Annotated in this window: 210 protein-coding genes and 3 tRNA genes; 103 read left to right on the top strand and 110 right to left on the bottom strand. The window is 70.7% G+C overall.

The window, feature by feature from the left end:
- Positions 1–148: 148 nt before the first annotated feature.
- A complete protein-coding gene (locus AB0M82_RS12265) occupies positions 149–1,375 on the bottom strand; it encodes a S53 family peptidase (protein ID WP_364720427.1) in 1,227 nt (408 codons plus the stop codon).
- A gap of 266 nt (positions 1,376–1,641) precedes the next feature.
- Here AB0M82_RS12265 and AB0M82_RS12260 point away from each other — a divergent pair, with 266 nt between their 5' ends.
- Positions 1,642–3,963, top strand: coding sequence for a chitobiase/beta-hexosaminidase C-terminal domain-containing protein (locus AB0M82_RS12260; protein ID WP_364720425.1), 2,322 nt, complete (start codon positions 1,642–1,644; stop codon positions 3,961–3,963).
- A gap of 107 nt (positions 3,964–4,070) precedes the next feature.
- On the opposite strand, the gene AB0M82_RS12255 is transcribed toward AB0M82_RS12260, so the two are convergent.
- Positions 4,071–5,075: an erythromycin esterase family protein gene (locus tag AB0M82_RS12255; protein ID WP_364720423.1), complete on the bottom strand. Its 1,005-nt coding sequence runs from the start codon at positions 5,073–5,075 to the stop codon at positions 4,071–4,073.
- A 17-nt stretch (positions 5,076–5,092) separates the two neighbouring features.
- Here AB0M82_RS12255 and AB0M82_RS12250 point away from each other — a divergent pair, with 17 nt between their 5' ends.
- Positions 5,093–5,794, top strand: coding sequence for a TioE family transcriptional regulator (locus AB0M82_RS12250; protein ID WP_364720420.1), 702 nt, complete (start codon positions 5,093–5,095; stop codon positions 5,792–5,794).
- Here AB0M82_RS12250 and AB0M82_RS12245 read toward each other — a convergent pair.
- On the bottom strand, positions 5,783–6,556 hold the full coding sequence (locus AB0M82_RS12245; protein ID WP_364720463.1) for an ion transporter: 774 nt from the start codon (positions 6,554–6,556) through the stop codon (positions 5,783–5,785). The two genes, AB0M82_RS12250 and AB0M82_RS12245, sit on opposite strands and share 12 nt — an antisense overlap.
- 212 nt (positions 6,557–6,768) lie before the next feature.
- Between AB0M82_RS12245 and AB0M82_RS12240 the strand changes: the two genes are divergently transcribed.
- Both AB0M82_RS12240 and AB0M82_RS12235 read left to right on the top strand, forming a co-directional pair.
- Positions 6,769–8,160: an MFS transporter gene (locus AB0M82_RS12240; RefSeq protein WP_364720417.1), complete on the top strand. Its 1,392-nt coding sequence runs from the start codon at positions 6,769–6,771 to the stop codon at positions 8,158–8,160.
- Positions 8,161–8,174: 14 nt separating this feature from the next.
- Positions 8,175–8,816 carry a TetR/AcrR family transcriptional regulator gene (locus AB0M82_RS12235; RefSeq protein ID WP_364720415.1) on the top strand — a complete coding sequence of 214 codons (642 nt, stop codon included), beginning with the start codon at positions 8,175–8,177 and terminating at the stop codon, positions 8,814–8,816.
- Here the strand turns inward: AB0M82_RS12235 and AB0M82_RS12230 are convergent.
- Together AB0M82_RS12230 and AB0M82_RS12225 are read right to left on the bottom strand one after the other, a co-directional pair.
- Positions 8,813–9,691, bottom strand: coding sequence for an alpha/beta hydrolase (locus AB0M82_RS12230; RefSeq protein WP_364720413.1), 879 nt, complete (start codon positions 9,689–9,691; stop codon positions 8,813–8,815). The two genes, AB0M82_RS12235 and AB0M82_RS12230, sit on opposite strands and share 4 nt — an antisense overlap.
- A gap of 54 nt (positions 9,692–9,745) precedes the next feature.
- Positions 9,746–10,720 carry a WYL domain-containing protein gene (locus AB0M82_RS12225; protein WP_364720410.1) on the bottom strand — a complete coding sequence of 325 codons (975 nt, stop codon included), beginning with the start codon at positions 10,718–10,720 and terminating at the stop codon, positions 9,746–9,748.
- A 75-nt stretch (positions 10,721–10,795) separates the two neighbouring features.
- Here AB0M82_RS12225 and AB0M82_RS12220 point away from each other — a divergent pair, with 75 nt between their 5' ends.
- A complete protein-coding gene (locus AB0M82_RS12220) occupies positions 10,796–11,134 on the top strand; it encodes a nuclear transport factor 2 family protein (RefSeq protein ID WP_364720461.1) in 339 nt (112 codons plus the stop codon).
- Positions 11,135–11,213: 79 nt separating this feature from the next.
- Here the strand turns inward: AB0M82_RS12220 and AB0M82_RS12215 are convergent, their stop codons facing one another.
- Positions 11,214–12,194, bottom strand: coding sequence for a LacI family DNA-binding transcriptional regulator (locus tag AB0M82_RS12215; protein ID WP_364720408.1), 981 nt, complete (start codon positions 12,192–12,194; stop codon positions 11,214–11,216).
- A 286-nt stretch (positions 12,195–12,480) separates the two neighbouring features.
- Between AB0M82_RS12215 and AB0M82_RS12210 the strand changes: the two genes are divergently transcribed.
- The 3 genes from AB0M82_RS12210 to AB0M82_RS12200 are packed head-to-tail and all read left to right on the top strand — an operon-like array spanning position 12,481 to position 13,600.
- Entirely contained in the window at positions 12,481–12,927 is a 447-nt protein-coding gene (locus AB0M82_RS12210; RefSeq protein ID WP_364720405.1) for an STAS domain-containing protein, read from the top strand.
- Entirely contained in the window at positions 12,924–13,403 is a 480-nt protein-coding gene (locus AB0M82_RS12205) for a hypothetical protein (protein ID WP_364720403.1), read from the top strand. Before AB0M82_RS12210 ends, AB0M82_RS12205 begins: the two co-directional genes overlap by 4 nt.
- Positions 13,404–13,429: 26 nt before the next feature.
- The gene (locus AB0M82_RS12200; protein WP_364720401.1) at positions 13,430–13,600 is read left to right on the top strand and encodes a hypothetical protein; all 171 of its coding nucleotides are present in this window, start codon (positions 13,430–13,432) and stop codon (positions 13,598–13,600) included.
- Between the two features lie 81 nt (positions 13,601–13,681).
- Here the strand turns inward: AB0M82_RS12200 and AB0M82_RS12195 are convergent.
- Positions 13,682–13,754, bottom strand: a tRNA-Thr gene (locus AB0M82_RS12195).
- A 179-nt stretch (positions 13,755–13,933) separates the two neighbouring features.
- On the opposite strand from AB0M82_RS12195, the gene AB0M82_RS12190 reads away from it, so the two are divergent.
- The 8 genes from AB0M82_RS12190 to AB0M82_RS12155 all read left to right on the top strand — a co-directional run bounded on the left by AB0M82_RS12190 (position 13,934) and on the right by AB0M82_RS12155 (position 24,039).
- Positions 13,934–15,439 (top strand): threonine/serine exporter family protein, encoded by a 1,506-nt coding sequence (locus AB0M82_RS12190; RefSeq protein ID WP_364720399.1) that lies wholly within the window; start codon positions 13,934–13,936, stop codon positions 15,437–15,439.
- Between the two features lie 82 nt (positions 15,440–15,521).
- Positions 15,522–16,964 (top strand): trehalose-6-phosphate synthase, encoded by a 1,443-nt coding sequence (locus AB0M82_RS12185; protein WP_364720396.1) that lies wholly within the window; start codon positions 15,522–15,524, stop codon positions 16,962–16,964.
- Positions 16,965–17,088: 124 nt separating this feature from the next.
- Positions 17,089–19,623, top strand: coding sequence for a trehalose-phosphatase (gene otsB / locus AB0M82_RS12180; protein WP_364720393.1), 2,535 nt, complete (start codon positions 17,089–17,091; stop codon positions 19,621–19,623).
- An 84-nt stretch (positions 19,624–19,707) separates the two neighbouring features.
- Positions 19,708–20,235: a hypothetical protein gene (locus AB0M82_RS12175; protein WP_364720391.1), complete on the top strand. Its 528-nt coding sequence runs from the start codon at positions 19,708–19,710 to the stop codon at positions 20,233–20,235.
- A 106-nt stretch (positions 20,236–20,341) separates the two neighbouring features.
- The gene (locus tag AB0M82_RS12170; protein ID WP_364720389.1) at positions 20,342–20,908 is read left to right on the top strand and encodes a helix-turn-helix domain-containing protein; all 567 of its coding nucleotides are present in this window, start codon (positions 20,342–20,344) and stop codon (positions 20,906–20,908) included.
- 45 nt (positions 20,909–20,953) lie between these two features.
- Positions 20,954–22,222 carry an alpha/beta hydrolase gene (locus tag AB0M82_RS12165; protein WP_364720458.1) on the top strand — a complete coding sequence of 423 codons (1,269 nt, stop codon included), beginning with the start codon at positions 20,954–20,956 and terminating at the stop codon, positions 22,220–22,222.
- A gap of 48 nt (positions 22,223–22,270) precedes the next feature.
- Positions 22,271–22,867, top strand: coding sequence for an RNA polymerase sigma factor (locus tag AB0M82_RS12160; RefSeq protein ID WP_364720387.1), 597 nt, complete (start codon positions 22,271–22,273; stop codon positions 22,865–22,867).
- A complete protein-coding gene (locus AB0M82_RS12155; protein WP_364720384.1) occupies positions 22,864–24,039 on the top strand; it encodes a CU044_5270 family protein in 1,176 nt (391 codons plus the stop codon). Before AB0M82_RS12160 ends, AB0M82_RS12155 begins: the two co-directional genes overlap by 4 nt.
- Positions 24,040–24,081: 42 nt before the next feature.
- Here AB0M82_RS12155 and radA read toward each other — a convergent pair whose 3' ends face one another.
- Positions 24,082–25,440: a DNA repair protein RadA gene (radA, locus tag AB0M82_RS12150; RefSeq protein WP_364720381.1), complete on the bottom strand. Its 1,359-nt coding sequence runs from the start codon at positions 25,438–25,440 to the stop codon at positions 24,082–24,084.
- Between the two features lie 39 nt (positions 25,441–25,479).
- Positions 25,480–26,193 carry a hypothetical protein gene (locus tag AB0M82_RS12145; protein ID WP_364720379.1) on the bottom strand — a complete coding sequence of 238 codons (714 nt, stop codon included), beginning with the start codon at positions 26,191–26,193 and terminating at the stop codon, positions 25,480–25,482.
- Between the two features lie 286 nt (positions 26,194–26,479).
- Here AB0M82_RS12145 and AB0M82_RS12140 point away from each other — a divergent pair, with 286 nt between their 5' ends.
- From AB0M82_RS12140 to AB0M82_RS12070, 15 genes are all read left to right on the top strand, one after another.
- Positions 26,480–26,971: a CarD family transcriptional regulator gene (locus AB0M82_RS12140; RefSeq protein WP_364720377.1), complete on the top strand. Its 492-nt coding sequence runs from the start codon at positions 26,480–26,482 to the stop codon at positions 26,969–26,971.
- A gap of 53 nt (positions 26,972–27,024) precedes the next feature.
- Positions 27,025–27,660, top strand: a complete 636-nt coding sequence (locus AB0M82_RS12135; RefSeq protein WP_364720374.1) for a 2-C-methyl-D-erythritol 4-phosphate cytidylyltransferase — start codon at positions 27,025–27,027, stop codon at positions 27,658–27,660.
- Positions 27,657–28,142, top strand: coding sequence for a 2-C-methyl-D-erythritol 2,4-cyclodiphosphate synthase (gene ispF / locus AB0M82_RS12130; RefSeq protein ID WP_364720372.1), 486 nt, complete (start codon positions 27,657–27,659; stop codon positions 28,140–28,142). The genes AB0M82_RS12135 and ispF overlap by 4 nt, the downstream gene beginning before the upstream one ends.
- A 28-nt stretch (positions 28,143–28,170) precedes the next feature.
- Positions 28,171–28,566, top strand: a complete 396-nt coding sequence (locus AB0M82_RS12125; protein WP_364720369.1) for a PPOX class F420-dependent oxidoreductase — start codon at positions 28,171–28,173, stop codon at positions 28,564–28,566.
- Positions 28,567–28,576: 10 nt separating this feature from the next.
- The gene (locus AB0M82_RS12120) at positions 28,577–28,972 is read left to right on the top strand and encodes a PPOX class F420-dependent oxidoreductase (RefSeq protein ID WP_364720367.1); all 396 of its coding nucleotides are present in this window, start codon (positions 28,577–28,579) and stop codon (positions 28,970–28,972) included.
- A 57-nt stretch (positions 28,973–29,029) separates the two neighbouring features.
- Positions 29,030–29,716, top strand: coding sequence for an HAD family hydrolase (locus AB0M82_RS12115; RefSeq protein WP_364720364.1), 687 nt, complete (start codon positions 29,030–29,032; stop codon positions 29,714–29,716).
- A gap of 54 nt (positions 29,717–29,770) precedes the next feature.
- Positions 29,771–31,159 (top strand): cysteine--tRNA ligase, encoded by a 1,389-nt coding sequence (cysS, locus tag AB0M82_RS12110; RefSeq protein WP_364720361.1) that lies wholly within the window; start codon positions 29,771–29,773, stop codon positions 31,157–31,159.
- Positions 31,160–31,188: 29 nt separating this feature from the next.
- Entirely contained in the window at positions 31,189–32,145 is a 957-nt protein-coding gene (gene rlmB / locus AB0M82_RS12105) for a 23S rRNA (guanosine(2251)-2'-O)-methyltransferase RlmB (RefSeq protein ID WP_364720359.1), read from the top strand.
- Between the two features lie 125 nt (positions 32,146–32,270).
- On the top strand, positions 32,271–33,704 hold the full coding sequence (locus tag AB0M82_RS12100) for an MBOAT family protein (protein WP_364720358.1): 1,434 nt from the start codon (positions 32,271–32,273) through the stop codon (positions 33,702–33,704).
- A 16-nt stretch (positions 33,705–33,720) separates the two neighbouring features.
- On the top strand, positions 33,721–34,074 hold the full coding sequence (locus AB0M82_RS12095; protein WP_364720356.1) for a hypothetical protein: 354 nt from the start codon (positions 33,721–33,723) through the stop codon (positions 34,072–34,074).
- Between the two features lie 3 nt (positions 34,075–34,077).
- The gene (locus AB0M82_RS12090) at positions 34,078–34,683 is read left to right on the top strand and encodes a histidine phosphatase family protein (RefSeq protein ID WP_364720354.1); all 606 of its coding nucleotides are present in this window, start codon (positions 34,078–34,080) and stop codon (positions 34,681–34,683) included.
- Positions 34,684–34,755: 72 nt separating this feature from the next.
- A complete protein-coding gene (locus AB0M82_RS12085) occupies positions 34,756–35,337 on the top strand; it encodes a transglutaminase domain-containing protein (RefSeq protein WP_364720351.1) in 582 nt (193 codons plus the stop codon).
- Positions 35,338–35,520: 183 nt separating this feature from the next.
- Positions 35,521–36,534: a hypothetical protein gene (locus AB0M82_RS12080; RefSeq protein ID WP_364720349.1), complete on the top strand. Its 1,014-nt coding sequence runs from the start codon at positions 35,521–35,523 to the stop codon at positions 36,532–36,534.
- 2 nt (positions 36,535–36,536) lie between these two features.
- Positions 36,537–37,172 (top strand): hypothetical protein, encoded by a 636-nt coding sequence (locus tag AB0M82_RS12075; protein WP_364720347.1) that lies wholly within the window; start codon positions 36,537–36,539, stop codon positions 37,170–37,172.
- A 73-nt stretch (positions 37,173–37,245) separates the two neighbouring features.
- The gene (locus AB0M82_RS12070) at positions 37,246–37,929 is read left to right on the top strand and encodes an HD domain-containing protein (protein ID WP_364720344.1); all 684 of its coding nucleotides are present in this window, start codon (positions 37,246–37,248) and stop codon (positions 37,927–37,929) included.
- On the opposite strand, the gene AB0M82_RS12065 is transcribed toward AB0M82_RS12070, so the two are convergent.
- On the bottom strand, positions 37,926–38,576 hold the full coding sequence (locus tag AB0M82_RS12065; protein ID WP_364720341.1) for a class II aldolase/adducin family protein: 651 nt from the start codon (positions 38,574–38,576) through the stop codon (positions 37,926–37,928). The two genes, AB0M82_RS12070 and AB0M82_RS12065, sit on opposite strands and share 4 nt — an antisense overlap.
- Positions 38,577–38,671: 95 nt before the next feature.
- Complete coding sequence (locus tag AB0M82_RS12060; protein WP_364720339.1) at positions 38,672–39,604, bottom strand: hypothetical protein; 933 nt, start codon at positions 39,602–39,604, stop codon at positions 38,672–38,674.
- Positions 39,605–39,733: 129 nt separating this feature from the next.
- On the opposite strand from AB0M82_RS12060, the gene AB0M82_RS12055 reads away from it, so the two are divergent.
- On the top strand, positions 39,734–40,963 hold the full coding sequence (locus tag AB0M82_RS12055; RefSeq protein ID WP_364720337.1) for a DUF445 family protein: 1,230 nt from the start codon (positions 39,734–39,736) through the stop codon (positions 40,961–40,963).
- A 191-nt stretch (positions 40,964–41,154) separates the two neighbouring features.
- Positions 41,155–42,363, top strand: a complete 1,209-nt coding sequence (locus tag AB0M82_RS12050; protein WP_364720334.1) for a DUF445 domain-containing protein — start codon at positions 41,155–41,157, stop codon at positions 42,361–42,363.
- A 68-nt stretch (positions 42,364–42,431) separates the two neighbouring features.
- Here the strand turns inward: AB0M82_RS12050 and AB0M82_RS12045 are convergent, their stop codons facing one another.
- Genes AB0M82_RS12045 through AB0M82_RS12035 form a run of 3 tightly spaced genes read right to left on the bottom strand, consistent with a single transcriptional unit; the run spans position 42,432 to position 45,076 of the window.
- A complete protein-coding gene (locus AB0M82_RS12045) occupies positions 42,432–43,313 on the bottom strand; it encodes a metal ABC transporter permease (RefSeq protein ID WP_364720331.1) in 882 nt (293 codons plus the stop codon).
- 3 nt (positions 43,314–43,316) lie between these two features.
- Positions 43,317–44,162: a metal ABC transporter ATP-binding protein gene (locus AB0M82_RS12040; RefSeq protein ID WP_364720329.1), complete on the bottom strand. Its 846-nt coding sequence runs from the start codon at positions 44,160–44,162 to the stop codon at positions 43,317–43,319.
- Between the two features lie 2 nt (positions 44,163–44,164).
- The gene (locus AB0M82_RS12035) at positions 44,165–45,076 is read right to left on the bottom strand and encodes a zinc ABC transporter substrate-binding protein (protein WP_364720326.1); all 912 of its coding nucleotides are present in this window, start codon (positions 45,074–45,076) and stop codon (positions 44,165–44,167) included.
- A gap of 188 nt (positions 45,077–45,264) precedes the next feature.
- Between AB0M82_RS12035 and AB0M82_RS12030 the strand changes: the two genes are divergently transcribed.
- The 4 genes from AB0M82_RS12030 to AB0M82_RS12015 all read left to right on the top strand — a co-directional run bounded on the left by AB0M82_RS12030 (position 45,265) and on the right by AB0M82_RS12015 (position 48,874).
- Complete coding sequence (locus AB0M82_RS12030; protein ID WP_364720324.1) at positions 45,265–46,365, top strand: LacI family DNA-binding transcriptional regulator; 1,101 nt, start codon at positions 45,265–45,267, stop codon at positions 46,363–46,365.
- Between the two features lie 112 nt (positions 46,366–46,477).
- A complete protein-coding gene (locus AB0M82_RS12025; protein ID WP_364720321.1) occupies positions 46,478–46,969 on the top strand; it encodes a carbonic anhydrase in 492 nt (163 codons plus the stop codon).
- A gap of 9 nt (positions 46,970–46,978) precedes the next feature.
- Positions 46,979–47,854: an A/G-specific adenine glycosylase gene (locus tag AB0M82_RS12020; RefSeq protein ID WP_364720319.1), complete on the top strand. Its 876-nt coding sequence runs from the start codon at positions 46,979–46,981 to the stop codon at positions 47,852–47,854.
- A 63-nt stretch (positions 47,855–47,917) separates the two neighbouring features.
- On the top strand, positions 47,918–48,874 hold the full coding sequence (locus tag AB0M82_RS12015) for a peptidoglycan recognition family protein (RefSeq protein ID WP_364720317.1): 957 nt from the start codon (positions 47,918–47,920) through the stop codon (positions 48,872–48,874).
- A gap of 66 nt (positions 48,875–48,940) precedes the next feature.
- On the opposite strand, the gene AB0M82_RS12010 is transcribed toward AB0M82_RS12015, so the two are convergent.
- Positions 48,941–49,687: an alpha/beta hydrolase gene (locus tag AB0M82_RS12010; protein WP_364720315.1), complete on the bottom strand. Its 747-nt coding sequence runs from the start codon at positions 49,685–49,687 to the stop codon at positions 48,941–48,943.
- Positions 49,688–49,762: 75 nt separating this feature from the next.
- Here AB0M82_RS12010 and AB0M82_RS12005 point away from each other — a divergent pair, with 75 nt between their 5' ends.
- Entirely contained in the window at positions 49,763–51,169 is a 1,407-nt protein-coding gene (locus AB0M82_RS12005) for a M1 family metallopeptidase (RefSeq protein WP_364720313.1), read from the top strand.
- On the opposite strand, the gene AB0M82_RS12000 is transcribed toward AB0M82_RS12005, so the two are convergent.
- Positions 51,155–52,543, bottom strand: a complete 1,389-nt coding sequence (locus tag AB0M82_RS12000) for an AAA family ATPase (protein ID WP_364720311.1) — start codon at positions 52,541–52,543, stop codon at positions 51,155–51,157. The two genes, AB0M82_RS12005 and AB0M82_RS12000, sit on opposite strands and share 15 nt — an antisense overlap.
- Positions 52,544–52,594: 51 nt before the next feature.
- On the opposite strand from AB0M82_RS12000, the gene AB0M82_RS11995 reads away from it, so the two are divergent.
- The 8 genes from AB0M82_RS11995 (at position 52,595) to AB0M82_RS11960 (ending at position 60,387) form a co-directional block, all read left to right on the top strand.
- Positions 52,595–52,906 carry an antibiotic biosynthesis monooxygenase gene (locus AB0M82_RS11995; protein WP_364720309.1) on the top strand — a complete coding sequence of 104 codons (312 nt, stop codon included), beginning with the start codon at positions 52,595–52,597 and terminating at the stop codon, positions 52,904–52,906.
- Positions 52,899–53,705, top strand: a complete 807-nt coding sequence (locus tag AB0M82_RS11990) for a Sir2 family NAD-dependent protein deacetylase (protein WP_364720307.1) — start codon at positions 52,899–52,901, stop codon at positions 53,703–53,705. Before AB0M82_RS11995 ends, AB0M82_RS11990 begins: the two co-directional genes overlap by 8 nt.
- A 259-nt stretch (positions 53,706–53,964) precedes the next feature.
- Complete coding sequence (locus tag AB0M82_RS11985) at positions 53,965–55,275, top strand: zinc metalloprotease HtpX (RefSeq protein ID WP_364720305.1); 1,311 nt, start codon at positions 53,965–53,967, stop codon at positions 55,273–55,275.
- Positions 55,276–55,282: 7 nt separating this feature from the next.
- Positions 55,283–56,665, top strand: a complete 1,383-nt coding sequence (locus AB0M82_RS11980) for a type IV secretory system conjugative DNA transfer family protein (RefSeq protein WP_364720302.1) — start codon at positions 55,283–55,285, stop codon at positions 56,663–56,665.
- Positions 56,662–57,129, top strand: a complete 468-nt coding sequence (locus AB0M82_RS11975) for a hypothetical protein (protein ID WP_364720300.1) — start codon at positions 56,662–56,664, stop codon at positions 57,127–57,129. Before AB0M82_RS11980 ends, AB0M82_RS11975 begins: the two co-directional genes overlap by 4 nt.
- Positions 57,126–58,817: a hypothetical protein gene (locus tag AB0M82_RS11970; protein ID WP_364720297.1), complete on the top strand. Its 1,692-nt coding sequence runs from the start codon at positions 57,126–57,128 to the stop codon at positions 58,815–58,817. The genes AB0M82_RS11975 and AB0M82_RS11970 overlap by 4 nt, the downstream gene beginning before the upstream one ends.
- Before the next feature lie 2 nt (positions 58,818–58,819).
- Entirely contained in the window at positions 58,820–59,212 is a 393-nt protein-coding gene (locus AB0M82_RS11965; protein WP_364720295.1) for a hypothetical protein, read from the top strand.
- A complete protein-coding gene (locus tag AB0M82_RS11960; protein ID WP_364720293.1) occupies positions 59,209–60,387 on the top strand; it encodes a zinc ribbon domain-containing protein in 1,179 nt (392 codons plus the stop codon). Before AB0M82_RS11965 ends, AB0M82_RS11960 begins: the two co-directional genes overlap by 4 nt.
- Here the strand turns inward: AB0M82_RS11960 and AB0M82_RS11955 are convergent, their stop codons facing one another.
- A complete protein-coding gene (locus tag AB0M82_RS11955; protein ID WP_364720292.1) occupies positions 60,388–61,044 on the bottom strand; it encodes a hypothetical protein in 657 nt (218 codons plus the stop codon).
- Positions 61,045–61,161: 117 nt separating this feature from the next.
- On the opposite strand from AB0M82_RS11955, the gene AB0M82_RS11950 reads away from it, so the two are divergent.
- Positions 61,162–61,665, top strand: coding sequence for a hypothetical protein (locus AB0M82_RS11950; protein ID WP_364720290.1), 504 nt, complete (start codon positions 61,162–61,164; stop codon positions 61,663–61,665).
- 4 nt (positions 61,666–61,669) lie between these two features.
- Here AB0M82_RS11950 and AB0M82_RS11945 read toward each other — a convergent pair whose 3' ends face one another.
- On the bottom strand, positions 61,670–62,629 hold the full coding sequence (locus AB0M82_RS11945; RefSeq protein ID WP_364720287.1) for an endonuclease/exonuclease/phosphatase family protein: 960 nt from the start codon (positions 62,627–62,629) through the stop codon (positions 61,670–61,672).
- A gap of 154 nt (positions 62,630–62,783) precedes the next feature.
- Between AB0M82_RS11945 and AB0M82_RS11940 the strand changes: the two genes are divergently transcribed.
- Positions 62,784–63,764: an ATP-binding cassette domain-containing protein gene (locus AB0M82_RS11940; RefSeq protein ID WP_364720284.1), complete on the top strand. Its 981-nt coding sequence runs from the start codon at positions 62,784–62,786 to the stop codon at positions 63,762–63,764.
- Positions 63,761–64,567 carry an ABC transporter permease gene (locus AB0M82_RS11935; RefSeq protein ID WP_364720282.1) on the top strand — a complete coding sequence of 269 codons (807 nt, stop codon included), beginning with the start codon at positions 63,761–63,763 and terminating at the stop codon, positions 64,565–64,567. Before AB0M82_RS11940 ends, AB0M82_RS11935 begins: the two co-directional genes overlap by 4 nt.
- 71 nt (positions 64,568–64,638) lie before the next feature.
- Here the strand turns inward: AB0M82_RS11935 and AB0M82_RS11930 are convergent, their stop codons facing one another.
- A complete protein-coding gene (locus AB0M82_RS11930; protein ID WP_364720280.1) occupies positions 64,639–67,803 on the bottom strand; it encodes a BTAD domain-containing putative transcriptional regulator in 3,165 nt (1,054 codons plus the stop codon).
- Positions 67,804–67,951: 148 nt separating this feature from the next.
- Between AB0M82_RS11930 and AB0M82_RS11925 the strand changes: the two genes are divergently transcribed.
- The gene (locus AB0M82_RS11925; protein ID WP_364720278.1) at positions 67,952–69,388 is read left to right on the top strand and encodes a M1 family metallopeptidase; all 1,437 of its coding nucleotides are present in this window, start codon (positions 67,952–67,954) and stop codon (positions 69,386–69,388) included.
- A gap of 73 nt (positions 69,389–69,461) precedes the next feature.
- Positions 69,462–70,103 (top strand): pyroglutamyl-peptidase I, encoded by a 642-nt coding sequence (gene pcp, locus AB0M82_RS11920; RefSeq protein WP_364720275.1) that lies wholly within the window; start codon positions 69,462–69,464, stop codon positions 70,101–70,103.
- A gap of 73 nt (positions 70,104–70,176) precedes the next feature.
- Here the strand turns inward: pcp and AB0M82_RS11915 are convergent, their stop codons facing one another.
- On the bottom strand, positions 70,177–70,320 hold the full coding sequence (locus AB0M82_RS11915; protein ID WP_364720274.1) for a hypothetical protein: 144 nt from the start codon (positions 70,318–70,320) through the stop codon (positions 70,177–70,179).
- 119 nt (positions 70,321–70,439) lie between these two features.
- Between AB0M82_RS11915 and AB0M82_RS11910 the strand changes: the two genes are divergently transcribed.
- Genes AB0M82_RS11910 through AB0M82_RS11900 form a run of 3 tightly spaced genes read left to right on the top strand, consistent with a single transcriptional unit; the run spans position 70,440 to position 72,356 of the window.
- Entirely contained in the window at positions 70,440–70,823 is a 384-nt protein-coding gene (locus AB0M82_RS11910) for a hypothetical protein (protein ID WP_364720272.1), read from the top strand.
- A 5-nt stretch (positions 70,824–70,828) separates the two neighbouring features.
- Positions 70,829–71,887: a hypothetical protein gene (locus AB0M82_RS11905; RefSeq protein ID WP_364720269.1), complete on the top strand. Its 1,059-nt coding sequence runs from the start codon at positions 70,829–70,831 to the stop codon at positions 71,885–71,887.
- On the top strand, positions 71,880–72,356 hold the full coding sequence (locus AB0M82_RS11900) for a YbaB/EbfC family nucleoid-associated protein (protein WP_364720267.1): 477 nt from the start codon (positions 71,880–71,882) through the stop codon (positions 72,354–72,356). The genes AB0M82_RS11905 and AB0M82_RS11900 overlap by 8 nt, the downstream gene beginning before the upstream one ends.
- Positions 72,357–72,360: 4 nt before the next feature.
- Here the strand turns inward: AB0M82_RS11900 and AB0M82_RS11895 are convergent, their stop codons facing one another.
- The gene (locus AB0M82_RS11895) at positions 72,361–74,091 is read right to left on the bottom strand and encodes an Hsp70 family protein (RefSeq protein WP_364720265.1); all 1,731 of its coding nucleotides are present in this window, start codon (positions 74,089–74,091) and stop codon (positions 72,361–72,363) included.
- A 193-nt stretch (positions 74,092–74,284) separates the two neighbouring features.
- Positions 74,285–76,843 (bottom strand): ATP-dependent Clp protease ATP-binding subunit, encoded by a 2,559-nt coding sequence (locus tag AB0M82_RS11890; RefSeq protein ID WP_364720263.1) that lies wholly within the window; start codon positions 76,841–76,843, stop codon positions 74,285–74,287.
- Between the two features lie 361 nt (positions 76,844–77,204).
- On the opposite strand from AB0M82_RS11890, the gene AB0M82_RS11885 reads away from it, so the two are divergent.
- Positions 77,205–78,029: a (2Fe-2S)-binding protein gene (locus AB0M82_RS11885; protein WP_364720261.1), complete on the top strand. Its 825-nt coding sequence runs from the start codon at positions 77,205–77,207 to the stop codon at positions 78,027–78,029.
- A 142-nt stretch (positions 78,030–78,171) separates the two neighbouring features.
- On the opposite strand, the gene AB0M82_RS11880 is transcribed toward AB0M82_RS11885, so the two are convergent.
- Positions 78,172–78,741, bottom strand: a complete 570-nt coding sequence (locus AB0M82_RS11880) for a TIGR03086 family metal-binding protein (RefSeq protein WP_364720259.1) — start codon at positions 78,739–78,741, stop codon at positions 78,172–78,174.
- A gap of 221 nt (positions 78,742–78,962) precedes the next feature.
- On the opposite strand from AB0M82_RS11880, the gene AB0M82_RS11875 reads away from it, so the two are divergent.
- Positions 78,963–79,535: a helix-turn-helix domain-containing protein gene (locus tag AB0M82_RS11875; protein WP_364720258.1), complete on the top strand. Its 573-nt coding sequence runs from the start codon at positions 78,963–78,965 to the stop codon at positions 79,533–79,535.
- Between the two features lie 137 nt (positions 79,536–79,672).
- Here AB0M82_RS11875 and AB0M82_RS11870 read toward each other — a convergent pair whose 3' ends face one another.
- Both AB0M82_RS11870 and lysS read right to left on the bottom strand, forming a co-directional pair.
- A complete protein-coding gene (locus tag AB0M82_RS11870; RefSeq protein WP_364720255.1) occupies positions 79,673–80,023 on the bottom strand; it encodes an Lsr2 family protein in 351 nt (116 codons plus the stop codon).
- A gap of 147 nt (positions 80,024–80,170) precedes the next feature.
- Positions 80,171–81,682: a lysine--tRNA ligase gene (gene lysS, locus AB0M82_RS11865; RefSeq protein WP_364720253.1), complete on the bottom strand. Its 1,512-nt coding sequence runs from the start codon at positions 81,680–81,682 to the stop codon at positions 80,171–80,173.
- 194 nt (positions 81,683–81,876) lie between these two features.
- On the opposite strand from lysS, the gene AB0M82_RS11860 reads away from it, so the two are divergent.
- Both AB0M82_RS11860 and AB0M82_RS11855 read left to right on the top strand, forming a co-directional pair.
- A complete protein-coding gene (locus AB0M82_RS11860; protein ID WP_364720251.1) occupies positions 81,877–82,206 on the top strand; it encodes a hypothetical protein in 330 nt (109 codons plus the stop codon).
- Positions 82,176–82,577 carry a DUF6640 family protein gene (locus AB0M82_RS11855; RefSeq protein ID WP_364720249.1) on the top strand — a complete coding sequence of 134 codons (402 nt, stop codon included), beginning with the start codon at positions 82,176–82,178 and terminating at the stop codon, positions 82,575–82,577. The genes AB0M82_RS11860 and AB0M82_RS11855 overlap by 31 nt, the downstream gene beginning before the upstream one ends.
- A 13-nt stretch (positions 82,578–82,590) precedes the next feature.
- Here AB0M82_RS11855 and AB0M82_RS11850 read toward each other — a convergent pair whose 3' ends face one another.
- The 7 genes from AB0M82_RS11850 to AB0M82_RS11820 form a co-directional block, all read right to left on the bottom strand.
- Positions 82,591–83,370: a type III pantothenate kinase gene (locus AB0M82_RS11850; RefSeq protein WP_364720247.1), complete on the bottom strand. Its 780-nt coding sequence runs from the start codon at positions 83,368–83,370 to the stop codon at positions 82,591–82,593.
- A gap of 5 nt (positions 83,371–83,375) precedes the next feature.
- On the bottom strand, positions 83,376–83,870 hold the full coding sequence (panD, locus tag AB0M82_RS11845; RefSeq protein WP_364720245.1) for an aspartate 1-decarboxylase: 495 nt from the start codon (positions 83,868–83,870) through the stop codon (positions 83,376–83,378).
- Positions 83,871–83,879: 9 nt separating this feature from the next.
- Positions 83,880–84,785: a pantoate--beta-alanine ligase gene (gene panC, locus AB0M82_RS11840; protein WP_364720242.1), complete on the bottom strand. Its 906-nt coding sequence runs from the start codon at positions 84,783–84,785 to the stop codon at positions 83,880–83,882.
- A complete protein-coding gene (locus AB0M82_RS11835; protein WP_364720240.1) occupies positions 84,782–85,690 on the bottom strand; it encodes a DUF2520 domain-containing protein in 909 nt (302 codons plus the stop codon). Before AB0M82_RS11835 ends, panC begins: the two co-directional genes overlap by 4 nt.
- Positions 85,691–85,832: 142 nt before the next feature.
- The gene (locus AB0M82_RS11830; protein ID WP_364720456.1) at positions 85,833–86,936 is read right to left on the bottom strand and encodes a PrsW family intramembrane metalloprotease; all 1,104 of its coding nucleotides are present in this window, start codon (positions 86,934–86,936) and stop codon (positions 85,833–85,835) included.
- 114 nt (positions 86,937–87,050) lie between these two features.
- Positions 87,051–89,363 (bottom strand): DUF6779 domain-containing protein, encoded by a 2,313-nt coding sequence (locus AB0M82_RS11825; RefSeq protein WP_364720237.1) that lies wholly within the window; start codon positions 89,361–89,363, stop codon positions 87,051–87,053.
- Positions 89,364–89,432: 69 nt separating this feature from the next.
- The gene (locus AB0M82_RS11820; protein ID WP_364720235.1) at positions 89,433–89,894 is read right to left on the bottom strand and encodes a DUF3180 domain-containing protein; all 462 of its coding nucleotides are present in this window, start codon (positions 89,892–89,894) and stop codon (positions 89,433–89,435) included.
- 79 nt (positions 89,895–89,973) lie between these two features.
- Here AB0M82_RS11820 and AB0M82_RS11815 point away from each other — a divergent pair, with 79 nt between their 5' ends.
- Positions 89,974–90,909 (top strand): MerR family transcriptional regulator, encoded by a 936-nt coding sequence (locus AB0M82_RS11815; RefSeq protein ID WP_364720232.1) that lies wholly within the window; start codon positions 89,974–89,976, stop codon positions 90,907–90,909.
- 120 nt (positions 90,910–91,029) lie between these two features.
- Here AB0M82_RS11815 and folK read toward each other — a convergent pair whose 3' ends face one another.
- From folK to dacB, 13 genes are all read right to left on the bottom strand, one after another.
- Positions 91,030–91,521: a 2-amino-4-hydroxy-6-hydroxymethyldihydropteridine diphosphokinase gene (folK, locus tag AB0M82_RS11810; protein ID WP_364720230.1), complete on the bottom strand. Its 492-nt coding sequence runs from the start codon at positions 91,519–91,521 to the stop codon at positions 91,030–91,032.
- The gene (gene folB / locus AB0M82_RS11805) at positions 91,518–91,877 is read right to left on the bottom strand and encodes a dihydroneopterin aldolase (protein ID WP_364720227.1); all 360 of its coding nucleotides are present in this window, start codon (positions 91,875–91,877) and stop codon (positions 91,518–91,520) included. The genes folK and folB overlap by 4 nt, the downstream gene beginning before the upstream one ends.
- Positions 91,870–92,676: a dihydropteroate synthase gene (gene folP, locus AB0M82_RS11800; protein ID WP_364720454.1), complete on the bottom strand. Its 807-nt coding sequence runs from the start codon at positions 92,674–92,676 to the stop codon at positions 91,870–91,872. Before folP ends, folB begins: the two co-directional genes overlap by 8 nt.
- 35 nt (positions 92,677–92,711) lie before the next feature.
- The gene (folE, locus tag AB0M82_RS11795; RefSeq protein WP_364720224.1) at positions 92,712–93,317 is read right to left on the bottom strand and encodes a GTP cyclohydrolase I FolE; all 606 of its coding nucleotides are present in this window, start codon (positions 93,315–93,317) and stop codon (positions 92,712–92,714) included.
- Positions 93,295–95,718, bottom strand: a complete 2,424-nt coding sequence (gene ftsH, locus AB0M82_RS11790; protein ID WP_364720222.1) for an ATP-dependent zinc metalloprotease FtsH — start codon at positions 95,716–95,718, stop codon at positions 93,295–93,297. Before ftsH ends, folE begins: the two co-directional genes overlap by 23 nt.
- Positions 95,719–95,918: 200 nt before the next feature.
- Positions 95,919–96,755, bottom strand: coding sequence for an ESX secretion-associated protein EspG (locus tag AB0M82_RS11785; RefSeq protein WP_364720219.1), 837 nt, complete (start codon positions 96,753–96,755; stop codon positions 95,919–95,921).
- Between the two features lie 113 nt (positions 96,756–96,868).
- Complete coding sequence (locus AB0M82_RS11780) at positions 96,869–97,654, bottom strand: ESX secretion-associated protein EspG (RefSeq protein WP_364720217.1); 786 nt, start codon at positions 97,652–97,654, stop codon at positions 96,869–96,871.
- 57 nt (positions 97,655–97,711) lie between these two features.
- Positions 97,712–99,100, bottom strand: coding sequence for a hypothetical protein (locus AB0M82_RS11775; protein ID WP_364720214.1), 1,389 nt, complete (start codon positions 99,098–99,100; stop codon positions 97,712–97,714).
- 22 nt (positions 99,101–99,122) lie between these two features.
- Positions 99,123–99,488, bottom strand: a complete 366-nt coding sequence (locus tag AB0M82_RS11770; RefSeq protein WP_364720211.1) for a hypothetical protein — start codon at positions 99,486–99,488, stop codon at positions 99,123–99,125.
- Positions 99,489–99,691: 203 nt separating this feature from the next.
- Positions 99,692–100,243, bottom strand: a complete 552-nt coding sequence (gene hpt, locus AB0M82_RS11765; RefSeq protein WP_354823977.1) for a hypoxanthine phosphoribosyltransferase — start codon at positions 100,241–100,243, stop codon at positions 99,692–99,694.
- A gap of 3 nt (positions 100,244–100,246) precedes the next feature.
- Positions 100,247–101,206, bottom strand: a complete 960-nt coding sequence (tilS, locus tag AB0M82_RS11760; protein WP_364720209.1) for a tRNA lysidine(34) synthetase TilS — start codon at positions 101,204–101,206, stop codon at positions 100,247–100,249.
- The gene (locus tag AB0M82_RS11755; protein WP_364720452.1) at positions 101,203–102,222 is read right to left on the bottom strand and encodes a zinc-dependent metalloprotease; all 1,020 of its coding nucleotides are present in this window, start codon (positions 102,220–102,222) and stop codon (positions 101,203–101,205) included. The genes tilS and AB0M82_RS11755 overlap by 4 nt, the downstream gene beginning before the upstream one ends.
- Positions 102,223–102,302: 80 nt before the next feature.
- Positions 102,303–104,633 carry a D-alanyl-D-alanine carboxypeptidase/D-alanyl-D-alanine-endopeptidase gene (gene dacB / locus AB0M82_RS11750; RefSeq protein ID WP_364720207.1) on the bottom strand — a complete coding sequence of 777 codons (2,331 nt, stop codon included), beginning with the start codon at positions 104,631–104,633 and terminating at the stop codon, positions 102,303–102,305.
- 176 nt (positions 104,634–104,809) lie between these two features.
- Here dacB and AB0M82_RS11745 point away from each other — a divergent pair, with 176 nt between their 5' ends.
- The gene (locus tag AB0M82_RS11745) at positions 104,810–105,331 is read left to right on the top strand and encodes an inorganic diphosphatase (RefSeq protein ID WP_364720204.1); all 522 of its coding nucleotides are present in this window, start codon (positions 104,810–104,812) and stop codon (positions 105,329–105,331) included.
- A gap of 55 nt (positions 105,332–105,386) precedes the next feature.
- On the opposite strand, the gene AB0M82_RS11740 is transcribed toward AB0M82_RS11745, so the two are convergent.
- Both AB0M82_RS11740 and AB0M82_RS11735 read right to left on the bottom strand, forming a co-directional pair.
- Entirely contained in the window at positions 105,387–107,042 is a 1,656-nt protein-coding gene (locus AB0M82_RS11740; protein ID WP_364720202.1) for an MDR family MFS transporter, read from the bottom strand.
- A 94-nt stretch (positions 107,043–107,136) separates the two neighbouring features.
- Positions 107,137–108,060: an Lrp/AsnC family transcriptional regulator gene (locus AB0M82_RS11735; protein ID WP_364720200.1), complete on the bottom strand. Its 924-nt coding sequence runs from the start codon at positions 108,058–108,060 to the stop codon at positions 107,137–107,139.
- An 82-nt stretch (positions 108,061–108,142) separates the two neighbouring features.
- Between AB0M82_RS11735 and AB0M82_RS11730 the strand changes: the two genes are divergently transcribed.
- The gene (locus tag AB0M82_RS11730; protein WP_364720198.1) at positions 108,143–108,904 is read left to right on the top strand and encodes an inositol monophosphatase; all 762 of its coding nucleotides are present in this window, start codon (positions 108,143–108,145) and stop codon (positions 108,902–108,904) included.
- Here the strand turns inward: AB0M82_RS11730 and glyA are convergent.
- From glyA to AB0M82_RS11700, 6 genes are all read right to left on the bottom strand, one after another.
- Positions 108,892–110,160, bottom strand: coding sequence for a serine hydroxymethyltransferase (glyA, locus tag AB0M82_RS11725; RefSeq protein ID WP_364720196.1), 1,269 nt, complete (start codon positions 110,158–110,160; stop codon positions 108,892–108,894). The two genes, AB0M82_RS11730 and glyA, sit on opposite strands and share 13 nt — an antisense overlap.
- 112 nt (positions 110,161–110,272) lie before the next feature.
- On the bottom strand, positions 110,273–110,677 hold the full coding sequence (locus AB0M82_RS11720; RefSeq protein WP_364720194.1) for a hypothetical protein: 405 nt from the start codon (positions 110,675–110,677) through the stop codon (positions 110,273–110,275).
- Position 110,678: 1 nt separating this feature from the next.
- Positions 110,679–111,107: a 50S ribosomal protein L11 gene (locus AB0M82_RS11715; protein WP_364720191.1), complete on the bottom strand. Its 429-nt coding sequence runs from the start codon at positions 111,105–111,107 to the stop codon at positions 110,679–110,681.
- Positions 111,108–111,146: 39 nt separating this feature from the next.
- Complete coding sequence (locus AB0M82_RS11710) at positions 111,147–111,668, bottom strand: gamma carbonic anhydrase family protein (protein ID WP_364720188.1); 522 nt, start codon at positions 111,666–111,668, stop codon at positions 111,147–111,149.
- 28 nt (positions 111,669–111,696) lie between these two features.
- Complete coding sequence (locus AB0M82_RS11705) at positions 111,697–112,920, bottom strand: M14 family metallopeptidase (RefSeq protein ID WP_364720185.1); 1,224 nt, start codon at positions 112,918–112,920, stop codon at positions 111,697–111,699.
- An 88-nt stretch (positions 112,921–113,008) separates the two neighbouring features.
- Positions 113,009–113,596 carry a TetR family transcriptional regulator gene (locus tag AB0M82_RS11700; RefSeq protein WP_364720182.1) on the bottom strand — a complete coding sequence of 196 codons (588 nt, stop codon included), beginning with the start codon at positions 113,594–113,596 and terminating at the stop codon, positions 113,009–113,011.
- Positions 113,597–113,718: 122 nt separating this feature from the next.
- Between AB0M82_RS11700 and AB0M82_RS11695 the strand changes: the two genes are divergently transcribed.
- The gene (locus AB0M82_RS11695) at positions 113,719–114,174 is read left to right on the top strand and encodes a GreA/GreB family elongation factor (protein WP_364720179.1); all 456 of its coding nucleotides are present in this window, start codon (positions 113,719–113,721) and stop codon (positions 114,172–114,174) included.
- Between the two features lie 60 nt (positions 114,175–114,234).
- On the opposite strand, the gene AB0M82_RS11690 is transcribed toward AB0M82_RS11695, so the two are convergent.
- Positions 114,235–115,203, bottom strand: a complete 969-nt coding sequence (locus AB0M82_RS11690) for a YafY family protein (RefSeq protein WP_364720450.1) — start codon at positions 115,201–115,203, stop codon at positions 114,235–114,237.
- Between the two features lie 64 nt (positions 115,204–115,267).
- Between AB0M82_RS11690 and AB0M82_RS11685 the strand changes: the two genes are divergently transcribed.
- Positions 115,268–116,416 carry an epoxide hydrolase family protein gene (locus AB0M82_RS11685; protein WP_364720176.1) on the top strand — a complete coding sequence of 383 codons (1,149 nt, stop codon included), beginning with the start codon at positions 115,268–115,270 and terminating at the stop codon, positions 116,414–116,416.
- 18 nt (positions 116,417–116,434) lie between these two features.
- Here the strand turns inward: AB0M82_RS11685 and AB0M82_RS11680 are convergent, their stop codons facing one another.
- Together AB0M82_RS11680 and AB0M82_RS11675 are read right to left on the bottom strand one after the other, a co-directional pair.
- Entirely contained in the window at positions 116,435–116,980 is a 546-nt protein-coding gene (locus AB0M82_RS11680) for a hypothetical protein (RefSeq protein WP_364720447.1), read from the bottom strand.
- Between the two features lie 888 nt (positions 116,981–117,868).
- Positions 117,869–118,279, bottom strand: coding sequence for an ester cyclase (locus AB0M82_RS11675; RefSeq protein WP_364720173.1), 411 nt, complete (start codon positions 118,277–118,279; stop codon positions 117,869–117,871).
- A gap of 107 nt (positions 118,280–118,386) precedes the next feature.
- Between AB0M82_RS11675 and AB0M82_RS11670 the strand changes: the two genes are divergently transcribed.
- Together AB0M82_RS11670 and AB0M82_RS11665 are read left to right on the top strand one after the other, a co-directional pair.
- Positions 118,387–119,172, top strand: a complete 786-nt coding sequence (locus tag AB0M82_RS11670) for a GAF domain-containing protein (RefSeq protein ID WP_364720170.1) — start codon at positions 118,387–118,389, stop codon at positions 119,170–119,172.
- Between the two features lie 89 nt (positions 119,173–119,261).
- The gene (locus tag AB0M82_RS11665; protein ID WP_364720167.1) at positions 119,262–119,411 is read left to right on the top strand and encodes a LuxR C-terminal-related transcriptional regulator; all 150 of its coding nucleotides are present in this window, start codon (positions 119,262–119,264) and stop codon (positions 119,409–119,411) included.
- Between the two features lie 497 nt (positions 119,412–119,908).
- Here AB0M82_RS11665 and AB0M82_RS11660 read toward each other — a convergent pair.
- Positions 119,909–119,982, bottom strand: a tRNA-Thr gene (locus AB0M82_RS11660).
- A gap of 133 nt (positions 119,983–120,115) precedes the next feature.
- On the opposite strand from AB0M82_RS11660, the gene AB0M82_RS11655 reads away from it, so the two are divergent.
- Positions 120,116–121,780, top strand: a complete 1,665-nt coding sequence (locus tag AB0M82_RS11655; RefSeq protein WP_364720164.1) for a hypothetical protein — start codon at positions 120,116–120,118, stop codon at positions 121,778–121,780.
- 66 nt (positions 121,781–121,846) lie between these two features.
- Here the strand turns inward: AB0M82_RS11655 and AB0M82_RS11650 are convergent, their stop codons facing one another.
- The 7 genes from AB0M82_RS11650 to topA form a co-directional block, all read right to left on the bottom strand.
- A complete protein-coding gene (locus tag AB0M82_RS11650) occupies positions 121,847–123,052 on the bottom strand; it encodes a DNA polymerase III subunit delta' (protein WP_364720161.1) in 1,206 nt (401 codons plus the stop codon).
- Positions 123,049–125,163 carry a dTMP kinase gene (locus AB0M82_RS11645; RefSeq protein WP_364720159.1) on the bottom strand — a complete coding sequence of 705 codons (2,115 nt, stop codon included), beginning with the start codon at positions 125,161–125,163 and terminating at the stop codon, positions 123,049–123,051. The genes AB0M82_RS11650 and AB0M82_RS11645 overlap by 4 nt, the downstream gene beginning before the upstream one ends.
- 148 nt (positions 125,164–125,311) lie before the next feature.
- Positions 125,312–125,938: a hypothetical protein gene (locus AB0M82_RS11640; RefSeq protein WP_364720156.1), complete on the bottom strand. Its 627-nt coding sequence runs from the start codon at positions 125,936–125,938 to the stop codon at positions 125,312–125,314.
- A gap of 367 nt (positions 125,939–126,305) precedes the next feature.
- Positions 126,306–127,097: a hypothetical protein gene (locus AB0M82_RS11635; RefSeq protein WP_364720153.1), complete on the bottom strand. Its 792-nt coding sequence runs from the start codon at positions 127,095–127,097 to the stop codon at positions 126,306–126,308.
- A 293-nt stretch (positions 127,098–127,390) separates the two neighbouring features.
- Positions 127,391–128,194, bottom strand: coding sequence for an ESX secretion-associated protein EspG (locus tag AB0M82_RS11630; protein WP_364720150.1), 804 nt, complete (start codon positions 128,192–128,194; stop codon positions 127,391–127,393).
- 86 nt (positions 128,195–128,280) lie between these two features.
- A complete protein-coding gene (locus AB0M82_RS11625) occupies positions 128,281–128,898 on the bottom strand; it encodes a hypothetical protein (RefSeq protein WP_364720147.1) in 618 nt (205 codons plus the stop codon).
- A gap of 136 nt (positions 128,899–129,034) precedes the next feature.
- Positions 129,035–131,926, bottom strand: coding sequence for a type I DNA topoisomerase (gene topA / locus AB0M82_RS11620; protein ID WP_364720145.1), 2,892 nt, complete (start codon positions 131,924–131,926; stop codon positions 129,035–129,037).
- Between the two features lie 307 nt (positions 131,927–132,233).
- On the opposite strand from topA, the gene AB0M82_RS11615 reads away from it, so the two are divergent.
- On the top strand, positions 132,234–133,040 hold the full coding sequence (locus AB0M82_RS11615) for a serine protease (RefSeq protein WP_364720144.1): 807 nt from the start codon (positions 132,234–132,236) through the stop codon (positions 133,038–133,040).
- Between the two features lie 18 nt (positions 133,041–133,058).
- Here the strand turns inward: AB0M82_RS11615 and AB0M82_RS11610 are convergent, their stop codons facing one another.
- The 3 genes from AB0M82_RS11610 to AB0M82_RS11600 form a co-directional block, all read right to left on the bottom strand.
- Positions 133,059–133,709, bottom strand: a complete 651-nt coding sequence (locus AB0M82_RS11610; protein ID WP_364720142.1) for a hypothetical protein — start codon at positions 133,707–133,709, stop codon at positions 133,059–133,061.
- Between the two features lie 70 nt (positions 133,710–133,779).
- Positions 133,780–134,364 carry a hypothetical protein gene (locus tag AB0M82_RS11605; protein ID WP_364720140.1) on the bottom strand — a complete coding sequence of 195 codons (585 nt, stop codon included), beginning with the start codon at positions 134,362–134,364 and terminating at the stop codon, positions 133,780–133,782.
- 167 nt (positions 134,365–134,531) lie between these two features.
- Positions 134,532–136,796: a sodium-translocating pyrophosphatase gene (locus AB0M82_RS11600; protein WP_364720138.1), complete on the bottom strand. Its 2,265-nt coding sequence runs from the start codon at positions 136,794–136,796 to the stop codon at positions 134,532–134,534.
- Positions 136,797–137,143: 347 nt separating this feature from the next.
- Between AB0M82_RS11600 and AB0M82_RS11595 the strand changes: the two genes are divergently transcribed.
- Complete coding sequence (locus AB0M82_RS11595; RefSeq protein WP_364720445.1) at positions 137,144–139,603, top strand: DEAD/DEAH box helicase; 2,460 nt, start codon at positions 137,144–137,146, stop codon at positions 139,601–139,603.
- 83 nt (positions 139,604–139,686) lie between these two features.
- Here the strand turns inward: AB0M82_RS11595 and AB0M82_RS11590 are convergent, their stop codons facing one another.
- The 8 genes from AB0M82_RS11590 to ssd form a co-directional block, all read right to left on the bottom strand.
- Positions 139,687–140,304 (bottom strand): bifunctional DNA primase/polymerase, encoded by a 618-nt coding sequence (locus AB0M82_RS11590; protein WP_364720136.1) that lies wholly within the window; start codon positions 140,302–140,304, stop codon positions 139,687–139,689.
- A gap of 493 nt (positions 140,305–140,797) precedes the next feature.
- Positions 140,798–141,130: an Rv3654c family TadE-like protein gene (locus AB0M82_RS11585; RefSeq protein ID WP_364720134.1), complete on the bottom strand. Its 333-nt coding sequence runs from the start codon at positions 141,128–141,130 to the stop codon at positions 140,798–140,800.
- A 124-nt stretch (positions 141,131–141,254) separates the two neighbouring features.
- Positions 141,255–141,587 (bottom strand): TadE family type IV pilus minor pilin, encoded by a 333-nt coding sequence (locus AB0M82_RS11580; protein ID WP_364720443.1) that lies wholly within the window; start codon positions 141,585–141,587, stop codon positions 141,255–141,257.
- A gap of 20 nt (positions 141,588–141,607) precedes the next feature.
- Positions 141,608–141,784, bottom strand: a complete 177-nt coding sequence (locus AB0M82_RS11575; protein WP_364720132.1) for a DUF4244 domain-containing protein — start codon at positions 141,782–141,784, stop codon at positions 141,608–141,610.
- A gap of 26 nt (positions 141,785–141,810) precedes the next feature.
- Complete coding sequence (locus AB0M82_RS11570; protein ID WP_364720129.1) at positions 141,811–142,536, bottom strand: type II secretion system F family protein; 726 nt, start codon at positions 142,534–142,536, stop codon at positions 141,811–141,813.
- Positions 142,533–143,297, bottom strand: a complete 765-nt coding sequence (locus AB0M82_RS11565; protein WP_364720126.1) for a type II secretion system protein — start codon at positions 143,295–143,297, stop codon at positions 142,533–142,535. The genes AB0M82_RS11570 and AB0M82_RS11565 overlap by 4 nt, the downstream gene beginning before the upstream one ends.
- 58 nt (positions 143,298–143,355) lie before the next feature.
- Positions 143,356–144,507 (bottom strand): TadA family conjugal transfer-associated ATPase, encoded by a 1,152-nt coding sequence (locus AB0M82_RS11560; RefSeq protein ID WP_364720125.1) that lies wholly within the window; start codon positions 144,505–144,507, stop codon positions 143,356–143,358.
- A gap of 375 nt (positions 144,508–144,882) precedes the next feature.
- On the bottom strand, positions 144,883–145,956 hold the full coding sequence (gene ssd / locus AB0M82_RS11555) for a septum site-determining protein Ssd (RefSeq protein WP_364720123.1): 1,074 nt from the start codon (positions 145,954–145,956) through the stop codon (positions 144,883–144,885).
- A gap of 505 nt (positions 145,957–146,461) precedes the next feature.
- On the opposite strand from ssd, the gene AB0M82_RS11550 reads away from it, so the two are divergent.
- The 7 genes from AB0M82_RS11550 to AB0M82_RS11520 all read left to right on the top strand — a co-directional run bounded on the left by AB0M82_RS11550 (position 146,462) and on the right by AB0M82_RS11520 (position 156,264).
- Entirely contained in the window at positions 146,462–147,292 is an 831-nt protein-coding gene (locus AB0M82_RS11550) for an HAD family hydrolase (RefSeq protein WP_364720120.1), read from the top strand.
- A gap of 841 nt (positions 147,293–148,133) precedes the next feature.
- Complete coding sequence (locus AB0M82_RS11545) at positions 148,134–149,873, top strand: glycoside hydrolase family 3 N-terminal domain-containing protein (RefSeq protein ID WP_364720440.1); 1,740 nt, start codon at positions 148,134–148,136, stop codon at positions 149,871–149,873.
- Complete coding sequence (locus AB0M82_RS11540) at positions 149,870–151,153, top strand: DUF1343 domain-containing protein (protein WP_364720118.1); 1,284 nt, start codon at positions 149,870–149,872, stop codon at positions 151,151–151,153. The genes AB0M82_RS11545 and AB0M82_RS11540 overlap by 4 nt, the downstream gene beginning before the upstream one ends.
- A gap of 47 nt (positions 151,154–151,200) precedes the next feature.
- Positions 151,201–152,928, top strand: coding sequence for a serine hydrolase (locus AB0M82_RS11535; RefSeq protein WP_364720437.1), 1,728 nt, complete (start codon positions 151,201–151,203; stop codon positions 152,926–152,928).
- Positions 152,929–153,139: 211 nt separating this feature from the next.
- A complete protein-coding gene (locus AB0M82_RS11530; protein WP_364720116.1) occupies positions 153,140–154,141 on the top strand; it encodes a MurR/RpiR family transcriptional regulator in 1,002 nt (333 codons plus the stop codon).
- Between the two features lie 23 nt (positions 154,142–154,164).
- Positions 154,165–155,094 carry an N-acetylmuramic acid 6-phosphate etherase gene (locus AB0M82_RS11525; RefSeq protein WP_364720114.1) on the top strand — a complete coding sequence of 310 codons (930 nt, stop codon included), beginning with the start codon at positions 154,165–154,167 and terminating at the stop codon, positions 155,092–155,094.
- Between the two features lie 87 nt (positions 155,095–155,181).
- Positions 155,182–156,264 (top strand): HoxN/HupN/NixA family nickel/cobalt transporter, encoded by a 1,083-nt coding sequence (locus AB0M82_RS11520; protein WP_364720434.1) that lies wholly within the window; start codon positions 155,182–155,184, stop codon positions 156,262–156,264.
- Positions 156,265–156,274: 10 nt separating this feature from the next.
- Here the strand turns inward: AB0M82_RS11520 and AB0M82_RS11515 are convergent, their stop codons facing one another.
- The 3 genes from AB0M82_RS11515 to AB0M82_RS11505 form a co-directional block, all read right to left on the bottom strand.
- A complete protein-coding gene (locus AB0M82_RS11515) occupies positions 156,275–156,805 on the bottom strand; it encodes a hypothetical protein (protein ID WP_364720111.1) in 531 nt (176 codons plus the stop codon).
- A 103-nt stretch (positions 156,806–156,908) separates the two neighbouring features.
- Positions 156,909–157,631: an oxidoreductase gene (locus tag AB0M82_RS11510; RefSeq protein WP_364720109.1), complete on the bottom strand. Its 723-nt coding sequence runs from the start codon at positions 157,629–157,631 to the stop codon at positions 156,909–156,911.
- The gene (locus AB0M82_RS11505; protein WP_364720106.1) at positions 157,628–158,125 is read right to left on the bottom strand and encodes a phosphoribosyltransferase; all 498 of its coding nucleotides are present in this window, start codon (positions 158,123–158,125) and stop codon (positions 157,628–157,630) included. Before AB0M82_RS11505 ends, AB0M82_RS11510 begins: the two co-directional genes overlap by 4 nt.
- 113 nt (positions 158,126–158,238) lie before the next feature.
- On the opposite strand from AB0M82_RS11505, the gene AB0M82_RS11500 reads away from it, so the two are divergent.
- The 4 genes from AB0M82_RS11500 to AB0M82_RS11485 all read left to right on the top strand — a co-directional run bounded on the left by AB0M82_RS11500 (position 158,239) and on the right by AB0M82_RS11485 (position 162,458).
- Positions 158,239–158,832, top strand: a complete 594-nt coding sequence (locus AB0M82_RS11500; protein WP_364720103.1) for a GNAT family protein — start codon at positions 158,239–158,241, stop codon at positions 158,830–158,832.
- A gap of 101 nt (positions 158,833–158,933) precedes the next feature.
- The gene (acs, locus tag AB0M82_RS11495; protein ID WP_364720100.1) at positions 158,934–160,916 is read left to right on the top strand and encodes an acetate--CoA ligase; all 1,983 of its coding nucleotides are present in this window, start codon (positions 158,934–158,936) and stop codon (positions 160,914–160,916) included.
- A 143-nt stretch (positions 160,917–161,059) separates the two neighbouring features.
- On the top strand, positions 161,060–161,536 hold the full coding sequence (locus AB0M82_RS11490; protein ID WP_364720097.1) for a DUF6319 family protein: 477 nt from the start codon (positions 161,060–161,062) through the stop codon (positions 161,534–161,536).
- 193 nt (positions 161,537–161,729) lie between these two features.
- Positions 161,730–162,458 (top strand): VIT family protein, encoded by a 729-nt coding sequence (locus AB0M82_RS11485; RefSeq protein WP_364720094.1) that lies wholly within the window; start codon positions 161,730–161,732, stop codon positions 162,456–162,458.
- A gap of 35 nt (positions 162,459–162,493) precedes the next feature.
- Here AB0M82_RS11485 and AB0M82_RS11480 read toward each other — a convergent pair whose 3' ends face one another.
- The gene (locus AB0M82_RS11480) at positions 162,494–163,951 is read right to left on the bottom strand and encodes a peptide MFS transporter (RefSeq protein ID WP_364720092.1); all 1,458 of its coding nucleotides are present in this window, start codon (positions 163,949–163,951) and stop codon (positions 162,494–162,496) included.
- 190 nt (positions 163,952–164,141) lie between these two features.
- Here AB0M82_RS11480 and nhaA point away from each other — a divergent pair, with 190 nt between their 5' ends.
- From nhaA to AB0M82_RS11465, 3 genes are read left to right on the top strand one after another with little or no spacing between them, the layout of a single operon-like run.
- Entirely contained in the window at positions 164,142–165,320 is a 1,179-nt protein-coding gene (gene nhaA, locus AB0M82_RS11475; RefSeq protein ID WP_364720090.1) for a Na+/H+ antiporter NhaA, read from the top strand.
- Between the two features lie 60 nt (positions 165,321–165,380).
- A complete protein-coding gene (locus AB0M82_RS11470) occupies positions 165,381–165,875 on the top strand; it encodes a phage holin family protein (protein ID WP_364720087.1) in 495 nt (164 codons plus the stop codon).
- Positions 165,876–165,879: 4 nt separating this feature from the next.
- On the top strand, positions 165,880–166,809 hold the full coding sequence (locus AB0M82_RS11465) for an alpha/beta hydrolase (RefSeq protein ID WP_364720084.1): 930 nt from the start codon (positions 165,880–165,882) through the stop codon (positions 166,807–166,809).
- On the opposite strand, the gene AB0M82_RS11460 is transcribed toward AB0M82_RS11465, so the two are convergent.
- A complete protein-coding gene (locus tag AB0M82_RS11460; protein ID WP_364720083.1) occupies positions 166,796–167,884 on the bottom strand; it encodes an FAD-dependent monooxygenase in 1,089 nt (362 codons plus the stop codon). The two genes, AB0M82_RS11465 and AB0M82_RS11460, sit on opposite strands and share 14 nt — an antisense overlap.
- Positions 167,885–167,993: 109 nt before the next feature.
- Here AB0M82_RS11460 and AB0M82_RS11455 point away from each other — a divergent pair, with 109 nt between their 5' ends.
- Entirely contained in the window at positions 167,994–168,878 is an 885-nt protein-coding gene (locus AB0M82_RS11455) for a GntR family transcriptional regulator (RefSeq protein WP_364720081.1), read from the top strand.
- Positions 168,879–168,890: 12 nt separating this feature from the next.
- Here the strand turns inward: AB0M82_RS11455 and AB0M82_RS11450 are convergent, their stop codons facing one another.
- Genes AB0M82_RS11450 through nth form a run of 4 tightly spaced genes read right to left on the bottom strand, consistent with a single transcriptional unit; the run spans position 168,891 to position 172,048 of the window.
- Entirely contained in the window at positions 168,891–170,075 is a 1,185-nt protein-coding gene (locus AB0M82_RS11450; protein WP_364720079.1) for a MarP family serine protease, read from the bottom strand.
- Positions 170,076–170,079: 4 nt separating this feature from the next.
- Positions 170,080–170,775 (bottom strand): CoA pyrophosphatase, encoded by a 696-nt coding sequence (locus AB0M82_RS11445; protein WP_364720077.1) that lies wholly within the window; start codon positions 170,773–170,775, stop codon positions 170,080–170,082.
- A complete protein-coding gene (locus tag AB0M82_RS11440; protein ID WP_364720075.1) occupies positions 170,772–171,368 on the bottom strand; it encodes a TlpA disulfide reductase family protein in 597 nt (198 codons plus the stop codon). Before AB0M82_RS11440 ends, AB0M82_RS11445 begins: the two co-directional genes overlap by 4 nt.
- The gene (nth, locus tag AB0M82_RS11435) at positions 171,365–172,048 is read right to left on the bottom strand and encodes an endonuclease III (RefSeq protein WP_364720073.1); all 684 of its coding nucleotides are present in this window, start codon (positions 172,046–172,048) and stop codon (positions 171,365–171,367) included. Before nth ends, AB0M82_RS11440 begins: the two co-directional genes overlap by 4 nt.
- A 226-nt stretch (positions 172,049–172,274) precedes the next feature.
- Between nth and AB0M82_RS11430 the strand changes: the two genes are divergently transcribed.
- From AB0M82_RS11430 to AB0M82_RS11415, 4 genes are all read left to right on the top strand, one after another.
- A complete protein-coding gene (locus tag AB0M82_RS11430; protein ID WP_013230551.1) occupies positions 172,275–172,526 on the top strand; it encodes a hypothetical protein in 252 nt (83 codons plus the stop codon).
- 149 nt (positions 172,527–172,675) lie between these two features.
- On the top strand, positions 172,676–173,350 hold the full coding sequence (locus tag AB0M82_RS11425) for a Crp/Fnr family transcriptional regulator (RefSeq protein WP_003081747.1): 675 nt from the start codon (positions 172,676–172,678) through the stop codon (positions 173,348–173,350).
- Between the two features lie 418 nt (positions 173,351–173,768).
- Positions 173,769–175,037 carry an MFS transporter gene (locus tag AB0M82_RS11420; RefSeq protein WP_364720070.1) on the top strand — a complete coding sequence of 423 codons (1,269 nt, stop codon included), beginning with the start codon at positions 173,769–173,771 and terminating at the stop codon, positions 175,035–175,037.
- Positions 175,038–175,046: 9 nt separating this feature from the next.
- Positions 175,047–176,108 (top strand): DNA polymerase III subunit beta, encoded by a 1,062-nt coding sequence (locus tag AB0M82_RS11415; protein WP_364720068.1) that lies wholly within the window; start codon positions 175,047–175,049, stop codon positions 176,106–176,108.
- Between the two features lies 1 nt (position 176,109).
- On the opposite strand, the gene AB0M82_RS11410 is transcribed toward AB0M82_RS11415, so the two are convergent.
- Entirely contained in the window at positions 176,110–177,072 is a 963-nt protein-coding gene (locus tag AB0M82_RS11410; RefSeq protein ID WP_364720065.1) for an Lrp/AsnC family transcriptional regulator, read from the bottom strand.
- A gap of 83 nt (positions 177,073–177,155) precedes the next feature.
- Between AB0M82_RS11410 and AB0M82_RS11405 the strand changes: the two genes are divergently transcribed.
- Together AB0M82_RS11405 and AB0M82_RS11400 are read left to right on the top strand one after the other, a co-directional pair.
- On the top strand, positions 177,156–177,977 hold the full coding sequence (locus AB0M82_RS11405) for a VOC family protein (protein ID WP_364720062.1): 822 nt from the start codon (positions 177,156–177,158) through the stop codon (positions 177,975–177,977).
- Positions 177,974–179,140, top strand: coding sequence for a carboxylesterase family protein (locus AB0M82_RS11400; RefSeq protein WP_364720060.1), 1,167 nt, complete (start codon positions 177,974–177,976; stop codon positions 179,138–179,140). Before AB0M82_RS11405 ends, AB0M82_RS11400 begins: the two co-directional genes overlap by 4 nt.
- Here the strand turns inward: AB0M82_RS11400 and AB0M82_RS11395 are convergent.
- The 7 genes from AB0M82_RS11395 to AB0M82_RS11365 form a co-directional block, all read right to left on the bottom strand.
- Positions 179,118–179,372 (bottom strand): glutaredoxin domain-containing protein, encoded by a 255-nt coding sequence (locus AB0M82_RS11395; RefSeq protein WP_331658912.1) that lies wholly within the window; start codon positions 179,370–179,372, stop codon positions 179,118–179,120. The genes AB0M82_RS11400 and AB0M82_RS11395 overlap by 23 nt on opposite strands.
- Entirely contained in the window at positions 179,369–180,139 is a 771-nt protein-coding gene (locus AB0M82_RS11390) for an MBL fold metallo-hydrolase (RefSeq protein WP_364720057.1), read from the bottom strand. Before AB0M82_RS11390 ends, AB0M82_RS11395 begins: the two co-directional genes overlap by 4 nt.
- Entirely contained in the window at positions 180,136–180,954 is an 819-nt protein-coding gene (locus tag AB0M82_RS11385; RefSeq protein ID WP_364720054.1) for an NUDIX hydrolase, read from the bottom strand. The genes AB0M82_RS11390 and AB0M82_RS11385 overlap by 4 nt, the downstream gene beginning before the upstream one ends.
- Before the next feature lie 109 nt (positions 180,955–181,063).
- Positions 181,064–182,203, bottom strand: a complete 1,140-nt coding sequence (locus tag AB0M82_RS11380; protein ID WP_364720051.1) for a hypothetical protein — start codon at positions 182,201–182,203, stop codon at positions 181,064–181,066.
- A 37-nt stretch (positions 182,204–182,240) separates the two neighbouring features.
- A complete protein-coding gene (locus AB0M82_RS11375; RefSeq protein ID WP_364720048.1) occupies positions 182,241–182,867 on the bottom strand; it encodes a hypothetical protein in 627 nt (208 codons plus the stop codon).
- Complete coding sequence (locus AB0M82_RS11370) at positions 182,867–183,322, bottom strand: RidA family protein (RefSeq protein WP_364720045.1); 456 nt, start codon at positions 183,320–183,322, stop codon at positions 182,867–182,869. The genes AB0M82_RS11375 and AB0M82_RS11370 overlap by 1 nt, the downstream gene beginning before the upstream one ends.
- A gap of 5 nt (positions 183,323–183,327) precedes the next feature.
- Positions 183,328–183,489, bottom strand: a complete 162-nt coding sequence (locus tag AB0M82_RS11365; protein WP_003068074.1) for a DUF4177 domain-containing protein — start codon at positions 183,487–183,489, stop codon at positions 183,328–183,330.
- 105 nt (positions 183,490–183,594) lie between these two features.
- On the opposite strand from AB0M82_RS11365, the gene AB0M82_RS11360 reads away from it, so the two are divergent.
- The 3 genes from AB0M82_RS11360 to AB0M82_RS11350 are packed head-to-tail and all read left to right on the top strand — an operon-like array spanning position 183,595 to position 185,990.
- The gene (locus tag AB0M82_RS11360) at positions 183,595–183,843 is read left to right on the top strand and encodes a hypothetical protein (protein WP_364720042.1); all 249 of its coding nucleotides are present in this window, start codon (positions 183,595–183,597) and stop codon (positions 183,841–183,843) included.
- Between the two features lie 21 nt (positions 183,844–183,864).
- The gene (locus AB0M82_RS11355; protein WP_364720039.1) at positions 183,865–184,872 is read left to right on the top strand and encodes an ArsA-related P-loop ATPase; all 1,008 of its coding nucleotides are present in this window, start codon (positions 183,865–183,867) and stop codon (positions 184,870–184,872) included.
- Positions 184,869–185,990 carry an ArsA family ATPase gene (locus tag AB0M82_RS11350; protein ID WP_364720037.1) on the top strand — a complete coding sequence of 374 codons (1,122 nt, stop codon included), beginning with the start codon at positions 184,869–184,871 and terminating at the stop codon, positions 185,988–185,990. Before AB0M82_RS11355 ends, AB0M82_RS11350 begins: the two co-directional genes overlap by 4 nt.
- Before the next feature lie 87 nt (positions 185,991–186,077).
- On the opposite strand, the gene AB0M82_RS11345 is transcribed toward AB0M82_RS11350, so the two are convergent.
- Positions 186,078–186,374, bottom strand: a complete 297-nt coding sequence (locus AB0M82_RS11345) for a WhiB family transcriptional regulator (protein WP_364720034.1) — start codon at positions 186,372–186,374, stop codon at positions 186,078–186,080.
- Positions 186,375–186,718: 344 nt separating this feature from the next.
- On the opposite strand from AB0M82_RS11345, the gene AB0M82_RS11340 reads away from it, so the two are divergent.
- From AB0M82_RS11340 to AB0M82_RS11330, 3 genes are all read left to right on the top strand, one after another.
- The gene (locus AB0M82_RS11340) at positions 186,719–188,893 is read left to right on the top strand and encodes a transglycosylase domain-containing protein (RefSeq protein WP_364720032.1); all 2,175 of its coding nucleotides are present in this window, start codon (positions 186,719–186,721) and stop codon (positions 188,891–188,893) included.
- Between the two features lie 147 nt (positions 188,894–189,040).
- The gene (locus AB0M82_RS11335; protein ID WP_364720431.1) at positions 189,041–189,982 is read left to right on the top strand and encodes a metallophosphoesterase; all 942 of its coding nucleotides are present in this window, start codon (positions 189,041–189,043) and stop codon (positions 189,980–189,982) included.
- Between the two features lie 29 nt (positions 189,983–190,011).
- Positions 190,012–190,085, top strand: a tRNA-Pro gene (locus AB0M82_RS11330).
- A 41-nt stretch (positions 190,086–190,126) separates the two neighbouring features.
- Here AB0M82_RS11330 and AB0M82_RS11325 read toward each other — a convergent pair.
- Positions 190,127–190,900 (bottom strand): methyltransferase domain-containing protein, encoded by a 774-nt coding sequence (locus AB0M82_RS11325; protein WP_364720029.1) that lies wholly within the window; start codon positions 190,898–190,900, stop codon positions 190,127–190,129.
- A gap of 39 nt (positions 190,901–190,939) precedes the next feature.
- On the opposite strand from AB0M82_RS11325, the gene AB0M82_RS11320 reads away from it, so the two are divergent.
- A complete protein-coding gene (locus AB0M82_RS11320) occupies positions 190,940–192,790 on the top strand; it encodes a prolyl oligopeptidase family serine peptidase (protein WP_364720027.1) in 1,851 nt (616 codons plus the stop codon).
- A 77-nt stretch (positions 192,791–192,867) separates the two neighbouring features.
- Here the strand turns inward: AB0M82_RS11320 and AB0M82_RS11315 are convergent, their stop codons facing one another.
- From AB0M82_RS11315 to AB0M82_RS11290, 6 genes are all read right to left on the bottom strand, one after another.
- Positions 192,868–193,053 carry a tautomerase family protein gene (locus AB0M82_RS11315; protein ID WP_176174273.1) on the bottom strand — a complete coding sequence of 62 codons (186 nt, stop codon included), beginning with the start codon at positions 193,051–193,053 and terminating at the stop codon, positions 192,868–192,870.
- Positions 193,054–193,062: 9 nt separating this feature from the next.
- Complete coding sequence (locus tag AB0M82_RS11310; protein WP_364720025.1) at positions 193,063–193,689, bottom strand: TIGR03085 family metal-binding protein; 627 nt, start codon at positions 193,687–193,689, stop codon at positions 193,063–193,065.
- Between the two features lie 54 nt (positions 193,690–193,743).
- Complete coding sequence (locus tag AB0M82_RS11305; RefSeq protein WP_364720023.1) at positions 193,744–195,132, bottom strand: glutamate decarboxylase; 1,389 nt, start codon at positions 195,130–195,132, stop codon at positions 193,744–193,746.
- Between the two features lie 73 nt (positions 195,133–195,205).
- Positions 195,206–195,682, bottom strand: coding sequence for a DNA starvation/stationary phase protection protein (locus tag AB0M82_RS11300; RefSeq protein ID WP_364720020.1), 477 nt, complete (start codon positions 195,680–195,682; stop codon positions 195,206–195,208).
- Positions 195,683–195,728: 46 nt separating this feature from the next.
- Positions 195,729–196,151, bottom strand: a complete 423-nt coding sequence (locus tag AB0M82_RS11295; protein ID WP_364720018.1) for an organic hydroperoxide resistance protein — start codon at positions 196,149–196,151, stop codon at positions 195,729–195,731.
- Positions 196,152–196,286: 135 nt separating this feature from the next.
- A complete protein-coding gene (locus tag AB0M82_RS11290) occupies positions 196,287–196,859 on the bottom strand; it encodes an NADPH-dependent FMN reductase (RefSeq protein ID WP_364720016.1) in 573 nt (190 codons plus the stop codon).
- Positions 196,860–196,998: 139 nt separating this feature from the next.
- Here AB0M82_RS11290 and AB0M82_RS11285 point away from each other — a divergent pair, with 139 nt between their 5' ends.
- Both AB0M82_RS11285 and AB0M82_RS11280 read left to right on the top strand, forming a co-directional pair.
- Positions 196,999–198,051 (top strand): alpha/beta hydrolase, encoded by a 1,053-nt coding sequence (locus AB0M82_RS11285; RefSeq protein ID WP_364720013.1) that lies wholly within the window; start codon positions 196,999–197,001, stop codon positions 198,049–198,051.
- A 146-nt stretch (positions 198,052–198,197) separates the two neighbouring features.
- Positions 198,198–199,343 carry an MFS transporter gene (locus tag AB0M82_RS11280; protein ID WP_364720430.1) on the top strand — a complete coding sequence of 382 codons (1,146 nt, stop codon included), beginning with the start codon at positions 198,198–198,200 and terminating at the stop codon, positions 199,341–199,343.
- Between the two features lie 32 nt (positions 199,344–199,375).
- On the opposite strand, the gene AB0M82_RS11275 is transcribed toward AB0M82_RS11280, so the two are convergent.
- From AB0M82_RS11275 to AB0M82_RS11260, 4 genes are all read right to left on the bottom strand, one after another.
- Positions 199,376–199,756, bottom strand: coding sequence for a hypothetical protein (locus AB0M82_RS11275; RefSeq protein ID WP_364720011.1), 381 nt, complete (start codon positions 199,754–199,756; stop codon positions 199,376–199,378).
- A 17-nt stretch (positions 199,757–199,773) separates the two neighbouring features.
- Entirely contained in the window at positions 199,774–200,964 is a 1,191-nt protein-coding gene (locus tag AB0M82_RS11270) for an RtcB family protein (RefSeq protein ID WP_364720009.1), read from the bottom strand.
- Positions 200,965–201,061: 97 nt separating this feature from the next.
- Positions 201,062–202,102, bottom strand: a complete 1,041-nt coding sequence (locus AB0M82_RS11265) for an aspartate-semialdehyde dehydrogenase (RefSeq protein WP_364720007.1) — start codon at positions 202,100–202,102, stop codon at positions 201,062–201,064.
- Positions 202,102–203,367, bottom strand: a complete 1,266-nt coding sequence (locus AB0M82_RS11260; RefSeq protein ID WP_364720004.1) for an aspartate kinase — start codon at positions 203,365–203,367, stop codon at positions 202,102–202,104. Before AB0M82_RS11260 ends, AB0M82_RS11265 begins: the two co-directional genes overlap by 1 nt.
- Before the next feature lie 228 nt (positions 203,368–203,595).
- On the opposite strand from AB0M82_RS11260, the gene AB0M82_RS11255 reads away from it, so the two are divergent.
- Positions 203,596–204,186: a nitroreductase family protein gene (locus AB0M82_RS11255; protein WP_364720001.1), complete on the top strand. Its 591-nt coding sequence runs from the start codon at positions 203,596–203,598 to the stop codon at positions 204,184–204,186.
- Here AB0M82_RS11255 and AB0M82_RS11250 read toward each other — a convergent pair.
- Together AB0M82_RS11250 and AB0M82_RS11245 are read right to left on the bottom strand one after the other, a co-directional pair.
- Positions 204,183–204,887: a hypothetical protein gene (locus AB0M82_RS11250; RefSeq protein ID WP_364719998.1), complete on the bottom strand. Its 705-nt coding sequence runs from the start codon at positions 204,885–204,887 to the stop codon at positions 204,183–204,185. The two genes, AB0M82_RS11255 and AB0M82_RS11250, sit on opposite strands and share 4 nt — an antisense overlap.
- 83 nt (positions 204,888–204,970) lie before the next feature.
- Complete coding sequence (locus tag AB0M82_RS11245) at positions 204,971–205,345, bottom strand: hypothetical protein (protein ID WP_364719995.1); 375 nt, start codon at positions 205,343–205,345, stop codon at positions 204,971–204,973.
- 216 nt (positions 205,346–205,561) lie between these two features.
- On the opposite strand from AB0M82_RS11245, the gene leuA reads away from it, so the two are divergent.
- Together leuA and AB0M82_RS11235 are read left to right on the top strand one after the other, a co-directional pair.
- Positions 205,562–207,325, top strand: coding sequence for a 2-isopropylmalate synthase (gene leuA / locus AB0M82_RS11240; protein WP_364719993.1), 1,764 nt, complete (start codon positions 205,562–205,564; stop codon positions 207,323–207,325).
- A 3-nt stretch (positions 207,326–207,328) separates the two neighbouring features.
- On the top strand, positions 207,329–208,306 hold the full coding sequence (locus AB0M82_RS11235) for a YafY family protein (RefSeq protein ID WP_364719991.1): 978 nt from the start codon (positions 207,329–207,331) through the stop codon (positions 208,304–208,306).
- On the opposite strand, the gene AB0M82_RS11230 is transcribed toward AB0M82_RS11235, so the two are convergent.
- Positions 208,297–209,199, bottom strand: a complete 903-nt coding sequence (locus AB0M82_RS11230; protein WP_364719988.1) for an SDR family oxidoreductase — start codon at positions 209,197–209,199, stop codon at positions 208,297–208,299. The genes AB0M82_RS11235 and AB0M82_RS11230 overlap by 10 nt on opposite strands.
- 102 nt (positions 209,200–209,301) lie before the next feature.
- Positions 209,302–209,943 carry a peroxiredoxin-like family protein gene (locus AB0M82_RS11225; RefSeq protein WP_364719986.1) on the bottom strand — a complete coding sequence of 214 codons (642 nt, stop codon included), beginning with the start codon at positions 209,941–209,943 and terminating at the stop codon, positions 209,302–209,304.
- A 59-nt stretch (positions 209,944–210,002) separates the two neighbouring features.
- On the opposite strand from AB0M82_RS11225, the gene AB0M82_RS11220 reads away from it, so the two are divergent.
- Positions 210,003–210,608 carry a TetR/AcrR family transcriptional regulator gene (locus AB0M82_RS11220; protein ID WP_364719983.1) on the top strand — a complete coding sequence of 202 codons (606 nt, stop codon included), beginning with the start codon at positions 210,003–210,005 and terminating at the stop codon, positions 210,606–210,608.
- Here AB0M82_RS11220 and AB0M82_RS11215 read toward each other — a convergent pair.
- Complete coding sequence (locus tag AB0M82_RS11215; RefSeq protein WP_364719981.1) at positions 210,598–211,503, bottom strand: LysR family transcriptional regulator; 906 nt, start codon at positions 211,501–211,503, stop codon at positions 210,598–210,600. The genes AB0M82_RS11220 and AB0M82_RS11215 overlap by 11 nt on opposite strands.
- An 86-nt stretch (positions 211,504–211,589) precedes the next feature.
- Here AB0M82_RS11215 and AB0M82_RS11210 point away from each other — a divergent pair, with 86 nt between their 5' ends.
- Positions 211,590–212,498 carry an EamA family transporter gene (locus tag AB0M82_RS11210; RefSeq protein WP_364719978.1) on the top strand — a complete coding sequence of 303 codons (909 nt, stop codon included), beginning with the start codon at positions 211,590–211,592 and terminating at the stop codon, positions 212,496–212,498.
- On the opposite strand, the gene AB0M82_RS11205 is transcribed toward AB0M82_RS11210, so the two are convergent.
- A complete protein-coding gene (locus AB0M82_RS11205) occupies positions 212,495–213,139 on the bottom strand; it encodes a DedA family protein (protein ID WP_364719975.1) in 645 nt (214 codons plus the stop codon). The two genes, AB0M82_RS11210 and AB0M82_RS11205, sit on opposite strands and share 4 nt — an antisense overlap.
- Positions 213,140–213,337 lie beyond the last annotated feature (198 nt).

Genomic DNA, 213,337 nt, shown 5'->3' with positions numbered 1-213,337 from the left:
CGCGACGGCCGCGGCCGCCGCGGCGCACCCTTGGTGGTCGGCCGCGCACCCCCCCCCCTTCCCCGGGAGCCCCAAGTCCGTGATTGTCGCATTGAGGGACTTGAAGTCCCTCAATGCGACATTCACGGCTTTCCGGCGGACAACCCGGTCAGAAACCTGACGTCCCGTTGGGGGTGCCAAGGCCGGTGGGCCCGTCGTACCCGGGCCCCGCGGTGCAGAGGTAGCTTCCGCCGCAGCTGCCGTTCGACCCCGACGTCACGTCGAACAGCCCGCTGGTGTGCGCGTAGGGGTACGACCCCGAAGTCACGGAGTTCCCCGCCAACGCGTACACGCTCGCGATCACCGGCGAAGACAGGCTCGTGCCGCCCACCTGCACCCAGCCGTCCGCGCCCTGGGCCAACCCCAGCGACAGCAGCGCGTCACACCAGGACGAGCTGCCACAGCTGTTGTACGTGTCGTAAACCCCGAGCCCGGTGGCCGGGTCCGCGACCGCCGAGACGTCGGCGACGGTCCTCTTCGCGCATCCGGTGTCGTGCTGCCACGAAGGCTTCGGTTCCAGCGCCGAACACCCGCTGCCGCTGCCCTTCCACGTCGTTTCCGACCAGCCTCGCGTCGTCCCGGAAGCCTTCTTCAACGTCGTGCCGCCCACCGCCGTGACGTACGGCGAGGACGCCGGCCAGCTGACGCCGTAACCGGAGTCGCCGGAGGACGCCGTGATCGCGATGCCCGGGTGGTTCAGGTGCGCGTCCGCGGCGAGGATCGTCGAGTCCTCGGTGCCGCCGTAGCTGTTGGAGATCGCCACGACGCCCGGCGTCGCCGCCGCCGTGTCGACCGCCGTCATCAGCGGATCGGAATCCGGGGAGCTGGCCTCCACCAACAGGATGTGGCAGTCCGGGCAGGTCGCCGACACCGCGTCGAGGTCGAGGCTGATCTCCATCGCCCAGCCGTAGTCGGGCGCGGGCAGCGGGCTCGCCGCGCCGTTCTGGTTGACCTTCTTGAAGCAGCCGTTGGCCGTCGTGCACGGCGGAAGCCCGCGCGTGGAACGAAACTTCGCCAGGTCGGCTTCCGCGGTCGGCGCGTCCATGGCGTCCACAATGGCCACGGTGCGGCCGTTCGCGTGCAACCCGCCCAGGTGGTACGCGGCCTGGATCTCGGCCGGCCCGTAGCCGACCGGGGTCGACGTCAGCAGCGGGCCGGAGCCCTTCGGCGACCGGATCGCCTTGCCGAGGCAATGCAGCTTCCCCGCGGTCGCGCAGCCGAAGTCGACGAACCCGCCGCTTCTCAGCGGCGTGGCGCCGGCGGGAGCGGCGACCGCGAGCGGGGCCACCGCGAGCAGGAGGGCCAGGACGAACGTCTTGCCACGGGAAGGTGCCAATCGGACTCCTCGGTCGGGACCGTGTTGTGGCACGGGATCGTCGCATGTCACTCGACCGTGGTCACCTCTTCGACGGATGTTTCTCGGTTCAGTGATTCGCCCACTTCGCGGCAAACCGGACCATCGGTCACACAACGCCTCACCCGAGGAGTTATTGGTCCAGACAAGTGTTATCAAAAAGTGACCGAAGCGCCCGGCGGCGGCGTCTACTTTGTTGTGACTCACAACAAATGCTCGTGGATCCCCAACGGCGGAGGTGTCACGGCGTGAACCGGACCTTGGACAAGCTTCGACGACGCGGACCGAGGCTGGCGCTCGCCGCCTCGGCCCTGCTGGTGGCGGCCGGGCTGAACGCCCCCGCCGCGCTCGCCGCGGACGACTACACGCAGAGCGTCACGCAGCTGAGCGCGACGCAGGCCCAGATCTCCTTCACCCCGGTGACGCCGGCGCTCTACGTCGACGTCCACTACACCGGCGTGCCGGGCCTCGGCCAGCAGAACGTCCGGATGACCAACGGCTCCGGCACCTGGCGCGCCGGAGTCAACGGCCTGAGCAGCGGAAACGTTCTCGACTACTGGTTCACCTACGAGAAGAGCGGCCCGCAGTACGACACCCCGCACTTCAGCTACACCCAGGGGCAAAGCACGACGACGGTCGCCGCGCCGACGTTCAATCCGCCCGGCGGCACCTACTCGAGCACGCAGACGGTGACCATCAGCACCGCCACGGCCGGCGCGACCATCAGGTACACAGTGGACGGTTCGACGCCGACCGCGTCGTCCACCGTCTACACCGGACCGATCAGCGTCCCGGCGTCCCGCACGGTCAACGCGATCGCGACGAAGTCCGGCTCGACGGACTCGGCGGTGTCGAGCGCGAGCTACACGATCGGCGCCCAGGCGGGCTGTCCGGCGCAGTCCGACACCCCGGACTTCGGGCCGAACGTGCGGATCTTCGACCCGGGCATGTCCGCGGCGACGATCCAGGCGCAGCTCGACACCGACTTCGCCAACCAGAAGGACACGCTCACCGCGCAGTTCGCCGATCGCCGGGTCGCCCACCTCTTCAAGCCGGGCACCTACAACGTGCACGACAACGTCGGGTTCTACACCTCGGTGGCCGGCCTTGGCCAGAACCCCGGCGGCGTCGTGATCAACGGCGACATCACCGTGGACGCCTTCAACGCGTCCGACAACGGCGTCGCGCTGCAGAACTTCTGGCGGTCGGCGGAGAACATGGCCGTCAACCCCTCGAGCGGCAACGACCGCTGGGCGGTGGCGCAGGCCGCGCCGTTCCGCCGGATGGACATCCGCGGCGGGCTGCAGCTGTACCCGGCGAGCTACGGCTACGCCAGCGGCGGCTACATCGCCGACTCGAAGGTGTCCGGCCAGGCCGCGTCGGTGTCGCAGCAGCAGTGGTACACCCGCGACTCGAGCCTGGGCAGCTGGAACGGCGGCGTGTGGAACATGGTCTTCTCCGGCACGAGCGGCGCGCCGGCGAACACGTTCCCGAACCCGCCGGAGACCACGCTGGCCACGACGCCGGTCTCGCGGGACGTGCCCTACCTCTACGTCGACGGCGCCGGCAAGTACCGCGTGTTCCTGCCTTCCCTGCGCACCAACGCCTCCGGGCCGAGCTGGGCCAGCGGCAGCACGCCGGGCACGTCGGCGCCGATGAGCCAGTTCCACGTCGTGAAGGCGGGCGACACGGCCGCGTCGATCAACAACGCCCTCGCCGCCGGCTGCGACCTGTTCTTCACCCCGGGCATCTACCACCTCGACCGGACGCTCAACGTGACCCGCGCGAACACCACGGTCCTCGGCATCGGCTACCCGACGCTGGTGCCCGACAACGGCGTCAACGCGATGCAGGTGTCCGATGTGGACGGCGTGCGGCTCAAGGGCCTGCTCTTCGACGCGGGCACGGCGAACTCGCAGGCCCTGCTGACGGTGGGTCAATCGGGCTCGTCGGCGAACCACGCCGGGAACCCGACGACGGTCCAGGACGTCTTCTTCCGGATCGGCGGGCAGCTCGCGGGCAAGGCGACGAACAGCCTGATCGTCAACAGCGCCAACACGATCATCGACCACATCTGGGCGTGGCGCGCCGACCACGGCAACGCGGGCACGGTCGGCTGGAACACCAACACCGCCGACACCGGGCTCGTGGTGAACGGCGCGAACGTGCTGGCCACCGGGCTGTTCGTCGAGCACTACCAGAAGTACCAGGTGATCTGGAACGGCCAGGGCGGCCGAACGATCTTCTTCCAGAACGAGATGCCCTACGACGTGCCGAACCAGGCGTCGTGGAACGCGCCGTCGGGTGTCGCGGGGTATGCCGCCTACAAGGTCGCCGCGAACGTGACGTCCCACGAGGCGTGGGGCCTGGGAAGCTACTGCTTCTTCGACACGAACCCGGCGGTGTCCAGCTACCACGCGTTCGAAGTGCCGAACAACGGCGGCGTTCGGTTCCACAGCCTGCTGACGGTGTCGCTCAACTACCGCGGCACGATCACGCACGTCGTCAACGACACGGGCGGCGTCACGCCTTCGGGCACGGTGCCGGTGAACGTGGTCAGCTACCCCTGATCAGCGACAGCATAAGTTCGCACTCGCAAACGAGTAACGCCACTTTCGCTATGAAAGTGCGACTTTGAAACGCAAAGTGGCCGCACTTTCATAGCGAAAGCTGCGTTTCAGGCGATGTGCCACACCGCGTCGGCGCCGTCGAGCAGCTCTTGGTCGAGCCCGAAGTAGCCCCGTTCGGGCTTGGTGTCGGCGCGTTTGCGGCCGGCCGGGATGTCGGCGGTCAGTGTCCAGGTCTTCGTACCGCGCTGCAGCAGGCCTTCGTAGGTGCCCGGATCCGGGTCGCCGAGGCCGATGGCTTCGCTGTGACCGAGGCTGCCCGCGACGAAGGCGTACCGGTCGCCGAGCAGCGACGCGACGATCGCGCCCGCGCCGGACCCCGAGCGTCGCAGGTGACCGTTGTGCGCGAACACCAGCGTCGGGCCGCGGCGGGCCTCGACGGCCCGGATGTCCAGCAGGTTCTCGGCCATGAGCACCGCGCGCATGCCCGCGAGCCGCGAGATTCTCGTGTCCCGGTCGCCGGGTTCGGCCGATGCCGCGTGGTAGCGCAGCAGGCCGCGCCCGGCGGTGGCGTGGACCTTGGCCCGCTCCCAGGCCTCGCGGTCCGCGGTGCGCCGGGGCGCCTGGGCGAGGAGGGCGACGAGCAGGTCGTCCGCGATGACGCGCAGCTCGCGGGCCTCGGCTGACGCGCCCGGTGACGCGGCCGGGTCGAGGATCGCCTCGGACCGGCTCCACCGCTCGTCGTCGCCGGTCAGAGCGGCGACGTCGGCGTCGAGGCCCAGGTAGTCGCGGGCGTGTTCGAGGTAAGCGCGCGGGCTGGGGGCGCTGAACATCTCGGTGGGGGCGTCGAAGCCGTGGAAGGCCAGCGGTTCGTCGGCGTTCGCGTTGTACTCGCGCAGCCACGCGACCAGCTGCCGGTTGGCGTCCACTTCGCCCAAGCCGTGCGTGAACCCGTCGTCGAGCGCGGCGACGCGGTCGGTCTCCAGCGCGATCGACCGGAACCCGTGCTCGGCGAGCCGCGCGAAGAGGTCGTTGCGGAGCAGCGCGAAGGCCGGTTCGAAGTGGGTGGGTTCGCCGAACGCGAGCAGTTCGGCGGTGAAGTCCATGAGGTCCATGTGGTTGAATCGTATCGTTGAAGACTCGATTGAGACCTGCTGACCTCGCCCGTGAGCACGGCATCTCCACGCAGGCGGTCCGCAACTACGAGCGGGACGGCTTCCTCCCCCCGGCCGCGCGCACACCGAGCGGTTACCGGGTCTACACGGAGGTCCACGCGGCAGCACTACGGGCGTTCCTGGCTCTGGCCCCGGCCTACGGGCACGCGACAGCCGGCGGGATCATGCGCGCCGTCCACGACGACGACCTCGGCCGCGCGCTGACGCTCGTCGACCGCGGCCACGAGCAGCTGCTCCGGGACCGCGAAACCCTCAACACGGTCCGGAAGGCGATCGGCCACCTGACGACCGCGCCGGCACCCGAGCCGGCCGCGACCGGCTGGTCGATCGGCGAACTCGCGCATCGCCTCGGCGTCACCGCGGCGACCGTCCGCGCCTGGGAACGCGCGGGCATCCTCGTCCCGGCGCGCAACCGCGCGACCGGCTACCGGATCTTCCGCGCGGCCGACATCCGCGACGCCGAGCTGGCCCACCTGCTCCGCCGCGGCGGCTATCCACTGGCCCACATCGCGACGGTGGTCGAGCAGGTCCGCACGGCAGGCGGCACCGAGTCACTGGTCCAAGCGCTCGAAACCTGGCAGGGCAGGCTCACCGCCCGCGGCCTGGCGATGCTCGACGCGGCCACCCGGCTCAGCGCGTACCTGGCCTCACGGTCGTGAATTCGGGTGCAGCCGGTCGTACTCGAGCGCGGCCGAGCGCTGGGTCCGCGTAGGGAGGGCTTGTTCCCCCTCCTCGCTGCCGACCTCGTTGAGCCCGAGCTGCACGGCCAGCCGGATCTGCTCACGGTTCTCGCGGACGACGGCGGAGAAGAAGTCGTCGATCCGCGGGTCGACGAGCACTTCGAGCAGCACGCGGAACGACGTGTCGACGACGGTGCGCACGATCTCGTCGTGGAACGGGAGCCGTTTGAGCTTCCCGAGCTGCGGGTCGGCGGCGATCTTCTCGGTGATGATGGCGCGCAGCTCGTCCTTGTGGACCCCCAGCGACTTGGCCAGGTTTTCCGGGTAGTTGCCGGTTTCCAGTACCTTGACGACCTCGTCGAGCACCGCGACGGTGATCGGCTTCTTGATCGCCCGCACGATCGGGTCGGAGAGCTTGTCGACGAGCCGGTAGGTGAACTGCTCGCCGACGGCCCGGTCCGCGGCCCGCCCGATCCGGACGAGCAGCAGCACGACGGAGACGAACCGGTGCCCCACCATCGCCGGGTGCGCCACGGGGATCATCGCGAACAGCTCGTACCAGTTGCGCACCAGGAACTTCTTGGCCCACCGGCGTTTCCGCCACCGCCACAGGAACTCGAGCAGGAACACCCCGCAGATCCCGCAGTCGACGGCGAAGATCACCAGCCCGGCCTCCCGTGACGGCGGGCTGAGCACCATGAACCCCAGCAATCCGACCGAACCGGCGGCGAGGACGAACATGATCCAGTCGTCGGCGCGCACGTTCCCGGGCAGGATCCCGGTGTTGAGCTCCGGCTCGCGGACGTCGCGAAGGGTGGCCATGCCCGATGATGGCACGCACCGTTCTGATCAGCCGGTTCGCCGACCCACGCAGTTAATCAAACAGATGGTTGACACAGCTGACTGTCTCGTTGATTATCGACATCGGTCGTCAGCGGAAGAAGGGGGACGTCGTGACGAAACACGCGCTGAGGTGGTGGGCACTGGCGGTCGCGGTGCTCGCGGTCCTGGTGGACATGATCGACAACCAGATCGTGGCGGTGGCGCTGCCCACCATCCAGCGCGAGCTGGGCACCGGGGAGTCCGCACTGCAGTGGATTTCGGCCGGCTACGCGCTGGGGTTCGCGCTCACGCTGATCACCGGCGGCCGCCTGGGCGACCGGCACGGGACGAAGAAGCTGTTCGTGGCCGGCATGGCCGTGTTCGCGGCGGCCTCGCTGGCCGCCGGTCTCGCCGGGCACGTCGGCGTGCTGATCGCCGCGCGCGTGGTGCAGGGCGTCGGGTCCGGGTTGATGGTGCCGCAGGTCCTTTCGTTCATCCACGCGGAGTTCGACGAGCAGGAGCGGCCGAAGGCGATGACCTGGTACGCGGGCGCGTTCCCGCTCGGCGGGCTCGCCGGTCCGCTGCTGGGCGGCGCGCTGACCCAGGCCGACCTGTTCGGCACCGGGTGGCGCGCGATCTTCCTGGTGAACGTGCCCATCGGGGTGCTCGCGCTGATCGGCGCACTCGGCACCATGCCGAGCCGGCCGGGGTTCTTCCGGCACCGCATGGACCCGGTCGGCCTCGCCCTGCTGACCGCCGCGCTGTTCGCGGTGTTCTTCCCGCTGGTGCAGGGCCGCGAGCTGGGCTGGCCGGGGTGGTCGATCGTGCTGCTGGTGGCGGCCGTCCCGTTGTTCGGCGCCTTCGCGCTGCACCAACGGCTTCAGTCCCGCCGCGGCGGCGAACCGCTGATCCCGCCGGAGATGCTGAAGCACCTGGCCGGGAGCCAGGCGGTCCTGCTCTGCGTCAACACCGCGGTCGGCGTGTTCTTCGTCCTCACGCTGCACCTGCAGCTCGGGCTCGGGTTCTCGCCGTGGGAAGCGGCGGTGACGTTCGCGCCGGCGACGATCGGCATCGTCGCCGGCAACGTCCTGGGCATGCGGCTCGCCCCGAACCTCGGGCGAGCGTTCACCGCGGGCGCCGTCGCGGTGTTGCTGGTAGGACTGGTCGCGATCGCGCTCTTGGTGCTGTGGCTGGGTTCCGCGTTGCCGGGGTGGGCGCTGCTGGTGCCCGTGATCGCCGTCGGGCTCGGCGTGGGCGCGGTGCTGAACGCGCTGTTCGCCGTCTCCATGTCAGCGGTCCGGCCGGAGCAGGCCGGCGCCGCATCCGGCGTCGTGAACACCACCGTCCAGCTCGGCACGGCGACCGGGATCGCGGTGTCCGGCACGGTGTTCTTCACCCACCTGGACAACGGGTACGAGGCCGCGACGGCGGGCGCGCTCGTGGTCAGCGCCGGAGTGCTGGTGCTGGCTCTCGTGCTCACGCTCTGTCAACCGTCCGTGCGGCAGAGTCAAGCAGTTGGTTGACGTATAGTCGCGGCGTGACCGCGTCGAAGCCCCGCCGTTCGCCGAAGCCGCAGGAGCGGCAACGGGATCCGGAACGCACCCGCCGGCTGATCCTGGAAGCGGCGGGCGCGGAGTTCGCGGCGAAGGGGTACGCGGGCGCGCGGATCGCGGCGATCGCGGCGCGGGCCGGCGTGAACCAGCAGCTGATCTCGTACTACTTCGACGGCAAAGAAGGCCTGTACCGGGCGATGTCGGAGGCGTGGGGGCAGCGGCAGAGCGAGTTGATGCCCCCGGACCTGCCGCTGTCGGAGCAGGTGCGGCGGATCGCGCTGGAGGGCTTGTCCGGCCGCGACGGGATGCGGCTGGTGGCCTGGTCGGGGCTCGAGTACGAGGGCCCTGGCACCGATCCCGACCACGAGCCGCGGACGCGGCGGCTGGCCGGGTCGGTGGCCCATATGGAGTCGCTCAAAGCCGAAGGCCGGCTGCCCGAGTGGGTCGATCCGGCCTGCCTCACGGTGCTGCTGATGGCCGCCGCGATGGCGCCGGTGACCCTGCCGCACGTGATCGACGGGCTGACCGGAACCGCTCCGGACGCGCCGGAGTTCGTGCGGCGGTACGCCGACCAGCTCGCCAAGCTGGTCGAGCACCTCGGCCGCCCACAATCCTCCGTGGACTAGTCCGTTGTGGATGGTTCGAGGACCTCGCGCAGCTTCTTGGCGAAGGCCTCGGGCTGGCCGGCGTAGCCGAACTCGCCGCCGAGGAAGCCGCCGTGGTGGCTGGGGAACACGGTCGCCTGCTGCCCGAGCAGTTCGGCGGTCGCGAGCGCCGCGCGCCCGGTCATGACGTCGATGGACTCCTCGCCGACGGCGATCACGATGCGCGTCGGCGCCGCGGCCAGTGCGTCGACGTCGAGCTCGTAGGCGGAGACCGCCAGTGACCGGTCGGTCATCAGCGGGTCGTCCCGGCGGCCGTCGTCGTCGGCCGGCAGGCCGAACTGGGCCGGGTCCGCCGGCGGCAGGGCGAAGTAGGCGTCGGTGAACTCGCCCTTCCACGACGTCATCCTGATGAAAGCCGCCATGCCGGCGCCGAAGCCCCCGGCCTGGTAGGCGTCCCGGAAGCCCTGGCCGGCCCGCTCCGCCGCCGCGGCGTCCGGAAGCACGCGGACCAGGGGCGGTTCGTGGGCGACCAGAGTGCTCACGTCGGCAGGGTGGGCGGTGACGAGCGCGAGCCCGGCGACGGCGCCCCCGCTGCTCCCGAACACCTCGACCGGGCCGGCGCCGAGCGCCTCGATGACGGCGTGGAGATCATCGGCCTGGACGGCGGGCACGTGGTCTTCCCGCCCGTCCTTCCGGACGCTGCGCCCGAGGCCACGCGGGTCGTACGTGACCACGGTGCGGTCGGGAAAGTACGACGCCAGGGTGCTGAAGCCGGTGGCCTCCATGGGCTGCCCGACCATGAGCAGCGGCGGCCGCGGGCTGTCGGCGGGCGCCGGCCCGTGGACGTCGTAGACGATGCCCGCTTCGGACGTTTCCAGCGTGTACGTGGTGGTCATGGCCGGGAGACTAGACCCGGACACCGACAAAACGCGCTCATCGCCCGTCGACGGTCAGGACGTCACTCCGTAGCAGGCGGCGATCGCGGCGGCGCGGTTGCGCAGGGAGGTGCGCAACCACTGCGGGGCCAGTGCTTCCGCGTTCGTGGCGAGCTGCCACAACGCCCACTCGGCGTGTCTCGAATCCTGGAAGCTGACCTCCAGCCGCAGCCAGCCGTCCGCGTCGGTTTCTTCGGCGCGGACGGCCAGCGCCGTGCCCACCAGGTCCTCGCGCCGTGCCGGGTTCACCCGTACCAGCACCGCGACCTGGTCGCCGCCGGTCCGGAACCGCGTGCTGCGTTCCTGCCACACCCGGTCGAGGTCGACCCGGTCCGGTCGTTGCGCGGGTTCGGCGAGTTCCTCGGCGGCCAAGACGCGGGACAGCCGGTAGGTGCGGTCCTCGCCGGACCTCTTGGCCAGCAAGTAGCCCTGGTCGCGCACGGTGACCAGGCCGATCGGGTCCACCGTGCGCCACTGCGACGTCTGGTTCGCGGCCGCGTAGTGGATGCGCAGCTTGTGTCCCGCGAACACCGCGCGCCGGATCTCGGCGACCACGGCGTCGGGCACCTCCTCCGCGACCAGCCGGCGCGCGAGGAGGTCGGTCTCCGGGTCGATGAGCAATCGCTGGGCCGCGCCGGCCGCGGTGGCCCGATAGCTCTCGGGCAGCGCGTCGACCACCTTGCGCATGGCCGAAGCGAGCGCCGAGCCGAGCCCGAACGCCTGCGCGCCGCGCCGCGATCCGGCGACCAGCAGAGCGAGTGCCTCGTCGTGGTTCAGCCCGGTGAGCTCGGTCTGGAAACCGGGCAGCAAGGCGAACCCGCCGTGCCGGCCGCGTTCGGCGTACACCGGGACACCGGCCGCGGACAGCGCCTCGATGTCGCGCAGCACGGTGCGGGTGGACACCTCCAGCTCGCGGGCCAGCGCGGCCGCGGACAACCGGCCGTGCCGGCGCAGCAGCAGCACCAGCGAGACCAACCGGTCGGCGCGCACCCGAAAACTTTACCGGAATACACGACACAAGATGTCGTGATTGATGAGCAGGCTGAGCCCATGACAAGCAAGACGGTGGCCACCGAGCCGAACGATCTGGGCAGGTACTTCATCGAACGCGCCAACGAGGGCGACGTCGACGGACTGGTGGCGTTGTACGAATCGAACGCCGTGCTGGCGTTCCCGCCGGGCAACGTCGCGACCGGACACGCGGAGATCCGCAAGGTGTTCGAGGAGTTCGTCGCGGCCGCGCCGGTGCTCACGCCGGGTAGGCAGCACCCGGCGCTGGTGAGCGACGACCTGGCCCTCACGGTGTCCACCCTGACCACGGGTGAGATGACCGTCGAGATCGCCCGTCGCCAGCCGGATGGGTCCTGGCTGTGGGCCGTGGACCAGCCGGTGCTCGTGCCGTAGCGACCCGGCTCACGCGCCCCATGTGGCGTTCGGTGCGTCCACCGAACGCCACATCGGGTGCCCTGGACGCGACCGAAAGCTACGAGCTGCTCCGGACGGACAGCGAAACCGGCAAGCGGACGCGCCCCTCGTGAGCCGAGCCGGAGCCGAGCAGGACACGGGTCGCCGCCGCGGCGATCGCTTCCACCGGACTGGCCACCGACGTCAGCGGAACACTGGCCGACGCGGCCAGGACGCTGTCGTCGAAACCGACCACCGCGACGTCGTCGGGGACCCGGCGGCCGGACTCGGTCAACGCCTGCAGCACGCCCGACGCGGTCAGGTCGCAGGCGGCCACCACCGCGTCGATCCCCGGGTCGGCCAGCAGGAGCTGCCGGGTCCGGCGCAGCGCGGTGGCCCGGGTGAAGTCACCGGATCCGGAAATCGGCTCGAGCCCGAGCTCCCGCACCGCGTCGAGGTAGGCGGTTCGCCGGTCGGCCGCGCAGGGGCTGTGCGAAGGGCCGTCGACCGCCGCGATCCGCCGCCGGCCGCCTCGGTAAAGGTGGTGCACGGCCGCGCGGATCCCACCGGCGTTGTCGGGCTCGAAGTAGGGCACCTGCGACGCGGAGCGGCCGGCCGACACGACCCGGCCGTACACCGCGCGCAGCTGCCGGGCCAGTTCCGGCGCAACGTTGACCAGCAGCGCCCCGAGGGAGCGGTCCGGTCCCGGCCCGGTCAGCAGGACGTCCGTGTCCCGCTGACTCACCCGGCGGACGCGCAGCCGGACTCCGCTGTCGCCCAGTGCGCCGCTGACACCGGCGACCACGCGCGCGTAGTGGGGGTTCGCGCTCATCGCGAAGTCATCGTCGTCGACGATGACGATGTCGATCACGTCGGCCTGCCCGGAGGCCAGCGCCCGCGCGACCGGATCCGGCCGGTAGCCGAGCTCCCGGACGACCCGCCACACCCGCTGCCGCACCGGGGAGGTGACGCCGGGCTGGTCGTTGACGACGCGGGACACCGCGGACCGCGAAACCCCCGCGGCCCGGGCGACATCCTCCAACGTGGGCCGAGGCGACATCCGGGCAACTCCTCAAGTCGTGGCGGGGCGATGGCTGTCAGCCGCATTATGACCGACCACCGCGGCGCAGATGCCCGTCGAACCACTGGAGCGCCCGGCCCATCGCCACGCCGGTGCCGGGTTCACGCCGAGTCCCCCGGGCGCGTGGTTTCCATGCACCGATGTCGCGCGTATCGTTTTGCACGGTTAAGCCGAAGCCATGCCCGACAGATCCGGCCAGGGACCGCCGCCGTGGTTCATCAACGTAGACGACGCACGATCCCGGAGCACGTTTGGGAGAACGTCGATGATCAACCCGTCGGAGCGGCCTCACCTGCAGGTTCCGCCGCACTCGGGCGAGCCCCGTACTGCCGGCCTACCGGCGACCGCGGAACAAATGCTCGAGGTGCGCCGCGTTGTCCACCAGCCCGATCTGATGGTGATCGGGGTGGTGGGAGAGATCGACGAAATGTCGGTGAAGTTGCTGAATCACGCCTTGTGGCAGGACCTACCCGCGGCAACCGTGCTCGACTTGTCCCAAGTCACCTTCCTCGGCGTAGCCGGTCTGCGGGCCATCGCGTGCGCCGCTGAGCGGGCCCGGGCCGAGCACCGCCGGCTCGGGCTGGTCGTCACCACCCACCTGATCGCTCGAGTGCTTCGTATGTGCGGCATGGAGGACCTCCTGCCGACGTTCACGACCCTGTCCGACGCCGTACGGGAACTGTCCGGCCCGACCGTGCCGGCGAGGCGGTGACCGGCTCAGCCACCCTCTTCAGAGCCGCCAAGGGCTCGCAGCGCTGGTGGCGCGCGCTGGCCAACGACACCACGCTCGAGCAAGCCCAAGCTGGCGTCGACCAGCTCGCCGCCAAGATGGACAGCCGACGCCGAACCCGGGACGGTGAGCGCACCACAGCCGGTGAGCTCGCCACCGGCGAGCGGTTGCACCCGGCTCCGGCGGTCGCGTTCCGACAACTTGAACGCGATGGTCTTTCTTCTGCTTCGTGCAGCGCTGGCATGGGGAATCTTCAAGAAGCGATCGCGCTCTGCGAACGCCGGCGCGACGCACTCTCATTCTTCGAACAAGACAAAGACTCCCGCGCAAATTTTACACGATCGTATACGCAAACTGGAAAACAAGTCCACCTGATATACGACAATGGCCATCGTGACGCTGGGCGGCCAGCCACACCTTCACTTCTGACAAATCCTGACGCTACTTCAAAGGTCTGACAACTGCCACGTCGGAGAGCGGATAAATGAGCAAGAACAAGAAAAACTGGTTGATCACCGCAGGAATGACGCCAGTGAGCGTGGCGGGCTTCTACTGCGTGCTGTCCGATCCGCCGATCTGGTGGGCGGGGATTCTCGCCGCCGCGATCGTGCTCATTCTGCTCCTGCTGATGGGCTGGATCGCCGTGCGCCCCTAACGATGAGGAGCCGCCTTGCACAGAGCCTTATAGCGACGCAAAGGCCGTCCACTTCCCCGGTGGACGGCCTTTGACCTGCGGAGCCGCCAAGGGGGCTCGAACCCCTGACCTTCTGTTTACAAGACAGATGCTCTACCAGCTGAGCTATAGCGGCCTGGCGCCACGGCGCCGGACACAGTGTATCGGGCGGGCTCCGGTGCCGGCAGCAGAGGCGGGATCAGCTGGTCAGACCCACCTCCGGGCAACGTGGTGGACGACACTCCATGATCCGTGCAACGGTCGGAGCACGCGGGTCGATGGTCATCGAGGAACGAGCGAGGAGGTGGATGGATCATGAAGATCAGCGAGCGCACCAACGGGGGCAAAGCGACCAGATGGCCCCTCCTCGAACCTCCCGAACAAGCTCAGCGCCCGAGGGCCCACCGGCCGAACCTCGTCAAGCGCCGTCCCTGGCACGTCCTCGAAGCGCCGACCGGGGAGTTTCCCGCCGTCGACGCCGAAGAGGCCATGGGGCCTCAGCTGCCCGACGAGGCCACCGTCAACTTCGTGCTCGACCTCTCCCTGCGCATCGGGGAGGTCCAGATGGCCAGCGGCGCCGGCGCCTCCGACGTCACCGCGACGATCATCGCCATCGCCGGCGCGCTCGGGCTGCCGCACTGCGAGGTCGACGTCATCTTCACCTCGATCACCGTGACCTGCCACCGCGGCACCGACCTGACGCCGATCACCGCGCTGCGCGTCGTCCGGAGCCGGAGCCTCGACTACACCCGGCTGACCGAGACCGAGAAGCTCGTCCGCAAGATCGTCCGCGGGAACATGGGCGCCGAGCAGGCCCAGACCGAGCTGGAACGGATCACCTCCGCGCCACACCCGTATCCGCGCTGGGTCGCGACGCTGTCCTGGGGCGGCGTCGCCGCGTTCGTCACCATCCTGCTCGGCGGCGGGTTCGACATCGCGCTCGTCGCGTTCGTCATCAGCGGCGTCATCGACCGGGTCGGCCGGGTCGTGAACCGCTACGGGCTGCCGTTCTTCTTCCAGCAGGTGGTCGGCGGCCTGGTCGCCACGCTCTCGGCCATGGTCATCGTCAGCAGCAACGTCCTGACCACCGACAAACCGACGCTGGTCGTCGCGGCCGCGGTCACCGTGCTGCTGTCCGGGCTGTCCACCGTCTCGGCCGTGCAGGACGCCATCACCGGCTACAACGTCACCGCCGCCGGCCGCACCATGGAGACCGCGCTGATGTCGGCGGGCCTGATCGCGGGGGTCGTGCTCGCCCTGCGGATCGCCGTCATGCTCGGCCTGCCGCGCACCCCGCTGCCCGAGGTGACCGGGTCGACGCCGCAGCAGCTGCCGCTCGTCGTGCTCGGCGGAGCCGGCGCCGCCGCCTGCTTCGCGCTCGCCTCCTACTCCAAGATGCGCGCCATGCTGGTCGCGGCGGCCGCCGGAGGCATCGGCGCCGCCGTCTACGGCTCGCTGATGCTGGCCCGGCTGGACGGCGTCAGCTCGTCCGCGGTCGCCGCGACGCTGGTCGGGTTCTGCGGTGGCGTGCTCGCCCGGCGGCTCGGCGTCACGCCACTGGTGGTCGCCGTGTCCGGGATCACTCCGCTGCTTCCGGGCCTTTCGACCTACCGTGGTCTGTATCAGATCGGGGTCGAGCCGAGCGGCGACATTTCGACCTTGATGACGGCCGTCGCGATCGGGCTTGCGCTGGCAGCGGGCGTGGTACTCGGGGAATGGCTCGCCCAGCCGGTCCGCACCGGCCTGGGCAGGCTCGAGCGGCGGTTCGCCGGACCACGGATGGCTGGTCCGCTCGAACCGACCGAGCGAAGCTTGGAGTAACCCGGCGGTCACGCGCTGTTCATCGCTCACGCGATAGGGTTTCACTCTGGGGCCGCGACCCAGGACGCGAGGAGCAGCTGACGTGAGTGACAAGAAGGAGAACGGAAACCAGGCCGATTTCGTCGTGGTGGCGAACCGGCTACCGGTGGACCTCGAGCGCACGACCGACGGAGAGCGCCGCTGGACGGCCAGCCCGGGCGGGCTGGTCTCGGCGCTGGAGCCGTTCCTGCGCTCCCGGAAGGGCGCCTGGGTGGGCTGGCCGGGCGTGCCCGACGTCGACGTCGAGGAGTTCGACGACGACGGCCTCGTGCTGCACCCGGTCTCGTTGAGCGCCGACGAGGTCCGCGATTACTACGAAGGTTTCTCCAACGCGACGCTCTGGCCGCTCTACCACGACGTGGTCGAGCGCCCGGTGTTCGACCGCGCGTGGTGGAACAGCTACGTCACGGTGAACCGGCGCTTCGCGCAGGCCAGCGCCGAGGTCGCCGCCCCGGGCGCGACGGTGTGGATCCAGGACTACCAGCTCCAACTGGTGCCGGCGATGCTGCGTGAGCTGAGACCGGATCTGCGCATCGGCTTCTTCCTGCACATCCCGTTCCCGCCGGTCGAGCTGTTCATGCAGATGCCGTGGCGCGCCGCGATCATCCGCGGCCTCACCGGCGCGGACCTCGTCGGCTTCCACCGCCCCGGCGGGGCGCAGAACTTCCTCTGGCTGTGCCGCCAGCTGATCGGCCTCGAGTCGACGCGCGGCGCGGTCGGCGTGCGGTCTCGGCCGGGCACCATGCAGGTCGGTGACCGGACCGTCCGGGTCGGCGCCTTCCCCATCTCCATCGACGCGCCCGGCCTCGACGCGCTGGCCCGCACCAAGGGGGTCCAGGAGCGGGCCGCGCAGCTGCGGCGCGACCTCGGCAACCCCAAGACCGTCCTGCTCGGCGTCGACCGGCTCGACTACACCAAGGGCATCGACCTGCGGCTGCAGGCGCTGCACGAGCTGCTGCACGAAGGCAGGCTGCAGCCGGACGACGTCACGTTCGTCCAGCTCGCCACCCCCAGCCGCGAGCGGGTCGAGCACTACCAGCGGATGCGCGGCGAGATCGAGCAGATGGTCGGCCGGATCAACGGCGAGTTCTCCCGCGTCGGCCACCCCGTCGTGCACTACCTGCACCAGTCCGTCGACCGTACGGAGCTGGCCGCCTTCTTCTCGGCTGCTGATGTCATGGTGGTGACACCGCTGCGCGACGGCATGAATCTGGTGTGCAAGGAGTACGTCGCCGCACGGCACGATCTGGGCGGTGCGCTGGTACTTTCCGAGTTCGCCGGCGCGGCCGCCGAGCTCTCTAGCGCATTCCTCGTCAACCCCCACGACCTGGACGGGGTGAAGGATGCTCTAGTGGCTGCCATTACGCTCGACCCGGCTGAGGGCCGTCGCCGGATGCGCGCCATGCGTCGCCAGGTCCTCACTCATGACGTCGATCGATGGGCGCGCTCGTTCCTGCAGGCTTTGGGCGCGGAGGCGGTCGACTGACTGAGGGTTGTTCGGGCTAGGCCGCCGCAACGGGCCGCAGCTGGCACACCAGCGGCGACCTCGCGGCGGCCGACGGCTGAATAATCCTCACTTGTCCCGACCATGCACGAGCTCCTGAGGAGGAGTGTTGACTGCCGAGGCCCTGCCCGCCGAGCTAAGGCGCGCGATCGTCCAGATCGCCCGTACGCCGCGTTTGCTGGTCGCCTGCGATTACGACGGCACGCTGGCACCCATCACGCTCAACCCGGACGAGGCACGGCCACTGCCGGAGTCCGTCGGCGCCCTCAGATCGCTCGCCGGTCTGCACGAGACCACCACCGCGGTCATCTCGGGCCGCGCGCTGCGGGACCTCGCCACCCTTTCGCGGCTGCCCGCGGAGGTGAACCTCGTCGGCAGCCACGGCTCGGAGTTCGACATCGGCTTCATCCACGCGCTGGACGAGAAGGCGCGTGAGCTGCACCGGCGGCTCGAGACCGAGCTCGAACAACTGGTGCTGGACGTCCCTGGCGTGTCGCTCGAGGTGAAGCCGGCCAGCATCGCGGTGCACGTCCGCCGCGCCGAGCACGAGGCGGGCCGCCGCGTGCTCGCCTCTGTGCACTCCGGGCCGTCGAAGTGGGACGGCGTGTCGACCACCGACGGCAAGGAGGTCGTCGAGCTCGCGGTCGTCCAAACGGACAAAGGGCGCGCGCTGGACATCCTCCGCCACCAGGTCGGCGCGACGGCGGCCATCTTCCTCGGCGACGACGTCACCGATGAGAAGGCCTTCGCCCGCCTGTCGGGCCCCGACCTGGGCATCAAGGTGGGCGACGGCGAGACGCTCGCCGGGTTCCGCGTGCCGGACACCGTCGACGTCGCGCTCGTGCTCGGCTTCCTCCTGGAGGAGCGCCGCAACTGGCTGTACGGCGAGTCGGCGCCGCCGATCGAGCGGCTGTCGATGCTGGCCAACGAGCGGTCGGTCGCGCTGCTCACCCCGGACGCCAAGCTGACGTGGCTGTGCCACCCCGGCCCGGACGCGCCGGCGGTGTTCGCCGACCTGCTCGGCGGCGAGGGTGCGGGGCACTTTTCCATCAAGCCGAACCGCAACGGCCTCCCGCTGGGCCAGCGCTACCTGCCGAACACGATGACGGTCGAGACGCGCTGGTCGCGCCTGCTCGTCACCGACTACCTCGAGCCGGAAAGCGCTCCACACCGGACGGACCTGGTCCGGGTCATCTCCGGCGAGGCGGCGGCGGACGTCAAGTTCGCGCCGCGCCCGGAGTTCGGCGGCGTGCCGGTGAAGCTGGAAGTCACCGAGGGCGGCGTGCGGGTGCTCGGCACGTCGGAGCCGTTCGTGCTGTACTCGCCGGGCGTCGAGTGGACCATCACCTCGGACGGCCTGCACGACACCGCGGTCGCGCTGGTGCAGCCCACGCCGACCCGGCCGGTCGTGCTGGAGCTGCGCTGCGGCACCACGGACCTCGGCGCGCACGAACTGTCCGAAGTGGAACGCCGTGACCGCGCGGGCCGCTACTGGAGCGAGTGGACGTCGAAGCTGCAGCCGCCGAAGGTGCAGACCGACCTGGTGCTGCGCTCGGCGCTGACGCTGCGGGGCCTGGTCAACACCGACACCGGTGGCGTGCTCGCCGCGGCGACGTCGTCGCTGCCGGAGGAGATCGGCGGTGTCCGCAACTGGGACTACCGCTACTGCTGGATCCGCGACGCCGCGATGACCGTGCGGGAGCTCGTGCACCTGGGCTCGCTCGAGGAGGCCGAGGGCTACCTCCGGTGGCTGCACGGCGTGCTCGCCACGCTGGCCGGCCCGGAGCGGCTGCACCCGCTGTACACCCTGGCGGGCAGCGTGATCGGCGCCGAAGCGGTGATCGAGTCGCTGCCCGGGTACGCGGGTTCGCGGCCGGTGCGCGTCGGCAACCTGGCGAACCACCAGGTGCAGCTGGACGTCTTCGGCCCGGTCGTCGAGCTCGTGCAGACGCTGGCCGCGGCGCGCGGCGAGCTGCGCGACGAGGACTGGCAGATGGTGCGCGCGATGGCGGAAGCCGTGACGCGGCGCTGGAACGAGCCGGACCACGGGATCTGGGAGGAGCGGCACGTGCCGCGCCACCGGGTCTACTCGCGCGTCATGTGCTGGGTGACCATCGACCGGGCGATCAAGCTGGGCGAGCAGTACGGCCGGGACATCCCGGGCGGCTGGCCGGGGCTGCGCGAGGACATCAAGACCGACGTCCTCACGCACGGCTGGAACGACGAGGTCCAGGCGTTCACCACGGCCTACGACGGCACGGACCTGGACGCGGCGTCGCTGTTCGTCGGGCTCACCGGGCTGATCGACCCGGCCGACGAGCGCTTCCAGCAGACGGTGACCGCGATCGAGGCGGAGCTGCGCAGTGGGTCCACTGTGTACCGTTACCGCCGCGACGACGGCCTGCCGGGCGGCGAAGGCGGGTTCCACATCTGCGCGGCGTGGCTGATCGAGGCCTACCTGCTCACCGGGCGGCGCACGGAGGCGCAGGAGCTGTTCGACCAGATCGTCGCGGCGGCCGGCCCGACGGGTCTGCTGCCGGAGCAGTACGACCCGATCGCGGAACGGTCCCTCGGCAACCACCCGCAGGCCTATTCCCACATCGGGCTCATCAGGTGCGCCAACTTGCTGGCGGCCAGTTAGCCCTTTCGGTCCGAATGCCGTCAAGGCCACCTTGCGGGCGTCCGGCGCCCGTAAACTGGTTTTGACGGCATTCGGAGGTGGTGGATGCAGGGGACGTCCGGGCAGGTCGACTTCGTGCCGCTGCCGCCCCGGTTCGCCGCCCGGGTGCGGTGGGGCTCGGTGGTCGTCGGCTGTTCGATGATCGTCGGGATGGTGCTGCTCTTCGGGCTCACGACCTTCCTGCAGGGCGTCGTCCACGGCCACGCCTTCCCGGACACGTTGCTCGGCAAGGCCGCGGCGGTGCTGCCGACGCTGGGCGTGCTGGCGATCGCGGTGCTGGTGCTGAGCACCCGCCGCTGCCTGCGGGGCGACTACCTGGTGGTCGCCAGCGCGGCTTCGGCCCGCAGCGCGCTGCTGGTCACCTACATCCTGACGCTGATCCTGATCCTCGGCTCGTTCGCCGTGCCGATGGTGTTCCGGGTGTGGCGCGACAGCCCGGAGTTCCGGGCCCCGGACCTGCTCACGACGTTCGCGACGCTCGCCTTCGCCACCACGGGTTTCCTGGCGGCGATGTTCTACGTGCGGCCGTCGATGCAGACGCTCCGGAAGTTCAGCAACCACCCTATTTGGTGACGAAGCCGCGCTCGTCCCACTTTTGTCCACATTAGACGCTCGCCCCTTCCGGGTCGCGTGCACAGATTTCTTTGCATAATTTCCTTTGCACGGCTACTGTGGAGCCATGACCAGCGCTCCACCACCGGAAGAGCTCGACCCGGACGCTCTCAAGGCCGTCACGCACCCGCTGCGCCGCCGGATACTCGGCGTGCTGTCGGCCGGGCCGGCGACCGCCACGAAACTCGCGCAGGCCCTCGGCGAGAACACCGGTGCGACCAGCTACCACCTGCGGGAGCTGGCGCGGTTCGGGTTCGTCGAGGACGTCCCGGAGCTCGCCAAGGGCAAGGAACGGTGGTGGCGGACACGGCCGCGGGACATCCGCTGGCCGCGCCGCAGTGAGCAGAGCGCCGAATCCCGGGTGCTGTTCGACGACATGCAGCGCCAGGGGTTCGAGGACGACCTCGAAAAGCTCAACCGGTTCGCGGAAAAGCGTGACGAGCTGCCCGGCGCGTGGCCGGACTCGCTGCTCTTCTCGCGCGGCGCCACGTGGCTCACCGAAGAGGAGTCGCAGCAGCTCTGGCACGACTACATGGAGCTGTTCCGCCGGTACTGGCGGCCCGAGGACGACCGGTCACCGGAAGCGCGGCGCGTGCTCGTGCGCTGGCTCGCGTTCCCGGATCCAGGGGAATGACATGACAGGGGATTTCACATGCGAAGAGGGGCTCTACTGGCCGGGGTGATCCTGGCGGTCACGGCGACGGCGCCACCGGCGTCGGCCGCGGACGGCGACGTGACCTTTCAGAACGGCGGGGTGACCTTGCACGGCACCGTCGTCGCACCGCCCGGCGGCACAAAACTGCCTGGCCTGGTGATGGTCCACGGCTCGGGGGAACACAGCCGGGACGACTATCGCGTCGAAGCGGAAGCCTTTGCGCGGCAAGGCATCGCGACGCTCATCTACGACAAGCGCACCGAGGGGTACTCCCAGTTCTCCCGGTCCTACTCGACGCTGGCGGACGACGCTCTCGCCGCCGTCGAGGCGCTCCGGAAGAGGCCGGAAGTCGATCCGGCGCGGGTCGGCGTCTGGGGGTTGAGCGAAGGGGGCTGGGTGGCGCCGCTGGCAGCTTCTCGTTCCGCCGACGTGGCTTTTGTCGTGACACTGGGGGCGAACGGCGTCGAGCCGTCGCGACAACAGGCGTGGGCGATCGAGAACCAGTTGCGGCGCCTCGGAATGGACGGCTCGATGGTGCGGATGGCGTCGTCGACGATGATGCGGCAGCTCGTCGGCGGCGGGGTGTTCCCGGAGGCGCACTACGACCCGGTGCCGGTGCTGAAGCGCCTGCGCCAGCCGGTGCTCGGGTTGTGGGGCGCGAAGGACGTCCTGACGCCGCCGGGTGAAGCGGTCCGGATCTTCCAGGACTCGGTGGCGCGCCACACGCTGCGGGTCTTCCCGGACGCCCAGCACCAGCTGCGGCGGACCACGGACGGCTTCGACAAGCTGCCCGGGTACGCGCCCGGCTACCTGGAACTGGTGGGCACGTGGGTGAATGACGTGCCCTCGGAGTCGAGTGCGGACGCGCCGCCGCCGCAGGACCGGCCGAGCACTGCCGTGACCCCGCTCGCCTGGTACGAGTCGACATGGCTGCAACTCGCCTTGTTGGTCTTCCTGCTGCTGGCGTTCGGCTCGTACCCGCTACTCCGGCGTCGCGGCGGCGGCACGCGGTCCGCTCGCTGGCTGACGGCGACCGGGTTGCTGTCGGTGCTCGGCTTCCTGGTCGTCGACGTGCTGATCCAGACGACCATGGGCAAGGGGCTGGGCCCGGTCGTCGCCGGCCGTCCGCTGCCGTGGCTGGCGCTGCAGCTGCTTTCGCTGGGCGCGGTGGCCGCCGCCATCGGCACGGCGGTGGCGTGGTGGCGGGACCGGACCCCGCGGCTCGGGATCCTGCTCGCCGGCGGCGTGATCTTCGTCCCGTGGGCGATCTCCTGGGGGCTGCTGAACGTGTGAGTCAGGTGCGCCCGTGAACGCTCGCGGGGGCTGCGGGCAACAGGGGGCATGCAGGTGATCCAAGAAGGCGCGGAGGTGTGGGGGCAGGATCGCCCCGACCTCGGTGGTGCCGATCCCGGGCCGGCGTTCGCGCGGCTCTTCGACGTCCACGCCCCGCAGCTGCGCCGGTACCTCGCGCGGCGCGTCGGCACCGAAACCGCGGACGACCTCGTCGCCGAGACGTTCCTCGTGGCGCTGCGCCGCCGGGAGAGCTACCGGCCGGAGCTGGGCACGGCCCGGTCGTGGCTCTACGGCATCGCGACCAACCTGCTGCGCCACCAGGTGCGTTCCGAGCTGCGTGGCCTGCAGGCCACCGCGCGGCTCGCCCACGCGGGCGAGCTCAGCCACGCGGCGCACGACGGCCGCGTCGCCGAGCAGGTCGACGCGCAGACGCGGGCGGCGCAGCTGGCCGGGGCGCTGGCGCAGCTCAGCCCGGCCGACCGCGACACGCTCCTGCTGGTGTCGTGGGCCGGGCTCGACCCGGCCGAGGTCGCCGAGGTCCTCGGCATCCCGCCGGGCACCGTCCGTTCCCGGCTGCACCGGATCCGGCGCTGGCTGCGGACCAACGCCCCGGCCCAGAACACGAAGGAGGCGCAGACCCCGTGACCGACGACAACAACATCCGGCAGATCTGGTCCGACGCCGAACTGGACGCCGCCCTCGCGGACCTGCACGGCGACCCGGGCCCCGACGACGGCCTGGCGTTCGCACGGACGGCGCTGCTGACGGCCGCCGGCGCACCGCCCGAAGAGGCGCCCGCGCCACGGAAGTCCCACGGCTCGTGGCGCTGGATCGCGGTGGCGGCCGCGGTCGCCACCTTGACCGGCGGCCTGTTCGTGGCCACCCGGGTCCCCGGCCAGGAACCCGCCGTCGTCAGCCCGGCCGCGCCCGGCCTCGACCAGCTGCGCGGCACGGACCTCCCGGTCCGCCCCGGCGAGTACCGGCACATGACCACGTCGATGTGGAGCACGATCACCAACGACAAGAGAGTGAGCGGCTACTTCGGGACGCTGACCGAGCTGTGGATCCCGGCGGACCCCGGCGGGATCTGGCACCGGCGCTCGCAGACGACGAACGAGCTCCCGGGCCTGCCGGTCCCGCAGCCGCGCTACGAACCGAAGCCGGTCAAGAAGTCCGACGAGGCGGGCGCGGGTGGGCTGTTCCCGATCGTCCGGATCCAGTACCCCGACAGCAGCTTCCCGGGCACGTGGGACGCGCCGACGGCGGACTTCGTCGCCCGCCTGCCCGTTGACGTCCAGCAGCTGCGCGACCAGCTCGTCAACACCCAGGGCGCCATGGGGAAAGCCGTGCACCCGGGCAAGCCGAACGGCCCCGGCCGCTCCGCCGAGATGGTGCAGCACGTCATGGAGCTCGGCCTGGCCCCCGGCAAGCTCCGGGTGGCGCTCTGGCAGGCGCTGGCCCGGGTCGACGGCATCGTGACGAAGCCGGGAACGGTCGCCCCGGACGGCCGGGTCGGCATCGGGTTCACCGCGCAGGACACGGGTGACACCCTGATCGCCGACCCGGAGACGGCCCAGCTCATCGGCCACACCATCCCCCCGAAGTCGGCGAAGGGGGGCGGGCCTTCCTCCGCCGTCATCACGCCCCTCAACACGCCCGTCTCGTCGACGGTCGAGTCCGCCCCGCGGAGCGCGCAGACGTCGCCGCCGAAGTCCGAGAGCATGGCGACGGCCACCACCGAGGCGCCGTCGACCGGACCGGAGCAGTACTCCCTGGTAGAGAGCTACACGTACTCGGTGACCACGTCCGATCGCTGATCCGTGCCGGAGGGCGCTCCCCACGGCGGGGACGCCCTCCGGTCAGCGCGCGTGACTGGCGGCGTTCAGCGCGTCCGCGACGTTCGCCACCTCCAGCACCCGGATCCCCGCCGGCGGCTTGCCCGAGTCCGGCGGCACCAAGGCGTGCGTGAACCCCAGCCGGGCCGCCTCCGCGAGACGGCGGCCCACGCTCGGTACCCGGCGGATCTCGCCCGCCAGCCCCACCTCGCCCACCGACACCAGCCGTGGCGAAAGGGCGACATCGCCGAATGACGACGTCAGGGCCAGCACCAGCGCGAGGTCGATGCCCGGCTCCGTGATCTTCATGCCGCCGACAGTGGCCGTGTAGACGTCCTTGTCGCCGAGCTTCAGCCCGCCGCGCTTCTCCAGCACCGCCAGGACCATCGCCACCCGCGCCGAATCGAGGCCGCTGACCGCGCGCCGCGGCTGGGGCGCCGACGTCGACGACACCAGCGCCTGGACCTCGCCCAGCAGCGGCCGCTTGCCCTCCATCGACACCGTGATCGCCGTGCCCGGCACCGGCTCCGCCGTGCGGCTGATGAACAGCCCCGACGGGTCGGGCACCCCGACGATGCCTTCTTCCTGCAGCTCGAAGCAGCCGATCTCGTCGGACGCGCCGAACCGGTTCTTGATGCCCCGGAGCATCCGCAGCGTCGAGTGCTTGTCGCCCTCGAACTGCAGCACCACGTCGACCAGGTGCTCCAGCACGCGTGGACCGGCCACCGAGCCGTCCTTCGTGACGTGCCCCACGAGGACCACCGGCAGCCCGCGCTCCTTCGCCAGGGCGACCAGCCCGGACGTCACCGCGCGGACCTGCGTCACCCCGCCCGGCGAGCCCTCGGCCTGCGGGGACGCCATCGTCTGCACCGAGTCGACGATCAGCATGCCCGGCTTCACGTCGTCGACGTGCCCGAGGATGGCCGAAAGGTCGCTCTCGGCGGCCAGGTACATCAGGTCGTGCACGTTGCCCGTTCGCTCCGCGCGCAACCGCACCTGGCCCGCGGACTCCTCGCCCGTGACGTACAGGGACCGGTCGACCGTCTTCGCCCATTGGTAGGCGACCTCGAGCAGCAGGGTCGACTTGCCGACCCCCGGTTCACCCGCGAGCAGGACCACCGCCCCGGGCACGAGGCCGCCGCCCAGCACCCGGTCGAGCTCCGAGACCCCGGTGCGGCGGGCTCGCGCCGCTTCGACGTCGACCTCGCCGATCGGACGCGCGGGCGCACTCGGCGCCCCGGCCGCGACGCGCTGGATGGCCGGCTTGGACGGGGCCCCGCGTTCCGAGAACGAGCCCCATTCCTGGCACTCCGGACACCGGCCCAGCCACTTCGCCGCTTCGTATCCGCAGCTTCCGCAGCGGTAGGTGACGCCTTTCTTCACCCCGCGAGGCTAGCGGCGACCACCGACAAAACCGGGGACCTACTCCTTGGCGTGCGCCGGTGCCGCGACCGGCAGCTCGACGGTGACCGGTCCGGCGTGCTCGAAGACGAACGTGACCTTGATGACCTGACCCGGCCACAGCGGCTGCGCCAGTGCGGCGAGCGTCACGGTGGCCTTGCCGACGACCTCGGGCTGGGTCGGCGTCGCGGCCGGGCCGGACGACGGGACATCGGAGGTGGCCGTCGCGGTGGGCGTTCCCGTGCCGGTCGAGCTGGTGCCGGTGGAGCTGGTGCCCGTCGAGCTGGTGCCCGTCGACGGCGAGGCCGATGACGACGAGGACGACGAGGTCGGCGCGCCCGAGGACGTGGGCTGCGCCTCATTGGTGGACTCGACCGCGTCGTCCGGGCCGATCACCAGCGAGTGCCCGGCCACGATCTCCTTCGAGCCGCCGATGGTGCCCTGGCCGCCGCCCTCGGTCGCCACCGAGACGAGCGAGTCGTCCTGGGCGCCCTGGTTGACGATCGTCAGGGTCAGCGCCGGGGTCGCCCCGGCGGGGTAGCCCGCGCCGGACGTCGGGTACTGGACCGCCGCGTTGCGCAGGACAATGGTCTTGACCTGGGCGTACGTGCCGTTGACCGCGGGCTGCTGCGAGTCGGTCTGGGTGATCTGGCCGGCCCCGCACCCGGCGAGCGCGAGCGCGGCACCGAGCGCCAGCACGCCCGCACCGAGCACGCGACGATTCTGCAGCCTCACGTCGCAGTCCTTCCCTTTTCACGGCCTCGTCACCGCGAAGACTAGCCGGGGGCGATCTCCCGCGCGGAACCGGTGTGCGTTGCCGGGACACGCTCCCCAAGATCAACCGTCCACAAAGGATTTCGTAGCACCTGACGAAACGCTTCCCCGCTACCTGCGTGAGCACGGGGGTCTGACGTTTGTCAACCCCCGCCCAAGCCGCTGACCTGCGAGGACGACTCCGGCCCGCTAGGTGGGCACTGGCGGCTCGTGGTAGGATGGAGTCAGCGAAAGGGGCAGAGGACACATGGTTTTCAAGGTCGGAGAGACCGTCGTCTACCCGCACCACGGTGCCGCACTCATCGAAGCCATCGAGACCCGCGTGATCAAGGGCGAGGAAAAGAAGTACCTCGTCCTGAAAGTCGCGCAAGGGGATCTCACGGTTCGCGTGCCCGCGGACAACGCCGAGATCGTCGGCGTTCGCGATGTCGTCGGGCAAGAAGGACTGGACAAGGTCTTCGACGTTCTGCGTGCTCCGCACACCGAGGAGCCCACGAACTGGTCTCGTCGGTACAAGGCCAACCTCGAGAAACTCGCCTCCGGCGATGTGAACAAGGTGGCCGAAGTGGTGCGCGACCTCTGGCGGCGAGAGAAGGACCGAGGGCTTTCGGCAGGCGAGAAGCGCATGCTCGCCAAGGCCCGGCAAATCCTGGTCAGCGAGCTCGCGCTCGCGGAGGGCACCGACGAGGGCAAGGCTGAAGTCCTCCTCGACGAAGTCCTGGAAACCGCGGCGGTCTGAGCCCAAGGCACCCTGTCCGACGGGCGGGCAGGAGCCTCTACGATCGCGAACCGATGAACGTCGTCGTGATCGTGACCGTCGCACACCATGGCTCCGACGGAGAGCTTGCTCTCACGCCGGTCCGTGGTGAGGCGCTACTCACGCACACCGTGCGGGGGCTGCTGGACGTACCGGAAATCGATCTGGTGCTCGTGGCGGCCCCCCAGCGGTGTGCGAAGTTGTTTTCCGAGGCCCTCGGCGGCCTCTCCTGCCGGGTCGTCCCCGGCTCGCTCCGGCAGGCCTTCGCCGTCGTCGAGCCCGAGCTTCCCCATGACTCCGTTGTACTCCTCCACGACGCGCTGCGGGCCTTCATTCCTGCGCAGACCGTGCGTGACGTCGTCAACGCGGTCGGTGACGACACTCCGGTCGTCGTCCCGGTGCTGCCGATGGCCGACACGGTGAAGGTGACCGACGCCAGCGAGCTGATCGTCGGCACGGAGGACCGCGGCAGGCTGCGCACCGCCCAGACTCCGATCGGCTTCACGCTTCCGGCGTTCCGGGCGGCCGAGTCGCACGATCTCGCGGCGGCGGTCCGCGCGGGCGCGGCGACGGTGCCCGGCCACCCGGACGCGATGCGCGTCACGACCGGTTTCGAACTTTCCCTGGCCGAGGCGATCGCGGCGGCACCGAAGAACGAGGAGACGCTGTGAGGATCGGCAACGGGGTGGACGTTCACCCGATCGAAGCGGGCCGCGAGTGCTGGATCGCCGGGCTGCGCTGGCCGGGCGTCGACGGCTGCGCCGGCCACTCGGACGGCGACGTGGCGGCCCACGCGCTGTGTGACGCCCTGCTGTCGGCGGCCGGCCTCGGCGACCTCGGGGCGGTGTTCGGCACGGGTGACCCCCGCATGGACGGCGCGCACGGCGCCGACATGCTCGCCGAGGTCCGCGGCCTGATCGAGGCGGCGGGCTGGCGGGTCGGCAACGCTTCGGTCCAGATCGTGGGCAACGCGCCCCGGGTCGGGAAGCGGCGCGAGGAGGCGCAGAAGGTGCTGTCCGAGGCGGTGGGCGGCCCGGTGAGCGTCTCGGGCACCACGTCGGACGGCCTCGGGCTGACGGGGCGCGGCGAGGGCATCGCGGCCTTCGCGACGGCCCTGTTACTCGCGGCGGAACAGGGGCTCGCGGCGGAATAGGTCCGCGCCGGCGCCCGTTCGGCGTGACATGCCCCTCACTCTCTCGGACGACGTCCGCGCGCTGATCGACGGGAAGAACTTCGCCACCGTCGCCACCCTCGACCCGGACGGCGGCCCGCACACTTCCGTCGTCTGGGTCGGCCTCGACGACGGCGACCTCGTCTTCAGCGCCACCGAGGACCGCCGGAAAGTCCGCAACCTGCGGCGCGACCCCCGCGTGAGCGTTTCGATCACCGACGCCGAGAACCCGTACCGGCACACCCAGCTCCGCGGCACGGTGACGATCACGCCCGATCCGGACAAGACGCTTCCCCGTGCCCTCAGCCACAAGTACCTCGCCGAGGATCCGGCGTCCGAGAGCGCCGACGTCGAGCGCGTCGTCGTCCGCCTGAAAGTCCGGAAAATCGCCGGCAACGTGAAATAGGGTCCAGACCATGGGTGTGACTTTCAACGAGGCCACCAAGGCCCTCTTCGACGGCAAGAACTTCCCGGTGATCGCCACCATCAACGCCGACGGCTCGGCGCAGACGTCGGTCGTCTGGGCGAAGCGTGACGGCGACACGGTGCTCTTCGCGACCGTGCGCGGGCGTCTCAAGGAGCGGAACATGCGGCGCGACCCGCGGGTCTCGCTGTCGGTCTTCGACCTCGACGACCCGCTCAAGTACGTGGAGGTTCGCGGCCGGGCCGAGATCACCGAGGAGGGCGGCCGCGAGCTGATCAACGAGCTGTCCCACAAGTACGACGGCAAGGACTTCCGCACCGAGCCGCCGGAGGTCGTCCGCGTGGTGGTCCGGGTGGTCCCGGAAAAGATCACCGGCTACGCCTCCTGACGTGACGCGGATCGCGGGCGCCGCTCGGCTGCCCGCGATCTCGCTACGCTGAATCCCATGACGATCAGGGCGGTGTTGTTCGACTTCTCCGGCACGTTGTTCCGGCTCGAGCAGGACGAGTCCTGGCTCACCGAGCTCACCGACCACGCGGGCTCGCCGCTCGACATCGAGGCGCAGGCCGAGCTGATGCGCCGGATGACCGCCCCGGTCGGGCAGGTCGTCGAGCTCGACGCCGAGCACCTGCACGCCTGGCAGCACCGCGACCGCGACCCCGGACTGCACCGGAAGGTGTACCTCGAGGTGCTCAAGAAGTCGGGCGTGCCGCGGCCCGAGCAGGCCGTCTCGCTGTACGACCGCCTGATCGATCCCAGCCAGTGGACGCCGTACCCGGACACCGAGGCCGCGCTGAAGGCCACCGCCGAGCGCGGGCTCAAGGTGGGCGTGCTCAGCAACATCGCCTTCGACATCCGGCCCGCCTTCACCGCCCGCGGGTGGGACGCCTACGTCGACGAGTTCGTCCTGTCCTTCGAGGTCGGCGCGGTCAAGCCGGAACTGGAGATCTTCCGCAAGGCCGTCCAGGGCCTGGGCGTGCCGGCCACCGGCACGCTGATGGTCGGCGACAGCGAGGAGGCCGACGGCGGCGCCCGCGCGCTCGGCTGCGAGTTCGCGCTGGTCGATCCGCTGCCCACCGCCGAACGGCCGGACGCCCTGCTCACGGCGCTGCGCGGGTTCGGCATCGGCTAGCACAGCTGCTGAGGGCCCGCGAAACCGCTCGCGGAGACCCCGTACCCTTTGAGGGTGGCCCTTCACCTTTTCGACACAGCGACCCGGAGCGTGCGGGAGTTCCATCCCGTCCGTAGCGGAACGGCGTCGATCTACGTGTGTGGTGCCACCGTGCAGGGCGTCCCCCACATCGGTCACGTCCGCGGGGTGCTGAACTACGACGTCCTGCGCCGCTGGCTGGTCCACAGTGGACTGGACGTGCTGCTGGTCCGCAACGTCACGGACATCGACGACAAGATCCTCACCAAGGCCGCCGAGAACGAGCGCCCCTGGTGGGAGTGGGGCGCGACGCACGAGCGCGCCTTCGAAGAGGCGTACGAGCGGCTGGGCTGCCTGCCGCCGTCGATCAACCCGCGCGCGACCGGGCACGTCACCCAGATGGTCGAGCTGATGGAACGTCTCATCGAGCGCGGCCACGCCTACGTCGCGGACGGCGACGTCTACTTCTCGGTGAAGTCGTTCGACGACTACGGCAAGCTGTCCGGCCAGGTCCTCGAAGACGTCCAGCAGGGCGAGACGCCGACCCGCGGCAAGCGTGACGCCCGCGACTTCACCATGTGGAAGAGCGCGAAGCCGGGCGAGCCGTCGTGGCCGACGCCGTGGGGACACGGCAGGCCGGGCTGGCACCTCGAGTGCTCGGCGATGGCGACGGCGTACCTCGGCACGGAGTTCGACATCCACGGCGGCGGTATCGACCTGGTGTTCCCGCACCACGAGAACGAGCGCGCCCAGTCGAACGCGGCCGGCGACCGGTTCGCGCGGTTCTGGCTGCACAACGCGTGGGTGACCATGTCGGGCGAGAAGATGTCGAAGTCGCTCGGCAACACCGTGTCGATCCCGTCGATGCTGGAGCGCTACCGCGCGCCCGAGCTGCGGTACTACCTGGTCCAGCCGCACTACCGGTCGACCGTCGAGTACTCCGAGGGCGCCGTGTCGGAGGCCGCGGCGGGCTACCGCCGGATCGAGACGTTCCTGCGCCGCGCGGCCGCCTCGGGCGAGGTGGCGATCGGCACGATCCCGGCCGGGTTCGCCGCCGCGCTCGACGACGACCTGGCCACCCCGCAGGCGTTCGCCGTGGTCCACACCACGGTGCGGGACGGTAACGCCGCCCTCGACGCGGGCGACACCTCCAAGGCACTCGAATTCGCCGCGGCCGTCCGCGCGATGACCGACGTGCTGGGCCTCGATCCGCTGTCCGCGCGCTGGTCGGAGGCGGGCGGTTCCGACACGCCCACCAAGCAAGCGCTGGCCGAACTCGTCGAAGGGCTGCTGGCCGAGCGTCAGCAGGCCAGGGCCGAAAAGGACTTCGCCCGCGCGGACGCCGCCCGTGACCGCCTCCAGCAGGCGGGCATCGCGGTGGAGGACACCCCCAGCGGTCCGCAGTGGACAGTCAAGTCCGACTGAGCCGTTCCCTACGCAAGGAAACTTTCACCATGGCAGGCAACTCGCGGCGCCAGGGCGCGATCCGCAAGACGGGCACCAAGAAGGGTGCCGTCGTCGGCTCGGGCGGTCAGCGCCGCAAGGCCCTCGAAGGCAAGGGGCCGACCCCGAAGGCGGAGGACCGTCCCGGGCACAAGGCGTACCGCTCGAACAACGCCGCGACGAAGCGCGACCAGGCGCGGCAGAAGAAGGCCGACAAGCCCGAGCTGATCGCCGGCCGCAACCCGGTGGTGGAAGCGTTGCGCGCGGGCGTCCCGGCGACGGCGCTGTACGTCGCGCTGAACATCGAGATCGACGACCGCGTGAACGACGCCGTCCGGCTGGCCGGCGACAAGGGCATCTCGATCCTGGAGATCCCGCGCGAGGAGCTGGACCGCAAGACCAACCGGGCCGTGCACCAGGGCCTCGGCCTGCAGGTCCCGCCGTTCGAGTACGCCCACCCGGACGACCTGATGGCGGCGGCCCGCAACTCGGGCGAGGTGCCGCTGTTCGTCGCGCTCGACGGCGTCACCGACCCGCGGAACCTGGGCGCGGTGATCCGCTCGGCGGCCGCGTTCGGCGCCCACGGCGTGCTGCTGCCGGAGCGGCGCAGCGCGGGCATGACGGCGGTGGCGTGGCGGACGAGCGCCGGCACGGCGGCGAAGCTGCCGATCGCGGTGGCGACCAACCTCACCCGCCAGCTCAAGGCGTGGGCGAACGAGGGCATGATGCTGGTCGGCCTCGACGCCGACGGCTCGGTCGACATCGACTCCCTCGAAATCGCCGCCGACCCGCTGGTGATCGTGCTGGGCTCGGAGGGCCGCGGGCTGTCGCGTCTGGTGCGCGAGACGTGCGACGCGACGGTGTCGATCCCGATGGCGGCGGGCGTGGAATCGCTGAACGCCTCGGTGGCGGCGGGCGTCCTGCTCGCCGAGGTGGCCCGGCGCCGCCGTGCCGCGGGCCGGGTCTGAGCCTCTCCCGCTTCTGGTCGTGAGTGAGAAACAGGGTCAGCACACCGTTTCTCACTCACGACCCGAGCCGCGGTAGACCACCCGGTCGAGTTAAGGTCACCATCGGATAAATCCGAGGGGACCCGATGTCGTTCGTTTCGCCGCTCTTCCTGTGGTACTTCCTGCCGGCGGTGCTCATCGCCGTGCTGGTGTGCCCGCGGAGCTGGCGCAACGGCATCGTCGCGGTCGGGAGCCTGCTGTTCTACACGATCGGCGCCGGACCGTTCGTGTTCCTGCTGCTCGGCTGCATGGTCGTCAACTTCCTCGCCGGGCCGCTGCTGGCACCGAGCCCGTGGGACGTCCACGGCGTGCGACGGCGCCGGATCCTCATCGCCGTGGTGTCGCTCGACGTCGCGGTGCTGCTGATCTGGAAGTACGCCGGGTTCGCGACGCAGCAGATCGCCGCCGTCGCGCACTGGTTCGGCGGGAGCGTGCCGGTCGCGAGCCTGGTCGTGCCGATCGGCATCTCGTTCTACACGTTCCACCACATCTCGTACGTGGTCGACATCTACCGCGGCGAGCGGCAGGCGCTGCGGAACCCGGTGTCGTTCGCCGCGTACATCGCGATGTTCCCGCAGCTGGTGGCCGGTCCGATCGTGCGGTACCGCGAGATCGCCGACCAGCTGCCGCAGCTGCGTTCGCACCGGCTCGACGACATCGCGGCCGGCTTCCCCCGGTTCGCGCTCGGGCTGTGCAAGAAGACGATCATCGCCGACTCGCTGAGCCCGCTCGTCGAGGCGTGCTTCAAGGTGCCGCCGGACCAGATGACGTTCGCGACGGCGTGGCTCGGCGCGATCGGCTACACGCTCCAGCTGTTCTTCGACTTCTCCGGCTATTCGGACATGGCGATCGGCCTCGGCCGCATGCTGGGTTTCCGGCTGCCGGAGAACTTCGCGCGGCCGTACTCGTCGGTGACGATCACGGAGTTCTGGCGCCGCTGGCACATGTCGCTGTCCCGCTGGTTCCGCGACTACGTGTACATCCCCCTCGGCGGCAACCGCCACGGCGCCGGCCGCACGTACCGCAACCTCTGCGTGGTGTTCGTGCTGACCGGCTTCTGGCACGGCGCGCAGTGGACGTTCCTGGTCTGGGGCTGCTACCACGGAGCGCTGCTGGTGATCGAGCGCCGCTTCGGCTTCGACCTCGACCCGGCCTCGCCGCGGCAGCGGTACCTGCGCCGGGCACTGACGATGCTCCTGGTGGTGCTCGGCTGGGTGTTCTTCCGCTCGCCGGACCTGGAGCACGCGCTGTCGATGATCGGCCACATGCTGATCCCCGACTTCGACGGCCTCGGCGCGGGCGTCGCCCAGGCGTTCACGAACCAGCGGCTGGTGATCCTGCTGGCGGCGCTGGCGGTGTTCCTCCTGCCGGCCCACCCGGTGACGGGCCCCCTGCTGGAGTCGTCCCGCAGCCGCCCGGCGACGGCGCTGCGCATCGGAGTGATGACGGCGGGCCTGCTGTACGCGGCCATCCTGATCGCGACGGGCACCTTCAGCCCGTTCCTGTATTACCAGTTCTGAGCGGGGAGCCCTGACGATGAGCGAGCTGGCCAAGATGCCCGGCGTGATTCCCTATGTCGACCACCACGACGGTCCTCGCCGGCTGCTCACCATCGAGATTCCCCATCTCGGCCACACAGTGCGCGCGTACGCGCCGATCGCGAGCGTCGACGGGCGGCAGTACGTGGTCTCGTGGGGTTCCGTCTCGTTCGAAGTCCCCGCCGATCGGAACGTGCACGTCAGCGTGCACCTGCAGACGAACGGCGGGCGCGACTACACGATCAGCCCGTTCGCCTCGGTCGTCCTGTCGCCCCATCTCGCGCCGATGCGGTTGCTCACCCAGTTCACGCCGAGCCAAGGCCCTGAAGGCACGCTCATCCCCGTCGGCTGACCCGTGCTCGCGTCGCGATACCTCTTTCTCACCCGTCACGGCGAAGCCGCACCCACCGGCGGGCTCACCGAAGCCGGGCAGCGGCAAGCCTTCCTGCTCGGACGGCGGCTGCGCGACGTCCCCGTCACCTCGATCCACCACGGGCCCCTCCCGCGCGCCGCCCAGACCGCCGGCCTCGTCGCCACTCAGCTCCCCGGCGTTCCCGTTCACGTCGACGAAGCGGCCGGCGACTTCGTCCCCTACACGCCGATGCGCGAGGAGCTGCCCGAGACGTCCGGCGACCTCCTGCACGCCTTCACCCGCCACCTGCCGCCCGCCGACGAGGAACGAGCCGCCGAGGCCGAACGGCGGTTCACCGGGCCCGTGCCCGGGACCGAGCCGCGGTACGAGGTGCTCGTCACGCACAACTTCCTCGTCGGCTGGCTCGTCGGCGCCTCGCAGGACGCGCCGCCGTGGCGGTGGCTCGCCCTCAACCACGCCCATGCCGCACTCACCGTGATCCACTACGCGCCAGGGCGGCCCGCCGCGCTGCTCACCTACAACGACTTGAGTCACCTTCCCGCGGAACTGCGCTGGACAGGCTTCCCGCCCGACTTTTACGTTCCGTAATCGGTGAACGCGGAGCGTGTCCAGCCGGAAAATGTGTCTCGCTCGAATGGCCGAGCCTGTCACGATGGCCGGATGATTCCCGTTCCGTCGCCCACCTCCGATCGGCTCAGCGACTACCTCGCCGCCGACGCCGTCGTCGATCACGAGCACCCGCTGATCCGCGCGCGAGTCGACACCCTGCGACCGGCGAACGACGATGCCGTCGAGCGTGCCGAAGCCGCCTTCCGCTTCGTGCGGGACGAGATCGAGCACGTGATCGACGCCGAGGATCCGCGGGTCACCTGGCGGGCGTCGGACGTGCTCCGCGAGCGCGTCGGGATCTGCTACGCGAAGGCACACCTGCTCGCCGCTTTGCTGCGGGCGCAAGGGATTCCGGCCGGATTCTGCTACCAGGAACTCTCCGCGCTGCACGGGTTGAACGCCGTGTACCTGCACGGCAAGTGGTCGCGGCTCGACGCCCGCGGCAACCGCACGGGTGCCCGCGCGGAGTTCTCGCTCGACGTCGAACGCCTGGCCTGGCCGGTCGACGCCGAGCGCGGCGAACGCGATCACCCGCAGATCCACCCGGCGCCGGCGCCGGTCGTCCTGGATTTCCTGATGACCACCGAACCCGGCCCGGGCTGGTACGAAAAGGGCCTCCCCAAGGCACTTTGACCATGGTTACCTTCGATTTTCGGAAAACCTCATGACCTCGTGAATTATTGCCCAGAGTGACGTGCGACCTCCGTGAATGTCCCCCGAACTTCTTATTTCGCACTCCCCTGGAGTCGCGTAAAGTGACTCCCCGCGCTCGAACAGACACTTTATGCATGCGTCCGTTCGGGTGCCTCAAGGGAGGTGAGGCACGTGGCCGCGGAAGGCGGACGCCTCCGCCGTACCCCACTGCAGGAGATCTTCTGGACGAGGACGAGCCTGCTGCTCACGGTGCTCGTCGTGGTCGCCGGCCTGAGCCTGTGGGTCGCCGGCCTGATGGACCCCGGCACGTGGAAGAACCTGGTGACGTCGCTGGGCACCGGCACCCTGATCTCCGCGATCGTCGGGTTCGGCACGACCTTGATCACCGCCAGTGCCACGCAGCGGTCGCTGGTGACCCCGGTGATCGAGGAGAGCAGGCGCGCACTGGAAGACCTCAGCGCCGAATACCGCGCGCTGAACAAGGAGTTCTTCCCCACCGACGTGTTCGAGGCGACCACCGAGCCCGACCCCGCGTTCAACCGGGCGCTGATGGCCGACCTCAACGCGACCCGGCAGTACTTCTTCCGTGGCTTCTCCGGGCGGCACGCGGCCGCCCGCCTGTTGCTTTCCCGCACGGAACGTGAACTGCGGGCCGTCATCGCCGATCCGCGCGACGCGAACTCGATCAGCGGGCGCGCCCGCTACCTGATGCGCCGCGACGCCGACGACGTCGACTACGAAGAAGTCCAGACCCAGCTCGACGAAGACATCCGGATCGGGCTCGTCGGCCTCTTCGTGGCGCGCAGCCGCTGCGCGCAGGTCGACATCACCGTTGTCGCCGACCCGCCGCTCGATCGCCTCGAGATGTTCGACGACAGCGTCTGGGTGTCGCTCTACAGCGACGTCCGCGGCGCCACGAAGCTGTACCCCCGGTCCCTGCGGTTCACCGAGGGCTCCTTCCTCTACAACATGGAACGCGCCGAGTTCGTGCGCGTCTCGCAGTCCCGGGCCGGCCGCCACTTCCGCATCACGTCCGCGACGACGCGGACGGATTTCCTGGCGCTGTTCGAGAAGATCACCGGATCTCCGTTACCCGAGGAGCAGTTCCGCGAGCTGGAAAGCAAGTTCCACGCCTTCCGCGCGGAATTCTCCGCAATCGCCGAGCTAGGGAGCTGACCTTGCTCACCCGCCTGTCCCCACTCACCGAACTGGCCACGCGCCTGCGTACGGCCGGATTCCCGCTCGCCGCGGACTGGGGCGCGGTCGACGGCTGGTTCCGGCCGTGGGCCGCCCAGCCCGGGCTGCGGGAGGAGCTGCGCACACAGCTCCGCACGCTGTCCACCGCACAGGCCGCCAAGATCCTGCGCTCGTCCCGGGAAACGACCACGCATTTCGCCTGGTGCCTGCTCGATTCGCCGTCCGACCCGTTCTCCTTCTGGCTGCACGAATACAAGGCGCAGGCAGACTGGCGGAAAGGATACGCGGATTCCGTGCACAACCACAGGTACCACTTCTGCACCACCATTCTCCGCGGTGACTACCTCCACGAAAGGTACGAAACAACGATCGACGGCACCGGGTTGATCGCGTCCGCGCGGCTGCGCCGCCGGACGTTGTGCCCGGCCGGGGCCTGCGCCACCATGCTGGCCGACGAATTCCACCGGATCCCCGAAGCGGCGGCCGGGACGATGACCTTCCTGGTGAAATCACGCCCGGTGAGCAGTTTCAGCCTTTCTTTCGACCCCGCCGGGGGAATCGGCCATCGTCACGTTCCGGTAGAGGTCCGATTGGGGGAATTGGCCGACCGCATCTAGCTACACAGCGGCGTCAGCGGCGCTTACCATTACTCCACCCGCCTGAACACCACGGCCGGGATCGGAGAGGTGTATGCGCACGCAGGAAAGCACGATCGACCACGCATCCGTCGACGCCGTCATCGGTGCTGTCGAAAAAAGGGTCCACCGGCTTTGCCACCAGCACGCCGAGCGGCTGCAGTTCCACGGCTGGCACCACGTGAGTTTCGTCCGCGCGAAAGCGGTCGGCTTCGCCCAGCACAACGGGGCCGACCGCACCGTCGTGGAAGTGGCCGCGCTGGTGCATGACGTCAACTACCTGGTGCTCCGCAACTCGCCCGCCGCCGCGGGCCGGAGCCTGCGAATGGAGATCCTCGCGGAGTGCGGCGTGCCTTCGCGCGTCGCCCGGTGGATCGACGAGATCATCGACGAGGCCGAAATGGCCACCCGGGGCCGCGACATTTCGCTGGAGGCACAGGCTCTGAGCGACGCGGACACGTTGTTCAAGGCGCTGCCCGTGACGCCGGTGGTGCTCGCGCACCGGTACCTGCGCGAAAACGGGCTGAGCCTGCGCGAACTGGCGCACAAGATCGTCGGCGAGCAGTGCGACGTCCACGACGAGGGCTACTACTTCTACAACCCGGAGGCGGCCGCGACTTATTCGCGGTGGGCGATGGCGAACCTCCAGCTGTGGCAGTGCATCAAGGAGGCGGTCGACGACCCGACGGTCGTGGAGCTGCTGGACGCGGTGCACGCCGTCGACGCGCTGGCGTCCTAACCCTGGCCGTAGCCCCGCAACCGCTCGACGACGTTGGCCACCTCGGGCGGCGGCAGCAGGCTCGGCCGGCCGGCGCTCTGCGCGAGCAGCCAGACCCGGCAGGCCCACTCGAGCTGCTGGGCCCGGTGGTAGGCGGCCTCGAGGCCGTCGCCGTAGGTGAGGGTGCCGTGGTTGGCCATCAGGCAGCCACGGCGCCCTTCGAGCGCTTCCAGCACGGCGGCGGCGAGCTCCGGCGTGCCGTAGGTGGCGTAGCGCGCGACGCGCACGGAAGGGCCGATCGTGGCGATGATGTAGTGGATCGGCGGGACCTCCCGCACGAGCGTCGACACGGCGGTGGCGTGCGGCGAATGCGTGTGGACGACGGCCGTCACGGGCTCGTTGTCCGGATCGCGGACGTCCCAGTAGACGGAGAGGTGCACGGGCAGCTCACTGGTCGGCTTGAGCGAGCCGTCGACGACCGCGCCACCGAGGTCGACGACGGGCACATCGGCCGGGGTCATGCTCGAGTAAGCGACCCCGGTCGGGGTGACGGCGACGAGCTCGCCGGCGCGCACGGAGACGTTCCCGGACGTGCCGACGACCAAGCCGTCACCGACCATCCGACGCGCATACGCGCACACGGCGGCCCGCTCGGTTTCGAGGATCATGCCCATCACTCTGGCTCAGAGACGGCCTGCGCCCATCCCCGGGGTCCCGTCAAAGCCGGGAGGCCAGACGGAACCAGGGGACCCGATGTGGATAACTAGGCCTTCGCCGGAGCAGTCGGGGCAGCCGGGGCGGCCGGGGCGGCCGGAGCCTTGGCCGCCGGAGTCTTCGCGGCAGGAGCAGGAGCCGGCTTCCGGTCCCCGCTCCCGGGCTTGGCGGTCTCCTCCACCGGGGCCAGCAGGCGCATGGCCTCCTGGACCGCCACATCCGTCGCCGCGATCCGCTCGGCCACCTTCGCCCTCAGGTCCAAAGCCAGCTTCCGGTTCTGGTCGGCCTCCGCCTGCTGCGACCGGGCCGAAGCCAGAATCGCTTCCGTCTCCTGCTTCTTGCGCGCGGCCTCTTCCTCGAACGCCTTCTTCTTCCGGGCCAGCTCCTCCGAAGCCACCCGATCCGCTTCGGCCCGCGCAGCCGCCGCCTCGGCCTCGGCCTTGGCGTCCGCCTCCTTGCGGGCCCGCTCCGCCGCCGCGGCCAGCTCGACGCGCTTCGCGCCCGCCGCCGCGGTCAGCTTCTCGATCTCGCTCTTCGCCTCGGACAGCAGGCGGGCGCGCTCGTCTTCCGCGTCCTTCGCCAGCTTGTCGGCCGTGCGGCGCGTCTCGTGCGCGTACTTGTCGGCCTGCTCGCGGGTCGACGCCGCGTCCGCCTCGGCCGCCGACTTCAGGTCGGCGATCTCCTCCTCCGCGAGCTGCATCATCATCCGGACGCGCTCGGCCATGGCGCCGGCGCCGGACGGGCTCGTGCTCATCCTCGCCAAAGCGGCCTTCGTCTCGGCCAGCTCCTTCTGCGTGTACGCGAGAGCCTTCGTCAGGTCAGCCGCCGTCGCGGCGGACTCGTCGCGGCTGCGGGCGGCTTCCTTCAGCTCCTTGGCCAGCTCGGCGAGACGTGCGTCGACCTGGCGCTGGTTGTAGCCGCGGACACCCACGGCGAACTGGGCGGTCTTCGGGGCGGGTTGGGGCTTCTCAGGCGCGACCATCGGGCCACCTTAATGAGCAAGGGTCCTTCCGGGCGTACCGCCATCCGGATGCATCACGAATTTGGGAACCCCCGGTGACGCGTGGCATCCTGACCCCGGTTGACCAGCGGTTGACGCGAGGGGGCCACTGTGGACATACAGCCGGTCCTCGCGGACATCGGCGCGCACTGGCACGTCTACGCCACCATGCCGCTCGTCGCCGCCCTGATCGGCTACCTGACCAAGCGGGTGGCCATCGAGATGATGTTCCGGCCCTTGGAGTTCGCCGGCATCAGGCCGTTCCTCGGCTGGCAGGGTGTGATCCCGGCGAACTCCCGGCGCATGGCCACCACCGCCGTCGAACTGCTGACCCGCAACCTCGTCGACCCGCAGGAGATCTTCGCCAGGCTCGACCCGGAAGAACTGGTCAAAGAGCTCGAAACACCTCTGCTCAAGGCCGTCGAAGACGTCACCCGGGAGGTCATGGAGACCTACCAGCCCCGGCTCTGGGAGGTACTGCCGTCGCGGGCGCAGCGGCTGCTCGTCGACCAGGTGCGCGCGCAGGCGCCGGTCGTCGTCAAGCGGCTGCTGCGCGAGGTCTCGACCAACATCGACGACGTCCTCGACGTCAACGACATGCTGATCAACGCCATGGTCCGGGACAAGTCGCTGACCTGCCGGCTGATCCGTGAGGTCGCCGCGCCCGAGTTCAAGTTCATCGCGCGCTCCGGGATCTGGTTCGGCTTCGTGATCGGGCTAGTCCAGTTCGTCGCATGGGCGCTCACGAAACAGCCGCTGATCATGCCGATCTTCGGTTTCGTCACGGGCTTCGTCACGGACTGGCTGGCACTGAAGATGATCTTCTACCCGCGCGAGCCGCGCGGGTTCGGCTTCTTCCGCTGGCAGGGCATGTTCCAGAAACGCCGCGAGGAGGTCGCGGCCGACTACGGCGCGCTGATCGCCGACGAGGTCCTGACCGTGGGGAACGTGATGGAGGCCGTGCTCACGGGCCCGCGCGCGGACCGGCTGTTCGCGCTCATCACCCGCGAGGTGCAGCGCACGATCGACGCGCAGGCGAGCATCGCCAAGCCGCTCGTCGCGCTGACCATCGGCGGCAGGCAGTACCAGGAGATGAAGCGCGCGGCCGCGGAGAAGGCCATCGCCTACCTCCCCGAAACGGTGAAACACGTCGAGAACTACGCCACCGGCGCCCTCGACGTCCGCAACACGATCGTCGAGAAGATGCGGCAGCTGACGCCGATCGAGTTCGAAGGCATCCTGCGGCCGGCTTTCAAGCAGGACGAGTGGAAGCTCATCGCCGTCGGCGCGGTGATCGGCGGCCTGGTCGGGGAACTGCAGGTCCTCGCCCTGCTCGGGTAGGGGTGGCCGCAGCCGAGGACGGCCTTGAACCAGATGCCGGCGACCTTGACCTTGCTCCAGCGCACCCAAGGTGGCGTTCGGTGCGTCCAGCGCACCCAACACCACATTGGGGCGCATCAGAGCCGGACGAGGCGTCGGCGTTGCCGGGACAGCCGGTACGGTTTCGCTCTCGGGACCACGAGGAGGTCGGAATGGACGCTGTCCTGCACGATCTCGCGCTGCACTGGCCGCTCTACGCGGCGATGCCGTTCGTCGCGGCGTTGATCGGGTACGTCACCAAGCGCGTCGCCATCGAGATGATGTTCCGGCCCCTCGACTTCGTCGGGATCCCGCCGCTGCTCGGCTGGCAGGGCGTCGTCCCGAAGCACGGCGGCCGGATGGCGGCGGTCGCCACCGAGCTGCTGACCGCGAACCTGCTGGACCTGCGCGAGGTCCTCGGGCGGATCGACCCGGTGGTCATCACGAGCGAGCTGGAGCAGCCGCTGCTGCGCGCGGTCGACCACGTCGCGCGTGAGGTGCTCGCCGAGCACCACCCGCGGCTGTGGGAGGCCCTGCCGACACTGGCGCAGGAGATGCTGATCAAGCAGGTCCAGGCGTCGGCGCCGCGACTGGTGCGGGACTTCCTCGACGACGTCCGCGAAAACCTCGACGAGGTGCTCGACGTCCAGCACATGACGGTCCAGCGGCTGACCCGCGACCGCGCGCTGCTGGTGCGGCTGATCCGCGAGACGTCCCGGCCGGAGATGGCGTTCATCGCGCGGATGGGCGTCTACTTCGGCTTCGGGCTCGGCGTGGTGCAGACGGTGGTGTGGGCACTCACGCGCGAGCCGCTGGTGCTGCCGGTCTTCGGCGGCGTGATCGGCCTGCTCACCGACTGGCTGGCGATCAAGCTGATCTTCGTGCCGCGCGAGCCGGTGCGCGTCGGCCGGGTGATCTTCCAGGGCAAGTTCCAGCGGCGGCGGGCCGAGGTGGCCCGGCAGTACGGCGAGCTGATCGCGACCGAGGTCCTGACGGTCCAGAACCTCCTGGACGCCGTCCTGCGCGGCCCCCGCGCCGACCGGCTGGCGGCCTTGGTGGAGCAGATGGTCTCGTCGGCGGTGGACGCGCAGATGCCGCTGGCGTGGACGGTCGGCGGCACGCGGTTGCGGGAGATGAAGCACGCGGCGGCGGTGAAGGCGCTGGAGCACCTGCCGGACACGGCGCGGTACGCCGAGGGGTACCTGACCGAGGCGATGGACGTCGCGAAGGTGATCGAGCAGCGGATGCTGGCTCTGACGCCGCTCGAGTTCGAGGGCTTGCTGCGACCGGCCTTCCGGCAGGACGAGTGGAAGCTGATCGCCGTGGGCGGGGTGATCGGGTTCGTGGTCGGGGAGCTGCAGGTCCTCCTGATGCTCGGCTGAAACGCCACTTTCATAGCGAAAGTAGACGTTATAGTTATACCGTTAGCTTTCCCTATGAAAGTGGCGCTTTAGGCCGCCGCGATCAGGTCCGGGGCCGGGTCCACCGCTCGAACCCGCGTCCGCCGGTCGCGCTGCCAGGCGATCGCCCGGCACACGACGTAGATCAAGAACGAAATCGCCGTCACGAAGGCACTCACCGGCAGGCCGGGCGCCAGCGACAGCACGATCCCACCGATCGCCGACACCTCGGCGAAGACCACCGCGAGCACCGTCGCCTTCCACGGCGAAGCCGTCACCCGGGCCGCCGCCGCGGCCGGGGTCACCATCAGCGCCACCACCAGCAGCGACCCGACCACCTTCACGCTCAGCGCCGTCGAGATGCCCACCAGCAGCGCGAACACCACCGTCAGCGTCTTCACCGGGACCCCGCGCGCCACCGCCACGTTCCGGTCCACGGAAGCGAACAGCAGTGGCCGATAGACGAGCGCCAGCACCGCCAGCACCACCACCGAAGACACCACGAACAACGTCAGGTTCGTCGAATCGATCGTGATGATCTGCCCGGTGAGGATCCCGAACTTGTTGCCGGACCGTCCTTTGTAGAAGGACAGGAACAGCACGCCCATGCCGAGACCGAACGACAGGATCACGCCGATCACCGAGTCGCGGTCGGCGTCGCGGGCGCCCAGGATGCCCAGCAGCAACGCCGCCACCACCGCGCCGATCAGCGCGCCGTACTCGACGCCGATGCCGAGCAGCAACGCCGCCGCGCCGCCGGTGAACGCCAGCTCCGACGTGCCGTGCACCGCGAACGACATCCGCCGCATCACGATCAGCGGCCCCAGGACCCCCGCCACCAGGCCGAGGATCGCCGCCGCCAACAACGCCGTCTGGACGCCGTCGAGCTGAGTGATCAGCTCCCAGGTCTTGCCGAAGTCGAACAGATCCAAGACTCAGCCCACTTGCTCTTCGACGTCGTGTTCGTGGTGGTGCGGCTCCTGCTCGCACAACGCGCTCTGCGCGCCCGCGATGTGGATCTGCCCGCCGACCTTGAGCACCTCGACGCGGGTGCCGTACAGCTGCGAAAGCGTCTCGGTCGTCATGACCTCGTCCGGCTTGCCGATCCGGAACTGGCCGTTGACCAGGTACAGCACGCGGTCGACGAACGACAGCACCGGGTTGATCTCGTGCGTCACGAACAGCACCGCCGTCCCCGACGAACGCCGCCGCTCGTCGATCAGCTCGCTGATCGCGCGCTGGTGCGCGAGGTCGAGGGACAGCAGCGGCTCGTCGCACAGCAGCACCTCGGGGTCGCCGACCAGGGCCTGCGCCACCCGCAACCGCTGCTGCTCGCCGCCGGACAACCGGCCGACCGGCTGTTTCGCGTACCGCGTCGCGCCGACCGCGTCGATGGCGTCGAAAACCCGGCGACGCCGCGCCGCCATGCCGAACAGGCCGGGACCCCAGCGGTGCCCGTCGAGCCCCAGCCCGACCAGGTCGACGCCGCGCAGGGTCAGCGACTCGTCGATCGCGCGCTGCTGCGGGATGTAGCCGACCTTGCGGTTCGCGCCGCCCGGGCGGCCGCCCGCGATCTCGACCACGCCCGCCGACAGGCCCTGCATGCCGAGCAGCGCCTTGAGCAGGCTGCTCTTGCCGGAGCCGTTCGGACCGAGCACGGCGAGGAACTCCCCCGGCTCGACGACGAGGTCCAGCCCCGACCACAGGGTCCGGGGACCGAAAGCGAGTCCCGCCCCGCGGACCCGGACCGCGGGGCGTACGTCGTCTGAGACGGGAGCCATGGCTACTTCAACGCCCCTGCCAGCTCATCGACTTCCCCGGTCATCCAGACAATGTAGTCCGTCACACCCGCGGGCAGCGTCTCGGTCACGTCCACCACGCCGATCCCGGCGGCCTTCGCCTGCCCGACGACGTCCTGGGTCAGCGGCGTCACCGTCTGCGCGTTGTTGACCAGCGCCTTGACCTGCTTGGTGGCGATGAGCTGCTTGTACGCGTTGACCGCGTCGGCCGGGACGTCGGTGTCGTTCTCCACCGCGTCCGAGAACGCCTTCGGCGTCGAGTCGGTGATCTTCGCGCTCGCCAGCAGGTAGTGCGCGACCGGCTCGGTGACGACGACCTTGGTGCCCGGGTGCGACGCACCCAGCTCGCCAAGCCGCTTCTCGAGCGCGTCGACCTTCGCCTTGAACGCGGTCGCGTTGTCGGCGAACAGCTGCTTCGACGCCGGCTGGATCTCGCCGAGCCGCGCCGCGACCTGGTCGGCGACCTTGTCGACGCCGGGCAGGTCGTACCAGACGTGTTCGTTCTCGTCGCCGGTCGCGGCGATGTCGTAGGCGACGAGCTTCTTCGCGTCACCGGCCTGGCCGGTGAGCTTGCCGAAGAACTCGTCGTAGCCGCCGCCGTTGGACAGCAGCAGCTTCGCGTCCTTCGCCGCCAGGGCGTCGTCCGCCGTGGTCTCGTACGAGTGCGGGTCGGCCGACGGGTCGTGGATGATCGACTTGACCTCGACCTTGTCACCGCCGACGGCGTTGACCACGCTGCCCCAGACGTCGGTCGAGGCGACGACCTTGATCTTGCCGGCGCTCCCCGGCTGCCCGCCGCCGTCGGAGCCGGACGCGCCGCCGGAGCACGCGGCGACGGCCAGGACGGTCAGAGTCGAAGCGGCGACGAGCACGCTCCTCGTAAGACGGGAACTCATCGAGAACACACTCCCGGACATGCATGACTGCTAATGGAAACCGTTGTCAGATTCACCTTACCCCATCCGGATGACTTCCTGGCCATCCGATCCCGGGTTGGTGTATGCGTCGGAGCGCATGCGGATCGAGACATCGACCACGCGGGGTGTCTCTTCAGGAAAACGATCTGAACCGTTACGGTTTGCTGATGGGACGTCCTATTCGCACCCGAAGGCAAGCGACCCTGGCGTCGCTCGCGGCGGAGCTCGGTGTGTCCAGGACCACGGTGTCCAACGCCTACAACCGGCCGGACCAGCTGTCCCCGGAACTGCGCCGCCGGGTCCTCGAGACCGCGCGGCGCCTCGGCTACCCCGGTCCCGACCCCGTCGCCCGCTCGCTGCGCACCCGCAAGGCGGGCGCGGTCGGGCTGCTGCTCACCGAGAACCTCTCCTACGCCTTCCGCGACCCCGCCGCCGTCGGCGTGCTCGAAGGACTGGCCCTGGCCTGCGAAGACGCCAGTGTCGGCCTGCACCTGGTGCCGGCCAGCCCGGGCCGCGAGGACGTCGCCGCGGTGCACCGCGCGGGCGTCGACGGCTTCGTCGTCTACTCCGTGCCGGACGACGACCCGCACCTGGCGGCCGTGCTGGAGCGGCCGGTCCCCACGGTGATCATCGACCAGCCGAGCATCGAGGGCATCGACCGGGTCGGCCCGGACGACGCGGCGGCCGTCGGCAAGATCGCCGAGCACCTGGTCGGCCTCGGCCACCGGCAGGTCGGCGTCATCTGCATGCGGCTGGCCCGCGAGCGCAACGACGACTTCGTCTCCACCGCCCGGCAGAGCGGCGCGCACTTCCACGTCCAGCGCACCCGGCTGGAGGCGCTGGCCGTGGCGTTCTCGGCGGCCGGCGTCGACTGGGCGGGCGTCCCGGTGGTCGAGCGGTTCGACCACACGGTGGACGACGGCGCGTCCGCGGCCCGCCAGCTGCTGGACGCGTACCCGCAGATCACGGCCGTGATCTGCACCTCGGACATCCTCGCGCTCGGCGCCATGGCGGAGGCCGAGCGGCGCGGGCTGCGGGTGCCGCAGGACCTGACCGTCACCGGCTTCGACGGCATCGCCGAGGCCGAGCGGATCGGCCTCACCACGGTCCACCAGCCCGTGCTCGAGAAGGGCAAGGCGGCCGGGCGGCTGCTGCTCGGCTCGGCCGAGCGGAGCGCGCCGAAGGTCATCACCCTGCCGACCGAGCTGCGCGTCGGACGGACGTCGGCACCGCCGCGGACCATCGACGAGCCCTGGTTCGGCGGCTGACCACCCCTTACCGGTCGTGACATTGCTCGTAGGGCATTGCCCGATCGGGCTCGGCCCGGGTCCAATGGAGGGGTACTCCCGCGCCGCGGGGCCACTGGCCGGAAGGTGACCGATGACCTCGATCGACGTACTTCTCAAGCGCAACCAGGAACTCGGCGACATCACCCCCGGTGACCGGTCGACCCCGAAGCCCTCGCTGCAGGTGGCCATCCTGACCTGCATGGACGCCCGGATCCGGGTGTTCGAGCTCTTCGGCCTGCTCCAGGGCGAGTCGCACATCCTCCGCAACGCGGGCGGCGTGGTGACCGACGACATGGTCCGCTCGCTCGCCCTGTCGCAGCGCAAGCTCGGCACCCGCGAGGTGCTGATCGTCCAGCACACCGAGTGCGGCCTCTCGATGGTCACCGAGGACGACTTCAAGGACGAGCTGGAGACCGACACGGGCCTGCGGCCGACCTGGTCGGTCGAGGCGTTCCGCAACGTCGAGAACAGCGTCCGGACTTCGGTCGAGCGGGTGCGCCGCAGCGCCTACCTGCCGCACACCGACACCGTCCGCGGCTTCGTCTACGACGTCAAGACGGGGCACCTCACCGAGGTCAAGTAGCCTTTTCGCGTGGCTGTGGACGCTGACGTACTGCTCGACTGGTTCGCCGCACACGGCCGGGACCTGCCCTGGCGCGAGCCGGACTGCACGGCGTGGGGTGTGCTCGTCAGCGAGATCATGCTGCAGCAGACCCCGGTCGCCCGCGTGCAGCCGATCTGGCACGAGTGGATGGCGCGCTGGCCGGCGCCCTCGGCGCTGGCCGCGTCTTCCCAGGGCGAAGTCGTGCGGGCCTGGGGCAAGCTCGGCTACCCGCGGCGCGCGTTGCGGCTCCACGAAGCCGCGGGCGTGATCGCGGCCGAGCACGGCGACGTCGTGCCGTCCGATGTGGACACCCTGCTCGCGCTGCCCGGGATCGGGGCCTACACCGCGCGTGCCGTCGCCGCGTTCGCCTACGGGCGTCGCGCGCCCGTCGTGGACACGAACGTCCGGCGCGTCGTCGCGCGGGCGGTGCACGGGGCCGGCGACGCCGGGCCCGCGTCGAACACCCGCGACATGGCCGACGTCGAGGCGCTGCTGCCGGCCGGGGACGCGCCTGCCGCCCGGTTTTCGGCGGCGATCATGGAGCTGGGCGCGCTGGTGTGCACCGCGCGCGCCCCGCGCTGCGCGGACTGCCCGGTCTACGACGACTGCGCCTGGCAGCTCGCCGGACGGCCGGAGTACACCGGCCCGGCCAAGCCGGTGCAGCGGTACGCGGGCACCGACCGGTACGTCCGCGGGCGGCTGCTCGACGTCCTGCGCGGCTCCGAAGGACCCGTCGAGAAGGCTCGCCTCGACCTGGTGTGGCACGACGGCGGGCAGCGCGACCGCTGCCTGGACTCCCTGCTGGTCGACGGCCTGCTGGAGCAGACCCGAGACGGCCTCTTCGCCCTGCCGGGCGAACACTGACGCACTACGACCAAAGTTGGTCAATAGTTGTCTCCGGCGCGGTACGGAGCTACCTTTCTCCGTATGGTCAAAGTTGACCGCCGGACCCTGCTCAAGGCGGGGGTGACCGCGTCCGCGGCCGGCGCACTGGGGATGACGACCACGGGGACGGCCGCCGCGGCCGTGCCGGCACCGACCATCCACCCGACCTCCGAGTGGGGTGCCCGGCCCGCCACGGGCACGATCGTGGTGGAGAACCACAAACCGACGTACATCGTCGTGCACCACGCGGTCGACCCGCCGGCCGACAACGACTTCTCACTGGCACGCGCGTTCTTCGTCTCACGGTTCATCCAAGACCTGCACATGGACAAGAACGGCTGGATCGACAGCGGCCAGCAGTTCACGAACAGCCGCGGCGGTCATGTCACCGAGGGCAGGCACCGCAGCCTCGAAATCCTGCGCGGCGGCACCCGGCACGTGCAGGGCGCCAACGTCGGCAACCACAACAGCGAGGTCATCGGCATCGAGAACGAAGGCCTGTACAGCACGGTGGACGTGCCTCAGGCGCTGTGGAACTCGCTGGTCGGCCTGGTCGCCTACATCGCGCACCAGTACGGCATCTCGCCCGAGTTCATCAAGGGCCACCGCGACTTCAACTCGACCGAGTGCCCCGGCCAGGTCCTCTACGACCGGCTGCCGGAGCTGCGGACCGCGGTGGGCCGCGTCCTGGGTGTCCCGGTGGCGCGCGCCGAGGCGGAGTGGCCGCTGCTCAAGCCGGGCGACACCGGCCGTCGGGTCCAGCTCGCGCAGCGGTTCCTGCGGGCGGCCGGTTTCGGCGTGCCGGCCGACGGCGTCTTCGGGAAGTCGACGACGGACGCCGTGGCCGCGTTGGCGGCCCGGGCGGGGCTGCCCCGCGACACCTGCACCGCGGCGAAGGCGGCCGGCGAAACCGGCTTCCTCGGCGCGGACGTCTGGCCGCTGATCGTCCCGGCGGACCGGTCCACGGCGGCCTGGCGGGCAGACCTGGCTCACGCGTGACCAGGCGGTCGGTGCACCGGGCTCAACGGCGCGCTCGGTGTGCCGTCCCTCTGGTCACGCGTGGTTTCACCGGTTGAGGACCTGGGAGAGGAACGCCTCGACGGCGCCGCGGTAGGTCTCCGGGGCTTCGTCGTGGGGCAGGTGGGCCGAGCCGGGCACGACCAGGTGTTTCGCTCCGGGGACGCGGGCGGCGACGAGCGCCTGCTGGCCGGGCGGCATCGCCGTGTGCTCGCCCTCGACCAGCAGCAGCGGACAGCCGATGCCGTCCACAATGGACCAGTAGGCGCGGCGGCCCCATTCGGCGGCGATGACGTACAGGTCTTCCAGGTCCGCGACCAGGTGGTAGCCGTCCTCGCGCTCCTCGACGCAGTCGGCGAAGTACGGACCCGCGTCGCCGAAGAACGCCCGGACGTGGCCGAGCGACTCGAACGGCACCGGCCAGCTCTCGAAGTACCCGCGCCAGGTCTCCACGGTCCGGCCGCGCTGGTCCGGCGCGAAGTCCTCGGACACCACCGCGCGCACCAGCTCCGGGTGCCGCGCGGCGGTCGCCCACGCGTGCAGGCCGCCCATCGAGTGCCCGATGAGCACGGCCGGACCGGCGTCGAGGATCCGCAGCGCGTCGGCGACGTCGTCGGCGAACCGTTCGGTCGTCCACGGGCCGACGCGCGGCGCGCTGCCGTGGCCGCGGGCGTCGAGGCCGTACACCGCGCCGTAGGGCCGGAGCCACTCCGCGACCCGCCACCACGTCCGTGCCCGGCCCATCAGGCCGTGCAGCAGAACGATCGGCACGCCGCTGCCGCCGAAACAGAGCACGCGGCCACCTAACCACATAACCCCTGGTGCGGAACGTGACGAAGTGATCGCTTTCGATCACCTATGGTGGATGACATGCGCCGCCGACTCGCCGTCCTGGCCCTCTGCAGCGCGGGGATCGTCGCCGCGGCGTCCGGCGGTGACGCCGTCTCGGCACCGCCGCCACCACCGCCCATGCACCCCGTGGCCGGCGCGGCCGGCGCCGGTGATCCGTACTACCCGGACGACGGCAACGGCGGCTACGACGCTCTCGACTACCACGTCGACGCGAGCTACGACCCGCCGAGCGGCCACCTCGACGGCGACACCACGGTCACCGCGAAGGCCACCCACGACCTCAGCCGGTTCGACCTGGACCTGCGCGGACTCGACGTCCACAGCGTCGAAGTCGACGGCAAGCCCGCGAAGTTCACCCGGGAGAAAGCCTTCGAGCTGGTCGTCACCCCGGCGGAGCCGATCCGCGCCGGGACGACGTTCCGGACCCGTGTCCGCTACGGCGGCGACCCGGCGAAGACACCCCGCGACGGCGGCAGCGAGAACGGCTGGCGGCACTCGGCCGACGGCGGCGCGTACATGGTCGGCGAGCCGCACTCGGCGGCGTTCTGGTTCCCGGTGAACGAGACCCCGCGCGACAAGGCCACCTTCACGCTCACCGCGCACGTCCCGGCCGGCTGGACGGTCGTCTCCAACGGCCGGGAAGGACCGCCGGGCACCTGGACCGACCCGAACCCGGTCGCGAGCTACCTGACGACGATCGCGATCGGCAAGTTCGGCATCGACAAATCGACCCTGCCGGACGGCACGCCGGTGGTCTCGGCCTACGCGCCCGGCGCCGAGGCCCGCCGCGCGACCGGCGGCCGGCTGCCCGAGGTGCTCGGCTTCCTGAGCGGCAAGTTCGGCCCGTACCCGCAGTCGGCCGCCGGCGCGATCTACCTGGACGAGGACATCCGCTTCTCGCTGGAGACCCAGACCCGGCCGACGTACGCGAAGGGGGCCGAGCTGACGACGTTGGTGCACGAGAGCGCCCACCAGTGGTTCGGCGATTCGGTGTCGGTGCGCGACTGGTCCGACATCTGCCTGAACGAGTGCTTCGCGTCCTACGCGCAATGGCTGTGGGCCGAGCGCGACGGCCAGAACCTGGACGACCGCTACCGCGCGGCCATCGAGATCACCCACGGCAGCACCGACTTCTGGGCGCAGAAGCTGGTCGACATGGGGCAGGGTCACGAGTTCGAGGGCGTCTACAACAAGGGCATCCTCGCGCTGCACGCCCTGCGCCGCCAGATCGGCGACCCGGCGTTCGACCGGCTCCTGCATGACTGGCCGTCCCGCTTCCGCCACGGCAACGCGACCTGGGCGGACTTCGAGGCGATGGTGACGCGGCTCAGCGGCCAGGACCTGCGCGGGTTCTTCGCCGACTGGTTCCGCGGGACGAAGCTCCCCGCGGACGCCCATCTCTTCCCCGGCTCACTGCACAGCTGAGCTCCCCAGCAACGACCGCGTCAACGCGCTCCGCGCGTCCTGCATCTCCCGCAACGCCGCCGTCAGCTCCTCGGCACCGACCACCACGTCGTCGTCGGGACGCTGGGCCAGCGACCGCAGCGCCGCCCGGCGCAACAGTTCCTTCACGAACGACGCCGTGACCCCCTCGGTCGCGTCGACGACCGGGCCGAGGTCCGCCGTCAGCTTCAGGCCCCGCGCATACAGGCGGAGCAGCGCCTCGCGGCCGGCCGCGTCCGGGAGCGGGATCTCGACGGCGAGGTCGACCCGGCCCGGCCGGTCGGCCAGCGCCCGCTCCAGCGCCCCGGCCCGGTTGGTGGTGAGCAGGAACGTCACGTCGGCGTCGCCGCCGACGCCGTCCATCGCGTCGAGCAGCGTGAACAGCAGCGGGTGCGCGTCCGGCCCGTAGCTGCGGTCCTGCGCGATGAGGTCGACGTCCTCCACCACGACCACGCTGGGCTGCAGCCGCCGCGCGAGCTCGGCCGCCTTGCCGACGAACCGCATCGCCGTGCCGGTCAGGACGACCACCGTGGTGCCCGGCAGGCGGCTCATCAGGTACCGGACGGTGTGCGTCTTGCCGGTGCCGGGCGGGCCGTGCAGCAGCAGACCGCGCTTGAGGTGCTGGCCCGCGGCCAGCAGCCGCTCGCCGTGTTCGGCGATGCCGACCGCGTGCCGCTCGATCGCGTCGAGCACGCCGTCCGGCAGCACGACCTCCTCGCCGGTCAGCGTCGGCCGCGGGAGGAAGGTGAGCAGGTCGTTGCCGCGGTTCTCGCTGGTCCCGAAGGCCAGCACCTGCCCGCGCAGGACGTCGTGCTCGGCCATCAGGCGCTCGACGCGGTCGCGCACCTCGGTGGCGGTCGCCCGCGCCGTCGCGAGCACCTCCAGCCGGCACTGTTCCTGTCCCCACTGCGGGTTCGGGCCGCGGATCGCGAGCAGCACCGGCTCGCCGTCCGGGGCGCTCGTGCCGACGAGCCCGAGCTGGACGGCTTCGGTCGCGTCGTCCGGGCTGATCGCCGTCGTCGTGTAGTCCACCGAGCCGAGCTCGTACATCCCCTGCTTGCGCGCGATGGCGAGCATCCCGATCAGGTCTTCGTGCGTGCGTTGGCCGCCCGCGATGCCGAACCAGTCCACGGCCGTGCCGTGCGCGGCCAGGTAGGCCTCCACGCCGCGCTGGATGTTCGCGTGCTCCCACATCGGCCAGTTGCGGGTCACGACCACGACCTCCGGCAGCGGCGCCGCCAGGTGCCCGGTCACCTTCTCGACGAGCTCGTTGCCCCGGCCGGTGGCGACTTCGTCGGCGGTGGCCCGGATGATCCGGGCGAGGTCGGCCGCGAGGTCGCGCTCTGTACTCCCCATGACCCCCACAGTGGCACGGATCACACCTCGCGGCCAACTAGGCTGGAGCCCATGAGTGTCGTGAAGATCAACGCGATCGAGGTTCCCGAAGGCTCCGGACCCGAGCTGGAGAAGCGGTTCGCGGCGCGGCTGCACGCCGTCGACCAGCAGCCGGGATTCCTCGGGTTCGAACTGCTGCGCCCGGTTTCCGGCGAGACGCGCTACTTCGTGTACACGAAGTGGGAGACCGAGGAGCACTACCAGGCGTGGGCGAAGGGCGGCGCGGCCGCGGCGGCGCACTCCGGCGAACGGGCCAAGCCCGTGTCCACCGGGGCGAACCTCCTCGAGTTCGAGGTCGTCCTCGGCTCCCAGCCGGGTGCGTGAGCTCGCCCGTGCCGCGGAGCTCATGGACGGCGCCGGCGCGCTCCTGATCTGCGCCGGCGCCGGGATGGGCGTCGACTCCGGCCTGCCGGACTTCCGTGGCGGCGAAGGGTTTTGGCGCGCGTACCCGCCGTACGCCCGGCTCGGGCTGCGGTTCGAGGAGCTCGCCGACCCACGGCACTTCGCGGACGACCCCGAACTGGCCTGGGGCTTCTACGGGCACCGGCTCCACCTGTACCGGAACACCGTGCCGCACCGGGGTTTCTCGCTCCTGCTGGCCCGTGGCTCCCGCCTGCCCGGCGGCGTACGCGTCTTCACGTCCAATGTGGACGGACAGTTCCAGAAGGCGGGCTTCGAGTTCGTCGCCGAGGCACACGGCTCGATCCACCACCTGCAGTGCTTCAATGGCTGCTCCGACGACATCTGGCCCGCGGAAATGGACGTCGAGATCGACGAAGCGACCATGCGAGCGGTGCCGCCATTGCCGTCGTGCCCCCGCTGCGGCGGCCTGGCGCGGCCCAACATCCTGATGTTCGGCGACTTCTCGTGGATCCCGGACCGCAGCCAGGCGCAGCTGGACGAGCTGACGGCGTGGCGCCGCACTGCCCGCGACCTGGTCGTCGTCGAGCTGGGGGCGGGCCAGGCGGTCCCGACGGTCCGCCGCTACGCCGAACTGGCCAGCGCGGCGACCGGCGCGTTGATCCGCATCAACCCAAGGGAACCCGAGATCCGCCACGGCCGCGGCGTGTCGATCGCGGGCGGCGCGCTGGAAACGCTCGCGGCATTGCCCGCAATCACCTGAATAGCAGATTCCACCTAACCGGTGAATCCGGCACGATTGCCGTCGCCGTGTGCCACAATGCACAACCGACGCCGGTCGACGACAAGGGGACGGCTGGCTGAAGTGCGCGGAGGGGGGCACTTTGGCGATCTGTGCGCGGTGCGGGAACAAGCGCGACCCGGCCAGCCGGAACTGTCCACACTGTGAAGTGTCGGGGCAATCCCCGGTGGTGCCGGCCTCGGCCGGACCACCTTCCCAGCCGTCTCCCACCATCTCCGCAATGGCACGTGACCAGCCCGTTCTTCCGGTGCACCCCCTCGTCACGGCCCCGGAGCCGCCGCCGTCCCTTCCTGCGGCGCCCCTGGTTTCGCACGAGAAAGCGGCGAAGCCGTCGCGCCCCGGATTGGGCAACCGGCTGCGGGAGAAGCTCCGCGGCGCCTTTTCCCGGCCTCCGGGATACCGCAACGGCTTCATCTGGTTCGTCACCGGAATGCTGCGCGACAAGCGCGGACTCATCGGTGCGCTGGCGGCGGCGTGGTTCAACCTGCCGCTCGCCATTTTCGGCGGAGGCGCCGGGGTGGTCGCCGGCGCGATGCTCGGCTTCTTCGGCGGGGCCGGGCTCGGCGGGAACGCGACGTCCTGGGCGGCGGACGTCCCGGTGTTCAGCACCGTGATGGACAGCGCGATGCTGCAGGGCGGCGGCATTCTCGGCTTGATCGCCGGCGCGGTGATCGGCGCGATCGCCGGCTTCGCGGCCGGGCTCCTGCTGCCGTGGATCGGTCTCGTCTCGGCCGATCCGGCGGTGGCCGCCGGCCTGTTCATCGGGCAGCTCGTGGTCGCGTTCCTGGTCGGAGTCCTCTACACCGTCTTCCAGGTCGGCGCCGAGGGCTGGGTGTTCCGGATCGCCGGGTACCGCCAGCCCAGCCGCCGGGAGAAGGAGCTGATCCTTCCGGTCCTCGAAGACTGCGCGCACCGCCTCGGCCTCGACAAGGTCCCGCCGCTGCTGATGGACGACGACCGCCTGCCCAACGCCTACGCGGGCGCGCGGCACATCATCGTGACGCGCGGGTTCCTGGACGAATTCAACTACGACAAGGAACCGCTGGCCGGCGTGCTGTGCCACGAGCTCACGCACTGGCGCAACGCCGACCCGCTGTCCGGAATGTTCGTCCGGGGTGTGGCGCTGCCGCTCTACCTCGCCTACAACGTCTTCACCTGGCTGATGGATTTCTCCCGCAACGGCCTGGTCAAGGTGGCGCTGCTGTTCGCGTCTTGGCCGCTGATGGTGTGCATCCGGTTCTTCCTGGTGCCGCTGCAGGCCGCAGGCAGCCGGGCCGCGGAGTACCGCGCCGACCAGGGTGCGGTCGCCGCCGGCCACCGTCTGGGCATCCGGCGGGTGCTCGCCCGGTTCCGCGAGAGCTTCGACGGTGCACGCAACGGCTGGGAGGCGGCGATCTGCGCCAGCCACCCGCCGAACGAGCTGAGGCTGGAGGCCGTCGAGGAACCCGGCGCCGACTACCCGTTGCCGGACGCCGACGGACCCGCGATCCCGATGCCGGTCGTCGTGACCGGCTCGGTGGCCCGCGACTGAGGCGCCGATGTCGATCGCCGAGTGGCCCGCGATCCCGCCGTTCCGCGTCGACCCGCGGCGGCAGGTCTTCCTCGGCTGGGACGCGCGGGCCGGGTACCAGCGCTGCTGGAGCGCACCGGAGGACTCGGTCGGCATCGTCGGCCCACCGCGCTACGGCAAGACGTCCGGGCTCATCATCCCGTCGGTGCTCTGGTGGGAAGGCCCGCTGGTCTGCACGTCGACGCGCGGCGACATCCTCGCGTTCACCGGGAACCGGCGGCGGGCGCTGGCCGCGCCGTACGGCGGTTCGGTGCACGTCTACGACCCCTTCGGCAGCGAATACCCGGACACCTCCCTGCGCTGGTCGCCGCTGGCCGACTGCGCGAACCCGTCCGTCTGCTACCGGCGGGTGGCCGCGATGACGGCGGTCGCCGGTCAGGGCGTCCAGGACGGCGACCACTGGCGCGGCGGCGCGGCGGCGATCTTGCGCGCGTACTTCCACGCGGCGGCGCTGGAGGACCTGCCGTTGTCGACGGTCCGGAAGTGGCTGGCGAGCCAGGAAACCCGCGACCCGGTGGCGATCCTCCGGCTGTCGTCGAGCCCGGGCGCGATGTGGGCGGACGACCTGGACGCGTTGAAGCTGCTGGGCGACCGCGAGCGGGGCAGCTTCTATTCGGTCGCCCGCAACACGCTCGAAGCGACGTCTGAGCCCACCGTGCTGCGCTCGTGCGCAACCAACGAGCTCGACATCGACAAGTTCCTGGCGACCCGCTCGTCGCTGTTCATCATCGGGCCGTCGCACCAGCAGCAGGCGATCGCGCCGCTGATGGCCGGGCTGGTCGACAGCATCGCCCAGCGCGCGGCGGAGCTGGCCGCCACCCAGGGCGGGCGGCTCGACCCGCCGTTGCTGCTGGCGTTGGACGAGATTGCCAACATCGCCCCGCTCCAAAGCCTGCCGTCCTTGGTAAGCGAAGGCGGCGGCCGCGGGATCGTCACTATGTGGGCGACCCAGAGCCTCGCGCAGCTGCGCAACCGCTACGGCGTCGAGCAGCAAGCGGCGATCCTCGCGGCCACAACGGCCAAGCTGATCTTCGGCGGCCTGTCGAACGGCGAGGACCTGCACAACATTTCGGCGTGGGCCGGCGAGGAACGCCAGACGACGACGAGCATGCAGGTGGCGCCCCAGGCGGGGGCCCCGGTGGGCCAGGTCGGCGTCGGCGGCCCCGTCCAGGCCGGCCAAGGCCACACGGTGAGCAGCATCTTCCGGCCCGCCCTGCCGATCAACGCGATCCAGCTGCTGCCGCCGTTCCACGCTTGGCTCTTCTGGCGCAGTGATCCGCCGCTGCAGATCGAGGCGCGCCCGGCGGGTGCGATCGAAGCGTTCGCCCAGTTGAGGGGATACACACCATGACAGCGGACGAGACCTACGAGTACTTCACCCAGTTCTGGCTAGACGAGAACGGAAAGCGGCTCGGAGGGCTGTGGCGGCGACGCGGCGACGACCTCGAACACGTGTCGGTCACCGACTGGGCGTGGCACCCGCTGGCGAACCCCCTCGACGCGCCGCACCCGAACACCGTGGAGCAGATCACCGAACACCAGGCCGCAGAGCTGCTCGAGGATCGGCAGCGATTCGTCCAGTACTGGGTCAGCCACGACTCCGGCCGCCCCATGATCTACCGCCGGCTGACCAGCCCGGAGATCACGATCGACGAAGTCTTCGGCTTGAAGAACCGATGGATCCCCACCGGCACGATCCGCGAGTTCCGGGCAGCCGGACCGCACCAGAAACCCGGCCTCGTCCCGATCGACGCGGAAACGGCCGAGCGCACGATTCGCGAAACCCGTGATATATCCGGGGTGACCCGGCTGTGACCGAGGAGGATCCGGTCACTTGGCGAGGGAAGGGTCACGAGGCCGGACTGTCACTGAAACGGTCGGAAGACCGGGCGGTGTTGGAAGCACACGGCATAGCGACCGACGCCAAGCCGCACATCGATCTCGCGATGCGCGACATCGAAGCGACCGTGCGCGGCTCAGGCGGTGAACTGGTCGGCGTCGACCAATCCCTGAAGGAGCTCGATTCGTTCCGCAGCAAGGTCGCTCGCAATCGCAACGACGAAGAAGGCCTGCCTGCCGCCATAGTCATCCGCGGCACCTACGACCTGAACAGGTACACGCTCACATTTCCAACCGATGGATACGTGGACGGCGTTAGGAGTACCTATGAACAGCTGAAGAGGAACGGTTTCGCCCCGATCAGGCAAACGCACAAGAACAGCTGGCACCAGGAGGACTACAAAGGCCTGAACACCAGTTGGGTGCACAAGGAGACCTCGCTGCCGCTGGAGATCCAGTTCCACACCCCGGAAAGCTGGGCCGCGAAGAACCGGAACCACCCAGCGTACGAAGTCGACCGGGCGGATCCGGGGAACGAACGCCAGCAGGAGGCGATCCGGCACATCCAGGCGGAGGCCTACGAAGATGTCCCGATCCCACCGGGCATCGAACGTCTCAACGAACCCGATGAGCTCGGCGGCCTCGTCGCCCCCACGCCCTATCGTCCCCTCAACGACGTGAGCGAAGAAGCGCTGGAGGACGCCCGCGCCAAGATCCGCGCTCTGGAGGAAAAGCACGCTGCCGAAAAGGAGCGAGCCGAAACCGAAGCCGGCGAGGACGCCGGTCATTTGCACGGCGAACGGGCGCCGCCGGAGAGTTCGAACGCACCCGATGAGCGGGGCGGTACCGATGAGCCCGAGCCGACCGGGACGGCAGAGGTCGAATCCGGCGAACAAGCCGAGGACCGAGAGTCGGGCGGCACCACGCAACAAACCGACGAACACGCCGGCCAAGGCCGCGAGCAGGAACAAGACGAACAAGCCACCGACGAGCAACTCGAACAAGAAGACGCCGAACACAATCGGGAAGCCGGCGCCGAGGCACAGCGCGACCAAGCGGAAACCGATGCCGAACAGCAGACTGAAAAGCAAGCCGATGAACAGCAGGCCGAGGGCGACGCTGATCAAGACGGGCCGGCCCGCGAACAACAGCAGGAACCCGCCCGCGACCCGGAGCGGGAAGAAGGCAGTGAGCGCGACGATCAGCAGCAGGACGCCACCGGGCAAGAGCGGCTGGAAGACCAGGCCGATCGGTCCGGCCAAGAGCAGCAGGAGGAAAGCCGGCAGCAGGATGCTGGGCAGGCCGCGGAGCAAGAAGAGCCAGAACTCGAAGAACCGCAACAGCAAACCCGGACACCGGAGCCCGAGGAACCGGCCGCCGAAGAGCCCGCAACAGCCGAGCCGGAGTCAGCGGCTGACGAACCAGCCGCCGACCAGAGTGCTGAAGAACCGGCCACCAGCACAGAACCAGCCACCCGAGAACCCGCGGCCGAAACCGAACCACCAGCAGCTGAGCAGCAACAACCCACCTACGAAGACCAAGCCGCAGCTGATGACGCTCGCGTCGCCGACTCGATGAGCTCTGCGGAGACGGAACCCGAGGCCGAGGGCTACGACAGCGGTGGCTACGAAGCCGATGCCGGCAGCGACATGGGGAGGGACTGACCGTGGCCGCGAAACCACCATGGGTCTGGGACTCGCTCGCCGAAGACGTCCGGGCGAAGTCGTGGCAAGAACTCGCCGACTGGGTTGGCTGGCTCGAAACCGCCTACACGCCCTGGGTTCTCCTCCCGCCGTGCTGGCCCGCGCACGAGGGACTCAAGATCGAGCTCAGCATGTTCTGGTACTGGCACCGCTGGCTGAGCACCGCCGCCGTCAATCCGATCGACGGCGTTCGTTGGCACAACGAGCTTCGACGCTCCGCGCAGGCTTGGCGGGAACTCGCCACCTGCCAGCACGAGCCGCCCGTTGCCCACCACCACCAGATCGTCGCCGCGCAGCGGGCGCGACGCGACCAATTCCTGGCCGATGCCCAGCGGCCCGAACAGGGGGAATCGTGACCACGCTGGTCAACTGCCGTACCTGCCGGAACATCGTCGCGCCCGGGGCCGCCGCGTGCCCGAGGTGCGGGGAGGCCGTCGAACGCACTCCGTGCCCGCACTGCGACGCACCCACCCAGCCGGACGCCCGGTTCTGTCACCAGTGCGGCCGCGAACTGGCTGCGAAAGCGCAAGGCGAGCACGCGCCGACGCCGCCGAGCGGGTTCGCCGTGCCCGCCGACCCCTTCGTGCGGCCGTGGCGACCGAGCCGCAAGGCCGGGATGATCACGGTCGTCGTCGTTTCCGTTCTGGTCGTGCTCGGCGCCGGTCTCTTCGTCGTGCAGAAGACCGTCTTCACGCCGGAGGCCGCGCTGAACGGTTACTTCGACGCGCTCGCCGAGCGTGACGCCGAGGCGGCCGCGTCGTACCTCGACGGCGATGGTCCCAGCGGGGCCATGCTCCGGTCACCCGACTACGTGCCGCCGACCGGGCTGAAGATCCACGGCGTCGAAGACGACGATGACGACAGCAGGTCCGCGTCGATCAGCTTCCTCGTCGACGGCCACGAAAAGTCGGGCCAGGTGCGGCTCACCCGACGCAAGACCCACACCTGGGGCGTCTTCCGCGACTGGGCGATCAGCGGCCTGGAACCCACCCTGCGGATCACGGTCTCCGCGGCGGTGCCGCTGCGCGTCGACGGCGAAACGCTCGCGACCGGCCGCCCGGGTGACGCCGTGGAGATCGCGGTCTTCCCCGGCCGGCACAAGGTCGACGTCGCCGACAACCCGCTGCTGGAGGCCGACCAGGGCGTCGTCGACGCGGCTCTGGGCATGACCGAGGTGCCGCTCGGTGTCCGGGTCAAGGCATCGGCGCAGCAGGCCGCCCAGGACCAGGTCAAGAACTACCTCGACCAGTGCGCCGCGCAGAAGCGGGCGGAGCCGCCGAACTGCCCGTTCCGGCTGTCCGCCTTCAGCGAAGTCATGGACATCTCCTGGAAGATCACGGTCTACCCGACGATCGAGCTCCGCCAGACCCCGTCCGGTGAGATCGCCGTGCACACCCGAACCGGCTCCGAGGGCCGGGTCACGGTCACCGGAACCCAGTCCGGCGGCACGACCTACCAGGACGAGCAGGCCTTCGACGTCGACGGCTTCCTCTACCCCGACCAGCGGGGGCTGGTGTTCTCGCCGAGCTGATCAGGGTTTCGCGGCGGAAAGCGCGGCGTCGAAGATCACCTGCATGTCGGTCCACCCGGAGACCACCGACGACCCGTACACGAAATAGTCGACACCCTGCGCCCGCCAGTAAACCGATTTGACGTGCTTGAGTCCGACGTCGGCCTGGAATTCGAACTCCCATGCGACCGCTTCGGCTTCCCGCACGGTCGTCGGCTCGAGCCCGATGAGCCGATATCCGGCGTGGCCACGGGGAAAAGTGCGCTCGTAATCCTGCTGCGCGGCCAGGAGCGCTTTCCCGGGCGACGGCGAACCGCCGTACCGCAGGAAGCGAGCGGGCTGCGCCGGGTCCGTCGCCTGCACGCTGCCCGGCGCGGACGTGGGCTTGACCTGCCAGCCGGCCGGGATCACGGTCGTGATCCCGGCCGGCCCGGACACCGGCTGGGTCCCGCCGGGCACGGCGGGCGCCGACGTCGTCGCCGGCACAGCGGAGGACGTGGTGACCAGCGTCGACAGCGGCGCGCTCGTCGTCGGAACCGGCGAACTCGCGGCCGGTGCGGCGACCGGCGCGACGTCGTGGTCACGCACCACCAGCACTACGACGGCGGCCAGCGCGCACACCGTCAGGTTGACGACGACCGCCACCGCGGCCAGCGTCCGGGAATTCATGCCGCTCATCGCTCCCCCGCAAAATCCCTCGCCGATGTGCCACCCGGGCGGAAAGACACGGTAAACTATCCCGACACATTCACAACTCTAAGCGGCGACGCCAATCCGGACAAGAACGGGGCGACGGTGAGCGAGCAAGCGGTCGGCGATTCGGCGGTACGGCAGCTCGAACTGGAACTGACGCAGCGCCCGGGTGACCCGGAATTGCGGCATCGGCTGGCTTGGGCGCTCAAACAACGCGTGGAGGATTCGCTCAGCGTCACGATCTACGACGTCCGGGTGATCACCACCGCGGAACAGCGTGAAATCTGCCGGGACGCCGCGACGCGGATCCCGCAGCTCGCGCCCCAGGACCAGCAGCTGGCGGTGTTCGCCGCCGACCTCGCCGACGACCTGCGCAGCGGCGACCCCTGGACGTGGCAGAACAAACCGGCCGCGCTCACGCTGGGAATCTGCGTGGTGGCCGTGGGCCTCGCGCTCGTCCTGGTCGGCGCCTTCGCCGGCCTGATCCCGCTGGTCGTCGCCGCGGCCGTGCTGAGCAGCGCCGCGCTGGGGGCGGTGGTCCTCGCCTTTCGCCGTCAGCAGTGGCAGGTCAGCGCCAAGGAGCTGCGGGAGCTGATCCGCACCTGAACCGTCACGGCAGCCGCACCTCGGCGAACACCGCGCGGTGGTCGCTGCCCGGGACGTCGAACACCCGGTAATCCAGGACCGCCGCCCGGTTGTCCACCACCACGTGGTCGATCGTCACCACCGGCGTCGAGGACGGCCAGGTCGGGGCCAATGCCTCGCCACGCTCCTCCGCCGCGTCGTTGTAGCCGCGCGACAGCACCGTCCGGAACGCCGCGTGGTCCAGCGTCGCGTTGAAGTCGCCCGCCAGGACGCGCAGGCCGTGCTCGCCCGCCGCGCGGGAGAGATCCTTCATCTCGCGCTCCCACTGCGGGGTGTCGACGTCCGGGGAGATCGGGTGGACGGCGACGATCTCGGCCACCACGCCGTCGCCGAGGTCGGCCTGGGCGCCCGGCTGCTTGGTCGCCGAATCGCCGGTCAGGTTGACCTCCGTCAGCGGGAAGCGCGACACGATCCCCGAGCCGAACGCACCCGGCGCCGGGTGCAGCACCCGGAACGGCAGCGTCTCGAACAGCCCGGCCGCGGTCAGCCCGTCGACCACGCGGGGCGTCAGCTCGACCAGGTTCAGCACGTCGATCCGCTGTTCGCGCACCAGGTCGACGACGGCCTTCGGGTCCGCCTGGCCGTAGAGCAGGTTCGACGCGAGCACGCGCAGTGTCTTTCCGTGCACTTCGCGTTGGTCGCCCGCCGAGAGCCGTGGCAGGACGAGGACGGCCAGCACGATCGCCAGCACCAGCGCGATCCCGCCGGTCCACCAGCGCCGCAGGGCCAGCGCCAGGCCGCCGAGCAGCACGCCGGCGGCCGTCACGTACGGCGTCAGCGACAGCGCGACGAGGGTGTACCAGTCGCCGTCGAAGCCGATCAGGCGCAGCGTCGTCAGGCCGGCCAGCAGCACCAGCGGCACTACCAGCAGGGCCGTGACCAGCGGGTTCTTCCGCCGCGACCGCGTCTCTTCCGCAACTACCATGCTGCCGAGTATGCCGAGACCCGCGCCGGACGGGGTGGGCGTCGACAACTCCTCCACAAGATCTCCACCAGCGGCTGCCAGCGCTTGCCAGCGCGCTGTGCGTGGCCTGACAGCGCGCGCGTCCACAGTGGTCCTCAAGCGAAGGAGGACGCCCATGTCACACGCGATCCAGGCCGAGGGCCTGGTCAAACACTTCGGGGACACCAAGGCACTGGACGGGGTCGACCTCGAGGTCCCGTTCGGGCAGGTGGTGGGGGTGCTCGGGCCGAACGGCGCCGGCAAGACGACCGCGGTCCGGATACTGGCGACCCTGATGAAACCGGACGCGGGCAGAGCCACCGTCGGGGGGTTCGACGTGGTCACCGACCCGGTCCGGGTCCGCAGCCTGATCGGCCTCACCGGGCAGTACGCGTCGGTCGACGAGGACCTCAACGGCATCGAGAACCTCGTCCTGATCGGACGGTTGCACGGCCACTCACGCGCCCAGGCCAAGACCCGGGCCGCCGAGCTGATCGAGCGGTTCGAGCTGACCGCCGCGGCCAAGCGGCCGGTCCGGACGTACTCCGGGGGCATGCGCCGGCGGATCGACCTGGCGGCCAGTCTCGTCGGCCGGCCCGAGGTGCTCTACCTCGACGAACCGACCACCGGGCTCGACCCGCACGCCCGCAACGAGGTCTGGGACGTCGTCCGCGGCCTCGTCGCCGAGGGCGCGACGGTGCTGCTGACCACGCAGTACCTGGAGGAGGCCGACCAGCTGGCCGACAAGATCACCGTGTTCGACCACGGCCGGGTCGTCGCCGACGGCCGGGCCGACGAGCTGAAGCGCCGCGTCGGCGGGCAGACGCTGCAGGTCCGGCCGACCCAGCTGTCCGACATGGACGCCGTCAACCGGATCCTCGGCGAGCTGTCCGGCGTCCGGCCGACCCGCGACGACACGACCGGGCTGATCACCGCGCCGGTCAACGACCCGGTGCTGCTGTCCACTTTGGTCCGCAAGCTCGACGAAGCCGGGATCACCGCGGACGAGCTGGCGCTGCGGCTGCCCAGCCTCGACGAGGTGTTCCTCGCACTGACCGGGCACACCGCCGAAGAATCCACTGAGGACACTCGCGATCTCGAAAGGAGCCTGGCATGACGACGCTGGCGCTCGACCGCCCGGCCCCGCCGCGGCACATCAGCCCCGGCAAGGGGCTCCAGCACGCGCTTTCCCTGGCCTGGCGCGGCATCCTGAAGATCCGCAAGAACCCCGAACAGCTGGCCGACGTCACGCTGATGCCGATCACCTTCCTGGTGATGTTCGTCTACCTGTTCGGCGGCGCGCTGTCCGGCTCGACCGACGCCTACCTGCAGCTGGTCGTGCCCGGCATCATCGTGATGAACATCCTGCAGGCCAGCCTGACCGTCGGCGTGCAGCTCAACACCGACGTCAGCAAGGGCGTGTTCGACCGGTTCCGCAGCATGCCGATCGCCCGCTCGGCGCCGCTGATCGGCGCGGTGCTCGCCGACATCGTGCGGTACCTGGTGTGCCTCACCGTGCTGATGGTCGTGGCGACGATCATGGGCTACCGGATCGCGACCAGCCCGGCCGAGTTCGCCGTGGCGATCCTGCTGGCGCTGGCGTTCGGGCTGGCCTTCTGCTGGGGCTCGGTGTTCGTCGGCATGCTGATGAAGTCGCCGGGCTCGGCGCAGGCGCTGATGTTCGTCTTCATCATGCCGCTGACCTTCGGCAGCAACGTGTTCGTCCAGACGTCCACCATGCCGGGCTGGCTGCGGGCGTGGGCGGACATCAGCCCGGTCAGCCTGATGGCGAACGCGCTGCGCGGCCTGATGAACGGCGGCGCCGTCGCCGGCCCGCTCGCCGGCGCGCTGGCCTGGATGGCCGGCGCGGTGATCGTGTTCTTCCCGCTGGCCACCTGGGCCTACCGCCGGCGGGTCTGAGCGCGGGTTCACGGGGGTGACCACGCGCCAGGGGTCGTGAGTGAGAAACATGGTTCTCACTCACGACCCCTTCAGCCGATCTCTGTCATGAGCCACGCGATCGCCTCTGGTTTGGGCATCGCGCGGGTTTCTTCGTAGAGCGCGTCGTAGTCCGGCAGGGCCGCGCGCAGGTCGGCGATGAGCGCGCGCACCTCGGGGCTGCCCAGATCGAGCCGCCCGCGGACGACGGCGGACGCGGCGAGCACGCGGGCTGCCGTCTCGTACCGGCCCTGGCTGCCGCGGAGCATCGCCAGCAGCTCCACCACCCCGGCCATGTCCGGCATGTCGCCGCGCCGGTTCGTGGCGCGGATCGCGACGGCGAGGTGGGGCTCCGCCTCGTCGGGGCGGCCCTGCGCCAGCAGGAGCCGCGCCTCGAACGCGTGGATGAACTCGTCGCCGATCCCGCCGGGGAACCAGCCGTCGCCCCCGAGCGCGGCGACGCGGTCGAGCAACGCCCGCGCTTCGGCCAGCTCACCCGTGCGCAGCAGCAGTTCCAGCCTGCCGAACATCAGGATCGCCTTGTGCTGCGGGTTCGTGATGCCTTCGCCGTAGCGCTCCGCGGCCTCCTGGTCGCGCCAGGCACCTTCGAAGTCCCCGGCGCGCGCCCGCTCCACCGCCAGCCGCCACCAGTGCTGCACGGCGTCTTCGTGTGAGCGCAGCTCCATCGAGAGCGCCAAGCCCTGCTGGTAGGTCTCGATGGCCTTCGCGCTGTCGCCGTCCTGCGACAACGCGTAGGCCTTGAAGCTGAGCGTCATCGCGATCCCCCAGCGGTCGCCGACTTCCTCGAACCCGGCGTGGGCCAGGTCGCGCGCCCGGTCCGCGCCCTCGACGTCGCCCGCGTCGTCGAGCAGGAAGCTCTCCACCCAGTGCCCGCCGGCCCGGGTCCACACGTCCGCGCTCCGCTCGGCCCGGTGCACCTCCCGGACGGCGACCTCGCGGTCGCCGCCGAGGAAGGCCAGCATCGGCAGGGCCACCGCGAGCCCCGGGTACCGCTCCACCGCGTTGGTGCGCACGCAGTCGTCGACCAGCCGGAGGATTTCGGCCTGGTCCGACCGGACCGGGATCGCGTCCATGAGGTAGAGGAGCGCCTCGTACGCGGCCGCGACCGCGGGCGGCAGCCGATCGCCGAACTCGAGCGCCTCGCGGATCAGCCCGCCGACGCGGCCACCCTGGCCGAGAATGGTCAGGTACCAGAACATCCCGTCCAGCAGGGCCACCGAGTTGTCCACATCGGACATCTCGATCGCGCCGCGGAGGGCCGCGACCATGTTCGCGCTCTCGGCCTCGTACTCGCCGATCGCGTGCAGCTGCTCGGCCGTGCGCAACGTCGGTTCCAGCCGCTGCGTGAACTCGGCGTAGTAGGCCGCCATCGCCCGGCGCGTGCGATCGTGTTCGCTCGACTCCACCAACCGCTCGGTGGCGTAGGCGCGCAGCGTCTCCAGCATCCGGTACCGCGGCTCGCCGCGCCTGCCGTCCACCGTATCCACAATGGACTTCTCGACCAGGCTGCCGAGCACGTACGGCACGTCGGCGGCGGGCAGCAGCTCGTCGGCGCAGACGGCCTCGATCGGCCCCAGCTCGGCCCCGCCCGCGAACACGGAGAGCCGCCGGGCCAGCGCCAGCTCGGGCTCGGTCAGCAGGTCCCAGCTCCACTCGACGACCGCGCGCAGCGTCCGCTGCCGCGGCAACGCCGTCCGGCTGCCCGAGGTGAGCAGCCGGAACCGGTCGCCGAGCCGACCGGCGATCTGGGCCACGGTCATCGACCGCAGCCGCGCGGCGGCCAGCTCCAGTGCGAGCGGCATCCCGTCGAGCCGGCGGCAGATCTCCCCGACCTGGTCCACAGTGGACTCATCGAGCACGAAGTCGGGACGGACCGCGGCCGCCCGGTCGAGGAACAGCCGGGTCGAGTCGAGCTCGGCGGCCTCCGCGGGCGCGGCGCGTTCCGACGGCACCGGCAACGGGCCGAGCGGGCAGAGCGCCTCCCCGTCGATGGCCAGGGGCTCGCGGCTGGTGGCCAGGATCCGCAGCCGCGGCGCCCGCCGCAGCAGCTCGTCGGCCAGCCGCGCGGCGGCGTCGACGACGTGCTCGCAGTTGTCCAGCACCAGCAGCGCTTCCGCGCCGCCGAGCACTTCGACGGCCTGCTCGGCCGGCTCGGCCTGCCGCCGGTGGACGTCGGTCTCGGCGCCGCGGATGTCCCGGATCTCCAGCGCCCCCAGCAGCGCGCCGCCGAGGTCGTCGGGGTCGCGGACGCCGGCCAGCGCGGCGAACCAGACCCGGCCGCGCTGGTGCGCCGGGTGCCGCGACGCCGCCTCGGTGGCCAGCCGGGTCTTGCCCGCCCCGCCCGGCCCGGACAGGGTGACCAGCCGAGCGCCGCCGAGCAGTTCGGCCAGCAGCTTGAGCTCGTCGTCGCGGCCGATGAACGTGGTCAGCCGCGTCGGCAGCCGGTCGGTCACCGGCGACGGCGGCTCGAACTCGCCCCGCAGCGCGGCGACGTGGATCTCCTGCAGCTCGGCCGACGGGTCGACGCCGAGCTGGTCGGCCAGGGTGCGGCGGATCCCGGCGTAGACCGAGAGGGCCTCCGGCTGCCGCCCGGCCGCGCAGAGCGCGCGGATCCGCAGCCCGGCGAGCCGTTCGCGCAGCGGGTCGGCGTCGGCCGCGGCGGCCAGGTCGGCCAGGACGCCCGCGTGCTCACCCAGCCGGATCAGGGCTTCGAACCGGTCCTCGGCCGCCTCGGCCCGCAGCTCGGTGAGCCGCCGGGCGGGTGCCGGCGCGAACGGTGCGTCGAGGACGTCGGCGAGCGCGGCGCCGTGCCACAGCGCGAGGGCTTCGGTGAGCAACTCGGCCGCGTGGGCGTCACGGCCCGCGGCCAGCTCGCGGCGGCCGTCGGCGGCGAGCCGTTCGAACCGCTCGGCGTCGACATCACCGGCCGCCAGCGCGAGCCGGTAGCCGCCCGGGCCGGATTCGATCGCCACCGGCAGCGCTTTCCGCAGCCGGGAGACCAAGGACTGCAGGGCGTTGGCCGCGTCGGCCGGCGGCGCGGCGCCCCAAAGCCCGTCGACGAGCGCGTCGGCCGGGACGGCGCGCCCGGCGTCCAGCGCGAGCCTGGCCAGGAGCATGCGGAGGCGGGCGCCGCCGATGTCGATCGGCGTGCCGTCGTCCTCGGTCGCCCGCAACGGGCCCAGCAGCGCAACGCGCATGCGTCCAGCTTTCCAGACGACGGGGCGCCGCCGGGGCGGGCCGACGGAAGTGCTGATTATCCGGACAAATACGGCGCTAGCTCCCGGACCGCCCGTTCGTGACGATACGTTGCGGACGAGGTCCACCGACACGGAACAGGAGCGGTTCATGAGGGGACGGAAACCGGTCGTGGTGGCAGTCGCCGTGGTCGCCAGTCTCTGCCTCGGCACCGGCGTCGCCGCGGCGGGCGACGGCTGGGGCACGGCGAAGCCCGGCAGCGACAGCGCGGGCGACAGCTACTACCCGCAGGACGGCAACGGCGGCTACGACGTCGCCGACTACAACCTCAAGGTCAGTTACGACCCGGCGGCACACCAGCTCACCGGGACCCAGGACATCTCCGCCCGGGCCACCCAGGCGCTCAGCTCGTTCAACCTCGATCTGCACGGCCTGACCGTCGACTCGGTGAAGGTCGACGGCCGGGACGCGAAGTTCAGCCGGACCGGGGACCACGAACTGGTCGTCACGCCGTCGCGGGCGCTCTGGCGGGGCCGGTCCTTCAAGGTGAAGATCGCCTACCACGGCGTGCCCGCGCCGATCGACGACCCGGCGCTCGGCAACAACGGCTGGCAGTACGCCCAGGCGGGCGGCGCGTTCGCCGCCGGCGAGCCGAAGTCGGCCACCACCTGGTACCCGGTCAACGACACCCCGCTCGACAAGGCCACGTTCCACCTGGCGGTCACCGTGCCCGACGAGTGGGGCGTGATCGCCAACGGCCGCGAGCGCGGCACCTTCAAGGCACCGGGCGGCGGCACCACGCACGTCTGGGCCGAAGAGACGCCGATCGTGCCGTACATGACGACGGTCGCGATCGACAAGTGGACCTTCGACCGGCAGAAGCGCAAGGACGGCACCCCGATCGTCAGCGCGTTCGCCCCCGGCGTCCCCGACTCGACGAAGCAGGCCGAGGCGCGACTGCCGGAGATCCTCGACTTCCTCGAGTCGAAGTTCGGCAAGTACCCGATCGACGCGGCGGGCGGCATCTTCCTCAACGAGCAGATCGGCTTCTCGCTCGAGACGATGAGCCGGCCGATCTACTCGGCGGGCTGGGCCGGCACGGTCCCGACGATCGTCCACGAGAACGCCCACATGTGGTACGGCGACTCGGTCGCGGTGGCGCACTGGCGCGACGTCTGCCTCAACGAGTGCTTCGCCTCCTACGCCACCTGGCTGTGGGACGAGGCGAAGGAAGGCGTCGACCTGGACAAGCAGTACGCCGGCAACGTCAAGAAGGCTTCCACGGCGTTCTGGAACGGGAAGCTGTACGACATGGGGCCGGGCAACGAGTTCACGTACGTGTACTCGAAGGGCCCGATGATGCTGCACGCGCTGCGCAACTACATCGGGCAGCCGGCGTTCGATTGGGTCCTGAAGACTTGGCCGTCGCTGCACCGCGACGGGAACGCGAGCGTGCCGGAATTCCAGCGGTTCACCGAGTTCGCCGCGCACCGGAGCCTCCAGGGCTTCTTCGACGCGTGGGTGTACGGCACCGGCAAGCCGGCCGACCAGTACCTCTTCCCGGGTGGGCTGAAGCCCGCCGCCTGATCGCGGTCGTCGTCGGGGCCACCCCGCGGACGTAGGGTGGCCCCGACGCTTTCGCTCCGCTCCGGGAGAAGACATGGCCAGGGTGCTGATGACGGGGTTCGCGCCGTTCGGCGGCGAGTCGGTCAACCCGTCGTGGCAGGCGGTTTCACGGGTGGCGACGCGCCGGGACGACGTCGCGGCGGTGGAACTGCCCTGCGAATTCGCGAAGTCCCTGCCCGCGCTGCGGCGGGCTCTCGAAGCACACCGGCCGGCGCTGGTGGTCTGCGCGGGCCAGGCGGGCGGCCGGGCCGAGGTGACCCCGGAGCGGGTCGCGATCAACCTGATCGACGCCCGCATCCCGGACAACGCAGGCATGCAGCCGGTGGACACCCCGGCGGTCCCGGACGGCCCGGCGGCCTACTTCACGACGTTGCCGGTGAAGGCGTGCGTGGCGGCGATCCGCGCGGCGGGCGTACCGGCGTCGGTCTCCCACACCGCCGGGACGTACGTGTGCAACCAGGTCTTCTACGGGTTGATGCACCTGCTGGCCACGGAGTTCCCGGCCGTCCGCGGCGGTTTCGTGCACGTCCCGTTCAGCCCGGAGCAGGTCGCGGCCGCGGGCAAGCCCGAGGCGTCGCTGAGCGTCGACCGGATCGCTCTCGCGCTGGAAGCATTGGCGGACACGGCGTTGCGGGTGACCGAGGACCTGCCGGTCAGCGCGGGCGCGGAACACTGACCGCCCCGCCCGGGTCGAGATGCCCGCCCGATCACGCGAGTTACGCCCCCAATCACACGAGATCCGTGCCCAATCACACGAGATCCGCGACCCGGTCGCCGCTCCAGGCCGGGGTGAAGCTGACGACCAGCGTGCACCGGCGGCCCGGCGCCACCTCCTGGCCGACGCACCCGCTTGCGTCCGCGAAGTCCGGGCCGTCCAGCTCGACGCCGCTCACCCGTTCGGCGGCACGGCGAGGCAATCGTGATCTGAGGCACACCGTCCGCAAATCCCCCTGTCACGTGATCGAACGGTGTTTACATGTCCGGAACGCGCAGCTTGACGAAGAGGTGAGTGATGATCGGATTCGAGACCGACCTGCAGGACCTGCGGGATTCGGCCCGCGCCCTGCAAGGAGCGGCCGACGCCGCGGAAGCCGCGTCGAACGGCCTGCGCGGCACCGATGTCCCGATGAACTCGGGCGACGGCGGCGGGCTCTTCGGCGGTCTCACCGGCATGTTCCCGGCGGACAACGCCTTCGGCCGCACGCTCGGCATGCCGGCCGTCGCGGCGGCCTACAACGACCACCTGGCGAAGATCCAGAAGCTGGTCGCGCAGCTGCACCAGACCACCGCGGACACCAGCCACGCCCTGATGCGGGTCGCGGAGCTGTACGAAAAGGCCGACGCGGACTCGAAGCAGCGCGTGAACCGCGCGGCCGCGGGCCTGGAAGGGAACTGAGGAGCGTGGACGGCTACTTCGACTCCGGGCTCGACGCCCAGCCGATGTCCAGCGGCGACGACCGTCGCGCGGAGCTGCTCGAAGGCGTCTCGGAGGACCTGAAGGAGGGCGCGACCGACGCCCTCGACGCGCTGGAGATCCTGCGGATGACCGACTGGATCTTCGGCATGGGCCCCGGCGACGACGGCTTCAAGGAGATGCAGGACGACGTCGCCGGCGTCTACCGCGAGTTCTCCGACGCCGACATCGACCACGACTCGGCCGAGGGCCTGCAGAGCCTGATCATGAAGCACGACGCCGTCTGGAAGGCACTGCAGCGCGACTCGGGCCCGAAGCTCGACGATGCCCGCCAGTTCCTCGACGTCTGGCGCGGCTCCGCGGCCAACGCCGTCAAGACCTACCTGAACCAGCTCGCGGACACCTTCACCGAGGTCGAAACCAAGATCACCATCCTGGAGAGCGACCTCGTCGCCGCGCGCGAGGCCATCGCTTCGGCCCGGCAGGACCTCAACAACCTCGGCTCCACGTTCAAGAAGACGGCCGAGGACTACCAGAAGTCGCAGGAGCGCAAGCGCGAAGCGGCGATGTCGAAGGTGCTGGCGGCGACGTTCGCGGGCGCCGTCACCGGCCTGCTCACCGTGGCCACCGCGGGCGCGGGCGCCGCGGCGGGCGCGACGATCTTCACCATGGCCAACGGCGCGATCGTCGCCGGGAACGCCGCCGGCGGCGCGATCACCGCGGTGGTGGCGAACCAGGCGGAAATCACCGGCGACAACGCGTTCGACCTGTACAAGAGCTTCATGGACAGCGCGGGCAAGATCCGCGACGGCGCCGGCGACGCGGCACAGACGCTGGCGGACCGCATCGGCGACGAAGCCATCGACCTGCCGAAGATCCCCGACGCGCCGGACGTCAGCCCGGGCTCGAGCTTCGACCCGGACAACTTCGAGACCGACCGCACGTCGCGGCAGACGGAGAAGAACGTGCGAGACCAGCACGTCGACATCGCTCCCGACGGCCGGGTCTCGCACGACAACGGCCGCCTGGAGCGGATGGATGGCTGACCGTCCGGCCAAACCGGATCGCGAAGCCCTGCTCGCCGAGCTCGACGCGCTGTCGGCGACGGCGACGTCCGCCGACGGCGCGGTTTCGCTGTCAGTCAACACCGACGGCGTGCTGACCCGGCTTCGGCTCACCGACGCCGTCTCGGGGATGTCGCCGTCGGAGATCGCGGACGCCGTCCTGCGCACGTACGTCGAGGCCCAGCGCGAGTCGGCGAAGCGGACCGGGCAGTTGCTGGCGCCGTTGGGCACCGGCGGCTACCTGATGGACCGCCTGCGCTGGCGGGTGCAGTTCGAGCCGGCCCCGGTACCGGTGGCCGCGCCCGCGCCGCCCGCTCCGACCACGGCCCAGGACGGCAAGGTGCTCAAGGACCGGTCTTCGGACGCTGCGGCGGCCGCCGCACCGCCGTCCGGGCCGGTGCCGGACGACGACTGGTACGCCGGCGGCATGCGGTTCGACAAGGCCTGGTGAGCCGTCAGGACGGCTTGACCTGGCTGGTGAAAAAGGCCACCAGGTCGGCCGTTCGGCGGGTGTCGAGCGAGGTGTAGAGCCCGGCCGCCCGGCGGTCGTCCGAGCCGAAGAGCACGATCCCGGAGTAGCTGCCGACCCCGGCGATGTACCGGCCGCGCAGCCCGCCGCCCGCCCAGCTGCCGTGCTCGATGTCGCGGGCGCCGACCTGCAGCTTCGTGCTCGCCTCGATCTCCTCGACGGTGACGCCCTGGTAGTAGCTCACGACGTTGCCCTTGCCGAGCCCGCAGGTGACCGTCGCCTGTGCGTGTACCAGCTTGCCCACGGAATCGGCTGGCTGACAGGTCGTCCGGTCCGGGACGGTGCCCGCCAGCGAACGGGTGCAGGGCGTGAACCCGGCCTGGTCCCGCTGGGACGTGGTGGTGCAGTCCACAGTGGACTGGGCGGATTCGCTCTTGGTCGCGAGGAGGACGACTGTCACCGTGATCGCGACGACGACGAGCACCGCGAGGCCGATGAGCAGAGCTTTGTTCTTCTTGCGTGGCTCGGGTTGTGGCTCGGGTTGTGGCTGTGGCGGCGGCGCGTACTGCGGCGGCCGGGCCTGCTGGACCGGGACCAGTGGCCGCGGCGGCGTCACCGGCGGCCGGACGGGCGCGAACGCGGGCACGGTGAGGTCGGTGGTGGTGCCGAGCGGAACGTGGTGGAGCCCGAACGCGACGGCAGTCTCGGGCTGGTCCTGCGTGGTCGGTGCGACGCCGAGCTGGCGTCCGAGCAGGGTGGCCAGCAGCGGCATCCGGCTCGGCCCGCCGACCAGGTAGACACCGGACAGCTGCGCGGGCGTGAGGCCGGCCCGGCGGATCGTGGCGGCGAGCAGTTCGGCGCTGCGCAGCAGGTTGGGCCGCACGAGCGCTTCGAGCTCGTCCCGGCTGACGAGGACGTCCCCGAACGGCTCGACCATCGGCACGTGGGTCTGCGCGTGCCGGGAGAGGCTTTCCTTGGCGTCGCGGACATCCTGCAGCAACGCCCGGCGCGTGCGGCGGTCGGCGGTGGTCTGCGGCCGCAGGAGGCGTTGCCACTGCGCCGGATCGGCGTGCGACACCGAGCGTCCGATGTGGACGAGCAAGGCCTGGTCGATGTCGAGGCTGCCGAGGTCGGGCACGCCGTCCTCGGCGAGCACGGCGAAGCCCTGCCGGGTGACACCGACGACGGCGCAGTCGAAGGTGCCGGCCCCGAGGTCGTAGACGCCGATGGGACCACCGGTGCGGCTCCCGAGGCTGGCGTAGTGCGCGGCGGCGGCCACCGGTTCCGGGATCAGCCGGACATCGGCGAACCGAGCCGCCGCGGCGGCGGCCCGGAGGACGTCCTGCCGGTCGGCGCCCCAGCCGGCGGGGTGCGAAATCCGGGTTTGCGCGGGCGGGCGTCCGAGCTGTCGTTCGGCCTCTTCCCCCATGCGACGCAGGATGGCGGCGAAGGCGTCGACGACCGGGACCTCGGCGTCCCCGAGCTTGATCGCACCCTCGTCGATGCGGCGCTTCGGGTTGGGTTCGAACCGGCTGGGATCCAGCCGCGCCCGCCGCTCGGCATCCTGGCCGACGATGAGCAGGCCGTCGTCGTTGCGGAAGACGGCGGAGGACATGGTGACCGAGCCGTCGACCTCGATGGCCCGGGGTCCGCGCCCGAAGGCGGAGAGGACGCCGACGGTGCTGGAAGTCCCGAAGTCGATCGCCAGCACGTCCACGCGGATTCCCCTCCCAAGGTCCGCGGGCATCGTCTCATGCGCCCCAATGTGGCGTTCGGTGCGTCCAACGCACCCAATGTGGCGTTCGGTGCGTCAGATGCAACCAACGCCACATTGGGGCGCTTGGGCCCGGACAGCGAGGAGGGCGGCTCCCCACTCGGGGGAACCGCCCTCCTGGCGTACTACGCGACGATCACTCGCCTTCGGCTTCGCCGCCCTGCTCTTCGTGGCCGGCGCCGATGCTGACCGGCGGGGCGTCCGGGATCGAGGCCGGCCGGCGCTCACCGCGGAAGGTGAACCGGGCCTGGTCGTCCTTGTCCTCGGGGTTGCCGCTCCAGCCCTCGACGTCGACCAGGATGATCTGGCCGGGCTCGACCTCGCCGAAGAGGATCTTCTCCGACAGCTGGTCCTCGATCTCGCGCTGGATCGTCCGGCGCAGCGGCCGGGCGCCGAGCACGGGGTCGAAGCCACGCTTGGCCAGCAGAGCCTTGGCCTTCGACGTCAGCTCCAGCTCCATGTCCTTCGCGCGCAGCTGGGTCTCGACCCGGCCGATCATCAGGTCGACCATCATGATGATCTGATCCTGCGTCAGCTGGTGGAACACGATGATGTCATCGATCCGGTTCAGGAACTCCGGGCGGAAATGCTTCTTCATTTCCTCGTTGACCTTCTGCTTCATCTTCTCGTACCGGGTGCCGGTGTCGTTGGACCCGGCGAACCCGAGCGACACGGACTTCGAGATGTCCGACGTACCCAGGTTGGACGTGAAGATGAGGACCGTGTTCTTGAAGTCGACCGTGCGACCCTGACCGTCGGTCAGGCGGCCGTCCTCCAGCACCTGCAGGAGTGTGTTGTAGATCTCCTGGTGGGCCTTCTCGATTTCGTCGAACAGGACCACCGAGAACGGCTTGCGCCGCACCTTCTCGGTCAGCTGGCCGCCCTCTTCGTAGCCGACGTAGCCCGGAGGGGCACCGAAGAGCCGCGAAGCGGTGTAGCGGTCGTGGAACTCGCCCATGTCGATCTGGATGAGCGCGTCGTCCTCGCCGAACAGGAACGAAGCCAGCGCCTTGGACAGCTCGGTCTTACCGACACCGGACGGGCCGGCGAAGATGAACGAGCCGGACGGGCGCTTCGGGTCCTTCAGGCCCGCCCGCGTACGGCGGATCGCCTGCGAGACGGCCCTGACCGCGTCCTCCTGGCCGATGATGCGCTTGTGGAGCTCGTCCTCCATGCGCAGCAGCCGGGTGGTCTCCTCCTCGGTCAGCTTGAACACCGGGATGCCGGTCCAGTTGGCCAGCACCTCCGCGATCTGCTCGTCGTCGACCTCGGCGACGACGTCGAGGTCGCCGTCCTTCCACTGCTTCTCCCGCTCGCCCTTCTGGCCGAGGAGCGTCTTCTCCTCGTCACGCAGGCGGGCGGCCCGCTCGAAGTCCTGCGCGTCGATCGCGGACTCCTTGTCGCGGCGGACGTTCGCGATCTTCTCGTCGAACTCGCGCAGGTCCGGCGGCGCGGTCATCCGGCGGATGCGCATCCGGGCGCCGGCCTCGTCGATCAGGTCGATCGCCTTGTCCGGGAGGAACCGGTCGTTGATGTACCGGTCCGCCAGGGTCGCGGCGGCGACCAGCGCCGAGTCGGTGATCGAGACGCGGTGGTGCGCCTCGTACCGGTCACGCAGGCCCTTGAGGATTTCGATCGTGTGCTCCAGCGACGGCTCGCCGACCTGGATCGGCTGGAACCGGCGCTCGAGGGCGGCGTCCTTCTCGATGTACTTGCGGTACTCCTCGAGCGTGGTCGCGCCGATCGTCTGCAGCTCACCGCGGGCGAGCATCGGCTTCAGGATCGAAGCCGCGTCGATCGCACCCTCGGCGGCGCCCGCCCCGACCAGCGTGTGCAGCTCGTCGATGAACAGGATGATGTCGCCGCGGGTCTTGATCTCCTTGAGCACCTTCTTCAGGCGCTCTTCGAAGTCACCGCGGTAGCGGGAGCCGGCGACCAGGGAGCCCAGGTCCAGCGTGTAGAGCTGCTTGTCCTTGAGCGTCTCGGGCACCTCGCCCTTGACGATGCTCTGCGCGAGGCCCTCGACGACGGCGGTCTTGCCGACGCCCGGCTCGCCGATGAGCACCGGGTTGTTCTTGGTCCGGCGGGACAGCACCTGCATGACCCGCTCGATCTCCTTGCCGCGCCCGATGACCGGGTCGAGCTTGCCCTCGCGGGCGAGCACGGTCATGTTGCGGCCGAACTGGTCCAGCACCAGCGACGACGACGGGGTGCCTTCACCACGGCCGCCGGAACCGGTTTCGGTGGATTCCTTGCCCTGGTAGCCCGAGAGCAGCTGGAGCACCTGCTGGCGGACGCGGTTCAGGTCCGCACCCAGCTTGACCAGCACCTGCGCGGCGACGCCCTCGCCCTCGCGGATCAGGCCCAGCAGGATGTGCTCGGTGCCGATGTAGTTGTGGCCGAGCTGCAGCGCTTCGCGCAGTGACAGCTCCAGCACCTTCTTGGCGCGCGGCGTGAACGGAATGTGCCCGCTCGGCGCCTGCTGGCCCTGGCCGATGATCTCCTCGACCTGCTGGCGCACGCCCTCCAGGGCGATGCCCAGCGACTCCAGCGCCTTGGCGGCGACACCCTCACCCTCGTGGATCAGACCCAGGAGGATGTGCTCGGTGCCGATGTAGTTGTGGTTGAGCATCCTGGCCTCTTCTTGAGCCAGGACGACCACCCGCCTCGCGCGGTCGGTGAACCTCTCAAACATGTGCACTCCCTCGACTGCTGCGCCGGCGGCCCGTTTCCATCGTGCTTTCACCGCGATGGATTCAGCACCGTGAGACCACTCTAGTAGCCAAGAGGTCGCGCTGGCGTACCACTACGGCTGTTGGCGGTCTTTTCCGCACCCGGACGTGGGGTCTCCCGGGTACTCCCATCATCAGGTTGCCCTGCACCTTTACGTCAAGCCCAACGTGCGGACGGCCACGAGGATTCCGCCAACCGCGCGGTGTCCGCTCACCGCGAACAGTCCGCAAGCTGGGAGTGCCCCACCCGATTGGCGCAGCGACCGCCTCCCTGTAAGGTTAGGCACGCCTAATACGCTACGCCGCTTCGAGGGAGGGCCGCGGGTGAACCAGCAGCGGTCCTTCCGCGACGCACGCGAGGTCGGCGACGGCCTCGCGTCGTCGTTGCGGCGGGTCTCCGGCCGTCAGGAACGCACTGAGCTGCGGATAGACGTCCCCGCCGGCTGGATCCGCTGCTCGGAGCTGCTGGCCGACCCCGCGTACTTCGCCGAGTGGCGCGGCCTGCTCGGCGACTGGCTGCTGCGGGAGCACGACGCGACGCCGTCCCGGACCACGGCCAGCTGGGTGCTGACGTGGTATCTGCACGTGCCGGCCTACGTCGGCGCCCTGCTGCTGCACCACGAGCGCCGGGTGCCGTCGCTGAAGCCGGAGGAGCTGGCCTTCCGGCTGGCCGACGACCGCCCGCACCCGGACGGCATGGCCGTGCTGGGTGACGCGTTCCACTGCCTGCCCACCGACCCCGGCTCGGCCCGCCCCGAAGCGACCGTGGTCCGCGACGAGCGGGCGCTGGCGGCGGTCCTGCGAGCGCGTTACCTGGCTCACGCGACCCGGTTCGTCCGGGCGTACGCGCCGGTCAGCAGGCTCGGCCGCCGCACGCTCTGGGCCGCGGCGACCGACGCGCTGGAGAACTCGCTGTGGTGGGCGGGCCGCCAGGGCGGAACGCCGGAAGCCGAGGGCGCGGGCGTCGCCGACGCGGCACTGGTCCTCGACGCCCGCTACCCACCGCTGACGTCGGCGTCGACACTGCGCCTGGCCGAGGGGGCGGACGGCCACCGCGAGTGGACGCGCCGCCGGGAGAGCTGCTGCTTCTCGTACCTGCTCCCGGCGGAGTCGGAGTGCGACGGCTGCCCGCGAACCTGCCCCCGGTAGCCAGGGCCGCCGCGACAAACTCCCCCGCCCTTCCCTGGGGGGCGTCCCCGAGTCCAGTCTATCGGCGGGCTGCGACAAAAACTCCTGGATCGGCGTTCGAGCGCCGGAGTTGTCCACATCCGAGCCGGGCTGTGGACAACCGTCAGGGCGTCCAGGCCGGATCGCGGCCCGAGGCGCCCAGCGCCCGCTCCAGCGGCGACGCGCCGGCCGGCGCCTCCACGGCCGGCCCGTAGACGCCCATCGACCGCGCCTGCTCGCCCATCGCCACCGCGGACTCGAACACCGCCGTCGCCGGCTCCGGGGCGCACTGGAGCTCCTGGCCGCTCGCCCGGGCCAGGTCCCAGCCGTGCAGGACGAACTCGCCCAGCACCATGTCGCCGACCACCGACGCCGGCAGCCGCGCGGTGCCCAGCGTCGTCGTTCCCGTCCAGGCCGACGGCGCTCCGAACACGTCCACGAGGGTCTCCGTCTGCTTCTCCAGCGCCGCGCGCCAGTCGTCCGTGACGAGCGCCGCGTCCGCTTCGCCGCCGTTCGGTGCCGGCGGGTCCTCGCGCCGTCCCGCGGCGATGAGCCACGGGCCCCAGTACAGGAGGTGGTTGAGCAGCCCGCGGACGTCGTAGCCGGTGCACGGCGTCGGGGCGGTCAGGTCGTCCACCGCGTGGGCGATCCGGAGGAATTCGGCAGCGGCGGGCCGCAGCAGGTCGGCAGTCATGGCGGTGATCCAAACGCGCGGCCACCGGGCTGTCTTGAAGAAACGCGACAGCTATCGCGCGGCATCGTGGCCGAGGCCACCGCGCGCACGATGTTCACGCTGACCAGGCACCCGCCCGCACCGGCCCACGAGCAGCGGGTGCTGCCGAACCTCGCGTTCCCCGGCACGTCCGGCGTCCACGGCCCCGCCCGTGACCTCTTTCCCACCTTCTCGAGGGCCGCGTGCAGGGCCTGGGCGTGCCTTTCCGGCCCGGTTGCTTCCGCGCGTTCCTCGGCGCCCCGGTGCGTGACATCGCCGACCGGGTTGTCCCGCTCACGGACGTTTTCGGACCGGCGGTGACCGAGGCCGCGGAATCGGTGCGCACGGCGGCGGACGACGCGCAAATGGTCCATGCCGTCGACAACTTGCTGATCGCAAAACCGGTGACGCTCTCGCCGTCGGCGCGGCGGGCCGCGGAGGCGGTGGAAACAATCGCACGGGATCCGAGAATTACCCGAGTGGCGCAACTGTGCGCGGATACTGGACTAACCACCCGGTCCTTGCAGCGGTTGTTCGCCGAACACGTCGACTGTCCGCCCAAGTGGGCGATCCGGATATACCGGCTGAACGACGCGGCACAGCGGATCGCTACCGAAGGGACGCCGGATTACGCCGGTCTGGCGGTTCGACTGGGCTATAGCGACCAATCGCACTTCATCCGTGATTTCCGGACGGTGACCGGCCAGTCGCCCGCGGAGTACGTCCGTACGTCGCGCGAGTCCGTCGAACACGAAGCGGACAGTGACCGGGCATGAAGAAAGCCGCCGGGCGAATTCGCCCGGCGGCCACCGCTGAAACCCCGCGTCACGCGTTTGTCCTGACGTCACCGGCACAAGACAACCGCTGGTCAGCGACCTGCGGCCGCCCCGTGCGGAGCCGACCTGAACAATCCTCAGTTCTTCTGGTGGTAGGCCTCGACGACCTCGGAGGGGATCCGGCCCCGGTCCGAAACCGCGAAACCGTTCTTGCGCGCCCAGGCCCGAATGGCCTGGTTCTGCTCACGGTCGACGGCGGCCGGACGGGCGGAACCCTTACCCGCGACCGGGCGCGAGGAAGCGCGCTTGCGGCCACCCGCACGACGGGCGTGCTCGACATACTGGGCGAGGGCGTCCCGCAGCTCCTCGGCGTTTTCCGAGGAGAGGTCGATCTGGTAGCTGACTCCGTCCAAACCGAACTCGACGGTCTCTTCGGCCTCACTGCCGTCCAGGTCGTCGACCAGCGAGACGAGCACCTTCTGTGCCATCTGTTTCCTCCTGCGGGGCTTACTCAATGATCTGGTTACGGGGCGTGCCCCGGGACAGAAGACTTTGTCTAGAACATTAGTACCCGCTTCGGGAGGGCAGCGCAAATCTCATTGCCATAACCGGCGGCTATCCTGACACGGCGGGGGTTATTCGGGACGCACCAGCGGGAAGAGGATCGTCTCCCGGATACCCAGCCCGGTCAGCGCCATGAGCAGCCGGTCGATCCCCATTCCGACACCGCCGCTCGGCGGCATTCCGTACTCGAGGGCACGCAGGAAATCCTCGTCGAGCCGCATGGCTTCGCTATCGCCCTGGGCGGCCAGCAGGGACTGTTCGGTGAGCCGTTCCCGTTCGACGACCGGATCGACCAGCTCGGAGTATCCGGTGGCGAGTTCGAATCCGCGCACGTAGAGGTCCCACTTCTCGGCCACACCGGCCCGCGAGCGGTGCTGCCGCGTCAATGGCGACGTCTCCAGCGGAAAATCACGGACAAACGTCGGGGCGTGCAGGTGATCTCCGACGAGGTGTTCCCACAGTTCCTCGACCAGCTTCCCGTGCCCCAGCTTCGGATCCACTTCCAGGCCCCTGGCCTGCGCGAATCCGTGCAGTTTGGCGGCGGGCGTCTCCGGCGTGACCTCTTCGCCGAGGGAATCGGACAACGACTCGTACATTCCGAGTGTGGTCCATTCGCCGGACAGGTCGTACTCCGAGCCGTCCGGCAGCGTGACGACCGTCGTGTCCAGCACCGTCTGCGCGGCCTCCTGGATCAGCTCCCGCGTCATCACCGCATTCGTGTCGTACGTGGCGTAGGCCTCGTAGTACTCGAGCATCGCGAACTCCGGCGAGTGCGAGGAGTCGCTGCCCTCGTTGCGGAAGTTGCGGTTGATCTCGAAGACCTTCTCGATGCCGCCGACGACACAGCGCTTGAGGTAGAGCTCCGGCGCGATCCGCAGGAAGAGCTCCAAGTCGAAAGCGTTCGAATGCGTGACGAACGGGCGCGCCGCGGCGCCGCCGTGCAGAGTCTGCAGCATCGGCGTCTCGACCTCGGTGAACCCGCGGCGGTGGAACGACTCCCGCAGCGACCGGACGACGCCGGCGCGCGTGCGCACGACGTCCCGCGCGCGCGGGCGCATGATGAGGTCGACGTAGCGCTGGCGGACCCGCGTCTCCTCGGCCAGCTCCTTGAAGGCGTTCGGCAGCGGGCGCAGCGCCTTCGACGTGATGCGCCAGGCGTCGGCCATGACCGAAAGCTCGCCGCGCTTGGAGGTGATGACCTCACCGTGCACGAAGACGTGGTCGCCGAGGTCGACGTCGGACTTCCACGCCGCCAGCGCGTCTTCGCCGACCTTCGCCAGGCTGATCATCGCCTGCAGTTCGGTGCCGTCACCCTCGCGGAGGCTGGCGAAGCACAGTTTGCCCGTGTTGCGCAGGAACATCACCCGGCCGGTGACGCCGACCACCGCACCGGTGGCGGTGTCGGTGGGCAGCCCGGAATGCGCCGCGCGCACCTCGGCGAGCGAGTGCGTGCGGGGCACCTCGACCGGGTAGGGATCGATACCCTCGGCGAGGATCCGGTCACGCTTCTCCCGGCGCACCCGCATCTGCTCGGGCAGTTCGTCTTCGGCGGGCTCGCTGGTGGGAGGAGGCTTTTCGGTCATGGCCCATAGGGTACGAACTCCGCTGCGCGCTACGCCAACCGGATTACCTTTCCTTTCCGTCGATTGACCTGGGCCGGTGAGCGATCCCACCCGGGCGCGGCGAGCTTCTTCCTTCGGCAGCCGGGCGGCCGAGTACGCCGAGCACCGGCCCGGCTACGCGGAACGGATCCCGCTGCCCGACGAGCATCGAAGGTATGCGCGAGGTGACGCACCCGGCGTTCGATCCGTTCGAAAGCGACCGGTTCCGCCACACGCAACGGCGCACCGCGGAGACCCTGCTGGAAACGATCGCGACGTATTCGAAGGTGATCGTGTCGGCGCCGGAGGAGTCGGCGGCCCTGCTGGGCCGGCTCCGGCGGTTCCTGGCCGCGAATCCGGCCACGGCGAGCGGCGAGTTCGACCTGCCGCTGATCACCACGGTCCGGCGCGCGCGGCCGGCGCTGACGTTCTTCGTCCTTGACCTCGATCGAGGTCGAGGTTCGACACTGGAGTCATGCGCAGGAAATCTCTGGGACGGGCACTGATCTCGCTGACTTCGGTCGTGACGGCGGTAGGCCCGTACCGTGCCGACTGGAACGAGACCCACGTACACAACCCGGCCTGGCCGCCGCACGCCAAGTTCCACAACGGCCAGACGATGAGCCTGGGACTCGCGCTGGGCGTCACCAGTCTGTGGCAGCTGTGGCGGGCGCCGGCCCGGGCGGGTCTCGACGCCGGAGCGGTACTGGCGTCGCTGTACTGGGTGACGCAGATTTCGGCACTGGCCTATCCGGGGTCGAAGGCGGTGGACCCGCCGGGTGCCGCGAGGTTCCCGCAGGCCAAGGTGGCCTTCCCGGCGTTGGCGGTCACGGCGCTGGGATACGTGCTGGAGCGCCGCCGTCTGGCCCGCAGCTGACGGCTGTCCCCGCTCAGGGGCGGATGTTGCGTTCGTAGGCCAGGCGCAGCCCGAGCAACGTCAGATCCGGGACGTGCTCGGTGATCGTCTCCGACTCGCCGATCACCAGTGGCGCGAGACCGCCCGTCGCCAGCACCGCCACCGGTTCCGCCCCACCCGGCGAAAGCTCGCGGACGATCCGCTTCACCAGTCCGTCCACCTGACCCGCGAAGCCGTACAGGATGCCCGACTGCAGGCACTCCACCGTGTTCTTGCCGATCACCGACCGCGGCGCCACCAGTTCGACCTTCCGCAGCGCCGCCGCGCGCAGCGCCAGCGCGTCGACCGAGATCTCGATGCCCGGGGCGAACGCGCCGCCGAGGAACTCACCCCGCGCCGAGATCGCGTCGACGTTCGTCGACGTGCCGAAGTCGACCACCACGCACGCCGTGCCGCGGTGGAGGTGGTGCGCGGCCAAGGTGTTCACCAGCCGGTCCGCGCCCACCTCCTTCGGGTTGTCCACCAGCAGGGCCACGCCCGTGCGCACGCCGGGCTCGACGAGGACCTTCGGCACCTTCGCGTAGTACCGCGACAGCATCACCCGCAGCTCGCGCAGCACCGCCGGCACCGTCGACAACGCGCTGATGCCGGTCACCGCGTCCGCCCGGGGGCCGAGCAGCCCGCGCACCGTCAGCGCGAGCTCGTCGGCCGTGATCCGCGCGTCGGTGCGCATGCGCCAATCGCCGACGAGTTCGCGACCGGAGTACAGACCCAGCACGATGTTCGTGTTGCCGACGTCGACGGTGAGCAGCAAGCGGGTCAGCTTTCCGCGTGCAGCAGCGCGTCGAGGCGGCGGGCGTCCGCCGTCTCGGCGACCGGGAAGGCCGCTGCCTCCTCCTCGGGCAGGGTCACCGTGCCGCTCAGCAGCCCGGAGCCTTCCGGCGCGTGGCCGGGGTCGGTGTGCCGGTGGACGATCCGGTTGTCCGCGTCGACGAACACCACGCGCGGCTGGTACGTCGCCGCTTCGGCGTCGTCCATCTGGCCGTACGAGATGAGGATCACCAGGTCACCCGGGTGCACCAGGTGCGCCGCGGCGCCGTTGATGCCGAGCACCCCGCTGCCGCGTTCCCCCTTGATGACGTAGGTCTCCAGCCGCGCCCCGTTCGTGACGTCCACAATGGACACCTGTTCCCCCGGCAGCAGGTCCGCGGCCTCCATCAGGTCCTCGTCGACCGTCACCGAACCGACGTAGTGCAGGTCGGCCTGGGTCACGGTGACCCGGTGGATCTTCGACTTGAGCATCGTGCGGTACATCGTGGACTCCTATTCCCCTGCGTCCAGCCGCTCGGGGTGTTCTACCGCGGCGCCGAGCAACACCGGAACGTTGTCGATCAGCCGGGTACTCCCCACCCGGGCCGCGATCAACAGTCGTGCCTCACCATCGACGGGCGCGGGCCCGAGGTCGGTTCCCCTCAACTCCAGGTAATCCACCTCGACCGCGGGCCGCGCGGCGAGGGTCTTCCACGCGGTCTCGAGGACCGCGTCGGCACCGTCCCGGCCGACGAACGCGCCCGCGGTGAGGGCGGCCGACAGGACGATGGCGTCTTCGCGCTGTTCAGGCGTCAGGTAGACGTTGCGCGACGACAGCGCGAGCCCGTCGCGCTCCCGCACGGTCGGCACGCCGATGACGCGCGTGTCGATGTTCAGGTCCCGGACCATCCGCTTGATCAGCACCAGCTGCTGGTAGTCCTTTTCGCCGAAGAACGCGTAGTCCGGACGGAGCAGGTTGAACAGCTTCGCCACGACGGTCAGCACGCCGGCGAAGTGGCCGGGCCGGACGGCACCTTCGAGTTCGTCGCCGAGCGGGCCCGGGTGCACGGTCACCGTGGCACCTTCGGCGTAGATCGCGTCCGCGCTCGGCGTGAACGCGATTTCGACACCGTCCTCGGTCAGCACGGCCAGGTCGGCTTCCAGCGGCCGCGGATAGGCCTCGAAGTCCTCGCCCGCGCCGAACTGCAGCGGGTTCACGAAGATCGAGGTGGCCACGACGGTGTTCGGCAGCCGCTTCGCGCGGCGGATCAGCTCGCGGTGCCCGGCGTGCAGGGCGCCCATGGTCGGCACGAGCGCCAGCTTGCGGCCGACGCCGTGCAACGCCCGGCTGACCTGGCTCGCGTGCGGGGGCGACGCGAACGTGTTCAACGTGCCGCGGCTGAATTTCGGTGTGGTCACTGGTCTTGCTGCCCTTCGGCGGGATCGTCGAGGAGATCGGTGAGTTCTTTGGCGGCCGCGGTGTCCGGCAGCAGCCCAGCCAAGCGCGAACGCGCCACCGTGCGCTTGGCCAGCGCCCGGTAAGCCGGTTCGACGTCCGGCGCCCGGTCCGCCAGCACCGTGAGGTGCTTGCGGACGGTGCCGAGATCGCCACGGGCGACCGGGCCGGTGAGCGCGCGGTCGCCGTGTCGGAGCACATTATCCAACGCCGCCGAAAGCAGCGGCGCGACCAGTCGCTCCGGCTGCCCGATTCCCGCCTGGCGCAACAGATCCGCGCAGTCGGCGACCAGCGTCATCAGGTGGTTCGCGCCGTGCGCCAACGCAGCGTGGTAGAGCGGTCGCGCGACGTCAGGGATGCGCACCGGCTCGGCGCCCATCTCGACGGCGAGCGCTTCGCCGACGTTCCACGCCGCCTCGTCGTCCTGAGCCGCCGTGACGCCGATGCTGCACGCCGCCAGCCGTTCGAGGTCCTCCTCGCGGCCGGTGAACGTCATCACCGGGTGCAGCGCGAGCGGTAGCGCCCCGGCCTCCGCCGCAGGCGCCAGCACGTCGATGCCGTGCGCGCCGGAGGTATGCACGACGATCTGCCCGGGCCGCAGCGACTCCGTGGCGACGAGCCCGCGGACCATCCCGGCCAGCGCGTCGTCGGGCAGGGCGAGCAGCACCAGGTCCGCCCGGCGAACGGTTTCGTCGGGCGGCAGCAGGGGCACATCGGGCAGGAGGCGTTCGGCTCGCGCCAGTGACGCGGCGGACAGGCCGGACGCGGCGACCACGGTGTGGCCCGCCCGGCCCAGCGCGGCGCCGAGAACACTGCCCACCCGGCCGGCGGAGACGACGCCGACCGCGAGGCGAGCGGGCCTCATCATGGCGTGCGCCTGTGGACGCTCATGGTTGGCAGACTCCTCTGCTCACGTTCCAGTCCCGTTCCGGGTACCGGACGACGGCGCGAGACTAACTCGGGTGAGCGCGCGACGTTGCGCCCGGGTGACCAGCTTCACCCGGACCGGGTCACCCGCGGGCGGCGTCCTCGGCGAGGCGCGTCGCCTCCGCGCGAGCGGCCTTCAACGTCCGCAGCAGCTCCTGCTGGCGCTGCCGGTCGGTGTCGCTGCGGAGCTCGTGCCGGTCCAGGAACGCCAGCTCCGTCACGCTCGCCTGGTACACGGCGACGGCGCGGGCAGCGCGTTTTCCGGACTGGCGCTTCGCCTGGCGCCGCCAGGCACGGCGACCGGGCAGGCTGGCCAGCAGATCGACCTCCGACGGCGCGATCCACCGCGCCGCGGCCATGTGCGGCAGGGCGGCGGCGATGATCCGCTGCTCCCGCCGTCGCTGCAGCACGACCAGGTACACCACGCCGAGGAACAACGGCACCATGATCAGGAAGTACACGGTCAGGAACTGCGACCCGCCGAGCAGCGCGGCGGTGTTCCACAGCGCGTGCAGGCAAACCGCGGCCAGGTAGCCGGCCAGCGGCGCGATGATCTTCATCGCCTTCGTAGTCGCCCGCGCGGCGATGCCGATCCCGATGCCGGTCAGCACCGCGAACAGCGGGTGCGTGAACGGCGCGAGCACGCCACGCAGGAAGAACGCCGTGATGACGCCCTGGCTGTGGCCGTCACCGAAGCCGTAGTCGGCGAACGCGCGGCCGAAGTAGTAGATGTTCTCGGTGAACGCGAACCCGGCGGCGCTGAACCCGGCGTAGACGACGCCGTCCACGACGCCATCGAACTCGCTGGACCGGCGCCACACGATCAGCACCACGAACAGCGCCTTCGCGGCCTCCTCGACCACCGGAGCCGACACCAGCGCGGCGAGCGTGTTGCCGCTGCCGGAGCCGAGCAGCTCGTCACCGACCGCCTCCGCGGTGGTGTTGATGAGCAGCGCCGTGACCGTCGCGACGCACGCGCCCCAGGCGAACGCGAGCAACAGGAACTTGGCCGGCTCCGGCTCCCAGCGGTCGACCCAGAGGAATCCCGCGACCACCCCGGCGACCGGCACCAGCGCGGCCAGCACCCCGATCGTCACGGCGAGCGGCCCGACCCGCGCTGTCGCCAAGCCGAACAGGAACAGGCCGCACAGGGCCACCACGATCAGCCCGAGCACCGGCAGCAGCACGGTGATCCGGCGAGGCCGCCGTCCGCGATCCAGTCCCGTCGCGGGCGAGAGGGTTCCGCTCACAGCCGGTCACCCTACGCAGACCGCACGCGGGCCGGAATCCGAACCCCGGCCTCAGTCCTCGGCTCGCCGCCGGCGGCGCGGGGTCGCCCCGGTTCCGCCGTTGGCCGCCAGCAGCTCGCTGACCGAACGACCCGCGGCGTGGGAGCCGCCACCCGGGGCGGACTCGGCGGCGCGGCGGCCGTTGCGGGCGGCGTGGCCGTTGCTGTTGCCGTTCTGCCCGTTGCCGTTCTGCCCGTTGCCGTTCTGTCCATTGGCGTGCTGTCCATTGGCGCTGTGTCCGTTGCCGTTCTGCTCGACGTCGGCGGGGTCGACCGGCGCCATGTTGCGCCGGGACAGGGACGCCCGCTCGGCGACCATGCCTTCCCACGCCGGCGGCTCGCCGTCCGGACGACGGCGACGGCCACCGCCGGCGGGCTCGGGCGGCGACGCGGGCACGGCGGGCAGCTGCTGCGAGTCGTCCGGCTTGCGGCGACGGCCACCGGACCGGCCCTGGAAGTTGCGCACCGACTCCGGCAGCGTCGGGTTCACCGGCGGCGCCTCGGCCTGAGCCGCCTCGGCGGGCGCGCGGTGCGAACCACCGTGCCGGGACGGCGGCTCGTCGAGGATCGGCGACATGTCGGCCCGCGAGAACTGCTCCAGCCGCGACGGACGACGGCCGTCGGCGGCCGGGACCGGCGTCGTCGGCGGCACCACCGGGGGCAGGTTGGTGCGCGACGGCTGCCGCGGCGACGGGCCGTTGCTCGGCACCGGCGTCGTCGGCGGGACGACCGGGATGTCGGTGCGCGACGCCGTGACGTCTCGCGGCATCGGCGGTTTGGCCGGCTGCGGCTCGGGCGGCTTCGGCCGGTTCAGCCGCTGCCGCTCGGCGAAGTCGTCCCGGTTCGGGAAGGCCGCGCTCAGGTCGGCCACCGGGCGGATGTCCGACCGCGACATCTCGGCCGGCTTCGGCGGCGGCACGCTGGCCGCCGGACGTCCCTGAGGCGGGCGTGCCGGCGGCTCGGGGGCCCTGCGGGGCTCGGGCCGCGCGCCGTTCGGCTGGCCGCCGACGCGAGGCAGGTCCGGCCGGGACATCTCGACGCGCGGGATGTCCGGACGCGACATCTCGACCCGAGGGATGTCCGAGCGGGACTGCTCGACACGCGGAATATCCGAGCGAGACTGCTCAACCCGCGGAACATCCGGACGGGACATCTCCACCCGAGGAATGTCCGAGCGAGACTGCTCGACACGCGGAATATCCGAGCGAGACTGCTCAACCCGCGGAATGTCCGGACGGGACATCTCCACGCGAGGAATGTCCGGACGCGACATCTCGACCCGGGGGATATCGGACCGCGACATCTCCGCGCGCCGCGCGGGCGGCGGCTCGGGACGGCGGATCTCGGTCTTCGGCTCCGCTGGACGGCGGATTTCGGTCTTGGGCTCGGGCCGCGGCACGTCGCGACGCGTCGCCTCGGCGTTCTCCGGACGGCGCTCGGGCTGCTGCTTCGGGGCTTCGTCCGGCTTCGGCAGCTGCATCGGCTGCGACTCGGCCTGACGGCGGGCCGCCTCGGCCCGCAGCTCGGCGGCCTTCAGCTCGCGCTGCGCGGCGGTCAGCGCCGGGTCGACCGGCGGCACCGGCGGACGGCGCTCGCTCAGCGGCTTGGGCCGGGCGATCTGCTGGGTGCTCTGCTGAGCGTTGACCGGGGCCTTCGGGGCCGGCTTGCCGCCGAAGCCCTTGCTCTTGCCGAGGCCCTTGCCGTTGGCGGGCTTCGCGCCCGACGCCTTGCGGCGGCGTTCGTCGAGGACGCGGTCGATCAGCTCGGTCGGCCGATCACCCCCCTCGACCACCGGCTTCTTGCCCGGCATCAGCTGAGCCGGCTTCTTCTTCGGCGGGCCGTCGGTGACCATGCGGTTGTCGTCGGAGAGCTTGCGCATCCGGGTCGCCTGCGCGGTCAGCGCGACGCGTTCGAGCAGGACCTCGCCGCCGAACAGCGACTGAAGACTGTCGCGCAGCGCGGACACCTCGTTGCGCAGCGCCTCCAGCTCCTCGCGGCCGCGGGAGTCGGCGGTGCTGCGGTTCTCGGCCTCCATCTCCAGCTCGTATTCGCGCCGGGCCGCGATCTCGCGTTCCAGCTCCAGTTCGTACACAGCCTGCGCCTCGGCGACCGCGTCCTCGCTCTGTGCCGCGTGCTTGCGGTACTTCACGGCGAGGAACGCGCCGATCAGGGCAGCCCAGAGGGCGGCGACGATCCCGAGCCGGAGATACCGGAGATCTTCGCTGAGCACCAGTGCGAGGGTGGCTCCGATGGCGAGGACAAAGCCGACAACGAGCCACGGCCTGCCCAAGAGGCGGCCGCGCGAGTCGTCACCCACGCCGGTCATGACTGACACCGTACCTGCTCGTAATCCGAACGAGACCTGGTCGGTCCAACGAGCGGTGGGATTCGAGCGCTAACCGGTCGTCCCACGGGTGTGCTCACGATCTTGGTCGCGGGGGGTGCGGCAGCAGTGTTCGAGCCACAAACCCGCTGCTACCAGGGCTGCGGAAGAGCCGACGCCGACCACCCCGGCCCGGGTGTCGAGCACCGCCGCGACGAGTTCGTCACGTCGCGGAAAAAGATAGGCGAGCGCGGCGAGCCAGGCGCCTCCCATGACCGCTCCGGCGAGCGACGAAGCCTTGGCGAGGGCCACCGAGCGGGCGATCCCGATCGCGGCGACGACACGGCCGTTCTTGACTCGCGAGCGGATGGAGAGGGCGAGCACCGCCTCGATCACGGCGAGCACCGCGAAGGTGATGCCGGCGAACGTCGGCAGCTGGGGCAGCGAGCCGTACGCGACCTGGAAGAGCAAGTAGCCGAGGGCCAGGCCGAGCAGCCCGGCCACCACCAGGTCACGGGGCCGGGTGAAGTGCATGTCCCCAACCGTACCGTGCGAGCCGGGTCCCAAAAGTAAGCTTGACTCTCCACCGACTGGAGAGTTCACCATGCGTCTTGTGGGCACCACCGCGACCTTCACCATCGGCGAGCTGGCCAAGCGGACCGGCCTGCCGGTCAAGACCATCCGCTTCTACTCGGACGAGGGCCTGCTGCCCCCGACCGAGCGGACGGACGCCGGTTACCGGCTCTACGACGCGGCGGCGATGGCCCGGCTCGAGCTGGTCCGCACGCTGCGCGAGCTGGGTCTGGGCCTCGTCGACGTCTCCGCCGCCTTGAGCCGGTCGACGACCGTCGGCGAGCTGGCGAGCCGGCACGTCGAGGCGCTCGACGAGCAGATCCGGCGGCTGCGGCTGCGCCGGGCGGTGCTGCGCGCGGTGGCCAAACGTGATTCCGAGTTGGAGGAAGTGAACCTGATGAACCGTCTCGCGTCGATGTCCGACGAGGAGCGCAAACGGCTGGTCGACGAGTTCTGGGACGAGATGGTCGCCGGACTCGACGTGGACCAGGAGTTCTACCAGCGGATGCGCTCGGGGAAGCCGGAGCTGCCCGACGACCCGTCGCCCGAGCAGCTCGAGGCCTGGATCGAGTTCGCCGAGCTGGTCCAGGACCCGGACTTCCGGGCCCTGATCCGCACCATGAGCGAAACGCAGGCGCGCCAGATCGAGGCCGGCGAGTTCCAGCAGCCGGCGGAGGCTTGGCAGCAGAACTGGCCCAGCTGGGTCTCGCGCGCCGAAGCGGCCGTGGCCGCCGGCGATTCGCCCACGTCGGAGGCGGGACAAGCGCTTGCGGCGGAAATCGCGGCGGCGACGGCCCGCCCGGACCAGGACCCGTCGTCGGCGGAGTTCCGGGCGGAGATGGCGGACCGGTTCGCCCACAGCGGCGACCCGCGCGCCGAGCGCTACTGGCAGCTGCTGGCGACCATCAACGGCTGGCCGCCGGTGCCGACGGCGCAGCCCGCGGTCCGGTTCATGGTCGCCGCCCTGCGCGGCTGACCTGCCCGGACGTCAGGAGCGACTCGTTCACGTCACCGGACGGCGTCAACGAGTCGCTCACCGCGTTCGCCGAACCAGGACGGCAACTCGGCGATCCGGTGGCCTCCGGGGCTTGACGCGTCAGTGGAGGGCGAGGTCCGTCCGGCGGACCGTCGCGACCTCGTCCTCCGGGCGCGCGGCGAGCAACTCGGCGATCGGGCCGTGCCCCGGCAGGACCGCGTCCGGGTCGATCTCCATCCACGGCACCAGCACGCTGGCGCGGTCCGGCGTTCCCGGGTGCGGCAGCAGCAGCTCCGGGTCGCCGGACGTCACCCCGTCCACCGTGACCACGTCGACGTCCAGGGTCCGCGGGCCCCAGCGCAGCTCGCGGACCCGCCCGGCGGCCCGCTCGGCGGCCTGCCCGGTGCGCAGCCACGCCCAGTGGTCCCGCGCCGGGTCCTCGACGACGCACACGGCGTTGAGGAAGTCCGGCTGGTCCTCGACGCCCCACGCCTTGGTCTCGTACACGCTCGACACGGCGACCAGCGCGGGCCGGACGGCGTCCAGCGCCAGCTTCAGGAACCCCAGCCGGTCACCCAGGTTGGAGCCGAGGGACAGCACCGCGCGGCTCATCGCGCGCGCTTCACCGTGACGGCCACGTCGTCGAAGGTCAGCGGAATCGGGGCCGACGGCTTGTGCACCGTCACCTCGACCGCGCCCAGCCGCTCGTCACGCAGCACCTCGTCGGCGATCTTGCCCGCGACGCTCTCGATGAGGTCGTACGGCTCGCCCGCGACGATCCCCGCCGCCAGCTCGGCCAGCTCGCCGTAGTGCAGGGTCTTGGTCAGGTCGTCCGACGCGGCGGCCGGCCCGAGGTCCAGCCACACCGTGATGTCGACGACGAACTCCTGGCCGTCCCGCTTCTCGTGCTCGAACACCCCGTGGCGGCCGAACACGCGCAGGCCGGTCAGCGTGATCCGATCAGACATCCGGCGAACCCTTCCCCCAAGCGGCGGCCACCGCGACGGCGTCCAGCGACGCCCCGACTTCGTGCACCCGCACGCCCCACGCACCGGCGGCCGCGGCCAGGGCGGAAATCGCCGCCGTCGCGTCCTCACGGCCGTCCGGGGCACGCGGGGTGCCGTCCTTCGCGGACAACAGGCGGCCGAGGAACCGTTTGCGCGAGGCGCCGACGAGCACCGGGAAACCGAGGGAAAGCAACGAGTCCAGCCCGTGCAGCAACGCCCAGTCGTGCTCGGCGTCCTTCGCGAAGCCGAGCCCGGGATCGAGCACGATCGCGCTCTCGGCCACGCCGTTGGCGAGCGCCGCGTCCACCCTGGACAACAGCTCGGCCCGCACGTCGGCGACGACGTCCTGATAGGACGCAAGCGCCTGCATGTCCTTGCTGTGCCCACGCCAGTGCATCAGCACCCACGGCACCCCGGTCTCGGCCGCGACCCGGGCCATGTCCGGGTCGGCCAGGCCGCCCGAGACGTCGTTGATGACGTGCGCGCCGGCTTCGAGCGCCGCCGCGGCGACGGTCGCGCGGGTGGTGTCGACCGACAACCGGATGCCTTCGCCGGCGAGGGTCCGGATCACCGGCAGGACGCGCGCCAGCTCGGTTTCGGCGCCCACCCGGGCCGCCCCCGGCCGCGTCGACTCACCGCCGACGTCGACCAGATCGGCACCCCGCGCCCACATCGCGCGGGCGTGCTCCAATGCCTGGTCGAGCCCGAGGTACCGGCCACCGTCCGAAAAGGAATCAGGCGTCACGTTCAGCACGCCCATCACGACGCACCGCCCGGGAGCGGGGAGCCCCACGCTCACCGGCGCGCCTTGATGAGATCGAGCGCCTCCGCCCGGGACGACGGGGAGTTCTTGAGTTGCCCCCGCACGGCGGAGGTGGTCGTGCGGGCGCCCGGCTTCCGGATGCCACGCATGCCCATGCAGAGGTGCTCGGCCTCGATCACGACGATGACGCCGCGCGGTTCGAGCTTCCGCACGATCGCGTCGGCGACCTGGGAGGTCAGGCGTTCTTGAACCTGGGGTCGTTTCGCGTAGAGGTCGACGAGACGAGCGAGCTTCGACAGCCCGGTGACCTTCCCGCCGGCGTTCGGGATGTACCCGACGTGCGCGACGCCGTGGAAGGGCACGAGGTGGTGTTCACACACGCTGAACATCGGGATGTCCGTGATCAGCACCAGCTCTTCGTGGGACTCGTCGAACGTGCGGTCCAGCACCGAATCCGGCTCGGTGTACAGCCCCGCGAACATCTCGCGGTACGCGCGGGCGACCCGGGCGGGGGTGTCCTTGAGACCGTCCCGCTCCGGGTCTTCGCCGCACGCCAGAAGGAGCTCGTGGATCGCCTTCTCCGCCCGGTCCTGGTCGAAGACCGGGCGGTCGGCGTCACTGGGGCTTTTCTGGTCCATCCACGTCACGACGCTCTCCCTCGCTCTGCTGGTTGCCGGCCTGGTCGGCGAACCAGCCGTGTTCACGAGAGCGTTCGTCCCCACCGGGCCGCCACGACTGGCCCGGCTGGCCGCCAGGAGACGTCGCGGGCGTCCAGCCCGGAGGGGCACCGTAGTTCGGCGGGCCGCTCTGGCCGCCGGCCGGGCCGCCCGGGTAGCCGCCGGGCTGCTGGCCGCCGTAGTTCTGCGGCCAGTGCGCCGTGCCGTTGGGAGGGACACCGTTCGGGCCGCCGTAGGGCCGGCCGCCGTTCGGGTAGGTGCCCGGCTGCGGCGGCGCGTACGGGTTGGCGTTCGGGTCGACCGGCGTCGGCGACGGGTACGGCGGGCCACCGGGCAGGTCGCCCGCGCCCTGCGCCGTGCCGACCGGGGTCGGCTCCGGCTTCAGGACCGGCTTCTCCTTCTCCGGCGGCGGCCACGGCTCGCCGCGCTCCATCGCCAGCTCGCCCGGGGTCTTGATCGGCGGCTTGTCCGACGGCGTCCGCTCACCGAACTCGTTGAACACGGTGATGTGCGGGCGCTTCTCGACCGTCGCGAAGATCCGCTCCAGGTCCTTGCGGGTCAGCGTCTCCTTCTCCAGGAGTTCGATGACCAGCTCGTCGAGCACGTCGCGGTAGGTGTTGAGCACGTGCCACGCCTCGGTGTGCGCCGTCTCGATGAGCTTGCGCACCTCCTCGTCGATCTCGTGCGCCACTTCCAGCGAGTAGTCCGCCTGCCGCCCGGCCGACCGGCCGAGGAACGGGTCGCCCTGCTCCTGGCCGTACTTGACCGCGCCGAGCCGGGCGCTCATGCCGTACTCGGTGACCATCGCGCGGGCGATCTTCGTCGCCTGCTCGATGTCCGAGGACGCGCCCGTGGTGGGCTCGTGGAAGACGAGCTCCTCCGCCGTGCGGCCACCCATCGCGAAGACCAGCCGCCCGATCATCTCGGAACGGGTCATCAGGTCCTTGTCGTCCTCGGGGACGAGCAGGGCGTGCCCGCCGGTCCGGCCGCGCGGCAGGATCGTCAGCTTGTAGACCGGCTCGATGTCCGGCATCGCCCACGCGGCGAGCGCGTGCCCGCCCTCGTGGTAGGCCGTGATCTTCTTCTCCTTCTCGGAGATGATCCGGCTCTTGCGGGCGGGGCCGCCGACGACGCGGTCGACGGACTCTTCGAGCTCGACGTCGCTGATCACGTGCCCGTTCTTGCGGGCGGTGAGCAGCGCGGCCTCGTTCAGCACGTTCGCCAGGTCGGCGCCGGACATGCCGACGGTCCGCTTGGCCAGGCTGCCGAGATCGGTGCCCTGCGCGATCGGCTTGCCCTTGGCGTGCACCTCGAGGATCGCGCGGCGGCCGCGCATGTCGGGCGCGGACACCGGGATCTGCCGGTCGAACCGGCCCGGGCGCAGCAGCGCCGGGTCGAGGATGTCCGGCCGGTTGGTCGCCGCGATCAGGATGATCCCGCCGCGGGCGTCGAAGCCGTCCATCTCGACGAGCAGCTGGTTCAGGGTCTGCTCGCGCTCGTCGTGTCCGCCGCCGAGGCCGGCGCCGCGCTGGCGGCCGACCGCGTCGATCTCGTCGACGAAGATGATGCAGGGCGCGTTCTGCTTGGCCTGTTCGAACAGGTCACGCACACGAGACGCGCCGACACCGACGAACATCTCGACGAAGTCCGAGCCGGAGATCGTGTAGAACGGCACGCCCGCCTCGCCCGCGACAGCCCGCGCGAGCAGCGTCTTGCCGGTACCGGGCGGCCCGTAGAGCAGCACGCCCTTCGGGATCTTCGCGCCGAGCGCCTGGTAGCGCGCCGGGTTCTGCAGGAAGTCCTTGATCTCGTACAGCTCTTCGACGGCCTCGTCGGCACCCGCGACGTCCCCGAAGGTCGTCTTGGGCATGTCCTTGTTCAGCTGCTTGGCCTTGGACTTGCCGAAGTTGAGGACGCGGTTGCCGCCGCCCTGCGCGTTGTTCATCATCCACATCAGCAGGCCCAGGACGAGGGCCAGCGGGATGGCGAAGATGAGGATCTGGGTCAGCACGCCCTGCTGGGTCACCTTGGTGGTGAACTTGGGGCCGCCGTCGCCGTTCTTCGCGGCCAGCAGCTTGTCGTAGATTTCCAGCGACGCGTTGGCCGGGTACTGCGAAATGATCTGGGTGACCTGCTGCCCGTCGACGTCGATGGGCTTCGCCAGCAGCAGCTTGACCTGCTGCTCCTTGTCCTCGAGGCTGGCTTCCTTGACGTTGTTCGAGGTGATCTGGGAGTTCGCCACCGAGATGGGTGCCTGGGTGTACCCACGATCACTGTCGAAGATCGTGTTGTACGCGAACAACGCCAGCAACCCCGCGACGATCCACAGCAGTGGGTTCCTGAGCACGCTCTTCCGGTTCATACGACTCGGCCCTGGTGGCCTCGACCCTCCCTGGTTGGGCGGCTCCTGTGATACCCGCCATCACGATCTTGACAACTCGTGGTGCCTGAGCACCGGTTCTCACCAGGGTACCGTCCGCTGCCGCGTTCATCCCCTGTGAGCCTCTCGCAGGTCAACGGGCGATACCGCGCCCGGGTTCCCGGCCGGTGTCGCCGGTCACGCTAACGCCTGCCGTCTGACACGCTGCTCACCATCTCGCCCAGCCTCGTCCGCAACGTCTTCTGGTCGGCGGGGGCCAGGGTGACCCACTCGCGGCCGTCGCTACCTGCGCGGGAGAGGCTCAGGTAGCGCCCGGTCGCGGTGTCGAACCAGGCCAGCACGCGGGACCGTTGCTTGGCCCCGACCTGCGAACGGCTGTTCGCTGCCAGCTGACCGCCCCGCAGCCGGGGCTGCCCGGCGATACGGCCGTACGCCTCGCGCGGGTCGGCCGTGGCGCGTTCGCTCAACGGCGCCCGCCGCGACGGCGCGGCCTTCCCGCGGCGCCTGCCGGTGTCTTCTTCCGCACCCGGCGCCGACGGCACCGGGACGCGGATCGGCGCGGTGCGCAGCGCCTCGTCCAGCGGGAGTGTGACCGACGCCTCGCTGCCGCGCGGCCCGGCCGGCAGCACCCCGATGACGGCGGAGACCAGGGCGTCCGGCGGGACGTCCCGCAGCCAGATGCCGTCGGCGTCCTGGATCGCGAGCACGCCCTTGGTGCCGTCGGCCGCCGCGAGCACGCCGACGGTGGGGGCCTCGAACTGCGGGATGTGCAGCGCGTCGATGGTCAGCGGGGCGAAGGCCAGCAGTTGCAGCGCGTCCTCGATCGGCGGCGCCAGCCTGCCGCGCGGTTCCCGGATGCCCCGCGCCTTCAGTTCGACGTCGGCGCGGTGGCGCAGCGAGACGCGCTCGTTCTCGGTCGCGCCGTGCGACCGGATCCGCAGCGGGTACGGCAGCTCCCCGGCCTGCGCCGACTCCCACAGGAAGTCGAACGCGAGCGGTGAGAAGAACTCTTGCATCATCACTCTCCCGGATCGGACTCTTGCTCAGCGTAATACGCACCACCGACAAAACGAGTCGTTCCCGGTTGCCGGTAGAGCACGTCCGAAGAACCCGGACCGATCCTCCCCGGCGGTCAGACCTTGCTGGTCGCCGCGGCTCCCGCGAGCATCTCCCCGAGGCGGTGGCGCAGCGTCGCGGCGTCGGCGGGGGCGATCGTGATCCACTCCCGGCCGTCGCGGCCGCGCGTCGCCTGGGTGAAGTAGCGACCGGTCTCGGTGTCGAACCAGCTCAGCACCGGCGTGCGGGTGCGCCCGCCCATCCGGGCGCGGGCGTTGGCGGCGATCTGGCCGCCGCGCAGCCGCGGCTGGGCGTACAGCCGGGCGAGGGCCTTGCGCTCGTCGTCCGCGCCGGCGCGGTCGTCGCCGTTGCCACGGCGCCGCATGAAGTCGGCGCCGTGCGCGCCGGCCAGCTGCTCCAGCGGCACCGTGATCGACTTCTCGGTGCCGCGCGGGGCACCCGGCAGCAGCGAGACGATCGCGCTGGCGAGCCCGTCCGGCGGGCACGGCTGCAGGTGCAGGCCGCGGGTGTCCTGCACGGCCAGCAACCCCAGGCCGCCCAGCACGCCGGCGATCGAGAGCAGCGGCTCGGCGTCCGGGGCGATCAGCTGGACGGCGTCCAGGCTCAGCTCGGGAGCGGCCAGCACCCCGAAGTAGTCCTCGACGTGCGGTTCGGGCCGGCCACGGCCGTCGGCGAGCCCACGTGCGGCGAGCCCCTCCAACGTGCGCTGACGCAGCATCGCCCGCTCGTCGACGGTCGCGCCGTGCGAACGGACGCGCAGCGGGTACGGCAGCTCGCCCAGCCCGGCGGACTCCCACAGGAAGTCCACCTCGACCGGGGTGAGCAGCTCAGCGGTCGGCATCGAGCCACCCCCAGGAAAGGACGAGCCGGGCGCGCGCGGCGCGCGCCCGGCTGTGGGTCAGCGGGCTTCGTCGTCCTCGGACCACGCGCCGATGACCGGCGGCGGGGTCGCCTGGTTCGCGCCGAAGGCCTCGTCCGGGTCCGCCTCGATGAGGAACGACGCGTGCGTGTGCTCCTCGTCCTGCTCCGGCCGAGCGCCCTGCGGGGCCATGCCGCCCATCCCGCCCATGTTCGGCGGCGGCGGGGTCTGGCCGCCGATGGTGCCCGCCGACGAGACGACGCCCTGCTGCGGCGCCTGCGCCGACGCGGCGCTCTGCGCCTGGCCGTCGGCCGACGCCAGGCTCGTGTCGTTGTCGGCCTTCGAGCCGGACCGGTTGCCCGCGCCCAGCGCCCGCGAGGCCAGCGCCCCGAGGCCGCCGGCGACGCCACCGAGGCCGAGACCCATCCCGATCTTGCTGAGCGGGTTGCCGCCGGACTGCGCGCCACCGGGGGCGACGTGCCCCGCGCCGGTCGCGGTGCCGGCGCCGGTGACCGGGCCGCCGCCGGGCGCGTCACCGCCGAGTACGCCCGCGTCGTGGCCGAAGCCCGCGGCGCCGTGGGCCGCGTTCGGGCCGACGCCCGCGTGCTGGGCGCCGAGCGCGCCGCCATGGCCGCCGAAGCCGGCGCCGCCGGAGGCGAAGATCGCGTCGGCCCCGCCGCCGGGCAGCCCCTGCACCGGTCCGGCGCTGCCGACACTGCCGACCGAGTTGAACGAGACGGAGTTGTGCGAACCGGTCGGCTTCATGCCGAGCGATTCCGGGCCGAAGCTCGGGGTCGTGCTGTCGACCTCGCTCATGGCCTGCGTGTAGGCGTTGAACATCGCGACCTGCTGCGCCTTGACGTCGTCGGCCGCGTCCTGCTGCACCTTCAGGTCGTTGTTCAGCGCCGCCGGGCCACCCGCCAGCAACGCCGCCATACTCTGCTTCGGGTCGTAGTCCAGGGCCGGCGGCATCTTCTTGACCTGTTCGGCCGCATCGCGCTGCCGGGCGAGGCGGTCGGACATCGTGTGGGCGGCCTCGGAGGCCTGCGACCCGGAGTTGGCGATGGCCACGAGCGCGCCCTGCGCGCCCGCGGCGCCCTGGCCGACCCAGGCGTTGCCCAGCTCGGCGATCGCGTTGTACAGGTGGTCGGACGCCTGCTTCAGCTCGTTGCCGTGGTGCGCCCAGGCGTGCCCGGCCGCGGTCGCCGTCTCGGGGAAGTTGTTCTGGGTCGCGCTTTTGAACAGCGTTTTGCTGCTCTGCGCGTTCCAGTTCGGCGGGTCGGTGATCGCGCGGTCGTCGCCGATGTCGAAGCCGTCGGAACGGTCACGGGCGTTGGCGACGATGTCCTGCGACGCCGAGTTGTCACCCAGCGGCACCAGCGAGCCCGGGTCACCGGTCGACGGCTGGTCGGTGTTGTTCGGAGCCATGACTACGAGTTCCCCCTTGGACTCAGGCGTTACGGAACGGTTCGGCCGCGGCCTGGTCGATCTCGTGGTACCGGGACATCGCCGTGACGATGCCCTCCTCGGCGGCGGAGTACTGGTCGAGCAGGTTCTGCAGCGCGGCGGCGTAGGAGTCGCCCCCGCCGTCCGCGCGCTGGACGAACTTCTCGGCGATCGCATGGCCGACCGGGTTGTCGCCCAGCTTCGGCGGCTGAGCGAGCGTGCCCGCGCCGTTGAGCAGGGCTTCGACCGCGTCCTTGCCGGTCCGGATCTTGTTCAGCACGGTCTGCGCGGCGTCGGGGTCGATTCCGACCTGACCCGCCGCTGCCGCGGCTTTGAAGGCGTTCGCGTCGGCAGCGCTGCTGTTCCCCATCTGAGCTCTCTCCCGTTCCCCCGACCCGGTCACCGCGGGCACGACTGGTCTTCGCATAGGTTAACGCACGTGATCAGAGCCTATGACGCGATCGGCCGAGCCGGGGTTCCGCAAATCCGGTAGTTGCGGTGAACGGTCGGTGACAACCGGGGCTCCGCCCCGGGCCGGGGGCTCCGCCACCCGGAGCCCCCGGAAAGCCTGAACTAGGACGTGTAGACCTTCGGGTCCAAGGTGCCGATGTAGGGCAGGTCCCGGTACCGCTCGGCGTAGTCGAGGCCGTAGCCGACGACGAACTCGTTGGGGATGTCGAAGCCGATGTACTTCACCGGGACGTCCACCTTGACCGCCTCCGGCTTGCGCAGCAGCGAAACCACCTCGAGCGACGCGGGGTTGCGGCTCGCGAGGTTCTTCAGCAGCCACGACAGCGTCAGGCCGGAGTCGACGATGTCCTCGACGATCAGCACGTCCCGGCCGGCGATGTCGCGGTCGAGATCCTTGAGGATGCGCACGACGCCGGACGACGACGTCGCCGACCCGTACGAAGAGACGGCCATGAATTCCAGCTGCGTCGGCAGCGGCAGCGCGCGGGCGAAGTCGGTCATGAACATGACCGCGCCCTTCAGGACACCCACCAGCAGGAGTTCACCCTGCCCGTTGGCCGGATAGTCGGCGGCGATCTGCGCCGACAGCTCCGTGATCTTGTCCTTGATCTGCTGCTCGGTGACGAGCACGGAGGCGATTTCGCCCTCGTACACGGGTCATTCTCCTCGCGTGGTGGGGTGGGAGGTGAGGCAGAGCCTGCCATGGCACCGGCTCGCCTCCAAGTTGCCCGGCAGCCAGACGCCGCCCTGCCCACGCCACCGGGCGACGAGCGCGTCGACCGCGCGGAGGTGCGCGTCGGTGAGCTCGCGCACACCCGATTGCAGCAGCCACCTGCGAAGAACCCGCCGGCGCAGTGCCGCGGGTTCGGCCGCGAGCACGGCGACATCCAGTCCCTCGAGGCCGCCTGCACGGGTGAAGATCGAGTCCGCCACTGTGTCCAACGCCTCGTTGTCCTCCCGCAGTTGCGCGGCCGTACGGGCGAGTGCGGCGGCCACACCGCCGTTGAGGACGTCCTCCAGGAGTGGCAGGACTTCGGCGCGCAGCCGGACCCGGGTGAAGCGCGGCTCGGCGTTGTGCGGGTCGTCCCAGTGCTCGACGCCGAGTTCGGCGCACGCCTGCCGGGTGGTGGCCCGCGTGACCTCGAGCAGCGGGCGGCCCCATGGCGGGTCGTGCGGCCGCATCCCGGCGACACTGCGCGGGCCCGAGCCGCGGCCCAGCCCGAGCAGGACCGTTTCGGCCTGGTCGTCGAGGGTGTGGCCGAGCAGCACGAGGTCGTGCCCGGCCAGCGCGCGGTAGCGAGCCTTGCGGGCGGCGGCTTCCGGGCCGCCGGGACCGGTGACGTCGACGCGGCGCACCTCGGCTTCGTCGGCGCCGAGGGACTTCGCCGCGGCGGCGGCGTCGCGCGCGATCTTCGCCGAGCCGTCCTGGAGGCCGTGGTCGACGACCAGCGCCCGGACGCGGTGCCCGCGGCGGTGCCCGACGTGCGCGGCGGCCTCGGCCAGTGCGAGGGAGTCGGCGCCGCCGGAAACCGCGACGCACAGCTCGGGGGGCGCTTCGACCGTCTCCAAGAAGGCGCGGACGGCCCGGCGGACGGCCGCGACCGCCGGCCCGGTCATCCGTGCAGGCGCCGGACCCACGCGGCCGGGTCGGAGATCTCGGCGCGCGACGGCAGGGTGTTCGGCGACCGCCAGACGGCGTTGAAGCCCGCCATGCCGACCGCGTCCACGACGTGCTTCGTGAACTTCGCGCCTTCTTCGTACTGACGGATCTTCGCGTCGACGCCGAGCAACGCGCGCAGCAGCCGGTCGAAGACGCCGCCGCCCTTGCGCCGGGCGGTGAACCGCGCGCGGATCGTGTCGACGCTCGGCACCACCTGCGGGCCGACGGCGTCCATCACGTAGTCGGCGTGGCCTTCCAGGAGCGTCGAGAGCGCCAGCAGCCGGTCGAACACCGCGCGTTCCTTCGGCGACTGGAACAGCTCGACGAGGTTCAGCTTGGGCCCTTGCTTGATCGCTTCGGGCAGCTTGCCGACCAGGTCGGCCAGGCTGTCGGTGCCGCCGAGGCCGCCACTGGTGAGCCCGGAGACGAGCCGCTCGACCTCGTCGGCGAAGTAGTCGCGCAGCCACGTGACCGCGGTGAACTGGAGCCGGTGGGTGCACTCGTGCAGGCAGACCCAGAGCCGGAAGTCGTGCCCGGGAACGTCCATCGCCTGCTCGGCGGCGACGACGTTCGGCGCGACGAGCAGCAGCTGACCGGCGCGCTCGGGACCGCCGAAGGGGTCGTACTGGCCGAGCACGCGGCTGGCCAGGAACGCGAGCACCAGCCCGGTCTGCACGCCGGCGCCGCCGGCCAGGATCGGCCCGAACGGCCCGCCCTGCTGTGGCAGCGCCCGCCCGGTCAGCGCGTCCAGCCCGGCCGCGGCGGAACGCACCCAGCCCGGGCGGTCGACGACTTCGCCGGGCAGCAACGGCAGGTCGAGACCCAGGTTCGTCAGCTGCCGCACGTGCGCCTCGGCCTCGACGGTCAGCTCACGTAGATCGGTGACGGCGGCCTCGGCCGTTTCGCGCGGGACCTGCGGACCGCCGCGCACCAGCAGGGCGCCGGTCTGCGCGGCGATCGCCCAGTCGACCATGGGCCGGGTCTCGGTTTCCTGACTCACCCTCCCGACGCTACCTGGCCCGGGCGGCTTTACGGCCACGACTTCCGCACGTCCTAGGCGCAGCCGCACTTGCGGAGGCTCGTCGCCAGGGCGTCGATGGCGTCGCGGCCGGGTTCGGTGTCCGAGCCGTTGGACATGAACGCGAACACCAGCACCCGGCCGTCCTGGTCGAGCACCAGACCGGCGAGGGTGTTCACGGCGGTCAGCGTGCCGGTCTTCGCCCGCACCCAGCCGCGGCCGGCCTGCGACGCCGGTGTGTCGAACCGCTTGTCGGCGAGGGTGCCCGACCCGCCGGCCACCGGGAGGCCGGCCAGCACCGGGCGCAGCTTCGCCGTGCCAGGGTTCTTGCCCTCCGGCGCCGCCGCGGCGCCCAGGAGCTGGGTCAGCAGCCGCGCCGGGATCCGGTTCAGCCCGGAGATGCCGCTGCCGTCGGAGAGCTGGACGCCCGCGACGTCGAAGCCGTTGTCCTTCAGCACCTTGATGGTCGCCGCGGCGCCGCCCGCGTAGCTCGCTTCCTGGCCGTTCGCCAGCGCCACCTGCCGGGCGACCGCCTCGGCGAGGACGTCGTCGGACAGCACCATCAGGTCGGACACCAGCTCGGTCAGCGGGGCCGACTTGACCTCGCCGAGCACCTTCGCGCCCTTGGGCGCGGTCGCCTGGCCACCCGGCGAGGCCCCCAGCTTCGACGCGATCGACGAGGCGAGCGCACTGCCCGCGTTCCCCACGCGCTGCGAGTTGTTGTCCTTGGGGCTGATGCGACCGCCGTCGGCCATCACGGGCGACATCTGCGTCGCGTACGTCGACGGCGCGTCACCCGCTTCCCAGCCCGGCGCGGTCGTCGCCCCCTTGAACAGGCTCAGGTCGACCTGCACCTTCTTCACGCCCGGCGCGGCCTTCTTGACCTGCGCGACGAGGTCGTCGACGTGCGCGGCGCCCGGGTACAGCGGCGACGCCGTGCCCAGCGGCAGGTTGGTCAGCGTCGTGTCGCCGCCGCCGACCAGGATCACCGTGCCCGGGTCCGCGCCCTGCACGATCTTGGTCGACAGGCGCAGGTTGTGGTCCAGCGAGAGCAGCGCGGCCGCGGCCGTGAGCACCTTCGTCGTCGACGCGGGCGTCACCGGCGTCGACGAGCCGCGGTCCCACAGGACGGTGCCGCTCACCGGGTCGACCACGCTGGCGGTGAGCTGGCCGAGCGCGCCGTTCCCGGCCGCGGCGGCCAGCGCCGCCTTGACGCCGTCCGCGGTCGGCGCCGCCCCGGACGTAGCCGGTCCCTGCAGCGTGCGCGTGGCGGCGACCGGCTCGGGCATGTCGCCCTTCGGCGCGTTCGGTGCCCACGGCAGGCCCAGCCGGTTCGACACCTTCGGCGTCGCCGCGGCCACGCCGGCTCCGGCCAGCACCAGCAGGACGACCGCGACGAGCGCGATCAGCTTGCCCTTGCGGCGCTTCTTCGGCGGCTCCTCGGCGGCCGCCGGCGGCTCCACGTTCGGTGACGGCGGCTCGGCGGGCGGCTCGGTCCGCGGCTGCGGCTGTTGCTGGAAGACGCCGGGGAACTGGGTGGGCCGCGCGATCCCGACGGTCGCCTCGGCGTCGAACCGCTGTCCGTCCGGTTCGATCCGCATCGGCCGGGCCAGCGACCCGGCGGACGCCGAGGGCACCACCCCGCGCGGCGGCTCCGGCGGCAGCGCCGGACGGCGGTCGCCCGGTTCGGCCGGACGGTCGTCGAGGCGGTTCTCCCGCAGCTCGATGCGCTGTGACCACGGCGCGTCGGGCCCGGGTTCGCGACGCGGCTCCTGGGGTTCTTCGCGGCGCTGGGGTTCCCCGCGCTTCAGCTGCTCGTCACGCCACGACCGCAGCTCTTCGCGCCACTGCTGCGGCTCGGCTTGCCGCGGCTCCTCGCGCGGCGCGGGATCCTCGCCGCGCTCCGGCCGGCCGGTGGGCCAGACGTCGCGCTCGACCGGCACCCACGGGGCTTCGCCCGGCCGCACCGGGGCCATGTGCTGGGTGCCGTCGTCGTCCCGCTGCTCGGCCGGCTTCGCCACCTCGATGTACTGGGTGCTCTCCCCGGCCGGCGCCGGCTCGGCCGGCTTCTCCGCCGGCTTCTCCGACCGGCTGCCGAGCCGGTCGGCCAGGTCCTGCTTGACCGGGGTGGCGGGGGGCGGGGGCTTCTCGGCCGGAGCGTTGAGTCCCGGGACCGGCTCGGGCGCGACGTTCGGCGCGAACCACGATCCCTTCGGCGCCTCGCTGCCTGTGACCTTGGGCACGCCCGGCCGCTCGGGGGCGCTTTCCGGCGGGTCCGGCACTGACATCGGAGTGGTCTTCCGCGCCCCGGACGACGAGCGGTCTTCGTCCGACGAAGGCCACATCGGCTGGTCGTTTTCCGGCACCCACCACTCCTTCTCACCTGCCCCGGAAGGGGCCAAGCTCACATGCCCGGTGGCCGACATCGGTGCGACCGCCAGGCAGGGCGTAGTCCACACTAGGAGACGTCAAGACAGTCATGAAGGTTGCCGCCCGCGACGTGCGGGCACGCCCGGATCTATAAAGAAGCAGCGAGGACGCCGTGGAGTTCGACGTCACGATCGAAATCCCCAAAGGGGAGCGCAACAAGTACGAGGTCGACCACAAGACCGGCCGCATCAAACTGGACCGGACCCTGTTCACGGCCACGCAGTACCCCGCCGACTACGGCTTCATCGACGACACCCTCGGCCAGGACGGCGACCCGCTCGACGTGCTCGTCCTCGTTCAGGAGCCGACGTTCCCGGGCTGCCTGATCCGCTGCCGCGCGATCGGCATGTTCCGGATGACCGACGAGAAGGGCCCGGACGACAAGGTCCTCGCGGTCCCGAGCGCCGACCCGCGCCTGGAGCACCTGCGCGACATCCACCACCTGAACGAGTTCCACAAGCTGGAGATCCAGCACTTCTTCGAGGTCTACAAGGACCTGGAGCCCGGCAAGAGCGTCGAAGGCTCGTCCTGGGTCGGCCGTTCCGAGGCCGAGGCCGAGATCGCCCGGTCGTACGAGCGCGAGACCGACCGCCTGGCCAAGCTGGAGGCCAACGGCGGCGCGGCTCATCACTGAGACCCCAAAGCCGTGAAGGCCACCTTGAGGGTGGCCTTCACGGCGTTTCGGCGGGTCAGTGCGCCAGGGCCAGCGCCGGGACGGCGTCCTCCTCGGCCTCCGCGCGCCGCTCCATCGCCGACTTGTCCGACAGCGGCTTCTCCTTGAGGAACCACACCAGCGCGAAGCCGGCGGTCAGCACGATCCCGCCGACCAGGAACACCGTGCTCATCGACTCGGCGAAGCCCTGCAGGATCGGCCGGGCCAGCGTCGGGTCGAGGGTGGACAGGAACGACGTGTCGTTGACGTCCACGCCGCTCTGCATCTGCCGTGCGAACTCCGGGTGCTGCGCCAGCGCCGTCACGTAGGCCGGCGTGGTCATCGCCGTGCGGACCGCGTCCGCGATCCGGTCGCCGACCGTGCCGAACAGGATCGACAGGAACACCGCGGTGCCCGCCGTGCCGCCGATCTGGCGGAAGAACGTCGCTGCCGAGGTGGCGACGCCGGTGTCCTGCGGGCGGACGTCGTTGGTCGCGGCCAGCACCAGCGTCTGCATCGAGGCGCCGAGGCCGAGCCCGATCACGAAGGCGATCACCATGACCAGCGCCAGCGAAGTGTCGACGGTGATCGTCGCCAGCGCGAACAGCGCCGCCGCCATCAGGCCGATCCCGGCCACCGCGAACATCTTGTACCGGCCGGTCCGGGAGATCACCACGCCGCTGCCCAGGCTCGCGATCATGATGCCGAGCGTCAGCGGGAGCATCTGCAGGCCGGCCTGGGTCGGCGTCGCGCCCTTGACGATCTGCAGGTACAGCGGCAGCGACATCATCGCGCCGAACATCCCGGCGCCCTGCACGACGGTGACCAGCGTGGCCATCCGGAACACGGGGGCCTTGAACAGGCGCAGCGGCAGCAGGGCGGCGTCGCCCATCCGGCGTTCGACCCACACGAAGACGCTCACCCCGAGCGCGCCGATCACGTACATCGCGACCGAAGCGGCCGAGCCCCAGCCCCACTCGCGGCCCTGTTCGGCGACGATCAGCAGCGGCACCAGGCCGACAGCCAGCGCCACGGCGCCCCAGTAGTCGACCTTCTGGTCGACGCGGGTGTGCGGAATGTTCAGCACCTTCGTCACGACGACCAGCGCGGCCAGCGCGATCGGGACGTTGACCAGGAAGACCCAGCGCCAGCCGGTGATGCCGGCGAAGGTGTCGATGCCGGCGAAGAACCCGCCCACGACCGGGCCGGCGACGCTCGAGATGCCGAACACCGCCATGAAGTAGCCCTGGTACCTGCTGCGCTCACGGGGCGCGGTGATGTCGGTGATGATCGCCAGCGCGAGGGACATCAGGCCACCGGCGCCGAGGCCCTGGAACGCGCGGAACGCGGCGAGCTCGTACATCGACGTCGCCATGCCGCTGGCCAGCGAGCCGATCAGGAACAGCGAGATCGCCGTCAGGTACATGGGCTTGCGGCCGTAGAGGTCGGACAGCTTGCCGTAGAGCGGCGTCGAGAGCGTCGCGGTGATGAGGTACGCCGTGGTCGCCCAGGCCTGCAGGGAGAGGCCGTGCAGCTCGTCGGCGATGGTGCGCATCGACGACGAGACGATGGTCTGGTCGAGTGCGGCGAGGAACATGCCGAGCATCAGCCCGGACAGGATGGTCAGGATCTGGCGGTGTGACAGTCGGCCGTTCGTCGCGGCTGCTCCTTCCGCCGTGGTGGTCTCGCTCATGGTGGTCTCCCTCGGGTGCGCCTGCGCCGTAGTTGCTTGTACCGCTCAACTACTTGTCTCAGCCAAGTATTCCCGGGAAGCTTGTACCGTGCAATCAAGTTTTCCGTGACCCCGGTCTCCCTCCGCGCTTGACCGCCCTGGCGACCACGGTGACCTCGGCGGAGGGGACGTCGAGGCCGGTCACGAAGGCATAGAGATCGGTGAGGTCATGGCACCAGACCGCGGCCATCAGGTTCGTGACCCCAGTCGTGGCGACGGTGCCGTGGACCATCGGGTGCCGCGCCAGCACGCGCCCCACCTCGTCGAGGCGCCCGGGCGGCACGGTCATCCAGATGTTGGCGTCGACGGTCAGGCCGAGCGCCGTGACGTCGACGTTCGCGTAGGTGCGGACACGTCCGGCCGCGGTGAGCCGATCGAGCCTCCGCCGCACCGTGGACTCCGGCGCTTTCAGGTCGGCGGCCAACTCGCCGGGACCGAGCCGGGCGTCGGCGGCGAGGCGGTCCAGCAGCCGCTGGTCGAGTTCGTCCGGCGTGACGTCCTCGACGGACGGTGGCCGGGTCAGCGCGGCGACCTCGTCGTCGGTGAGCAGGCCGGTGCGCCACTGCGTCGCATCGGAGAAGACGTGGAGGATCGAGTGCGCGCGCAACTCGGTGACCGCGGCGGTGGACGGCAGCGCGTCGTGCACGAGCCTGCCGTCGATCCCGCCGAGCGCGATGGCGCTGATCTCCTCACCGCCGGCCAGGATGTCGACGAACAGGACGTCGGCGCGCTGGGCCAGGGCATCCGCAATGACCGGCGTCCGGCCGCGGAGCACCTTCACCCGCAGGAGCAGCGCGCCGCGCAAGCCGTGCGCCGGGTTGGGCACACAGATGACGCTGAGTCGTCCGTCGGCCTTCAGCCGTGCGATGACGCGGGTGACCGTGCGCGGCGAGAGGTCGAGCACCTCGGCGATCCGGCCGGGCCCCGCGCGGCCGTCGACCTGCAAAGCCGAGACGACGCGTTGTTCGATCTCGGTCATCAGCTGCATGCTTGAGTCCACTTTCGCTCAGTTCTCAGCGCTGGAGTACCTGCCAGCGCCGTCCGAGCGTAACCCTGGACGCATGCTGAAATCCGTGATCGACATCGTGGAAACCCTGGCCACCGGTATCCGCGCGCCCGAGCGGCCGCCCACCTCGCTCGGCGAATTCGCCGAGGCCTTCTCGGCGATCGACGACCCGCTGTCCGCGAGCCTGCGCGCGGCGCTCACCGGAATCCGGCCGGACGTGGGGTGGGTCGACGAGTTCGAGGACCTGCCCGGCGGCGAGGTCTGGGTGGTCGACGCGCTCGACGGCGCTGTCCAGTTCATCCAGGGCCTGCCGCAGTACTGCGTCAGCGTGACGCTGGTGCGCGACGGCGAGGCGGAACTGGCCGTACTGCACTCGCCGTGGCTCGGCGAGACCTACGCGGCGCGAAGAGGCGAAGGCGCGCGACGGAACGGGACGCTCATCGAACCGTCACGCAAGGCTTCCCTGACCGCGGCCGCCGCGGCCGCCGGCCAGCCACCATTCGTCACGAAGCAGCCTGGCGTCGCCGAGGCGGCCGGACGGTCGCTCACCGCCATACTCGGGGAGGTCGCCGCCGTCCGGAACCTCGGGCCGACGTCGTGGCAGGTCGCCGACGTCGCCGCGGGGCGGCTGGACCTCTTCTGGCAGTACGGCCGCGACGCGACGAACCTCGTCGGCGCGTCGTTGATCGCGCGCGAAGCCGGGGCGGTGGTCACCACCGCCGACGGCGCCCCGTGGACGCCGTCGGCCGGCAGCTTCCTCGCCGCCGCGCCCGGACTGCACGCGGCGGCCGTCGAAATCCTGCGTCAGGCGGAGTAGCCCGGGATCGGGAACGGCGCCAGGAACTCGCGGATCTCCGCGGCGATCGTGTCCAGCGCGGACTCGTCGTCGGCGGCCGCCGCGGTGATCGTGCGGTCGATCCACTCCGCCACCTGGACCTGGTGCTCCGGCCGGAGACCGCGGGTGGTGATCGCGGGCGTGCCGAGCCGGATGCCGGACGGGTCGAACGGCTTGCGCGGGTCGAACGGCACCGTGTTGTAGTTCAGCTCGATGCCCGCCCGGTCCAGCGCCTGCGCGGCCGGCTTGCCCGCCACCCCCTTGTTCGTCAGGTCGATCAGCAGCAGGTGGTTGTCGGTGCCGCCGGAAACGAGGTCGTAACCGCAGGCCAGCAGTGCGTCGGCCAGCGCGCGGGCGTTCGCGACGATCCGGTGCGCGTACTCGCTGAACGACGGCTGCTGCGCCTCGTGCAGCGCGACCGCGATCGCCGCCGTCGTGTGGTTGTGCGGCCCGCCCTGCAGGCCGGGGAACACCGCCTTGTCGACCGCCTTCGCGTGCTCGGCGTCGGAGAGGATCATCGCGCCGCGCGGGCCACGCAGGGTCTTGTGCGTCGTCGTCGTGATCACCTGCGCGTGCCCGACCGGCGACGGGTGCGCGCCACCCGCGATCAGCCCGGCGATGTGCGCGATGTCGGCGACGAGCACCGCGCCCACCTCGGCGGCGATCTCGGCGAACGCCGGGAAGTCGATCGTGCGCGGGATCGCCGTGCCCCCGGCGAAGATCAGCTTGGGCCGGTGCCGGCGGGCCAGGTCGCGCACCTGGTCGAGGTCGACGCGGCCGGTCTCCTTGCGCACGCCGTACCGCACGGGCGTGAACCACTTGCCGGTGGCGGACACGCTCCAGCCGTGCGTGAGGTGACCGCCGTCCGGCAGCGCCATGCCGAGCACCGAATCGCCCGGCTGCGCGAAGGCGAGGTACGCGGCCAGGTTCGCCGGAGAACCGGAGTACGGCTGGACGTTCGCGTGGTCGGCGCCGAACACGGCCTTCGCCCGCTCGATGGCGAGCTGCTCGACCTGGTCGACGAACTGCTGGCCCTCGTAGTACCGCTTGCCCGCGTACCCCTCGGAGTACTTGTTGGTGAGCACGGTGCCGGTCGCTTCGAGGACGGCCTGCGAGACGTAGTTCTCCGAAGCGATCAGGCGGATCTTGTCGTGCTGGCGCTTCGCTTCGCCCTCCACGAGCCCGGCGATCGCGGAGTCGGTGGTGGCGAGCGCATTCAGTTCTGGCTGGTGTGTCATGGCGTACTCCGGCTCTGGAGTGGCCTTCACCCAGGCGCGCGGTGCCGGCCTCGTCGTCGCTTCCCGGTGGTGCTCCACCTCGATGGCGCCAGTCGCTGCTGCGGGGAAGAGCCTAGTCCACCGCGCGGGCGGCTCGACGGTGTTCGGCGCACCACTTCCGGGTGCCGCCCGACGTGCGGTCGCAGAACGGGCGCCCGCAGGTCGCGCAGCGCTTCACCCGCCGCCAGCCGCCGACCGTGACGAGCTCCGCGAGCCCGGCCGCCCCCGCCGCCAGTTCACCGGTCTCCGCGCGGGGCGTCACATAGACGATCCGCCACGCCGCGCCGGTGTCGACGAGCCGCGGCCGCGCCCCGGCCTCCGCCAGCACGGCGTTGAGGCGACGCGCGGCCGCCGGTTCGTCGGGCAGCTGCGCGGCGATTCCGCACAGCTCCGGATTTCCCTGGCGCAGCAACCGTTCCGCCACCCCGAGTCCGGGGTCCAGCGCGTGGAAGGGCGGCACGACGGCGTGCTTGCGCACGTCAGTCCACGACCACGACACCCATGGACCGGGCCGTGCCGGCGATCGTGCGCATCGCCGCCTCGAGGTCCGAGGTGTTCAGGTCCGGCAGCTTGCGCTCGGCGATCCCGCGCAGCTGGTCCTTCGTCAGCTTGCCGGCGACCTCGTGCCCCGGGCGCGCGGATCCCTTGTCCCCCAACGCCTTCTTGATGAGGAACGCCGTCGGCGGCGTCTTGAGCCGGAGCGCGAACGAGCGGTCCTCGAACACCGAGACGACCACCGGCACGATGTCGCCGCGCTGGGCCGACGTCGCCGCGTCGTAGGCCTTCTTGATCTCGACGAGGTTCACCCCGGTCTGCCCCAGCATCTTGCCGAGGTCGACGACCGGGGCGTTGCCCGCGGCGAGTTCGAGGGTTACCTGGTGGGTCTGCTTCTTCGTCTTCGGAGCCATGGCCCGAAGGTAAAGTCTCCAGTTAATGGAGAGTCAAACTCAATCGATCGCCTTGGTCCCGGCCCGGTGCCGGCGCGCCAGCTCCTGGTAGACCGCCGCGTTGTGCTCGACCCACATCCGCGCCGAATCGGTCAGCGGCACGAACTTCTTGGCCGGGCTGCCCATCGCGATCACCTCTTCCGGCACCTCCGTCGCCGGCGTGACCGTCGCCCCGGCCGCGACCAGTGCCCGGGCGCCGATCTTCGCCTTGTCGAGCACCGTCGAACCGTTGCCGATCAGCGCCTGCTCGCCGATCGTGCAGTCGTGCACCAGGCACTGGTGGCCCACGGTGACGTTCTTGCCGACTTCGCAGACGCCGTCGTTGACGTGGATCACCGAGTTGTCCTGGATGTTGGCGCCCTCCCGGATGACGATCCGGCCGAAGTCGGCCCGGATCACCGCGCCGAACCAGACCGAGGCGTCCTTCTCGACGACGACGTCGCCGATGAGGGTGGCGGTGGGCGCGATCCAGGCGTCCGGATGGACCTGCGGGCTGAGCCCTTCGAACGAGAACAGAGGCATGCCCGCACCCTAGACCGCGCCCGCTGTGTCAGCCGGTGATCGCCGCGTTGATGATGATGTCCACGGCCTGGTCGTTGCGCGTCGTCTGCGGGACGATCTGGGTGTCCCGCGGGTAGAAGCCCGGGTTGCTGCCCTTCGGGTACATCTCGAAGGTGAAGCTCCAGATCTTGTGCGTCGCCCACATCCAGTCGTTGACGCTGCCGTCGGTGATGTAGAGGTCGCTGGACTGCTGCGGCGTGTAGCCGTTGGTCGCGGCCATCTGCCTGCCGAGCGACTGGAACTTCTGCGCCTCGGCCGCGGTCAGGCCCGGCGCGGTGTCGGCGTAGGTGTAGCCGAACGGCCAGAGCACCAGCTCGGAGTAGGTGTGGAAGTCGATGTGCGTCTTGATCTGCTGGACGCCGCCGACCACCCGCGAGTTCACCCAGTTCGAGACGGCCCGGGTCTCGGGCGCCGAGAACGCCGCCGTGCCGCGGTAGGTCTCACTGGACGGCGAGCTCGACGAGCCACCGCAGCAACCCCACTTGTAGCCCCAGTTCCGGTTGGGGTCGGTGCCGCTGCCCTGGCGGTTCTTGCGCCAGCTGTGGAAGGTGCCGCCGGAGATGTCGTACTCGGAGCCGTCCGGGTTGACGCTCGGGATCACCCAGATCTCGGTGCTGTCGACGAGCCGCTTGATCGCGCTGTCCGTGGCGTACCCGCTGGTCAGCCGCTGCACGATGCGGAGGCACATCTCGGTGGTGAGGTGCTCGCGCGCGTGCTGGTTGCAGGTGAAGAGGACCTCGGGCTCGTTCTCGTCGGTGCCGGCGTTGTCGCTGATCTTGAGCATCGACAGGGCACGGCCTTCGTACGAACTGCCGGCGCTGCCGAGCTTCGTGAGCGCCGGGTAGTTCGCGACGGCCTTCTGCAGCTCGGTCTGTGTCTCGGCGTAGGTGTGGTAGCCGGTGTAGCCGGCCGGGAAGTCTTCGACGGTCGCGGTGCCCTGCGGCCGGTTCACCTTGCCGAGCGCCTTGACGCCGAAGCCGAGCGCGCGCAGCTGGGCCGCTTCGGCCGGGCCGGCGATGATCGTGGTCGTCGCGCCTTCGGTGTCGAGGATGTCGGCGCCGGTCCGGGCGACCTCGGTGCGCTGCTGGGCGGTGCCGGTGCCGGTCACCTCGTACACCTGCGGTCCGTCGGGCTGTGCGGCGCCGGCCTGGCCGCCGACGGTGAACACCAGAAGGGCGGCCACCGCCGCCGCTGTGCACATTCGTGTGCGCATCGCGTCTCCTGCTCTCGGGGGTCCCTCGACCTTGGCCGGAGCCGGACGGACCACACAATCCGGAGCAGTACGGATCTATTGGGCGTTGCTAGCCGTAGTTCGCGAAGCAGAGCGCCTCGATGTCGGCACGCAGCGTGGCGAACGGACGCGGGCGCACCCGCTGCTGGACGACCGTGCCCAGCAGGTACGACAGCAGCGCCCTGGCCCGCGCCCGCGGGTCGTCGACGTCGAGCGGGGCGAGGAGCTCGGCGAGCAGTTCCGTGAGTGACGTGAGCATCGCGTCGATGGCCTGCGGGTGCTGCGCCCGCCCGGCCGCGATCCAGTACTCGAACCAGAGGAAGGCGTCGTTCGGGTTCGCGGCGAAGACGCGCAGGTACTCCTCGAGGACGGCGAACAGCCGCTCGCGCGGCTCGTCGTGCTGCGCGGCGACTTCGCGCAGCCCGGCGGCGAAGGCGGTGATGTGGGCGGCCATCGCCCGGTCGATGAGGACGTCGATGTCGGCGAAGTAGTAGTGGATCGCGCTCTTGGTGAGCGGGCCGGCGTCCGCGATCGCCCGGACGGTGCACCCGGCGAGCCCGTCGCGCGCGAGCACGACGCGGGCGGCTTCGACGATCTGCTCCTGCTTGGCGAGCTGGTTGGGAGAGAGCCGCTCGCTGCGACCGGGGACTGCGCTCACGGTGATTTCCGTTACCTTCTTCCTGGACGGCAGCCCCGAATCCTAGGGCAGACGTCCTGCGGGTGGCCTCCGGGTGAAAAACCGGATTGGCCACCCCGGTCCGCGCAGCGGACAATGCGCGCATGGTGATCTCAGGGGACAAGGGGCTCAGCCCGGCTGCGCGCAGCCAGCTGGAGAAGGAAATCGCGAACCTGCGCGCACAACGGGAAGCCCTCGCGCCGCAACCCGGCGAGCAGGAACGCACCGGGGACGCGGCGGACCAGGCGGACGTGATCGACCGGGCGGAATCGGCCGCCCGGCTGGACCGCCAGATCGCCGAGCTGGCCGCGAAGATGGAACACGGCGGTTACGGCAACTCGCAGCTCCCGGACGGCACGATCGTCACACTGCGCTTCTCGGACGGCGACGAAGAGACGTTCCAAGTGGTGACGGTCCCGGGCGAAGACGCGGACGCGATCACCTCGGACAGCCCCCTGGGCCTGGCGCTGGTCGGCAGGAAGGCCGGCGACGAGATCACCTACCGCACTCCCCGGGGCGACGCCAAAGCCACCGTGGTGAAGGTAACCCCGCCGAAGTAGCGACCCACGACGAAGGCCGCCTCCGCGAGGAGGCGGCCTTCGTCGTCCGAATCTTGACCCTTACGAGTGATTCTGGTCGGCATCCGTCGCATCGGCGAGCCGGGCGGCCAGCGTTCTGACGTGCTCGACCAGCTCCGGGGGTTCGTGGACCCGGAAGCCGAACCCCTTGCCCGCCACGTAGATGGCCAGCTCGTCCAGGGAGTCGGACCCGGCTCGCAGGGTGCAGCTGTGCTCGTCGATCGGCTCGAGCGCTCCGGTGGTGGGCGCGATGCGCTCCGCCGCGGTCTCGGCGCTGACGTGCAGGGTGAACCGGGCCTGGTAGCGGTAGGCCGAGGTGGAGATCGCCCGTGAGGTGTAGCCGCCGAGATCGGGGTCCGGCGGGGTGCGCGGGGTGAACCGGGGGCCGGTGGGCGTGCGCGGTTCGAGCCGGTCCACGCGATAGGTGCGCCAGTCCTCGCGGTCGACGTCCCAGCCGATGAGGTACCAGCGCCGTCCCGTGTGCACCAGCCGGTGCGGCTCGGTCGTCCGGACGCTTTCGGTGCCGTCGTGGGCGCGGTAGCCGAAACGCAGGCGCAGCGAGTCACGGCAGGCGGCGGCGATGGCGGTGAGAGTGTCCGGGTCGGCGGTCGGGCCGGTGTTGGCCAGCGGCACCGTCACCGACTGCAGGGCGTTGATCCGGTGGCGCAGCCGGGACGGCAGCACCTGTTCGAGCTTGGCCAGTGCGCGCACCGACGTCTCCTCGATGCCGGTGATCGAACCGCCGGCTGCCGTGCGCAGGCCCATCGCGACCGCGACGGCCTCGTCGTCGTCGAGCAGCAGCGGCGGCAGGTCCGCGCCCGCGGCCAGCCGGTAGCCGGCGGTGCCCGCGGTGGCCAGCACGGGATAGCCGAGGCCGCGCAGCCGCTCGATGTCGCGGCGCACGGTGCGCGGCGTGATCTCCAGCCGCTCGGCCAGTTCGGCGCCGGACCAGTCGCGCCGGGTCTGCAGGAGCGAGAGCAGTCGCAGCAGCCGCGCCGAGGTTTCCCACATGGTCCGGAAGTCTGCCATCGGCTTAGGACCGAACTTGACCTAACCAGCTCCTAGAGTTACCGGTATGCAGAACGACAGCGAGATCCGGCCCTTCACCATCGACGTTCCCCAGGCCGACCTGGACGACCTGCGCGACCGGCTCGCGCGGACCCGGTGGGCCGCGGACCTGCCCGGCGCCGGCTGGAGCCGCGGGGTGCCGGTGAGTTACCTCAAGGGGCTGGCCGAATACTGGCGCGACGGCTACGACTGGCGAGCCCACGAACGGAAGCTGAACGAATATCCGCAGTTCACCACCGAGATCGACGGGCAGGACATCCACTTCCTGCACGTGCGCTCGCCGGAGCCGGACGCGCTGCCGCTGATCCTGATCCACGGCTGGCCCGGCTCGATCGTGGAGTTCCTGGACATCATCGGCCCGCTGACCGACCCCAAGGCGTACGGCGGGGATCCCGCGGACGCGTTCCATCTGGTGATCCCGTCGAACCCCGGCAGCGGCTTCTCCGGCCCGGCCGGCGAGGCCGGCTGGGACACCGACCGGATCACGAGGGCGTACGCCGAGCTGATGAACCGGCTCGGCTACCACCGCTACGGCGCACAGGGCGGCGACACCGGCGCCGTCATCGCCCCGGGACTGGGCCGGCTCAACCCCGGCAAGGTCGTCGGCGTGCACGCGAACGGGCTTTCCGCGTTCAGCATCCCGGACGACGTGGCCGGGCTGACCGAGGCCGAGCGGACGCGCCTGAAGCACCTGGAGTACATGAGGACCGAGCAGTTTGGCTACGTGGCGATGCAGACCACCCGGCCGCAGACCCTGGCGCACGGGCTGCACGACTCCCCGGTCGGGCAGCTGGCCTGGATCGTGGAGAAGTTCAAGGAGTGGACCGATCCGGCCGCCGAGCTGCCCGAGGACGCGGTGGACCGGGATCTGTTGCTCACCAACGTGACGCTGTACTGGCTGACGGGTACGGCGGGGTCCTCGGCCAACAGCTACTACGAGACGGCGCACGCCGGAGCCTGGGGCGCGAGCCCGCGTTCCACGGTGCCGACCGGGGTAGCGGTGTTCCCCATGGACGTGTCGATCCGCCGCACCCTCGAGCGCGAACACGACATCGTCCACTGGTCCGAATTCGACCGCGGCGGCCACTTCGCCGCGATGGAGGCCCCAGACCTGCTCATCGGCGACGTCCGGGAGTTCTTCAGCAAGCTCCGCTGAACCGCGGCGCCGCCGGGGTCAGGCGATCCAGATCGCGATGCCGCTCATGTACCGGGACTGTCCGATGGTGCCGACGACGTCGTTCTGGCACACCGGTTCCTGGTATTCGTAGCCTTGGCCCGTGGCGGTGTAGCAGAGGCGCGTGCCTTCGCCGCGGATCCTGAGGGCCTCCAGCCGCCTGGACTGGCCAGTGGTCCCGGCCTCCCGCAGGTTGCACGATTCGCCGACCCAGCCGATGTCCTGCAGGTGCGGTGCGTAGCAGACGCCTGCGCCACCGCCGTTCACGCCGATCCTGATGGCCTCGATTCGCTTGCCCTGCGCAGGAATGCCGGCTTCCTCCGCATCGCAAACGGCGGGCAGCCACCCAGCGTCGGCCACGTGTACCGCGTAGCAGACGCTTACGGCGGCCGGCGAAATCGCCGCACGCTTCGCCAGTTCCTGGTCAAGGCTGGCTTGCACCGCGGCTTCCGTGGCCTCGGCGCTCGCCACGGCCGGCGTCGCGACCAGCGACAGAGCCGCGAACACTCCGGCGAAGACGGCGGACAGCACTCGTTTACGCAGCATCACATTCCCCCATGGTGATGTCGGTACACCGGTCTGGTGAGGTTACGACAACGGCGCACCTGGGGGAAGTCATCCGGGGACGACGTCGCCAAGGCGGTCGACGAGCTGCGCGGCCACCGGCGTGCCCGCCATGGTCGCTTGCGCCTCTTGCCCTGGCAGGGACATGCTTGTCGTACCTACAACTCCACACTGAACAACTTCAGCTCTCGCGGATTCCCTGAGCTAGGGGTCTACCGGGCTCGGGCCGCACGCGGCCTCGGCCCGCTAGATGAACAGGGCAGGCCCCGAGAGCGAGGAAATCACGTCGATGACCAGTGAAATTGTTCAGATCAGCGGGATTGCGGGGGCGGCACTGGTTGTCCGGTACGTGACGCAGTTGATCGTGATCGTCTGGTCCTTGAGAGCAGACGAGCCAGGTCGCAGGCATGCGATCCGGTTACTCGAACTGCTTCGCGGCTCCAGAGGCCAGCGTCGTCGACCACCGTAGCGGCTCTCGCGCGCAAGGGCCCCCTTACCTTGCCGCGAGGGCCCTACGGGGTTCTTAAGCGACGGCCGGCGTAGACCTTCACCCTGAGTGACCCGCTGGTGAGCTTCACCCGGGTCGGCTATACAGAAAGCAGCCAGGGACTCTCCGAAGTTCGGAAAGTCCCTGGTCAGGTGGTGGAGCCGCCTGGGGGAATCGAACCCCCCGACCTATTCATTACGAGAACTCAGTACTGGACCGATAAGGTTGTCTACCAGGTTCTTTGCAGGTATTCGCGGGGACCGAGATTGCTCGGAGCGCTCCGTCGCACCCGAGTTCGGGCCACGATCCGGTCCATGACGATCACCAGAAATTGTCGGGCACGTCGCACACCTCGGGCCTGTCGGCTGACGCAGCGGGCCCGGTCAGTCGCGGACGATGCCGAGCTGGCGCAGCAGTGACAGGTCGTCCAGCCTGCCCCAGCGCTCGGTGATCTGGCCGTCGCGCACCCGGAAGATGTTGATCCCGTCGAGCGTGACCGTGGTCCCGGTGCCGGGCACGCCCATCAGCTCACCCCGGTGCGTGCCGCTCGCGACGAAGTGCTCGACGACGATGTCGCCCTCCGCGACCAGCCGGATCAGGTCGGAATGCCAGTCCGGCAGCGCCTCGCGGAACATCGCGGCCGCGACCCGCATCCCCTCCGGGCCTTCCGGAGCGCCGGGGAACGGGGCGTCGTGGTTGACGAACCCGGGGTCGAGGTAGCGGTCGACGGCCGTGAGGTCGCCCTTCGTGAACAGGTCCTGGATGAAGTCGGTGACGATCTGCTTGGTATCCATGCGGCTCAGCGTGCGGTGGACCGCGGTCGGCGCCCATCCCAGCAACGTGGGATTCCCTTTTGCGCCGGTCCGGGGTGACACTGGGTGATATGCGCAGGCGAGAACGCATGCAGGGGGTGGAACAGGAGGTCGAGCGGCTCTGTCAGGCCGGGCTCGACCTCGATGCCGTGCGCACGCGGGTGCTTCGGTCGTTGAACCGCGTGATGCCGGTCGACACCGCCTTCGTCGCCACCGCCGACCCGCGGACGCTCCTCTTCAGCGGGGTTGCCGTCGACGAGCCGCTGGCCGCGGTGTCCCAGCAGTTCCTGGACAACGAGTTCGGCGGCACTGACGTCAACCACTTCGCCGCGCTGGCCATGGCATCCCCGCACGTCGGGTCCCTGGACCACGCCACCCACCTCGAACGGTCGGCCAGCCCGCGCTATCGCGAGATCATGCGGCCGCTCGGCCTCGGTGACGAGTTGCGGGCCGCGCTCGTCGTCGGCGGCGACTGCTGGGGTTACCTCTGCCTGCACCGCGAAGACCACCGGCTCGGCTTCACCGAGGACGAGGCCGAGCTCGTCGCGAAGATCGGCCCGCACCTCGCCCACGCGCTGCGCCAGTCCGTCCTCCTGACGGCCGCGACGGCACCGGCGCCGAGCGGGCCCGGCGTCGTCCTCCTGGCCGAAGATCTGACGCTGCTTGCCGCGACGCCGCAGGCCGAGCAGTTCCTCGACCAGCTCGGCGGGGTCGAGACGGTCCCGGTGCCGCTGCGGGGGGTCGCCTCGGCGCTGAGGTCGAGCGCGGCCGGTGTGCTGCCGAGTGTCCGCGTACGCACGCGTACCGGCGCCTGGCTCGCGGTGCACGCTTCGCGGCTACGCGGGACTGACCGCTACGCGGGACTGACCAGATAGCCGTCGTCCTCGAGCCGGTCGAGGCCGACGCTCCGCTCGTCCTCGCCGCGTATGGGCTGACAGCGCGCGAAGCAGAGATAGCCACTCAGGTGCTTCGTGGGCTCTCGACGCGAGCGATCTCCGAAGCACTGTACATTTCGCAGTACACCGTCCAGGACCACCTCAAGGCGGTCTTCGACAAGACCGGCGTCCGCAACCGCCGCGCGTTGGTCAGCCGGCTGATGAGCACCTCCCGCTGACGGGAGGCCATCGCGCCGATCGCGGGCGGCTGCGGCGAGGGAACCCTCACGCCGTGCGGTAGCTCCCGTTGCGAAACTCTTCGACCAGTGTCGGCCGGGTCCGGCCCCGGGAGCGCGAGCCGGACCCAGGCGAGACAACTTCCGTGACATCTTTCGTGACGGATTCCTCTGGACTGGGCGCATCAGCGACATCCGGCGCGTCGACAACGGAGACACCGACTTCTCGTCGGACAGCCCTTCAACGGCGGCAGCCAACTCCGCAAGAGCAGACGCCGGGTCATGCCCCGAAGTCACCGCCTGCCGCGCGAGCATCACCGCACGGCCAGCACGGTCAAGGCGACCGCCCGTATGAACGAGACGGAAGGCCGCGCGTCGTTGGCCGAGCTTCGCGCGGCATTTGACCGCTGGTCGGGCACAGGCGTCTTAGTCACCCACTTAGGCACCCACCAGACGAGTCAGGCCCCATCCGAAGTGTCTCGGATGGGGCCTGACCTGGGAGCCGCCTAGGGGAATCGAACCCCTGACCTATTCATTACGAGTGAATCGCTCTGGCCGACTGAGCTAAGGCGGCATGTCTCCGGCTCGCGCCGTTGACGGAGACAAGTGTAGCGGAGGCTGTCCGCGTCACTTTCCGGGGGGACCGTCGTTAGGGCCCTATGACGTCGGTCCCACTCCTCGGTCGATCTCTCTGGAGGCTCTGGCACATGCGGCGAAGACTGCCCCGTTCGGTGGCCCTGCCGGCGGCCGCGGCGTTGCTCCTGTTCGGCGCCGCGCCCGCGCAGGCCGACCCGGTCTATCCGACGACGCCGATCCCGCAGCCGGCGAATCCTGGGCAGGCGCCGATCTCGGCGCCGATCGGGCCGCAGCCGCTCGGGCAGGCCGTCGGGGATGCGGGGACCGCGCTCGGCATCATCCGGTTGCTGCCCAACGCCGTGCCGACGAGCACGATCCTGCCGGGGTTCGGGCAGACGCTGCCGAAGCAGTCGGCGCTCGAGGCCGGGATGGGCCTGTCGAGCGCCTCGGCGAACTCCGACGCCTTCCTGAGCTACGAGAAGGCGATCGCGCAGGCGTCGCCGTTCGGGCTGTCGGTGGGCGGGAACGCGCCCCAGACGCCGGGCAGTGTCGTGCAGACCGCGTTGCCGGACAATCCGCAGCCGATCAGCGGTGGGCTCAACGCTCCGTCGAACCCGCTGCTCAACATCGGGCTGCTCAACGGGAGCGCGCACGCGCGGTGGAGCCCGGCGCTCGGCCCGTGCGTCGACACCATCGCCGATGCCAGCACGTCGGTGGCCAGTCTGTCGCTGCTGAACGTCGTGCCGTCGATGCCGAACCTGGGTTTGGACGCGTTGAAGCCGAAGCTCGATCCCAGCTCGCTGGCGAGCGGGTTCGACCTCACCAAAGGCCTGCAGAGCCTCGGCGGCCTGCTGCAGGGCGGCGGGCAGACCGCGGCCGACGGCACCGGCTCGCTGCTGAGCCTGCCCAACACGCTGTCGTCGCGGTCGCAGGTGAAGCTCGTCGACCTTCCCGGCTCGAAGAACAAGGCCGTGCAGTCGACGTCGACGCTGCAGGCCGCGAACATCGAGATCCTCAAGGGCACGCCGCTGGCGCTGAGCGTCAAGGTGGCCAGCCAGCCGACTTTGAAGGTCACGTCCACCGGCGACGCCAAGACGTCCAAGGTCGAATACACCGCGCCGGTGCTGACCATCGAGGCCGGCGGCAAGGTGCTGTACACGCTGGACGCCGCGCACCCGACCAAGGACATCCCGATCGGGCTGCCGCTGAAACCGCTGAGCGACCAGTTCGGCAAGCTGAAGGACTTGCCCGTGGTCGGCGGTCTGCTGGCCCCGCTCGAAGGTCCGGTCCAGCAGGTCGGCACCACCGCGGGCACCGTGCTCGACCTCGGCGTGCTGCGGCTGAGCATCGCCGGGCTCGACCAGAAGTCCGCGCAGATGACCACGCCGTTCAAGGGCTACCAGCTGGGCGCGTCGGCGCGGATGTTCGACCTGCAGCTGCTGCCGACGACCAAGCTCAAGAGCCTGCTGCCGGACGACCAGGCGAAGAACCTGCCGTCGTCGCTGGCCCAGCTGTCGCTCGGCGAGCAGGTCGCCCGGGCCTACGCGCCGACCGGCGGCGTGGTCTGCGGGACCGCGTCGACGCCGCCCGCGGGCGGCCAGGCGCCGAAGGGGCCGGTGAAGAACCTCGCCTACACCGGCGGCGCGTACGACACCGTGCCGCTGTTCTGGACGGGTACCGCGATGCTGCTGCTCGGCGTGGTCATGGTGGCCGCGATACCGGGCGGGCGGCGGCGCCCGCTGGCCATCGCCATCGAGGAGAAGCCGTTCAAGCCGTCACCGCGTCCGCGCGAGTGAAGCAGTCGCCCCGGGGGAGGTGAAGGAACCCGTCAGGAGTCTCGCTCCTGACGGGTTTCTTCGGGTTCAGCCTTGGCGAAGCGTGGTGACCATCGCCTCGACGGCGATGCGCGGCTTCACGTTCAGGTCGATCGCCTCGCGGCACTCCAGCACCGCTTCGAGACGGCGAAGCGTCGACTCCAGCGTCCACGCCGAAGCCGCTTCGGCGATCTGGTCGGCGTGGTCCGGGTGGTTGAGCGTCGCGCCGGAGCGGGTCGCCGTCACGAGGACGTCGCGGTAGAACCCGGCGAGGTCGACCAGCGCCAGGTCGAGCGTGTCACGCGTGGTCCGGGTGGCGCGGGACTTCTGCTTCTTCTCGAGCTGCTTGACGGCGGCTTCGGCGGCCCGCTTGGCGCCGGCGACGCCCTTGCCGATGCCGTCGCCACCCATCGCGGTCCGCAGCTCGTTGCGCTCGTTCTCGTCGCGGCCCTTGCTCGCTTCGCCCGCGTCGGCTTCGGCCGCGCTGATCAGCTGGTCGGCGCAGGTGAAGACGTCGCCGGCCCGGCGGAGGCCGAGCGGGATCCGCAGCACGGTGGCCCGCCGTTGCCGCGCGGCCTCGTCGGTCGCGAGCCGGCGCGCGCGGCCGACGTGGCCGCCGCACACGGAAGCCGCCCACTGCGCCCGCTCCGGATCGACGCCGTCCCGGCGCGCCAGCACGTCGGCGATCGCCTCCGGCGGCGGCGTCCGCAGCGTCACCAGGCGGCAGCGCGAACGGATCGTCACCGAGACGTCCTCGGGGTGGTCGGAGGGCGCGCAGAGCAGGAACACCGTGCGGTCCGGCGGCTCCTCGACGGCCTTCAGCAAGGCGTTCGACGCGCCCTCGGTGAGCCGGTCGGCGTCCTCGATGATCACGACCTGCCACTTGCCGGTGGTCGGGCGGCGCGCGGCGGCCTGCACCAGCGCGCGCATCTCGGCGACCGAGATGGACAGGCCTTCCGGCACCACGAGCCGGACGTCGGCGTGGGTGCCCGTCATCGTCGTGTGGCAGCCGGGGCAGGCGTCGCAGCCGGTGCCGGTGCTGCACTGCAGGGCCGCGGCGAACGTCCGCGCGGCCACCGAGCGGCCGGACCCGGGCGGGCCGGTGAGCAGCCAGGCGTGCGTCATCGCACCGGGCGGCGCGGGCTCGCCGGCGACGATCTTCGCGGCGGCCGACGCGGCCGCGCTCAACGTTTCGACCGCGGATTCCTGGCCGACCAGCTGGTTCCAGACGCCGATGCGTTCGGTCGTCGTCACTTCGCCTCCACGCGAGGCTCTTCCGGGGTCTCGACGGGCAGTGTTTCCAGCGGGAGCGTCACCGGCTTCTCCGTCGTCGGCGCCAGCGCGGCGAGCCGTCCGACGAACACGGCGCGCAGCGCGGTGCGGATGCGCTCGGCGACCTCGACGTCCGTGCCGTCGGCGTCGATCACGACGTACCTCTCCGGATTGGCCGCGGCCATCTCGGTGAGCAGGTGCTGGACGCGCCACTGGTCGTTCATCGCGGTCGACTTGTCCCGCGGCGCGCCGTTGGGGGCGGCGTCGAGCAGGATGGTCAGGTCCGGGCGCAGACGGCCGGTCGCCCAGTCGGCGAGGCCTTCGAGCTCGTCGCTGTCGAGCCCGGCGACGGCGGACAGGTGCGCCAGCGGCGAGTCGACGAACCGCTCCATCACGACCACCGAACCGGCGTCCAGCGCCGGCTGGACGTGCCGCTCCACGATGTCGGCCCGCACCGCGGCGGCGGCCAGCGCCTGGGCCCGCGCCCCGGTGAGCGAGGCGCCGGAGACGAGGGCGGTGAGCCGCTGGTCGTCGAGCGCCGGATCGGCGGCGACGACGACCGGCCGGGTGCCGCCGCGCATCCAGTCGGCGAGGTTGACGGCCTGAATCGCGGTGTTGATCGCGGTGGTGCCCTCGACGGCGATGAGGAAGCCGTTGACTCGCCGCGGCGTACGACGCAGCGCGTTGCGCAGGTCGGCGAGGATCGGCTCGGTGCGCTTGTCGTCCATCTGCCGGTAGGCGAAAAGCCCGGCCACCAGCGCGATCGCGGCTCCGCCGAGCATCACCGGGCGCGTGCCGTCGATGGTGAGCGGGTTGCCCCAGACGGTGATCGTGTGCCGGTGCACGGCGCCGACGAACAGCGGCACGGTGACCGTGGTGCCGAACAGCACCAGCTTCATCATCAGCTGGTAGATCGCGTTGATCCGGCCGCGGATGGCGTCCTCGACGCGCGAGCCGATGATCGTCACGCCGGTGAGGAACGCGGTGCCGGCGCAGACGCCGACCAGCACCACGGCGATCAGCGAGATGGTCAGGTGCGGGGACAGGGCCACGAAGCCGAGGGAGATCGCGGCCGCGACGATCGAGAGGCCGAACAGCCGGTCGTGCGGGAGCCGGCGGGCCAGCTTGGGCGCGAAGACCATGCCGGTGGCGAGGCCGACGAAGACGGCCAGCACGAGGAGGCTGAACGCCGAGTCACCGGCCCCGAGGCTGGAGGAGTACGGCTTCGCCGAGCCGATCACGGCGCCGCCGGCGGCGAACGCGCCGAACGCCCCGACCAGCAGCCCGCGCACGAGCGGTGTGGTGCGGATGAAGCGGAAGCCGTCGGCGATCATCGTGCCGATGCCGAGCTTTTCCTCGTCGGCCTGCTTGACCTTTTGCTCCGGCAGCGCGTGGACGTTGCGCAGCGAAAGCTCGGGAATCCGGGTGGCGATGAGGATCGCGCTGGCCAGGTAGAGCAGGGCGGTGATGATGACGACCAGCTTCGCGATGCGGAGGCTGGTGTCTTCGCCGGGAACGTGGAGGAAGTTCGTGTTGATACCGGTGAGGATCGCGTTCGCGCCGGCCGCGGTGACGACGGCGAGACCGTAGGTCATCACCATGCCGAGCTGGTTGGCCGTCTCGACCTGGTCGGGCCGGCGGAGCAGGTTCGGAACCGCGGCCTCTTTCGAGGGGATCCACATGCTCGCCGCGCTGCCGACGAGGAAGTTGCCGACGAGCAACCACCACGGCGCGCTGACGAAGGCGATGGACAGCAAGAAACCGCAGCGCAGCAGGTCGGAGACGACCATGACCTTGCGGCGGTCGAACCGGTCCGCGAGCAGCCCGCCGATCGGGGCGAACAGCAGCCCCGGGGCCAGGCCGGTCAGGACGACGCCGACGAAGGCGAAGTTCTGCGCGAAGTAGTTGTCCGTGAGCTTCGTGGCCAGGCCGGTGAGGGCCAGGATGTTCAGCCAGTCGGCCACGCTGCACAGGTACGTGACGCCCCAGAGCCGCCGGAAAGGTTTGATCGCCAGCACCCGCCGGACCCGGTTGATCGTGGACGCCTCGGCGCCCGACGACGCACCCGGATCGGCCCCGGGTACCGATCGCACGCCCTCGCTGATACGCCCACCCCACTCATCACCGCGGTGCCGGACGCCCTCGCGAGGGACCCGACCGTGAAGTCAGGGTAGCCCGATCGGCCCCTGGCGCGCGGCACGCCCCCGTGGTGCGGGACAGGTGATGAGCAGCGAACAGACGTTAGTTGAACAGTCCGGTCACGCTGCTGACCAGGTTGGACACCATCTCGATGGCGACGAAACCGAACACGATCAGCAAGACCACGGCGAGCATCACGCCCGCCGCGCTCGACGACGGCCGGTTGAACGCCGGCATCGACACCGACGGCAGCCTCGGCAGCCTCCGCCGCTTGACGGGCACCACCTCGAGGTCGTCGTCGAAGTCTTCCTCGGCGAGCGGCTCCTGCCGGACGGACCGCAGCAGCTGCGGCGGCCGGGTCGGCCACGTGCGCTGCCGGTTCCGCTGGCGCGGCAGCATCCCGAGCGGCGGCGCCACTTGCTCGCCGACCGTGCTCAAGGTGCCCGCCGGTGGGATCGCCTCCGGAGTCCTGGCCCCGGCTTCGCTCTCCTCGCGGAGCGTCTCCTCGACCATCCGGCGCACGGCTTCTGCGTCGTGCGGCACCGGCCCGGCCACCTGGATGGCGGCGGACTCATGGCCGTTCGTGGCCGCGGTGTGTGGCTCGGGAGCCGCGGTGACCAGTCCGGAGACCGGATCAGCGAATGTCTCGCCGGGCACTTCGGACAATGTGCCGTCGCGCTGAGTGAGCTCGGGGGCATCGAAGAAGGGAGCCTCACCGTTCGCGCTCATGGTGACCACCTCACTACTGAATGTCCTCGCCTTTCCAGGGTAGCGACGATGGCGGATAACGCATCCGCTCAATGGCTCTGTCTCCATTGGATGATCCGTCACGCAGCGCAAGACTGTGCCCGGACCCCTGCAGTGTCCAGTCCGCTGTGGGGCCGGTCGACCGCCAATGGTGACGGATTGTAGTGAATCCGCTCACATCGGCGCTGAGCGCCCGCGCGGACTGGACGCACCCAGGGTGTCGACGTGACCAGTTTCGCCGGGCGCGGCGACCCCCGAATGGGCTAGGCCGCGCCGCCGGGCGGCGGGGTGCGGCGGCTCCCACACCGAGCGCCCACCGCCTTCGCCGGCGGCTTCGATTCACAGTGCGTCAGGGCACCTCCTCCTGGCCGAGATCGACCATCTTCCGGCACCAGTCACGGAGCATGCCCCGGCTGAAGGGGCTCATCACCAGCTGGCGCCGGCCGTCACCACGGTCCAAGGCCGCCAGCGCGAAGCGACCCAGATCCGTGTCGACCAGGACGAAGCCGTGGTCGGGAAACTCCGCGCACAGGCCGCCGAACGCGAGCATGTCCAGCACCGCCGTGCCCGAGCGGGGGCGGGCCAGGAGCTCCCGCATCGCGCCCACGTCGTCGTCCTGGCCGTCGTGGACCAGACCGTCTTCGTCCACCGACACCCAGATCGCCCGGGGCGAGCTGCCGAACGGGGCCTCCGGCAGCTCCGCCACCAGCATCTCCGGCAGCTCCTCGAAGTCGGCGAGGTGGATCGCCGTGCGACCGGGCAGCGAGCCCATCATGAACGCCCGCTCGCCGTCGGCGTAGCACCGGATGTCCGCGATCTCCGGCCCTTCGTCGAACACGCCGCACAGCGCCGCGCGGACCGACCCGCGCAGCATCAGCGACACCACCTCGAAGCCGACCTCGTTGAGCTCGCCGTCCTCGCCGAACGGCGTGCCGTCGATCCAGGCGGCCCACGCCGTGTGCCGCTCGACCTCGGCGACCAGGTCCGCCGGATCGTCCGAGACCGGGCCGTGCACCAGGATGTCGTGGTCGCTGACATCCGGGTTGTACAGCCGGTCCACCGGCTCGCGGTCCGGCATCGCCGCCAGCACCGGCCAGGCCGCCAGCTCCAGCAGCTCACGAGCCGCGGTCCGCTCAGGCACGGCTCCTCACCGCCTCGGCCGCCGGCCCGGTTCGCTCGACCACCGGACGTCCGTGGTCATCGCGGCAGACCGGCTCAGCGACTCGCGCCTGCCACCTCCCGGGCGGTCCGGACCGCCCGGGTGCGGACGAGCCGCCATCCGCGACCCGCTGGGCCGGCACACCGCTGTTCTGCTCGGCCGCCTCGAGAATGGCTTGACCCACCGTGAGACCTATCGGCGCCGGCGCCACCTCCGGCTGCCGGCCCGGCGGCGGCCCCGCGGCCATTGAGGCCACCGGCCGGCGCCCGTCGTACTCACGCATGGCTCTGCACCGCCTCGACGATCCACTGCTCGGCCGTGCTCCGCGAGGCCGGACCCCACGTGACCGTCCAGCGCCCGTTCCGGCCGACCGCGGCGCTGAACTGGTACCGGCCGAGGTCGTTGTCCACCAGCCCGAACGCGCCGTGCGGATATTCGGCCAGGATCGCGTTGCGCACCGCGAGGTCGACCAGCACCGTGCCCAGCCGGGGCCGCGCCGCGCACGCCCGGATCTGCTCGACCGCCCGCTCGCACCGGCGCGGGATCAGCCCACCCTCGTCGGTCTCGATGCGCAGGTGCGGCCCCGGGCCGGGCGGCCGGTCCGGGAGCCCGTCGAACACCCAGCCCGGCAGCTCGCTGAGGAAGCCCGACCGAAGCCGCGCGCGGCTGCCCAGCTTCTGCAGCACCGTGGTGTAGTCCTCGTCGCCGAAGAACCGGACCTCCCACGGCTCGTTCCGGGCCGGGAAGACCCCGGTCACCACGCCGCGGATGAAGCCACCGCGCAGCGCCCGGTACAGCCCGACGGCCTCGGCCGTGACCTCGCCACCCGGTGCGAGGCCGATCGCGGCCATCCCGGCGACGAACCGGGTGTACTGCTCGACCTCGTCGGCGAGGCACCGAGGCCGGCCTTCCGGCGGCGAAGGACGACGACCCGGCAACGGCTCGGTGTCCGCCAGCACCGGCGGGATCTCGAACTCGGGGTCGTAGAACTCCATCACCGAGGGCCGCTCCGGCACCTCGGCCGACAGCGGAGCGATGACCTCGTCGATGACGTCGAAGACGGCGACTGAGTTGTTCACCCCTAGATTGAACACCCTGGCACCGACATTTTCTCGCACATGTGTTCGAGTGGGTGACATCGTTCGGCAAGCGGTCGGCGAGCGGTTCAGGCATGCTCCGGCACCCGTCCTTCGACGAAATCGGCGAGCCGAGCCACGCTTCCGGGCAGCCACCAGAACCGGCGGTGGCCGCCCTGCCGTCTCCCGAGCACCGCGAGGTGACGGCCGCGGTCGTCGTCGACGAACGCCAGCATCTCCCAGGGCCGGCGCGGTCCGTCGTCGCGGTCGCGGACGAAGTCGACCAGGACCGTGCCGAGCCGGGGCCGCCGCAGTTCCTCCATCAGGTCGAGCACGAGGCACTCCTGCCCGGGTTCGAGCACCCCGCGCTCGTCGGCGTCGAGGTACAGCCCCTCACCCGCCACCGGCGGGCGGACAGGCAGGTGCGTGAACGCGAGGCTGAGGAGTTCCGCGACCGAACCGGACGACGGCCCGGACAGATGCGCGCCCTCCCAGGCGACGCCGAACGTCTTGCGGTCGTCGAAGAAGGCCGACGACCACGGCGCGTCGAACATCGCGACGGCCACACCGCAGAGGCCGCCACTGCCGGCGAAGCCGGGCAACGAGTCGAACAGGTCGGTGGCCGAGGACGCCGCCGCGGCCACCGCTCGGACGGGCTTGAGGATCTTCGAGGTCACCGTGTGCACGGTGCGTGGTGTTGTGGTCACGCGTTCATGAAACCCGGAACCACCGACAATTTCCCGAACATCCGTTCGAGGTGTCACCCGAAAGTGTCGCCAGACGCCGTAAAGGCCTCCTTCCCGGCCAAAAGAGCCGGTAGGGAGGCCTTCACCGACGTAAGTGCTACTTCGCCTTCGTCGCGGTAGAGCGCTTCGTCGCCGTCTTCGTCCCGGTGGACTTCGCGGTCGCCGCCTTCGCGGTCTTGCTCGTGCCCGCCTTGACCGTCTTCGCGGTGGTGCTGGCCGGCTTGCGCGCGGGCGCCTTCCGCTTCGGCGCCGGACCCTTCGCCCGCTTCTCCGCGAGCAGCTCGGACGCCCGTTCGACGGTCAGCGAGTCGATCTCGTCGCCCTTCCGCAGCGTCGCGTTGTACTCGCCATCGGTCACGTACGGGCCGAACCGGCCGTCCTTGACCACCATCGGCTTCTTCGACACCGGGTCCTCGCCGAGCTCCTTGAGCGGCGGCTTCGCCGTCGCGGACCGGCCGCGCTGCTTCGGCTCCGCGTAGATCTTCAGCGCTTCCTCGACGGTGATCGAGAAGAGCTGGTCCTCGGTCGCCAGCGAACGCGAGTCCGTGCCCTTCTTCAGGTACGGCCCGTACCGCCCGTTCTGGGCCGTGATCTCGTCGCCGGACTCCGGGTCCTTGCCGACCACGCGCGGCAGCGAGAGCAGCTTCAGCGCGTCGTCGAGCGTGATGGTCTCGATGTCCATCGACTTGAACAGCGAGCCCGTACGCGGCTTCGGCTGCTTCGCTTTCGCGGCCTTCTTCTGCGCGGCCGTCGCGTCCTCCGGCAGCGCTTCCGGCTCCGGCAGCACCTCGGTCACGTACGGCCCGAACCGGCCTTCCTTCGCGACGATCTCGTGGCCGCTCACCGGGTCGGTGCCCAGCGTGCGGCCCTCCTGCGGAGTCGCGAACAGCTTCTCCGCGATCTCCTGGGTGAGCTCGTCCGGCGGCAGTTCCTCGGGCAGGTTCGCGCGCTGCGAGACCCCGTCGACCTCGCGCTCCAGGTACGGGCCGTAGCGGCCGACCCGGACCACGACGGTGTGCCCGTTCTCGTCACTGAACAGCGGGATCGAGTTGATCTCCCGCGCGTCGATGTCCTCGACACTGCCTTCGACGAGCTTCTTCAGCCCGCCCAGCCGGCCGATCGAGCCGTCGACGCCCATGTCGCCGCCGAAGTAGAACTTCGACAGCCACTGCCCGCGCTGCTCGTCGCCGTTGGCGATGCGGTCGAGTTCGTCCTCCATGCCGGCGGTGAAGTCGTAGTCGACGAGCCGCTCGAAGTGCCGTTCCATCAGGCCGATCACGGCGAACGCGACCCAGGAGGGGACCAGCGCGGACCCCTTCTTCCACACGTAGCCGCGGTCCTGGATGGTCTTGATGATCGACGCGTACGTCGACGGACGGCCGATGCCCAGCTCTTCCAGCTTGCTGACCAGGCTCGGCTCCGAGTAACGCGCCGGCGGCGAGGTGGTGTGGCCGTCCGGGTTCAGCTCGGTCGCGGTGAGGTCCTGGTCCTTCTCGAGCACCGGGAGGCGGCTCTGCTTGTCGTCGGCCTCGCCACCGGTCTCGGTGTCGACCGCCTCGACGTACGCCTTCAGGAAGCCCGCGAAGGTGATCGTGCGGCCCGAAGCGGCGAAGGTGCACTCCTCGCCCGAAGTCGCGTTGCCGACGATGCGCACGGACATCGTGGTGCCCTTGGCGTCCGCCATCTGCGACGCGATCGTGCGCTGCCAGATCATCTCGTAGAGCCGGTACTCGTCGGTGTCCAGCTCGCTCGCGACCTGGCCCGGCGTGCGGAAGACCTCGCCCGACGGCCGGATCGCCTCGTGCGCCTCCTGCGCGTTCTTCACCTTGCGCGTGTACTGGCGCGGCGACGGCGAGACGTACTCCTTGCCGTACAGCTGCGTGGCCTGGCTGCGCGCGGCCGAGATCGCCGACTCCGACAGCGTCGTGGAGTCGGTACGCATATAGGTGATGTAACCGTTCTCGTACAGCTTCTGCGCGATCCGCATCGTGCGCTCCGAGGTGAACCGCATCTTGCGGCCCGCCTCCTGCTGCAGCGTCGACGTCATGAACGGCGCGTACGGCTTCCGCGTGTACGGCTTCTCCTCGACGCTGGCGACCTTGAAGTCACGCTGCTTCAGCGCTTCGGCCAGGCGCCGCGCGTCGGTCTCGGCCAGCACGCGGATCTCGTTGTTCGACGCCTTGAGCTGCCCGTCCGGGCCGAAGTCGCGGCCGGTGGCCAGGCGCGCGCCGTCGACGGCGACGAGCCGCGCCGGGAAACTCCGGGGCGAAGCCTCTTCGCCGGCGTCCATGGTCGCCGAGATGTCCCAGTACGACGCCGAGGTGAAGCGCATCCGCTCGCGCTCCCGCTCGACCACGATCCGGGTCGCCACCGACTGCACGCGGCCCGCCGAGAGCTTCGGCATGACCTTCTTCCACAGCACCGGCGAGACCTCGTAGCCGTAGAGGCGGTCGAGGATGCGGCGGGTCTCCTGGGCGTCGACCAGGTCGGCGTCCAGCTCACGGGTCGAGTTGGCGGCCGCGAGGATGGCCTGCTCGGTGACCTCGTGGAAGACCATCCGGCGGACCGGGACCTTCGGCTTCAGCGTCTCGAGCAGGTGCCACGCGATGGCTTCGCCCTCGCGGTCGGGGTCCGTGGCGAGGTAGAGCTCGTCGACGTCCTTCAGCAGGCTCTTGAGCTCGGTGACCTTGGACTTCTTGTCCGGGGTGACCACGTAGAGCGCCTTGAAGCCGTTGTCGACGTCGACACCCAGCCGCGCCCAGGCCTCACCCTTGTACTGGGCGGGCACGTCGGCGGCACCACGCGGCAGGTCGCGGATGTGGCCGACGGAGGACTCGACGACGTAACCGCGGCCCAGGTAGGGGGCGATCTTGCGGGCCTTCGTCGGCGACTCGACGATCACCAGCCGCCGGTGCCCGGCGCCACTGTCCGCCCCGGCTCCGTTCTTGTTGGTCCGTGCTCCTGCCACGCTGTCCTGCTCTCCGCTCATCTCGTCCCGCCGCCGCGGGACTGCACCACGTCTCGATCCCCTGAGGGTCCGGGCCCGCGTCTCGACCTGCCAGTGTGCACGCACTCCCGGCCCGGACGGCGCGGAGGTGGCCCAACACGCCGCTGAGCCTGTGCCCACCGCATCGCCGCTGACCTCGGCGATGTTTCCTCAACGTACCGTCCACGTGATTTCGGACACGTCCCGCGCAGCCTAGCGCGTGACCATCCGGATACCCTCCGTTCGACGGTGGTGGGCACACGGGCGGCACCGCTTCACTGGTTCCCCCGCCCAGCCGAAAGGAACCACCATGACCCGACGCCTGCTCGGCGCCCTGCTCACCGCCGTGACCGCCACAGTATTAATGGGGGTCACTCCAGCGAGTGCGGCCACGGCGAACTTCGCCGGCACGGTGGCCCTGTCCAACTGCTCGGGTTCGGTGGTCAAGCCGGCCGCGACGCCCGACACGGCACCCGCGCTCGTCATGTCCAACGGCCACTGCCTCGAAACCGGCTTCCCCGCCCCCGGGCAGGTGATCACCAACCGGTCATCCAGCCGGACGTTCACGCTGCTCACGGCCAGCGGGAGCAACAGGGCGACGCTGCGGGCCAAGAAGATCGTCTACGGCACGATGACCGACACCGACGTGTCGCTCTACCAGCTCACCACCACCTACGCGCAGATCAAGTCGAGCTACGGGATCTCGCCGCTCGAGCTGTCCAACGCCCACCCGGCCGCCGGCGCGGCGATCGACGTCGTTTCCGGCTACTGGAAGCGCATCTACTCCTGCAGTGTCGACGGGTTCGTCTACCGGCTGAAGGAGGGCAGCTGGACCTGGAAGGACTCGATCCGCTACACCTCCGCCTGCAAGACCATCGGCGGCACCTCCGGCTCGCCGATCATCTCCGGCGGCAAGGTCGTCGGCGTGAACAACACCGGCAACGAGGACGGCGGACGCTGCACGGACAACAACCCGTGCGAGGTCGACCAGGCCGGCAACGTCACCGTCCGCGAGGGCATCAACTACGGCCAGGAGACCTACGGGATCCCGGCCTGCCTCACCGTCGCCAACGAAATCGCGCTCACCCAGGCCGGCTGCACCCTGCCGCGGCCCTGACGCGGCTCCCGCACCCGGTCAGGCCGTGCTCGTCGCGGCCTCCGGGTGCGGGACCGGCTCCGGCACCGCGCCGGGCCACGCCGCCTCCGCGCCCGGCGGAGGCTCCCCGATGAGTTCCAGCAACGCCTCCATCCGGCGTTTCCCGGTGACCTTGACGGCCGGGACCTCGGCCTTCGGGCCGGTCAGCCTCGCCGCGACACCCAACGGCGTCAGCGCGCCGACCAGCCGTTCGTGCATGCCGGGCGCCAGCGGGTCGACGCCCAGCAGGTACCCCTGGGTGCCGGGGCGGCCGGCGGCCAGCGCCCACATCCGCAGCATCGCGCCGCTCAGCCGGAAACCGTCCGGCACCGCCTTGCCCGAGTCGTCCTCCACCGGGCCCGCGCGGCCCTCACGCAGCCATCGCAGCGCCAGCGGGAGCAGGTCGACCCGGAAGGACGTGCGTACCTGCGGACGGCCGCAGTCGGCCTTCGAGACCTGGCCGTCCGCGCCGCGACAGCGGAACTCGCGCGCCAGGACGTGCGCCCGCCACGGTTCCTCGACGACCACCGACAGCCGCGCGGCGGTGCGCCCGAAGCCGGTGATCTGGCCGTGGCAGCACAACAGCCCGGCCAGGTCGCCCAGGCCGGGCCCACTGGCCTCGGCGGAGAACAGCGAGATCGTCCGATCCACCGCGCCATACTAGAACACAAGTTCGATTCGTGGCGAGTGAAGCTTATTCTGGTCAGACCGGCCAGGATCTTCAGCGTGGCGGCTGGTCCAGCTGGCGACAGCTCGGAGCGCGCCGCTCCGCCGCCTCCAGAGCGGGGACGTCCTCGAGGCCTTTGAGGTAGTCGAGCGCGTCGATGCGGTCGAGCGTGGCACTGGCTTGGCCCAGCGCCGCCTTCGTCGCCGCCGCGTCGCCGCGGACGGCGTCGATGCGCTCACGCGTCTTCTCCGCCTGCGCGCGGATCTCGGCGAACTGCCCGATGACATCCTTGCGGCCGCTGTCCGCCGACGGAACCGGCGGCGCACCGAGCGCGTGCAGCCCGGCCAGGCTCTGGTCGAGCCCGCCGACCACCGACGACAGCAGATTGCCCGCCGTCCGGGACGCCTGCTGCGGCGTGCTCGGATCGACGGCCGGAAGCGATGCCAGCGCACGCACGAAGTGCGTCACCGCGACGCAGTAGGCGTCCGCCCATCTCGCCGCGGGATCGGCCTGAGGAACCACGGTCGTCACCGACAGACCCTGGTCCCGCGCCGGCGTGGTGGCTTGCTGCCCGCAGCCGACGAGGCCGATCGTGATCGTCGTGGTTAGGGCGGCGAAGACGGTTGACCGCGGCCGCACCTGAACACCTCCTGCTCGACGACGACGTCCCGGACGACCGACGGTACCGACTCGGTGCCGCTTCGCAACTCGCCAAGCCTTCCTGGGATTGCCTGACCGGACCCGGGCAGGCCGCGGGCCCGGCACGCGTCGTCGCGTACCGGGCCCGGGGTCGCCTGGAGCCGGACTCAGGCTTTGATCTCGGCCGGGGTGTCGGTGAGGACGGTCCCTCGTCGCTTCGACACCACGATCGCCGCCACGATGATGGCGACCGCGACCAGCGAAATGATGATGCGCACGGCAGCGTTCTCGCCCGGGCCGATCGAGAACTGCACGATGGCGGGCGCGATCAGCACGGAGACCAGGTTCATCACCTTGATCAGCGGGTTGATCGCCGGACCGGCGGTGTCCTTGAACGGGTCACCCACGGTGTCACCGATGATGGTGGCCTCGTGCGCGGCCGAGCCCTTGCCGCCGTGGTTGCCGTCCTCGACCAGCTTCTTCGCGTTGTCCCACGCGCCACCGGAGTTGGCGAGGAAGATCGCCATCAGGGTGCCGCAGGCGATCGCGCCGGCGAGGTATCCGGCGAGCGCGCTCGTGCCAAGGCCGAACCCGACCGCGATCGGGGCGAAGACCGCCAGCAGACCCGGCGTCGTCAGCTCACGCAGCGAGTCGCGCGTGACGATGTCGACGACCTTGCCGTACTCGGGACGGGTGGTGCCCTCCATGATCCCCGGGATGTCGCGGAACTGGCGACGAACCTCGTAGACCACCGCGCCGGCGGCACGGGACACGGCGTTGACCGCGAGACCGGAGAACATGAACACCACGGCCGCGCCGACGATCACGCCGACCAGGGTCGCCGGACCGACGATGTTGGCGACGAACTCGCCGCCGGTGCCGATCGCCTTGGTGATCGCGTCGGAGTAGGAGCCGAACAGCGCCGTCGCCGCGAGCACCGCCGTGGCGATCGCGATGCCCTTGGTGATGGCCTTGGTGGTGTTGCCGACCGCGTCGAGCTCGGTGAGGATCTGCGCGGCCTTCTCGTCGACGTCGCCCGACATCTCGGCGATGCCCTGCGCGTTGTCCGAAACCGGGCCGAAGGTGTCCATCGCGACGATCACGCCGACGGTGGTCAGCAGGCCGGTGCCGGCCAGCGCCACGGCGAACAGCGCGACGCCGCCGCCCAGCAGGTAGGCGCCGAACACGGCCGCGCCGATCACCAACGCGGTGTACACCGCGGACTCGAAGCCGACCGAGATGCCGGAGAGGATGACGGTCGCGCCGCCGGTCTCCGAGGTCTGCGCGACGTCCTTCACCGGCTTGTACTCGGTGCCGGTGTAGTAACCGGTCAGCTTCAGGATGACCGCGGCGAGCACGATGCCGATGATCACCGAGACGGTCGCGATGACCGCCGGGTTGCCCGCGGTGCCGGCGAAGTCGGAGCCGAAGTCGGAGAAGCTGCTCGGCAGGTACACGAACGCCGCGATCGCCGACAGCACGGCGGAGATGACAGCGGAGATGTAGAAGGAGCGGTTGATCGTGACGAGACCGCCCTCGCCGACGCGCGCCTTCGTGATGTAGACACCGATCACGGCGGTGATCACGCCGATGGCCGGCACGATCAGCGGGAAGATCAGGCCGTGCACGCCGAAGGCGGTGCTGCCCAGGATCAGCGCGGCGACGAGCATGACGGCGTAGGACTCGAAGAGGTCCGCGGCCATGCCGGCGCAGTCGCCCACGTTGTCACCGACGTTGTCCGCGATGGTCGCGGCGTTGCGCGGGTCGTCCTCCGGGATGCCCTGCTCGACCTTGCCGACCAGGTCCGCGCCGACGTCCGCGGCCTTGGTGAAGATGCCGCCGCCGACACGCATGAACATGGCGATCAGCGCGGCGCCGAAACCGAAGCCCTCAAGGACCTTCGGAGCCTGGCCGGTGTACACCAGCACGACGACCGCGGCGCCGAAGAGGCCGAGGCCGACGGTGATCATGCCGACCACGCCACCGGTGCGGAAGGCCACGCGCATCGCCGTCTCGCGGCCGCCCTCCTCCCGCGACGCGGCCGCGACACGCAGGTTGGCCTGCGTGGCCAGCCACATGCCGAGGTAGCCGATCGCGAACGAGAACGCCGCGCCGACCAGGAAGAAGATCGAACGGCCGATCTTCTCGTTCCAGTCGTCGGCGGGGAGCGCGAAGAGCAGCAGGAACACGATCACGCCGAAAATGGCGAGCGTGTTCCGCTGACGCTTGAGGTAAGCGGCCGCGCCTTCCTGCACCGCCTTGGCGATGTCCTGCATCTTGGCGGTGCCCTGGCCTGCGGCCAGCACCTCCTTGAGCAAGACGTAGCCGATGACGAGTGCGGCAAGCGCGACCACGGCGACTACACCGACAATCGTGTAGCCACCTCCGGAGAGCGTGATGGTTCCGCCCTCCGCGAGGAACTGCCGTGACATTCGTCCTCCAGGAGACGTCGCGTGCGCCGGCGTCGACGGCAGGCCGAGGGTTCGACACGGCCGACGCTGGCATGGACCCTGTACCGAGCGACACGCTAGCCGGGCAGCAATGCACGTCTCACATGACGCTCACCACAGAGAGTGTGGATTGCGGGAGTGTATTGGTATCGCAACCAGGGTCTTCACGCCGTCCCAGGGACGGTACATTCCGTTACCTTGTGAGGCTCCTCACTTGATCGATCCCTCTCTCGCCGATCCGTTGGGGCGGTTGAGGTGCGAGAACTGTCGGACCCCTGTGCCAAGCTCGGCGGGTGGACGACTCACGTGGGCGGCGGCTGCTGGGGCGGGTGACCGCCGGCATCCCGTCGCGCGAAGATCCGATCACGCACGTCGCCGACCTGCCGGGCCGGGCCGCGCGCTACGCACCGTGGCCGGCTTGGGCCGATCCGGCGGTGATCGGTGCGCTGCGTGACTGCGGGGTCACGTCTCCTTGGGCCCACCAGGCCGAGGCGGCTTCGCACGCGTACGAGGGCCGCCATGTCGTGATCTCGACCGGCACGGCGTCGGGCAAGTCGCTGGCCTACCAGCTGCCGGTGCTCTCACGGCTGGCCGCGGGCGAGAAGGCGAACGCGCTGTATCTGTCGCCGACCAAGGCGCTGGGTGCCGACCAGCTACGGTCCGTGTCCTCTTTGGACGTACCGGGTGTGCGGGCGGCGTCGTTCGACGGGGACACGCCGATGGTGGAGCGCGACTGGGTGCGCGCGCACGCGAACTGGGTGTTCACCAATCCGGACATGCTGCACCGCGGCATCCTCTCGGCGCACGGGCGGTGGGCGTCGTTCTTCCGGCGGCTCAGCTACGTGGTGGTCGACGAGTGCCACAGCTATCGCGGGGTCTTCGGCTCGCACGTCGCCCTGCTGCTCCGCCGGCTCCGGCGGGTGGCCGAGCACTACGGCGCTTCGCCGGTGTTCGTGCTCGCTTCGGCGACAACGGCTTCGCCGGCTTCGTTCGCTTCGCGACTTACCGGCGTCTCGTGTCTCGCGGTGACGGAGGACGCGTCGCCGCGCGGCGCCCGGACGGTGGCGTTGTGGGAGCCGCCGCTGCTGGAGGAGCTGACTGGGGAGAACGGCGCGCCGGTCCGGCGTTCGGCCGGCGCGGAGACGTCGCGGATCCTCGCCGACCTCGTCGTCGAAGGCGCGCGGTCACTGGCCTTCATCCGGTCGCGGCGGGGCGCGGAGCTGGCCGCGCTGGGTGCGCGTCGCATACTGTCCGAAGTGGACCCGGCGCTGACAGAAACTGTTGCGGCGTATAGGTCCGGTTATCTTCCCGAAGAGCGGCGAGCACTCGAGGCGGCGCTGCTCTCCGGACGGCTGCTGGGCGTCGCGACGACCAACGCGCTCGAGCTCGGCGTCGACATCGCGGGCCTGGACGCGGTGGTCCTCGCCGGCTACCCGGGCACGCTCGCGTCGTTCTGGCAGCAGGCGGGGCGGGCGGGCCGCTCCGGCGACTCGGCGCTCGTGGTGTTCGTCGCGCGGGACGACCCGCTCGACACCTACCTGGTGCACCACCCGTCGGCGCTGCTCGACCGGCCGGTGGAAACGGCGGTGCTCGATCCCGCGAACCCCTACGTGCTGGCGCCGCAGCTCGCGTGCGCCGTGGCCGAGCTGCCGCTGACTGTCCCCGAACTGGAAATGTTCGGCGGCTCGGCGGCCCAGGAGGTGCTGACCGAGCTTGCTGAACAGAAGCTGCTGCGGCGGCGGTCGAGCGGCTGGTACTGGACGTCCCGGGACCGGCCGCACGCCGAGGTCGGGATCCGCGGGACCGGCGGGGAGCAGATCGCCGTGGTCGAGTCGGACTCCGGCCGGATGCTCGGGACGGTCGACCCGGGCTCGGCCTGCTTCGCCGTGCACCCCGGCGCGGTGTACCTGCACCAGGGGTCGTCGTACGTCGTCGACGAGCTGGACCTGGAAACCGGGCTGGCGCTGGTCCACGCGGAGAACCCGGACTGGACGACGACACCGCGCGAGATCGTGGACATCTCGGTGCTGAGCACCCAGGAGAAACAGGACTTCGGCGGGGTGAGCGTCTGCCTCGGCGAGGTCGCCGTGACGTCGCAGGTGGTCGGCTACCTGCGACGCCGTCCGTCCGGGGAGGTGCTGGACCACACGCCGCTCGACCTGCCGGAGCAGAGCCTGCGCACGCGGGCCGTCTGGTACACGATCTCGTCGCAGCTCCTCGGGACCGACGGCGCGCCGGGGGCGCGTGCCGGTTCGAGCGGCTCCAGCGGTTCGGCCGATGGCAAGGCGGGGACCGGGGGCCATCGGGTGGGGACCGAATCTGCGGGGCCGCTGGAAACCGGGGAGGAAACCCAGGCGAGCGGTCGGGGGCCCGCTCGCGAGGGTGGTGGCAGGACACCGGGGGGTGCCGGATTGGTTCCGGCACGGGTCCCCGGTGCCCTGCATGCCGCCGAGCACGCGGCGATCGGCCTGCTACCGCTGTTCGCTACGTGCGACCGATGGGACATCGGCGGGGTGAGTACCGCGTGGCACGAAGACACCGGGGAGGCGACGGTGTTCGTGCATGACGGCCATCCCGGGGGTGCGGGATTCGCCGAACGCGGTTATGCCGCGATTGTCCCGTGGCTGGTCGCAACGCGGGAGGCGATCGTCTCCTGCGAGTGCCCGACGGGGTGCCCGTCCTGCGTTCAGTCACCGAAGTGCGGGAACGGTAACGAACCGCTGGACAAGGCGGGTGCGGTGGCCGTCCTGGGAACCGTGCTCGGGGCGTTGCGTCAACACGGGGCCTAGGCCGGCCACTGGTGGTTCATGGAGTTGTGTCCTGCTCCGCCCCGGCCGGGCTGGGACCGGCCGGTGGCGGTGGTTCGGGTGGTTCAGGCCGCAGTGGTCTGGACCAGCTGCGGGGAGTGCTGGCCGGCCAGGGCGCGGACGAGGACGTCGTGCACCTCGGCGGCGTCCGGCAGCTGCCAGCCGCACACCTCGGGCTTGACGCGCCAGTGCACGACACCGTGCTGGAACGGCGACGGCGGCAAGGGGATGTAGCTGTCCTTGCCGTGCCACTGGATCGACGGGCGGGCGGCCAGCTCGGCCGGCACGTGGTCGGCGACGGTGGTGAGGAAGAGCCAGCGGCCGTTCGGCATCGCGACGATGGGCGCGGGGTGACCGAGGGCGCGCAGCAGCCGGCAGGCGCGCTTGCCGAGTTCGTCGTCGACCTCGAGGGCGTCGAGGACGGTGCCGGTGGCGACGAGCAGGCTGTGGGTGCGGCTGGAGAACCAGGTGGCGACCTCGTGGGCGTGGGTGCCGATCTGCTCGCGCCAGGCTTCACTGGCGGGGATCGGACGGCGCCAGGTGAGGTCTTCGCCGTCGGTGAGCGGAGCGGGGTCGACTCCGGGGAGCACCGGCCAGCCACGCCAGGCGAGACCGATCGCCTCCGCCCGCAGTTCGATGCGGAAGGCGCCCCGCCAGCTGTCCGGCCAATTCGCGTCCAACATTGTCTTCCTGCCTGCCTTCAAGTTCCGGTTCTCCGCGACCCGTTAAACCCGGTCGTGGTGTCGCACATCTCACTTAACGGCAAGTTGCACATCGCCCGGAACCCCCGCGCGACAACCGGTGGTTACGGGGCGATGAACGCCCGGTAGTTCGTACGGCCCGACCGAACCCGGTGGCGCGGATCGACGGTGAGCGGTGACCGGCGACGAACCGCTCGTCGAGCGAAACGCCAGGACCGGCACCCCACCGACCCGGTGCACGACCGGGTGAAGAACCCCTGTTCGGCCCAGGTGGGCAGCCGATTCGACCGCTCGCCGTGCACCGACGACCGCTGCCCGTGACCATCGGCCGCTCATCCTCCGGTTCCGCGGATCAGCCGGTCATCGCCGCATACCGACCGGTCGGCGTCCGATGAGCGGACAGGAGCAGCAGGTCGATGGCCACCGGGGTGTGCCAGTTGTCCGAACCACGCGGGCTACGGCCGGAGGCGGGCGGTCACGGCGGGCGACCTGCGGGTCCCGCGCGAGCCCTGGCGGACGGGCCGGGCAACCCGGCGAGCCCGGGACTCGGCGCCCGGACTTCGACCAGGGCGTCGAGCCGCTGCCATCGGCAGGTCAGGAGGGTGACACCCATCCGCTCGGCGACCCACCTGGCACGTTCGCACGCCCGGGCGGGACCTTCCACGACATGCGAGGCCGCGGCAAGAGCACCGAGGTCGGCCGCGGCCTCCACCCGGTGCCGGGCGATCACCGCGGCGGCGACCCAGAAGCCGAGGACGGCCACGCCGGTCACTGCGGCCACGGCGATCGCTGTCCAGATGGTGGCCACTCCGCTGTCGGGGCTGCTCTCATGGTGCCGCGCGATGCGGTGGAGCCAAGCGGTGACCGGATCACCGTCGCTCCGGTGGGGGCCGTGCCGATCGGGTGCTGGTGGCTTCGTCGGCCGTCGTGATTCAGCCCGCACTGGTGGCCTCCGTGCCTGGCTCGGCCACCGCGTAGGCGGTTGCGGCCAGCTCGATGGCCGGGAGCAGACCGCCGGCCGGGTGGGCCGTCACCTTCACCGTTATCGCGTCGCCCGCCTGGTCGATGGCGAGGTTCGCGCCCGGTGGGGCGATCGCGTCGACCGCCGTCGCAGCCTCCTGTGGCTGGCCTCTCGCCGCCAGACGCGCTGCCTCGCGGGCCGCGTCCGTGCAGCGCAGCTGGCCGGTCAGCACCGTCAGGCCGGCGACCAGCAGCACCGTCACCACTGTCAGCCCGGCCAGGCCGAGCGCCGCCTCGACGGTCACCGAGCCTTCGTCACCGCGTCTCACGACGGCACCGTCAGGGCCTTCATGACCAGGCTCGTCAGCCACGAGACGACCGAGTCTCCGGTCAGCAGGGTGTAGAGGACAGCGGCGAAGGCCGCGACGGCGACGGTGACGATGGCGTACTCGACCGTCGTGGAACCGTCGTCGGAGCCGGGCCGCCGGTGGAACGCGCGCATGGGTTTCCCTTCGGTACTTGTCGTGGTCAGAAGAGCGGGCCGAGACGTCCGGCCAGGCCGAGGACGACCGGCAGCACGCCCAGGCAGAAGAAGGCGGGCAGGAAACACAGACCGACCGGGAGCGCGAGCGCCACCCCGGCTCGTTCGGCGCGCTCCTCCGCCTCGGTGGCCAGCTCGTCGCGGAACCGTCCGGCAAGGTCGGCGGCCGCGGTGGCGAACGCGGCGCCCGAGCGGGACGTCCGGATCGCGGCTGCGGCCAGCTCGCCGAGGCCCGGGACAGCCTGGACCGGCGTCCAGGCCTCGCCGGGACGGGAGCCCAGCGCGAGCAGCCCCGCGGTCGAGTGCAGCGCCGCACGCGCCGAGGCGGGCGCGGTGCCGGCCACGGCGTCGAGAGCCGAAGGAACGGGCAGCCCGGCGCGCAGGCAGGCGGCGAGGAGATCGAGCGTCCCCGCGAGCCGGAGCCTGGCGGCGATGTCCGCGGTGGGTGCTCGCGGCCGGCGGGTGCGGCGGATCGCCCACCACCCGGCGGCGGTCACGACCACGCCGACGACCACCCCGGCCACCCCGCCGATCAGCATCGCCGTCGAGGCGCCACCCAGCGTCGTCGCGATGTGCGGCACCGCGCGATGCCACGGGCGGAGACGCTCAGCCTTCGGGCCGCCCGCCAGCCAGCTGAACCGCCGCGCCACCTCGGCGTCGCCGGGCCAGCTGAGGAGAGCACCGGCGAAGAGCACGAGTGCGACCGCGTTCATCGGATCCGCACCCGTCCGGTCAGGGCACGGCACCAGGCCGTTCCCGCCCAGAGCAGCACGCTGCCGGCGACCAGCAGCAGCTGCCCAGGTGCGCTCCCGGCCAGCACGGCCAGCGGGGCCGCACCCATGGCCTGCCCGAGCAGCACGCACAACGCCGGGAGTCCGGTGAGCACCGCCGCGCTGGCCCGGGGCCCGGCCAGTTTCGCGCGCATCCGGCGTGCGAACGCCAGACCGGCTTCGGCGTCACGGCGGGCCGCGTCGAGGACGTCGGCCATCGGCAGGCCGTGGCGCCTGCTCAACGTCCACGCGGTCGCCAGCTCCGGAAGTGCCGGCGCGTGCAGCCCGCTGTCGAGGCGGGCCGCCGCCGCCAACGCGCGGAGGTCACCCGCCACGGCCGGGACGACTTCCGCGGCCGCTTCCGCCGCCGTCACCGGGTGGGCGCCGGACCGCAGCTCGGCCACCATCGTCCGCAACGCCGTCGCGGTGTGGGTGGCCATCGCGAGTTCCGCGGCGGCACAGCGGTGGGCTCGCCATTCCTGTCGCCACGCCAGCGTCAGCACGCCGGCGGCGATCGCGCCGCCGACCCCCGCGAGCAAGCCGCCGAGCGCTGCCGGGAGCAGCCATCGGATGACGGCCCACACCTCGGGAAGCCGGATCCGGAGCGTCGCGGGGTGCTCGACCGCGGCCTCGAGGCGGTTCGGCGCCGCGGGCCAGCACGCCATGGCCGCGCCCACGCAGAGCGGGACCCACGGGGTGATCACCGGCGTCTCCTTCGCCTGCGCGGGAAAACCAGCAAGGCGATGCGGACCAGCAGAAGGCTCAGCACGCGATCGCCCCGGAGGTGACGAACAGGTGGCGGTCGACCGTCCAGCGGCCCGCGCGCCACACCGGCACCACGCGGGCCCGGCCGTGCTCGGCGCGGAGCACGCCGACTTCGGCGAGGCGCCGCCGGCCGTCCGGTTCGCGGCGCATGTGGAGCACCACGCGGATGGCGGCGACGAGCTGGCTGTGCACGGCCTCGCGGCCGAGGCCGCCGAGCGCGGCCAGTGCCTCGATGCGGGCGGGCACCTCCGCCGGGGAGTTGGCGTGGACGGTGCAGGCGCCGCCGTCGTGGCCGGTGTTCAGCGCGGTGAGCAGTGCGCCGACCTCGGCACCGCGGACCTCGCCGACCACCAGCCGGTCGGGCCGCATGCGCAGTGCTTGGCGCACCAGTTCGGGCAGGCCGACCGCACCGGCACCCTCCACATTGGCCGGGCGAGCGACGAGACCGACGAACTGCGGGTGTGCGGGCTGCAGTTCGCCGGCGTCCTCTACACAAACGATCCGCTCGCCGGGGTCGACCGCGCCGAGCAGCGCGGCCAGGAGCGTGGTCTTGCCCGCGCCGGTGCCGCCGGTGACGAGGAACGCCATGCGCCGCGCGACGACGGCCCGTAACAGCTCCGCGCCGCGCGCGTCGAACGCGCCGAGTTCGCTGAGGGTGGCGAGGTCGTGCGTTGCCGGGCGGAGGACGCGGAGGGACAAGCAGGTGCCGCCGGCCGCGATCGGAGAGAGGACGGCGTGCACGCGGATCCGGCCGTGGGGACCGGAACCGGGCAGCCAGCCGTCCACAAAGGGCTGGGCGTCGTCGAGCCGGCGGCCTGCCGCGAGGGCGAGGCGCTGGGCCAGGCGGCGGACGGATTCCTCGTCGGAGAAGCGGATTCCGGTGCGAGTGAGGCCTTCGGGGCCGTCCGTCCAGACCTCGTCCGGGCCGGTGACGAGCACGTCGGTGGTCGCCGGGTCGTCGAGGAGCGGGGCCAGCGGGCCGGCGCCGACGAACTCGTCACGGGCTTGGCGAGCCGCGTCGAGCACCGCGTCGTGGCCGAGGGCGCCTCCCGCTTCGGCGCGGACGGCGATCGCGACGGCGACCGGGTCGGCCCGGCGGCGGTCGCCGGCCAGGCGATTGCGGACGCGGTCCACGAAGTCGGTGGTCATGGGTTCACCTCCCCGGCCGGTGGGCGGCTGCTCGTGACGAGAGCTGATGCCGGGGAAGAGCGGAGACGGGTCTTGGGGTGGGTTGCCGCGCCTGGCGGGGTGGTGCCGGACGTCGGATGCGAACGGCCGTGGTGAACGCGGCCGGCCCTGGCCGTCACTCGGGTGCCCGCCGACGGGCGACGGGGACCGATACTGGTGATCATCGGGTGGCCTCCTCGAGGTGGTTCGGCTGAGCCGGCTTGGTCGGGGATGTCAACAACGTCAAGAAGTTCTTCGCGCTCACCGAGCCACGGCCCGCCAGGGTCAGGATCGTCGGCAGGAGGAGATCGCCCACTCTGATCGGAGCGCCCAGTGGGCGGAGGTGGCCGGCCGCGGTCATCGGGACGCCGCCCGGGCTTCGCGGCGGGCCACCGCCAGGACATCCACCGCCGCCGAGGCCAGCGGGCCCGTCGGCTTCGTGGGGAACTCGCCTCGCTCCACCGCCGCGCCCAGGCCGCGCTGCGGGAGCATCGAGGCCAGCAAGGGCGGGCCGAGGAGGCCTGCCATCTGAGCGGGCGAGACGCCGCCGCGGGACCGTCCACACGCGACCACGCCGAGACGGGCAGTCAGTTTCGACAGCGGGCGCAGGACCTGCTTCGCCGCCATGCACGCGCGGAATTCGATCGGCACCACCAGTACCACCAGATCGGCCACCGTGACCGCTTCCGCGGTCGCGTCGCCGAGGGTGCGCGGGAGATCGCACACCACCGTGCGGCCCGAGCGGCGGCCGGCGGCGAGGACCGCCGACAGCGACTCGACCGCCGGACCCTCGCCCTCGCGGCCGCACGCCAGCACCGGCAGGCTGCCGCCGCGATGTCCTCGTTGCGGGAGGGCGGCGGCCAGCGCCGGCACCGAGACGCGGCCGCTGAGCCGCACCTCCGACCAGCGTGGCCCCGGCGTCTTTTCCAAGCCGAGCAACAAATCCAGGCCACCGCCCAGCGGGTCGCAGTCCACCAGCAGGGCGCCGCCGGGATCGTGATCGGCCGCCAACGCCAGCGTCGCGGCGAAGACGGACGCGCCCGCGCCGCCACGGCCGCCGACCACGCCGAGCACCAGGCCGGCCTCCTCCGCCGGAGTCTCGACGACGTCGGCGAACGCGCCCGCGAGTTCGGTCTCCTCGTCGGGCAGCGAGATCACGCGCTCGACACTCCGGCGGAACGCGTGCTCCCACGTCTTCGGTCCCGGGCTGCCCTTGCAGACCAGGAGCACCCCGCCGCGCCGGGGCAGGGCGGGTGGCAGCTGCGCGGTTTCTTCGTCGAGGACAACCAGTGGCGCGCGGGCCCAGTGCTCGCGGGCCGCCGTCAGGTCCGGTGCGCGCTCGAGTTCGCAGCCCGCCACCGCGGCCACGCGCAGTATCTCGTCGAGCACGGTTTCGTCCGCGGCCACCACCAGCGGTCGTTCCCCCGCCATGCGTTCCTCCCCCGTCGTCGGTGCGGGCCGTGGGTGGCCCGGCTTCCACCGTCGCGGTCGGCGGGGTGGCGGCACAACGGGTCGGGCGCCCGGCTGTGGACAACCGGGGTGTTGTGGACAACTGCCGCCCGGAACCGGCTCGCGGGCCGGCTCTGTCGGTGGGCTGTGGCAGGATCGCGCCCGCCCGTGACGCACGTGCGGCGGGGGCGCGGCGAACTTCCGCGTTCGAAAGCAAACGGAAGGTAAGAGGGCGGCCCCCGCCAGGGGGGAGGGACGGGGGCCGCCGTGGGTTCAGCCCCGGGGGGTCGGACTGAACCAGCCCGGTTGGACACCGGGCTCCCTCACTGTAACTCCGCTGGGCGCGGGTTCGCGCGCCGGACGAGGCACACAGTTCGGTAACGGCACAGCGCGCCGGAAGTGCCTTCCTGTCATGGATTTTCCGGCGGCTCGGCGCGTGCGTGGTGGATCAACGGGACGCGCCACGATCAAGCTCTATCCTGGGCGGGTGGCCGAACCGAGCAGCGCGCCGTCGCGCATCCGGAACCCGGGCCCGGAGCACGCGGTGGCCGCGTTCTTCGACCTGGACAAGACGATCATCGCCTCGTCGAGCGCGCTGGCGTTCAGCAAACCATTGCTCAGAGAAGGACTGATCAACCGTCGCGCCGCGTTGCGCAGCGCCTACGCGCAACTGGTGTTCTCGCTCGCCGGCGCCGACGAAAACAAGACCGAAAGGCTGCGCGCCGAGGTTTCCGCGCTGTGCACCGGCTGGGACGTCGCGCAGGTTTCGGCGATCGTCCGCGAAACGCTGCACGACGTCGTCGACCCGCTCGTGTACGCGGAGGCGGCGGAGCTGATCGCGCGCCATCGCGCGGACGGGCACGACGTCATCGTGCTGTCGGCGACCGGCGAGGAGGTCGTCGCGCCGGTGGCGGAGATGCTCGGCGCGACCCGGAGCGTCGCCACCCGGATGCAGATCGTGGACGGCCGCTACTCCGGCGAGGTCGACTTCTACTGCTACGGCGCCAACAAAGCCGTCGCCGCGAAGCAGCTCGCCGCGACCAACGGCTACGACCTCGCCGAGTGCTTCGCCTACACCGACTCGAGCACCGACATCCCGCTGCTCGAGGTCGTCGGGCACCCGCACGCGGTCAACCCGGACAAGCTCCTGCGGCGCGAGGCCCTCGACCGCGGCTGGCCGATCCTGGCCTTCGACCGGCCCATGTCCCTGCGCACCCGGATCCCGACCCGATCGGCGGGAATCGTGGCTCTCGGTGTCGGCGCGGTGGCCGCCGGCGCGACCTGGTACAGCCTCAGCCGTCGCCGGCGGTCCCGATAACCGCGACGCGGCCACCCACCCGGCCGTACGGCCTCCACTTTGCTTGGCCCAGCCCCGAATTGTCCGTCGCGCAGGGTGCCGGTGTCACCCGATCCAGCCTCTGTACCGGTGCACCCGTCCGCGCACTTGAAGTGATCGGGCTCACGGCGTAGAAAGTAGGTGCGGACGTTCGGTCGGCCAGGGAGCAGGTAGAAGAGAAGCCTGTTCCACCCCGGCAAACCTCCGTGCGCGGACTCCGGGTACCCACGCGCAGCGCGCCGCGGGAGGCTCGTCGTCTAGGGACTGCGTAGTGGGACGCCACACGCCGAGTCCATGTAGGTACGACCAGAGTTGCACGCTTGGTCGCCCGAGAAGTTCGCGCTTGCAGGCGGCGCCCGTGGCCCTCGGCCATGGGCGCCGCCTCATCTATGCGGCAGGTGGGACACGCCGGTGGCGGCGCCGAGTGTGCGGACATCACATGTGACCAGCGGGGCATCACGCGTGTCTGGAGGGGCATCACGCGTGTTCGGAGGGGCATCGCGTGTGGGCAAGAACCGATCTCGCGTGATCGAAGCCGTAACTCGCGTGATTGAAGACGGAACTCGCGCGATCTCTCGGCACCGCGGCGGTGCCCGAAACGCGCCGCCCATGTTGCGAACGGCGAGTTTCCTACCGATCCGGGCACGACTGGACCGTTGGTGCGGTCGGTCGATGGACAGCGACGGATTCGGTGAGTAGCTTCCCGATACTGGCGCCTCCGAGTGGACTTCTCACGTACGCCGGGCGCCCGCAACTTTCTGGGAGGCTGGTCGTGACGACCCGAAATCGGAGGTTCCATGCGCTCGCCCTGCCCGTCGCGGGGGTGCTCGCCCTCACCGGTGTGGGTGTCGCGACCGCCGCGAGCGCGCCGCGGGTGAGCGCGGACGCGCAGGCGGCCGCCGCGGCGACACAGGCACTGCGCGGGCTGTCGCTCGAGCAGAAGGTCGGGCAGCTGTTCGTCACGTGGGTGAACGGCAAGACGGCCGACGAGGTGAACCCGAAGAACCAGGCGGACTTCGGCGTCGACACCCCGGCGCAGGTCATCCAGAAGTACCACCTGGGCGGCGTCATCTACTTCAACAACGACTCGCGCGACAACTTCGACGACCCCGTACAGGTCGCGAAGCTGTCCAACGGCCTCCAAAAAGCCGCCATCACGAGCGGGGCGCACATCCCGCTGCAGATCGCCGCCGACCAGGAGGGTGGCACGGTGACGCGGATGGGCGCGCCGGCCACCGAGTTCCCCAACGCCATGGCCATCTCGGCCGGCCGGGACACCGGGCGCGCGACGGAGGCCGCGGCGATCCTCGGCCGCGAACTGCGCGCCGTCGGCATCAACCAGGACTTCGCGCCCGATTCGGACGTCAACTCCAACCCCGTGAACCCGGTCATCGGCGTCCGGTCCTTCTCCGGGCAGCCCGGCCTGGCCAGTGACTTCGTCACCGCCGAGGTCAAGGGCTTCCAGAAGACCGTCGCGGCGACCGCCAAGCACTTCCCCGGGCACGGCGCCGCGCCGACCGACAGCCACACCGGGCTGCCGCGGATCGACAGCACCGAGGCGCAGTGGCGGGCCACCGACGTGCCGCCGTTCAAGGCCGCCATCGCGACCGGCGTCGACTCGATCATGAGCGCGCACATCCAGTTCCCGAGCCTCGACCCGTCGCTCGAACCCGCGACGCTGTCGAAGCCGATCATCACCGGCAAGCTGCGCGGCGAACTCGGCTACGGCGGCGTCGTGATCACCGACTCGCTCGAGATGCAGGGCGTCCGCCAGCTGCACAGCGACGCCGAGATCCCGGTGCTCGCCCTCAAGGCGGGCGTCGACCAGCTGCTCATGCCAGTGCACCTCGACGTCGCGATCAACTCCGTGCTCAACGCCGTGAAGTCCGGAGACATCCCGATGCAGCGGATCGACCAGAGCGTGCTGCGCGTGCTGAAGCTGAAGTTCAAGCGCGGCATCCTGTTCTCGCCGTTCGTCGACCCGAACAAGGTGATGAAGAGCGTCGGCACGCCGTCGAGCCTCAAGACCGCGCAGGACATCGCCGACCGCGGCATCACGGCCATCGCGAACGACGCCGGCCTCCTGCCGCTGAAGCAGAAGCCCGCGACGGCGCTCGTCACCGGCTGGGGCGTCTCCACGACGGCGGCGCTCGCGCGGAAACTGACCGCCCACGGCACGGCCGCGACCGCGTACCAGACCGGTCAGGCCCCCACGGACGCCCAGATCGCGCAGGCGGCCGCCAACGCCGGGAACGTCGACCTCGTCGTCGTGCTGACCAACAACATCGGCGGCTTCCCCCTGCAGACCAAGCTGGTCGACGCCCTGCAGGCCACCGGGAAGCCGGTCGTCGCGGTCGCCGCGCAGATCCCGTACGACGCGGGGTACCCGACCACCGTGAAGACCTGGCTGGCCACCTACGGCTACATCACGCCGACCCTGGAAGCACTGACCAAGGTGATCCTCGGCGAAACGAAGCCGGTCGGGAAGCTGCCGGTCGACATCCCGGCGGGGGCCGACGTGCACACCGTGAAGTACCCGTTCGGCCACGGGCTGACGTGGTGAACGTGAACCGGCGCCACTTCCTCGGCGCGAGCGCGCTCGCGGTCCCGCTCCTGGCGGGCGGCTCCGCCGTGGCCGGGGCGCAGCCGGAAACCCAGGCGCAGCCGGAAACCGCGGCGCACCCGGGCCGCGTCCTGACCGGCGCGGAGCAGCTGGCCGCGCAGGGCTGGCGGTCCCTCAAGGGCCGCAAACTCGGCGTGCTGTCGAACCCGACCGGGGTGCTGCTGAACGGTGACCACATCGTCGACTCGATGGTCGCCGCCGGCGTGAAGCCGGTGGCCGCCTTCGGGCCCGAACACGGCTTCCGCGGCAGCGCGCAGGCCGGCGGGTCCGAGGGCGACTACACCGACCCGCGCACCGGCATACCGGTGTACGACGCGTACGGCGTCGACGCGACGAAGCTCGCTTCGCTGTTCACCAAGGCGGGCGTCGACACGGTCGTCTTCGACATCGCCGACGTCGGCGCGCGCTTCTACACCTACATCTGGTCGCTCTACACCGCGATGGTCGCCGCGGCCAAGACCCAAGCCGCCTTCGTCGTGCTCGACCGGCCGAACCCGCTCGGCGGCCGGGCGGCCGGGCCGGTGCTCGACCCGAAGTTCGCCTCCGGGATCGGGCGGAAGCCGATCGCCCAGCAACACGGCATGACCGTCGGCGAGCTCGCCCGCTTCTTCGCCGAGGAGTTCCTTCCCGGCGAAGGCGTGCGGCTCGCGAAGCTTGAGGTCGTCCAGGTCCGCGGCTGGCAACGCGACACGTTCTTCGCGCAGACCGGGCTGAACTGGGTGCTGCCGAGCCCGAACATGCCCACCCCCGACACCGCGCTCGTCTACCCGGGCACCGGCATGTTCGAAGGCACGGTGTTCTCCGAGGGCCGCGGCACGACGCGGCCGTTCGAGATCATCGGCGCGCCCGGGCTCGACTGGCGCTGGCGAGAGAAGCTCGAAGACCTCGCTCTGCCCGGCACCCGGTTCCGCGAGATCTACTTCGTGCCGACGTTCAGCAAGTTCGTCAACCAGACCTGCGGTGGCGTGCAGCTGAGCGTCACCGATCCACGGGCCTTCGACGCGATCCGGACGGCGGTCGCCATGCTCGTCACGGCGAAGGCGCTGCACTCGGACGTCTTCGCCTGGCGCCCCGACAACTACATCGACAAGCTCTCCGGGTCCGACCGCCTCCGCACCATGGTCGACGCCGGCGCGGGCGTCGACGAGGTCACCGGGGCCTGGCGGGCCGAGCTGGCCGAGTTCGACCGGAAACGTCGCCGCTACCTGCTCTACCGCTGAGGGGGAGACTCGTGCGTGCTAGGAAGGTCCTCACCGCGGCCGCCGGAGTGCTGGTCGCGCTGACCACGTTGACTGTGTCGGACTCGGGAGCCAGCGCCATCACCGGAAGCCACGACGCCGGCCGCTTCGACCGGCCGCAGCAGGGTTTTGCCCCGCCGTGGACGACCCTGCGCGACGGGACTCCGCGAGAGGTCGACCTCGACCCGGCGCCGATCAAGGCGGCCGAGGACTTCCTGGCGAGCTGGACGAAGCCGGACGCCACCGGCCACCCGCACTTCTCCGGGGCGGTCGGGCTGCTGGCGCACGACGGCGTGGTCGTCGACCGGTACGCGGTCGGTGGCGCGCTGCGGTACGCCGACGCCGCGGGCACCGAGCTTCCGGCGGACCAGCAGGTCCCGATGCGGAACGACACGATCTTCGACATGGCGTCGATCTCGAAGCTGTTCACCTCGATCGCCGTGCTGCAGCTGGCCGAGCGCGGGCAGCTCACCATCGACACCCCGGTCTCCCGCTTCTTCCCCGAGTTCGCGACCGGCGACAAGGCCGCCATCACGGTCAAGATGCTGCTCACGCACACCTCCGGGTTCGACGCCGACCCGGTGCCGTCGCTGTGGAAGGGCTACCCGGACATCCCGTCGCGCCGCCAGGCCGTGCTCGACAGCCCGCTGAAGAACAAGCCGGGCACGACGTACCTCTACTCCGACATCAACCTGCTCACCCTCGGCTTCATCGTCGAAAAGCTGACCGGCAAGTCGTTGGACAAGGTCGTCCACGACCGGATCGCCGCGCCGCTCGGCATGGCCGACACCGGTTACAACCCGCCCGCGGCGAAGCTGAACCGGATCGCCGCGACGGAGTTCGAGGCCACCCCGCCGCGCGGGATGGTCCGCGGCAGCGTGCACGACGAAAACGCGTGGTCGCTCGGCGGTGTCGCGGGGCACGCCGGGGTGTTCAGCACCGCGAGCGACATGGCGGTGCTGGCCCAGACGATCCTCAACGGCGGCAGCTACCGCGGGCACCGGATCCTGGGCGAGGACACCGTCCGGCAGCTGCTGACGAACTACAACCAGCAGTTCCCGGACGACTCGCACGGCCTGGGCTTCGAGCTCGACCAGCCCTGGTACATGGGCGCGCTGGCGTCGCCGGTCACCGCCGGGCACACCGGCTTCACCGGGACGACGCTGGTCATCGATCCCGAGTCGCGCTCGTTCGCGATCCTGCTCACCAACCGGGTGCACCCGACCCGGACCTGGGGCTCGATCAACACCGCCCGCCAGGTGTGGGCGACGTCGCTGGCCAGGGCCATGGCTGTGCGGCCGGCCGTCGGGAAGGACGCCTGGACGAGCACGCTGGGTAACGCCAGCATCGCCACGCTCAGTACTCGCGCATTTACTACGCAAAGTGATCAAGCGCGGGTAACGTTCTACACTTTCGTGGACACCGAAGGAAACACTGATCCACTCCAGCTGCAGGTCACCACCGACGGGGTGAACTGGCAACCGATCGCGCTATCGGTTTTCGGCCCGGGAGCACCCTCCGGAAACGTGACGTCGCTCTCCGGGCACGGACACCGTGCCTGGTGGAAGGCGGCGGGCGCGCTGCCGCAGGGCGCGGCGGTGAGCCTCCGATGGCGTTACAGCACCGACCCGAGTTACACGGGACGAGGAGTTTCGGTCGACGGTGTGAAAGTCACCGAGAGCGGCCGATCACTCCTCGACGGTGAACGGAACCCTGCCGCTTTCGTCGCAGAGGGTTGGCAGTTGAGCGCTCGGTGACGGGACTATCGCTCGCCGTCGACCATTTGCCGGAGTTTACCGTCTCCTTGCCGCTTGCACCGCGACACTAAGTTGCCAAGTCGTTAGCTTGACCTCGTTAACAAGGTCGACCCTGTTGGCGACTTTCTGGTCAACGATTAATCGCAAATCGAGATCCGCAGACACGGACGGGTTGCGATCGTACCGAAGGGTGTGGTTAGCCTTGTCGCAAATGCCAACGGTTAGTAACTTTCCGACGGTGAGTGATACCGAATCCGTAACCGGCCCGGCACTGTCCGAGCCCGTATCGGTCCAGTCGACGGTGCGAGACGCCGACTCCAGTCCGCTGGTGCGGATCCGGTCTCTGCTCCCCGGCCTGGCCCGCGCCGAGCAGCGCGTGGCCAAGGTGGTGCTGGAGGATCCCGCCCACGTGGCGAGACGCAGCATCACCGAGGTGGCCCTGGCCGCCAACACGAGCGAGACCACGGTGACGCGGTTCTGCAAGGCCGTCGGCGTCGGCGGGTACCCGCAGCTGCGCATCGCGCTGGCCGCGGACACCGCCCGCACCGAGGCGCGCAGCTCACGCAACCTCGGCGGCGAGATCGGCCCGGAGGACGACCTGGCCGCCGTGATCGGCAAGGTCAGCTTCGCCGACGCGCGGGCGGTCGAGGAGACGGCGGAACAGCTCGACGTCGCCACGCTGGAGCGCGTGATCGAGGTCGTCGCGAACGCCGGCCGCGTCGACGTCTACGGCGTGGGCGCCAGCGCGTACGTCGCCGCGGACCTGCAGCAGAAGCTGCACCGCATCGGCCGCGTGTGCTTCGCATGGTCGGACACGCACATCATGCTCACCTCGGCCGCGGTGCTGAGCCCCGGTGACGTCGCGATCGGCGTCTCGCACACCGGTGCGACCACCGACACCGTCGAGGCGCTGCGGGTGGCCCGCGAGCACGGCGCGATCACCATCGCCGTGACGAACTTCCCGCGGTCCCCGATCACCGAGGTCGCCGACTACGTTTTGACCACGGCCGCCCGGGAAACCACGTTCCGTTCGGGGGCGACGGCAAGCCGGATCGCCCAGCTCACGGTCATCGACTGCCTGTTCATCGGTGTCGCGCAGCGGCACATGGACGCGTCGGTCAACGCCTTGGACGCCACCAGGGACGCGGTCGGCTCGCATCGCTTGGGGGTCAGGCCGGACGGTCGTCGCCGTCCGCGGGAAACCGGCAAGTAATGACCGGAGAAAAGGTGAGGCGCATGATGACCGTCCCCGTGCAGGCGGTGCACGTCGATTCGCCGACCGAGACCCGCAATCCCCGCACCACGGACATCGACCTGATGTCCACCGCGGGGATCCTGGGCGCGATCAACGCCGAGGACCGCACGGTCCCCGGTGCCGTCGCCGCGGTGCTGCCCCAGGTGGCACGCGCGGTGGACTACGCGGTCGACGCCCTGCGGGCCGGTGGCCGGGTGCACTACGTCGGCGCGGGGACGTCGGGGCGGCTGGCCACCCTGGACGCGGCCGAGCTGGTGCCGACGTTCAACGTGCCGGGCGACTGGTTCATCGCGCATCACGCCGGCGGCGAGCGTGCCCTGCGCCAAGCCGTCGAAAACGCGGAGGACGACTCGTCGGCGGGAGCCGCCGAGATGGCCGCGATGGTGCAGCCCGGCGACTTCGTGCTCGGGCTGACGGCGTCGGGCAGGACGCCGTTCGTGCTGGGCGCGCTGGCCGCGGCGGCGCGCCAGGGTGCCCGGACCGGGCTGGTCTCGGGCAACCCGATGGCCGCCAAGCCCGTCGGTGTCGACGTGCTCATCGCCGTCGACACCGGCCCGGAGGCGATCGCCGGCTCGACCCGGATGAAGGCGGGCACGGCGCAGAAGATGATCCTGACGTCGTTCTCCACGGCGACGATGATCAAGCTCGGCCGGACCTACTCCAACCTGATGGTCAGCATGCGGGCCACCAACGCGAAGCTGCGCGGCCGGACCATCCGGATCCTGCAGGAGGCCACCGGCATGACGATGGCGGACTGCTCGGACGCGCTCACCGAGGCCGGAGGCGACCTCAAGGTGGCGCTGGTGCACCTGCTGTCGGGCTCGGACGTGACGAGCGCGGCGAAGGCGCTCCACACGTCCGGCGGCCACGTCCGCAAGGCGCTGGACACGCTGCGGGTGCGGGCCAGCTGACCCGGGTCCCGGGTGGCGGAGCCCGGCACTCGTTGCCCATCGCCGGTTCACCTGCCTAACCTCTCGGAGGAGAGGTCGGGGGTGGCGATGACGGGCGCGGCGGCGCGGCGCGGGCTTTCGCGTCGCGAGCGGGTGTCGATCGGCGCGATGGCGGGTGTCGTCCTGCTGCTCAACGTCGTGGGCTGGGTCGTGCTGGCGATGTTCGTCGCGCCCCGGCACTACGCGCTGGGCACGTCCGGCGTGTTCGGGATCGGGCTCGGAGCCACCGCGTTCACGCTCGGCATGCGGCACGCGTTCGACGCCGACCACATCGCGGCGATCGACAACACGACCCGCAAGCTGATGGCCGACGGGCAGCGGCCGCTGTCGGTCGGGTTCTGGTTCTCGCTCGGGCATTCGACGATCGTCTTCGCGCTGTGCCTCCTGCTCTCCCTCGGCGTCCGCGCCCTGGCCGGGCCGGTCGAGGACGGCTCCTCGTCGCTGCACGAAGTCACCGGCTTGATCGGGACGTCGGTGTCCGGTGTGTTCCTGTACGTGATCGCGATCCTGAACCTCGTCGTGCTCGCCGGGATCCTGCGCGTGTTCCGGCGGATGCGTCACGGCGAGTTCGACGAAGCCGCGCTCGAACGCCAGCTGGCCAACCGGGGCGTGCTGAACCGGCTGCTGCGCGGTGCGACGAAGGCCGTGCGCAAGCCGTGGCACATCTACCCGGTCGGGCTGCTGTTCGGGCTGGGCTTCGACACCGCGACCGAGATCGGGCTGCTCGTGCTGGCCGCGGGCGCCGCGACGTTCGCGCTGCCCTGGTACGCGATCCTGGTGCTGCCGATCCTGTTCGCCGCGGGGATGACCCTGTTCGACACCGTGGACGGCTGCTTCATGATCTTCGCCTACGGCTGGGCGTCCGCGAAGCCGGTGCGCAAGATCTTCTACAACATCACGGTGACGGCGCTGTCGGCCGCGGTGGCGCTGGTCGTCGGGACCATCGAGCTGGTGTCGATCCTGGCCGGGAAGCTGGCCATCACTTCGGGGCCGCTGGCCGCGATCGCGTCGGTGAACCTGGACTACGTCGGGTTCGGCATCGCCGGGCTGTTCGTGCTCACGTGGGTCATCGCCCTGGCGGTGTGGCGGTTCGGGCGGATCGAAGAGAAGTGGTCGGCGAAGCTTTCCTGACGCCGAAAGCTCATGGCGCGTAAATCGTGAGTGTCGTCGGGCCGGTGAGACTCCCGATACCCGGTCCCGCGCACGCGAGGGCATCCGGCGTCACCAGCGTGGCCACCTGGACCGCGCTGCCCGGCGCGTACCGCCCTGCCGTGATCACCCCCGTGTTGGTGACCACGACCTGACCGGCGGCCACGGTCGTCGTGAAGTTGTAGGTGAAGGTGGTCGGCGCGGCCAGCGGATTGCCCCACACGTACGTGCGGGACGTCGAGCCCGCGTTGAGCAGCGTCGTGCAAGAGACCACGTCGGTGAACACCTGCTTGTAGGACGCGTTGAAGGCCTGCGGGTCGGTGCAGACGGGGAAGGTTCCGGTGAGGACACCGGCCACGAGCTGGGGTGTGTTGGTGATGGGCGGGTCGTAGGTGACCGCCCAGGTGCCGACACAGGTCTGGACGGCGGCCGCAGCCGACGCGGGTCCCGCGGAGGCCACCACGCCGCCCGCCGCGGCGAGCACTGCCGCCAGGAAAGCACCGAACTTCCGCGACCGGCCCATGGGCAGTCCACCCCTCCCGCACGCACGCCACGACCTTCGTAATAGACCACGGGCGGGGACGCGCCGACTACCGCCGTTCGGACGGCCGACCGCCGTCGCAGTGTCAGGAAGCCGCGTCCGAGATGCTCTTCGCTTCGCGCGCGCCCGCTTCGAACGCTTCGCAGCAGAAGAGCAGCCACGCGCGGACACCTTCCGGAGTCCCGCCCGCGAATCCTTCGGCGGCTTCGAGATAGCGCGGCACGCGGCGGAAGAACATCACCTCGGGCACGCTCAACGACTTGGGATCCAGGCCCGTCGCCACCATCGTCAGCCGTGCGGCCGCTCGCGCCACCACGCCGTCGGCGCTGCCGAACGGCTTGAGCGCCAGCAGTTCCCCGTGCACGACGGCCGTCAGGACCGGGCCCGGCACCGACGTCGCCCCGGTCACCAGCTGCGCCAGCATCTCCAGGCGGCCACCGCCGGAATGCGGGCGCCCCAACGCGTCCGGGTCGCCGACGAGGTCCGCCGCGGCCAGGACGTGCAGCCGCGCCAGCGCCTGCATCGGCGCCCGGCGCCACGTCGGGAGGAGCGACTCCAGGGTCTCCGCGACGCGCAGCGCGCCGGCGAGGACCGGGTCGTCGACCGCGCCGTCGGCGGGCAGTTCCGGGTTCGCGCCTTCGATGCCGGCGGACGCGCGGGCGGCCCGCACCGAGGCTTCGGCCGCCGTCGCCGCGCCGCCGCGGAGGTTGGCCGGGAGTCGGTGCACCGCGAACACGGCGTCCTGCGCGGACTTCGCCGCCGCGGCGACGCCTTCGAGGTCGAGCAGGGGCTTCAGCGGGTCGCTCATGCGTCGAGCACCTGTCCTTCGCGCCGCACCACGGGCGGCAGCACCGACCACGGGAAGTTGATCCACCGGTCGGTGTGCCGCCAGACGTACTCGCACTTCACCGTGGAGTGCGGCTTCTCGTAGACGACCGCCGAGCGCACCTCGGCGACGTGGTCGAGGCAGAAGTCGCGGACGAGCTTGAGGGTGGCGCCGGTGTCGGCGACGTCGTCGGCGATCAGCACCTTCTTGCTCGTCAGGTCGACGACGTTGGGCACCGGCGGCAGCACCACCGGCAGGTCGAGGCGCTGGTCGACGCCCGTGTAGAACTCGACGTTCATCACGTGCAGGTTCTTCACGTCGAGCGCGTAGCCGAGCGCGCCGGCGACGAACAGGCCGCCGCGGGCGATGGACAGGACGAGGTCCGGCACGAAGCCGTCGTCGGCGATGGTGTGAGCCAGTTCACGGCTCGCCGTGCCGAACAGCTCCCAGCTCAGCTCTTCCCGCTCTTCGGCCATCGAGCCCGCCCCTTCCGTCGTGTCCGCCGAGCATAGGCAACACCAAAGTGGACTTTGGAAATGCTCGGAAATTGGCTATCCGAAGCAGCCAATACTCGTCTTACGGTGATCACGTGAGCGACTGGAACACCCCACCGACCTTGTCCGGGCAGCACGTGCGTCTGGAGCCGCTGACGTCCGAGCACGCCAAGGGCCTGTTCGAGGCGGGCACCGACCCGGGCATCTGGGCGTGGCTGAGCAGCCGGCAGCCCGCCGACCTCCCGGCCGCCGAGCGGATGGTCGAGCAGGCCCTCGCCGACCCCGACCGGTGGCCCTTCGCGCAGATCGACGTCGCTTCCGGCCGCGTCGCCGGGACGACGTCGTACTACCAGATCGTGGCGAAGCACCGGATCCTCTCGATCGGGCACACCTGGCTCGGCGCGGACTGGCAGCGCACCGGGCTGAACACCGAAGCGAAACTGCTCCTGCTCACCCACGCGTTCGAAACCCTTGGCGCGCAACGGGCCGCGTGGGAGACTGACATTCGCAACCTGCGCTCGCAACGCGCCATCGAACGGCTTGGCGCGCTTCGCGAAGGCGTGCTGCGCGCGCACCGGATCCGGCCGGACGGCTCCTCGCGCGACACCGTCACGTATTCGATGCTGGCCCCGGAGTGGCCCGCCGCGAAAGCCCGGCTGAACGAACGCTTGGCCAGGGCGGCTCGGTAGACCGGCGGACAAGGTGGGTGCAACCTTTTACAAGGCGGGCTAACGTCGCTAGCGTGCCGCTAGCCGGTGATCGGCGCACTACAGCAGGAGGCCTTGCAACCATGACCGAGCAGTCCCCCGCCCTGGACAACCTGCTCACCGAGAGCCGTACCTTCCCGCCCAGTGACGAATTCGCTGACCAGGCCAACGCGAAGGCCGATCTTTACGCCGAAGCGGACGCCGACCGCGAAGCGTTCTGGGCGAAGCAGGCCGAGCGGCTCACGTGGGACACGAAGTGGACCACGGTACTGGACTGGACCAATGCGCCGTTCGCCAAGTGGTTCGTCGGCGGCAAGCTGAACGTCGCCTACAACTGCGTCGACCGGCACGTCGAGTCCGGCCACGGCGACCAGGTCGCGATCCACTGGGTCGGCGAGCCGGGTGACACCCGGGACATCACCTACGCCGAGCTGAAGACCGAGGTTTCCAAGGCCGCCAACGCACTCGCGTCGCTGGGCGTCACCGCCGGCGACGTCGTCGCGATCCAGTTGCAGATGGTGCCCGAGGCCATCTTCGCGATGCTCGCGTGCGCACGGATCGGCGCGCTGCACAACGTCGTCTTCGGCGGCTTCTCCCCGACGGCGCTGCGGGCCCGCGTCGACGACGCCGCCGCGAAGGTCGTGGTCACCTCCGACGGCCAGTTCCGCCGTGGCAAGGCCGCGCCGATGAAGGCCAATGTCGACGAAGCCCTCGAAGGCGCCGAGACCGTCGAGAAGGTCATCGTCGTCAAGCGCACGGGCGACAAACTCGATGGCGACGTGCCGTGGACCGACGGCCGCGACCTGTGGTGGCACGAACTCGTCGACGGACAGTCCGAAGAGCACACTCCCGAGGCGTTCGACAGCGAGCACCCGCTGTTCATCCTCTACACCTCCGGGACCACCGGGAAGCCGAAGGGCATCCTGCACACGTCCGGCGGTTACCTGACGCAGACCGCGTACACGCACCACAACGTCTTCGACCACAAGGCCGGCGAGGACGTCTACTGGTGCACCGCCGACATCGGCTGGATCACCGGCCACAGCTACATCGTCTACGGCCCGCTGGCGAACCGCGTGACGCAGGTGGTCTACGAAGGCACGCCGAACACCCCGCACGAGGGACGGCACTGGGAGATCGTCCAGAAGTACAAGGTCTCCATCTACTACACGGCGCCGACGCTGATCCGCACCTTCATGAAGTGGGGCGCCGAGATCCCAGAGAAGCACGACCTGTCGTCGCTGCGGGTGCTGGGTTCGGTCGGCGAACCGATCAACCCCGAGGCGTGGATCTGGTACCGGGAGAACATCGGCGCGGGCCGGACGCCGATCGTCGACACGTGGTGGCAGACCGAGACCGGGGCGATCATGATCTCGCCGCTGCCGGGCGTCACCTCCACCAAACCGGGCTCGGCGCAGAAGGCGCTGCCGGGCATCTCCGCGAAGGTCGTCGACGACCAGGGCGACGAGGTCGGTCCCGGCGGTGGCGGGTACCTGGTGCTCGACAAGCCGTGGCCGTCGATGCTGCGCGGCATCTGGGGCGACGAGGAGCGCTACCGCGACACCTACTGGTCGCGCTTCAAGGACCAGGGCTTCTACTTCGCCGGCGACGGCGCGAAGTACGACAACGACGGCGACGTCTGGCTGCTGGGCCGCGTCGACGACGTCATGAACGTGTCCGGGCACCGGATCTCGACGACCGAGGTCGAGTCGGCGCTGGTCTCGCACCCGACGGTGGCCGAGGCCGCGGTCGTCGGCGCGACCGACCCGACGACCGGCCAGGGCATCGTCGCGTTCGTCATCCTGCGCGGCAACGCGGTCGACGGCGGCGAAGAGGCCATCCAGGCGTTGCGCAACCACGTCGCGAAGGAGATCGGGCCGATCGCGAAGCCGCGGCAGATCATGGTCGTGCCGGAGCTGCCGAAGACGCGCTCGGGCAAGATCATGCGCCGGCTGCTGCGCGACGTCGCGGAGAACCGGCAGGTCGGCGACGTCACCACGCTGGCCGACTCGTCGGTGATGGACCTGATCTCGTCGGGCCTGAAGTCGGGCAAGTCCGAGGAGTGAGCTAGCGTCTCCCGCGTCAGGGCCCTTCCGGTTTTGCGCCGGGAGGGCTCTGTCATGGAACCCCCGAGCGGCACCTGTCGAACGCATGTTCTACACTGTGCCGCGAACCACACCCACTTCCCGGGCAAGGAGACGACACGACGATGACCGTGGATGTCCTGACGCACGACGAGGAAACGGCCGAGGCGCCGGCGACCACCGAGGCGCCGGCCACCGACGTTCCCGCCGCCGAGGCGACCGTCACCGAGTCCGCGTCCACCTCTGACGACGAGACCGCACCAGCCGCCGAGGAGACCCCCAAGCCGAAGCGCGGCCGCCCGAAGGGTGCGACGGCGTCGACGGCGAAGAAGACCCGCACGGTCGAGCTGATCCTCACGGTCACCGGCACCGCCGACGGCGAGTGGCAGGCCGAGCTGAAGAACGGCAGCAAGTGGGTCGCGAAGGGCCTCGAGATCCCGGCGGCGGCGGTCTCGCGCGCGGCGAAGGAACTGCACGCGGACCTGTCCGGCCCGATCGACGAGGTGATCAACCAGGCCCGCGAGGCGCAGGCCGCGAAGGTCGCCGCGCTGGAGGCCGAGCTCGAGAAGGCCAAGCAGGCCCTCGCCGAGCTGGACGCCTGAGCTTCACCGCCAGGCTGAGCTTTGTTCAGGAAGGGCCCGGTTCCGCACTGGCGGGGCCGGGCTTTTCCGCGTTTTCCGAGGCGGACAGCGGAGTCCACTCAGGACCAGGTTAGGTAAGGCAGCCGTTAATTAGGCCTACCTGACCGAAAACCGAAGTCTCGCCACGATTCTCCGTTCGTGTTTCACTTGTGCGGTGACCGAAACGATTGACGGTGACGCCGTCGGGCACGCCCACGAACCACACCAGGGCGTCGGCGGGAAGCTGAACTGGCTGCGAGCCGGGGTTCTCGGGGCGAACGACGGAATCGTGTCGGTCGCCGGGATCGTCGTCGGCGTCGCCGGCGCCACCACGGAAAGCACGACCATTCTCACCGCCGGAATCGCCGGGCTCGTCGCCGGCGCCTTTTCCATGGCCGGCGGGGAATACGTCTCCGTGAGCACCCAGCGCGACACCGAACAGGCCTTGCTCCGGCTGGAGAAGCAGGAGCTCAAGGCGATGCCTGAGGCGGAGGAGCGGGAGCTCGCCGAGATCTACGAGGAAAAGGGCCTTTCGCCGGAGCTGGCGGCCCAGGTCGCCCGCGAACTGACCGAAAAGGACGCGCTGCAGGCGCACGCGGAGGCCGAGCTCGGCATCGACCCGGACAACCTGACCAGTCCGTGGCAGGCGGCGTGGGCGTCGCTGGTCGCGTTCTCGGTCGGCGCGCTGCTGCCGATCCTCTCCATCGCCTGGGCCGGCGTCTCCCTGCGGGTGTGGGCGTGCGCCGCCGCGGTCGTCGTCGGCCTCACGCTGACCGGGTGGGTCAGCGCGAGGCTCGGCGACGCGAACGCGGGGCGCGCGATCCTCCGGAACGTCGGCGTCGGCGCTCTCACCATGGTGGTGACGTATTTCGTCGGGGTGATCTTCGGAGTCACCATCGGCTAGCCCGAGGCACGCCCTCCCGCCGAGGGCGCATCAGCTCAGTGGACGCCCTTCATCAGCTTGCGGATGAAGGGCGTCGCCGCCAGAAGCAGCAAGCCGATGGCGATCGCGACACCGCCGACGGTGCCGAAGTACGGCGCCTCGTTGTCGACCGAGTAGTACGCGGCGAGCTTGCCCGACATCGCCGTGCCGAGCGAGATCGACAGGAAGTTCAGCGCGACCATCTGGGTGCGGAAGGCCACCGGCGCGAGCTTCGTCGACAGCGACAACCCGACCGGCGAGAGCATCAGCTCGGCGATCGTGAACACGAACAGGATGCCGACCATCGCCAGGAGCGGGCTGGCGTTCTCGCCGCTGCCCACCATCGGCAGGAACAGCAGGAACGCCGCGCCCATCAGCACCGTGCCCAGCACGAACTTCACCGGCGTCGACGGCTGCCGCTCGCCGAGCTTCGTCCACAGCGCCGCGAGCAGCGGGGCGAACACGATGATGAACACCGGGTTGATCGAGTTGACCCACGACACCGGCATCTCCCAGCCGAACAGGTCCCGGTTCAGCCGCTGGTCGGTGTAGGCCGCGACGACCGTGAACTGCTGCTGGTACAGCGAGAAGAACGCCGCGCTGGCGATGAACATCGGGATGAACGAGAACACCCGGCTGCGCTCGTCGCCGGTGATCTTGGGGCTGGTCAGGATGACGAGGAAGTAGCTCACCGAGATCACGCCGACCGCCCAGACCACGACGTCGGCGAGGTTGCCCGGGTTGACGAGGCCGGTCAGCACCAGCACCACGATGGCGGCGACCAGCACGACCGCGGCCCCGACGGCGAGCAGCCGCCGCGACGCCGGCAGCGGATTCGGCACTTCCCTGGCCTTCTCACCGAGGTTCTTGCGGCCCAGCGTGTACTGGATCAGTCCCAGCGCCATGCCGATCGCGGCCAGGCCGAAGCCGAGGTGGAAGCCGACCTCGGTCTGCGCCAGCCCGGTCAGCAGCGGCCCGACGAAGGCGCCGAGGTTGACGCCCATGTAGAAGATCGTGAAACCGGCGTCGCGCCGCTCGTCGCCTTCGGCGTACAGCGTGCCGACGATCGCGGTCGCGTTCGACTTCAGCCCGCCGCTGCCGAGGGCGACGCAGACGAGGCCGACGCCGATGCCGGTCAGGCCCGGCAGGAGCGCCAGACTCACGTGGCCGATCATGATGAGCACCGCGCTGTAGAACAGCGTCCGTTCCGAGCCGAGCAGGCGGTCGGCCACCCAGGCGCCGACGACGGCGGAGAGGTACACCAGGCCGCCGTACGCGCCGACGATGCCGAGCGCGGACTCCTGCGCCAGGCCGAGACCACCCTGCTCGACCTGGTAGTAGAGGTAGATCGGCAGGATGCCGAGCATCCCGTAGAAGGAGAACCGTTCCCACATCTCGACGCCGAAGAGGTTCGCGAGTCCTCGTGGGTGCCCGAAGAACCTCGTGTCCTGCTGGACGTCGGTTGAGGTGCTCACCACTGTCGTCCTCCCCTTTTGTCCCGGACTTGGTTTCCTCTTGTCATGCTATGAGCCCACCAGGTGACCCACCACCGACACCGCTTGTGGCGGCGGTCATGACAATCCGTGACAAAGAGGCGCTAAAGTACCGTCAAGGTGCGCCGGGAAGTCTGGTCGGCAACGGTGTCACCGACCCCAGGAGCCGACCATGTCCCGTCCCTTGAGCGAGTTCGCGCGCTACCTGCGCACCGAGACCACCGGCGGGATCATCCTGCTCGCCGCGACCGCGGTCGCCTTGCTCTGGGCCAATTCGCCGCTGCGGGACGGCTACTACGCCCTCCGCGACTTCCGGCTCGGCCCGGAGTTCCTGCACCTGAACCTGTCCGTCGGCGACTGGGCGAAGGACGGCCTCCTCGCACTGTTCTTCTTCGTCGCCGGACTGGAGCTCAAGCGCGAGCTCGTCGTCGGCGAGCTGTCCCGCCTGAAGCAGGCGGTGCTGCCGGTCGTCGCCGCGCTCGGCGGCATGGTCGTGCCCGCGCTCGTCGCGCTCGGCGTCGGCTGGGGGACGCCGGGGATCGAGCGGGCCTGGGCGATCCCGGTCGCCACGGACATCGCCTTCGCGCTCGGCGTGCTGGCGCTGACCGCGTCGAACCTGCCGTCGAGCGCCCGGATCTTCCTGCTGTCGCTGGCCGTGGTGGACGACCTCGGCGCGATCATCGTCATCGCCGTCGTCTTCACGACGGGCTTCGACCTGGTCGCGGTGGCCGTCGCGGTCGCGGCCCTCGCGCTGTACGCGTACCTGCAGCACCGGCGGGTCCGGACGTCGTGGCTGTACGTGCCGCTCGCGCTGGTCACCTGGGTGGCGGTGCACTCGGCGGGTGTCCACGCGACGATCGCCGGTGTCGCGCTGGGCCTGCTCACCCGCGTCCGGGCCGACGAGGGCGAGGCCGAAGCGCCGGCCCTGCGGCTCGAACACCGGCTCCAACCGTGGTCGTCCGCGGTCGCCGTGCCGGTGTTCGCGCTGTTCGCGGCCGGCATCTCGGTCAGCGGCAGCTCGCTCGGCGCGGTGTTCACGACGGCGTTGCCGCTGGCGGTGCTGGCCGGGCTGCTCGGCGGCAAGGTCGTCGGCATCCTCGGCGCGAGCGTGCTCGCCGTGAAGCTGGGCGTGGCGGAGAAGCCGCGCGGGATGGGCTGGCGCGACATGGGCGCGCTGTCCGTGCTCGGCGGGGTCGGGTTCACCGTCAGCCTGCTGATCGCCGAGCTGGCACTCCCGGCCGATCTGCGTGAACTGGCCAAGGCGGCGGTGCTGATCGCCTCGGCGACGGCGTCTCTGCTCGCGGCCCTCGTGCTTCTTCGGCGAAACCGGATACACGCCCAACTGGAATGATCTCACGACACTCGGCTACGCCGCCGCGCTCCCACAATCGACACATGGCACGATGACCCGGTGAGCAGCCCCAAGCACGAACGCATCGGCCCCGACGGCGTGGGGGCCGTACCTTACCTCCCGCTGTCCTCCGACACCGACGTCCCCGGCGACCAGTCGATCGGCAGGCTTGTCGGCGACGCGACCCAGCACATCTCGACCCTGGTCAGGGCGGAGATGGAACTCGCGAAGTCCGAGCTGGTCGGCGAAGTGAAGAAGGGCATCAAGGGGGGCGTCTACTTCCTGATCGCGCTGACGGTCTTCTTGTACAGCACGTTCTTCATCTTCTTCACCGCCGCCGAGGGCCTCGCGGAGTGGTGGCACGTCCGCTCGCTCGCGTTCCTCGCCGTCTTCGGGCTCATGCTTCTGACCGCGGCGGCCGTCGGGTTCCTCGGCTACCGCAAGGTGAAGAAGTTCAAGGCACCCGAGCGGACGATCGCCAGCGTCAGGGAGACCGCCGCCGCGCTCAAGCCACAGCGCGCGCCCGAAGCCGACTTGACCACCACACGCGACTGAGTCGTTGCACGCGTCCCCCGACCCGTCGACCGTCCGGCTCGACGGCCCGTGGGCCCACCGCGACGTGTCCGCGAACGGCATCCGGCTGCACGTCGCCGAGCTCGGCGAGGGTCCCGTCGTGGTGCTGTTGCACGGGTTCGCCGAGTTCTGGTGGACCTGGCACCACCAGCTGCGGGCACTGGCCGAAGCCGGGTTCCGCGCGGTCGCCGTCGACCTGCGCGGCTACGGCGACTCCGACAAACCGCCCCGCGGCTACGACGCGTGGACGCTGGCCGGTGACGTCGGCGGGCTGATCAAGTCGCTCGGGGCGCGGCGCGCGCACCTCGTCGGGCACGCGTGGGGCGGCATGCTCGCCTGGACGGTCGCCTCGCTGCACCCACGGCTGGTGTCCTCGGTGACGGCGATCGGCGCGGCCCACCCCCTCGCGCTGCGGTCGTCGGTGGCCCGCACGCCTTGGCGCGGCCAGGGCCGCGCGGCCGGGCACCTCTTCCGCTTCCAGGTGCCGATGGCGCCGGAGAAGTGGCTGGTCCGCGACGACGCGCAGCCCGTGGCCGACCTGTTCGGCAGCTGGGCGGGCCGCCGCTGGCGGTCCACTTCGGACTTCACCGACAGCGTCGAGGTGTTCCGGCAGGCGATGCTGGTGCCCGGCGTCGCGCACAGCGCGCTCGAGTACTACCGGTGGGCGTTCCGAGCCCAGTTCCGCGGCGAAGGCCGCCGCTTCACCGAGGCCGTCAGCGCCCGGATCGTGGCGCCGACGCTGCAGCTGCACGGCGCCGACGACCCCTGCGTCCTCCCCGAGACGGCGACGTCGTCGGTGCGCTGGGCCGGCCCGCACGCCGAGCCGGAGATCTGGCCGGGCGTCGGGCACTTCCCCCATCTCGAAGCGCCGGACCGCGCGTCGGCGGCCCTGGTGGACTTCCTCAAGCAAGACTGATGGCGTTCTTCGCCCGCTCGACCGACTCTTCCGACGCCGGTCCCTGCGGGTTCTCGGTGGCCAGCGCCTGGTTGAGCGCGACGAACGGCCGCATCCGGCGTTCATAAGCCGCGAAGGCCTCTTCGTGGCTTGCCCGGCCGAGTTCCTGAGCGAGGACGTACGCGCCGACGAGCGCGAGACTCGTCCCCTGGCCGGACAGCGCCGACGCGCAGTACCCGGCGTCGCCGACCAGCGCGATCCGGCCCGTCGACCAGCGGTCCAGGTGGACCTGGGCCATCGCGTCGAAGTAGAAGACGTCCGCCGCGGCCATCGCTTCGAGGAGCTTCGGCACCTCCCAGCCGAGCCCGCCCAGCCGTTCGGCGATGAGCCGCTTTTGTCCCTCGACGTCGTGGCGGGGCAGCGGGTCCGAGCCGAAGCCGAGAGTGACGCGCAGCTCGGTGTTGTCCCGCACCGGGTAGACCGCGCCGCCGACGTTCTCGTGCCGGAACCAGACCTGCCAGTCCTCCAGCCCCAGGAAGTTCGGCGCCGGGAAGATCGCCAGGTACTGGCCGAGGTGGCGGGTGAACTCCTCCTCCGGCCCGAAGGCCAGCCGCCGCACGACCGAGTGCAGGCCGTCCGCGCCGATGACCAGGTCGAACGTCCGGAAGCCACCGTGCTCGAACTCCACGCGCACGCCGTGCGCCTCTTCGGTCAACGCCGTGATCGAGTCGCCGAAGACGTACTCCACGTCGGACGCCTCGAGCAGCATCGCCACGACGTCGTCGCGCAGCAGCTCGATGTCGTCGCTGTCGAGCCGTCCGCTGCTGAAGGTGTGGTCCTCGGACCGGAACAGCTCCTGGCCGTCACCGTCCACCATGGACATTCCGCGCATCCGGGTGCGCACCGCGCGCATCCGGTCGCCGAGACCCAGCCGGTCGACGACGTCGAGCGCGACGCCACGCACGTCGATCGCCTGGCCGCCGGCGCGCGGGGCGGGTGCCCGCTCCACCACGGTCACGGCCCAGCCCTCGCGCGCCAGGAACCAGGCCAAGGTGCCACCGGCCACACCGGCGCCGGAGATCAGGACGTTTCGCATTGTTCCTCCAGAGTCGTACGCTTGTTCGCACCACACTGGAGTTCTCTCAGCTCAAAGGCCATATCTGTGCTAGTACAGATGGTCAGCTGTACTAGGTCAGGAGACAGTCGTGAAGTACGTGGTCATCGCCGACGAGCTGCGTGATCGGATCACGCGCGGCGAACTCCCGCCCGGCGCGCGGGTGCCCTCGACCCGGCGGCTCGCGGCCGACCACGGGGTCGCGATGGCGACCGCGGCGAAGGCGCTGGCCCTGCTGAGCCAGGAAGGGCTGGTGCGCGCGGAGCCGCGGTCCGGCACGGTCGTCGCCGGCCGTGACCGCCGCGGCGGTCACCAGCGGGGGCTGACCCGCGACCGGATCGTGCGCACGGCCATCGACATCGCCGACGCGGAGGGGCTCACCGCGCTCTCGATGCGGGGCATCGCGGCCCGCCTCGGCGTCGCGGCCATGGCGCCCTATCGGTACGTGAGCGGCAGGGACGAGCTGGTCATGCTGATGGCCGACGCGGCCTACGGCGAACGCGGCTACCCGACGAACCCGCCGCGGGGCTGGCGCGAGCGGCTGACGCTGGGCGGCCGGACGCTCTGGTCGCTCTACCGGCGGCACCCGTGGCTCGCGCAGCTCGCGCCGATCACCCGTCCGCTGCCGCTGCGCAACCTCGGCCTGCACGGCGAATGGGCACTGGCGGCGCTGTCCGAGCTCGGCGTCGACGCGGCGACGCTGTGCGACCTGCACGTCCTGTTCTTCAGCTACATCCAGGGCATCGCGATCCACCTCGAACGCGAGCAGCACGCGCTGGCCTCGTCCGGGCTGTCCGAGGGCGAGTGGATGGACCGCCAGCTCCCTTCGATGGGACCGATGATCAGCGGACGGCCGGTGTTCACCAAGATGCTCCGCGAACTCGGGGAGACCGGCTACGACCTCGTCCTGGACGACATCTTCGAGTCGGGCATGCGGGCGCTGCTGGACGGCCTCGCCCTGAGGTTCGGGCGTTAGGGGGTTCGGGCGCTAGGCGGCGCAGGACCCGGTGGACACGTTCGCCGTCTGCGACGACGCCGCGGCCACCTCGGCCCGCACCTGCTCGGCCGTCAGCGTGAAGCCGGTTTCCGGGTCCTCCACCGCCGCGCCGAACACGACGCCGATGACCCGGCCGTCCGGGGTCACCATCGGGCCGCCGGAGTTTCCGCTGCGGATCTCGGCGCGGACGGTGAAGACGTCCCGCTGGACGGTGTTGGCCTCGTAGATGTCCGGGCCGCGCAGGTTGATCCGGCCGCGCACGCGAGCGGGCGTCGCCCGGTACGGGCCGTCGAGCGGGTAGCCGAGCACGATCGCGCTGTCGCCCGCCTTCGCCGTCTCCGACGCGAACTGCAGCGCCGGGGCCCGCAGCCGCGGCACGGCGAGCACCGCGATGTCGACCTCCGGGTCGAAGTAGACGACGCGCGCCGGGTAGTCGCCCTGCGTCGTCTCGATGCCGACGGTGTCGGTGCCGGCCACGACGTGCGCGTTCGTCATCACCCGCTGCGGCGCGATCACGAACCCGCTGCCCTCCAGGGACCGCGCACAGGAACTGGCGCTGCCGCGGATCTTGACCACGCTGCCGTGCAGGTCCTGGACGACCCCGCTGCCCTGCAGCGCGGGGTCCGGCGGCGAGGTGTCCGCCGTCGGGGCCTTCTCGAACGGATCCATGATGGACGGGAAGCCGGACGCGTCGAGCAGCTTGCGCAGCTGGCTCGGGAACCCCTGCGCGGCCTCCGGCATGGTGTCGTTGACCTTGCCGAGCACCACCGAGTTGTTGATCGCCTTGGCCAGCCCCGGCAGGCCGGACACGGTCGTCAGCGGCGTCGCGATCAGCCACGCCACCACGAACACGACCACGGCCTGCACGACCGCGCCGAGCGTCTTGTCGATGCCGGAGAGCTTGTCCGGGTTGATCTTCTGCCGGAGCTTGCGCCCCACGTAGACGCCGATCGCCTCGCCGAACGCGACCAGGAACACCACGGTCGCCACCGCGCAGGCGACCTTCCACACCGGGTCGTCGAAGAACGCCACGACCACGGGTGCGAGCTTGATGCCGATGATCGCGCCGAGCACGACGCCGACCAGCGACGGCAGCGCGATGATCACGCCCTGGAACGCGCCGGACACGGCCGCCAGCAGGGCGAGCAGCAGTACCAGCACATCTACCCAGTTCACTGCTTCACTCCCCTGTCAACCGCGCTTGGAACGCGGCCAGCGCCTCGTCGAGGTCCCGGACGTCGCCCGAGTCCCATTCGCGTTCCCAGCCTCCCAGGCCCAGGAGAACCGACAGCAACCCGGCGGTGAAGCCCCAGACGAACAGCCCGCCGACCTCGAAGGCCGGCCCCTTCCACGGCATGCCGGCCTTCTTGACCATGAACCGGTTCGCCGGATCGACCAGGTCGGCGATCGCGACGCGCGCGACGGACGCCGTCTCGGCCGGATCGACCGCGTGCACCGGTGACGGCTCGGCCCAGTGCGCCAGCACCGGTGTCACCGCGAACTTGGACACCGGGACGAACAGCTCGGGCAGGACCGCCACCGGCCGGACACCGGACGGGACGACGCCGGTCTCCTCTTCGGCCTCGCGCAGCGCGGTGCCGACCGGGCCACCGTCGCCGTCCTCGGCGCCGCCGCCGGGGAAGGAGACCTGCCCGGCGTGCGAGCCCAGCGTGTCGGCGCGGCGCTGCAGCAGGACGTCAGGGCCGACTGTTTCGTTTTGCTCGCCGAAGAGGACGAGCACCGCGGCGGGCCGCGTGTAGGCGTCTTCGGGCGGGCTGAACCGCGTGAACGTCTTCGAATCGACCTCGCCGCTGACCTTGACCAGCGGCCGGAGCCACTCGGGGACGGAATCCGGCTCGACCAGCGGTCCGATCATGAAGTCCCTCCCACTGCCGCGCGCACCTGGTCAGTGTTCCTGAACAACCGTGGGTTGGCGATGAACCGGACCTCGCCGGCCGCGGTGACCAGGTAGGACGCCGGGAGCGACGACGGCACCTTCAGCGCCGTCCGGACCGGCCCGCTCTGCCCGTCCCCGTCGAACACCGACGGTAGGTGCACGCCCAGTTCGGCGAGGAGGTTCAAGCCGTCCTTCGCCGGGCTCTGCACCTGGACGCCGAGGACGCGCACGGCACCCGGCTGCTTCGCGTACTCCTGGAGCAACGGCAGCTCGGTCCGGCACGGTTCGCACCACGACGCCCAGACGTTGACCAGCACCGGAGCGCCGGCCAGCGCGCGTCCGACGTCGATGCTCGCGCCGTCGCCGAGGCAATCCGCCTTGACCCCTTCGAGCTGCTTCACCGGCGGCACGGGACCCGGCGCCGGGCACGGCTGGAGCGCGGCGGCGGCCCGGGCCGGAGCGAGATCTTCGGACGGCTTCACGGCGGTGTCCGAGCCGCGCGGCAGCAGCGCGACGATGAGCGCCACCGCCAGCACGGCGGCGGCCAGCGCCCATTTGGTGACGGTCGTCACCGGGGCGCCGCCAGCGCCAGGATGTGGTCCTTTTCGACGCCTTTGACCAGTTTCGCGGCTTCCTCGAACCCGGTCGGGCCGGTGCCGTACGACGGGCAGTCCTTGGCCAGCGGGCAGGCCCCGCAGGCCGGCTTCTTGGCGTGGCAGACGCGCCGGCCGTGGAAGATCACCCGGTGCGAGAGCATCGTCCACTCCTTGCGGGGGATCAGCTCGCCGACCGCGTGCTCGACCTTGACCGGGTCCTCCTCCGCCGTCCAGCCCCAGCGCCGGACCAGCCGGCCGAAGTGGGTGTCGACGGTGATGCCCGGGACGTCGAAGGCGTTGCCGAGCACGACGTTGGCGGTCTTGCGGCCGACGCCGGGCAGGGTGACCAGGTCGGCGAGCTTGTTCGGCACCTCGCCACCGAAGCGCTCGACCAGCGCCGCGCCGAGCCCCATCACGGAGTTCGCCTTGGCCCGGTAGAAGCCGGTGCTCCGGAGGAACTCCTCCAGCTCGGTGCGGTCGGCGCCCGCGTAGTCGGCGGCGGTCCGGTAGCGCTTGAACAGGGCCGGGGTGACGAGGTTCACCCTGACGTCGGTGGTCTGCGCGGACAGCACGACCGCGACCAGCAGTTCCAGCGGCGTGGTGAAGTCGAGCTCGCAGTGGGCGCCGGGATACACGTCGTCCAAGCAACGCTTCATCCGCCTTGCGCGTCTCACCAGAGCCAACCGGCTTTCACCAGCGCCCTCACGGGGGGCGTTCGTGGTGGCAGGAGGCACCCCGATAGCCTACGGGCGCCGTCGGACGAGCCGGTCAGTGCACCGGTGGACGACCGACACGCCAGAGCACCACTCGGCGCAGTTTTCCGGCCGCCATGAGCGAGGATCTGGAGTAGATGCTTTTCACTGAGTGTTTCGGGGTCCGGTCATGACTGTCTGGTTCGTCATCCTGGTCCCCCTGGTGATCATGTTCTTCGCGCTGTTCATGGAGCGCGTGGAGAGCCGGCTCAAGCACGTCGCGGTGCAGGAGAACGAGGTCGAAGAGTTCCTCGAGCAGGCGCAGCCCAACGAGGTCCGGGCGCTCTACGGGCACGGCATCGGCCGTGCGCTGGAGCTGTTCCGGCTGCGTAGGCTGGGCGGACGGGCAGCCAGGCTACGCGCGCGTCGCGTGCGGAGTTAGGCTCCACGTTCGAACGAGATCATTTCGCGGGCGCGCGCGTCCGATGAGCGATCTCGGGAGTACGCCCTAGACTGACGCGCAAGTGATCGGCGTCACGCTCCTCCAGGCACGGGGGAGCGTGATCGTTTCTCGACGAGGAGGCACCCGAGGTGGACGAAACCCTGGCCCGTGCGGGCATTTTCCAGGGTGTGGAGCCGGCAGCGGCGGAGGCGCTGGCCCAGACCTTGGAATCCGTGGAGTTCCCCCGCGGGCACGTCATCTTCAACGAGGGTGAGCCCGGCGACAAGCTGTACATCATCCAGTCCGGCAAGGTGAAGATCGGCCGCAAGTCCCCGGACGGCCGCGAGAACCTGCTGGGCATCTTCGGCCCGTCCGACATGTTCGGCGAGCTGTCCATCTTCGACCCGGGTCCCCGGACGTCGAGCGCGACCACGGTCACCGAGGTCCGCGCGGTCACGATGGACCGCCCGGCGCTGCGGCAGTGGATCTCGACCCGCCCGGAGATCGCCGAGCAGCTGCTGCGCGTGGTCGCGCGGCGCCTGCGCCGGACGAACAACATGGTCGCGGAGCTGATCTTCACCGACGTCCCGGGCCGCGTGGCCCGGGCGCTGCTGCAGCTCGCGCAGCGGTTCGGCAGCCAGGAGGCGGGCCTGCTGCGGGTCACGCACGACCTGACGCAGGAAGAGATCGCCCAGTACGTCGGCGCCTCGCGCGAGACCGTGAACAAGGCACTGGCCGACTTCGCGCACCGCGGCTGGCTGCGGCTGGAAGGCAAGAGCGTGCTGATCCTGGACCCCGAGCGCCTGGCTCGCCGCGCCCGCTGAGTTCTTGAACGAAGGCCCCTGACCTGCTGGTCAGGGGCCTTCGTTGTGGTAGCTGCTCAACAACAAAGAGCCGGGCGCCACCCCCGACGTGGCGCACCGGCTCTTCGTTGTTGCGCGGACCATCCCCCGACGATCCGCGCACCCCGCCCTCCGGGTCAGGCCCCGACCCTATGCCGGAGGGAGCTGGGTTCTTTGCTGTTGTTCAACCATCACGGCCCATGCCCACGAATTCAAGGCCATTCACCCTCAAAGACGCCGTCTGCGCCGTTTCGTTGCGGGAGCCCACGGAGAATATCGTCAGTGTTACCGGATCGAGACCGCTCGCACCGGCCCCAAGATCGATCTCCAGTCTGCCCGTGACGCAGGTGACCGTCAAATAACTGGTACTGACGTACCACTCTGCGGCATACTGGCACGCGTGTCCCAGTCTGCTCCGAACCACGAAAGCCACACGTCCCTCGCGGACTACCGAGCCGCGCTGACGAACCGCGCGGCCCGGCGGCCCGCCGTCGCCTCCGTGCTCGCCCGGCTGCCGATCGCCATGATCGGCATTTCGGCCCTGCTCTACGTCCAGCGCGAGACCGGTTCCTTCGCCGCCGCCGGGCTCGTCTCGGCCGGTTCTCTTGTCGGAGTGTCGGTGGGCGCCGTGGTGCAGGGCAGGCTGATCGACCGGTTCGGGCCGACGCGGCCCCTGCTCGTCACCGCTCTCCTCTCCGCGCTCGCGATGACCGCCCTGGTCGCGGCCATCGAGGCGCACGCGGCCACCGCCGTGCTGGTCGCGTTCGGCGCGCTCACCGGGCTGTCGGAGCCGATGGTCGGATCCGCGTCGCGGGCGCTGTGGGCGCGGCTGCTCCCGCCCGGCGGGGCGCGCAACGCCGCCTTTTCGTACGAGGCGATCAGCATGGAGGTCTTCTTCATCCTCGGTCCCGGCGTGGCCGGACTGCTGGTCATGGCGCCGTGGGCGGGGACCGGCCTGGTGCTGGGTGTCGCGCTGCAGTTCTCCGGCGCGGTGCTGTTCGCCTTGAGCCCGGCCGTGCGGGCGTGGGGTCCTTCTGCCGGCTCGAAGGGGTCGCTGCTGGGCGCGCTGTCGAGCCCGGGCATGCGGACGCTCGCGCTGGCCGCGCTCGGCTTCGGCGTGGTGATCGGGTTCGTCGAGGTCGCCGTGCCGGCGTCGGCCACCGAAGCGGGCCAGGCGTCCGTGGGTGGCCTGCTGCTGTCGGCGTGGTCGCTGAGCTCGGTCGCGTTCGGCGTCGCGTACAGCCTGCGGCCGTGGCCGCGAGGGCTGGGCCTGCGGCTGCCGGCGCTGCTCGGCGGGTTCGGCGCGCTGGTCGCGCTGCTCGCGTGGCCGTCGTCGCTGTGGGGGCTGGCGCTGATGATGCTGCTCGCCGGCGCGTTGATCACGCCGCAGTCGACGGCCCACTCGGCGGCGATCGAACTGGTCGCGCCGCCGGGGACCGCGGCCGAGGCGTTCGGCTGGGTGCTCACCGCCGTGACACTGGGGCTGGCCATGGGCCAGTCGGTCAGCGGGTACGTCGTCGAGCACGCGGGTCCCTCGGCCGCGTTCCTGGCCGCCAGCGTCGCGGGGCTGGTGCTCGCGGTGGGGGTGTGGTTGCTGCGCGGCACCGTTCGCCCTGTTCAGCGGGCCGCGGCGGCCGAGCGGTCCGAACTTGTCGGTGCTGCCCGCTAGCTTGCGGGCATGGATGTCACCGCGCCTGCCCACCGCCTCTCGGCGGCCGTCTCCGCCGCTTCGCGCCTGCTGCCCGCCCGCAGCGGGCTGAGGTTGCGGGCGGACGCGGCCGGGCTGAGGGTCGCCGGGAGCGACCCGGACCTCACCGTCCGGTTCGACTGCCCGGCCACCACGCACACCGACGGCTCGGTCGTCGTCCCGGCGGCGCCGCTGGCCGAGACGCTGAAGATGCTCGACACCGAGCTGGTCCGCCTGGTCGTCGAAGGCAGCCGCCTGGCGTTACGGCTGGACAACGCCCGGTTCGCGCTGCCGCTGCTTTCGTCCGGAGCGGCCGCGCCGGATGCCTCGCTCACCCGGGTGTCCGAAGTGGACGGAACGGCGTTCGCGTCGGCCCTGCGGATCGTCGCGGGCACGGCGGCGAAGGACGACCCGCTGCCGCTGTTCACCGGCGTCCGGCTGCAGGCGGGCGACCGCCTGACGCTGACGGCGTCGGACCGCTACCGGATGGCGGTGGCCCGGTTGCCGCTGCGCGCGCCGGGATCGCTGGACGTGCTGGTGCCGGCGGTGCTGCTGACGGAGGCGGCGCGCCAGGCCAGGGGCGTCGTCGGGCTGCACCTCGGCCCGGGCCGGTTCGGCCTGAGCTGGGAGGGCGGCCTGGTCGGCACGGCGGTGCTCGACGCGGGCTTCCTGTCGGAGGAGTCGATCCCCTCGGGCGCGGTCGACACAACGGTGTCCCTGGACGCGGACGCGCTGGCGGCGGCGCTGCGCCGCGTCGGGGTGTACGCCGAGGACCGGCGGGTGCTGACCCTGGAGGTCGGGGACGCCCAGGTCCGCTTGGCGAGCGCACGGCAGGACACGGGCGAAGCGGAGGAGACGCTGAAGGCGGACGTCCTCGGCGGCCGGACATCGCCGTCGTTCCAGGCGAGGTACCTGCTGGACGCGCTGCAGGCGTTCACCGGGGAGCGCGTGGTGCTGTCGATCCAGCCGGGGATGCGGGCGTGCGTCCTGCGGGCCGCCGAGCCCGGGGAGGTGGAGCTGACGTACTACCTGATGCCGATGCTGGCCCGGTAGGTCACGGCTCCAGGGCGCCGAAGCGCTTCAGCGTCCGGATCATCGGCGCCGTCTCCACCTGCTGAACGCCCGGCAACCCGCCCAGGTCGTCGGCCAGGTACGAGTACAGCGCCGCGTCATCGCGGCAGCCCACGTTCGCCACCAGGTTCGCCGGGCCCGTTGTCGCCGCCGCGAAGGCCACCTGGGGGTGGCCCGCCAAGGCCCGGCCCGTAGATTCCAGCGCCGATGGCGCCACCGTCAGCCAGAGCGTTGCCGTCAGCGGGTAGCCCAGCAGGGCCGCGTCCACTTCCACGTCGAAGTACAGCGCTCCGGACGATCGCAACGCCGAAAGGCGACGGCGGACCGTCGACTCCGACCGGCCACAAGCCGTCGATAATGTCGACAAGTCGGCACGGCCGTCGTGGGCCAAGGCCGCCAGCAAGTCCGCGTCTTCCGGCTCCGGCCGGTAAGAACCGCGCGAAGGAGGGCGGCGCAACGAGGAAACCTGCGAAGCCGACAACGCGTTCGACCGGCCCGGCCAGCCCGCCGGCCCGCCAGCGAAACGACGCAACAGCCGGTACGCCGTCATCGACACCACCCGCGGCGTCCGCGGCAGCTGCCCCAGGAGCAACCCGTCCGTCTCCTCGCGCAGTGGCGCGCGGACGAAGCACACGATCTCCGTGCCGCCGGACATCAAGCTCACCCACTGCGTGTCGCTCCGGCGGGCCAGCGCCGCCGCGATCGCGGCCGCCGCGTCCGGGACGCACCGCAGCCGCACCAGCCAGAGCGCCTGCCCCAGCGGCGCCGCCTCCGGGACGCCGACCACCCGCAGCACCCCCGACGACCGCAGCTTCCGGTAGCGCCGGGCGATCGTCTGGTCCGAGACACCCAGCGCCGACGCGATCACGCTGAACGATGCCCGGCCGTCCAGCTGCAGCGCGTGCGCCAGGCGACGATCCAGGTCGTCGAGCAGGCCGGATTCCACCAAATCAGCCTAGGCGATGTCGGATTTCGCGCAAGAAGTCCCCGCGGCTGGAACAGAGAAGCAAGCAACCCCAGGCTGAAGGTGTGCACATCGACCACACGGTCTTCCTGACCAGGAACCACGAAGCGACCTGGCAGCGCTACGAGGAACTCGGCTTCACGCTCAGCCCGCCGTCCCGGCACTTCGCCTCCCGCACCGACGGCGGCGAACTGCTGCCCAGCTGCACGGCGAACCGCTGCGCCTACTTCGGCGAGTCGTTCCTCGAACTGATCGGCATCGTCGACGAGGAAGCCGGCGATCCGTGGCGGGTACTGCCCATCCTGGACGACCGCGGCGACGGCCTGCACGGCTGCTCGTTCGGCTGCGACGACTCCGAAGAGGCCGAACGCAGGTTGCGCGAAGCCGGCCTCTCGACGTCAGGAGTGCTTAAGCTGCAACGCGACGTCGAACTGCCCGAAGGCACCCGCACCGCGCGGTTCCGCAGTGTCCACATCAGACGGGACCGGACGCCCGAGGGCATCCTGCACACTGCCGAGCACCTCACCCCGGAGTACGTCCACCAGCCGCGTTACCTCGTCCACCCGAACGGCGCCCGCGCCGTGGCCGGGATCCTCCTGGTCGTCGCCGACGACGAGGTCGGCCACTATCGCGGCCGCTACGACGTGATCACCCGCGGCCGCGAACTCGTCGACATCATCGGCGTGAGCGACCTCGACGCCGTCCTGCCCGGCGAACCCCCTCGAAAACTGCCGTACTTCGCCGCCCACGGTGTCGTCGTCGCGGATCTGGCGAAAGCGCGGAAGCTGATCGAGGAGCACGTTCCGACCACCACCAGCGACCACGGGTTCTTCGTGCGGGCCGAGGACGCCGGCGGAGCCGCGGTGACCTTCGAGGAGGCGCGATGATCGTCGAAACCACCACCGGCCGGGTCCGCGGCACGGACGGCACTTTCCGGGGAATCCCGTACGCCACAGCGGAACGCTTCGCAACGCCGGCGCCACCGAAGCCGTGGACGGGCGTCCGTGAGACGCGAGAAGCCGGCCCCGCGGCGCCGCAACCGCCGTCACGCCTGGAGCACGCGCTGGGCCCGATGCCCCTGCCGCAGAGTGAGGACTGCCTGTCGCTCAACGTCTTCACGCCCTCGACCGGCGGGAGCCGCCCGGTGCTGGTGTGGATCCACGGCGGTGGGTTCTCCAGTGGCTCGGGCGGCCAGGTCTGGTACACCGGCACTCGCCTCGCCCGCGAGGCCGACGTCGTCGTCGTGACGCTCAACTACCGGCTCGGCGTGCTCGGATTCCTGAGCGCCGAAGGGATTCCGCCGAACCTCGGCATCGCCGACCAGCTCGCCGCGCTCGAGTGGGTTCGCGACAACATCGCCGCGTTCGGCGGGAACCCGGCCGAGGTCACGCTCGGCGGGCAGTCGGCAGGCGCGCAGTCGGCGCTGGCCCTGTGGTCGTCGCCACGCGCCAAGGGACTCGTCAAGCGGATCGCGCTGCAGAGCGCGCCGCTCGGCATGCGACCGTCCACACCGGACGAAGCCGCCGTGTCCGCCGGGCGGCTCGCCGAAGCCTTGGACGGCAACGACATCCGCACGGTCCCGGTCGAGCGGCTGCTGGCCGCGCAGCTCTCGGTACCCGGCGAGCCCGGCTCGATCGAGCCGCCGTTCCAGCTGGTCGCCGACGACGACCTCGTCGCGAAGGACCTCATCGAAGCGGCGCGCCAAGGCTCGGCGCTGATCAGCTGGACACGCGAAGAGCTGCGCGCCTTCGTCCCCGATGCGCCCCGGGAAGCGATCGACGAAGCGAACAGTTTCTTCACCAGCGACCGGCTGGCGAAGAAACTCGGCGCCTTCACCTACCGCTTCGACTGGCAGGCCCCGGGCAACCGGTTCGGAGCCTGCCACTGTATCGACATCCCGTTCCTCTTCGGCACCCACGACGTCTGGGACGCGCCGATGCTCGAAGGCGCCCCGAAGGGCCTGGAGAATGAAACCGGGTTGCGTGAGGTGTGGGCCGCCTTCCTCCACGGAGAGCGGCCCGGCGCGCTCAGCCCGCCGAAGCTGCCTTGACCGCGGCCTCGACCTCGGCGAAGGACGGATTGACCATGGCCGTCGACCCGACGATCACGGTGGGCACCGTCTCGTTCCCGTTCGCGACCTCGCGCACGCGCGCGGCCGCGGCCGGGTCCTCCCAGATGTTGATCTTCCGGATGGTGAAGCCGCTCTTCGACATCGGCCGGTCCAGCGCGGCGCAGAACCCGCACCCCGGCCGCCAGTAGAACTCGACCTCGACGTTGCTCATCCGCTCTCCTCCGACCGCAAGTAATCCAGCTGCGCCTGCACGCTCCATTCGGCGGGCGCCCACAACGCCCGGTCGACGTCGGCGTAGACGACCTCGACCACCTGGCGCGGTGTGGCGTCCGCGCCGAGCGTCTTCAGAGCGGAACGCACCTGATCGAGCCGCTGTTCCCGATGGGCAAGGTACTCGCGCGCGGTCGCGGGCAGATCGGGGAGCTCTGGACCGTGCCCGGGCAGCCCTAAGGTGCCCGCCGGCAGCTCGATGAGCTTCCGCAGCGAGCGCAGGTAGTCGCCGAGGTCGTGCAGCACCGTCGTGCCGCGGCCGAGGACCGTGTCGCCGGTCAGCACCTGGCCGTCGAGCACCAGCGACACCGAGTCGTCGGTGTGCCCCGGTGTGTGCAGCACGCGAATCGAGAGGCCACCGGCGGAAATCACCTCCCCGTCCACAAAGGACGAAGCACCGAGGCAAAGCGCGGGGTCGAACGCCCGCACCGGCGCGCCGACGCGCTCGGCGAACCACGGCGCGCCTTCGGTGTGGTCGGGGTGGAAGTGCGTGAGCAGGATCAGCTCGACCTCGCCCACCCCGGCCAGCAGTTCGAGGTGCTCGAGGTCGCGGTACCCCGGGTCGACGACGACGGCCGGGACGTCCGGCGCGGCCCGCAGCACCCAGCTGTTGGTGCCTTCGAGCGTCATCGACGACGGGTTGTTCTCCAGCAGCACCGAAGCCGTCTCGGTCACGTGGCGCAGCACGCCGTAGGCCGGGGCGCTCATCGCGGCTCCAGCACGACGCGGACGTGGTCGCCCTCGCGGATGAGCATCGGCGCGATCCGGACGATCTCGCGCGGCGCGGCGAGCACGTCGTCCGCGGTGGCGAACCGCGCCAGCTCACTCAGCGTCAGCCAGGTCGGCGGCATCAGCATCCGGCGGCCCTCGCGTGCGTCGGTGATCGCGTCCTCCGGGCACTGCCAGCCGGAGCTCGACGCCTCCGACGTCGCGCCGTCGGCCTCCTGGCCTTCGGGCAGCTTCGCGACGTAGAACCGGGTGTCGTACCGGCGCGGCTCCTGCTCGGGCGTGATCCAGTGCGCCCACGGGCGCAGCAGGTCGGCGCGCAGCGTCAGCCCGGCGTCGGCGAGGAACCCGGCCAGCGACACCTCCCGCGTCTCCAGGGCCTGGCGGGCGGCCGCGTACGGCGTGACGTCGGTGAGCGCCGCGTCGGCGCTGCCCGCGAGCAGGACACCGGACTCTTCGAACGTCTCACGCACGGCCGCGCAGGTCAGCGCCCGCGCGAGCGCCTCGTCGCAGCCGAACCGCGAAGCCCACCAGGATGGGTCGGGACCGGCCCACGCCACCGACGTGTCGGCGTCGCGATGGTCGACCCCGCCGCCCGGGAAGACGGTCATCCCGCCCGCGAACGGCATGCCCTTGACCCGGTGCTGCAGGAAGATCTCGACGCCGTCGGCGCCGTCCCGGACCAGGATCACCGTCGCCGCGTCCTTCGGCGTCGCCGGCGGGCCGTCGGCGTTGGCCCGGGTCGCGACGCCGGCTCCGACCGGGATGTCGAAGACAAACTCCGTTGGCTGCTCCACCAGGGCAACATACCGCCGCCCCTCGCCGTCCCACTATATGGTTGTGGCTTCCCAGACACTGGAAGAAACGCATCTTTCATAGCGAAAGTGCGGCTTTGTACCGCAAAGCTCAGGGGGCGGTCCAGCCGCGCTGGTCGCCACCGGACCGGGAGGCGCCGTTGAGCCGCATCTTCGCCGCCTCGGCCCGCTCGCGCTCGGCCAGCTCGGCGTGCAGCTCGCGCAGCAGCGCCCGGTCGCGCTCGCTCAGGCTCGGGTCGTCCAGGTCCAGCGCCGGCAGCTCGACGACTTCGTGCATCGACGGCTTGCCCGCGGCGATCTCACGACCCTTCTCCGGGTCCTCGGCCAGCGCCTGCCGCAGCTGCGCCACCTCGGCCGGGGTCAGGTCGGCGGTGCGCTCGGCCCGTGTCTCCGACCGCGCCTTGCGTGGCGGCTCCGGGGCGGACGACGGCGACACGATCGGCACCACCGGAGCGACCGGCTCCGCCGGCGGCGGCGTCGTGGCGGCCGCGGCGGCGGCCCGCATGCTGTGCCGGCTGCCCGACTCCGCGACCGGTTCCGGCGTCGGCGCCGGGGCCGACGGCTTGACCGGCTCCGGCCGGTACGACGACGAACTCGACGTCGTGGTGCCCGTCACCCAGGCCGGCGACGCGGCCGCCGATGCGGCTTGGTGGTACTCGGAATGCGCGACGCCGGGGCCGCTGACCTCGACGACCGAGTGGATCCCGGCCCGGCGCAACGCCGTGTCGACGCGGAACGCGACAGCCGGCGGGTTGCCGTCCGGCCCCAGCTCGACGAGCACGACGCGCTGCGGCAACGCGCCCGGCACACTGCCGGCCGGCGTGTTGCGCCACACCGCGTGCACCGAGCGGACGTCCGGCAGCACCTGCAGCGTCCGGTCGAGCGCCTCGGCGATGCCGAACTCCGGGGAGTTCTCGCCGGTGAACCGGTGCGCGTTGACCGGCTCGGTCTCGTCGACCAGCAGGTCGTTCGCCAGCGTCGCGTCCGACCGGCTCATCTCGAGCACCAGCGCCAGCTCACGCTGTTCGGCGGAGCTGACCGGGATCCGGCCCGCGATGAGCGTGCCGGTGGTCAGCTCGACCGCCTCGTCGATGTGCGCGCGGGCGATCAGCTCGCGCGCCTCGGTGAGCGCGCTGTCGTCGATCCGGCCCGCCAGGGCCAGCAACAGGTTGTGCAGGCGCAGGGGCACCGAGAACCCGTCCATGGGCGGGCCGTCGTGGACCTCCACCATTGCCTTGCTCCCTCCCAGCTCGCTGGCGGAGCGAGCGTTATGCGGCTACTAGCCGGGTCCCCGCCACCGCGCCCACGCAGACCAGTTCTGAGTCGGCCAGCGCGGCCCGGTGGTATCCCGGCAGGTCGAAGCGCGGCGGGATGACCTCGACGCTGGGCTCTTCGTCGCCCAGTACCCGCAACACCCGCTGCAGTTCGCCGGTCAACCTCGGCAGCCCCGTCAGCGCGGTGATCAGCAGGACACGCTTGGCCGTTCCTTGACCGACGACACCGAAGTGGCGCCAGCTCTGCCGCACTTCCCCCACATCCGGGCGTCCTCGCAACGTTGCGTGGATCAGTACGGACACGGAGTCGACCGAGTTAACCCATTCGGGCGCACTCGACGTGAATGTGTACCTGTTCTCGGTGACGTCGTCTACCCCCAGCGTCGAACTGACCTGGTGCCAGTCGGCGCCGTGCGGGATGAGACCGGCCACGAGCAGGCGGTACTCCGTTTGGTCGAGGTCGATCCTGTGCTTAAGCAAAGACCTCGGCAGGGTCCGGGCGAGCGTGCCCATGGCGCCCTCGCCGAGCCAGTCGCGGAACCGCCACAGCAGCTGGTCGGGCAGCCGCCCGGCCAGCCGGAGCAGCAGCTCGTGGGTGGACTGCTCGATGTCCGGATCCATCACTGCACCTCCACGATCAGTTCGATCTCCACCGGCGAGCCGATGGGCAGCTCCGCGACGCCGACGGCCGACCGGGCGTGGATGCCCGCGTCGCCGAAGACCTCGCCGAGGAGCTCGGACGCGCCGTTGACGACCGCGGGCTGGCCGGTGAAGCCCTCCGCGGAAGCCACGAAGCCGACAACCTTGACGATCCGCACGACGTTGTCAATGCCAGCCAGCGCGTGCACCGCGGCGAGTGCGTTGAGCACCGACGTCCGCGCGTGGCCCTTCGCCTCTTCGGGGCTGATCTCCGCGCCGACCTTGCCGGTCGCGGCGAGCACGCCGTCGACGAAGGGCAGCTGGCCGGAGGTGTAGACGTGCGAGCCGCTCCGAACCGCGGGCACGTAAGCGGCCAGCGGGGCCGCCACGCCGGGCAGCTCGATGCCGAGCTCCTTCAGCCGTTCGCTCCAGCTCACCGTGATCAGCCCTTCGGACGCTTGAGGTACGCGACGTGCTGCTCGCCGCTCGGGTTCGGCAACACGGTGACCAGCTCCCAGCCGTCCTCGCCCCACTGGTCGAGGATCTGCTTCGTGGCGTGGATCAGCAGAGGGACGGTCGCGTACTCCCACTTGGTGGCGCTCATAGCTGGCGAGCGTAGCCAAGCGGGCAAGAGGGCCGGGGCCCGCCGCCGGAAATCCACGGGCGACGCACCGTGTTGTGGTTCATCTCACGCCGCTAGCGTTGCCCCGTGGAAACGTGGCGCGTGATCGCGACGGCGCTGCTCGCGGCGGCCGGGCTGCCCTTGGTGCTCGTCGTGATGGCGAAGGTGCGCGACCGGACGCAGAGCTCCGGCCAGGTCGCCATCGGCGGCGTGATCACCTTCACGCTGCTGGTCGTCGTGGGCGTGCTCACCCTCACCGTGGTGCCCGGGCTCGTGGCCTGGGCGCTCGTCGCGGCGGTCGGGACTGCGGTCAGCGTCATGCTGCTGGCCAGCTGAGCACTGATTTAGGGTGAAGAAGTGACCACTCCCCATGCCGGCTGGACCGACGAGCTTGCCCGCGCCCGGCTGCACTTCGTCACCGGCAAGGGCGGAACCGGGAAGACGACGCTCGCCGCGGCGCTCGGGCTCGCGCTCGCCCGCGAAGGCCGTCGCGTGCTGCTCATCGAGGTCGAGGGTCGGCAGGGTATCGCCCAGCTCTTCGACACCGAGCCGCTGCCCTACGCCGAGCAGCGCATCGCCGCCGTCCCCGGCGGGGGCGAGCTGCGCGCGCTGCACATCGACGTCGAGGCCGCGCTGCTCGAATACTTCGAGATGTTCTACAACCTCGGCTTCGCCGGCCGGACACTGCGGCGGATGGGCGCGATCGAGTTCGCGACCACCCTCGCGCCCGGGCTTCGCGATGTCCTGCTCACCGGGAAGATCAAGGAGTGTGTCGGCCGCACCGAGTCCGACGGGCGGCACACCTACGACGCCGTCGTCGTCGACTCGCCGCCGACCGGCCGCGTCGTCAAGTTCCTCGACGTCACCAAGGCGCTGACGGACCTCGCGAAGACCGGCCCGATCCGCGGCCAGGCCGACGGCGTCGTGCGGCTGCTGCACTCCGGTGAGACCGCCGTCCACCTGACCACGCTGCTGGAGGAGATGCCGGTCCGCGAAACCGTCGAGGCCGTGGCCGAGCTGGACGGCGCCGATCTGCGCCCCGGCGCGGTGCTGGTCAACCGGGTCCGGCCGCCGAGGCTGCCCGCCCGCTCGGTGACCGCCGCCGCGGACGGCCGCGTCGACGCTTCCCGCGTCCGCACCGGGCTCGCGTCGGCCGGGCTCAAGCTGCCGAACGACACCTTGGACGCGCTGGTCGAGGAAACCGTCGAGCACGCCGTGCGGGTCGCCGCCGAGCAACGGGCGCGCGAACAGCTCGCCGAGGCCGACCTGCCCACCCTGGAGCTGCCGGACCTGACCGACGGCGTCGACGTCGCGGCTCTCTACGACCTGGCCGAGGCCCTGACCGACCAGGGAGTGCGGTTGTGACCACCATCGACATCGACGCCCTGCTCGACGACCCGGAAAGCCGCGTGATCGTCTGCTGCGGCTCCGGCGGCGTCGGCAAGACCACCACGGCCGCGGCGCTGGCGCTGCGCGCGGCCGAGCGCGGCCGCCAGACCGTGGTGTTGACGATCGACCCGGCCCGCCGGCTGGCGCAGGCGCTCGGCCTCCGCGAACTCGGCAACCACCCGAAGCAGGTGCAGGTCGAAGGGTTCGAGCCGAAGGGCGAGCTGTGGGCGATGATGCTCGACATGCGCCGCACCTTCGACGACATGGTGCGCGTGCACGCCGGCCCGGAACGCGCCGAGCAGCTGCTGCAGAACCCCTTCTACCAGACGATTTCCACGTCGTTCTCCGGCACGCAGGAGTACATGGCGATGGAGAAGCTGGGCCAGCTCGCGGCCACCGGCGAGTGGGACCTGATCATCGTCGACACCCCGCCGAGCCGGTCCGCGCTGGACTTCCTCGACGCGCCGACGCGGCTTTCGTCCGCTTTGGACGGCCGGATGATCCGGCTGCTCACCGGTCCGGCGAAGGCCGGCGGCTGGGGCCTGCGCAAGGTCGTCAACGCCGGGTTCTCGATGTTCGCCAAGGCCGTGTCGACGATCATCGGCGGCCAGCTGCTGACCGACGCGTCCGCGTTCATGCAGGCGTTCGACAGCATGTTCGGCGGCTTCCGCGAGCGCGCGCGCAAGACCGCCGAGCTGCTGCGTTCGTCCGGGACGTCGTTCCTGGTCGTGGCCGCGCCGGAGCCGGACGCGCTGCGCGAGGCGTCCTACTTCGTCGAGCGGCTTTCGGCCGAGTCGATGCCACTGGCCGGGCTGATCGCGAACCGGACCCACCCGGTGCTCGCGAAGCTGTCCGGCGCGGAAGCGCTGGCCGCGGCCGAATCCCTGCAGGAGGGCGACACGAACGCGCCACTGGCCGAGGCCGTGCTGCGGCTGCACGCCGACCGCGTCAGCCTCGCCGGCCGCGAAGAACGGCTGCTCGCGCGGTTCACCCGGGCCCACCCCGAGGTGGCGCTGGCCCGGGTGCCCGCGCTGGCCGGTGACGTGCACGACCTCGACGGCCTGCGCGAAATCGGCACGAAGCTCGCCGGCTGACCGCCGGGCAAAGCGCCACTTTCATAGGGAAAGATGCGCCGCCGAGGGGGCGACGCGGAACTTTCCCTATGAAAGTGGCGGCCTTGGTCAGCCGACCTTGACCCGCTCCTCGGCGTCCCGCTTGGCCGCTTCGAGCAACTCCGCCCAGCTCTCCACGTCGGGGCGGCGGCGCAGCAGGGCCCGCCGCTCCCGCTCGGTCATGCCACCCCAGACGCCGAAGTTGATCCGGCCGTCGAGTGCTTCGGCGAGGCATTCCGTGCGGACCGGACAACCCAGGCAGACCGCTTTCGCCCGGTTCTGCTCCGCACCCCGGACGAACAGGCCGTCCGGATCGGCGTCCCGGCAGGACGCGTTGATTCGCCAGCTCGACTGGTTGGTTTCCATACCCCCAGCTCCCTACCCTGGTGATCGACGCACCAGCGGGGATAAGGCACTGCGCTCCTTGCCCCCGCGAGCGTGTCTCCCTCAGCTCACGTCGGTTACCCGGGCACCTCCCCGGTGCCGGTGCCGCCGTTCGGACCAAGCGAGCTCCCACTCACGTTGATCCATCCGTCGGCTTGTCTTCGTGAGACGTTGACGGACTGTAGGGGCCCTCGGTTCCCCCGCCAAGACCTAGAATGCCTTCCGTTACCAGATGTCACCGAGGGGGGTCGGTTTTGTCACTGGATTCGCATCACCGGGGACACGGCGTCACCGGCGCCTGACTCACTCCGGGTAGCCTGGCTCTCGTGCGAAAAGCGGATGGTTTGTTCAAGCTCATCGGCCTCTGCCTGCTCGCGGGGGTGCTCGTCGCCGGAATGCTCTTCCCGGTCGTGGGGGCCGCCGGTGTCATGTCCAACCAGGCCAGCGAGACGGTGGAGAAGACGTCCTCCGACCTCGCCGACATCCCTCCGCCGCTGGTCACGACGGTCACCGACAGCACCGGCAAGCCGATCGCCACCCTGTACGACCAGTACCGGCTGCCGATCAACGAGAACCAGATCAACGAAGCCATGAAATGGGCACTGGTCTCGGTCGAGGACAAGCGGTTCTACGACCACCACGGCGTCGACTGGCAGGGCACCCTGCGCGCGGCGGTCAGCAACAGCACCGGGGCCGACACGCAGGGCGCGTCGACGCTGACCCAGCAGTACGTCAAGAACTACCTGATCAACGTCGTCTACCGCGGCGACGAGGTGGGCCAGAAGAAGGCCCAGGAGGCGTCGATCGCCCGCAAGCTCAAGGAAGCGCGGATCGCGATCCAGCTCGAGACGAAGCTGAGCAAGCAGCAGATCCTCGCCGGCTACCTCAACATCGTCGAATTCTCGCGGCAGATCTTCGGGATCGGCGCCGCCGCGCACGCGTACTTCAACACGACTCCCGAGAAACTCACCGTGCCGCAGGCCGCGCTGCTGGCCGGCCTGGTGAACAACCCGGTCAACAACGACCCGTGGAAGCACGCGGACAAGGCCACCGCGCGCCGCAACCTGGTGCTCGACCGGATGGTGGAGAACAAGAAGCTGGCCAAGGCCGACGCCGACCGCTTCAAGGGCGAGCCGCTGGGCGTCGTGCCGGACTTCCCGGCCAAGCCGCCGGCCAACTGCATCGGCGCGGGCACGGAGGCCGGGTTCTTCTGCCAGTACGTCGAGGACTACCTGATCAAGTCCGGGATGACGAAGGACCAGCTCTACACCGGCGGCTACACGATCAAGACCACGCTGGACGAGCGAGCCAACCACGAGGCGAAGGTCTCGGCGGAGGCGCAGGTCAAGAAGACCCAGCCGTACGTGGCGAACACCCTGTCGCTGGTGAGACCGGGCAAGAACCGGCACGAAGTCGTCGCGCTGGCCGCGAACCGCGACTACGGCCAGAACCAGGACGCCGGCCAGACGACGTACGCGCTACCCGCGGGCGTCTACAACACCGGTGGCGCCGGGTCGACGTACAAGATCTTCACCACGGCCGCGGCGATGGACAAGGGCGTGGCGGGCATCTTCTCGCCGGTGCAGGTGCCGGACACCTACGTGTCGCACGTGTTCACCGGTGGCGGCAACAGCTGTCCGCAGACCGGGCCGCCGTTGCGCTCGCGCTGGTACTGCGTCGGCAACGCCGGTGACTACAGCAAGATCGCCGAGGGCGCGACGGTCCAGACCGCGCTGGCGACGTCACCGAACACCGCGTTCGTCGAACTCGAGGACCGGCTCGGCAGCACCGCACCGGGCATCGACATGGCGAGGCGGCTGGGGATGCGCGACACCATGGCGAGCAACGCCGGCGGCGGGGCCGTCGATCCGAAGGCCGAGGCGGAAACGAAGCGGCTCAGCCAAGCGGAGTACTACGGCCCGCGGGGGAACAACCCCGGATTCGGCGCGTTCACGCTCGGGTTCAGTCCGCTGAGCGGTCTGGAACTGGGCAACGTCGCGGCGACGATCCTGTCCGGCGGCGTCTGGTGCCCGCCGACGCCGATCGCCGGGGTGACCGACCGCAACGGCGCGCCGGTGCCGGTCAAGGAAGCCCCGTGCGAGCAGGCGGTGCCCGAGGGCTTGGCGAACACGCTCGCCGTCGGCATGAGCAAGGACGACCAGCCGGGTGGTACCTCGGCCACGGCCGCCGGCGGCGTGGGCTGGGACCGGCCGATGATCGGCAAGACGGGCACGACGCAGGGCAACGTCTCGGCGACGTTCGTCGGCGGCACCCCGCAACTGGCGGGGGCGGCGATGACGTTCAAGTTCGGCGGCGGCCAGGGTGGCATCTGCGACGCCGGCCCGGGCAACGTCCGCGTCTGCGGCAGCGGCAACATCTTCGGTGGCAAGTCGCCGGCCCGGACGTGGTTCGGCGCGATGAAGAACATCCTCGACGCCAGCCAGCCGAGAATGGAACTGCCGCAACCGGATCCGAAGTACACGGGCGGTGGCGGCCGGTAAGCCCGCCCGAAGCCGAAGGGGTCCGTGCGAAGCGCACGGGCCCCTTCGGCTTTCCGGCTCGGGAACGGGGGCGAGGCAACCCACCGTCGAGCACGTATCCTGGACCCCGTGAGCACGCTCAGTAACACGACCACGTCGGGGGCCACCGTGAAGCGCCTCGCCGCGGGGACGCTTGCGCTCGGCGCCGCGACCCTCGGTTACGCCGTCGGCATCGAACGGCGCCGCTGGACCCTGCGCACTGCCGAGCTGCCGGTGCTGGCGCCCGGGTCGCGGCCGTTCACGATCCTGCACGTCTCGGACCTGCACATGCTGCCGGGCCACCACAGCAAGCAGCGCTGGGTGGCCGCGCTCGACGAGCTGAACCCGGATCTCGTCGTCAACACCGGCGACAACCTTTCGCACCGGACGGCCGTCCCGTCCGTGCTGCGCGCGCTGGGGCCACTGCTCGACCGGCCCGGTGTGTTCGTCTTCGGCAGCAACGACTACTACGCGCCCAAACCCAAGAACCCCGCCCGATACCTGATGCCGCAAGGGAAGAAGAAGCGCATCCACGGCACGCAGCTGCCGTGGCGCGACCTGCGCGCGGCGTTCGTCGAGCACGGCTGGACCGACCTGACCCACGTCCGGCGCACGATCGACGTCGGCGGGCAGGCGGTGTTCGCGGCCGGCGTCGACGATCCCCACCTGCGTCGCGACCGCTACCCCGACATCGCGGGGCCGGCCGATCGCGGCGCCGCCGTCCGCATCGGCGTCACGCACTCCCCCGAGCCGCGGGTCCTCGACACGTTCGCCACGGACGGTTACGACCTCGTGCTCGCCGGCCACACCCACGGCGGCCAGCTCCGCCTCCCGGGCTACGGCGCGCTGGTCACGAACTGTGAGCTGGATCGCAGCCGCGCACGTGGTGCGTCGCGGTGGGGCGCGCACATGTGGCTGCACGTGTCGGCTGGTTTGGGGACGTCGCCGTGGGCGCCCGCCAGGTTCGCCTGCCCACCCGAAGCAAGCCTGTTGACGCTGGTCCCGCGCGGATCGGGGACCGCGAAGTCGCGAAAGTCGGCCCCCCGGAAAGCCCGCGACACCGTCCGCTAGACTTCTCCACGACCCGTTAAGCAGTACCTCGGGGTGTGGCGCAGCTTGGTAGCGTGCCTCGTTCGGGTCGAGGAGGTCGTGGGTTCGAATCCCGCCACCCCGACGAGTAAGAGCCGGTGTCTTCGGACACCGGCTCTTCTGGTTTCACGGTCTGGTCGCCGTCACTTCGACCCAGCACTGGCTGAAATCGCCGTCGCCGCCGCGGACCCACGTCCAGGCCGAGCGGGCCGCGCTCGCCAGCTGGTCGCGGTCGCGGCCGAAATCCGGGTCCTCCAGCGCCTCGTCCAACCGGGACTCGACGTACTTCGCCAGGTCGCGGTACGTCATGTCCGAGCGGTAACGGGCGCGCGAGACCACGTCCTTGAAGCCCGCCGACGCGCAGTGGTCCGCGATCTTGCGGCCCGCGAACGGGTCGCCACCCGCCCGGCGGCGCAGCAAGTAGTGACCGCGCAGGGCCGCGTCGACGTTCGCCGTCTTCGGGCGCAGGCGCGCCTTACTCCAGTCCGAAGTAGACAGAGCAAGCCTGCCGCCCGGCTTCAGCACCCGGTGCAGCTCCGCCAGCACGTCCGAAGGTGCGGCCAGGTGCTCGAACAGCGCATGGGAAAACGCCACGTCCACACTGGCGTCGGCGAACGGCAGGGCGTACGCCGACGCCACCACGAAGTCCACTGTGGACCTTCCGGCGCGGCGGGCGATGTCTCGCGCCATCGCGACCTGGCCGGCGTCCCGGTCGACGCCCGTCACTCGCGACCCCGCGGCCAGGCCCACCGTGATCGAGCCAGGACCGCAGCCGAGGTCGACCACCCACATGCCCGGCTCGAACAGGGGCTGGGCGAACGTCGCGCGCTCGGCAGCCGTGCGCGCGGACATCATCGAAACCGCGTCTCGCCCGTAGCCCGGCGCGTAACCCTCCAGCACCCCGCACACAGTACGGCCAGAAGGTGGCAGGATCGAGGGGTGAGCACGCAGTCAGCCAAGCAATATCCGCCCGCGGTGGTCCCGGACCGGCTGTTCGACGACGCCGAAGCCGAAGCCCGCTGGCGCGCCCGCTTCCACGCCCCGCGCATCTCCGTGCCCGATTGGGCCCGCGACGCGCCCGACGCCAACATCTACGTCTCCAACGCCAGCGGCGTCTGGGAGGTCTACGCCTGGGACCGCGCGACCGGCGAGCACCGCCGCGTCACCGACCGGCCCAACGGCACCCTGCACGCCACGCCGTCGCCCGACGGCGAGTGGATCTGGTGGTTCGACGACACCGACGGCGACGAGTTCGGCTCGTGGGTGCGCGAGCCGTTCGCCGCGACCGAGGGCAGCAAGCCGGAGAAGGCCGTCCCGGACGTCCACGACGGCTACCCGGCCGGCCTGGAGATCGGCACCCGGCTCGTCGCGGTCGGCGTCTCGACCGACGACGGCAGCGAACTGTTCGCGCGCGTCGAGGGCGAGACGCGCCGCTTCTACAGCCACCCGGACGACGCCGGCATCGCGTCCCTTTCCCGTGACGAGAGCCTGATCGCGATCTCGCACTCCGAGCACGGCGACTCGCGGCACCCGGCGCTGCGGGTGCTCGCCACCGACGGGTTCGGCACGGTCGCGGACAAGTGGGACGGCGAGGGCAAGGGCTTGTCCGCGCTCGAGTTCTCCCCGCTGCCGGGCGACCAGCGCCTGTTGGTGCTCCACGAACGGCGGGGCCGCGAAGAGCTGCTCGTCTGGGACGTCCGGACCGGCACCGAAACCGAGATCGAGCTCGACCTCCCCGGCGAGGTCGTCGCGGGCTGGTACCCGGACGCCCGCGCCCTGCTCGTCGTCCACTTCCACGAGGGCCGCAGCTCGTTGTACCGCTACGACCTCGACACGGCGGAGCTGTCCTCTGTGGACACCCCAGCCGGGCGGATCGGCGGCGCCGGCGTCCGCCCGGACGGCACGGTCGAGTACTCGTGGTCGAGCGCCGCCGAGCCGACGGCGGTGCGGGCGCGGACGGCCGACGGCGCCGACTCGGTGCTGCTCGAGCCGCCGGGTGCGCGAGCGCCGGGGTCCGAGCCGATCACCGACACGTTCGTCGAGGGCGTCGGCGGGCGGATCCACGCGCTGGTCTCACGGCCGTCCGGGGCGCCGGACGGCCCGCTGCCGACGGTGTTCTCCCTCCACGGCGGCCCGCACGCGGCGGACGAGGACCGCTTCTCCGCCTACCGCGCGACCTGGCTGGACGCCGGGTTCGCCGTGGTCGAGGTCAACTACCGCGGCTCGACCGGCTACGGCTCGGCCTGGCGCGACGCGATCGAGGGCCGGCCCGGCCTGACCGAGCTGGAGGACGTCGCCTCGGTCCACGACTGGGCCGTCCAAAGCGGACTCAGCGACCCGGCGAAGTGCGTCGTGAACGGGGCTTCGTGGGGCGGTTACCTGTCCCTGCTCGCGCTCGGCACCCAGCCGGCGCGGTGGGCGGCGGGCGTCGCCGGCGTGCCGGTGGCGGACTACGTCGCCGCCTACGAGGACGAGATGGAGCAGCTGCGCTCGTTCGACCGTGCGCTCTTCGGCGGCTCGCCGGAGGACGTGCCCGCGGTGTACCGGGATTGCTCGCCGATCACGTATGTCGACGCCGTCACGGCGCCGGTGCTGGTGCTGGCAGGCGACAACGACCCGCGCTGCCCGATCCGGCAGATCGAGAACTACCTCGACCGGCTCGGCGGCCGCGACCTGCACCACGAGTTCTACCGCTACGACGCCGGCCACGGCTCGCTGGTGATCGCCGAGACGATCAAGCAGACGGCCATCGAGGTCCACTTCGCCCTGCGGGCCCTCGGCCTGCGCTGACCCGGCAAACCGGCACTTTCCCTATGAAAGTGCCGGTTTGCGTTTCAAAGCGGAACTTTCCCTATGAAAGTGCGCTGTCAGCGTTCGGAGTGCAGGACGCCGCCGGTGGCCCAGTGGTCCGCGCCGATCTCGACGAGCGTCACCTGGACTCCCTCGGGCTTGCCGCCGCAAGTGCGGATGAACGCGTCGGTCAGCTCGCGGACCAGTGCGCTCTTCTGGGCGGGCGTGCGGCCGGGGAACATGGCAACGCTGATCATCGGCATGGCGGAAGCTTAGAGGCCCCGGTTCACCGACTGAAGCTTCGTGACGGCGGTCGCGTCACCCTCGAAGCCGAGGTGCACGGCGTCGCGGCCGAAGACGAACAGCAGCAGGTCCACCGGCTCGCCGGCGATCGTGACCGGGTCGGGCCCGGTCCTGACCGCGGCCTCGCGTCCGTCGCGGGTCCGCAGGCTGACACCGACCGGCGACTTGCGGAGGTTCAGCTTCGCGGCCTGCTTCACCGAGCGCCAGGCGGCGGCGTCCCTCGTGGCGTCGGCGGGCCGCGGCTCCCAGTCCGGCTGCGCGCGCCGGACGTCTTCGTGGTGGACGAGGAACTCGGCGGTGTTGGTCAGCTCGTCGAGCGGGCCGATCGCGGTGGGCCAGAACTTCGACGGCCCCCGCCGCACCTGCTCGACCAGGCTCGCCCACGGGCGGCCGGCGTAGCGGTCCTGGACCCGCTGGGTGTAGCCGGCGAGCGCCGGCACGAGGATGCCGGGCGCGGCGTCAGGCCGGTGTTCGCGCACGACGAGATGCGCGGCGAGATCGCGCGTGGTCCAGCCCTCGCACAACGTCGGCGCGTCGGGCCCGAGGTCTTCGAGGAGCGCACTCAGCGCCTGGCGTTCGTCAGCAGCGACACCCATGTGGCCGACGTTACCGGTCGGTAGACGCCCTGGCGACGGTAAGAGACGACGGCCTCAGTGGTGGAAGGCGGTCGCCTTCGCCGGGTCCTTCGGGCGCCCGCCGAGCTGCTCGAGTTCGGGGAGCACCCGGGCCAGGTCCGCCAGGAGCAGGTCCGCGAGGTCGTGCGTGAAGCCGTTGCGGACGACGATCCGCAGCACCGCCAGGTCCGTCCGGTTCTCCGGGAAGGTGTACGCCGGCACGAGCCAGCCCCGCTCACGGAGCCTGCGGGACACGTCGAAGACGTCGAAGCCGACGCCCGCGCGAGTGGTGAACGCGAACACCGGCAGCTCGTCGCCGCGGGTCAGCAGCTCGAACGGGCCCAGCTTCGCGATGCCGTCCGCGAGGTGGGTCGCGACGTCACGCGACGCCTGCTGCACCGCGCGGAATCCGTCCCAGCCGAGCCGGACGAACGTGTAGTACTGGGCCACGACCTCGGCGCCCGGGCGGGAGAAGTTGAGCGCGAACGTCGGCATGTCGCCGCCGAGGTAGTTGACGTTGAAAACCAGCTCGGACGGCAACGCGGCCCGGTCGCGCCAGATCACCCAGCCGACGCCGGGGTACACGAGCCCGTACTTGTGGCCCGAGGTGTTGATCGACGCGACGCGCGGCAGCCGGAAGTCCCACTCCAGGCCGGGGTCGAGGAACGGCGCGATCATCGCGCCGGACGCGCCGTCGACGTGCACCGGGATGTCCCAGCCGGTGCGCTCGGCCAGCGAGTCCAGCGCCGCGACGATCTCCGCGACCGGCTCGTAGCTGCCGTCGAACGTCGAGCCGAGGATCGCGACGACGCCGATCGTGTTCTCGTCGCAGCGGGCCACCGCCTCGTCCGCGGTGAGGTGGAACCGGTCGCCGTCCATCGGCACCAGCCGCGGCTCGACTTCCCAGTACTCGCAGAACTTCTCCCAGCACACCTGGACGTTGGCGCCCATCACCAGGTTCGGCTTCCCGCTGCGGCCGAGTTTGGCCCAGCGCCGTTTCAACGCCATCCCGGCGAGCATGCAGGCTTCGGACGAACCGGTCGTCGAGCAGCCCATGATGTCGGCGGGGTCGGGCGCGTGCCAGAGATTGGCGAGGATGTTCACGCAGCGCCGTTCCAGCTCGGCGGTCTGCGGGTACTCGTCCTTGTCGATCATGTTCTTGTCGACGCACTCGGCCATCAGCGCACGCGCCTGCGGCTCCATCCACGTCGTGACGAAGGTGGCGAGGTTCAGCCGCGCGTTGCCGTCGAGCATGAGCTCGTCGCGCACGAGCTGCAGCGCGGTGTCCGGCGGCAGCGAGGCGTCGGGCAGCCGGTCGTGCGGCAGGACGAGGTTCGAGGCCAATGCCGGATTCGCCCCGGCGTACAGCGGATTCGTCCCGCCTACGCGGTCCGGGCGATCGGCTTTCCCCTGATGCAAGACCATGCCACCGAACGTACTGGGACCGCGGACGCGAAAGGGGCCGATCCGTGGCGGAACGACCCCTTCGCGCGAAAAATCAGGCCTGCTGGGCCTGCCACATCCAGTGCGCCTCTTCCAGCGCCCGGGTGATCTCGATCAGCAGGTCCTGCGTCACCAGGTCACTCTTGTCGGTCTCGTCGATGCGCCGGCGGAGCCGCTCGATGAGCGCCGCGAGGATGTCGACGATCGCGGCGACCGTGGACTCCACCGACTGCCAGTTGTCCGGGTAGTCGGGTATCCCCGAGCTTTCGACGACGGTCTTCGCCTTGCCGTTCGGCGAGACGCCGATGGCGTTGGCACGCTCGGCGACCTCGTCGACGTACTGGCGCGCGGTGCTGACCAGCTCGTCGAGCTGCAGGTGCGCGCTGCGGAAGTTCGAGCCGACGACGTTCCAGTGTGCCTGCTTGGCGATGAGGGAGAGGTCGACCAGATCGACCAGCGTCGCCTGCAGGGCGTTGCCGGTGATCTCCTTGTCGGCTTCGGAAAGCGGGCTCTTGATCGGAGAGTTGCTCATCTCTGGTGATCCTTTCCTCGTACTGGTTCGGACCTGGATCCGGAGATCAGACCGTGGCCGAAAGCGCGACCTCGATGTTCCCGCGAGTCGCGTTGGAGTACGGGCACACCTGGTGGGCCTGCTCGACCAGCTGGTCGGCCTGGGCCTGCTCGAGGCCCGGCAGGGAGACGTTCAGCGTGACGCCGAGGCCGAACCCGACCTCCTGCTTGAGCACGCTGACCTCCGCGGTCACCGTCGAGCCGTTCAGCGCCACCTTGGCCTGGCGCGAGACCAGCTGCAGGGCGCTGTGGAAGCACGCCGAGTAGCCGGCGGCGAAGAGCTGCTCGGGGTTGGTCTTGTCCCCACCCGGGCCACCCATTTCCTTCGGGATGGCCAACGACTCGTCGATGACCCCGTCGGACGAAGTCACTTCGCCGTTGCGGCCGTCGCCGCGCGCCGTCGCCACCGCGGTGTAGATCGCCTGACCCATGTTCAGCCTGCCTTTTGTCCAGGACGCTCCTCGGCGAGCGTCTCACTGGGGCACAACACCCCGCGGCCGCGGAACGGTGCCACCACATGGCAGGCGTCACGTGGTGGTGTTACCCGGCGGCTTCCAGGCGAAACGTCATGCGGCGCGCATCACCGCGAATTCGGCGACCTGCCGCCCGATGAGGCGAAGGGTGCGGAGGCTCTTCTCGTCGGACGCTCCGCCGCCCTCGTCGAACTTGGTCTCGGCGGCGTTGATCGACCCGCCCAGCGGGGTCGCCCAGCCGCGCAACGCGTGCGTGATCGTGCGGAGCTGCTCGAGCGTGGTGACCGACGCCTGCCAGCCGTGTGCGACGGCGGCCAGGCCGACCGCGCGGCCGTCGAGGTAGGGACGGCTGTCCTCGCGCAGGTCCTCGACGTAGTCCAGGGCGTTCTTGACCAGGCCGGACAGTGCGCCGTGGTAGCCCGGCGAAACGACGATGAGCCCGTCCGCCTGCCGGATGGCCTCGACGAGCCGCGTCGCGCGTTCGTCGCGTTCCGGCACGCCGGCGTCGTAGAAGGGCAGCACCAGTTCCGGGCCGGCGAGCAGCCGGATCCGGACGCCGACCTCCGCCGCGGCGGTGAGCGCGATCCTCAGGGCCCGTTCGGATTGGGAGCCCTCGCGCAGCGAACCGCCGATCCCGAGCACGTTGACCGTCCTGGCTGAAGTCACGTCTTCCAGGCTAACCCCTCCAGTTGACTGGAAGACCAGACTTTGGGACCGAGGCCCCGGTCACAACCGGCGCCGCACTGGACCTGTTACCTACTGGCAAGTAACGTCGCCACCGGCACCGATGTTCAGGAGGCAAACGATGGCGATCCCGCTCCCGGTCCGCGTCCAGGCCGCCGCGTCCCAGCTCGTGTTCTGGCTGCCCGCGCCGGTCCGGCGGGTGCTCGCGGGCCGCCCGGTGCGCCTCGACGGCCAGGACCTGGCCCTCGACGCCCAGTTGCTGCTCCGACTGCAGAAGCTCGCCCGCGCCGAGCTGGTGCGCGGCTCGGTCGAGCAGTCGCGCGCCATGCTGAACGAGGCGAGGCACCTGGTCAGCGGCAAGCCGATCGAGCCGGTCTCGGTGCGCGAGATCGCCGTGCCGACGCCGGACGGGGAACTTCCGGCGACGCTGTACACGCCGGTCGGACTGCCCGAGAAGTCTCCGCTGCTGGTGTTCTTCCACGGCGGCGGCTGGGTGATCGGCACCCGCTCGAGCCACGACAACGCCGTCCGCTTCCTGGCCAAGCACGCCGGGGTGCGGGTCCTGTCGATCGAGTACCGCCTGGCCCCGGAGTTCCCGTTCCCGGCGGCGACGGAAGACGCGCTGGCGGCGTTCGAGTACGCGGTGGCGAAGGCGAGCGACCTCGGCGCCGACCCGGCGCGGATCGCCGTCGGCGGCGACAGCGCGGGCGGCAACCTCGCCGCCGTCACCGCGCAGCAGGCCGTCCGGCGCGGCGGCCCGGTACCGGCGTTCCAGCTGCTGATCTACCCGGCGACGGACTTCGCGCGGCGCTACCGCTCGCAGGACCTGTTCGCCGAGGACCTGTTCCTCACCGACGTGCACATGAAGTGGTTCGAGGGCCACTACGTGCCGGAGGGCACCGACCTGACCGACCCGCGGCTCTCGCCGCTGCACGCGGACGACCTGAGCGGCCTGCCGCCGGCCCTGGTCGTCACGGCCGGGTTCGACCCACTGCGCGACGAAGGGGAGGCGTACGCGAAGAAGCTCGCCGAAGCCGGGGTCGACGTCGCCCTGCGCCGCCACGACGACCTGATCCACGGGTTCGTCAACTTCACCGGTGTCGGCACGCGATTCCGCGAAGCCCTGGCCGAGATGGCGGGCGCCCTGCGGCAGGGTCTGTCCAAACGGGACTGAACGGCCACGGTGCCCCGCGTCACGAGAGGGTGACCGGGGAAATAACTTGCACGCGCGTACCACCTTGGGTTCTCATCGAGGGCGTGCCGCTGCAGCCCTACCGCCGGGTCCTCTCCGTCCCCCACGTCAAGTCGACGATGGCCCTGATGTTCCTGGCGCGACTGCCGATGACCATGAACGGCGTGCTGATGACGCTGTACATCGTCACCGGGCTCGGCCGCGGCTACGGCGCCGCCGGGCTGGTCGGCGCCGGCGTCACGCTCGGAATGGCCCTCGGCGCGCCGCTGATGGGCCGCTGCTTCGACCGCTACGGGCTGCGCCCCGTCGTCGCCGTCTGCGGGCTGGGCACGACGGCGTTCTGGGTCGCCGCGCCGCACCTGCCGTACGCGGCGCTCGCCGCGGTCGCCCTCCCGGCCGGGATGCTGTCGGTGCCGGCGGGTTCGCTGGCCCGGCAGGTCCTCGCGACGCAGGTGCCCGCGGAGAGCTTGCGAGCCGCCTACTCGCTCGACACGATCTCGATCGAGGCGACGTTCATGATCGGCCCGGCGGCCGGCATCGCGGCGATCACCTCGCTGTCCCCGACCTGGACGCTCAGCGCGCTCGGCGTGCTGTTCGGCGGCACGGCGTTCCTGATCTGGCTGTTCGACCCCCCGATCCGCGACACCGGCGAGCCGGCCGCGGACAGTGCCCGCCCGAAGCTGCGGACCTGGCTGACCTGGCGGCTGATGTCCACGCTGCTGATCGCCGGCGGTGCGCTGTTCGTGCTCGTCGGCACCGAGCTGGCGACGCTGGCGACCCTGCGCGCGCACGGCGACATCGGTATGACCGGGCTGGTGATCGCGGTGATGTGCGTCGCGTCGATCATCGGCGGCGTGATCCACGGCGCGGTCCGGCGGTCGCTGCCGCAGGGCGTGCTGATGCTGCTGCTCGCGCTGCTGGTGGTGCCGGTCGGGCTGGCCGGCCAGTCGTGGTGGCTGCTGATGCTGGTGCTGATCCCGACCAACCTGGTCTGCGCCCCGACGCTCGCGGCGACCACCGAGACGGTCAGCCGGATCGCGCCGCCGCGGGTCCGCGGCGAGGCGATGGGGCTGCAGGACGCGTCCACCCGGCTCGGTCTCGCGCTGGGGAGCCCGGTGGTCGGCTTCGCGATCGACCATTCCAGCCCGGCGTGGGGCTTCGCCGCGGCGGGTATCGGCGGCCTGGTGATCGCCGCCGCCGGTCTGCTCCACCGCCGGACCCCATCACCGGCCCCGGAGCCGGTCCCGGCGATGGCCGCCGCCGGCGGCGGCTGATCAGGTGTACCGCGCGTAAAGCGGCAGCCCGGTCAGCCGCAGGCCGCGCGGAGGGCGTCGAGCTTCTTGACGTTGCGCTGGATCCACTGGGCCACGACGCCGGCGTCCTCGATGCGCTCCTTCTGCACCTCGACGTAGGAGTCGGCCATGCCGAGCAGCGCGTTCTTGACGTCCTGGTCCTGGACGTTCCCCGCGAGCTCGCGTAGCCGCTGCTCCTTGTCCTCGGCGCGCGCCTTGAACTTGGCCGGATCGACCAGCGGGTTCAGGTCGGCGAGCCCGAGTGCCTCGGTGCACGCGCCGACCTTGTCCGCGGTCCTGCTGCCCTGGTCGACCGCGTTGCCGACCTCGGTGCACCCGCTCAGCAGCAGTGCGGCCGTGGCCAGCAGCGCGGCCGTCGTTCCACCCCTCGTCATGAAGCCAAGGTACCGCTTCAGCCCTTGACGCAGATCACCTGCTTGAGGTGCGCCACCACCTCGACCAGGTCGGTCTGGGCCTTGATCACCGAATCGATGTCCTTGTACGCCGCCGGGATCTCGTCGACGACGCCGGAGTCCTTGCGGCACTCGACGCCGGCCGTCTGCGCCGCGAGGTCGTCGGCGGTGAACAGCTTCTTCGCCTTGGTGCGCGACATCCGCCGCCCGGCGCCGTGCGAAGCCGACTGGAACGACGAGTCGTTGCCCAGGCCGCGGACGATGTACGAACCGGTCCCCATGCTGCCCGGGATGATCCCGAGATCACCCGATCCGGCACGGATCGCCCCCTTGCGGGTGACCAGCAGCTCGACGCCGTCGTAGGTCTCCTCGGCGACGTAGTTGTGGTGGCAGGAGATCGCGTCGTCGAAGGCCGTGCCGGGGACGACGTCCTTCAGCGCCTGCTTCACCAGCGCGACCATCGTGGCGCGGTTGCGCGCCGCGTAGTCCTGCGCCCAGAACAGGTCACGCCGGTAGGCCTCCATCTCCGGCGTGCCGGCGACGAACACCGCGAGGTCGCGGTCGGGCAGGTCGGCGTTGTGCGGGAGCTTGCGCGCGACGGCCATGTGCCGTTCGGCCAGCTCCTTGCCGATGTTGCGCGAACCGGAGTGCAGCATCAGCCACACGCGGCCCTCGTCGGCGCCACCCTGCTCGAGGCAGACCTCGATGAAGTGGTTCCCGCCGCCGAGGCTCCCGATCTGCCGCGCGGCCCGGTCGTGCAGCTCCTGGACGCCGGTGTGCAGCTCGGCGAAGCCCTTCCAGAACGCGTCCCAGCCGCCGACGCCGTGCACCTTGGCCGGGTTCACCGGCGTCTTGTGCAGGCCGAAGCCCACCGGCACGGCGGATTCGATCCGGCGCCGCAGCTTGCCGAGGTCGTCGGGCAGGTCGCTCGCGGTGAGCGACGTGCGGACGGCGCTCATGCCGCACCCGATGTCGACGCCGACGGCCGCGGGCGAGACGGCGTCGCGCATGGCGATGACGCTGCCGACGGTGGCGCCCTTGCCGTAGTGGACGTCGGGCATCACGGCGACGCCGTGCACCCACGGCAGGTTCGCGACGTTGTGCAGCTGCCGCATGGCCTGGTCCTCGACCGACGCGGGGTCGGCCCACATCCGGATCGGCACGCGGGCGCCGTCGACAGCGGTGTACATGTTTCCTCCCCTGGAACGTTTTCGCGGTGCCCAGAATCCCCCGGGCACCGCGAAATCGGCAAGGCAGTTTCAGTTGTGTTCAGTGGTCCACTGTGGTCTACCGCTGCTGCGCGACCAGCTCCGCGATCTGGACCGCGTTGAGCGCCGCACCCTTGCGCAGGTTGTCGTTCGAGATGAACAGCGCCAGCCCGCGGCCGCCGTCGACACCCTGGTCGACGCGGATCCGGCCGACGTAGCTCGGGTCGTTGCCCGCCGCCTGCAGCGGGGTCGGGATCTCCGACAGCTCGACGCCCGGCGCGTGCGTCAGCAGCTCCGTCGCGCGCTCGACGGACAGCGGCCGCTCGAACTCGGCGTTCACGGAGATCGAGTGCCCCGAGAACACCGGCACGCGCACGCACGTGCAGGACACGCCGAGCCCCGGGATGCTCAGGATCTTGCGGCTCTCGTTGCGGAACTTCTTCTCTTCGTCCGTCTCGAGCTCACCGTCGTCCACAATGGACCCGGCCAGCGGCAGGACGTTGAACGCGATCGGCCGCGCGTACTTCGCCGGCTCCGGGAACGCGATCGCCGCGCCGTCGTGCGTCAGCAGCGACGCGTGTTCGGCGGCCGCCCGCACCTGGCCCGCCAGCTCGTCCACGCCGGCCAGGCCACTGCCGGACACCGCCTGGTACGTCGACGCGACCAGCCGGACGAGGCCGGCCTCGTCGTGCAGCGGCTTGAGCACCGGCATCGCGGCCATCGTGGTGCAGTTGGGGTTCGCGATGATCCCCTTGCGCGCTTCCTTGATGGCTTCCGGGTTGACCTCGCTGACGACCAGCGGCACGTCCGGGTCCATCCGGAACGCCGAGGAGTTGTCGATCACCGTCGCGCCGGCGGCGGCGAACCGCGGCGCCTGCGCCTTCGACGTCGACCCGCCGGCGGAGAACAGCGCGATGTCCAAACCGGACGGATCCGCCGTCGCCGCGTCCTCGATCGTGATTTCGGTGTCGCGCCAAGGAAGCTTCGTACCCGCCGAACGCGACGACGCGAAGTACCGCAGCTCGGCGATCGGGAACTCCCGCTCCGCCAGCAGCTTGCGCATCACCGCGCCGACCTGGCCGGTCGCGCCGACCACTCCGACCCGCAGTCCGTCCGCCATCAGCGACCACTCCCCGCGTAGACGACGGCTTCTTCGTCGCCGCCGAGTTCGAACGCCTCGTGGATCGCGCGCACGGCGTCGTCGAGCTGCGCGTCCCGGATCAGCACCGAGATGCGGATCTCCGAGGTGTTGATGATTTCGATGTTGACGCCGGAGTTGGCCAGCGCCTCACAGAACGTCGCCGTGACACCCGGGTGCGAGCGCATCCCGGCGCCGACCAGCGAAACCTTGCCGACGTGGTCGTCGTAGAGCACCGACTCGAAGCCGATTTCCGCCTTGACCTTCTCCAGTTCCTTGACCGCCTTGGCGCCGTTGGCCTTCGACAGCGTGAACGTGATGTCGGTCCGGCCGGACACGGTGCTCGACACGTTCTGCAGCACCATGTCGATGTCGATCTCGGCGTCGGCGATCACGCGGAAGATCCGGGCCGCGGCGCCGGCGTGGTCCGGCACCCCGGTGACCGTGATCTTGGCTTCGGAGCGGTCGTGCGCCACACCGGTGATCAGGGCTTGTTCCACGGGGATCTCCTCGATAGAACCGGTCACCGTGGTGCCCGGCTTGTCACTGTAGGAAGAGCGGACTCGGATCGGCACGCCGTAGCGGCGGGCGTACTCGACCGAACGCAGGTGGAGGATCTTCGACCCGCTCGCGGCCAGCTCCAGCATCTCCTCGTAGGCGATGGTGTCGAGCTTGCGCGCGTCCGGCACCACCCGCGGGTCCGCCGTGTACACACCGTCCACATCGGAGTAGATCTCGCAGACGTCGGCGTTCAGCGCGGCGGCCAGCGCGACGGCGGTGGTGTCCGAGCCGCCGCGGCCCAGCGTGGTGATGTCCTTGGTGTCCTGTGCGACGCCCTGGAAGCCCGCCACCAGCGCGATGTAGCCCTGCTCGAGGGCCTCGGTGACGCGGCTCGGGGTGACGTCGATGATGCGCGCGTTGCCGTGCACCGACGTCGTGACGACGCCGGCCTGCGAGCCGGTGAACGACCACGCCTCGGCGCCCTGGGCCGCGATGGCCATGGCGACCAGCGAGTTCGAGATGCGCTCGCCGGCGGTGAGCAGCATGTCCATTTCCCGCTCCGGCGGCGCCGGGTTGACCTGCTGTGCCAGGTCGAGCAGCTCGTCGGTGGTGTCACCCATCGCCGAGCAGACCACGACGACGTCGTTGCCCGCCTTCTTGGTGGCGACGATCCGTTCCGCGACGCGCTTGATCCGGTCGGCACTTTCCAGCGACGATCCGCCGTACTTCTGGACCACGAGGGCCACGCCCGAACCTCCTCGACGGGCCGGGCGGCTCCCTGGTGGGCACCGGAGAGCCCCCGCGTCCCATGTTTGAAGTGGAGCCTACCGGGGCTTCAGCGGCCCGCCACCCTGTTGACGTGGGGCGGGCGCCGGATGCGGGCGGCGCGGAAGTAAATCTTCCGTAACACCAACGAAATGGGCGGAGCCCTTCCTTCCGAGTGATGCACAGCACTCACCGGTAACGTCGTGAGGGTGCGGAAACCAGCTGTGACGAGCGTCCCGATCGCCTCCCTGATGGCCGAGCGGTGGAGCCCACGGGCGTACGACGCGTCTGCCGTCGTCACCCCGGAGCAGGTGAGAGCCCTGCTCGAGGCGGCCCGCTGGGCGCCGTCGTTCGGCAACACCCAGCCGGCCCGGTACCTGGTGGGGGTGCGCGGCACACCGGCGTTCGACGCGATCTTGGCAACGCTCAACTCGGGCAACCGGGCGTGGGCGCACCGGGCGAGCCTGCTGCTGATCGGCGTGATGGTGACGACGAACGAAAAGGGTGCGGTGCCCTACGCCGAGTACGGGCTCGGGCTGGCTTCGGAGAACCTGGTGCTGCAGGCGGTGGAGCTGGGGCTGATCGCCCACCAGATGGCGGGCTTCTCGCCGGACGCGGTCCGGTCGGCGTTCTCCCTCCCCGAGGACGCGGTGCCGAAGGTGGCGATCGCGGTGGGTTCGCCCGCCGCGGCGGAGGTGCTCGAGGAGGACTGGCGGATCGAGCGCGAGAAGGCCGAGCGGGCGCGGATCCCGCTGGAGGAGTTCGCGTTCACCGACCAGTGGGGCAAGCCGGCGCTCTAGCGCGGCAGGACGACGGCCCGGTCGCGGATGCGGTCCCAGGCGGCGACGGGCACGGCGGTGAAGACGTCGTCGACGGCGGCGAACCCACCGGCAGCCGACCTGGTCTCGACGATCTCGTCGGCGGTGGTGACGTCGAGCCCGCAAACCGAGGCAATCACGGCGGCTGGCGCGCTGTTGAGGTCGACGAGGCCGCCGTCGTCGTAGTTCCGCGGCAGATCCGGGCGGCCGATGCGCAGGTCACGGGCGATGAGGGGGTCCTCGGTGGCGAGCTTGCGGGCCTCGGCGCGGCGATTCCGCGCGGCGAGCGCGGCGGCGAGGGCGGGGTCGGGGCCGTCGAGTCGCTCGCCGGGCGCCTGCCGGAGGATTTCCCGGCGCAGCTTGGACTGCTGGACGCAGGCGACCGCGACGACGGCGACGCCCAAGATCACGGCGATCGAGGTGAGCAGGTCCCCGGTCGCGCCGACCACCTTGCCGGCGGCGTCTTTCGGCGCGAGGGACATGAGCATGGCCATGACCGCGGCCGCCGCACCGAAGACCAGGGCACGGGCGTAGAGCGACTTCCGGCCGAGCCGGACGGCGGCGTGCACGAACGGCACCCAGGCGAAGAACCCGAACGAAACCATGGTGACGACGAAGTACCAGCGGCTCACGAAGCGGGAACCCGCGCTCGGCGACATCGCGACAGGCGGTGAAACGGACATGATCAGCACCCCTTCCGGCGTGCTGAAGTCGCCCGGTTTCGACAGTGCGTTACGACCCGCCGCCGATCGTGATCACCGCGAAATCAGGACGTCCCGCCCACGCGGCGGATGATCTTCGCCAGGATCCCCGACACGACGAGCCAGAAGATCGCCGCGATGCCGTAGTTCACCAGGACCCGCAGCTTTTCGTCACTCGGCGTGAACAGGTCGCTGAAGCCCATCGCCAGGCTGTCCGCCCAGGACTTCACGAACGAGACGATGCCGTTGTCCGGGTTGGCCGAGCCGACCGTGAAGATCACGTGGATCACCAGGAACGCGGCGAAGATCAGCCCCACCCAGCGGACGATCGACGCCACGACGGCGGCGACGCGACCTCCCGTGGCGCGCCAGTCGACCGGAGCCCGGCGCGAGACGCGGGTCTCCTCCGACGTCGACGACGACTCTGCGTGCTCACCCATGCCCGCAGTTTCGCACGACGCCCGGCCAATTGCTACCCACAGGTAACCCCCGGAAGGAGACGCCCGGCTTCCCTCCCGTGGTGTTCCGTGGTTATGGTGAAGACGTGGCGCGCACTCTCCTGCTTCGATGCCGCGACGGGGCCTGACCGGACCGGCTCCCCGTCGCGGGGCTTCGTGGTGCCGGTCGCACCCGTCGAGCTGGAGATACCCCTTTTCATGAGTTCGCGCATCCGCAAACCCGCTCGTTCCGCGCCCGCTGACCAGCCCGTCTGGAACACCCAGCGCGGCACGTCCATGCCGGTTCACCGCTACCGCCCGTGGTACGACCTCGTCGAGAACATCGACCTGCCCGACCGCACCTGGCCCGAGAAGCGCATCGAGCGCGCGCCGCTGTGGTGCGCCGTCGACCTGCGGGACGGCAACCAGGCCCTGATCGACCCCATGTCGCCCGCGCGCAAGCGCAAGTTCTTCGACCTGCTCGTGCGCATGGGCTACAAGGAGATCGAGGTCGGCTTCCCGGCCGCGAGCCAGACCGATTTCGACTTCGTCCGCGAGATCATCGAAGAGCACGCCATCCCGGACGACGTCAGCATCCAGGTGCTGACCCAGTGCCGCCCGGAGCTGATCGAGCGGACCTTCCAGGCACTGGAAGGCGCGCCCCGCGCGATCGTCCACATCTACAACTCGACGTCGATCCTGCAGCGTCGCGTGGTCTTCCGCGAGGAGCGGGAGGGTATCAAGAAGATCGCGACGCAGGCCGCGGAAATGGTCGTCGAGCTGGCCGCGAAGCAGCCCGACACCGACTTCCGGTTCCAGTACTCGCCGGAGTCCTACACCGGCACCGAGCTGTCCTACGCGCTCGAGGTCTGCAACGCCGTCACCGAGATCTGGAAGCCGACGCCGGAGAAGCCGGTGATCCTGAACCTGCCGGCGACCGTCGAAATGGCCACCCCGAACGTCTACGCCGACTCGATCGAGTGGATGAGCCGGAACCTGGCCCGCCGCGACTCGGTGATCCTGTCGCTGCACCCGCACAACGACCGCGGCACCGGCATCGCCGCCGCCGAGCTGGGCTACCAGGCCGGGGCCGACCGGATCGAGGGCTGCCTGTTCGGCAACGGCGAGCGCACCGGCAACGTCGACCTGGTCGCGCTGGGCATGAACCTCTACAGCCAGGGCATCGACCCGCAGATCGACTTCTCCGACATGGACGAGATCAAGCGGACGGTCGAGTACTGCAACCAGCTGCCCGTGCCGGAACGCTCGCCGTGGGGCGGCGACCTGGTGTTCACCGCCTTCTCCGGCAGCCACCAGGACGCGATCAACAAGGGCCTCGACGCGCTGAAGGACGCCGCCGACAAGGCGGGCGTACCCATCGACGAGTACCCGTGGGAAGTCCCGTACCTGCCGATCGACCCGAAGGACGTCGGCCGCACGTACGAGGCCGTGATCCGGGTGAACTCGCAGTCCGGCAAGGGCGGCGTCGCCTACATCATGAAGGCCGAGCACCAGCTCGACCTGCCGCGGCGGCTGCAGATCGAGTTCTCGAAGGTCATCCAGCGCTACACCGACTCCGAAGGCGGCGAGGTCGACCCGACCACGATGTACAACGCCTTCTCGGCCGAGTACCTGGAGCTCAAGACACCGCTGGAGCTGGTCCGCCAGCACGTCCGCGACAACGGCGACGGCGAGTACGACATCACCGCGACCGTCCGCGTGGAGGGTGACGAGCACGAGATCACCGGCCGCGGCAACGGCCCGATCGCGGCGTTCTTCGACGCGCTGTCGACCGTCGGCTTCGACCTGCGGCTCCTGGACTACAGCGAGCACACGCTCTCGCCGGGCGACGACGCGCGCGCCGCGTCGTACATCGAGTGCGCGATCTCGGATCGGGTGTTCTGGGGCATCGGGATCGACCCGTCGATCGTCACGGCGTCGCTGCGCGCCGTCGTCTCGGCGGTGAACCGCGCCAACCGCTAGCCCGTGAAAGCCGAGCGGCTGGTCGCGCTGCTGTTCACCCTGCAACGCCGTCGCAGCGCGACCGCCGCCGAGCTGGCCGGAGAACTGGGCGTCTCGGAACGGACCATGCACCGCGACCTGGCCGCGCTGCGGGACGCCGGTGTTCCACTGTGGACGGAGCAGGGGCGGCACGGCGGGTTCCGGCTGGTCGACGGCTGGAAGGCGGGTCTCGACGGCCTCACCGCGAGGGAAGCCGTCGCGCTCTTCGCGCTCGGGGTGCCGGACGCGCTCGCCGGGCTCGGTCTCGACACCGCCGGCAGCGCGGCCCGGGCGAAGGTTTCCGCGGGCATGCCTGCCGAGCTGCGGGAGCACGCGGCGGTGGTGGCCGGGCGCTTCCACCTGGACGCGCCGGGCTGGTTCGGCGGCGCCGACGAACCGCCGGCGCTGGCCACGGTGGTCCAGGCGGTCTGGGCGCAACGGCGCATCGCGGTCACCTACCGGCGCCGCGACACGGTGGCTTCGCGGGAGCTGGAGCCGCTGGGCCTCGTGCTGAAGGCGGGCGTCTGGTACCTGGTGGCGCGGGTGGTCCCGGACGACGCGTTGCGGACGTACCGGGTGTCCCGGATCTCGAGCGTTTCGGCGCTGGAGACCGCGTTCGAGCGACCGCCGGACTTCGACCTGGCCCGCTGGTGGCGGGATTCTTCGGCCACGTTCGAACAGGTGGCGCGGCCCCTGCGGGTCAAGGCCCGGCTGAACCGGACAGCGGTCCGCGAGCTGCACCGCGTCTTCGGCGGCGAGCACCTGGCGGACACGGTGGTGTCCTTGGGGTCGCCCGACGCCGACGGCTGGGCCGAGGCCGAGCTCGTCCTGGAGGAAGACGGGATCGGCCTCGGCCAGCTGGTGGCGCTCAGCCCGGGCGTCGAGGTGCTGGATCCACCGGAGCTGCGGGCGACCCTCGCCGGAATCGGCGCGGAAACGGCCGCCCGGAACGCTCAGCGATAGCCGGTCACGTCGGCGGGCTTGCCCGCGTTGGCCACCTCGGCCATGTACCGCCAGGCGTCCGGGCGGCTGCCGTCGACGTCGTCCACCTCGTACTCCTTCGCCAGCTGCCCGCTGCTCACCGTCTGCCCGCTCCACCGGTGCCGATCCGGGTCCGCGGCCAGCGCCACCACCGTGCGCCCGCAGAACGCCGGGGACTCCGAAATCGCGAAGTGCGGCACCTTCTCGCAGGCGTCGCGCCAGTTGTCCTCCGTCACGCCGTGGATGTCGAGCATCATCTCCGAGCGCAGGTACCCCGGCGTGAACGCGACCGCCGTCGCGCCGTGCGACTCCAGTTCGGCGGCCTCACCGATCGCCAGCAGGTGCGCCGACGCCTTCGCGAGGTAGAACGGCAGCGAAGTGCCTTCGCGATACTTCGCGTTGTACTCGGCCGTGCCGTCGGTCAGCTCGACGACCAGGCCGCCCGGTCGCTTGATCAGCAGCGGTAGCAGGAAGTGGCTGGTGATCAGGTGCGCGTCGATGCCGAGGTGGATCATGCGCAGGCCCGCGGCCAGGTCGTGCTCCCACACCGGCTTGCCCCAGCCGAGGTGCTTGTCGCCGCCCCAGAGGCCGTCGACCAGGACGTCGAGATGATCGATCCGCTTGGCCAGCGCCTCGACCTCGGCCGGCACCAGGTGGTCGACGCGGATCGCCTCCGCCTGCCCGCCCGCCTTTTCGATCAGCTCGGCGGTCTCCTCGATCGTCTCCGGACGGTCCACTTCGGACCGTCCGGCCCGGGTGGTCCGGCCGGTCACGTACACGAAGGCGCCCGCGCGGCCCAGTTCGACCGCGATCCCCCGGCTCGCGCCGCGGGTTCCGCCGGCGACCAGGGCGGTTTTTCCGGAAAGTGCGTTCATGCGGCCAGCGTCGCGCCGAACCATGACAACTCCTGTCATGGTTCGCGAAGTCGGTGGCTCACCGGTAGGGCTGCGGTGAGCCACCGGTGATCGAGCGATCGGCTAGAGCGATTCGACGGCCTGCAGGATGTCGGCCGGCTCGGTGCGCGTCGTGTAGTCCGGGTGGACGTCCGCGAAGCGGATCACCCGCTCCCGGTCCACCACCAGCACGCTCGGATGCGCGAGTTCCCAGTCCCCGTTGTGCTTCGTGAGGTCGGCGCCGATCTTGACCATCGTGGGACGCACGTCCTCGTCGACCGTGAAGGTCAGCCCGAACGTGCGCGCCACGACGTTGCCCACATCCGAGAGCACCGGGAAGCTCAGCTCATTGGTCTCCTTCACGGCCACCGAGCCGTCCGGCAGCTGCGGGCTGATCGCGGCCAGGCGCGCGCCGTGCATCCCCAGCTCCGGGACCACTTCGGCCTGGTAGGCCCGCAGCGTCAGGTTGCAGTACGGGCACCACTGCCCGCGATAGAAGACCAGCACGGCCGGGCCGTCGGCGGTCAGGTCGCCGAGGCTGACGGAGCTGCCGTCGGCATCCGGCAGCGAGAAGTCCGCCGCGGTCGCGCCGACCGCCGCGAACTTCGCGTATTTCGCCGATTCGACCAGGTCGCGCGGGTGCTTGACGAGCGTGGCCGCCAAGTCGGCGGGCCACACCTTCATGCCCTCGGTCCGGAAGTCGGTCAGGGCGCTGTTGAGCGTCATGGATCCCCTTAGCTCGTTGTACTGATCGGTACAGTGGATCGAACTGTACTATCCGGTACATGGAGACGCAAGCGGCGGCCTCGACCCCACGCGGCAAGCGGACCCGCGACGCGATCGTCGACGCGGCGGCCGCGCTGATGTACGTCGACGGCGTCGCGGGCACGAGCGTCGACAAGGTGCTGGCCGCGAGCGGGGCCGGGAAATCGCAGATGTACCACTACTTCAAGAACAAGGAACAGCTGGTCGGGGCCGTGATCGACCGGTACCTCGAGCAGATACTCGGCAACCAGCCGGCGATCTTCACCCTGGCCTCCTGGGCCGATCTCGAGACGTGGACCGAACAGCTGCTGGACGTCCACCGCCGCGCGGGTGGCCCGATCGCCTGCCCGCTGGGCAACCTCGCCGGGGAGGTCGGTGACAACCCGAAGCTCGCACCCCTGGTCGACCAGGCGTACCGGACGTGGGAATCTCACCTCGCGCGCGGGCTGACCACGTTGCGGGACAAGGGAGAGCTCGCGCCCGACGCCAATCCGGCGCGGCTGGCGCAGGCGGCGATGACGTCTGTCCAAGGTGGACTGCTGCTGGCGCACATCCGGCACGACCTCACGGCGCTGGAGGACGCGCTCGGGATCGCGCTGGCGTACCTGCGCGGCTTCAAGCGGTGAGCTGGGTGACCTCCGCACGCAGTTCCTCGATCACCTGGGCCACCGCCGGCCGCTGCCGGGCACCCGTCCGGCAGACCGCCTCCACCAGGCGGGCCGCGCGGATGCCGGCCAGCGGCCGCCCGACCAGCCCGCTCCCGCGGCGAGTGTCCATTGTGTACCGCGGCAGCAGCGCGATGCCGTGGCCCGCCGCGACCAGCCGCTCGGTGATCCTGAAGTCGTTGATCCGCTGCACCACGACCGGCCGCACGCCGGTGCGGACGGTAAGCGAACGCAGCACGTCGTCCACCGGGAAGCCGAAGTCGACGCTGATCCAGCGTTCGTCCGCCAGTTCCGGCAGCTCCACGCGGCGCTGGTCGGCCAGCCGGTGTCCGGCGGGCAGCGCGACGTCGAGCGGTTCCCGCAGCAGCGGCACCACCTCGAGGCGGACGGGATCGAACTCCGGCGCGTGCTCGTCGCGGTGCGCCACGACGACGTCGTAGTCCGCGACCAGGCCGGGCACCTCCGACGGCGTCATGTCGACGTCCCGGACGTCCACCTCCAGGCCGTCGTGCCCGGCGACGCGGGTCAGCAGCCCCGGCAGCAGCATCAGCCCGGCCGACTGGAAGATGGCGATCCGCACCCGCCCGCGCGGCGCACTGCGGTAGGTGTCCAATTCGGACTCCGCGCGCTCGAGTGCGGCGAGCACCTCGTCGGCGCGGGCGACCAGCGCGCGGCCCGCGTCGGTCAGCCGCAGGCCCCGGCCGGCCGGCTCGGTGAGCGGCAGGCCGACCTCGCCCTGCAACGCGCGCAGCTGCTGCGAAACGGCCGATGGCGTGCAGTGCAGCGCCCGCGCGGCCGCCGTCACGCTCCCGCGGTCGGCGAACTCCCGCAGCGTGCGCAGCCGTCCCAGATCCACGCCGCCACTCTACTTGAAGCACAGCTACAAGGTCTCTGCAGATATTCTCGCTGGTCCTTCACGGTCGTCGTTGCCACAGTGGAGACATGCCCGCCCGTGATCGCCTCCTCGCCGTGCTCGTCGCCGTCCTCTGGGGCCTCAACTTCCTCGCCATCCACGCCACGCTCGGCCAGTTCCCGCCGGTCTTCGCGGGCGCGCTGCGGTTCGCCGTGATCGCGATCCCGACGATCCTGTTCGTGCCGTGGCCCAAGGTGAAGGTGCGGCACCTGCTCGGCTACGGCCTCGGCTTCGGCACCGGGCAGTTCGCGTTCCTGTTCATCGCGATGGACACCGGGATGCCGACCGGGCTCGCGTCGCTGGTGCTGCAGGCGTCGGCGCCGTTCACGGTGCTCCTCGGCGCCGTCTTCCTGCGTGAACGCGTCACGCCGCACCAGCTGGCCGGCATCGCGCTGGCCGTCGCCGGGATGGTGGCGATCGCGTGCCAGCGGTCCGGCCACGCCGCCCTGCTGCCGATGCTCCTGACGCTGCTCGCCGCGCTGAGCTGGGCGTTCGGCAACCTCAGCACGCGAAAGGCGGAGCCGGACAACCCGCTGCACTTCACGCTGTGGATGTCGGTCGTGCCGCCGCTGCCGATGTTCGCGCTTTCGCTGGTCATGGAGGGCCCGGCCGCGCAGTGGCGGTCGCTGACGACGCTGGGGACGCCGACCGGGCTCATCGCGCTCGGCGGCCTCGCCTACGTCGTGCTGATCGGCACCGTCGTCGGATCGGGGCTGTGGACCACGCTGATGCGGCGCAACCCGGCCGGTGTCGTGTCGCCGTTCTCGCTGCTCGTGCCGGTGGTCGGGCTCACGGCGTCGTTCCTGCTGCTGGGCGAGCAGCCGACCGGCCTGGAGATGGGCGCCACCGTGGTGGTGATCGGCGGCGTGCTGCTCGGCTCGCTCCGGCCCGCGCGCAAGCCCGACCCGGAACTGCTGCCCGAGGAGGTCCCGGTCTAGGCCGTCGGCTCGGTGACTTCCTGCTTCTCTTCTTCCTCGTGCTTGCGTCCCAGGCGCTTCTTCATGACGAAGAAGACGACGCCGCCGATGACGACCGCGGCGACCAGGCCGAACTTGGAGAACCGGCCGAGCCACTCCTCGGCGACGACCCCGAGGTAGTAGACCGCCGCGGTCGTGCCGCCCGCCCACACGATGCCGCCGGCCGCGTTCGCCAGCAGGAACTTCGGGTAGTGCATGCGCAGCGACCCGGCGAGCGGGCCGGCGAGGATACGCAGGAACGCGATGAACCGGCCGAGGAAGACGGCCCACACGCCGCGTTTGTTGAAGATGCGTTCCGCGTTGGCGAGGTGCGTGGGGCCGAAGTGCTTCGGGAATTTCCGGCCGGCCCAGGCGAACAGCCGTTGTCCCCCGGTCTTTCCGATGAAATAGCCGATGCTGTCGCCGATGATGGCGCCGGCACTGGCCAGGATGCCGATCCACAGCGGGTTCACCGCGTCGTGCGTCGAAGCCAGCAGGGCGGCGCTGACCAGCACGATTTCGCCGGGCAGCGGAATGCCGAGGCTCTCGATCATGATCACCGCACCGACGATCAGGTACACCGAGAGCGGCGGGATCGCCTCCAGCCATTGGTCGATGTGCACTACCCGTACCCCCTGGTACCTCTGTCCGGAATCAGGTCTCCCCGCAGGGTACCGGGGGCGGTCCGCCCCAGGCGGCCTCCTCAGGTATTGCCAGGGGTCCTACTGAGGTTTTCTCAGTAGCGTCCGTGGTGTTCGTGGTGGGTGAGGACGAGTGCTGCTTGGACGATCGGGCCGATGCGGTGGGGGCAGAGGCTGATG

Origin of the sequence: Amycolatopsis sp. NPDC051128, assembly GCF_040682715.1 — a bacterium.
Taxonomy (GTDB): Bacteria; Actinomycetota; Actinomycetes; order Mycobacteriales; family Pseudonocardiaceae; genus Amycolatopsis.
Note: the sequence above shows the minus strand (reverse complement) of the source record. Positions and strands in the feature narration are given on the sequence as shown.

Bases quoted from the DNA above. Each gene is read 5' to 3' on its own strand.
- topA (WP_364720145.1), bottom strand. From the start codon at position 131,926: ATGAGCGGAGAGCAGGACAGCGTGGCAGGAGCACGGACCAACAAGAAC.
- AB0M82_RS12070 (WP_364720344.1), top strand. From the start codon at position 37,246: ATGCGCACGCAGGAAAGCACGATCGACCACGCATCCGTCGACGCCGTC.
- AB0M82_RS12065 (WP_364720341.1), bottom strand. From the start codon at position 38,576: ATGATCCTCGAAACCGAGCGGGCCGCCGTGTGCGCGTATGCGCGTCGG.
- AB0M82_RS12215 (WP_364720408.1), bottom strand. From the start codon at position 12,194: ATGTCGCCTCGGCCCACGTTGGAGGATGTCGCCCGGGCCGCGGGGGTT.
- AB0M82_RS12085 (WP_364720351.1), top strand. From the start codon at position 34,756: ATGATTCCCGTTCCGTCGCCCACCTCCGATCGGCTCAGCGACTACCTC.
- AB0M82_RS11530 (WP_364720116.1), top strand. From the start codon at position 153,140: ATGCCAACGGTTAGTAACTTTCCGACGGTGAGTGATACCGAATCCGTA.
- AB0M82_RS11400 (WP_364720060.1), top strand. From the start codon at position 177,974: ATGATCGTCGAAACCACCACCGGCCGGGTCCGCGGCACGGACGGCACT.
- AB0M82_RS11680 (WP_364720447.1), bottom strand. From the start codon at position 116,980: ATGCTGCGTAAACGAGTGCTGTCCGCCGTCTTCGCCGGAGTGTTCGCG.
- AB0M82_RS12000 (WP_364720311.1), bottom strand. From the start codon at position 52,543: ATGGGGAGTACAGAGCGCGACCTCGCGGCCGACCTCGCCCGGATCATC.
- ftsH (WP_364720222.1), bottom strand. From the start codon at position 95,718: ATGAACCGGAAGAGCGTGCTCAGGAACCCACTGCTGTGGATCGTCGCG.
- AB0M82_RS11415 (WP_364720068.1), top strand. From the start codon at position 175,047: ATGGATGTCACCGCGCCTGCCCACCGCCTCTCGGCGGCCGTCTCCGCC.
- AB0M82_RS11925 (WP_364720278.1), top strand. From the start codon at position 67,952: ATGAGGGGACGGAAACCGGTCGTGGTGGCAGTCGCCGTGGTCGCCAGT.
- AB0M82_RS11375 (WP_364720048.1), bottom strand. From the start codon at position 182,867: ATGGATCCGGACATCGAGCAGTCCACCCACGAGCTGCTGCTCCGGCTG.
- AB0M82_RS12135 (WP_364720374.1), top strand. From the start codon at position 27,025: ATGAACGTCGTCGTGATCGTGACCGTCGCACACCATGGCTCCGACGGA.
- AB0M82_RS11690 (WP_364720450.1), bottom strand. From the start codon at position 115,203: ATGTGGGAAACCTCGGCGCGGCTGCTGCGACTGCTCTCGCTCCTGCAG.
- AB0M82_RS11460 (WP_364720083.1), bottom strand. From the start codon at position 167,884: ATGCGAAACGTCCTGATCTCCGGCGCCGGTGTGGCCGGTGGCACCTTG.
- AB0M82_RS11735 (WP_364720200.1), bottom strand. From the start codon at position 108,060: ATGACCGAGATCGAACAACGCGTCGTCTCGGCTTTGCAGGTCGACGGC.
- AB0M82_RS11685 (WP_364720176.1), top strand. From the start codon at position 115,268: ATGCAGAACGACAGCGAGATCCGGCCCTTCACCATCGACGTTCCCCAG.
- AB0M82_RS12125 (WP_364720369.1), top strand. From the start codon at position 28,171: ATGCCCCTCACTCTCTCGGACGACGTCCGCGCGCTGATCGACGGGAAG.
- AB0M82_RS11295 (WP_364720018.1), bottom strand. From the start codon at position 196,151: ATGGGTCAGGCGATCTACACCGCGGTGGCGACGGCGCGCGGCGACGGC.
- AB0M82_RS11860 (WP_364720251.1), top strand. From the start codon at position 81,877: ATGCGCGAGGTGACGCACCCGGCGTTCGATCCGTTCGAAAGCGACCGG.
- AB0M82_RS12245 (WP_364720463.1), bottom strand. From the start codon at position 6,556: ATGTTCGTCCTCGCCGCCGGTTCGGTCGGATTGCTGGGGTTCATGGTG.
- AB0M82_RS11785 (WP_364720219.1), bottom strand. From the start codon at position 96,755: ATGATGCAAGAGTTCTTCTCACCGCTCGCGTTCGACTTCCTGTGGGAG.
- AB0M82_RS11345 (WP_364720034.1), bottom strand. From the start codon at position 186,374: ATGGAAACCAACCAGTCGAGCTGGCGAATCAACGCGTCCTGCCGGGAC.
- AB0M82_RS11755 (WP_364720452.1), bottom strand. From the start codon at position 102,222: ATGGTCGACTGGGCGATCGCCGCGCAGACCGGCGCCCTGCTGGTGCGC.
- AB0M82_RS12160 (WP_364720387.1), top strand. From the start codon at position 22,271: ATGCAGGTGATCCAAGAAGGCGCGGAGGTGTGGGGGCAGGATCGCCCC.
- AB0M82_RS11245 (WP_364719995.1), bottom strand. From the start codon at position 205,345: ATGGGTGAGCACGCAGAGTCGTCGTCGACGTCGGAGGAGACCCGCGTC.
- AB0M82_RS11430 (WP_013230551.1), top strand. From the start codon at position 172,275: ATGACTGTCTGGTTCGTCATCCTGGTCCCCCTGGTGATCATGTTCTTC.
- AB0M82_RS11820 (WP_364720235.1), bottom strand. From the start codon at position 89,894: ATGCACTTCACCCGGCCCCGTGACCTGGTGGTGGCCGGGCTGCTCGGC.
- AB0M82_RS11395 (WP_331658912.1), bottom strand. From the start codon at position 179,372: ATGAGCAACGTCGAGGTCGAGTTCTACTGGCGGCCGGGGTGCGGGTTC.
- AB0M82_RS12050 (WP_364720334.1), top strand. From the start codon at position 41,155: ATGGACGCTGTCCTGCACGATCTCGCGCTGCACTGGCCGCTCTACGCG.
- AB0M82_RS11715 (WP_364720191.1), bottom strand. From the start codon at position 111,107: ATGGCTCCGAAGACGAAGAAGCAGACCCACCAGGTAACCCTCGAACTC.
- AB0M82_RS11880 (WP_364720259.1), bottom strand. From the start codon at position 78,741: ATGACTGCCGACCTGCTGCGGCCCGCCGCTGCCGAATTCCTCCGGATC.
- AB0M82_RS11775 (WP_364720214.1), bottom strand. From the start codon at position 99,100: ATGGCTCCGAACAACACCGACCAGCCGTCGACCGGTGACCCGGGCTCG.
- AB0M82_RS11670 (WP_364720170.1), top strand. From the start codon at position 118,387: ATGCAGGGGGTGGAACAGGAGGTCGAGCGGCTCTGTCAGGCCGGGCTC.
- nhaA (WP_364720090.1), top strand. From the start codon at position 164,142: ATGTCCCGTCCCTTGAGCGAGTTCGCGCGCTACCTGCGCACCGAGACC.
- AB0M82_RS11855 (WP_364720249.1), top strand. From the start codon at position 82,176: ATGCGCAGGAAATCTCTGGGACGGGCACTGATCTCGCTGACTTCGGTC.
- AB0M82_RS12200 (WP_364720401.1), top strand. From the start codon at position 13,430: ATGAGCAAGAACAAGAAAAACTGGTTGATCACCGCAGGAATGACGCCA.
- AB0M82_RS11825 (WP_364720237.1), bottom strand. From the start codon at position 89,363: ATGACCGGCGTGGGTGACGACTCGCGCGGCCGCCTCTTGGGCAGGCCG.
- AB0M82_RS11560 (WP_364720125.1), bottom strand. From the start codon at position 144,507: ATGACCACCGACTTCGTGGACCGCGTCCGCAATCGCCTGGCCGGCGAC.
- AB0M82_RS11975 (WP_364720300.1), top strand. From the start codon at position 56,662: ATGACAGCGGACGAGACCTACGAGTACTTCACCCAGTTCTGGCTAGAC.
- AB0M82_RS12040 (WP_364720329.1), bottom strand. From the start codon at position 44,162: ATGGCTCCCGTCTCAGACGACGTACGCCCCGCGGTCCGGGTCCGCGGG.
- AB0M82_RS11515 (WP_364720111.1), bottom strand. From the start codon at position 156,805: ATGGGCCGGTCGCGGAAGTTCGGTGCTTTCCTGGCGGCAGTGCTCGCC.
- AB0M82_RS11230 (WP_364719988.1), bottom strand. From the start codon at position 209,199: ATGAACGCACTTTCCGGAAAAACCGCCCTGGTCGCCGGCGGAACCCGC.
- AB0M82_RS11600 (WP_364720138.1), bottom strand. From the start codon at position 136,796: ATGTCACGGCAGTTCCTCGCGGAGGGCGGAACCATCACGCTCTCCGGA.
- AB0M82_RS11675 (WP_364720173.1), bottom strand. From the start codon at position 118,279: ATGGATACCAAGCAGATCGTCACCGACTTCATCCAGGACCTGTTCACG.
- ssd (WP_364720123.1), bottom strand. From the start codon at position 145,956: ATGGCGGGGGAACGACCGCTGGTGGTGGCCGCGGACGAAACCGTGCTC.
- AB0M82_RS12115 (WP_364720364.1), top strand. From the start codon at position 29,030: ATGACGATCAGGGCGGTGTTGTTCGACTTCTCCGGCACGTTGTTCCGG.
- glyA (WP_364720196.1), bottom strand. From the start codon at position 110,160: ATGACACACCAGCCAGAACTGAATGCGCTCGCCACCACCGACTCCGCG.
- AB0M82_RS11280 (WP_364720430.1), top strand. From the start codon at position 198,198: ATGTTCCTGGCGCGACTGCCGATGACCATGAACGGCGTGCTGATGACG.
- AB0M82_RS11250 (WP_364719998.1), bottom strand. From the start codon at position 204,887: ATGTCCGTTTCACCGCCTGTCGCGATGTCGCCGAGCGCGGGTTCCCGC.
- AB0M82_RS12170 (WP_364720389.1), top strand. From the start codon at position 20,342: ATGACCAGCGCTCCACCACCGGAAGAGCTCGACCCGGACGCTCTCAAG.
- AB0M82_RS12095 (WP_364720356.1), top strand. From the start codon at position 33,721: ATGAGCGAGCTGGCCAAGATGCCCGGCGTGATTCCCTATGTCGACCAC.
- AB0M82_RS11980 (WP_364720302.1), top strand. From the start codon at position 55,283: ATGTCGATCGCCGAGTGGCCCGCGATCCCGCCGTTCCGCGTCGACCCG.
- AB0M82_RS11870 (WP_364720255.1), bottom strand. From the start codon at position 80,023: ATGGCACAGAAGGTGCTCGTCTCGCTGGTCGACGACCTGGACGGCAGT.
- AB0M82_RS12190 (WP_364720399.1), top strand. From the start codon at position 13,934: ATGAAGATCAGCGAGCGCACCAACGGGGGCAAAGCGACCAGATGGCCC.
- AB0M82_RS11910 (WP_364720272.1), top strand. From the start codon at position 70,440: ATGATCGGATTCGAGACCGACCTGCAGGACCTGCGGGATTCGGCCCGC.
- folP (WP_364720454.1), bottom strand. From the start codon at position 92,676: ATGGGCGTGCTGAACGTGACGCCTGATTCCTTTTCGGACGGTGGCCGG.
- AB0M82_RS11310 (WP_364720025.1), bottom strand. From the start codon at position 193,689: ATGGGTGTCGCTGCTGACGAACGCCAGGCGCTGAGTGCGCTCCTCGAA.
- AB0M82_RS11225 (WP_364719986.1), bottom strand. From the start codon at position 209,943: ATGACGCTCAACAGCGCCCTGACCGACTTCCGGACCGAGGGCATGAAG.
- AB0M82_RS11955 (WP_364720292.1), bottom strand. From the start codon at position 61,044: ATGAGCGGCATGAATTCCCGGACGCTGGCCGCGGTGGCGGTCGTCGTC.
- AB0M82_RS12060 (WP_364720339.1), bottom strand. From the start codon at position 39,604: ATGGTCGCGCCTGAGAAGCCCCAACCCGCCCCGAAGACCGCCCAGTTC.
- leuA (WP_364719993.1), top strand. From the start codon at position 205,562: ATGAGTTCGCGCATCCGCAAACCCGCTCGTTCCGCGCCCGCTGACCAG.
- AB0M82_RS11655 (WP_364720164.1), top strand. From the start codon at position 120,116: ATGCGGCGAAGACTGCCCCGTTCGGTGGCCCTGCCGGCGGCCGCGGCG.
- AB0M82_RS11835 (WP_364720240.1), bottom strand. From the start codon at position 85,690: ATGATGAGGCCCGCTCGCCTCGCGGTCGGCGTCGTCTCCGCCGGCCGG.
- AB0M82_RS12140 (WP_364720377.1), top strand. From the start codon at position 26,480: ATGGTTTTCAAGGTCGGAGAGACCGTCGTCTACCCGCACCACGGTGCC.
- AB0M82_RS11570 (WP_364720129.1), bottom strand. From the start codon at position 142,536: ATGAACGCGGTCGCACTCGTGCTCTTCGCCGGTGCTCTCCTCAGCTGG.
- acs (WP_364720100.1), top strand. From the start codon at position 158,934: ATGACCGAGCAGTCCCCCGCCCTGGACAACCTGCTCACCGAGAGCCGT.
- AB0M82_RS11945 (WP_364720287.1), bottom strand. From the start codon at position 62,629: ATGGTAGTTGCGGAAGAGACGCGGTCGCGGCGGAAGAACCCGCTGGTC.
- folE (WP_364720224.1), bottom strand. From the start codon at position 93,317: ATGGACCAGAAAAGCCCCAGTGACGCCGACCGCCCGGTCTTCGACCAG.
- AB0M82_RS11640 (WP_364720156.1), bottom strand. From the start codon at position 125,938: ATGAGCGCGAACGGTGAGGCTCCCTTCTTCGATGCCCCCGAGCTCACT.
- AB0M82_RS11365 (WP_003068074.1), bottom strand. From the start codon at position 183,489: ATGAGCGCCACCAAGTGGGAGTACGCGACCGTCCCTCTGCTGATCCAC.
- AB0M82_RS11525 (WP_364720114.1), top strand. From the start codon at position 154,165: ATGATGACCGTCCCCGTGCAGGCGGTGCACGTCGATTCGCCGACCGAG.
- AB0M82_RS11710 (WP_364720188.1), bottom strand. From the start codon at position 111,668: ATGCCTCTGTTCTCGTTCGAAGGGCTCAGCCCGCAGGTCCATCCGGAC.
- AB0M82_RS11995 (WP_364720309.1), top strand. From the start codon at position 52,595: ATGAGTGTCGTGAAGATCAACGCGATCGAGGTTCCCGAAGGCTCCGGA.
- AB0M82_RS11730 (WP_364720198.1), top strand. From the start codon at position 108,143: ATGCTGAAATCCGTGATCGACATCGTGGAAACCCTGGCCACCGGTATC.
- AB0M82_RS11695 (WP_364720179.1), top strand. From the start codon at position 113,719: ATGGTGATCTCAGGGGACAAGGGGCTCAGCCCGGCTGCGCGCAGCCAG.
- AB0M82_RS12100 (WP_364720358.1), top strand. From the start codon at position 32,271: ATGTCGTTCGTTTCGCCGCTCTTCCTGTGGTACTTCCTGCCGGCGGTG.
- AB0M82_RS12005 (WP_364720313.1), top strand. From the start codon at position 49,763: ATGCGCCGCCGACTCGCCGTCCTGGCCCTCTGCAGCGCGGGGATCGTC.
- AB0M82_RS11490 (WP_364720097.1), top strand. From the start codon at position 161,060: ATGACCGTGGATGTCCTGACGCACGACGAGGAAACGGCCGAGGCGCCG.
- AB0M82_RS12030 (WP_364720324.1), top strand. From the start codon at position 45,265: ATGGGACGTCCTATTCGCACCCGAAGGCAAGCGACCCTGGCGTCGCTC.
- AB0M82_RS11300 (WP_364720020.1), bottom strand. From the start codon at position 195,682: ATGAGCAACTCTCCGATCAAGAGCCCGCTTTCCGAAGCCGACAAGGAG.
- AB0M82_RS12035 (WP_364720326.1), bottom strand. From the start codon at position 45,076: ATGAGTTCCCGTCTTACGAGGAGCGTGCTCGTCGCCGCTTCGACTCTG.
- AB0M82_RS11590 (WP_364720136.1), bottom strand. From the start codon at position 140,304: ATGTTGGACGCGAATTGGCCGGACAGCTGGCGGGGCGCCTTCCGCATC.
- AB0M82_RS11935 (WP_364720282.1), top strand. From the start codon at position 63,761: ATGACGACGCTGGCGCTCGACCGCCCGGCCCCGCCGCGGCACATCAGC.
- AB0M82_RS11615 (WP_364720144.1), top strand. From the start codon at position 132,234: ATGACCCGACGCCTGCTCGGCGCCCTGCTCACCGCCGTGACCGCCACA.
- AB0M82_RS11900 (WP_364720267.1), top strand. From the start codon at position 71,880: ATGGCTGACCGTCCGGCCAAACCGGATCGCGAAGCCCTGCTCGCCGAG.
- AB0M82_RS11705 (WP_364720185.1), bottom strand. From the start codon at position 112,920: ATGCGCACACGAATGTGCACAGCGGCGGCGGTGGCCGCCCTTCTGGTG.
- AB0M82_RS11265 (WP_364720007.1), bottom strand. From the start codon at position 202,102: ATGGCGGACGGACTGCGGGTCGGAGTGGTCGGCGCGACCGGCCAGGTC.
- nth (WP_364720073.1), bottom strand. From the start codon at position 172,048: ATGAAGCGTTGCTTGGACGACGTGTATCCCGGCGCCCACTGCGAGCTC.
- folK (WP_364720230.1), bottom strand. From the start codon at position 91,521: ATGAGCCGCGCGGTGCTGTCCCTCGGCTCCAACCTGGGTGACCGGCTG.
- AB0M82_RS12025 (WP_364720321.1), top strand. From the start codon at position 46,478: ATGACCTCGATCGACGTACTTCTCAAGCGCAACCAGGAACTCGGCGAC.
- AB0M82_RS11380 (WP_364720051.1), bottom strand. From the start codon at position 182,203: ATGGTGGAGGTCCACGACGGCCCGCCCATGGACGGGTTCTCGGTGCCC.
- AB0M82_RS11985 (WP_364720305.1), top strand. From the start codon at position 53,965: ATGGCACGTGACCAGCCCGTTCTTCCGGTGCACCCCCTCGTCACGGCC.
- pcp (WP_364720275.1), top strand. From the start codon at position 69,462: ATGGCCAGGGTGCTGATGACGGGGTTCGCGCCGTTCGGCGGCGAGTCG.
- AB0M82_RS11315 (WP_176174273.1), bottom strand. From the start codon at position 193,053: ATGCCGATGATCAGCGTTGCCATGTTCCCCGGCCGCACGCCCGCCCAG.
- folB (WP_364720227.1), bottom strand. From the start codon at position 91,877: ATGTCTGATCGGATCACGCTGACCGGCCTGCGCGTGTTCGGCCGCCAC.
- AB0M82_RS11285 (WP_364720013.1), top strand. From the start codon at position 196,999: ATGGCGATCCCGCTCCCGGTCCGCGTCCAGGCCGCCGCGTCCCAGCTC.
- AB0M82_RS11520 (WP_364720434.1), top strand. From the start codon at position 155,182: ATGACGGGCGCGGCGGCGCGGCGCGGGCTTTCGCGTCGCGAGCGGGTG.
- AB0M82_RS11890 (WP_364720263.1), bottom strand. From the start codon at position 76,843: ATGTTTGAGAGGTTCACCGACCGCGCGAGGCGGGTGGTCGTCCTGGCT.
- AB0M82_RS11220 (WP_364719983.1), top strand. From the start codon at position 210,003: ATGGAGACGCAAGCGGCGGCCTCGACCCCACGCGGCAAGCGGACCCGC.
- AB0M82_RS11780 (WP_364720217.1), bottom strand. From the start codon at position 97,654: ATGCCGACCGCTGAGCTGCTCACCCCGGTCGAGGTGGACTTCCTGTGG.
- AB0M82_RS11210 (WP_364719978.1), top strand. From the start codon at position 211,590: ATGCCCGCCCGTGATCGCCTCCTCGCCGTGCTCGTCGCCGTCCTCTGG.
- AB0M82_RS11930 (WP_364720280.1), bottom strand. From the start codon at position 67,803: ATGCGCGTTGCGCTGCTGGGCCCGTTGCGGGCGACCGAGGACGACGGC.
- AB0M82_RS12255 (WP_364720423.1), bottom strand. From the start codon at position 5,075: ATGGACCTCATGGACTTCACCGCCGAACTGCTCGCGTTCGGCGAACCC.
- AB0M82_RS12015 (WP_364720317.1), top strand. From the start codon at position 47,918: ATGGTCAAAGTTGACCGCCGGACCCTGCTCAAGGCGGGGGTGACCGCG.
- tilS (WP_364720209.1), bottom strand. From the start codon at position 101,206: ATGACCGGGCCGGCGGTCGCGGCCGTCCGCCGGGCCGTCCGCGCCTTC.
- AB0M82_RS11940 (WP_364720284.1), top strand. From the start codon at position 62,784: ATGTCACACGCGATCCAGGCCGAGGGCCTGGTCAAACACTTCGGGGAC.
- AB0M82_RS12175 (WP_364720391.1), top strand. From the start codon at position 19,708: ATGCAGGGGACGTCCGGGCAGGTCGACTTCGTGCCGCTGCCGCCCCGG.
- panD (WP_364720245.1), bottom strand. From the start codon at position 83,870: ATGTACCGCACGATGCTCAAGTCGAAGATCCACCGGGTCACCGTGACC.
- AB0M82_RS11770 (WP_364720211.1), bottom strand. From the start codon at position 99,488: ATGGGGAACAGCAGCGCTGCCGACGCGAACGCCTTCAAAGCCGCGGCA.
- AB0M82_RS11270 (WP_364720009.1), bottom strand. From the start codon at position 200,964: ATGTACACCGCTGTCGACGGCGCCCGCGTGCCGATCCGGATGTGGGCC.
- AB0M82_RS11305 (WP_364720023.1), bottom strand. From the start codon at position 195,132: ATGGTCTTGCATCAGGGGAAAGCCGATCGCCCGGACCGCGTAGGCGGG.
- AB0M82_RS11445 (WP_364720077.1), bottom strand. From the start codon at position 170,775: ATGATCGGACCGCTGGTCGAGCCGGATTCCGTCCCCGAGTGGCTCCGG.
- AB0M82_RS11390 (WP_364720057.1), bottom strand. From the start codon at position 180,139: ATGAGCGCCCCGGCCTACGGCGTGCTGCGCCACGTGACCGAGACGGCT.
- AB0M82_RS11510 (WP_364720109.1), bottom strand. From the start codon at position 157,631: ATGAGCGACCCGCTGAAGCCCCTGCTCGACCTCGAAGGCGTCGCCGCG.
- AB0M82_RS11740 (WP_364720202.1), bottom strand. From the start codon at position 107,042: ATGAGCGAGACCACCACGGCGGAAGGAGCAGCCGCGACGAACGGCCGA.
- AB0M82_RS12210 (WP_364720405.1), top strand. From the start codon at position 12,481: ATGATCAACCCGTCGGAGCGGCCTCACCTGCAGGTTCCGCCGCACTCG.
- rlmB (WP_364720359.1), top strand. From the start codon at position 31,189: ATGGCAGGCAACTCGCGGCGCCAGGGCGCGATCCGCAAGACGGGCACC.
- lysS (WP_364720253.1), bottom strand. From the start codon at position 81,682: ATGACCGAAAAGCCTCCTCCCACCAGCGAGCCCGCCGAAGACGAACTG.
- AB0M82_RS11505 (WP_364720106.1), bottom strand. From the start codon at position 158,125: ATGGCCGAAGAGCGGGAAGAGCTGAGCTGGGAGCTGTTCGGCACGGCG.
- AB0M82_RS11575 (WP_364720132.1), bottom strand. From the start codon at position 141,784: ATGCGCGCGTTCCACCGGCGGCCCGGCTCCGACGACGGTTCCACGACG.
- AB0M82_RS12120 (WP_364720367.1), top strand. From the start codon at position 28,577: ATGGGTGTGACTTTCAACGAGGCCACCAAGGCCCTCTTCGACGGCAAG.
- AB0M82_RS12230 (WP_364720413.1), bottom strand. From the start codon at position 9,691: ATGACCACCACGTACACGCTGGAAACGTCCGAAGCGGGCATCGTCTAC.
- AB0M82_RS11275 (WP_364720011.1), bottom strand. From the start codon at position 199,756: ATGACGAGGGGTGGAACGACGGCCGCGCTGCTGGCCACGGCCGCACTG.